The sequence below is a fragment of the Peteryoungia rhizophila genome (genome assembly GCF_004912145.1).
In the GTDB taxonomy this organism is placed as follows: domain Bacteria; phylum Pseudomonadota; class Alphaproteobacteria; order Rhizobiales; family Rhizobiaceae; genus Allorhizobium; species Allorhizobium rhizophilum.
On record NZ_STGT01000003.1, the window covers coordinates 668087 to 891069 of the forward strand.

A 222983-nucleotide genomic window follows, 5' to 3' on the forward strand; every position below is an offset into this window, starting at 1 on the left:
TCACAACACCCGGTCTCTGGCTGGTGGCTGAACGGAGGGCTGGCAGGCCGATAAGGCTTGCAGCAGGAACCATAAGGGTTTCCGGCCTCCCGTGTCTCCGCTCTCGACCGTCTCGAACACAACGCTTTTCTTGCCGCGGCTCATGCCGCACAGGAGCAGTCTGTGAGGCTTAGCGCCGGATCCGGGTGACGACAACCGCAAGAAAGGCAAAGCTGTCATGGCTCTTTACGAACATGTATTCCTTGCCCGGCAGGATATGTCCGCCCAGCAGGTTGATGCCCTCGTCGAACAGTACAAGGGTGTCATCGAAGCGAATGGTGGCAAGGTCGGGCGCGTAGAAAACTGGGGCCTCAAGTCCCTGACCTACCGCATCAAGAAGAACCGCAAGGCGCATTACGCCCTGATGGACATCGAAGCTCCGGGTGCAGCGATCCACGAAATGGAACGCCAGATGCGCATCAACGAAGACGTTCTTCGTTACATGACCATCGCCGTCGAAGCCCACGAAGAAGGCCCGTCTGCGATGATGCAGAAGCGCGACCGTGACGACCGTCCGCGTCGTGACGGCGACGATCGTGGCCCGCGCCGCGATTTCGGTGACCGCGGCGATCGTGGTCCGCGTCCGGACCGTGGCCCGCGCGAAGGTGGCTTCGAGCGCCGTCCGCGCGAAGACCGCGCGTAATCTGAGCAAAAGGAGAAAACACAATGGCTGATGCATCCTCTTCTCAGGCACGTCGTCCGTTCCATCGTCGTCGCAAGACCTGCCCCTTCTCGGGCGCGAATGCTCCGAAGATCGACTACAAGGACGTCCGTCTCCTGCAGCGCTACATTTCCGAGCGCGGCAAGATCGTTCCTTCGCGTATCACTGCAGTTTCCCAGAAGAAGCAGCGCGAACTGGCCCAGGCCATCAAGCGCGCCCGTTTCCTCGGCCTGCTGCCTTACGTCGTAGCGTAATCTGATCCGAAGCCTGCCGATCTTGGATCGGCGGGCTTCATCCCTTCCGCGTTGGGCGCGGATCGGAACCGACTGCCAGGTGGCGCGCTCCTGCGACATCAGGTGAAATCCCATGTTGGGGATGCTTCTGCGAGATCGCGTTAGCCCCTCCCCTAACTGCTAGAACCAGCAGGACAGCGACGTTGAACAAACTGGATGCGAAATCGCTGACGACCGGCTTTGTTGCCGGCATCACCGCCGCCCTGCTCGTGCTGGGTGCCGCGGCGCAGCCGACGCTCGCCTCCATTCTTTATGCGGCGTCTGCCCTCCCCGTTCTCATCGTCGGTCTCGGCTGGGGCAATGCCGCCGCGATCACCGCGATCGTGACAGCCGCTCTGCTCGGCACCGTGAGCGTGTCGCCGATGTTCGCCTTCGGCATGGCAATATTCACGCTGGCGCCGGCCGGCTGGCTTGCCCATCTGTCGAGCCTGGCGCGCCCGGCGTCAGAAATTGGTGGTCCTGACCATCTCATGGCCTGGTACCCGCTCTCCGACATCCTTCTGCAGCTCTGCAGCTTCGTGACGATTGCCGTCGTCGTGCTCGGCGTGATCATCGGCTTTGGACCGGAATTCACCGGCCAGCTGGTGGATGCCATGGCCCAGGCGATGAATGCGCAGGATCCGGCCATGGCTCCGGATGCACTGGCACTGGAGCAGCTGAAGAGCAGCATGGTCGTGCTCCTGCCGATCATCCAGGGCGGCACATGGGTGCTGCTGCTCACCATGATGTATTACATCGCCATGCGGATCGTCACAGCGTCCGGCCGCAACAAGCGTCCGCGCGAAGACTTCCCGTCGGCACTCCGGATGAACCGCAACACGGTCTTCATCTTCCTCGCCGGCATCATCGCCTGTTTCATCGGCGGCGTGCCCGCGATGATCGGCGCGACCGTCTGCGGCACCTTCGGCGCCGGCTTCCTGATGGCGGGCTTTGCCTCGCTGCATCTGAAGACCCGCGGCAAGGACTGGCGCCTGCCGGCCCTCGTGCTCGCCTATCTCTCTTCGATCATGCTGCTTCCGCTCATGATCCCATTCATCATCGGCCTTTCGGATACCCGAAGGACCGTTGCCCTGACGCCGGCCGGCAAGGCCGACACTTCAAACTCCGACACTGACAACTGAAAGGAACAGGATCATGCAAGTCATTCTCCTCGAACGCATCGCCAAGCTCGGCCAGATGGGCGAAACCGTCAAGGTTCGCGACGGCTTCGCCCGTAACTTCCTGCTGCCGCAGGGCAAGGCGCTGCGCGCCAACGAAGCCAACAAGAAGCGTTTCGATTCCGAGCGCGCCACGCTCGAAGCTCGCAACCTGGAGCGCAAGTCTGAAGCCCAGACCGTTGCCGACGCTCTCGGCGGCAAGTCCTTCATCGTCGTCCGCTCGGCTGGCGAAACCGGCCAGCTCTACGGTTCGGTCGCTGCCCGCGACGTCGTCGAGATCCTGGCTGCCGAAGGCTTCAACATCGGCCGCAACCAGGTCGAGCTGAACACCCCGATCAAGGCCATCGGCCTGCATCAGGTCACGCTGCACCTGCATGCTGAAGTCGAACTGACCGTCGAGCTCAACGTTGCCCGTTCCGCTGACGAAGCAGAGCGCCAGTCCAAGGGCGAAAGCCTGACCTCGGCCGACGCCATCTACGGCATCGACGAAGATGCCCTGCGTCCGGAAGACTTCTTCGATCCGGACGCCGACCAGGACGGCGACGACGACTGATTTTTCAGCCTTTTCTGAAACGAAACGCCCGGATTTTTTCCGGGCGTTTTTCGTTGGTGCTCTGCTAAAATGGAGCATCCCGAGACCGATTCGTCGAATGTCACAGTCAATCGAAAAGATCGGATTCCTGGGCTTTTTCTGAACTCGACACGATGTGCCTGTGAATCAATGTGGGTTGTGGTGGAAGCCATTCCGCCGCCCCGCTTTGTCGTTATGGTGCAGCCACCGCCGACACACTGAACGGATGCGAACGAATGAACGATGCTGCGCGCAAATTGAGCCCGGTCCAGCCGGCCGAACCCCTCTACCGGGAGGCGCCGAACAACATCGAAGCCGAACAGGCCTTGCTGGGCGCAATCCTCGTCAACAACGATGCGTATTACCGGGTGTCGGACTTCCTAAAGCCCGAACATCTCTATGAGCCGCTGCACCGGAAGATCTTCGAGGTCGCCTCGGAAATCATCCGGATGGGCAAGACGGCGAACCCGGTCACCATCAAGACCTTTCTGCCGGCCGACCAGAAGGTCGGCGACCTGACCGTCGCGCAATACCTCGCGCGGCTGGCTTCCGAAGCGGTGACGATCATCAATGCTGAGGACTATGGTCGCGCTATCTACGATCTGGCGTTGCGCCGCTCGCTGATCCAGATCGGCGAAGATGTCGTCAACATCGCCTATGACGCACCGCTCGACATGCCGCCGCAGGCGCAGATCGAAGACACCGAGCGCCGCCTCTTCGCGCTTGCCGAAAACGGTCGCTATGACGGCGGCTTCCAGTCCTTCTCGGATGCGGTCGCCCAGGCCGTCGACATGGCGGGTGCGGCCTTTGAGCGTGACGGCAACCTCTCCGGTGTCTCGACCGGTATCCAGTCGCTGGATGCGAAGATGGGCGGCTTGCAGCGCTCCGACTTGATCGTGCTTGCAGGACGTCCGGGCATGGGCAAGACCTCGCTTGCAACCAACATCGCCTGGAACATTGCGGCTGCCTATGAGCCCGAAGTCCTGCCTGACGGCTCCTTCAAGGCGAAGAACGGCGGTGTCGTCGGCTTCTACTCGCTCGAAATGTCGGCCGAACAGCTCGCCACCCGTATCATGTCCGAGCAGACGGAAGTTTCCTCGTCGAAGATCCGCCGTGGCGACATCACCGAGCACGAATTCGAGAAGCTGGTGGGCTTCAGCCAGACCATGCAGAAAGTGCCACTGTTCATCGACCAGACCGGTGGTATCTCGATCGCCCAGCTTTCGGCCCGCGCACGCCGCCTGAAGCGCCAGCGCGGCCTCGACTTCCTCGTGGTCGACTATATTCAGCTGATGACCGGCGCCGGCAAGGCGGGTGAAAACCGCGTGCAGGAAATCACCCAGATCACCACCGGCCTCAAGGCGCTGGGCAAGGAACTGAACGTACCGATCGTGGCGCTCTCGCAGCTGTCTCGTGGCGTCGAAAGCCGTGAAGACAAGCGCCCGCAGCTCTCCGACCTTCGCGAATCGGGCTCGATCGAGCAGGATGCCGACGTCGTACTTTTCGTGTTCCGTGAGGAATACTACGTGAAGAACATGGAACCGCGCGATATGGCCGATCCGAAATATCCGGAATGGGAAGCGCATATGGACAAGGTCAAGGGCACCGCTGACGTCATCATCGCCAAGCAGCGCCACGGACCGACGGGTACAGTCAAGCTCGCCTTCCAGGCAGAATTCACCCGCTTTGCGGACCTGGCCGAACCAAGCTTCATTCAATACGAAGAGCCGTGAAATCGAAGGGCGCCCGATAGGCGCCCTTTTCCATTGCCGCTAGAGGCCAAGCGCCCGCAGCACGGCGACCGTCAGCACACCACCCGCAGCGGCGGGCAGAAGCGGCAAGCGCGTGGCGGAAAGCGCCACAACGGCGCAGCCGATGGTCTCGGCCCAGCCGCTGGCGAAGGCGGTTGGCGCGACTACGGCCATGAGGACCGAGGGCGGAATGGCCTGAAGGATTTCCTCTGTACTCGGCGAGAGTTTCAGCAGCCGACCGACGAGCAGGCCCGCCATGCGGGTCGTGATCGTGGCCGCTGCCATGGCGAAGATTGCAAGTACAGTCATCAGGTCGATGGTCATGCGCGGACCTCCCTTGCCCGGCGAGAGGCAATGGCGGCCATGGCAACTCCGCCGAGTGCGCCGCCCAGGATGTACCAGACACCCGGCACGAAATGATGGACCAGCAGGGCCGCAGCACCGCTCCCCAAGAGGATCAGGCCTGTCCGACTGCCGCGCCAGAAGCCGGCAATCAGAATGACGAAGACGGCGGGGAAGACGAAATCCATGGCAATCACCGCCGGATCTCCGACCATGGCGCCGAGGAACGCACCCGTGAGCCCCGACAGCACCCAGACCATGTAGAAGGGCAAGGCTGCGGCGAAGAACCAGGCTGGTGTAAGCCTGTGCTCGCGGGCACGGAATTCGGCGACGGCCCAGATCTCGTCGGCCAGGAAGAGCATCGACATGACCTTCTGCCGGCTGGAAAACTCCGCCATGCGTCGAGAAATGGATGCGCCCATTAGGACATGACGGATGTTGACGAGAAGTGCTGCCGCGCCCACGGCCGCAATGCTCGCCGGGTGGGTCCAGATGTCCATCGCAACAAATTGCGAGCCACCGGCGAAAACCAGTGCACTCATCAGCATGGCCTCGAGAGGAGATAGTCCTTTGGTTGCCGCAACGGCGCCGAAGACGAGCCCGATGGGCACGACGGCGATGGTCAGCGGCAGGATGGCGCTGAAGCCCCGGCGCATCTCCAGGCGTATGGCGGATGTCATGACGTCTCCCATGCAGATCAAAGACCGCCGGGATAGGCCGCTTGCATGCTCCGGGTCTTGAACGAAAGTGATCAGCCGGCTCGAAAGACGGCGGGCGTCAGGCCTGTGCGGGCCTTGAACTGGCGGGTCATATGCGCCTGGTCGGCAAAGCCGCAGGCTGCTGCCGTATCCGAGGGCGCGGCGCCCATGCGCAGGAGATGCCTTGCATGGCGGATGCGCAAGTCCGTCTGGAAGGCATGCGGGGTGATGAAATACTGCTTGCGGAAGGCGCGGATCATGTGGGCGCGGCTCAGGTTCGCCACTTTCGCCAGCATTTCGAGGCCGAGTTCCTCGGCGAAATGGGCTGCGATATGGTCGCGGACCCGGCGCATGGCGAGCGGCTCGTCGTGGTCAGGCGCGCGGATGATGTCGCTGCCATGGCGTGCGAACATGGTGGCGAGCACACAATACATGCTCTCTTCGCCCTCCAGCGCTGCCACTTCGCCGTGCTCGATCCTGCTATGCGCCAGGTTGAAGGCCCTTGCGAGGCTCGGCTCGGTCAGCAACTGTCGGCCGAAGCTCGGCGTTCCGGTGAAGGCGCGGCCGGTCACGTCTTCGATGATATCCGTGAGCAAGGCGACTTCAGGATAGATCATCCGGTAGCGATAGCCTTCCGGTGCGCCGGGCTGGCCATCATGGACTTCGCCCGGATTGATCAGATAGAGCGCACCGGGACCAGTGTGTTCACGCGTGCCGCGGATGCTCGCGACCTGGCAGCCGACCTCGATGGCACCGATCGAGAAGGTGTCGTGCGAATGCGGCGAGAATTCATGAGTGATGAAGGAGGCAGTGAGGCATTCCATGTCGCGGAAGCGCGCATCACGCCAGAAGCGGGTCCGCTCCTTCTGCGAAACCGGATTGGCTTCGGCCGCCTCCTGCTGTGAAACGCTGTGCATAGCAGCATAATATCCGGCCGCCGCATTTTCGTCTTGAAGAAAAGTGCTAGGGTCGCTGCACAGATCAACCGACCCGAAGCCTTCATGACAGACCGTTTCACCATCCTCGACGCGCCGGAGGAGTTTCTTTCGGCACCGCTGCGCCTGACCGTGGATCTCTGCGCCATCGCCGAGAACTGGCGGAAAATGGCCCGGCGATCCGGGAGCGCCCGAACTGCCGCCGTCGTCAAGGCGGATGCCTACGGCCTCGGCATCGAAGATGTCGGCCAGGTGCTCTACCACGCCGGTGCTCGCGACTTTTTCGTCGCCGTGCCGGCAGAGGGAGAGACGCTCAGGCCCTATGCACCCGAAGCCCGCATCTTCGTGCTCTCGGGCATCTGGCCGGGTCAGGAAGACATCTTTTTCGAAAACGATCTCGTGCCGGTCATCGCTTCGGAGGAGCAACTTGCCTTCTGGATGGCAGTGCTGACCGAGCGCGGCCCCTACCCTTGCGCCCTGCATGTCGACACCGGCTTCAACCGTCTCGGCCTGCCGCTCGCCGACGCACTCGCCCTGACCGACGATGTCTCCCGCCCGGCAAGCCTCGATCCGGTGCTCGTCATGAGCCACCTGGCCTGTGGCGACGATCCGTCCTCGGCGATGAACCGGCAGCAACTCGAAAGATTCCGGAGAGTTAGCGCCGCTTTCGAAGGTGTCGATTGCAGTCTCTCAGCCTCGGCCGGCATTTTCCTGGGCTCGGACTACCACTTCGACCTCACCCGTCCGGGCATTGCTCTTTATGGCGGCGAGGCCGTCAACGGTGCGAAAAACCCTATGCGGACGGTGGTCAAGGCAGAAGCACGCATCCTGCAGATTCGCGAGGCGAAAGCGGGCGAGAGCGTCTCTTACGGCGCCACCCATGTGCTTTCCCGCGACAGCAGGCTTGCGGTTGCGAGCGTCGGCTATGCCGATGGCTATCTGCGCAATCTCTCCGGCTCCGGTATTCCCTTGCGCGACACGGGCCTTCCCGGCGCGCATGGCGTTATTGGCGGCAAGCGTGTCCCTGTCGTCGGGCGAGTCACCATGGACCTCACCACCTTCGACGTCACCGATCTGCCCGAGAATGCCGTGCGCAGCGGCGATTATGTCGAACTCTTCGGACCCTCCATGCCGCTCGACGACGTCGCCCGCGCTGCCGGCACGATCGGCTACGAGATGCTGACCGGGCTGGGCCTGCGGTATGAACGGATCTATCTGGAGGGTGAGGACTGAGGTCTGGCGCGGGTGGATTTGTTCTGCTATTGTTCCAGAGATGGAGTAACCGATGACCGAAGAACATTCATCCCATTCGACAGTGCAGGTGGATCTGGAGCCAGACGAATCCGCGTTTGTCGAACGGCAGGTGAGCAACGGCGCTTATGCATCGGCTGGGGATATGCTGCGTGCCGGCCTTCGTCTCCTGGCCGAGAGCGAGCGTCAGCAGGAGCGGGTCGCGGAACTGCGGCTTATGATCGATCATGCGGATGAAGCCATTGAGGCCGGTGACTTCAAAGAATTTTCCGAGCCAGGCGAGCTCACTGCATTCATCATCGCGGAAGCGAAGGCACGACGGTGAGCAGCAGTTCCGGTCGACGCTATCGACTGTCACCCCAGGCCATCGAGGATCTGATCCAGATCTACAATTACCTCTATGAGCGAAGCCCTGTTACGGCCGAGCGCTTCACGAGCGATATCGAGCAGAAGATCATCGACCTGGCTGACTCCAGAAATCCGGGCGTCTCCCGTGAATGGCTGAAACCAGGATTGCGCGCATTTCCCTATAGGCGTCGATGCATCTATTTCCGTGTCGTCGAAGACACTCTTGTGGTTCTCCGCATCACGCATGGACGACAAGACATCACGTCCGATACCTTCCCCGAAAGTGAAGACTGAATGGCCAAAGCCAAAACCCAATTCGTCTGCCAGAACTGCGGCACGGTCCATTCCCGCTGGGCGGGCAAATGCGATGGCTGCGGCGAGTGGAACACCATCGTCGAGGAAGATCCGATGGGCGGGATCGGCTCCGGTCCCGGCAAGGCGCCGAAGAAGGGCCGTGCCGTCGCGCTCACAGCGCTTTCCGGTGAGATCGAGGAGGCACCGCGCATTCCGACCGGCATGGGCGAACTCGACCGGGCGACTGGTGGTGGTTTTGTCCGAGGCTCTGCGGTCCTGATCGGCGGGGATCCCGGCATCGGCAAGTCGACGCTCCTGATGCAGGCGGCGGCGGCGCTATCGCGACGTGGCCATCGCGTCATCTATGTGTCGGGCGAAGAGGCCGTGGCGCAGGTTCGGCTCAGGGCTCAGCGCCTCGGTGCCGCCGATACCGATGTTCTGCTCGCCGCCGAAACCAATGTCGAGGACATTCTCGCCACCATTTCCGAAGGAAAGCGGCCGGACTTGGTCATCATCGATTCGATCCAGACGCTGTGGAGCGATACCGCCGACAGTGCACCGGGCACCGTCACCCAGGTTCGCACCGGCGTGCAGGCGATGATCCGCTATGCCAAGCAGACCGGGGCCACCATGGTGCTGGTCGGACATGTCACCAAGGAAGGCCAGATCGCAGGTCCCCGTGTCGTCGAACACATGGTCGATGCCGTCCTCTATTTCGAGGGTGATCGCGGCCATCACTACCGTATCCTGCGCACCGTCAAGAACCGCTTCGGGCCAACCGACGAGATCGGCGTATTCGAAATGTCGGACAAGGGCCTGCGCGAAGTCGCCAATCCATCCGAGCTTTTCCTCGGTGAACGCAACGAGAAAGCACCGGGCGCCGCCGTCTTTGCCGGGATGGAAGGCACGCGACCCGTGCTGGTCGAAGTCCAGGCGCTGGTGGCCGCGACCTCGCTCGGCACCCCTCGCCGCGCGGTCGTCGGTTGGGATTCATCGCGCCTCGCCATGATTTTGGCGGTATTGGAGGCGCATTGCGGGGTCAGGCTCGGTCAGCATGACGTCTATCTGAACGTAGCCGGCGGCTACCGGATCCGAGAACCGGCGGCCGACATGGCGATTGCTTCGGCTCTGGTTTCATCACTGGCCGGTCTTGCCCTTCCGGCCGATTGCGTCTATTTCGGCGAAGTCAGCCTGTCGGGGGCGGTGAGGCCGGTGGCCCACACGGCCCAGAGGCTGAAAGAGGCGGAAAAGCTTGGTTTCTCCGCCGCGGTCTTGCCGGCTGCCTCGCCGGACCTGCCGAAGGGTTCGAAGGGCAAATGGAGGGAAGTGGACAGCCTTCCCGATCTCGTGGCGCGGATCGCCGGTTCCCGGCTGAAAGCGCCCGCAGATCAGGAGGACGGTTGATCCGGTCCGACGCGTGAGACAACGCGTTCCGGCGGGTTCGCGGTGACATCAATGCCGGTTCGCCGGCGGCCCTGGAGTTGGTATTTATGCCCATCACTATTTTCGACGGTATCGTCATCGGCGTCGTCCTGTTTTCAGCGGTGCTGGCGATGGTGCGCGGCTTTTCGCGTGAAGTGCTGTCCATCGCGAGCTGGGCAGGCTCGGTGGCGGCCGCCTATTACCTTTATCCCCTGCTCGTGCCCTATGTGATGAACTACACCAGCGACGAGCGCATCGCGCTTGCGGGTTCCGCCGGCATCATCTTCCTGATTGCGCTGATCGTCATTTCCTTCATCACCTCGCGCATCGCCGATTTCATCATCGACAGCCGCATCGGCGCGCTCGACCGCACGCTCGGCTTCCTCTTCGGTGCGGCGCGCGGCCTGTTGCTTCTCGTCGTTGCGGTGGCCTTCTGGAACTGGCTGATCGATGCCGGTCAGCGCCCCGACTGGGTCAACAATTCCAAGTCCAAGCCGTTCCTGGACTCGCTGGTCGAAAAACTCGAGGCCGTTCTGCCTGAGGATATCGAGCCGCAGATCCGCGAACGCATCCTCGGCCGCGAAGAACCAGCCGCGGATGCCACTGGCGACAATGCCCCGGCCGAGCAGGCCCCTGCGGAACAGACCCCGTCCGACGATACCCCGGCACAGCCGGCGACACCCTGAGACAAAACCGATTGGCGCGCGGCCTTGGTGCCGCGCGAACCAGCTCCCATATCAACGCCGCCGGATCGGGACAGACCGGCGGCTTAGCCGTTAGAAGCCCAGCATCCTTGCATCTGTCCCCGGAGCAAAGGCCCTCGCCATGAAGCAGTTCAGTCCTTCTTATGTCGTGTATGGCAGCCATGACGACAAGTATCACGAGGAATGTGGGGTCTTTGGGATCCTCGGGCACCCAGATGCGGCGACCCTGACGGCCCTCGGCCTGCATGCGCTGCAGCATCGCGGTCAGGAAGCGGCGGGTATCGTCTCCTTCGACGGACGGCAGTTCTACACCGAAAAGCATATGGGCCTGGTCGGTGATCACTATACCAACCCGGTCACGCTGGCGAAGCTGCCCGGCCCGCAGGCGATCGGCCACACCCGCTACTCGACAACAGGGGAAGTCGCGCTGCGCAATGTGCAGCCGCTGTTTGCCGAACTTGAGGAAGGTGGCATCGCCATTGCCCATAACGGCAACTTCACAAACGGTCTGACACTGCGCCGCCAGATCATCGCCACCGGCGCGATCTGCCAGTCGACGTCGGATACCGAAGTCGTGCTGCATCTCATCGCCCGCTCGCGACACGCTTCGACCACTGACCGCTTCATCGATGCGATCCGCCAGATGGAAGGCGGCTATGCGATGATCGCGCTCACCCGCACCAAGCTCATTGCTGCCCGCGACCCGATCGGCATTCGCCCGCTGGTCCTGGGCGACCTCGACGGCAAGCCGATCTTCTGTTCGGAAACCTGCGCGCTCGACATCATCGGCGCCAAGTTCGTCCGCGATGTGAAGAACGGCGAAGTGGTGATCTGCGAAACGCAGCCTGATGGATCCGTCACGATCGAGTCCCGCATGCCGGCGCGTCCGCAGCCGGAGCGCGTCTGCCTGTTCGAATATGTCTACTTCGCCCGCCCCGACTCGGTCGTCGCCGGCCGCAATGTCTACACCACCCGCAAGAATGCCGGCATGAACCTCGCGCTCGAAGCGCCGGTTGAAGCCGATGTCGTGGTGCCGGTTCCGGATGGCGGCACGCCGGCTGCACTCGGCTACGCCCAGCAGAGCGGCATCCCGTTCGAATACGGCATCATCCGAAACCATTATGTCGGACGTACCTTCATCGAGCCGACCCAGCAGATCCGCGCCTTTGGCGTCAAGCTCAAGCATTCCGCCAACCGGGCGATGATCGAGGGCAAGCGCGTCGTGCTGGTCGATGATTCCATCGTGCGCGGCACGACCTCGCTGAAGATCGTGCAGATGATCCGCGATGCCGGAGCCAAGGAAGTGCATATCCGCGTCGCCAGCCCGATGATCTTCCATCCGGATTTCTACGGCATCGACACACCCGATCGCGACAAGCTGCTCGCCAACCAGTATGCGGGCGATGAGGCGATGGCGAAGTATATCGGTGCAGATTCGCTCGCCTTCCTCTCGATTGACGGCCTCTACAAGGCGGTCGGCGGCAAGCCGCGTGATCCGGCAAACCCACAATTCACCGACCACTACTTCACCGGCGACTATCCCACCCGCCTCGTCGACAAGGAAAGCGAAAAGCCGGGCCGCAAGGAAAGCATGCTCGCCGCCAACGGCTGAGCTTAAGAGCACAGGACAGACCATGACCATCGACCTCAAGGGCCGGATCGCGCTCGTCACCGGCGCCTCGCGCGGCATCGGCTATTTCACCGCGATCGAACTGGCCAAGGCCGGCGCCCATGTCATCGCCTGCGCGCGGACCGTCGGTGGCCTGGAAGATCTGGACGACGCCATCAAAGCGGTCGGAGGAACGGCGACGCTGGTGCCCTTCGACCTCTCGGACATGGCGGCGATCGACCAGCTCGGCGGCCATATCTTCGAGCGCTGGGGCAAGCTCGATATCGCGGTCTTGAATGCCGGCGTGCTCGGCGTCATCTCGCCGATCGGCCATGTCGAGGCAAAGGTCTTCGATAAGGTCATGACGATCAACGTCACCGCCACATGGCGTCTGATGCGCTCGCTGGAACCGCTGCTCGTCAAATCAGACCAGGGCCGCGCTCTGATCCTGTCTTCGGGTGCAGCCCACAAGTGCAAGCCTTTCTGGGGGCCCTACTCCGCCTCGAAGGCCGCAGTCGAAGCGCTTGCCCGCACATGGGCTGCCGAAACCCAGCGCCTGCCGCTGCGCATCCTCTCCGTCGATCCGGGCGCCACCCGCACCGCCATGCGCGCCCAGGCCATGCCGGGCGAAGATCCGGACACGCTGCCGCATCCGTCCGAAGTCGCCGCCAAGCTTCTGCCGCTGGTTGGCCCAGAGCAGACGGAAACCGGCAAGCTGTTTGTCGTCCGCGAAGGCAAGATCCTCGACTACCGGATGCCGGAATAAGAAATCCGGCGTTCTCATCCGTGGCCCACGGGTCGCATACTCTTGAGACCAGCGCATGAGCCCCAGAGACTTTGCCGCCTATGCCTATCTGTCTCTGGCCTGGGGGCTCTCCTTCCTGCTCCTCCTGCATGTGGTCGATGCCTTCGGCTGGATCGGGGCCGTCACCTTTCGCTGCTTCATAGCGGGCGCCCTGCTCTATGCGATTGCTCGGATAATGCGGCGCAGGCTCGATTTCGGCGCAGGCTGGCTACCCTTCACGATCGTCGGCGCCACCACCGTGGCCGGGCAGCTGATCGGGCTTTCCTATGCGACGCCGCTGATCGGAACGGCCATGGCTGCGATCTTCGTCGCCTCGATCCCGCTCTTCTCCATGGTGATTGCGCAACTCTGGGGCCTGGAGCGGATCACGCAGGCGCGCGTGTTCGGCCTCGTACTAGGCACCATCGGCATCATCATGCTGGTTGGCTTCCCCGCCGCACCCGTCACCGGCGCATTCCTGCTCGGCTGCTTTGCCATGATCGGCTCGACTTTTTCGGCCGCCTTCGGCAGCAATTATGCCAGCCGGCATCTTTCCGGCACCGGCCCCTGGGAAGTGACCATCGGCTCCTTCATCGCCGGTGGCATTCTGACGCTGCCGCTCCTCTGGTTCGTGCCTGTGCCCGGGACACCGGTCGCCCTGGATTATCTCTATATTGTGGCGCTGGCAGCCCTGATGAGTGCGCTCACCTATGTTCTCTATTTCAGCCTGGTCAAAAGCATCGGAGCGACGGCGGCGATCAGCGTCGAGTTCGCGGTGACTGTGGTCGCGGTGCTCGTGGGTGCACTGGTGCTGGATGAGGCCCTGACGATGCTGCAGCTTTTCGGCGGCGGCGTTATCATCCTCGGCTGTGCGCTGGTGCTCGGCCTCGTCCGCCTGCCCAAACCGGCCAGCTGATCAGGCGATGCGGCGGCCCATGCGAGCAAGCCCCCGACGCGCGATCGGATCGGCGACGACGAGCGCCTGCCCCGCTTCCGAAAGCAGTGCGGTCGGCTCATAGAGGCGCACGCAGTTGCGCCCGTCCGCCTTGGCGCGATAAAGGGCATCGTCGGCGCTGGCGAGCAGCGTATCGAGCCCAGCGCCTTGTTCCGGCGCTTCGCAGATGCCGATACTCACCGTCACACGCAACGTCTCCACGCCGGGCATTACCATGTCGGCAATCGCAAGGCGCAGGTTTTCGGCAACGGCGATCGCCTGTTGCGCGCTCATGCGCGGCATGAGGCAGGCGAATTCTTCGCCGCCGATACGGGCGAAAAGCCAACCCTTCGGCATGCGCTGGTCGATCGCGCGTGAGAAGGCGAGCAGCACCTGGTCGCCCGCCGCATGGCCATAGGTATCGTTCACAGTCTTGAAGTGATCAATGTCGAACAGAAGCAGGCTGGCGCCGCCTTCGGTCTGACGAAGGATCTCGTTGGCTTCGGTCACGAAGGTACGGCGGTTTGCGAGATTGGTCAGCGGATCGCGCTCGGAGGCCAGGCGATAGCGCCATTCGTCGCGCTCCTTCGCCACGATCAGTAGCGAGACCAGCGACAGAACGATCAGCATGGAATTCGCGAGCGCGATATAGGCAAACCAGTGGGCCGTGGCGCCATCAGCGGCGTAGGGCGGAGCGACGAAGATGCTGAGTGGCACCGCGGCCAGCCACAGGAACCCACGCAGCATGTTGGCCACCGCTGCGACAGTCCGGGAGGGCAGCGGTTCATGCTTGGCCCGCGCCAGGGTTTCCCGCGCTGTCAGGAAACAATAGCCGGCCACGAACAGGCCGAGTGTGGCGGTCCGAGCTTCGACCGAATGCTGCAGCGGCGGCGTGAACCAAAGCAGCATCCAGAACAGCGCACCGGCAGATGCTTTCGGGATCGATACGCGCCCACCTTCGAAAGCGACGACCGCCTGCCAGAACAGCCCCACGGCGAGGATGCCGAGGCAGAGCCCCACGCCGGACGACAAGGTCAGAGGCAAGGTTTCCCGGCTCGCATGAAGGAGCATGGCGACACAGCCGGCAACACCGGCGGCCACGAGGAGAGGAAGCACGCGGCTGCCACGATACCGCAACCACATATAGATGGTGACCACGGTGGAGATCAGGGTGATCAAAGCGTGGACGACCATGAGGGTGGGCAAGTGCAGCGTCTGGTCCATGCCGAAGATCATCTCCGAGGGGCGGGGCAAGTCTCCCTAAAATTGGGGTAGTTACCTTGAAAAAACCTTAACTCCCCAAGCGACTAGCCAAATGAACCTGTATCGTCCCGATATGGGCAGGCCCTGGCGCAGGACCCTTGACCAAATCCACGACCCGCGCCATAAAGCGCGTCATGAAAACGAGCCTCTGCATCATCTGCGGGATCATTATTCGCTAGCGCTTCGCTGGCCTGGCCGTTTTCGTCTCCTGCATAGACCCAGATGACAAACGACCCGGTCCAGCCGGGTACCATTCGTTCTGGGAGTTTCTCATGGCCGGCGGCCTCAAGCTTTACAACACGCTCACACGCGACAAGGTCGATTTCGAACCGATCGACGATCAAAATGTGCGCCTGTATGTCTGCGGCCCTACCGTCTACGACTTCGCCCATATCGGCAATGCGCGCCCCGTCATCGTCTTCGACGTGCTCTACCGGCTGCTGCACTACATCTATGGTGCCGACAAGGTCACCTATGTGCGCAACATCACCGACGTCGACGACAAGATCAACGCCCGGGCGCTACGCGATTTCGGCAGCCAGATCGCCGATGGCTCGATGAGCCTCAACGAGGCCATCCGGGCGGTGACCGGCAAGACGGAGTGCCAGTTCCACGAGGACGTGGCCTCGCTCGGCTGCCTCAAGCCGACCGTCGAGCCGCGCGCCACCGACAACATTGCCCAGATGATCACGATCATCCAGCGGCTGCTCGATATGGGCCATGCCTATGTTGCGGAGGGCTCCGAAGGCCACGAAGTGCTGTTCTCCACCGCTTCGATGGCGGATTACGGCATGTTGTCGAAGCGCAAGCTGGAAGACCAGCAGGCGGGCGCGCGCGTCGCGGTCGAGAACCACAAGATGAACCCGGCGGATTTCGTGCTGTGGAAGCAGTCGGCCGATACCGAACCCGGCTGGCCGGCGAGCTTCACCTTCGAGAAGACGGTCTATCCGATCTATGGCCGTCCCGGCTGGCATATCGAATGCTCCGCCATGGCCGACCGCTATCTCTGGGAAGAGATCAAGGACCGGCTGTCGCCAAAGGCCAAGGCGAAGCCGCACCAGTTCGACATCCATGGCGGCGGGCTCGACCTGATCTTCCCGCACCACGAGAACGAGATCGCCCAGTCCTGCTGCGCCTTCGACAACGACCTGATGGCCACCGTCTGGATGCATAACGGCTTCCTGCAGGTCGAGGGCCGCAAGATGTCGAAGTCGGAGGGCAATTTCGTCACGATCAACGAGTTGTTGGCGACGGAGAAGTTCGGCGGGCGCAAATGGCCGGGCGAAGTGCTCAGGCTTGCGATGCTGATGACCCATTACCGCGAGCCGATCGACTTTTCGGTCAAGCGGCTGGAGGAGGCTCTTGCCGTCCTTACACGCTGGGAACGCATCGCCAAGGAAGCTAGCGCCGTCGCTGGCGAGATCGATGACGAGTTTTTGGCACTGATCTCCGACGATCTCAGAACTGCGGACGCAATCAAACGCATTCACGAGCTGATGAATCTCAGCCAGTTTTCGGACCCCGCTTTGCCGAAAGAAGCTGCCGCGGGCAGTCTGGGTTTTGGTGCCGGCTTCTCTGGTTTCTCTTCGGAAGAAGACAGAAAAACTTCCATTGCGGCCGGCTTGGCTTGCGCTCAGATGCTAGGAATTACGGTAGTGCGAGAGGCTTCAAGCGACCTCTCCGCCGCCGTTCAGGCGCTGGTCGACATGCGGCTCGAAATGCTGAAGGCGAAGAACTTCGCCGAAGCCGACCGCATCCGCGACGAGCTTGCCGCCAAGGGCATCCAGCTGAAGGACGGCAAGGACAAGGAAACCGGCGAGCGGGTGACGACCTGGGAGGTCAAGCGTTAGTCGCATGACCCAGTCGAACCCCAACACCAAGATGCCGAAATGGCTGCTCTATGGCCTGATCGCCAAGGGTGCCTTGATTGCCGCGGTGATTATCGGCGTCACCGTCTACATGACGATACAGTGAGGAAGACCGGATGAGCGAGATCCATAGCGGCGGCTGCCAATGCGGCGCGATCCGGTTCCAGGCGTCGAAGCTCGGCCGGCCGTCAATCTGTCATTGCCGCATGTGCCAGAAGCAGTTCGGATCCTTTTTCGGCGCCTTCGTCACCGCCGATCAGGCGCATCTGACCTGGACGCGCGGCCAGCCGATGCTCTATCGCTCGTCGGCCAAGGTGAAGCGCGGCTTCTGCGCCAAGTGCGGCACACCGCTCACCTATCAGCATCCCAATGGCGTCGAACTGGCGATCGGCGCCTTCGATCACCCGGAGCTGTTTGAGCCGCAGATCCAGGTGAACCATCACCAGCGCCTGCCATGGATCGACCAATTGTTCGAGAAGCCCGCCTACTCCAGTCCGGAAATGGAGGTCTTCTTCGCCTCGATCGAGAGCTTTCAGCATCCCGACCACGACACGGCGACATGGCCGCCGGAGGATGAACAATGACCCGTCAGGTGCATTCCGGCGGCTGCCAGTGCGGCGCGATCCGTTACAAGATCGCGGGCGAACTCGGCTATCCGCATCTCTGTCATTGCCGCATGTGCCAGAAGGCGAGCGGCAATGTCTTCATGGCGCTTGCCGGCTCGCGGCAGGAGGATTTCCTGCTGATGCGCGGCGAACCCAGCTGGTTCCAGTCATCAGACCCGTGCGGACGCGGGTTTTGCAGCCAGTGCGGCACGCCGCTGTTCTTCCGCTCCAAGGGCTCGCCCTATATCAGCGTGACGATCGGCAGTCTCGACAAGCCCGAGCTTGCCGAGCCCGTCTCGCAGGATGGTGTCGAAAGCCGCGTCTCCTGGTTCGCCAAACTCTTCGACCTGCCGGAAAATCCGACCGACCGCTCGGACCTGCCGGCCGGGACTGCCGGGATCGCCGCCACTTCGCGGCAGCATCCCGATCACGACACGGTGGCCTGGCCACCGAAGAAGGACATTTGACATGACGAGTGAATTGCGTGGCTTCTACCCCGAAATCGAACCCTATGAGACCGGCATGCTCGATGTCGGCGATGGACATCAGGTCTATTGGGAGCGCTTCGGCACCCGGGGCGCCAAGCCGGCGGTCTTCCTGCATGGCGGTCCGGGTGGGGCCATCAGCCCGACGCAGCGACGTCTCTTCGATCCCGCTCTCTATGACGTGATCCTCTTCGACCAACGCGGCTGCGGCAAGTCCACGCCTCATGCCTCGATCGAGGCCAACACCACCTGGCATCTCGTCGCCGATATCGAGCGCCTGCGCGAGTTGATGGGCGTCGACAAATGGCTCGTCTTCGGCGGCTCCTGGGGCTCTACGTTGGCGCTCGCCTACGCCGAGACCCATCCGGAGCGCATCTCCGAACTCGTTTTACGCGGCATCTACACACTGACCAGGGCAGAACTCGACTGGTACTACCAGTTCGGTGTCTCCGAGATGTTCCCGGACAAGTGGGAACGGTTCGTCGCCCCTATCCCGGAAAACGAGCGCCACGAAATGATGGCCGCCTATCGTCGGCGACTGACGGGCACCGATCGCGAAGAGCAGCTGCGCTGCGCTGTCGCCTGGAGCACCTGGGAAGGCGAGACCATCACGCTCCTGCCCAACCCTGATTATTCCAATCATTTCTATGATGCAGAATTTGCGCTCGCCTTCGCCCGCATCGAAAATCACTTCTTCGTCCATGCCGGCTGGCTGGAGGAAGGGCAGCTGCTGCGCGACGCTCACAAGCTGAAGGACATTCCCGGCGTGATCATCCACGGCCGCTACGACATGCCCTGCCCGGCCAAGTATGCGTGGCAGCTGCACAAGGCCTGGCCGAAGGCGGATTTCCACCTGATCGAGGGGGCAGGTCATGCCTATCTCGAGCCTGGCATTCTCGACCAGCTGATCCGGGCGACGGATCGGTTTGCGGGGAAGAACTGAACTAGATTTTGCCCTCACCCTAACTTCTCCCGCAAGCGCGGAGAAGGTGGCGGCAGCTCAGGCGCAACTCGTTGCGCCGGGTATGAGGGGCAGCACATTGACTGATTGCCGGAGGGGCACTCGCATGACACGCGAAACGATCACTTTGTTCGACACGACACTGCGCGACGGCCAGCAGACGCCGGGGATCGACTTCTCGGTCGAGGACAAGATCGCAATCGCTGCCATGCTGGACGAATTCGGCATCGACTTCATCGAAGGCGGCTATCCCGGTGCGAACCCGACTGACACGACGTTCTTCTCCAAGAAGCGCACGCGACGTGCGGGCTTTGTCGCCTTCGGCATGACCAAGCGCGCGGGCATTTCCGCCTCCAATGATCCGGGTCTGAGCCAGCTGATCCAGTCGAAGGCGGATGCCGTCTGTCTGGTGGCGAAAAGCTGGGACTACCATGTCAGGGTCGCGCTCGGCTGCACCAACGAGGAAAACCTCGAGAGCATCCGCGACAGCGTGAAAGCCGTGGTCGAAGCGGGCAAGCTTTCCATGGTTGACTGCGAACATTTTTTCGACGGCTACAAGGCCAATCCGGACTATGCCATCGCCTGCGCGAAAGAGGCTTACGACGCCGGCGCGCGCTGGGTCGTGCTGTGCGACACCAATGGCGGCACACAGCCGCCGGAGATCCGTGAGATCGTCCAGGCCGTTATCGCATCCGGCATCCCCGGCTCCTCGCTCGGCATCCATGCCCATAACGACACTGGCCAGGCGGTCGCCAATTCGCTGGCCGCCGTCGAAGCAGGCGTACGGCAGATCCAGGGCACGCTGAACGGCATCGGCGAGCGCTGCGGCAATGCCGATCTCGTCACGATCATCCCGACGCTCTGTCTGAAGGAGACCTATTCCTCGCGCTTCGAGACCGCGATCGATCGCGAGAAACTTGTCGGCCTGACACGCCTGTCGCGCGCCTTCGACGAGCTCCTGAACCGCTCCCCCAACCACCAGTCGCCCTACGTCGGCGGCTCTGCCTTTGCCACCAAGGCCGGCATCCATGCCTCAGCGCTTCTAAAGGACCCGAAGACTTACGAGCATGTCGAGCCGGAAAGTGTCGGCAATTTCCGCAAGGTCATGGTCTCCGACCAGGGGGGCAAGGCGAACTTCCTGAACGAATTGAAGCGCCGCGGCATCACGGTTGCCAAGGACGATCCGAAGCTCGACACACTGATCTCGGTGGTCAAGGAGCGCGAAGCCTCGGGCTATGCCTATGAAGGGGCGGATGCGAGCTTCGAGCTGTTGGCACTGAAGACGCTCGGCACCGTGCCGGATTTCTTCGCGGTTGAAAGCTTCCGCGTCATGGTCGAACGCCGCTTCGACAGCCACGGCCAGCTAAAGACGGTCTCCGAGGCGGTGGTCAAAGTGCTTGTCGATGGCGAGATGGTCATGTCGGTCGCGGAAGGTGATGGCCCGGTCAATGCACTCGACATCGCGCTGCGTAAGGATCTGGGCAAGTACCAGAGCGAGATCATCGACCTGGAACTTGCGGACTACAAGGTGCGTATCCTGAACGGCGGCACCGAGGCCATCACGCGCGTCTTGATCGAATCCACCGATGCGTCCGGTGCCCGCTGGTGGACCGTCGGCGTGTCGGAAAACATCATAGATGCCTCCTTCCAGGCTCTGATGGATTCGATCGTCTACAAGCTGATGAAAAACCGCGAACTGGCGGGCCAGATCGCGGCTGAGTGACGTCTTCCCGGTCAGGCTGCGAGCCGGTCGCGGCTTTGACCTTTGTGCTCGTAGCGCCGCGCTGCGAAAAACAGGACCAGGGCTGCGATCGGGAAGGCCGCGGCCACAAGTGGCAGGGCGGACAGGCCCGGGCCATGGTCAATGGCCAGACCGCCGCCCCAGGCGCCGATGGCGTTGCCGAGATTGAAGGCGGCGATGTTGAAGCTTGAGGCGAGCGCCTGCCCTGCCCCTTGCGCCTTCTCGAGGACCCGCATCTGAAGTGGTGCGACCGTTGCAAACCCCGCAGCCCCGACCAGACCGACCATCGCGACCATCAAGCCCTTTTCCGGCAGGACAAAAGCCATGACAAGCAGCGAGAGGCTCAATGCGACGAGCGTCAGCAAGATGGATCGGTCGAGATTGCGGTCTGCCAGCCTGCCGCCGACGAGATTGCCGATGATCAGGCCGCCGCCGAAGACAAGCAGGATCGGCGACACGGCAGCGTCGGAGAATCCGGTCACCTGGGTCAGCACAGGCGCGATATAGGTGAAGACCGTGAAGACGCCGGCATAGCCGAGTACCGTGATCGCGAGGCCGGCCAGAACCTGCGGGCGTCCCATCGTGGCAAGATCCGACCGCCAGTCCTGCGGCTCTGGCTCGCTGTCGTCGCGGGGCAGGAAGATCGTAAGCACGGCAAGCGCGATCACGCCGACCACGGCAACAGCCCAGAAGGTCGTGCGCCATCCATATTCCTGGCCGAGCCAGGTCCCGAAGGGAACGCCCGCGATATTGGCAACCGTCAGGCCGGTGAACATGATGGCGATTGCGGATGCGCGACGCTCGGGCGCCACGAGACCCGTCGCGACGACGGAGCCGACGCCGAAGAAGGTGCCATGCGACAAAGCGGCCAGCAGTCGGGCTGCCATCAGGGTCTCGTAGTTGGGCGCGATTGCACAGGCGATGTTGCCGATGGTGAAGATCACCATCAGCGCGATCAACACGGTCTTGCGCGGCCAGCGGCTGGACAGGGCTGTCAGGATCGGCGCGCCAAAGACGACGCCAAGCGCATAGCCGGAAATGAGCAGTCCGGCCGCAGCGATGGAAACGCCGAGATCAGCGCTGACATCGATGAGCAGGCCCATGATAACGAATTCTGTGACGCCGATTCCGAAGGCACCGACTGTCAGGGCATAGAGAGCGAGAGGCATGGAGATGCGTTCCTGTTGACTTGGATGCACCTCAGATAGACAGCCCACGCCTGATGAAATAGTCTGCCATTAAGCACAACATTCATGAAATGAATTCACAATGGCGAGGCAGGACATCAACCGTTCCGGCGAAATGGAAGTGTTCGTGCAGGTGGTGGAACTGGGTGGTTTCTCGGTTGCTGCGCGCTTTCTCCGCATGACACCATCTGCCGTGAGCAAACTGGTCGCGCGGCTGGAGACGCGGCTCGGCACGCGGCTGGTCAACCGGACCACGCGCAAGCTACTGCTGACGCCCGAGGGTCGAACCTTCTACGAGCGATCGGTTGGGATACTCGCTGACATAGAGGAGGCCGAGCGCAGCGCCGCCAATCTCGACGATCCGCGCGGCCTCATCCGCATCAATACCAGCGCCGCCTATGGCACCCATGTGCTTGCGCCACTGTTGGCGGATTTCCTGGAAACCTATCCCGGCATTTCTGTCGAAGTCGTCCAGACGGACCTCGTGGTAGACCTGCTCGCAGAGCGGGCTGATATCGCCATCCGGGCAGGCGCCATGCGCGATTCCAGTCTGGTGGCTCGCAAGCTCGGCGAGACACCGCTGGTCATCGTCGGGTCGCCTGCCTATCTGGCACGCCATGGCGTTCCGAAAACGGCATCCGATCTGGAGCAGCACAGCCGGCTCGGCTTCGGCTATGTCCGGGCTCTCAGAGAATGGTCCGCGCCGGAAGGCGAGACGATCGTTCAAGTGCCTGTGATCGGCAGGGTAAGTGCCAGCGATGGCGAAGCGCTTAGGCATTTCGCCATCGGCGGTGCCGGCCTCGTGCAACTCGCCCAGTTCACCGTGGCCGAGGACCTGAAGGCCGGTCGATTGGTCACGGTGCTCGATGATCCGCGCACCCGCCTCAGCGAACCCTTCCATGCAGTCTATGTGGGTCAAGGCGGCCACCTGCCGGCACGCATCCGCGTGATGCTCGACTTCCTTGCCAAGCACGGGCGCGTTTCCTGAGACACGGATTCGTGGCGGAGCAGATCGGTTGCACGCCATTGATCGCGCGAGATGAACGATCCATCACTGAAATGCATTTGCGCCTGCCATCCTGCGGGCGTATGGCCGTTTCCTTAGCATAACAAAAGTCAGGAAACACCATGGCCGACGTCTCTGCCCCCGCCGAGAACAAGGACAGTCTGAACGGCTTTCTCTTCGCGCTTTCCGCCTATCTGCTCTGGGGCTTCCTGCCGCTCTACATGAAGGCTCTGGCGCATATCTCGCCGGCCGAAGTGATCGCGCATCGTATCCTTTGGTCGATCCCGGTCGCGGGTCTGCTGCTGATCGTGCTCAAGCGGACGGATGACTTGAAGAAGGCGATCCGCAATCCGCGCATGCTGGGCATGGCGGCCGTGACCGCGACGCTGATCAGCGTCAACTGGGGCATCTATGTCTGGGCAATCGGCACTGGCCACGCGCTGGACACGGCGCTGGGCTATTTCATCAATCCGCTTTTCTCGATCCTGATGGGCGCAGTACTCCTGAAGGAAAAGCTAAAGCGGACGCAGATCGCGGCCTTGGCGCTCGTTGTCATCGCCGTGATCATCCTGACGGTGGAAGCAGGGCGCCTGCCGGTGGTAGCGTTGGCGCTCACCTTCTCCTGGGGCTTCTACGCCTTCTTCCGCAAGACATTGCCGATCGGGCCGAACCAGGGCTTCCTGCTCGAAGTGCTGCTGCTCTCGCCGATCGCGCTCGGCTATCTCGTCTATCTGAACCTTGAGGGCGGCGGGCATTTCCTGATGGGCAACACAACCGATACGATCCTGCTCGCTGCGGCGGGCCTGGTAACAGCGGTGCCGCTGATCCTCTATGCCAACGGCGCCAAGCTGTTGCGCCTGTCGACCATCGGCATCATGCAGTATATCGCCCCGTCGATGATCTTCATCACCGCCGTTTTCGTCTTCAACGAGCCCTTCAGCGCCGCCAAGGCAGTCGCTTTCCCACTGATCTGGGCGGCGCTGGTGATCTATACGCTGCCGATGCTCCGGCAGCGCTGATCGACGTCAGTTTTCAAAGCCTGACTTCAAAGCTTGGAAATGGTTTCCGGATCGCCTTCTGGCGCTCCGGTCTCGGCCCAGCGAGCCTCGATCGCCGGCACGATATCTTCGATCCTGTCGATGACCAGAGGTCGCACGAGATGGGCGGTGTGGATGAAGCCGGACGCCGACATGTGGTCGATCAGCTCCAGCATCGGCTTCCAGAAGTCGCTGACATTGGCAAAGACCATCGGCTTGGCGTGACGGCCCAGCTGACCCCAGGTCATGATCTCGACGATCTCCTCCAAAGTGCCGATTCCACCCGGCAGGGTCACGAAAGCGTCAGAGCGCTCGAACATGGCGTGCTTGCGCTCGTGCATGTCCTTGGTGATGATCAACTCGTTGAGTTGCCCGAGCGAATGGCGCGTCGCTTCCATGTCGACCAGGAATTCGGGTATGATGCCGGTCACATGGCCGCCGGCAGACAAGACGCCGGCTGCGACCGCACCCATGATGCCCTTGGTGCCACCGCCATAGACCAGCCGAAGGTTGTTTTCGGCCAGCGCGCGGCCAAACAGGCGGCCAGCTTCCATGAAGGCGGGATCGCGTCCGGGCTGGGAGCCGCAATAGACGCAGACGGATCGAATCGGGGATTTTTCTTCGCTCATAGGCGGCAAAAAACAGCCTGCGCCGCGCAAGGTCAACAAAATTGGCTGAAAAGCGGAGGCCGACCGGCCGGAATAGGGTCGTGACGCTTGTCGAAACAAGCGGTTAAGGCTAGCAATTCCGAGGGATATGGCGGCTGTTCCGCCGGGAGACTTGAGACATGAAGAACCGTGCCCTCTGGGTGGTGCTGCTCGTATTGGCCATTGTCAGCCTGCTGATGGTGTTCGTCATCATGCCGCGCATCAATGCGCCGACCTCCGACGCGCCGACCGTCAACGCTGCAGCAGACGCAACGACATCCGCAGCCGACCAGGCTGCCGCCACCGCAGAAACCGCCGTGGCCGACGTCGCGAGCGCCGCAAGCCAGAAGATGGACCGGCTCAAGGCCGAAGCCGTGAAGGCGATCGATGGCTTCTCCGCCCTCTTCGCCGATGGCCGCACGCCCGGCATCGAAGCCTATACGGCGGCACGCACGCTCGCTCAGGCTGCCGTGCAGGCCTTGGCATCGATCGACATCCCCGAAGGGCTGGATGCAACGCTGACCGACGGCATCAAGGCGGTCCAGGCCGATGCGGCTCGTGCGCTCGCCCTCCTGCAGGAATTGCCCACCGATCCGGCCAGAGCCGCCAGCATGGTCGCTTCGATCAAGGCGGCATTGCTCGGGAATCCGGTCACCCCTGCCCCAGTCGCCGAAGAAATCGATCCCGCTGCTCCGCGCTTCGATGTCCTGCGCGTCGAGCCGGATGGTTCGACCGTCATTGCCGGCAATGCCGTGGCCGGGGCCAAGGTCGAAATCCTCAATGGCGAGCAGGTCATCTCCTCGCAGACGGTCGATGCGACCGGAGATTTCGCGGCCGTTCTCGACGAGCCTCTGGCACCCGGGGACCACTCGCTGCAGATCCGCGCTACCGGCCCGGACGGCAAGGTCGTGACCTCGGAAGAGATCGCGACGATCTCTGTGCCGGAAGGCGGCAAGGGCGAATTGCTCGCGATGGTTTCAAAGCCAGGCGAAGCGAGCCGCATGATCACTCTTCCTGGTTCGGAAAACGCCGGCACCCAATCGGCGGCCGCCAAAACCACGGATCGCGTCGCGCGGCCGACGGCACCGGCCGACGGCATCACCCTGCCCGAGCTCCCGGCGGCGGCAAGTGAACTCGCAGGCTCCGCGCCCGTCATGCCCGGCAGCAGCGAAACGGCAGCCGCACCTGCGAGCCAACCGACGATCGACACCGCGCCTGCCCTGCCCGGCGCAACCGAGGTTCAGGTCACTGCCGTCGAAATCGAGGGAGACCGCATCTTCGTCGCCGGCAAGGCGCCGGCCGGCGCCACGGTTCGCGGCTTTGCGGACAAGACCCTGATCGGGGAAGCGGCGAGTGACGCAAGTGGCAATTTCGTCATCGAAGGGCAAATGAAGCTCGAGGTCGGCAATCACATCGTCGAAGTGGAACTACTGGACACGACCGGCAAGGTCGTCGTGCGCGCCTCGGTTCCGTTCGAACGTCCCGCCGGCGAGCAGGTTTCCGTGGTCGCGCAGACGCCAAACCCGGCAGAAGCGGCCGAGGCGAGCCCGGAGCAGATCGAGTTCGAACGTCTGCGGATCTCGCTCACCAAGGCGATGACCATTCTGGAAAACCTCTTCGCCAACGGCCAGAAGCCGGCGCTCGAACAGGCGGCTGCCGCCCGTTCGGCAACGGAAATCGGATTGCAGTCGATCGCCGGCTTCCGTGCGGACGCAAACACGGCTCCGGAATTTTCGGCCTCGGTCAATGCTCAGGCGGTCAAGGCGAAGGAAGCGCTGGAGCTACTTCAGAGCCTGCCAACGGGCAATATCGATGCCCTTGGCACCGCCTTGCCGAAGCTCGTCGCGCTCATACGCGATCTTCTGGCCGAACCCACTCCGATTGGCACGACGGAATCGGTTGCCACCAGCCCGGACGCCTCCGCCTCAGCCACCACGGCTTCTGCCGAGCCGAAGACGATCCAGCAGGCGCCGCTTGCGCAGAGCGACAACAGCGTGATCATCCGACGAGGCGATACGCTCTGGCAGATCTCGCGTCGCGTCTATGGTCAGGGCGTGCGCTACACCACGATCTATCTCGCCAACGAAAACACGATCAACAATCCTGACCGCATCGAACCCGGTCAGATCTTCAGCGTCCCGCGGGAAGCCCTGCCGAATGCCGAGGAGATCCATCGCAAGCGGCTGCGCGGCGAGCCGGTGAACTGAGCTTTCACAGTTCTGTTGTTGTATTCGCGGTAGCGGAAACCTAAGTGAGTATCGGCGGCGATCCCCCAAGGGATCGCCGCTTTTTGATCTGCAGGCAATCGAGAGGGTCGGGGATGGCTGAGGCAAAGAAGAAAACGGTATCGGCCGACGACGGCAATCCCATGCAGACCCTCGTCAACCTCTGGCCCTATATGTGGCCTGCCGATCGCCTCGATCTGAAGATGCGGGTGGTCTGGGCGACGGTCTTCCTGCTGATCTCCAAATTCGTCCTGATCCTCGTGCCCTATTTCTTCAAATGGGCGACGGATGCGCTGGATGGCCGCATCGACATGGCGGGCTTGCTCCCGACCTTCCTTCTGGGCGCCGTAGCACTCGTCATCTTCTACAATCTCACCCGGATCCTGCAGGTCGGCCTCAACCAGCTGCGCGACGCGCTGTTTGCCAGCGTCGGCCAGCATGCGGTGCGCCAACTCGCCTACAAGACCTTCGTGCACATGCACCAGTTGTCGCTCCGCTTCCACCTCGAGCGCAAGACCGGCGGGCTGTCGCGCATCATCGAGCGCGGCACCAAGGGTATCGAGACGATCGTACGTTTCACGATCCTCAACTCGATCCCGACGCTGATCGAATTCATCCTGACAGCCGCGATCTTCTGGTGGACCTACGGCTTCTCCTATCTCGGCGTTACCGCCTTCACCGTCTGGGCCTATATCTGGTTCACCATCCGGGCATCCGACTGGCGTATCGGCATTCGTCGCGCGATGAACGACAGCGACACGGACGCCAATACCAAGGCGATCGATTCGCTCCTGAACTTCGAAACCGTGAAGTATTTCGGCAATGAGGAGATGGAGGCCAAGCGCTTCGATGCCTCCATGGCGAAATACGAGAAGTCCGCGACCCAGGTCTGGACCTCGCTCGGCTGGCTGAACTTCGGCCAAGGCCTGATCTTCGGCGTGGGCACCGCAATCATCATGGTGATGTCGGCGCTGGCCGTGCAGCGCGGCGAGCAGACGATCGGCGATTTCGTCTTCGTCAACGCCATGCTGATGCAGCTCTCCATCCCGCTCAACTTCATCGGCTTCGTCTATCGCGAAATCCGCCAGGGCCTGACCGATATCGAGCAGATGTTCGACCTTCTCCAGGTTGAGGCTGAGGTGGTCGACAAGCCGGATGCGACGCCGCTGGTGATCGCTCAGGGCGCCATTTCTTTCAAGGACGTGCATTTTCACTACGATCCGGACCGGCCGATCCTCAAGGGCGTGTCCTTCGAGGTGCCGGCTGGCAAGACGGTTGCCGTCGTCGGGCCTTCAGGTGCTGGCAAGTCGACGATCTCCCGCCTGCTCTATCGCTTCTACGACGTGCAAAAGGGCGCGATCACGATCGACGGCCAGGACGTACGTGACGTGACGCAGAAGTCGCTTCGGGCCGCCATCGGCATGGTCCCGCAGGACACGGTGCTGTTCAACGATACGATCGCTTACAACATCCGCTACGGGCGCCCCGGTGCTTCGGATGCTGACATCATGCAGGCCGGCGAGATCGCGCAAATCTCGCATTTCATCCAGGAATTGCCGGAGGGCTTCGAGACCAAGGTCGGCGAACGTGGTTTGAAACTCTCCGGTGGTGAGAAGCAACGTGTCGCCATAGCGCGTACGGTTCTGAAAGCTCCGCCGATCCTGATCCTCGACGAGGCGACTTCGGCGCTTGATACGACGACCGAACACGAGATCCAGTCGGCTCTCGACATCGTGTCGAAGAACCGCACGACACTCGTCATCGCCCACCGCCTTTCGACCGTGGTCGGGGCCGACGAGATCATCGTCTTGAAGGGCGGAGAAATTGCCGAGCGCGGTAGCCATGCCGAACTGCTGGAGCAGAACGGCCTCTATGCCTCGATGTGGAACCGCCAGCGGGAAGCCACCCAGGCCGAAGAGATGCTGCGACAGGTGCGCGAGAGCGATGAACTCGGCGTGGTCGTGCGGCGCCCGCCGGCGAGCTGATCTGGTGGAGGCGGGCTTCAGTTCGCCTCGCACAGCCTGTTTCGCCCATCGCGTTTGGCGCGATAAAGCGCGAGGTCCGCGCGGCGAAGCGCGTGGTCGATGGTTTCTTCACGGGGATCGAAGTCGGCAAGACCGATGCTGATCGTGCCGGCCGCTCCGACACCCGTCACGACCTGGCAATAACGGGCGATGTCGCTGCGCATGCATTCGAGGATCTCCGCGGCGCGCCCAGCGTTTTCTCCCGAGAAGAAGGCAAAGAACTCCTCCCCGCCCGCCCGGGCGACCAATACGCCTTCGGATTCATGGTTGCGCAGCGTATCGACGATCGAGCAGAGGGTGAGGTCCCCTTCCCCGTGCCCCAGTTCGTCATTGATCGACTTGAACAGGTCGACATCGATGACCGCAACGGCAAAGCGAGTATCGGCCTCAGACGCCCGCTCCGTGGCCGCTGCCACGAACTGGAAGAACTTGCGCCGGTTGTAGGCATTGGTGAGCGGGTCACGCTCTGCCGCGGCAGTCAGGCGCGCCTCCAGCTGCTTGCGTTCGGTGATGTCGAGCACGACGCCTGCAAGGCCGCGCAAACCTCCGTCCCAAGAGGCCACGCAGGCCTTGTGCAGCATGATGTGCCGCATGCCGGTATCAGGCATGCAGACATCGGTTTCGACCCGGATCACGCCACCCTTGCGCATCACGTCGAGATCCGATTGCCGATGGGCCTCCGCGACGTCCTCAGGCAGGAAATCGGCGAGCGTCTGCCCGATCACGCGGTCGCGCTCAGCGCCGACGAACTGGCTGAAGGCTGTGTTGCAACCAAGATAGCGGCCGCCGACATCCTTGAGGTAGATCGGTGTGGGCAAGTGATCGAGGCCATCCTGCCAGGTGTCGAGCCGGTCCTGCAGCGCAGCGCGCCCCCGCTCATGAGCCTCGACCAGGGTCAGATGGCGCTTGGCACGCAGAAGGCAGCGCAGCAGATGGTGGGCACCGTCCTCCAGAAGCAGATCGTCAGCGCCAGCCTCGAAGAGTTCGGCTTGAAACTCGACGCCAGCAGCTCCTGTGACAGCGACGACATAGGTTACATCATTGCAGGCGTTCCTCAGTCGATGCAGGACGTCCACGGCATTTCTGTTCGCGGCATCGACAAAGCAGATCGATGACGCGCACAAGTCATCCAGATTCCGGACAGAGGCCGGAGCAAGCGAGGCGATCGCGGGAGGTGGCGGCAGATTTCCAGCCGAATACCAGGCGATTGTGACAAGAGAAGCCGTGTCCGTATCCGATATTGGTGTCCTGGCGAGCTGCAATGTCCGTCCTCTTCCCGATCGGCCCGCAACGGCACCAGACCCGGCTTTCGGTTAAATCTAATCCCCCTTTTTTAGGGTGCAGTTATTTAGAAAATCTCGACGGGATACAAACAAGGCAATCTTTTTTGGGCCAGGCAAGGACTGTCACAAGTGCTTTAAGCCGGCTTGATTTGACCGTTGGCATTGCCCATGTCCGGCTTTCAGAGTAGTCACGGGCGAAACATTCATAGACCGAGGACCCCATGGACCTGTTCGAAACCATCCGCAAAACGATCGTGCCCGTGCACAAGGAAGGCTATCCCTTCATTGCCGCCTTCTTCGTCGCTTCGCTGGTTCTCGGCTGGATCTGGGACCCGCTTTTCTGGGTCGGACTCGTTCTCACGCTGTGGTGCGCCTATTTCTTCCGCGATCCCGAGCGCGTCACACCGCAGGACGACGATCTGGTGATCAGCCCTGCCGATGGCCGCGTATCCTCGGTGCAGATGTCGATCCCACCGGAAGAACTCAATCTCGGCCATGAGCCGATGCTGCGCATCACCGTCTTCATGAACGTCTTCAACTGCCATGTGAACCGCGCGCCGGTTCGCGGCCGCGTGACGACGATCGCCTATAAAGAAGGTCAGTTCCTCAACGCGGAACTGGACAAGGCCAGTATCGACAACGAACGCAACGGCCTCGTCATCGAGAGCAAGAACGGCCAGATCGGCGTCGTGCAGATCGCCGGCCTCGTCGCCCGCCGGATCATCTGCTGGACCAATCCGAACGAACCGCTGGATGCCGGCGAGCGCTTCGGCCTCATCCGCTTCGGCTCGCGTCTCGACGTGTTCCTGCCGGCCGGTTTCGAACCGCGCGTCTCGCTCGGCCAGACCGCGATTGCCGGTGAGACTGTCATCGCCGAGTTCGGCTCGACCAAGGGTCCGACGGTCAGCCGCCGCAGCTAAGGAAGAGTGTCGATGGAAGCCCCGAACCCGACGACCGAGACACGACCCGCAGCCGGAACCGATGCCGGTGCGCGCGGGCCGCGGCTTCGTGAAATCCCGCTTCGGCTGATCATTCCGAACCTGATCACGGTGCTCGCCATCTGCGCCGGCCTGACCGGCGTTCGCCTCGCCTTCGAGAACCGCTATGAACTCGCTGTCGCCATGGTTCTGGCCGCAGCCTTTCTCGACGGCATCGACGGCCGCATTGCTCGCATGATGAAGGCGACCTCGAAGTTCGGCGCCCAGATGGATTCGCTTGCCGACATCATCAATTTCGGCGTAGCACCTGCCCTCGTGCTCTATGTCTTCGTGCTCGACCAGGCCCGCTCGCTGGGCTGGATCGCCGCACTGATCTACGCCATCGCTGCCGGCCTTCGCCTCGCGCGTTTCAACGTCATGGACGAGCGCGAGACCAAGGCGCCCTGGCAGTCGGAGTTTTTCGTCGGTGTGCCGGCGCCAGCAGGCGCTGCACTCGTCCTCCTGCCAGTCTATCTCGGCTTTCTCGGCGTGGCCCCGGTCGGTGCATTCGCCTATGCCAGCACGGCCTATACGATCGTCATCGCATATCTGCTCGTCAGCCGCTTGCCGGTCTGGTCGGGCAAGTCTGAGACGAGCCACATCCGCCGGGATCTGGTGCTGCCGATGATTCTCGGTGTCGTACTCTATGTGGCACTGCTGATGAGCTTCACTTGGGAAGTGCTTGTCGTGACCGTGCTTCTCTATCTCTGCTCGCTGCCATTTGGCGCGAGAAACTGGCATCGCCGATATGGCACGCTGACGATCGGCGAAGAATCAGCAGAAAAAGGACTTTCGGAGATCGACCGCGGCGTTTGAGTCGAAATCACTCTGTTTTCAAGCATTTTGAGCCCCGCCAAGTCGAAACGCTTGTGCGGGGCTCTCCATTTCTACTCTTTTTCTTCAAAATTGATTTGAGTCACCGTTCAGGCCACGCTTTTGTCATGATCTCCGCAGAGAGAGCCGCGAACAAAAAAATACCGGTCAGGAAACACTCCAAGGAACATGACGATGACGACGCAGACTGAAGCCGAGCAGAAGAAGCCGGCGCCTGAGAATCTCGCTTTGAATTACCGCCCGCTCGGCCTCAAGGCCGTTCTGGCAGCAGCCATGATGCTGAAGCGCAAGCCGACTCCGAAGCTCGCCTGAGCGAGCCTTCGCTCTAGAACAAGCTCATCTGCCCGTCGCCGGACTTGTCCGAGGCGGGCTTTTGCTTTTTGGGAGCAGGCGCTACAGGAAGCTGGAGCTCCGGGCCGACATTGGCGACCTTGTTGACGAGGTCCGAAACCGGGATCGCCTCGAAGTAGTCCTCGTCAGCCGGACGCATCAGGTCGACGATATCGCGGGGCTCGCCGTGTCGGCAGTCGAGCCAGCGGCTGAAGTCTTGCGGCTGGATGACGACGGGCATGCGGTCGTGGATTTCCGAGATCGATCTGTTCGCACCGACAGTCAGGATACAGCCCGTGTCGAGCTCGGAACCGTCCTTCGACATATAGGTCTCCATCAGTCCGCCGAAGCAGACGATGCCGCCGTTTTTCGGACGGATCCAATACGCCTGCAGAGGTTCGCCGCTTTCCTTCGACGGCCGGTGCCACTCGTAGAAGCCGGACGTCGGGACCAGAATGCGCCGATGGCGCATGGCGGCGCGGAAGGACGCCTTCTCGATCGCGGTTTCAGACCGTGCATTGATCAGGAGCGTGAACTCCTTGGGATCCTTGACCCAGGATGGGATCAGGCCCCAGCGCACCAGGACCGCCATGCGATCGGGCCGATTCGAACCAGGCTCCGCCGGGGGCGAAGCGACCGCCACGAGGATAGGCTGCGTCGGCGCGATGTTGTAGCGCGGCGGAAATCCCTCGAGCTCCATCAGGCCGAGGATCTCGCGTACTTCTTCCGGGCTGGCTGTCAGGGCAAAACGTCCACACATTCGGTTTAGATGGCAGCCCAACCAACCCGGGTCAAGGCATGTCGCCGTGCTTGCAGGGGACCGCAAAGCCCGCGATAATCAGAACACGCTGCTTCGCGCGACGCAGTTTCGTCTTCGACCGGAGTTCTTGTTTGATGAGCATGCCTCGCCTCGCCTCTTCCGCCATCGTCGAACGGGCCGGGCGCTATCTACTCGTCAGGCGCGGCAATCCGCCCGCCGCCGATCTCTATGCCTTTCCGGGAGGCCGTGCCGAGCCGGGCGAGACGCCCGAAGAGACCGCACTGCGCGAACTCCTTGAGGAAACCGGGCTAGTGGGTCGCAATCCGCGCCTGTTCGAGACCGTGGAACTCCAGCCCGAGGCCGGGGTCGTCGGCAGCCATTTCATGCTCTCGGTGTTCCAGGTCGATGCGGACGATACCGAGCGCGCCGAGGCGCAGAGCGATGCGCTCGAGGCCGACTGGTTTCTTCCGGAGGAAATCCTCGACCTTCCCATTCCAGAGAGTGTCCGCGACTGCATCCTGCGGCTGGCGCCGGACCTAGGGGCCGGGAGCGAGGCATGACAAAGACGACATCACACCTGCGGGCCGCAATGCTTCTCCTGTTCGCCTTGTTCGCCGCGCACTCGTTCGCGCAGGAAGGCAGCGTGATCACGGTTCCGCCGCCTGTTGAAGCCGAGAAGTCGACGCCATATGACGACAGGCTTGCAAGGCTGTCCGAGATCATTGGTGCGGTGCATTATCTGCGCAATCTGTGCACGGCCGATGGCGAACCGGAATGGCGGCAGTCGCTGCAATCTCTTCTCGACGCCGAGACAAAGGCGGAGCCGACACGGCGCGCGCGACTGACAGCGGCCTATAACCGCGGTTACCGCTCCTTCGCATCCGTCTACACCTCTTGCACGCCGGCCGCAGTTCGTGCAGAGCAGAACTACCGTAACGAAGGGGCAACACTTGCCACAGAAATTACCGCACGCTTCGGAAATTAACGAATAATTCACCTCTTTTGGTCTGCCCCCGTGTCGTTTTGGCAAAAGGCTGATAGGGTCGTTAAGGACTGAGTAAGTGCTTCGAGGAATGCCCATGGAACCGCGCCGCAACGAAATCGACGACATGATCGTGCACGAAAAGATGCAGGCTGCGCTGGAATACCAGAACGAAGCCTGGGCGGATGGCATGGCAGATGGAATCGAGCCCGAGATCATTGCGGACGCAGCCTTTGCGCTCGCAATGCGCGAGACCATCCGGATCCACGGTGAACATGGCGCGGAAGCCATTCTCGACGCGCTCAAGGCCCGGCTGCTTGCCGGCGAGTTCTCGCCCGAGCGCCAGCTTCAGTAAAACAGCAATCGAGGGACAGAATGATGATCTCGTCGCGGGTCAGGCTCTTCCGCTTGACGAGCGCGCTGACGCTCATGCTCGCCTCCGGACTGGCGACCCTGCCGGCCCATGCGCTTTCAGATATCAAGGACATCACACCGCCATCCGCGGACACATCCACTGACGCTGCCGAGCCGCTGCCCGGCGCCGAGCAGGATGTGATCGAGGATTCCATTCCCGTCATCCCGGATCCGGATCCGTTGATCAAGCGTGCGGAGCCGGAAGAGGTCGAGAGCGACGAACCGGAAACACCGCCGGCGGAGGTCATCTACGACATCGAGAAGGCGCCGGAACCCGTGCGCCGTATGCGCGAGCTTATCATCGAGGCCGCCAAGACCGGCGACATCTCGAAGCTCAAGCCCCTGATGAACCCGGGGCCGGACCAGACGAGCGTTCCGCTGCAGGATCCAGAGCAGGATCCGATCGATGCCCTGAAGGCGGTTTCGGGCGACAGCGACGGCATCGAAATCCTCGCCATCCTGCTCGACATCCTCTCGACCGGCTTCGTTCAACTCGACCAGGGAACGGCGGAAGAGGCCTATGTGTGGCCCTATTTCGCCGGCAAGTCGCTCGGACTTCTGACCCCGCAGGAGAAGGTCGAACTGCTGCGCATCGTCACGGCCGGCGACGTCGCCGAGATGCAGGAATATGGCAATTACAACTTCTTCCGCGTCGGGATCACCCCCGATGGCCGATGGAAGTTCCTCACCGTCGGCGACTGATCAGCCTTGGAAACTGTGGGCTGTGATGCGGACTGCTTGTCGTCTAGACTGGTAGCGCCTAACTCCATGCGTAGCGCAACAGCCCGGTGACCATCATGCCTTCAGCCTTCCTGCCCGATCGTGCCTTCGTGAGAATTGCCGGTCCGGATGCGGAGCATTTTCTGCAGAACCTCATCACCACCGACCTCGGCGCACTCGCGGATAACGAGCTGCGGCCGGGCGCATTGCTGACGCCGCAGGGCAAGATTTTCTTCGACTTCCTGATTTCGCGCGATGAAGACGGATTCCTGATCGACATCAGGGCCGATCAGCTGGAGGCCTTCATCAAGCGGATGACGATGTACAAGCTGCGCGCGCCGGTGACGATCGAACCGCAAGCGGAGGCGGGTGCAACTGTCACCTGGGATGGCACCGGCGACGGCGTCGTCGACCACCGATTCGCCCTGGCCGGCGCTCAGGTCCGGCGCCAACCGGGGCACATCGACGGCGCCGATGACCGGGAGGGATACGACGCACTTCGCATTTCTCATGGCGTGCCCGAATCGGGGCCCGACTACGCCCTACAGGACGCCTTTCCGCATGACGTCCTGTTCGACAAGTCCAGCGGCCTCTCCTTCCGCAAGGGCTGCTATGTCGGCCAGGAGGTCGTCTCGCGCATGCATCACCGCTCGACCGCGCGACGCCGCGTGGTGATCGTCTCGGCCGACACGGCCCTGCCCGAGAGCGGTACCGAGATTACCATCGGCGGCAAGCAGATCGGCGCGCTCGGCACGGTGGCCGGTGAGCGTGGGCTGGCGATTGTGCGGATCGACAAGGCCGGTGAGGCCATGAACGCTGGTGAAGCGATCCTCGCCGGTGAGGTGCCCGTTGCCCTTGCCCTTCCGGCCTGGAGCGGGCTCAGCTTCCCGACCGCTGCGGAGGAGGCGTGACATGGGCGCTGCGGCTCCCGTTTCCGCCCGCGCCTGGCAGCGCATGCTCTCCGGTCGCCGGCTCGACCTGCTCGATCCCTCGCCGCTCGACGTGGAGATCACCGACATCGCGCACGGCCTTGCCCGTGTGGCGCGCTGGAACGGACAGACTTCGGGCGACCACGCCTTCTCAGTCGCCCAGCACAGCCTGATCGTCGAGGATATCTTCCGGCGCTGCAATCCTAAGGCCACATCGGATGAACTGATGGTCGCGCTGCTGCACGACGCACCGGAATATGTGATCGGCGACATGATCTCGCCCTTCAAGGCCGTTGTCGGCGGCGGCTACAAGTTGGTGGAGAAGCGGCTGGAGGCGGCGATCCATCTGCGCTTCGGCCTACCGGCGCATCCGAAGGCGGCCTTGAAAGACCTGATCAAGAAGGCCGACATGATCGCCGCCTATTTCGAGGCAACGGTGCTCGCTGGCTTTGCCGAGGCAGAAGCGCGCAAATTCTTCGGGCAGCCCAAGGGCTTCACCCGCGACAAGATTCTGATCGAGCCGCTGCCCGCCTATCAGGCGCAGGCGAAGTTTCTCGAACGCTTCGAGGAAGTCGAGGCTGACAGGCAATCGACGACCTGGGCACGCGCATGAGCCTGATCGTCGTTTCGCCGCTCGCCCGCATCGCCGAAATGGCCGTCCGCCACAAGGCGCGCGAGATGATCAGCCTGCTCGCAGCGAACCAGGATTTTCACCGGCCGGCAGTGATCGCGGCCGAGCGCCACCTGAAGCTCGCCATGAACGACATCACCTTCGCCGGCACGGGTGACCTGATCGCGCCGCAGGAGGCCCATGTGGCCAAGATCATCGAGTTCGCACGAGCCTGGGACCAGACCTCTCCGCTCGTCGTGCATTGCTGGATGGGCGTTTCACGCTCGCCGGCGGCCGCGATGATCGCCAGCCTCGCCGTGGCACCCGATGACGACGACGACGCTCTGGCCAAGCGGCTGCGCGAGGCCTCGCCATTTGCCACGCCGAACATCCGGCTCGTCGAGATCGGCGACGAGATGCTCGGGCGCGACGGGCGGTTCACAAAAGCGGTCAAGGCTCTTGGGCGTGGCGCCGATGCCGACGGCAACACGCCCTTCACCTTGCCCCTGCCTGCCCGCGAGCCCGCAGCGCCATGACGGCACCGGCGGAGATCGAGATCGGCCTCAACGCTGCGATCGTCGCGATCAGTGCCCGTACGCCGCGCCTGCTCGTCGTCGGCGAGGATGGCGACGCGCTCGATGCCTTGCCCTTCGGCCCCTTCGATCCGAACCGGCACCGGACCATGGAAATGTCGCTGCGCCATACCGTCGAGGCGCAGACCGCGCTGGAGCTCGGCTATATCGAACAGCTCTACACCTTCGGCGACCGTGGCCGCCACAAGATGCCCGGCGATCAGGGTCCGCATGTCGTCTCGGTCGGTTATCTGGCTTTGACACGACTCGACAGCGACCGCGATGCGAAGCTGGAGCTTTCTGGTGCCCGTTGGCGGGATTGGTATGGCTATCTGCCTTGGGAAGACTGGCGGCAGGGGCGCCCGGCGCTGCTCGACGGGGCCATCCTGCCGGCGCTCCATATCTGGGCCGATCAAGCACCTTCGCCGGCCTCCGCCTCGCGCCGCTCGCGTCTGAAACTCGCCTTCGGCCTCGACGACTTCCCCTTCGACGAAGAGCGCGTGCTCGAGCGGTACGAACTGCTCTACGAGGCCGGGCTCGTCGAGGAGGCAGTCCAGGACGGTCGGACCGAGCGATTCCGGACGATGATTGCGCTCGGCCGACCGATGCGGCACGACCATCGGCGGATCGCAGCAACCGCACTCGCGCGGCTACGCAGCAAGATCAAGTATCGCCCCGTGATCTTCGAGCTCATGTCGCCGGAATTCACGCTGACCGACCTGCAAGGGACTGTGGAGGCGATTGCCGGTCGGCATGTGCACAAGCAAAATTTTCGGCGCCTCGTCGATGGTGCGGAACTCGTCGAGCCGACCGGCTCGACCGAGGCCGCGACGGGTGGGCGCCCCGCCGCTCTCTTCCGGTTTCGCCGCAAGGTGCTCGAAGAACGTCCTGCCCCCGGCCTAAAGGTTGGTGGGCGTACCAGCGGTTGACCTCTTCCCGACCTGCTCCATCTAGCCCTTGAGACCAACAGTCAGGGAGCATGACGGCATGGAATTCGAGACGAATGAGGCGATCCTCGCGACACAGGCGGCTTTGGCACAGGCGAGCCAGCTCGCCGTCCAATATTCCTTCTCGATTGTCGGGGCTCTCTTTCTTCTCTTCATCGGCTGGTGGCTGGCAGCCCTGCTCAGCCGCTGGACCCATACTGGCTTGAGCAGGATTCGCGGCATCGACGAGACGCTCGCGCGCTTCTTTGCCACCGTCGTACGCTATGGCGCCCTCATTCTCGTCTTCGTGACTGTGCTCGGCCAGTTCGGCGTGCAGACCGCCTCCATCATCGCGGCGCTGGGTGCTGCGGGCCTCGCGATCGGGCTCGCACTGCAGGGAACCCTGCAGAACATCGCCGCTGGCATCATGCTTCTGGTGCTGCGGCCGTTCCGGGTCGGCGAATACATCGATACCGGGAATATCTCGGGCACGATCGTCGAAATCGGCCTCTTTGCCACCGAACTCAAGACACCTGACGGCCTTTACCGACTGGCACCCAACTCGACGCTCTGGAATGTGCCGATCACCAATTTCAGCCGGCTGCCGACACGTCGTTTCGAGCTGAAGGTCGGTATCGGCTATGAGGACGACATCGATCTGGCCGAGAAGATCATGCGCGATCATGCCGAGGCCGATTCGCGCGTTCTCAAGGATCCTGCCATTTCCACTCATGTCGATCAGCTGGGCGACAGCGCGGTGGTGATCACGCTCTGGTACTGGACGGCGGCCTCGAACTTCTGGCCGACGTCACGCGAGATGATCAAGAAGGTGAAGAAGTCCTTCGACGAGAACGGGATTTCCATCCCGTTCCCGCAGGTGACCTATCACGGCACGCCGCAAATGGTCGCCCTGCCCGAACGCTTCGTCGACGCTCGGGCGAAGGAAGCCTGAGCCACGGCCGCCGCCACAGCCGTCGCTCAAGATTGAGGGTAGAGGAGAGGCAACAGGGTCAGCTCTTCGGCTGCGTCTGTCCCGTCTTTTCCAGATGTCTGTCGATGATGCGCTGCATTTCGGCGAGAACCGCGAGGACGCAGACCGTGTCGTCTTCGGTCATCGCAGGCCCGGCTTCCGCGGAAGTGGAAAGCCCTGCCTCGCGTTCCGCAAGGTCAACCGCAGCACTGGACCGCGATTTTGAAGCATTCACGATTGAAGTTCTTTCATCGCTCACGCTATCTGGCGACAAAGTCATCGTCGGCATGCAAACCCCCACGCTTTACGTATCAACGCCCAGATTTCGCACCCTGATACCCGCCCGAAACCTTGATCACCGGGGTATGAGATTCGAAATTCACGGTCAAAAACCAGGAATCAGGGGTAATAAGTAGCGAAGCATCTGCTGATATAGGGCCAACTTATTGACTTATATCAGTTTTCAGGAACGTTGATGGTGCCTGGGTCTGCTGCAGTGCAAAGCTAGGTGCAGATTTTGTCCGACTTATCCGATCACGACATCGAGACCGATGTCCAAAGTCGGGGCCGCCATGGTGATTTTCGATGTCGAGATGTAGTCGACACCGGTCTCTCCAATCGCCCGGATGGTCTGGATGTTGACGTTGCCAGACGCCTCCAGCACGACGCGGCGGACATCCGATGCATAGCCCTCCACGGTCAACTCATGATGCTGCCGATTGATCGCGACGGCTTCGCGCAGTTGGTCTGGACCCATGTTGTCGAGCAGGATGACGTCTGGCCGTGCCGTCAGCGCCTCGCGCATCTGGTCGAGGCCATCGACCTCCAGCTCGATCTTCACGAGATGACCGGCATAGGCGCGGGCCGCATGGACCGCGGACGCCACGCCGCCGGAAACCGCGATGTGATTGTCCTTGATCAGGATCGCATCATCCAGCCCGAAGCGGTGGTTGGAGCCACCACCCAGCCGTACGGCATATTTCTCGACCGCCCTCAGACCCGGCAGGGTCTTGCGGGTGCAGGTGACGCGCGCATTCGTATGGGCGATCTCAGCGGCGAAACGCGCCGTGTAAGATGTGACGCCGGAGAGATGCATGAGGAAATTCAAGGCCACGCGCTCGGCCGACAGCACCGAACGGGCATTGCCGGAGACGCGGGCGATCGCCTGCCCGGGGGAGACGGCGTCACCATCCCTTACAAGCGCTTCGAAGCGGACAGAAGGATCGACCAGACGAAAGGCGGCCTCGGCGAGCGGCAATCCGGCGACCACGCCTTGCTCGCGGCTGTTGAGCTCTGCCGTCGCCGTCTTCTCCGAGCCGATCGTCGCATAGGTGGTGATGTCGCCGGCGCGGCCGAGATCTTCCAGCAGGGCGTTGCGGACGAGATCCTCGATCATCAGCGGCGAGAGTTGCGGGCGCAGGCTCTTGGTCATCGGCATGTTCTCCTCAGCCGGCCAGTTCGGCGGCGATGCGGTTCGCTTCCTTGAGCGTCAGGTACGTGCGGTGGCGAAGTGCTTCCTGCGGCACCGGGAAATCGGCACGCATATGGGCCCCGCGACTTTCGGTGCGAAGATAGGCGCCGACGGCGATCAGCTTGGCGGTTGCCGTGATGTTGGAGAAGCGCACGCGCGGACGCTTGCGCTCCAGCCCGACCAGTTCGCGGATCAGAACCTTGAGGCCCGCCTCGTCGCGGATGACGCCGGCATGGGCGCTCATCAGACCGCGGAGCGTCGCCATTTCGGGACTGTCCTCCACTGTGACGAGGTCGTCGTTTTCGCCGGCCGTCTCCCCCCATTCGTAGAGGGCGGATTCCGGCAGCATGCCCTTGATCGAATCGGCGATACGCCCGGCAAAGACGACAGCTTCCAAAAGCGAGTTGGAGGCGAGCCGGTTGGCGCCGTGCACACCACTGGACGTCACTTCGCCTGCGGCCCAGAGCCCGTCGAGCGAAGTGCGGCCATCGGCATCCACGAGCACGCCGCCCATGTGGTAGTGCACCGCCGGCACGACCGGGATGGCTTGCGTGACAGGGTCGATGCCCGCCGCGATGCAGGAGGCATACACGGTCGGGAAGCGTGTGGCGAAATCCTTGCCGATCGCCTTGGTGCAATCGAGAAAGGCGCCGCGACCGGCCGCCACTTCGGCAAAGACACCGCGCGCGACGATGTCACGGGGGGCGAGTTCAGCATCGGCATGCAGGTCGGTCATGAAACGATGGCCGGCCCTGTTGACGAGAACCGCGCCGTCGCCTCGCAGGGCTTCGGTCGCCAGCGGCGCCGGATCCTGACCGATGTCGATGGCAGTCGGGTGAAACTGAACGAATTCCGGATCGGCGATCACGGCGCCTGCCTTGGCGGCCATGCCGACGCCGGTCCCGCGCGCTTCGGCGGGATTGGTGGTCACCTGGTAGAGATGACCGACGCCACCGGAGCAGAGAACGACGGCGCGGGCCGGAAAGGCCACGCGCTTCTTCGACTGGCCGGCATCGGGTCGGGCAATGACGCCGGACACGAAGCGGCCTTCGGCGATCAGTTCCTCGACGACATAGCCTTCCATCACCCGGATCGACGGCGTGCGGCGCACGGCCGAAATCAGCGCCTCCATGATCGCGCCACCTGCGCGGTCGCCCGCGACGCGGACGATGCGCCGCTCGGAATGGGCAGCCTCCCTCGAGAGAAGAAGATGGCCTTCGAGATCTCGATCGAATGGCACGCCATAGGCAAGCAGATCATGAACGCGATCCGGCCCTTCCGAGATCATCAGCCGCGCCATCTTCTCCTCGACCAGCCCGGCACCGGCAACAACCGTGTCGGCCAAATGTTTGTCGAAGCTGTCGCCGGGGCTCATGGCAGCGGCGATGCCGCCTTGCGCCCAGGCCGAGGACGCGCCCTGCCCGATCGGGGCAGCGGCGAGGATCGTCACGGGACGCGGCGCGAGCTTCAACGCGCAGAAGAGGCCGGCGAGACCGCCTCCGACAACAACGATGTCGTCGATGCCCTGCCAGGATTGCGGCCGCATGGATTCGATGTTGGTCGCCATTCAGCCCTCCCCGGCCGGCCGGTATTTCAATTCTTCAGATTGATCATCCGCTCGACCGCAAGCCGCGCGCGGTCTGCGATCGCCGGATCGACCGTCACTTCCTCCGTCATGAAGAGCAGGCTGTCGAGGATCTTCGGCAGGGTGATGCGCTTCATGTGCGGACAGAGGTTGCACGGCTTGACGAAATCGACCTCCGGCAGCTCGACCTGGATATTGGAGGCCATGGAGCATTCGGTGACGAGCAGCACGCGGGCCGGCCGATTCGTCTTGACGTAGTCGATCATGCCCTTCGTCGAGCCGGCAAAGTCGGAGACCGCAAGCACGCTCGGATGGCATTCGGGATGCGCAACGATCTCGATGCGCGGGTCGGCCTTCTTGTATTCCAAGAGTTCGTCGGCCGTGAAGCGCTCGTGCACCTCGCAATGGCCTTTCCAGGTCAGGATCTTCTTGTGCGTCTGATTGGCGACGTTCATCGCCAGATATTCGTCGGGGATGCAGAGCACGGTGTCGCTGTCGAAGCTGTTGACCACATCGACGGCATTGGCCGAAGTGCAGCAGATATCCGTCTCTGCCTTCACATCGGCGGAGGTATTCACATAGGTGACGACGGGCACGCCGGGATAGCGCTCGCGCAGCAGGCGGACATCGGCGCCGGTGATCGATTCCGACAGCGAGCAACCTGCGCGGCCGTCGGGGATCAGGACCGTCTTTTGCGGGTTGAGCAGCTTCGAAGTCTCGGCCATGAAATGAACGCCGCATTGGACGATGATCTCGGCATCGACGCTGACGGCATCGCGAGCAAGCTGCAGCGAATCACCCTTGATGTCGGCGACGCAGTGGAAAATCTCCGGCGTCTGGTAGTTGTGGGCGAGAATGACGGCGCCGCGTTCCTTTTTCAGCCGGTTGATGGCGTGGATGTAGGGTGCAAAGATCGGCCATTCGATCGCCGGGATGAAATCGCGGACGCGCTCGTAGAGGTGCTCGGTCTCCTTCGCCACGGCGGGCGAATAGGTCAGATCCGGGCGTTCCCAGACGCCGAAACGCTCGGCTGCGGTGCGGATCGCGGGGCGGGTTTGCGGCAGGTGCTGCGCTTCCATGGCCATCTCCTCCATTGATTATGCTCAATTCGAGCATAATAAGCGCCAAAGAAAACCGGCGGCTGCCGGTAGAGTCGATGTAGAAATTTTCAGGGCTGATTGCAAGGAAGGTTTTCAGAGATCTCACCGCTCGCGCCACCCGCACTGGTCGCGCCGTGATGCAGAACGCTTTCCCTGGCCGAGAAAAGCGTTAGTTTGTGCGCTCCTTCCGCAAGGTGCTGTGAGGCCATATGTTCGAACTGCTGCCGCTGATCCTGATCAGCGTTCTCTTCATCATCCACCGAGGTGCGACCAAACGGATCGATCGGCTTGAGAGGGAACTCGGCGAAGTCAGGGAGAAACTCTTCCGGCTCGGCGGATCGGTTGGCGAACCGGCGAGCCTCGCCGTCGAGAATTCGCAGGCCGGCTCGGAGCAGGTGGCACTCCCGCTCGATGCAGCCGCGCCGACCGTCAGCGAAGAGCCGCTCATCGATGGCGCTCCGCGACAGAGCGAACCGGCCTCCGTTGCGGAGAAGAGCGACGATCTGCTCCCGGTGGCTGCGCGTCAGGACAGCAAGGCGCCCGCCGAAAGCCTCGAAAACCTGCTCGGCGCGCGCTGGGCGGTCTGGGCCGGCGGTCTTGCGCTCGCGCTCGGCGGTGTCTTCCTCGTGCGCTATTCGATCGAAAGCGGACTACTCGGCCCTGGTGTGCGTCTTACGCTTGCCGCGCTCTTCGGCCTTGCCCTGATCGCGGTCGGCGACCTCATCCGCCGCAAGGCGCTGCCGAAGGCGGAGGCGCTTTATGCCAATGCCATGGTGCCCGGCATCCTGACCGCAGCCGGCGCGGTCTCGCTGTTCGGCGCCATCTATGCGGCCCACGGCATCTACGAGTTCATAGGGCCGACACTCGCCTTCCTGCTTCTGGCGCTCACAGCCTTCGGCGTACTCGGCCTCTCGCTTCTGCACGGGCAGGCGCTAGCTGGGCTCGGGCTTGCAGGCTCGATGATCACGCCGCTGCTGATCTCGACCAATGCCCCGAGCCTTTGGACCCTGTTCATCTTCCTGACCGTCGCACAGGTTGCGACGGCGCTCGCGTCACGCATCAAGGGCTGGCTGATCGTGCCATCGATCGCGCAGTCCCTGCTGGGCATCTGGGCCCTCATCGCGCTCATCGATTCGGCCGACATCACGCCCATCGCTCTATCGCTGATCGCCATGATCGCCGCCTGGATGCTGATCTGGCCCGGGACGAGGACTGACCACGGCGAGGAACAAGGGGCGCCACTGTCCCTGGAAGCACTCGGCCGGCGCATGGCGTCCGGACCGCTCGGCCTCGACATCACCCTTTCGCTCGCCGTTCTCCTGCCAGCACTCGTGATGCTTGATCGGGGACCGACGGACCAATTTCCGCTCTTCGCTTTCGCCGCTCTGATCGCGTCGCTCGCGGCGGCTGGCAGCGCCCGGAGTGGCGCCTTCTGGCCGACCGCTCTCGCGAGCGTCGGGGCTCTGCTGGGCGCGGTGGCAAAGACGGGCCTGCTCGCCCAAGCCCAGGTTGCACTGCTGGGCTTCGGTTGGGACGAGGACGCCATATTCAGTCTCGGTGGTCCGGTGATGTTCATCTTCCTCGGCCTTGCCGCAGTCATCGTGCTGCTCGGGCTCGCCCAGATCCGGCGTCGCTTCGAAGCCGATCCGCTGTTCTCGACCATCTGGGCTGCGATTGCGGCCGTGCTTCCGGTGATACTCGCAACGATCACCTTCGTCTTCTACGGCGTCTACGCCCGCGACTGGACGCATGGCCTCTTCGCCATCGGTCTCGGCGCCGTGCTGCTCGCGGCTTGCGAGTACCTTCACCGCCAGGGCGCGCTGCCCGCCTTTCGCCGTGGCCTTGACCTGCTTCTCCTCGGCAGTTTCGTGGCCTTTGCGCTTGCGCTGCATGCCCTGACCGACGGGATCGTCACCACGATCCTGCTCGCCCTGCTCGGCTTCGCCTATCTGATGGCGACACGCTGGCGCTCCTGGAGCGGCCTGCCCTGGATCATGGTGGCAGCACTGGCCGGCGTCTTGTTCCGCATCGCCTGGGATCCGACGCTGGTGGGCTCCGATGCCCTGTCGCGCACGCCCATCCTTAACCAGCTGCTTCCCGGCTATGGCATTCCGGCGCTGCTAGCCCTGCTCTCGGCCTATGAATTGCGCAACTGGCCGGGCCAGCGGGTTCGCAATGCATTGCAAGGCCTCGCGAGCCTCTTCGGCCTTCTCGCCATCGCCATCCTGGTGCGTCACGCGATGAATGGTGGCGTGCTCGATTCTTCTGCGCCGACGCTTGGAGAGCAATCGATCTACACGCTGCTGGTCGTCGGCCTCTCGGGCATCCTGATGACGCTCGACCTCAAATCGCCAAGCCCCGTCTTCCGCTACGGTTCGATGGTGGCGGGCGGGATTGCCATCCTGCAGACGGTGAGCCTGCATCTCGGTGCGCTCAATCCCTATTTCACCGGCGAGAGCACCGGCAGCTGGCCGCTGATCAACCTGCTCCTAATCGGCTATCTGTTACCCGGCCTCGCCTATGCCGGCCTTGCCTTTTATGCGCGTGACAAGCGGCCCCTGCCCTATGTCGTGCTGCTCGCACTTTCCGGTGCGGTGCTCGGTTTCGCTTGGGTCACGCTTTCGGTCCGACGCTTCTGGCAGGGCGAGTTCATTCCCTACTGGAAAGGCTTCGAGCAGGCCGAAACCTACAGCTATTCGGTGGCCTGGCTTGCGATCGGCGTCGGTCTGCTCGCCCTCGGCTCGCGATTCGATGCCAGAAGCCTGCGGATCGCCTCGGCCGTCATCGTGATGCTCACGGTCGCCAAGGTCTTCCTGATCGACATGGCGAACCTCGAAGGCGTTCTGCGTGCGCTCTCCTTCATCGGCCTCGGCTTCGTGCTGATCGGCATCGGGCTGTTTTATCAGAAGATCCTGAGCGGCAAGGCGGTATCGGCCAAACTATCAGAGCCGGAGGAGGAACCGACCGGGATCTGAGCGCAACCGGTTGAACAGAGGGCTGCCGCAAGGCTAGATGCCGGCCAACCGAAACGGGGACTGAAAAGTGACCGCCCTTCTCACTGCCGCCGATTTCGCGCGCCATGAGGCGCTCGCCCTCGAACTTCTGCCCCACGCAACCGAAGGCGATGATGGGTCGCACGATCTCGCCCATATTCACAGGGTCTTCCGCAATGCGATGAAGATCCACGCCGGAGAAGGTGGCGACTCGGAGATCCTTGCGGCGGCCGTGCTGCTGCATGACTGCGTCGCGGTCGAAAAGAGCTCGCCGCTTCGATCCCAGGCGTCGCGGCTCGCGGCGGAGAAGGCGAGCGGCATACTCGCCGGTCTCGGCTGGCCGGACGAGAAGATTGCCGCCGTTGCCCATGCCATCCTGACCCACAGCTTTTCTGCCAATATCCCGCCAGAAACGCTGGAAGCGAAGATGCTGCAGGATGCCGACCGGCTGGATGCGATCGGCATGGTCGGCGTGGCGCGCTGTTTCTACATCGCCGGCCGCATGGGCTCGGGGCTCTATCACCCCGGCGATCCCGATGCCGAAAACCGTCCACTCGACGACCGGTCCTATGCGATCGACCATTTTCCGGCCAAGCTCTTGAAGCTTTCCGACGGTTTTCAGACCGAGACGGGCGCCAAGCTCGCCAAAGAACGGCACGAGCGGCTCTCTCTTTTCCTCTCCCTTTTCCGCGACGAAATTTGAAGGTGCGGCATGCAGATCACTGATCTCTTCATCTATCCGTTCAAGAGCGCCCGCGGCATTGCCCTGCCCCAGGCGCGGATCGAGACCATGGGCCTTTCCGGCGATCGGCGGATGATGCTGGTCGACCCTTCCGGCCACTTCATCACCCAACGGGAATTGCCGGAGCTTGCCCGCCTCACAGCCCTGCCCGGAGCTGCCTATGTGACGCTGCGCCTGGATGACATCAGCGAAATGATGGTCGCGCCGCCGCAGCCGGACAACCGCATGGATGTGGCGATCTGGCGCTCGATCGTCAGCGCCGCCGTCGCGCATGAGAGCGTCAATGCGAAGCTTTCAGAGTGGTTCGGGCGGGCAGTCAAACTGGTCTTCCTCGATGGTGAGAGCCACCGTACGGCGAGCGCTGAATGGGCGGGCGAGAATTCGCCGATGGGTTTTGCCGACGGCTACCAGATCCTCGTGACGACGACAGGTTCGCTGCGTGCCCTGAACGAGGACATGGCCCGGCATGGCGAAGGCGAAGTCGGCATGGACCGGTTCCGCCCCAATATCGTCGTCGACTGCGACGAACCCTGGGCGGAGGATGCCTGGACCGGCCTCGAGATCGGCGGCATCCGCTTCGATTTCGTCAAGCCCTGCCCGCGCTGCATCATGACCACGCAGGACCAGCACACGGGATCTCGCGAAGGTGCCAATCCGATGCCCGCCATGGGACGTCTCAGGATGTCCGCAGACCGGCGCGTGCCGGGGGTGCTGTTCGGCTGGAATGCGGTACCGCGTGGCGAGGGACTGGTGCGGGTCGGTGATGCGGTGACGGTGCTCGGCAGCCGCGAGGGCTGGGCGATCAAGCAGCGGTGAGATTGATTGGACTTACGGCTTAGAACGGTGTTCGCGGCTTTTGCCCCTCACCCTACCCTCTCCCCGCAAGCGGGGAGAGGGGCTTATCAGGGCAACCGGAAGGGACTGCGCCTGAGGCGCAATGCCAACCCACCTGACATCCATCAAATCGCTTGATGGCCAGTTCATCAAAAGGCGTTTCTGCTCATCAATCGACTGCACTAATGTGTGATCGACACAGGAGAATCCCCCATGACGACCACCAGCCGTCCCGCCATGCCCTGGCTCATCATTCTCGCGGGATCGCTGATCGCGGTGATGACCTTCGGGCCGCGATCGGCCATGGGCTTTTTCCAGCTGCCGATGCTGGCTGATCGAGGCTGGGATCGCTCGACCTTCGGCCTTGCCATGGCCTTCCAGAACCTCTTCTGGGGGGTGAGCCAGCCCTTCTTCGGGGCGCTTGCCGACAAATACGGGACCGGACGCGTGCTTGTCATGTCGGGCGTCCTCTATGCCGCGGGCCTGGTGATGATGGCCTTTGCGAATGCGCCGATCTGGCTGCATATTGGTGGCGGCGTGCTGATCGGAACCGCCATCGGCGCAGGATCCTTCAGCGTCATCCTTTCGGCCTTCGCCCGCAATGTCACGCCGGAGCAGCGGTCGATGGCATTCGGTATCGGCACTGCTGCGGGCTCTGCCGGCATGTTCCTGTTTGCGCCGCTCAGCCAGGGTTTCATCTCGGCATTCGGTTGGTCGGACAGTCTCGTCATCATCGCGGTCATGATGCTGGTCGTGCCGCTGCTCGCCTTCCCGCTGCGTGGCAACGCCCAGTCGGGCACGCAATCGGGAAACCAGTACAAGCAGACGATCGGTGAGGCGCTGAAGGAGGCCTTCGCGCACAAGAGCTATCTTCTGCTCACCACCGGCTTCTTCGTCTGTGGCTTCCAGGTCGCCTTCATCACTGCCCACTTCCCGGCCTATCTCGGTGATATCGGAATCGAGGCCAGCTATGCTGTCATCGCCATGGCGCTGATCGGCTTCTTCAACATCATCGGGTCGCTGGCTGCCGGCTGGATCGGGCAACGCTATTCGAAGCCTTATTTCCTCGCCTATATCTATATCGGCCGCTCGATCACGGTGACGCTCTTCCTGCTGTTGCCGCAGACGCCAGCATCGGTTGTGATCTTCGCCGCCGTGATGGGCCTGCTCTGGCTTTCCACCGTGCCTCCGACCAACGGGCTCGTCGCCATCATGTTCGGCACGCGCCATCTCGGCTTGCTCGGCGGACTCGTCTTCCTCTCCCACCAGCTCGGCTCCTTCCTCGGCGTGTGGATGGGCGGCTATCTCTACGATCAGTTCGGAACCTACGATCAGGTCTGGTGGCTGGGTGTGGCGCTCGGGATCTTCGCGGCAGTGGTGCATTGGCCGATCAGCGAAAAAGCGGTCGAACGACCAGCCATCGCCGCGGCGTAATTTTGCCAAAAGTGAGATCATATTTCGGCAATTCTTCTATGCCGGATCAAAATTCCTATGTTTTCAGCTGACAGAGACTGTCACAGAAAATTATTTTATTTTTCGTCTGTCGCCCGTTGACGGATTCCGAGCCAGCACCTACCTTGTGCGAGCTGGTTCGGACACTGACGACGAACCATGATCGGCCTCAACTTTAGAGGCCGCAGCCAAAGAAGGAGGTCAGCGAAATGCAAGTTGTATTTCTTGATGCCATCCGATCCTGGCAGACGACCCCGTTCCTCGTGGTGGCGAAACGCCATACCGCCTGCTCCTGTCGAATGTGACGCAGCACCAAGCCTGACATCCACAAACGACTATTGAAACAGCGCCGTGCCACATGTGCACGAGCGGGGACATTCGTTATGAAGAAGCAAGTCATCGAATATGCCGGGGTTCCGGTTGGGATCACCATACCCGACGGAGATCGGGTCAAGTTCATCGCCGTCAAGTATCCAGTCATCGACCTGGATGGCGGCGTCTATCGCAGCGTCGGCGAATTGCAGTTGGCCATTCACCAGCACATGGCGAAATCCGCGCCCGAGGATCAGGCCGTGTTCTTCGGCGCCGCCAATTCGCCGGTCGCTTCCAGCGACCGCAAGGTCTTCAACGCCGCCTGACAAAATCCATCCCGTGCCGCGCCGGGCTCCAGCCCCCGCGGCACGTAGACATGCCGATCGAGAAAATAGGATGTGAGCCGGAAGGCAGCAGCCAGGCTCTCGGGATCGGCCGCCCGGTTTGTCCCGGGGGCGAGGAAATCCGGTAACGACAGCATCTTGTCCGCCCAGGGGGCGCCCGCCTCGCGGCTCACGGCCCTGCCCGATTTCGGCGAGACATAGGCCAGATCATTGCGAAGCCCGGTCGCCGCGCATTGCTCCAGGTCCAGCCCGAATCCGAGATCGTTCAGCAGCGCCAGTTCGAAGCGGATGAAGAGTTCGCCGGCCGTCGCCGGATCCTCCAGATGGTCAAGGATCACATCGAGTGCCTCGAAGAGATGCGGGTGCGGATCGCGTTCGGGCAAGAGGCGCAGCAGCGACCCGAGGGCCTGGACGCCATAGACGGCTGTCGCACTTTCCATCAGCCGCCCTGCCCGCAGCACAAGCGGCTCGATCCTGTATTCGCCCAAATGTTCATCGAGACGGGCGCGCCAGGTGACTTCGAGACGGTTGCCGGGCTGTAGCACCGGCTGCATGGTCCGGGATCGGCCGGAGCGCACCATGCCCAGATGCCGTCCACGGCTGCGCGTCATCATCTCGGCGATGACGCTTGTTTCGCCATGCCGCCGCACCCCGAGAAGGATCGCCTCGTCTGTCCATTGCATGATCGGGTTCTATCGCAGAGCACTTGGGAGAGCGAGGGTTTTCAGCGACACAATCAGATTTCGCCGAGGTAGCGCTGGACCCAGCCGCGCCACTGCGCAATCGCCTCGGCCTTGCCGGGATAACGTTTCTCTTCATGCAATTGCACGAGAGACTTCATCGCCTGCAGCAGAACCACAGCCATGGCCTGTGCCTCGTCTTCGGTCATAGCCGGACGCCAGACCGTGAGAATTTCGGCGATCCGGCGTCGCAAACCCTCTCGCAGGAGGCCGGGGCGCACGCCGGGCTGCTCCCAGCGCGCATCGAGGAGGCTCAGCGCCAGGCTACGTTCCGTTGCATGGGTGACGAGAACATCGAGCAGGCGGTCACCGAGTTGCATTCCGTCCAATTCAGGAGCTTCCGCCTTGATACGATCCAGCGCCGCCTCGACATGCTCGGCATAACGGGCGATCAATGCGTCAGCCAGCACGTCCTTGTTCGGGAAGAACTGGTAAAGCGAGCCGATCGGCGCACTCGCGCGGGCGGCGATCTCGGTCATGGTCGCGGCCTTGTAGCCCTGCTCGGCGAATACGGCAGCACCCGCGTCGAGAAGCTTGGCCACCCGGGCGATGCCGCGCTTGCGCTTCGGCTCCTTGGCGGTCGGAGCAGGAGCCGGTTGGGGCGCCGCCGAACTTGACTTTTGCGAGGTCATTCTCATAAAACTCGATTGTGAGGTGCGCCTCATTTATTTGATGAAATCACGCTTTCGTCCAGAACTTTCCCGGAAACGGATCTCAGACGAAGGACGGAGACGCACATGGCTTCGGACCAGGATCCCGAGACGCTGACGCAAGCCGACCCGGAAGGCGTTGCCGATGCTGTCGTCTCACCGGCATCAACGGCCAGCCAGCCGCCTCAGCCCGGCTTACTGACACCACTCCCCGCGATCCTCCGTTGGGCGGTTCTCCTTGGCCTCTCCTTCGCAATCTCCGGCGGCCTTTTCCTCGCGCATATCCCGGGCGCCCTCCTGCTCGGCCCCATGGTCGCAGCGATCCTCGTCGCGACAAACGGCGCGCGGCTCTCTGTTCACCGCTACCCCTACATCTTCGCCCATTCGCTGATCGGCTGCATCATCGCACGCTCCATCGATCTCGGCACGCTTTCGACCGTCGCCGAGGACTGGCCGATCTTCCTTTCGGTGGTGCTGTCCATCATCGCGGCGAGCAGCCTGCTCGGCTATTTCATGGCGAGAGCCGAGATCCTGCCCGGCACCACCGCCATCTGGGGAACGTCGGCGGGGGCGGCCTCCGCCATGGTATTGATGGCCGAGGCGCATGGCGGCGATCCACGGCTCGTCGCCTTCATGCAGTATCTGCGGGTCGCCTTCGTCGCGACCGGCGCCTCGCTGATGGCGGCCTTCGTGTTCAACATTGAGGGTGGTGCGGCGCAAGCAATCGTCTGGTTTCCGGAGACGGACTGGCTCGATCTCGGGCTCACACTCGCTGCAGCGCTTGCCGCCGCATCTGTCGGCGCATGGCTCAGGATGCCGGCCGGGACCATGCTCCTGCCGCTCGTCGTCACGACAGTGCTGCATGTGATGGGTTACATTACGCTGCAACTGCCCGAATGGCTGCTGGCGCTCGGTTATGGCGTCATCGGCTGGAGGATAGGGTTGTCATTCACGCGTCGGATTTTGCGGCATGCGGCGAGCGCCCTGCCCCAGATCGTCGGCTCGATCCTGGTCCTGATGGCGTTCAGCGGCGGGCTCGCCTTCCTGCTCTGGTCATTGCATGGCATAGACCCGCTGACCGCCTATCTCGCGACCAGCCCCGGCGGGCTCGATTCGATCGCGATCATCGCGGCGACCACGCCAGTCGATATGTCCTTCATCATGGCGCTGCAGACCATGCGGCTGATCCTGATCATCCTGATCGGACCGACAATATCGGATTTCGTCGCCAGACGTGTGGCGAAGGGCTGAGCGCCCTTCGCGCAATCACATTCAGTCGCGGGGGAATTCGAGGCCCATTTCGCGGAAGCGCTCGGGGTCGTTGCCCCAGTTCTCGCGCACCTTGACGAAGAGGAAGAGATGCACCGGCTGTTCGAGGATCTCGGACATCTCCTTGCGGGAGGCCGTCGAGATCGCCTTGATCGCATCGCCGTTCTTGCCGAGCACGATCTTCTTCTGGCTGTCGCGCTCGACATAGATGACCTGCTCGATGCGAACAGAGCCATCCTTGCGCTCTTCCCAGCTTTCGGTCTCGACATGCGAGGAATAGGGAAGCTCCTGATGCAGGCGCAGGAACAGCTTTTCGCGGGTGATTTCGGCTGCGAGCTGGCGCATCGGCAAGTCGGAGATCTGATCCTCCGGATAATACCAGGGGCCCTCCGGGAAAGTCTCTGCCAGATAGTCCATGATGTCGTCGCAGCCCGAGCCTGTCGTGGCCGAGATCATAAAGGTGCGGTCGAACTTGACCGCTTCGTTGGCCTTCTCGGCCAGCGTGAAGAGGTCCTCGTGGCGCACCCGGTCGATCTTGTTCAGGACCAGGATCTTCGGCTGCGGCACATCCTTCAGCGCCTCGAGGATCGCGTCTGCGTCACCGCGCAGTCCCCGTTCGCTGTCGATCAAAAGCAGGATGATGTCGGCATCCTTGGCGCCGCCCCAGGCCGAGGTCACCATGGCGCGGTCGAGCTTGCGGCGCGGCTTGAAGATGCCGGGCGTGTCCATGAACACGATCTGGGCGTTCTTGTGGATCGCGATGCCGCGCATGACCGCACGGGTCGTCTGCACCTTGTGGCTGACGATCGACACCTTGGCACCAACGAAGCGGTTGACCAGGGTCGACTTGCCGGCATTGGTCGGGCCGATCAGAGCAACGAAGCCGGATCGGGTCGGGGTGGCGACGACGGCTTCGCCGCCGTCATGGCTTTCAGTTTCGGTCATGGTGTCCAATCAGTTGGCGTCGGAGGCCTTGGGCCAGACGCCTTCGCGTTCGAGAATCTTGGTCGCGGCCACCTGCTCGGCGGCACGCTTGGAACGATCGATGCCGAGTTCCGGCTTCAGGCCAGGGATTTCGACGATCACCGTGAAGCGGGGATCATGATCCGGACCGGAGCGTTCGGCAACCTTGTATATGGGCGGCTTGCCAAACCGGGCATGCGTCCATTCCTGCAATTCAGTCTTGGCGTCGCGGCGGGCGCCATCGGCATGGGCCGCGCGGCCCTTCCAGTATTTCAGGATGAAGCCGCGAGCGGCCTCCAATCCTGCTTCCAGATAGATCGCCGCGATCAGGCTTTCGACCACGTCGGCGCGCACGTTCAGCATGTTCTTGGCGGTGATCTTCTTCACGTCAGAACCGGTGCGGATGAAGCGGTGCAGCTCCATTTCGTCGGCGACGGAGGCACAGGCCTCGGCGCTGACCAGCTGGTTGAAGCGGACCGAGAGTTCACCCTCGGTCGCGTCACGGAAGGTGGTGAACAGCATTTCCGCGACGCAGAGGCCGAGCACCCGGTCGCCTAAGAACTCAAGCCGTTCGTAATCGCCCTTCTTGACCCGCGAGACCTGGGCGCTGGAATGGGTCAGCGCCCGTATCAGGCGGTCGCGGTCGGCGAATGTGTGGCCGATCGCAGCTTCGAGCTGCGTCCAATCCTGTTCGCCGTCCGCCTTCTTGTTCGTCATTCGACCACCTTGAACAGGCGATCCCAACGCATGTTGGCCGGCCACTTCCAGACTTCGCGGAACGAGGTGTCGTTGCCGAGCGAGAAGAAGATCAGCGAGGCCTTGCCGATCAGGTTCTCGGCCGGCACGAAGCCGACGTCGAAGCGGCTGTCGAGCGAGTTGTCGCGGTTGTCGCCCATCGCGAAATAATGGCCTTCCGGCACGATGAATTCGCGCGTGTCGTCACCGCGCGTACCCTGGGCCTGGTCGAGCGTGTCATAGCTCACGCCGTTTTCCAGCGTTTCGCGGAAGACCGGCACATCCGTGCCCGGATCCATGCGGTAGTCGGAGGTGAAGACACCGTCCTGGATCTTCGGCACCGGCTGGCCGTTGACCTGCAGCACGCCGCCGATCACCTGGATACGGTCGCCTGGCAGGCCGACGATTCGCTTGATGTAATCGATGCTCGGATTCGGCGGGAAACGGAATACGGCGATGTCGCCGCGCTCCGGCTCGCTCGCGAAGATGCGTCCCTCGAAGAGGTTCGGTGAGAACGGCAGCGAATACTTCGAATAGCCGTAGGAGAACTTGTTGACGAAGATGTAATCGCCGACGAGCAGCGTCGGCATCATCGAGCCTGATGGAATCGTGAAGGGCTGAAAGAACACAGTCCGGATCACCATGGCCAGGAGCAGGGCCTGGATGATGACCTTGACGTTTTCCCAAAGGGCACTTTGCTTCTTTTCTTCGCTCACGCGGATCTCTTCCTTCTTGCGAAAATCCTGCTCTCTCTAGTCGGTTCGGGCGAGCGCGGCAACCGCGTAGCACCCTCGACCAGCGCGACCAGTCAACTCAGCGGCTTTCCGGCAGGGCCTCAACGATGACGAATGCCTGGGCATAGGGGAATTCGTCGGTGATGGTGAGATGGATCTGGGCGACATGCCCAGGTGGCAGAAGGCGTTGCAGGCATTTTGCCGCCCCACCGGTCAGCTCGAGTCCGGGCTTGCCATTGGGCAGGTTGACCACACCCATCTCCTTCCAGAAGACGCCTTCGGCGATGCCGGTGCCGAGCGCTTTGGCCATGGCTTCTTTGGCGGCGAACCGCTTGGCATAGGAGGCGGCGCAGTCCTTGCGGCCGTTCGAGCGGGTCTGCTCCTCTTGCGTGAAGCAGCGCTCGGTGAATTTTTCGCCGAATTTCTCGATCGATTTCTCAATCCGTCTGATGTCGATGAGGTCGCTGCCGATGCCGATGATCATGTCAGATGCTCGATCCCTGGAGAGCTTCGGCCAGCCGGGCACGCGCCCGTTCGGCGAGACGTTCCCGACGCCGCGTCTGGAACTTCGCCACGGTGAAATAGATCACGCAATAGACGATGACGCCACTCACGGCGGCGAGCGGGATTGCGCCTATGAGCATTGGTTTCAAGATCGGCTGCCACATGGATTCGATCGCGCCGATCGAGAATCTCTTTTCCAGATCGACACTTTGAGTGGTCGGACTGCCCTTGCCGATCAACCGGTGCCCCACCTCCCAGGTTGCTGCCCAGATGAACGGAAAGGTCACGGGATTCCCGAAGGCCGTGCCTAGGGCAGCGGCGACCATATTCCCCGCGATCAGGTAGGCAACGGCAAATGCGAGCAGGAAGTGCAGCCCGATGAACGGTGTCCATGAGGACAGGACACCGGCGGCAACTCCTGCCGCAATGGCATGCGGCGTCGCCGACAGGCGCAGGATGCGTTTGCTCAGATACTGAAATGATCGGAGGAAGCCACGACGCGGCCACAAAAGCTCACGCAACTTTGTCAGGTAGGAAATCGGTTGGCGTCGTCGAAACAGCATGCGGGATATGTAGTTGATCCGGGATGGTTTCGGCAAGAAAAAGCGGCTCACATGCTCGCCAAAAAGCAAAGACGCCGGCATTCAACCGGCGTCACAGCATGGACCAGATCTGGTCGGTCGGCACATCAGCCGCGGCGGAACATGCCACGGTCGATTTCCCGCTGGCGGTATTCCAGGTCGACGAGATCGCGGGCGCCGTTCAGATAGCTCATTTCACGCTCTGCAACGGTCGGGACGCGAAGGGCGCGGGCGAATTTGCGGATCGGAGTAAACATCGTTTTATCCTCGGTTCTTTCTCTTCATCTGTTGATCCGAAGATAATGGTGCGGCGCACAATCCACCAGAGACAAGAACTGAAGCCAGCCATGCATCATACGCATAGCGAAGGGGTTGAGGTTTACGATTTAGGCAGGATCGTGATCAAAAGAGAGGCAGAACGCCCGGCTTTCGAGCGGCGGGGCGAGTTATTCCCGCCCTCGCCGAAATGCCGGTCAGTCATAGACCCTCTTCACCGTCGAGATGCAGTCGAGTTCCTTCAGCTCGCTCAGCAACTGGCTCAATTGGCGCAGATCCCAGACCTCGAGATCGATCCCCATTTCGGTGAAGTCGGTCGCGATGCGGATCATGTTGAGGACGCGGATGTTGATATCAAGGCGGGCGATGCACTGCGCGACGGTCGCCAGCGTGCCCGGCTCGTTCAGCGCATTGATCAGGATGCGCGCGACGAATCGCGACTTGTTGGCCTCGTCGAGATCCCAGCGCACGTCGATCCAGCGCTCCGGCTCGTTTTCGAAGCGCTGCAGGGCGGAAGCCTGGATCGGATAGATGGTGATGCCCTTGCCGTCTTCCATGATGCCGACGATCCGGTCACCAGGAACGGCACCGGCCGGGGCGAAATGCACCTCCGCATTGCCCGAGAGACCACGAATCGGCAGCGGCTCCGGACCATCGCCGGCCGTCGGCACATCGCCCTTCGGATGGGCGGGACCGGGGATCTTGAAAACCATGCCATTGGCACTGTTCATCGCGAACCAGCCGTCGTCCGAGGAGGGCTTCACCGTGACGCGTTCGTCCTGATAATCGGGGAAGACGGCTCGGAGAACATCGAGAGAGGACGTCTCGCCGCGACCGACGGAGGCGATCGCGTCTTCCACGTCGCGCTGGCCGAGGCGATGCAGCGCCGGCCGCAGCGTGTCCTTGGAGAAGATTTTGCCGGCGCGCTCGAAGGTGCGCTCCAGGATGCGCTGGCCGAGGCCGGCATATTGCTTGCGGATCGCCATGCGGGTGGCGCGGCGGATGGCGGCGCGGGCCTTGCCGGTGACGACGATCTCTTCCCAGGCGGCGGGCGGGACCTGCACGCCCGAGCGGATGATCTCGACTTCGTCGCCATTCGACAGACGGGTGACGAGCGGCATGATCGAGCCATTGATCTTGGCGCCGACGCAGGTGTCGCCGACATTGGTGTGCACGGCATAGGCGAAGTCGATGGGGGTGGCGCCGCGCGGCAGCGCGATCAGCTTACCCTTGGGCGTGAAGCAGAAGACCTGGTCCTGGAAGAGTTCGAGCTTCGTGTGTTCCAGGAATTCTTCCGGGTTGTCGCCTTCCGCCAGCGCCTCGATGGTGTGGCGGAGCCAGGAATAGGCATTGCTTTCGCGCTGCAGCGGCTCGTTCGCCTCGCCGTTCTCGCCATCCTTGTAGAGGGTGTGGGCAGCAATGCCGAATTCGGCGATCTCGTGCATGCGCCGCGTGCGGATCTGCAGCTCGATACGCTGGCGCGACGGGCCGACGATCGTGGTGTGGATCGAGCGGTAGTCATTCTGCTTCGGCGTCGAGATATAGTCCTTGAAGCGGCCGGGCACGACGCGCCAGCGCGAATGCACGATACCGAGCGCGCGGTAGCAGCCGGGAATGTCGTCGACGAGAATGCGAAAGCCGTAGACGTCGGAGAGTTGCTCGAAAGAGAGCGACTTAGACTGCATCTTGCGGAAGACGGAGTAAGGCTTCTTCTGCCGGCCCTTGACCGATGGGTTGAGCAGGCCGTTTGCCACCAGGAGATCGCGCAGCTCGTCCTCGATCTTGGTGATCAGGCCTTCGTTGCGGGTCGAGAGCTCCGAGAGACGGTTGGTCACGGTCTCGTAGGCTTCGGGGTTCATGTAGCGGAAGGACAGGTCCTCCAGCTCGTCGCGCATGTCCTGCATACCCATGCGGCCGGCGAGCGGCGCATAGATTTCCATCGTCTCCTCGGAGATGCGGGCGCGCTTGTCGTCGCGCATGTGTTCGAGCGTGCGCATGTTATGCAGGCGGTCGGCGAGCTTGACCAGCAGAACGCGGACATCGTCGGAAATGGCGAGCAGGAGCTTGCGCAGGTTTTCCGCCTGCTTCGCCTTCTTGGTGACGAGGTCGAGCTTCTTGATCTTGGTCAGGCCCTCGACCAGGCGGCCGATGTCTTCACCGAACAATTCGTCGATCTCGCCACGGGTGGCCGAGGTATCCTCGATCGTGTCGTGGAGGAGTGCCACCGCGATCGTCGATTCGTCGAGATGCATGTCGGTGAGGATGGCGGCAACTTCGAGCGGGTGGGAGATATAGGGGTCCCCGCTGGCGCGTGTCTGCTTGCCGTGCTTCTGCATGGCATAGACATAGGCCTTGTTGAGCAGAGCTTCGTTGGCGTCGGGCTTGTATTTCTGCACCCGCTCCACGAGCTCGTATTGCCGCATCATTCCACTCGTCTCCACAAACGAAAAAGCGCGCCAGTCGCATCGACTGGCGCACAATCATCCTACAGTCAGAAACAGACTAAAGTCCGATCTGTTGACGATTAGTAATCGTCGCTCTTTTCCGGCGGCACGAGGCCTTCGATACCGGCCAGAAGATCTTCTTCCGACATCTGGTCGAAGGTCAGCGTTTCGGGCAGCTCGTCCTCTTCGTCGCCCTTGCCGGCCGTGCCGGAATTGGCGAGCATCGAGCTCGGCTCCTGCTCGGGCTCGTCGACTTCGACGTGCTTCTGCAGCGAATGGATCAGATCTTCCTTCAGGTCGTCGGGCGAGAGCGTCTCGTCAGCGATTTCGCGCAGCGCCACGACCGGGTTCTTGTCCTTGTCGCGATCGATGGTGATCGGCGCGCCCTGGGAAATCTGGCGGGCGCGGTGGCTCGCGAGCAGAACGAGTTCGAAGCGGTTCTCGACTTTGTCGATGCAATCTTCAACGGTGACACGGGCCATTGCCTGTCCTTTGCGATCTTGAATGCGTGGGATTGACGGGTGCGATACAGGCAATGGACGGCAAATTCAAGTTTTTCGTGCCGACACCCCATGAAGCCCAAAAATGGAGGCCGGAAAAGAGACGCTCTACACCACATTTCAACCGCAGGCTGCTTGGATTGCACCAAACGATGCCCTAGATAGATTTTTATATGATCATTTCATAATGTAAAGTTGTGATCATATCTTGAGAGGCAAGGTATTGTTTTGATTGCCGATTGCCAATGTTGATTATATTTGACGTAAGGATATCGAAATGTTCGACCCGCGCGAGAAAATTGCCCTTTTCATCGATGGCGCCAATCTCTACGCCGCTTCCAAGAGCCTCGGCTTCGACATCGATTATCGCAAGCTCCTGAAAGCCTTCCAGAAGCGCGGCTACCTGCTGCGCGCCTATTATTACACCGCCCTCATCGAGGACCAGGAATATTCCTCGATCCGCCCGCTGATCGACTGGCTGGACTATAACGGCTACAAGGTCGTCACCAAGCCGGCGAAGGAATTCACCGACTCCATGGGCCGCCGCAAGGTCAAGGGCAACATGGACATCGAGCTTGCCATCGACGCGATGGAACAGGCCGAGACGGTCGATCATCTCGTGCTTTTCTCCGGCGACGGCGATTTCACCACGCTGGTCGAGGCGCTGCAGCGCAAGGGCCGCAAGGTCTCGGTCGTCTCGACGATGGCCACCCAGCCGCCGATGATCGCCGACGACCTGCGCCGCCAGTCGGACCACTTCATCGACCTGATGACGCTGAAGGCCGAAATCGGCCGCGATCCGTCCGAACGCGGCACGCCGCGCGCGGCAGAACCGGCGACGGCCAGCGAAGACGAGCACTGAGGGCCGGCCTTCGGGCACGCCGCCTTCCCGTTTCAGGCCGCCGATTTAGGTCGATTGATCGGCGAGACATAAATCGGTGCCCGATTTTCGGCGGCAGGCTTCGGCGGGACGGGTTACGGTGCCGCCATGCTGTTTGAGAAACCCGACCACGACACACTTTACGACGCCCTCATCCGCCGGGATCCGGCCCATGACGGCCTGCATTTCGTCTGCGTGACCTCCACACGGGTCTTCTGCAGACTGACCTGCAGCGCCCGCAAGCCGAAATCGAAAAACTGCATCTTCGAGGACACGATCGCTGCCTGCCTCGGTGCCGGGTTCCGTCCCTGCAAACGCTGCCGGCCAATGCTCCATCACGGGGGTGCCGATCCCGTCGTCACCGGCCTCATCGAAGCGCTGGAAGCCGATCCGGGCCGACGCTGGAGCGAGCAGGACGTGATCGCGCGCGGACACGATCCCTCCACGGTGCGCCGGGCCTTCAATCGCCGTTTCGGCATGAGCTTTCTGGAAATGGCGCGCCTTCGCCGCCTCGGCAGCGGTGCCGACAGCCTGTCCGGCGGCGAGAGCGTGATCGGGGCGCAACTCGATGCAGGTTACGGTTCCGGAAGCGGTTTTCGCGCGGCGATCACCCGGCTCTTCGGCACGGCGCCAGTTGCCCTGCGCGGGCAGGCACTGCTGAAGGCGGATTTCCTCGAGACACCGATCGGCACGATGGTCGCAATCGCCGACGACCATGCGCTGCATCTGCTCGAATTCATCGACCGCCCTGCGCTCTCCTCCGAGATCACGCGACTTCAGGCCCGCCAGAAGCAGGGGTGATGCTGGGCAAGACACCTGTCATCGAAGAGACCAGGGACGAGATCGCCCGCTACTTCGATGGCCGCGACACCGGCTTCACGGTCAGGCTCGCGGGCCATGGCAGCGCCTTCGAGCGCGACGTCTGGCAGGCCCTGCGCTCAATCCCCGCCGGCGACACCCGTAGTTATTCCAGGATTGCTGCCGATCTGGGGCGGGAGAGCGCCGTCAGGGCCGTGGCCCGCGCCAATGGCGCCAACCAGATCGCCATCATCATTCCCTGTCACCGGGTGATCGGCGCCGATGGCAGCCTGACCGGCTATGGCGGCGGGCTCTGGCGCAAGCGCTGGCTGCTGGAGCATGAGCGACGGATAGCCTTGTCCTTGCCATCGGCGGGCGCAATCCCCGCCGAAGCATCCGCGCCGCTCCGGCGGAGCATCCCGCCGCTCCCGTTGCCTGAAGCCGAGCGTCCCGGACAAGCGATAAACTGATCGTCCTCCTCAAGCCGCACTCCATCCGAGCATGCGACCGCAGCGGCGGCGCGTGGCCGGTCTCCCATCGCCATCAAGGGATCGATACCATGCAGACCAAGGACCAGGGGCTCGACGCATCCGGCATCGAAGCCTGCAAGCGCGGCAGTCTGTCAGCTCTGATGTCCGCGGTCTCACGGCTCATTCGGCGCCGCAAGCCAAGACCGGTCAACCGCCTGGATCACCTCGATGCGCACGGGCTGAAGGACATCGGGATCGAGGCGCAAGATGCTGCCCACATCGCCGTGGCACGTGAACATGCGACCCGTCTGCTGATGATGCATGGCAGGCCGTAAGCCAGGGGGTGACGGCTGAAGCAGCCCAGGAGACACCCAGCCCGTCTCACTGACCGCCCCGAGGAATCGCCTGGTTGTGGAACGGCGGGAAACGTCAAAAAATCCGGCAGGTCTCGAGCACGCTTTGGCGCTTGAGCCGAGCCCCGAAGAGGAAGGGGCTTCAGGCGCCCTTCCCATGCCCGGACGCCATGATCAGCCCGTCTTCAGGATGCGCTGCTTCTGGCGGTTCCAGTCGCGTTCTTTCTCGGTCTCGCGCTTGTCGTGCAGCTTCTTGCCCTTGGCGAGCGCCAGCTCCAGCTTCGCCCGGCCCTTCTCGTTGAAATAGATCTTGAGCGGCACCAGCGTCATGCCCTCGCGGTTGATCGAGACGCGCAGACGGTTGATCTCGCGCTTCGACAGCAACAGTTTTCGACGCCGACGCGGCTCGTGGTTGAAACGGTTCGCCTGCAGATATTCCGGCAGATGCGAATTGATCAGCCAGATCTCCTCGCCCTCATCCGAGGCATAGGATTCGGCAATATTGGCCTTGCCCTCGCGCAACGACTTGACCTCCGTGCCGGTCAGCATGATGCCGGCCTCGAAGGTGTCGATGATCTCATAGTTGAAGCGCGCCTTGCGGTTTTCCGCGACGATCTTGTTGACGGTGCGCTGCGAGCCTTTGGGGGCCATGGTCTAATCTTCCGTTTCGCCCGGGATTTTGTCGTAGATCGCCTGCGCCCGGGCGGGGCGTGGCTGTTGTCATGGATATGTAATGGAGGATGGGGGGGAAATAAAGGTGGATGAGGATTAGCGCGCGGGACAGCGCGTGCGATGGGGATCGACATCTGGCATCGGATGGATCTGCACACCCGCATTCGACCGGCATCGCAGCATTGTCCGATGGCCAAAAACCGCTTTTGGGGGGACGTCACGACCGTCATCATTTCCGTCGACTTTCCCGAAGGACAGTGCAAGAAGTGGCGGCATCCTACTCACATTGATCTGAGGACTGACCATGACTCTCAATCGCGCTCGTCTCGGCCTGTTTGCAATTGCTTTCGCAGTTGCCGGTAACGGGATGGTGTCTACTGCCGCCCACGCCAACGAATTCTCGTTCACGGCCACCAACTCGACCAGCACAGCTATTACCGAAATATTGGTGTCGGAAAACAAGAGTGACTGGGGTTATTTCGACATCGGAAGCGGCATCAAGCCGGGTTCGACTGTCGATCTCGTCTGGGATCAGAGCACAAATGGCGAAAGCTGCGCGCAATGGGTCAAGGCTACGTTTGCCGACGGCAGCGAGTCGGAACCTGCGCAATTCGATTTCTGCGAAAGTGGACTTGAGCTCGACTTCTGATCGGTTCTCAGTCAACGCATGTTGCAAGCGGCAGGTTACCTTTGGTGACCTGCCGTTTTCTTTTGCGGCGCGACGGTGCGCGGTGGGCCTCTGGGGGTGATGGTCAGATTTTCCGTTTCGCCTGGATTTTGTCGTGGGGCGCCTGCGACTGGCCCGGGGCGTGGCGGCTGTCATGCGTCTGGAATGGAGGATGGGGGGGGAATAAAGTTGGGGCGTGGGTTGGTGGTGGCCCCGGAGGAGGTGGATACGGAGCTTCCGCAGCGGGCGGGATCAGCTACCGATCGGCTGCCTCAACCATAACCTCCGTCTACTTCCATCGCTTCAGACTGTTCCTCTACTGCTCGCCGGAGGGCGTCTAGGAGTCTAACGGCCCACAGGCGGTCGTATTCATTTCCGCTATCAGCAATGCTGGACGCCCAACTTTCCATAGCGACTCTATCCCAGCGTTCACTGAGCCAAGTACCAATTACGTAATAGTCTCCATCGGTTGAGCTTATCCCCGATAACACGCTCTTCGCGACACCAGAGAAACTAACTCCCAGCTTGATCGCGCTGTTGATCGCCTCTGTAGGCTCATATTCCCCAGACAATAACGTCCAGATCATGACTATACTTTTTGGCGAAGCAGACTTGAACAGGTTTCCGCTGAACGCAGCGGCTTTGATTTCGGAAAGAGATGCATCTACAAGAGTTTCGTACGCCTGCTGGTTTTCCTGTAGCGAGTTGTACATGCGAAGAAAGGCCGCAGAGGCAAGGGAGATGTCGTCTGCCATTCGAAAACAGGAGACAAGCCCATTGCAACGCTCCGCAACACCTAACCGATTGAAACCCGCAACGAAGATCGAAACAAGCCTATCCTCATTTGTGCGGGCGAATGGCGACGTTCCAGATCGATCCTCAAGACCGATCAACCTCGATGAAATGGAGTTTAACGCCACAATCCATCCGGTTGTTATTTTGCGTTCCGCGTAGTATTCCTTTAAATCTTCTAGAAATGCCGCGCGCGCCAGTGCTCCATACTTTTGCCTCTCAGTTTCAATTAGGAGTGAAGCCAGTTCGTCCTCAGGCGAATCCGATTGCAGTAGTTCCCGGACGCGGTCTTTGCTAAGATACACTTGGGTTTCAGAAGCCTCGAAGTATCCGTCCGCGAAGTCTCTGATGTGAAGTCTCTTCCGTATTCGGGCGTCCTGCCCAGAGGGACCGATCTCTTTGAATTCTTGGGCTGCAGCAGGGAATAATACCGAGAGCGCCGCCCTCCTCACCACTGTCGCCTCAACCCTATCAGCCTTAAGAGACTGACTGATGGCGTCCGGAGTCGCGGACCTACCCGCGCAAAGCAACTGAAGGTTGCTTCGTATCCAAGTATAGAGCGGCGGATCTTTTGACTGAACAATTTCCAGAATGAACAAGTCTACTGGATCGGTCTGATTACGAAGCCATTCGTATGAGCGGTTTATCCACTGCCCGCATCGCAGTGCATCGCGTGGAGTTTTGATGTATCGCCAGCCTACTCGATCCATCGCTTCCCGGAGGCCATCGATCACTGTGTGAGTGGAGTCCTCAAGCAAGGGCTCTATAGACGCTGACAACATCGCTGCAAGTGAATCGCCTGAGAGCAGTGGCAAACGTCGACGATATTGGATGATTTTTTCTAAGTAACTGTCTCCGTCTACCTGCAACGTTGTGTGAATGTGGTTGGCGAGAATCTGCGGTTCATAGCTCATAAGGTAAATGACATGGGGAAGATTACCGAGGCTCTTAACCAGTCCGACCATCTCCGTAGCTTCTTTGGGATTGAGTCGATCCAAGTCATCTATGACAACGACGATCCTTCGCCCCTTTAATTTCCGAAGAGAAGCCTCTAGCGCGTTCTTTCCCTCTTCCAGACTTTGAGGTCTTTTTCTGAGGATAGAAGATAAGAAAGCTCGGACCACACCATCTGAGCCTGGCAACACTGCTTGGGCAGCAGCTCCGGCGAGAGGTGCAAGCTTTTCAATAATTTGCGAGTAGTCAGCAAATGCCTGCTCAACGTCAGTACCAAATTTAGATCCTATCGCCTTCACCAGTTCCGTAATGAAGACAGTGGAGAGCGCGGCTGTATCCGGAATTAGCCATGGTCTAAAGTGAACGACGAGGCACTTCGGATCGTTGTGTGATCGCAGCCTGAGACGAAAATAGCGGTAGAGTTGGCGTTCCAAATCTTTGTTGCCAGCGGCTTCTGCGGTGATCTGCCGACGAAAGTGATCCGGGTGCACATAGTTTAAATGATCTGGCAGGTGACTAAACTCGGCGATACGCTCGAAGCGCATCGCCAAATCATCCAAAACGGTTTGGGTATAAACTTTATCCGCGTCACCGTGGAATATCGCACAACGTGAGTACTCCTCGAGCTCCAGATGAAGCAAGCGATGAAGGATCATGTTCATCACACTGCTTTTGCCCGCGCCCCATTCCCCTTCTAGTCCGAAGACATAACCTTCGCTGGGCTCAGTCATGGTCCATATCTGCCTAGCGAGCGAATCCGCAAAGCGCACACGCCCAAGACGATCAGCTGAAGGATGCCTTACGACCATACTTTAGAGCTCCTCACGAATACAGTTCTCCCTCCCTTTTCGACGCGCATCGGGCAGTTCGCCTATCGTCGCGCGTGCAATCTTCTTCAGGTTCTTAAATCTCCATCAAGCATCACGATCACTGCACGCTCAGCACTAATTCCAGTTTTTACCATGATTTGAAAGACAGCCGGTGGTGGAGGCAACACCTCAACAACAATTTCGAGGGGTATAAACGTGTGTAGGAGCAATTCTGGCCGCAGCCTGCGTCAGCCTCCATGGTGCAGAGCCCGCCTGGCTATATGCCTGCGGCGCCCTTGCCGTTCCCATCAGAAAACATGTTATCTTGAGGTTGACGTTCCAGTACGGAATGGGACAGTCGGCTGTGCCACGCGCCTCCTTAAGGCCAAAAGTGCGCTTTGGTCGGGAGATGCGACGACGACATGCCCCCAAACAAAAAGGCCGGCGTCTCCGCCGGCCTCCCCTCATCCCCTCAATTCACCAGTCCCGCATGCTTCAGCGCCGCGTCGATCGCGGCTTCCGTCGAAGCCTCCAGCGTTGCCATCAGCGGCAGACGGACGGTGCGGTTCATGCCGCGGGTGCGGCTCAGCGCATATTTCGCGCCGCAGAGGCCGGGCTCCAGGAAGATCGCCTTGTGCAGCGGCATCAGGCGGTCCTGATATTCCAGCGCCTTGGCGTAATCGCCAGCCAGGGTGGCTGCCTGGAATTCGGCCGAGAGGCGCGGGGCGACATTGGCGGTGACGGAGATGCAGCCGGTGCCGCCATGGGCGTTGAAGCCCAGCGCCGTTGCATCCTCACCCGAGAGCTGGACGAAATCCGGACCACAGGTGATGCGCTGTTCGGAGACGCGCTCGATCTTGCCGGTCGCATCCTTGACGCCGACGATGTTCTTGTGGGCTTTCGCGAGCGCCCCCATCGTCTCCGGCGACATGTCGATCACCGAGCGGCCGGGGATGTTGTAGATGATGATCGGCAGCGAGACGGCCTCGGCGATCGCCTTGTAATGGGCGATCAGGCCCTTCTGGGTCGGCTTGTTGTAATAGGGGGTGACGACGAGCAGCGCGTCTGCGCCGACGGCTTCGGCATGCTGGGCAAGCTCGATCGCTTCCAGCGTGTTGTTGGAGCCGGCGCCGGCAATCACGGGCACGCGCTTGGCGGCCACTTCGACGCAGAGTTCGACCACGCGCTTGTGTTCGTCATGCGAGAGCGTCGGCGATTCCCCCGTCGTGCCGACGGGCACGAGGCCGGAGGAGCCTTCGGAAATCTGCCATTCCACATGGGCGGCAAAGGCTTGCTCGTCGACGGCGCCCTGATCTGTGAACGGCGTGACGAGTGCGGGAATGGATCCCTGATACATGCAATGAACTCCCCGGGGCCGAGATCCACGCTTCGGCCGCATTCTGAACCTAAATCGGGGGCACATTACTTCGCACCTTCGGGTGCGACAAGCGCATGCAAGGGAGATTTGTGACGGTTTTCCGAGGCTTCCCTCCAGAGATTGTGATCGGTCCTGTCAAGGCTTTGTTAACCACGTTCTCCGCCTACTGGCGGCGTTGTGTTATGGTTGCGGTGTGTGGATGAAGACGACCTTTCTCAGAGCTTCTGTTTTCGGCCTCGGCCTTGCCGTGCTGTCGCTCCCGGCGCATGGCCAAGAACCCGCCACCGTTCCCGTGCCTGCCATGAAGCCGCTCGGCTTTGCGCCGACCAGGGCCACGCCCCCTTCTTTTGAAACGACAGGCGCCATTCCGCGCGGTGACCGGCTGGCGGCCGTCAATCCGCAGCTGAAGGCCGGGCTCGATGCGCTGTCCGATCGCGACGGCGCGGAAGCCATCGCCATCCGTAATCGCATGCCAGACAGCCTCGACCGGCACATGCTCACGTGGTCGATCGCCATGTCGGGTCTGCGCGACGTGCCCGCGACCGAGATCGCCGGCGCCCAGCGGCAGCTTAACGGCTGGCCGGGGCTCAAATCCTTCCGGGCGAATTCGGAAAAAGCGCTGTTCCGCGAAAACCCGGCGCCATCCGCCGTGCTCGCCGCCTTTGGTGACACGGCGCCCGAGACCACCGAAGGCACGATGCTGCTCGCGCGCGCGCATCTCGCCTCGGGTGACAAGGCGAAGGCGACAAGCCTGATCCGCACACTCTGGCACGGCGATGCGCTGGATGTGGCGACGGAAGACCGCGTGATGTCGGAGTTTTCCGGCTTGCTCTCGACCGCCGACCACCGCTCGCGCATGGACTATCTGATGTATCGCGAGCGGGCATCTCAGGCGAAGCGGTTTTCGACGCTCGGCGAAGCGCAATCGCTCTACAAGGCCTGGGCGGGGCTCATCTCGCGCGCGAAGAATATCGATACGCTGATCGCGGGCGTGGATAAATCCTGGTCGAAGGACCCGGCCCTGCTCTTCATTCGCATCGAGAACCTGCGCCGCCAGCAGAAATTCGAGGAGGGGGCGAAGCTTCTCGACCAGATGCCGCGGGAGCGGGACAGAATCGTCAACGGACGGGCCTGGTGGGACGAACAGCGCATCATCGCGCGCGGGCTGGCCGATCTCGGACAGTATCGCGAGGCCTATCGGATCGTCTCGGCCCATGTGGCGACCGAGGCGACCGATATCGCCGATGCCGAATTCCATGCCGGCTGGTATGCGCTGCGCGCGCTCAACGATCCCAAGACCGCGAGCCGGCATTTCGCCCGCATACTAGAGGTCTCGAATCGCCCGCTTTCGGCAAGCCGCGCCTGGTATTGGCTCGGCCGCGCTTCGGAAGCGGCTGATGACGGCAAGGCAGCTGAGCATTTCGCCCGCGCAGCCGAGCATTCCAGCACCTTCTACGGCCAACTGGCCGCCGCCCGCATCGACAAGACCGGCATCGAGATCCCCTATCCGCACCCGAGCAGCGCGGATCGTCAGCGTTTCGAAGGGCGCGAGGCGATCCAGGCGATCGCCCGCTACGAGGCGGCCGGTCATGGCTGGCGGGCCCAGAGCCTCTACCGGGCGCTGGCCGATCAGCTGGACAGTCCCGGCGAACTCGCGCTCTTGAGCGCCCGGGCGGAAAAGTCCGAGGGCGGACATCAGTTGTCGCTACAGATCGGCAAGACGGCTTATGCGCGCGGCATCGATGTGCCGGCGCTCGCCTTCCCCGTCGGCGTCATTCCGTCGTCCGCCAATATCGCCGGCTCCGGCAAGGCGCTCGCCTATGCGATCGCCCGGCAGGAAAGCGCCTTCAACCCGGCCGCCATTTCGCCGGCGGATGCGCGCGGGCTCTTGCAGCTCCTGCCCTCGACGGCCAGGGGGGTCGCGGCACGCCACGGCATCGCCTATCAGCCGGACAAGCTGACGCGGGATCCCGGCTTCAACGCCACGCTCGGGGCGCATTACCTCGGCGAGCAGATCGACGCCTTCGGCGGCTCCTATATCCTGACCTTCATCGCCTATAATGCCGGCCCGCGCAAAGTGCCGGAGTGGATCGAGCGCTACGGCGACCCGCGCGGCAAGTCGATCGACGAAGTGGTCGACTGGATCGAGCGCATCCCCTTCCCCGAGACGCGCAATTACGTCATGCGGGTGATGGAGAATTATCAGGTCTACAAGAGCCGGCTCGGCCAGAAGACCGATATCGTGCACGACCTGCGCTTCGGGCGATAGCTCGCCCGCCCTCCCCCGATTGATGGATGACCCCGGGCGCAGCCTCGGCTAGGCTCGCATGACATCACCACGCGAGGGAGTGCCGCATGGCCGAGAGCATCGACCGTTTCATCACCGTTCCGGATGGTTTGAAGCTGCATGTGCGCATTCATGGTGAGGGAAAGCCCGGCATCCCGGTCGTCTGCCTGCCGGGACTGACCCGCAATCTGCTCGATTTCGAGGACATCGCCCGCATCCTTGCGGCTCCGCCCTATAACCGGCGGGTCGTCGCGATCTCGTCGCGCGGGCGTGGGCTCTCCGATCGCGACCCACAGCCCGAGCGCTACACGATCCCGGTGGAAGCCGGAGATGTCATCAGCGTGCTCGATCAGCTGGGCATCGAAAGCGCTGACTTCATCGGCACCTCGCGCGGCGGGCTCATCCTGCATGTACTGGCGATGACACATCTCGATCGTATCGAGCGGATGGTGCTGAATGATATCGGCCCGGTGCTGGAGGTTGAGGGGCTGAGACAGATCCAGGGCTATCTCGGGAGCCGGAAGGCGCCGACAAATTTGGCCGAGGCTGCCGGGATCCTGCAGGCCACGCATGGGGCCGAGTTCCCGGCGCTTGGACATCAAGACTGGGCAGGCATGGCGCAAGCGCTCTATCGGGAGATCGACGGCAGGCTGATGGCTGATTTCGATCCTGATATTGCCGAGCAGTTCCGGACAGCGGATCTCAGCAAGGGCTTGCCGGATCTATGTGCACAATTTGCGCTGTTTGCGGAAAAGCCGGTTATGGTGGTGCGCGGCGAACACTCCCGCCTGCTGTCACGCGAGACGGTGGCGGAGATGGCGCGGCGGCACAGCGGCTGCAAAAGCGTCGAAGCTGAAGGCCAGGGTCATGCGCCGTTGCTGCATCTCGGCAGTCTCGCGGATGAGATCGGGGCTTTCCTGAAGCGCTGAAAGCGGCTTCACAAGCACGCCATTGGCAATACGAAACGGCACAAGCAGTCTTTGACACCCGCCACCCACTCAAAACGGAAAAGCCCGGCACGAGGCCGGGCTTCCCTTATTCGATCTGGAGATCGAATTAGAACGAACGAGTCAGGCGCAGGAAGCCGGTCCAGTCGTCGCCGTTGTCTTCTACGTCGTAGTACTGAACGCTGGCCGAAGCGGTGAGGCCCGAAGCAACAGCGTACTCAGCGAGCAGGTCAGCAGACCAAGCGTCGACGTTCGAGTCGATCAGGAAGTCGCCGTAGTAGTTGGCGCTTGCCGTCAGACGGAGCTTTTCAGTCGCCTGGAAGCCGTAAGACGCGCCAACAGTCCACTCAGCGGTGTTGTTTTCCCAAACGAGACCACCTGCAACTGCAGTAGCGTCCGGATCAGTGTATGCGCTGATGCCAGTGGTGTAGGCAGCAGCAACCGTGAGCGTGCCCGGGCCGAGGTCAGCAGCGATCGTACCGGCGACAGCGCCTTCTTCAGCGTTGAAGTCGTACACGCCATACAGGGTAGCAGTTACTGCACCGAAGGTGGCGGAAGCCATCGCTCCTGCGCCGAGACCGTCGTCTTCAGCAGCAACGTGGTCAAGAGCAAGACCAACCGTGAACGCGTCAGCAGCGTAAACGTAGCGGATCGAGTTGAACTTAGCGCCCGAGAAGAAGAAATCGCTTTCGCCCGGAAGACCAAAGTCGTCAACGAATGCCAGGAAGTTGCCAACCCGGAAGCCGCCAACGTCGATGTAAGCCTGTTCAACACCGACACTGCCAGCAGCGCTGTTGTTAACAGAGCCTTCCAGACGGATGTAAGAGCCGATCACGCCAACTTCGCTGTCGCTACGGGTCTCAAAGGCCAAACGCGCGCGAACGCCAGTGCTCCAATCCGGATCGCTGCTCGAGTCGAGCGTTACACCGTCGTCGAAAAGGACCTGTGTACGAACTTCGCCGCCGATCTTGAGGCAGGTTTCGGTGCCGGGGATGTAGAAGTAGCCGGTGCCGAAAGCGTCGCAAACGCGAACGTATTCCATGGGCTCGGGCTCAGCAGCGACGATTGCGTCAGCGGCCTGAGCGCCGGAAACTGCAACGAGAGCTGCAGCGGAGCCGAGAAGAAGGCTCTTGATGTTCATTATTGACCTCCAGTCAATTATAGAGGTCACGCCATGGCGCTAGATAGAAATATCGTTTATATTCAATGACTTATATGATATTCTCGCCTGCCGCGGCCGCTTGGAACCCGGGAAGTTGCCGGTCATGACCGCGAATTTTTGGCAGGGCATGGCACTCACCAGGCGCAAAGACGAGCTGGTGATACGAGGCGCGAACACGCTCCGAAGCGGCAATTTATGTCCTGTCAGGGAAAATCATTGATGGCGGAGAGGATGGGATTCGAACCCACGATACGCTTTTGGCGTATACTCCCTTAGCAGGGGAGCGCCTTCGACCACTCGGCCACCTCTCCGGTGCCGCCTGATTATTTGCTTGAATCAGTGATTGCAAGGCCTTTTCTCGGCGCTGCACATTTTAAGCACGCTCCATCTTCCTTCCTCCATAGAACACCTTCTCGCTTGGCTGAATGCGAATCGCACGACTCGAGGGACATGATTCTGTCACTTGCTGGGCCTTCTCCGGCCGAATTTCAGTGTTATCGCTCGAAATTGGTTTCTGGGATGACGCATCCGCAGCGCGAGCTAACATGGTTCGAACTGCAACTTTTCGCGAAATCCTGTGCCAAAACGGGAAGCGAAGAGGGAGTCGTCAGGTGTCGCCAGGGAGAGAAACGGCGGTTTAAGCGTCGGTTTTGTTTGCCTTTTCTTAACAAAACCTAAACGAAAGAAGGGGTTCGGTCACCACTTTGTGGCCTTTCAGCAACAGCCCCGGTGGAAGGGTGGCCGCTTTTTCGCCATTCCGCTCATTGGTGATTGCATGACCGGTCGGGTTTTGTATTTTCAACAACGGAAGCGAGGCGGTGGATCGTCCGTCTTCTGAAACCGACGGGGATGGGGCAGGGAATGCTGTCCTACAGCCAAATAACCCAGACCCATACGAAACTTGACTGGAGGTCAATAATGAACATCAAGAGCCTTCTTCTCGGCTCCGCTGCAGCTCTCGCTGTAGTTTCTGGCGCCCAGGCCGCTGACGCAATCGTCGCTGCTGAGCCCGAGCCCATGGAATACGTTCGCGTTTGCGACGCTTTCGGCACCGGTTACTTCTACATCCCCGGCACGGAAACCTGCCTCAAGATCGGTGGCGAAATCCGTGCGACCCTCGGCTTCGACGAATCTGACGACGAAGATTTCGACACTGCAGTTCGCGCTCGCCTCGCTTTCGAAGCTAAGAACGACTCTGAAATCGGCACGATCGGTTCGTACATCCGTATCCAGGCTGACAGCCAGGGTGCAGACAGCGACAATCAGACGGTTGAGCTTGAGCAGGCCTACATCACTGTTGGTGGCTTCAAGGTCGGTCGCGCCCTGACTTGGGCTGATGACTGGGGTCTGGCTGGTGAGTCGGATGCCTTCTTCGGCAATGCTCGCTTCAACACCATTTCGTACACCTACACTTCCGACGCCTTCACCGTCGGTCTTGGCGTTGACGATCTTTCCGACATCGACATTCTCGATAACACTGATGCTGTTATTGGCTCGTACGACAATGAAGTCGGCATCGAAGGCGTAGTGTCCACTTCGTTCGGCGTCGCTACCGTGACTGTAAACGGTGTTTACGATTTCGGCTCTGAAGAAGGTGCGATTGCTGGCGTTATGACGGCTGACCTCGGCCCGGGCACGCTCGGGATTGCTGGTGCGTGGGCTTCTGGCTACTCCTACGGCTACGATTTCGAATCCGAGTGGACCATCGGTGCCGCCTACACCTTTAAGGCTACTGAAAAGCTCTCGATCACCCCGCAGGTCGTATACTTCGGCAACGTTGCTGCTGCTGGCGCAACCGGTACAGACTTCACCTCGGTTGACGCTTGGGCTGCTGACCTGCTCGTCGAATACGCTCTTGCTGCTGGCCTGACCGCTTCTGCCGACGTTCGTTACGTCGACCTGGACGGTGGCGACAGCAACTGGGATGGCTTCGTTCGCCTGACCCGTTCGTTCTAATCCACACTGGATTAACGAAAAATTTTGGGGTCCGGCTTCGCAAGAGCCGGACCCCTTTCGGCTATTCAAGCGGCTGTACGTCGCACCAGAAATTCAGTGACTTAGCCCGGCGACAGGTTCGCCGAGACAGGAAGACGGAAAACCTTATCGACACCATTTGACAGGCTCGAAGCGAGCCGCTCCGGAAAGTTTGTGCTGTTTTGCACTATACTTTTTATAAGATATAACGATATGAACGCTCGTGGGGACGAGCGGTGAGCTCGTTCGCGTGCTCGCCAAAAGGGAAATTTGGGGGATACATGCAGGTGGAAATGCCGGCCGGGAAGGGTTTTGACGTCTTTGTAGGCGTCCCCGATTATTCGGTTCATTATCAATACAGACAGGGTACGATCCTGCACGAGGTGCGCGAGACGAATTTGCGCGAACTGTTCGGCAAATATGGCGACCTGTTGTGGATGAATGGCAGCCACAAATATAACGTAACGAATTTTATCGGAGAGCTTCACGATCTCCTAGATTTTCCGAGTTTTTCTGCCTTTTCGGACGAGATGCTCGACCAGTTGATTGGCAAGATGCGCAAACGCGGTAACAGCAATGCCACCATCAATCGAAAGATGGCGGCCTTAAGCAAACTGCTGCGAAAGGCGTACAAGATGGGAGACGTTCACAGTCTGCCCGAATTCAAACGACAAAAGGAAAAGGCGGGACGAATCCGTTTTCTCGATCGGGACGAAGAGAATGCCCTCTTCTCCGAGATCCGGGCGCACTCCGAACTCTATTACCGCTTCTGCCTCTTCCTCGTGGATTCCGGTGCGCGCCTGAGCGAAGGTCTCAATCTCCGCTGGGGCGACATTCACAAGAACCGCGTCACATTCTGGGTGACGAAATCGGGGCGCTCGCGTTCTGTGCCGCTCACTCAACGGGCGGTCGACGCCATCGCGGCCTGCGATCGCCGCCATGCCGGCCCCTTTGCCGATATCGACCAGCAGCGGTTTCGCGTCGCCTGGCACAATGCCAAGGACGCGATCGGCTTTGCAGACGACAAGGATGTGGTGCCGCATGTGCTGCGCCATACCTGCGCATCGCGCCTCGTCCAGGGTGGCATCGACATCCGCCGCGTCCAGATGTGGCTCGGACACCAAACCCTGACCATGACGATGCGTTATGCACATCTGGCGTCGCATGACCTCGACATGTGCGTCCCGGTTCTGGAGAGAATGGGCACCAACTGAGCCGGCGCCCTCGCCAAACGAAAACGAACAAGGCTGGCATTTCGCCGGCCTTGTTCGTTTTGTGTGCTCATTTTTGCCCGGATCTTTCGGGCCTGCTCAGGCAATCAGGCTCTTCAGGTCGAGCGCGGGATCTGCAATCTCACTCCGATCGACCGAACGGCCCGTATCCAGGAGCTTCTTTCCCGTCACATAGGCTTTCGCGTCATTAATCGCGTCCACGGCGATGAAGTCGCCGCCACGGAAATACCAGATCGACAGACTACCCTCGCGCGCACCGGGGCGCGTCAAGGTCTCATCGTAACCGAGATTGAAACCTGCGATCTGCAGCTTGACGTCGTATTGGTCCGACCAGAACCATGGCTTGGGACGATAAGGCTCCGAGCCACCGGCGAGCACGGCTGCAACCGCCTCAGCCTGATCGACGGCATTCTGGACGGATTCGAGCCGCACCTGCTGCCCCTTCCAGTCCTGAACGGCGCAATCACCCATGGCGAAGACAGCAGGATCATTCGTGCGACCGAACGCATCCACAACGATGCCGTTCTGCACTTCCAGCCCGGCGTCTGCCGCCAGGCGATCATTCGGGGTCACGCCGATGCCGACGATGACCATGTCGGCATCGATCACGCGACCGTCCGAAAGCTCGGCCGCCTTGATCCGCCCTTCGTCGCCGATCAGCCGCGTCAGGCCCGTTTTCTCGAAGATCGAAACGCCCTCGGCCTCGTGGATCGCGCGGATCGCGTCGGCCGTTGCGCGGGCGGCCACGCGGGCGAGGATGCGGTCGGCCATCTCGATCAGCGTCACATCCAGGCCAAGCTTGCGCGCCACGGCGGCAGCTTCGAGACCGATGTAACCGCCACCGACGATCAGCAGCCGGTGGCCGGGCTTCATCTCCTCGGCCAGTCGATCGGCATCGGCCTTGTCGCGCACGGTGTAGACACCTTCCAGGTCTCCACCGATGGCAGGCGGCAGGCGGCGTGGTGTGGCGCCGGTGGCGAGTGCCAGCGTTTCGTAAGGGATATCGCTGCCATCAAAGAGCCGGACAGTGCGCGTCTCACGGTCGATCGCCTCGACCGGCGTGGACAGTCTAATCTCGACATCGTTTTCAGCATACCAGGCTTCGGGCCGAAACAGCAGGCGGTCGAAGCTCATCTCGCCGAGCAGATATTTCTTCGACAGCGGCGGGCGCTGATAGGGCAGAACCGGCTCGTTTCCGAGCATGGTGATCGGGCGGGGATCCTTCAGCATCCGCAGCTTCGCGGCCAGTGCAAATGCCGCCTGCCCTGCCCCGACTATGACCAATCGTCCCGCCACGTGATGCACTCCCGAATATCTTGCTCATTGCAATCGCCGCCAATGGATCGACAGCAATGCTTTGCAGCAAGGCCTAGCCTTGTGGCAATTTTCGGTCAAGTTTTGATGCCTTGCGCGACCGGCATCGGAATCGACATCGCTTTCCGAAATGGGACATGTCGCGCATGTGCGAAGCTGCTGTCAAAATAGAGGAAATTCGATATCGGCCGAATGCGAGCCATTGCATCCATCATCTGGTAACGACCATGCGCTAGGCTGTTCTCGTAACTTGACGCGGTAGGAGGGTGACATGCCCTTGCAGAGGATACCTGACGCAAAATCCGATATTCCTCGGGATCAGATCTTCGAGAAATTCAGGATCGATCGCCCCGGCAAGATCGTGTTTGTCGGACATCACCTCAGCATGGCGAAGTCACAGCGTTGCCTCATCCGCACGATGTCACTCTATGGGGCAGAACTCGACGTGTCGCCTCACGTGATCGTCCCACCCAATTTCTTCCTCGAAATCCTCGGCATTCACGACGATATCGGCTGCACGCTGATCCGGCGCGAAGCCGAGAAGCTGACCGTCGGCTTCAACATGCTGCTCGATCCGGAGTTCCTCCACCACGTCGTCCGGCTGGCCTTCGAAACCAGCCACTAACCCTCCAGACTTTGCTCACTCAGTCCAAAGGCATGCGTGCCCGGACGGCGCGTACAGCATTTGCGGCGTCCCTTTGCTTGCCGCGAACGCCTTGGCATCGAATATTCGATTTCGATAAAACTTGATCGAACTTGTTGATGCTAATGCAAATATTCACCTCCAAAGTGCAGGGCAGACGAGTTGGGAGAGCCGGTCATGGCGATGGAAAATGCGACGCATCTGGCTGGAGTTCGATCGGAAATGTACGAGCGCAAATGGGAGCGCTTTTATATCCGCCGGCCAGCCAAGGTCATGTCGGTGCGGGCAGGCCTCACCGGGATCACGATCCGCAGTTGCGAAGTGGTCGATATTTCCCAAGGGGGTGCTGCGATCGAACTGACGACCGCCATCGGCCTTTCCTCTCATTATTATCTGCAGATCGTCGGACTCGCCGATCGGATCGGATGCGCCGAGGCCTATCGCAACGGCAACCGCGTCGGAGTCAAGTTCATCGCCCCGATTTCTGAGCACATGCTGCACCGGATCGTCCGCACAGACTTCATGCTCGGCGAAACTGTCAACGCGCCGGTCAAGCCCTTCCAGAACGGCAATGGGGCGCGGCTCGGCCGCTGAGTGCGGGTCTATCTGCGCAGGTCCGATCCAGGCGGATCCGGCCTTGCGCCTGTGGCGCGGTATCATAATGTGAGCAGATCGAACTCGATCCGCTGGAATCCGCTTGCCCATGACCGCCTTTTCCCGCTTCACGCCCCTTTCCGCCTCTCTTCCCGCCACCGTTCCCTTCGTCGGTCCCGAAGCCATAGAAAGACAACGTGGCCTTGCGGTGCGCGCCCGTATCGGGGCCAATGAAAGCGGCTTCGGCCCGGCCCCGTCTGTGCTGACGGCGATCGCGGAGAAATCAGGCGAAATCTGGAAATACAACGATCCGGAAAACCATGCGCTGAAGGTGGCGCTTGCCACCCATCTCGGTTTGAAACCCGAGAACTTCGTGATCGGCGAAGGCATCGACGACCTGCTGGGACTTATCGTGCGGCTGGTCATCGAGCCCGGAATGCCGGTGGTGACGTCGCTTGGGGCCTATCCGACCTTCAATTTCCATGTGAACGGGTTCGGCGGGCAGCTGGTCACGGCCCCTTACCGCGACGACCGGGAAGACCTCGATGCGCTACTGTCGCTGGTGAAGCAGGAAGATGCGCCGCTCGTCTATTTCGCCAATCCCGACAACCCGATGGGCAGCTGGTGGGATGCGGAGAGCATTGTCGCCTTTGCTCGCGCCCTGCCCTCGACCACGTTGCTCATTCTCGACGAAGCCTATAGCGAAACGGCGCCGGAAGGCTCCACCCCGGCTGCCAACGCATTGATCGATCTGCCGAATGTCATCCGCACCCGGACTTTCTCCAAGGCCTATGGACTGGCCGGTGCCCGTGTCGGCTATGGCATCGGTACGCCCGGCACAGTCTCGGCGTTCGACAAGATCCGCAACCATTTCGGCATGCCCCGCCTGTCGACGGAAGCAGCGCTCGCAGCCCTCGCCGACCAGACCTATCTCTCGGATGTCGTCGGGCGGATCAAGGCGGCACGTGACCGGATCTCGGCGATCGCTACCTCCAATGGCCTGACGCCCCTGCCCTCGGCGACCAATTTCGTCGCAATCGACACCGGCCGCGACGGGGTCTTCGCCCGGGCCATCGTCGATGGACTGATGGAACACGGCGTCTTCATCCGCATGCCGGGTGTCGCGCCGCTCAACCGCTGCATCCGGGTTTCGGCAGGCCTGCCTGAAGATCTCGACCTGTTCGAAGAGGCCCTGCCAAAGGTTCTCGCGAGCCTGCTCTGACGCCCGCGCAATGAAAAAGACCGCGCCGGCCTTGTTCCTGCCGGTCGCGGTCTTGAAAAGTGTTGGCCCTGGCCCCGTCCAAAGGTCCCCGCCACGTTCCCCACTCGGGTTATTCTTTTAGATTGTCCTGCCGCGGTCGCGGCGGGAATTCTTCAGTGCATGGTCATCCATTCGCGGGCGGCACGAAGCGCCTCGGCGAGCTGAACCTTGCTCATCGTCTGGGCGAGATCGGCGCGAAGCTCGGCGGCGCGGTCGCAGCCCTTGATCGCGGCGATGTTCAGCCACTTGTGTGCCGACACCAGGTCAACAGGGCAACCGCGGCCGGTCGCATACATCAGGCCCATGTCGCGGAAGACGTCGGCCCGGGTTTCGCCACCCATCGTGGCATTTTCGGAATTGTGCATTTCAAAGCGTGCCATTGGTTTTGTCCCTGTTTGCCTAGTTTCTCAGTGGTCCCTGTTTTCCCTTGCGGGCCCTTCCGGAACGGCGCCGGCTCTTTGTCCGGTCATTCTCGCTTCGGTCGGGTTTGGCGGGGTTTTTCCCTGCTCGTTTGATGGGCTCACTATGCCAAACGGTCTTCAAAACTCGCTTAAAATGCATCCTTAATTTGCTGAAAACAAAGTACAAAAGCTTCGTAAACTTCGGATTCCGTTAAGTATCACACCCCCTGCAACCCAAGGAATTCCGGATAAAATTTACGAAAGTTTCACGCTGACAAATCAACCGATTCTTCACCACGTTTTCCGAAGCCAATCGAGCAAAGCACAGCATTTGCGGTCTTCAACGGCTTTCCACCGCTCGGTTTTCACCCCGGATTGCATTTTACCTTTACGTGTGCGTAAGATAATTCTTAACCGTTGACCGGCTCGGAGAGGACCGTATCGGCTGCGGGAGAGGATCATCATCTCGGGAGGAGAGATCAGACCATGCGTTCCATCATCATTGCGGCTGCATTTGCGCTTTCGGCCTTCTCGGCCCAGGCCGCCGAGCCCATCGAAGGCAACTGGAAGACCGCGTCCGGTGCCACGGCACAGATCGCGCCCTGCGGCGGCGCCTTCTGTGTGACGCTGAAGAGCGGTCAGCACAATGGCAAGCAGATCGGCAAGATGGCCGGCAGCGGCGACAGCTACAAGGGCGAGATCACCGATCCGGAAACCGACAAGACCTATTCGGGTGCCGGCTCCGTCTCCGGCAATTCGCTGAAGATGAAGGGCTGCGTCATGGCCGTGCTCTGCAAGACCCAGACCTGGACGCGTCTCTGAACCATCTATGCTTTCTGAAATGGAAGGGGCGCCGGCTGCAACCGGCGCCCCTTCTTTGTTTAAATGTCAGATTGGCTGGCCGACGTCGATCCGATTGCCATCGGGATCCTCGAAGACGAAGGCGCGCAGGCCGTAGTCTTTGTCCTGAAGGCGTTTGACCACCTTCAAACCGCGTTGCTGCACGAGGTCATGAAGCCGGTCGATGTTCTCGACCATCATGTGTGCGACGTTGAAGTCTGTCGCCTTGTGGTTCTTCTGAAGGGTGAGATGCAGTTCGGCGTCGTCGCGTTCGAGGATTATGAAGCCGACGGGGCTACCGTTTTCGAAGACCTTTCGAAATCCGAGCAGGCCGACATAGAAGTCTGCGGCGCGCTCGATATCCTTGACAGGCAACGTCGCGGCAATGCGCCCGAACCGGAGGGCGCCTTCGTTCTTTTCAGTCATGGGTAAAACCCTGTTGCCGGACGGCGGGTCGGATGGTGACGGTGCACCAAGGGCGAGGCCATTCGGTAAGGAGAGCCAGACGGGACGGTGCCCATCGGTATCCATTATGATCAGAAGCCGCAGTGAGGAAAGGGGTCTTTGGCGGATGACGCTGGATTTCGGTTAACCCTTCTGAATGCCAGATGAACCCGAACCTCAGGCCTCATTCAGCACGGCGTTGCTAAAACGCTCCCATCGGATCGGAAAGGACCACGGACATGGGAACGCTGGCAAGACGCTTCACAATCATCTCGCTGACCATGGCGATTTTCGCCGTCATGTTCGCCCAGCTCGTGGTCAACAACCAGCCTGGTGTTCGGCACCTGTCCTCGGGCATGGTCGCAAGCTGCGCTCCGACCGGGCTCAACAGCTGCCGGCCGACATTCTGATCGATACCGGTACGCAGCCCGCCTCCCGTTTGCGGGCCACAAGAAATCTTGACGCATGAGCCATGACGTCGTTTGCTTGTCAGACTTCGTCTCCTATAATGCGCCATGAACACACGAATCTTGTCCCCAGCACCCCAGAATTCCATCAGCCCGGAGCCGTTCGCGCCGCAGGTCTTTACCGATGCAAAGGCCGCCGTCGATGCGCTGACGGCGCTTTACGAGCGCAACACCAATTTTCTGATCGAGGCCTTTTCGGCGCTCGCCAAGGGTGGCCCGATCGAAGGCCGCTACCGGGCCTATTATCCGCAGGTCAGCATCGAGACCACGAGCTTCGGCCATATCGACAGCCGTCTCTCCTATGGCCATGTGACATCGCCCGGCATCTACACCACGACGATCACCCGGCCGCAGCTCTTCCGCCACTATCTGAAAGAACAGCTGGCGCTTCTGATGCGCAATCATCAGGTGCCGATCACCGTGTCGGAATCGGCGACGCCGATCCCGCTGCATTTCGCCTTTGCTGAAGGCGCCCATGTCGAAGCCTCTGCCGGCGGCCTCGTCGACATGCAGCTGCGCGACATCTTCGATACGCCCGACCTCACTGTGACCGACGACGAGATCGCCAATGGCGAATACGAGCCGCTGCCCGGCGAGCCGCATCCGCTGGCGCCGTTCACCGCCCAGCGCATCGACTACTCACTGGCGCGGCTGTCGCATTACACGGCGACCAGCGCCACCCACTTCCAGAACTTCGTGCTGTTCACCAACTATCAGTTCTATGTGGATGAATTCTGTGCCTATGCGCGCAAGCTGATGGCCGATGGCGGCGGCGACTACACGGCCTTCGTCGAGCCCGGTAATATCATCACACCGGCAGGCCATACGGAGCCGACGGAAGGCGTGGCGCTCGGACGCCTGCCGCAGATGCCCGCCTACCACCTGAAAAAGAAGGGCCATGGCGGGATTACCGTCGTCAATATTGGCGTCGGCCCCTCCAACGCCAAGACGATCACCGACCATATTGCCGTGCTGCGCCCGCATGCATGGCTGATGCTCGGCCACTGCGCCGGCCTGCGCAACAGCCAGCGTCTCGGCGACTATGTGCTCGCACACGCCTATATGCGCGAGGACCACGTGCTCGACGACGACCTGCCCGTCTGGGTGCCGATCCCGGCGCTGTCGGAAGTGCAGCTCGCGCTCGAAGACGCGGTCGAGGAAATCACCGGCTACGAGGGCTTCGAGCTCAAGCGCATCATGCGCACGGGCACGGTCGCCACCATCGACAACCGCAACTGGGAACTGCGCGACCAGCGCGGGCCAGTGAAACGCCTCTCCCAGGCGCGCGCCATCGCACTCGACATGGAATCGGCGACGATCGCCGCCAACGGCTTCCGCTTCCGGGTGCCTTACGGGACGCTGCTCTGCGTCTCCGACAAACCGCTGCATGGCGAGCTGAAGCTGCCGGGCATGGCGACGGCCTTCTACAAGACGCAGGTCAGCCAGCATTTGCAGATCGGTATCCGGGCGCTCGAAAAGCTCGGCGCCATGCCGACTGAGGCACTGCATTCGCGCAAGCTCAGAAGCTTCTTCGAGACAGCATTCCAATAATCGAAGAAATCCGGGCGGCCACAGGCCGCCCGTTTTCATTCAGGCCTGCCAGGCCGTCACTTTCGAACCGCCGAACAAGGCCTCCGATGGCATCTTGAAGATGAAGTAGGGATTGAGCAGCGGTAGCGCACTGACTTCGTCCAGGCGGCGCAGTTGATCCGCGTCGAGGGTGATGTCGAGCGAGGCGATGTTCTGCGTCAACTGCTCAACGCGGCTTGCACCGACGAGCACGGAAGAGACCCCCTTGCGTCCGGTGACCCAGGCGAGCGCCACCTCCGCCGGGGACCGGCCGACTTCTCCTGCCACGTCCTTCACCACATCGACTATATCGAAGTTGCGCTCGGTGAACAGCATGCCGCCATAGGGATTGTCGCCATTCAGGCGGCCGTCGCTTTCGCTCTCAGAGCTCTTCGCACCACTGTCGGGCAGCTCTGTCGGTCGGTTCGCGTGCTCCAGCATGCCACGATCATATTTGCCGGTGAGCAGACCAAAGGCCAGTGGGCTCCACGGGACAAGCCCCATTCCGAACTCTCCTGCAGCCGGCAAGATCTCCAGCTCGACGCCGCGCTCGATCAGCGAGTGCCCGTATTGCAAACCGATCGGGGTGGGCAGGCCATGAGCCGCGGCGAGCGTCGCCACCTTCGCCACATACCAGGCAGGCGTGTTCGAGAAGCCGTAATGGAGGATCTTGCCGGAGCGCACGGCCTGGGTCAGCGTCTCCAGCACCTCCTCCGCTGGCGTGACCTTGTCCCAGACATGCATCCAATACATGTCGATGTAATCGGTCTTCAGCCGCGTCAACGAGCCTTCAATGCCGAGGCGAATATTCTTGGCGCCGTTGCCGGCCCAGAGCGGCGTGCCCTGCCCCCGGGCAAAACCGGATTTGGTCGCGATCACCAAACGGTCGCGCAGACCGCTGTCGGCAACGAAGCGACCCAGCATGTCCTCGCTCTGCCCTGCGGAATAGATGTCCGCGGTGTCGAGAAAATTGCCGCCTGCTGCAACATAGGTGTCGAACAGGTCTCGCGAGACCTTTTCCCCGGCACCCCAGCGCTCGGCGCCGAAGGTCATGGTTCCCAGCGCCAGTGGGCTGACGATCAGGCCCGAATGGCCCAGCGTGCGATAATCTGTAAGGTTCATGGGGAAGCTCCTTGGTTGGCGTTCACAAGGAGATAGAGCATCCGAGCCTCGAGGATTAGCGCTTGTGTCCCGCATGCCTTTGTGAGCACTTTGCATGAATGGAGCGCAACGAACTCAATGATCTACTCGCCTTCGCCACGGTCGCCCGCGAGCGGAGCTTCACACGCGCCGCCGCAAAGCTCGGCATTTCCGCCTCGGCCCTCAGCCACGCCATGCGCAATCTGGAAGCACGGCTCGATGTCCGGCTTCTTGCCCGCACGACCCGCAGCGTGGCGCCGACCGAAGCGGGGGAGCGGCTCCTGGACACTGTCTTTCCAGCACTGGCGAGCATTGAAGATGGCCTGGCCTCTCTGGCGCATTGGCGCGACAGCATCTCCGGCACGGTGCGGTTGACCGCCTCGACCTATGCCGCGCAAACCGTGCTGCTCCAGAAGCTTCCAGCCTTCCTGCTCGCCCATCCCGAGGTCAAGGTCGAGGTCAATGTCGAGGATCGCCTGAGCGATATCGTCTCGGAAGGTTTCGATGCCGGCATCCGCTTTCACATGTCGGTCGACAAGGACATGATCGCCATCCCCGTCGGACCGACGCTCCGAGCCGTCATCATCGGCACGCCTGCCTATTTCAAGCGGTACCCGCCACCGAAGAAACCGGCCGACCTGAAAGATCATGTCTGTGTCGGCTTCCGCTTGAGGTCCGGCGCCATCATGCCCTGGGATCTCGAAGAGGACGGCCGCGAGTTCAACATCCGCCCGAATTGCCAGTTCATCGCCAACGACGGCGCTCTGATGGCCGCCGCCGTTCGCTCTGGTGCCGCACTCGGCTACATGATGGAGGAGGAAGTCGCAGACGAGATCGCGGACGGTCGGCTGATACAGGTGCTGGACGCGTGGTGCGTGCCCTTCCCCGGGTTACACCTCTACCACCCCAGCCGCCGCCAATCGCCGCCGGCTCTGAGGGCGCTGATTACGGCGCTGCGGGAATGATCGAGTGGAACTGCCCTTCGCAATGCGGCCGCGCGACACTGTCGGTGGCCTTGCGGCCAGTGTCGTGACTAGGGTCTCTTCTGTGGCACAAGGAGAACTGCAATCCCTGTGCCGACAAAGGCAGAGATGAGGATCAGCAAATGCGCATTCACGGCGGCCTTGCCGATGATCGCCAAAGAGGCGGGTGACGCCTCCGCCCCGAAGGACAAGGCACCGGCGACGATACCAGCGGGATAGGTGCCGACCCCACCCGGCGCATGGACCGGAAGGACGGAGGAGAGTTCACCACCGAGCGCGCCGCCGAAGCTTGCCGCAAACGGCGCGACATCCATAAGACGAAGCACCCAGGCCAGAACCACGACCTTGACGCACCAATTGATCAGGGTTGCGGCCCAGGCCCGAAAGAAGGCCGCCGGGCCAGCGGGCAGGCCGCGCTCGACCTCGCGCACCAAGACCCGCAGGCGTTCCGGTAGACGGCCGGCCAATCGCAGGATCGAGCCCTTGAGCGCAAAGAGAGGCACCGGCGCAAGCACGAAAGCGAGCCAGAGAGCAGCGGCCCAAGATGCTGCACCCTGCCCGAGAACAAGGCCCATGCCGGATGCGGCGAGAAGCGCGTGCAAATCGAGGAGACGCATGAACAGCAAGGCGGCCGTGGCGCGACTGAGCGGCATGCCGAATTCCGAACGCATCAGCAGTGGAAAGCTCGCTTCACCGGACCGCAGCGGCAACATGATATTGAGGAGATTGTGGACGAGGGTCAGCTTGAGCAGTCGGCGGAACTGGCCTTTGGTCTCGCTTGGGAAATAGTCGGCGACGCGCCAGCAGCGCACCCCATAGGTTATGACGAGCAGCGTCAGGGCGACAATCAACTGCAACACGCCGATCGCCGCGACTTGCCGGGCTAGCGTGCACAGGCCGAAGGCAAGCTGCAGAAAGACGACGTAGCCAACGAGTGTCGCTGCGGTCACGAGCCACATGAGGCTACGCTTGAACCACAGGTCCCGTCTGGCATCCTGATTCGATTTCATATAGTCGTGCACCCACAAATGGTTCCGGCCGCCCTTAGCACGAAAGGGTATCCCCGGACCACCGGGACTACATGGAGTTTATGCGTGAGTGCGATGATCGAAACGGGCTTGGAGAGCACTGCAGTCGCGGATGCGCCGGAACTGTCACTTGTGGTGCCGATATTCAACGAAGAGGAGAGCGTGGGCCCTCTGATCGATCGGATTATGGAGGCGATGTCGGCTTTCCCCACAAGCTGGGAACTGGTGCTTGTCGATGACGGCAGCTCAGACCGGACGCTTCTCACCGCGCGCGGCTATATCGCCAATCCCGGTCTAGACCTCAAGATCGTCGAACTGCAGCGCAATTTCGGCCAAACGGCCGCCATGCAGGCCGGCATCGATACGGCACGCGGACGCCTGATTGCAACCCTCGACGGCGACCTGCAGAACGACCCGAAGGACATTCCCGCGATGGTCAAGGCGCTGGAAGAACGCGAGCTCGACCTGCTTGTCGGCTGGCGCAAGAACCGCAAGGACGGCCTCGTCTTGCGCAAGATCCCGTCCTGGTGCGCCAACTACCTGATCGGCCGCATCACCGGCGTGAAACTGCACGACTACGGCTGCAGCCTGAAGATCTACCGCACCTCCGTCATCAAGCAGGTCAAGCTGATGGGTGAGATGCACCGTTTCATCCCCGCCTGGGTCGCGAGCGTCGTGCCCAGCTCGCGTATCGGGGAGATGGAAGTGACCCATCACGCCCGCCAGCACGGCACGTCGAAATACGGCATTTCCCGCACCTTCCGGGTGATCCTCGACCTTCTGTCGGTCATGTTCTTCATGCGCTACAAGGCGCGGCCCGGACACTTCTTCGGCTCGCTCGGCCTCGGCACCGGCTTCCTCAGCGCCCTCATCCTCTTGTGGTTGTTCGTGGAAAAGGTGGTGTTCGGCGAGGACATTGGCGGCAGGCCCCTGCTCATCCTCGGCTTCATGCTCTTTCTATCCTCCGTGCAATTGATCACGACAGGAATTCTGGCCGAAATGATCGCCAGGACCTATTACCGTGACGATGCGCAGCCGAATTACATCGTGCGGGCGGTGTTCCAGAAGGTTTCTCCCACCCAATGATGGTTCGCCTAAAGCAAAACCCGGCTTCGGTCTTCGGCATCCTGGGCGTCTACTTCCTCGCTCAGATCTGCGTACGACTGCTGCTTCCACATTCATTGGAGCTCGATGAATCCGCTCAGATCTTCTATGCCCAATGGCCGTCGCTCGGATACGACACACAACCTCCCTTTTATAATTGGGTGCAAACTGCTGTTCTTACCGTTGTAGGGACGAGTGTTTTTTCCCTTGCCCTCGTTAAGAACACGTTCCTCTTCCTGACCTACCTGTTTTTCGGGCTCGCGGCCATGCGCATGGTCCGCTCCAAGGAATTGGCGGTGGTGGCGGTCTTTGGTATTCTGACCATTCCGCAATTGGTGTTCGAATCTCAACGCGACCTTACCCACAGCGTCGCAGCTGTGTTTGCGTCCGCCCTGTTCATCTTCGCACTGGTCAGCACGCTCGATAGGCCTTCGTGGAAGAGCTACGCCGTTCTGGGACTCTCGGTCGGAATCGGCTTTTTATCAAAATACAATTTCGCATTGCTGCCAGCCGCGGCATTTCTGGCGGTGCTGTTCGACACGGAATTTCGAAGACGACTGATCGATCTGCGTATTCTAATCGCTGCGCTCGTCGCCAGCCTCGTGATCTTGCCACACGCCCTCTGGCTTCTAAACCATCTGGATCTGGCGACACAGGGCACGCTGAACAAGCTCGAGGGTGCCGGGACCTCAAGCAAACTACTGCAGATCGCCACGGGGACGGCATCATTGTTCGGAGCGTTGCTGGGATTCGCCGGCCTGACGTTTTCGATCTTCCTCATCCTCTATGGTCGGAAACTGCAAGAAACCCTCGGCCTGGATAACCGCTGGAGCCTGCTGCTCGGTCGAATCATGCTCGCGGCGATCGGTTTGCTACTGCTGCTGATCCTGATCACGGACAGCACAAACATCAAAGACCGCTGGCTATCGCCAATCTTTCCGGTGCTCGCGCTCTATTTCGCGACGAAACTCGATCAACTGGACTCGCGAGAGACTTCGCTGCTGGCCCGCATATGGCCGCTGGCCAAATTCATATTGGTTGCGATGCCGCTCGTGATGCTGCTTCGAGTGCCTGCGCATGGATGGCTCGGTGACTACACTAAGCTCAACCTAAACTACGACGCCGCCCTTCAAGAGGCATCGCGACATGCGCCGGTCGAACCGACGGTCATTCTTGCGTCTGATGTCCATCTTGCCGGCAATCTTCGACTTCTCAAGCCGAATACTCAAGTCGTCGTCAACGGATATCGAGCGCTGACCGGTCCCATTGAACGCCGTGAATCGACCCTCGTTCTCGTGATGTGGCGCGCCCAGAAAGAAAGCGACATGCCAGACTCAGCGCGGTCATGGCTGGCCGCCGCCGGGGAGCCTCGCTCCTACACAGGCCAAACGGTCGCCGTTCCCTACAATTATGGCCGGGACGGCGACACATTCATGTTCGGCTACGCCTTCGTTTGGATCGACCCGAAGGCTCCCTAGATCAAGCCTCCACCACCTTCGCCTCACAGCGCACGGGAAAACTCACGGAATTGGCGATAAAGCATTTTTCGTGGGCGTCTTCATGCAGTTCGAGCGCAATCTCAGGAAAAGTGCCGCGTTTGATGCTCACGCGCGGCTTGAGCAGGACGTCGACGAAGCGGCCCGTCCCATTTGCGTCCATCTCCATGACACCTTCTGCATGGTCTTCATAGGCCACGACGATCACGCCAGAGACGGCGCAGAAATGCAGGTACCAGAGCTTGTGACAGGCCGAGAGTGAGGCGAGGAAGAGATCCTCCGGGTTCCATCGGGCTGGATCTCCGCGGAAGGCAGGATCGGCAGAGGCGAGGATGTCGGGCTTTCCGTCAGCCGATATCAGGTGGTCGCGGCCATAGTCGCGGTAGCCGGATGTGCCTGTCCCGGCGTTACCCTGCCAGGTGACTGTGACCCTATATTCGTGCCGCTTTTCGCTCATCAGCATGCTCCCCTCGAATCTCATCGGCATATTAGGCCTTCGTCGCTTGCGGAGCCATGGCCAAGTCAGGCCATCAAAAAATGTCACCGCCCTCTTGCATCGATCACCATAAGATATATCTTAGATGCAATTGAAATCGAACTGGAGCGTTACATGAGACATTGTCATTCCAGCCGCGGCGAACGCGGCAATCCATACATTGCCTTTCGCGAGGTCATGCATGCCATGCGCCATGGCGGGCCGTTCGGCGGACCCATGGGCGGTGGGCCACGGGGGCGCGGTGGCGAGCGGCGGCGCATGTTCGAGGGCGGCGAGCTCAGGCTCGTGCTGTTGAAGCTGATCGAAGACCAGCCACGACACGGTTACGACCTGATCCGCGAAATCGAGAGCCTGTCCGGCGGCGCCTATGCCCCTTCGCCAGGCGTCGTCTATCCGACGATGACACTGCTTCTCGATATGGGCCTTGCCGAGGAAGTCGAGAGCGACGGACCACGCAAGCTGATGACCATTACCGAAGCCGGTCGTCAGCACCTGACTGAGCGCGCCGACGAAGTCGCCGTCGCGATGGGTCGGCTGACCGCACTTGCCAAGGTGAGCGAACGCACGGACAACGCTCCCGTCCGTCGCGCGATGGGCAATCTGAAACAGGCGCTGCACGATTGTCTGTCCCGCGAAGGCACGACCCGCGAGACCCAACTGGAAGTCGCCCGCATTCTCGACGAGGCGGTCGGCAAGATCGAAAGGCTCTGATCATGGCAAAGACTATCGCGGTCGTTCCGACCGATAGCGGCTGGAAGTATCTGCAGCAGCTCTGCAAGCACTGGGCGCACAAGCTGGAGGTCGAACTCGGCGAACAGAAGGGCGTGGTGAAGTTCGCCGAGGCGACAGCCGTCGTGACCTCGGATGATCAGGCACTCACCGTCGAGATCGAAGCGAGTTCGCCCGAGGTGCTCGAAAGGATGAAAGGTGTGGTGTCGAGCCATCTCGACCGCTTCGCCTTCCGCGAGGCGCCACTGCCCTTCGACTGGAAGCCGGCCTGACGCGACTTGCGTGATACATGGCAAAACCGGCCTTGCAAAAACGGTGCAAGGCCGGTCTAAACTTGTCCGACAACAGGAGGACAACGCCATGACCCAACTCACCATCCCCGATCTCGCCGGCAAGGCCGTTCTCATCACGGGAGCGTCGAGCGGCATCGGCGAGGCGCTGGCCCGGGCCTTTGCCGCCCAAGGCGCGCTGGTCGGTTTGCACTACAATTCCAATGCGGAAGCCGCCCATGCGATCGCTGGCGATATCGAGGCGGCTGGCGGCAGCGTCGTTCTCGTCAAGGCGGATGCGGCTTCTTCCAAGGCCATGGCCGAGGCGGTCGCCCATGTGGCGAAAACCTTCGGGCGGCTCGATGGCGTAATCAACAATGCCGGCAGCATGATCGCCCGTGTGCTCTATGAGGACATGACGGACGCGCAATATGACAAGGTGATGGATGTGAACGCCCGCTCGGTGCTCTCCACCACGCAAGCGGCCATCGCGCATCTGAAAATCCGCGGCGGTTTCGTCATCAACACGACCTCTGTTGCCGCCCGTACCGGCGGCACGGCCGGTTCCGGCGTCTACGGCTCATCAAAGGCCTTCGTCGCCGCTGTCACCAAGGGCATGGCGCTGGAATTCGGCAAATACAACATCCGTGTCAACGCGGTGGCACCAGGTGTCATCACCACGCCCTTTCAGGACAAGTATGCCCTGCCCGGCCAGCTCGACCAGGTCGCCGGCAGCGTGCCACTAAAGCGCACCGGCACGCCTGAAGACTGCGTTGGCGCCTACCTCTTCCTAGCCTCGCCGATGCTATCTGGCTATATCACCGGCCAGACGATCGACGTGAATGGCGGGCAGTTCATGCCGTGAACATCGGCGACCGCAGTGCGGTCGCCTAAGAACCTCACCCCTCGCCGCGATTGTCCTTCAGCCAATCCAGCCCTGATCGTAGCGTATCGACCGCCTGGTCGATCTCGGAACGCGAGATGATCAGCGGCGGCGAGAAGAGCATGCGGTCGCCGGTGGCACGGAGCACGACGCCGGCGTTCACACACTTGTTGCGCACTCCGGTGCCGGTATCGTCAGGCTTCTTGAAGCGGCGGCGGGTGGCCTTGTCGGCGGCGATCTGGACGGCACCCATGAGGCCGACGCTGACGGCTTCTCCGACGAGCTCATGGTCGGTGAGCGAGGCGAGCGCCTGAGCAAGATAGGGGCCGGTGTCGTCGCGCACGCGCTCAACCAGGCCTTCCTCCTCGATGATGCGGATGTTTTCGAGCGCAGCCGCTGCGGCCACCGGGTGACCGGAATAGGTGTAGCCGTGGTAGAAATCGCCGAGCTCGTTGACCATGACTTCGGCCACGCGGTCGGAGACCAGTACACCGCCGATCGGCAGGTAACCGGAGGACAGGCCCTTGGCGATCGGGGCGAGGTCCGGCTCGAAATCATAATGCTGATGGCCGAACCAAGAGCCCAGACGGCCAAAGCCCGAGATGACTTCGTCGGCAACGAGCAGGATCTGGTATTTGGCGCAGATCCGCTTGATCTCCGGCCAGTAGGTCAAGGGCGGCACGATGACGCCGCCGGCCCCCTGGATCGGCTCGGCGACGAAGGCGGCGACATTCTCTTCGCCGAGCTCGATGATCTTCTCTTCCAGCTCGCGGGCGACCTTCAGGCCGAAATCCTCGGGTGTCAGATCCCCGCCCTCGGCATACCAGTAGGGCTGGTTGATGTGGTGGATACCCTCGATCGGCAGGTTGCCCTGCTCGTGCATCCACTTCATGCCGCCGAGCGAAGCGCCAGCGACCGTCGAGCCGTGATAGGCGTTCTTGCGGGCAATCACCTGCGTCTTGGTTTCATGGCCGAGCGCCTTCCAGTAGACGCGCGCCATGCGGAACCAGGTATCGGAGGCTTCCGAGCCGGAATTGGAGAAGAAAACGCGGTTAATTTTCGGACCGGTCTTTTCGGCGATCTTCTGGGCCAGCAGCGTGGTCGGCGGCGTCGTGGTGCCGAAGAAGGTGTTGTAATAAGGCAGTTCCAGCATCTGGGCGTGGACCACATCGGCGATCGACTTGCGGCCATAGCCGACATTGACGCACCAGAGGCCGGCAAAGGCGTCGAGATACTGCTTGCCCGTCGAATCCCAGATATGCACGCCTTCCGCCCGGGTGATGATCTTGGTACCGGCTGCATTGAGCTTCTTCATGTCCGAGAAGGGATGAAGGTGATGGGCAGCGTCGATGGCACCGAGGTTGGAGACGGCGGTTACTGGCTTGTTCATGGGTCGGATCCTCGATCGGGGCGGAAGCTCTTGCTTTCACGGCCAAACATGGTCCGTGCGGCTGCCTTGCCTCGCATTGAAAGGCGGAACATTATCGGCTACGAACATGACCGTCCAAAACGCGTTTGGCAAGGCACCGATTGCCGCGTTCCTCCGGCCAAATCCGCCCCCTAGCCAACCGAGAGTTTTTCCATGACAGCACCGACCGAGGCCGCCGATCAGACCGCAGCCGACCCTTCCGCGCGCATCGAAGTGCTGCTCGTCGGCATGAATGGCGACCTGCGCGGCAAGATGATCCCGCTGAAAGCCGAGGACAAGGTCTGGAAGAACACGGTGCGCCTGCCGGCCTCGACGCAATCGCTCGACATCTGGGGCGACGACAATGACGACATCACCAAGATCTCGCTGACGCTGGGCGATCCAGACGGCATTTGTACACCGGACAAGAACTCACTGACCACGCTGCCCTGGGGGCCCGCCGGTTCCAAGCAGGTGCTGGCCACCATGCACACGCTCTCCGGCGAGCCACACTTCGTCTGCCCACGCGCCATCCTCGCCAATGTGATGAAGCGCTTCGAGGAAAAGGGCCTGACGCCTGTTGTTGCCACCGAACTCGAATTCTATGTCATGGAGCCGGATTTCCGCGACACGGGCGTGCCGATGCCGCCGAAGGCGCTTGTCATGAATGGCGAGGTCGAGGGCTACCAGCTCTATGACATGCGCGCGACCGCCGCGATGGAGGACTTCCTAGATACGGTTCGCGAGTATTGCGACCATATGGGTCTGCCGGCCGACGCGACGACTGCCGAATTCGGCCCCGGCCAGTTCGAGGTCAACCTGTTGCACAAGCCGGACGCGATGGCGGCCGCCGACGATTGCATCTATCTGAAGCGCGTCGTTGATTTCGCCGCCCGCCGCCACGGCTTCAAGGCCACCTGCATGGCCAAGCCTTACGGCGACCATGCCGGCTCCGGCCTGCATGTGCATGCCTCGATCATCGACAGGGACGGCCGCAACATCCTCGACGCCAAGGGCGGCGATCCGGTGAAGCTGAAGTCGATCACCGCCGGCATGCTGAAAAGCATGCAGGACGCGCAGTTGATCTTCGCGCCCTTTGCCAATTCCTATCGCCGCTTCCAGCCCGGCTCGTTTGCGCCCGACAAGATCGACTGGGGGTTCGGCAATCGCGGCACCGCGATCCGCATTCCGGACAAGGACGGCCCTGCCGCCCGCATCGAACACCGCGTTGCGGGAGCCGACGCCAATCCGCATCTGCTGCTCGCCGCCATCCTCGGCGGCATCCTGCTTGGCCTTGAGGAAGACCTCGATCCCGGCCAGGTCACGACGCCGGACAGCGCGCCTGAAAACCCCGACATGCTGACCTATGACTTCCTGACCGCCGTCGAGCGTTTCCGCTCATCGGCCTTTATCGCCGACATCTTCGGCGCCGAGTACCAGCGCATCTATGGCGACACCAAGCGCAAGGAGGCGATGGCCTTTCTGCGCACCGTCTCGAGCTTCGATTATCAGACCTATCTGCCGCGGATCTGATCCCCGTTCCGATCTGAGAAAGTGACCGATGAAACGACAGGGGCGGCTCCCAAGCCGCCCCTGTCGCATTTCACACAGGAAATGACGCGATAATTTTATTTCGCCATATGACGGCCACACGAAATCTTCGATCCAAGTCACAGGGCAGCGTTGGAAATTTCACCTAAAAATTGGGGAGGCTACAAAAAATGCGGGTTGCCACCTTAACCTGAATAATCTTCTGTCCATTTCCGTTAACGTGAACTGGGAGTTCAAAAACAATGTCCACACAGACGCGCCGCTTGCTCGGCACTTCACTCCTCCTGACCTCGCTGATGTTCGGCGCGAGCCAGGCACTGGCCGAAGTCGTTCTTCATCGCGGCAATTCCGGCGAGCCCCAGACGCTCGACCAGGCCAATACCTCGATCGACATCGAGGCCTTCATCCTGAAGGATCTCTACGAAGGCCTGACCATCTATGACGCCAAGGGCGAGATCGTTCCGGGCGCTGCCGAGAGCTGGACCGTCTCCGACGACGGCACGGTCTACACCTTCAAGATCCGCGAAAACGCCAACTGGTCGGACGGCTCGCCGGTAACGGCTGAAGACTTCGTCTTCTCGATCCAGCGCGTCCAGAACCCGGAAACCGCTGCCAAATACGCCAACATCCTTTACCCGATCAAGAATGCCGAAAAGGCGAACAAGGGTGAAGCGAAGCTGGAAGAGATTGGCGCGAAGGCTGTCGACGCAAAGACGCTGGAAATCACGCTGGAGCGCGCAACGCCGTTCTTCCTCGAACTGCTCGCCCACCAGACCGCCCTTCCGGTTTCCAGGGCCAGCCTCGAAAAGAACGGCAAGGACTTCGTCAAGCCGGGCGTGATGGTGTCGAACGGCGCCTACAAGCTCGAAAGCCACGTGCCGAACGACAACCTCGTCGTGCTCAAGAACGAACATCACTGGGATGCCGCCAACACCCAGATCGACAAGGTCGTCTTCTACCCGATCGACGACCAGGCCGCCTCGGTCCGTCGCTTCGAAGCCAAAGAAATGGACCTCGTCTACAACTTCTCGGCCGACCAGATCGATCGCCTGAAGGAAAGCTATGGCGAGCAGGTCCGCGTTTCGCCCTCTGCCTCGACCTATTACTACGTCTTCGATACGCGCCAGGAGCCCTATAGCGACGTTCGCGTCCGCCAAGCCCTTTCCATGGCCGTCGATCGCGACTTCCTGGCCGAGGAGATCTATTCCGGCGCACAGCTGCCGGCCTATTCGTTCGTTCCGGATGGTCTGGGTGGCTACGAGGCAGCCAAGGCCGATTTCGCCGAAATGTCGCAGCTCGACCGCGAAGACAAGGCGATCGAACTGATGAAGGAAGCCGGTTACGGTGAAGGCGGCAAGCCGCTCGCCATCGAGATCCGCTACAACACCAACCCGAACCATGAGCGCGTTGCGACCGCGATCGCCGACATGTGGAAGAACACGTTCGGCGCCAATGTTACCATGACCAATCTCGACGTCGCCTCGCACTATGCCTACCTGCAAGAAGGCGGCGCCTTCAACGTCGCCCGCGCCGGCTGGGTCGCCGACTATGCGGATGCCGAGAACTTCCTCGCGCTCAACGTCTCGACCAATGTCACGTTCAATTACGGCAAGTACAACAACCCGGAATTCGACGCGTTGATGGCCAAGTCCTACACCGAAGGCGACGCCGAAGCCCGCAAGAAGATCCTGCATGACGCCGAAGTCATGCTCATGCGTGACCAGCCGATCGCTCCCCTGATGGGCACGGCCAATCTGTGGCTTGTCTCCGACCGCGTCAGCGGCTGGCAGGACAACGCCGCCAACGAGCATCTCAGCCGCTTCCTGAGCGTCGCTGAATAATCTCGTCACGTGACCGGACGACGCACGGGCAAACCGCGCGTCGTCCTTTCAGGAGCAGGACATGACATCCTTCGTTCTCCGGCGGCTCATGAGCGCCGTTCCGACGATCTTCATCGTCGTCACCATTTCATTTTTCCTGATGCGGTTTGCGCCCGGCGGCCCCTTCAATCTCGAACGCCCGCTACCGCCGCAGACGATGGCCAATATCATGGCCACCTACAAACTCGACCAGCCGCTGATCAGCCAGTATCTGAGCTATATCGGCAATGCCGTCACCGGCGATCTGGGCCCGAGCTTCATCTACAAGGACAACACCGTCTCGGAGCTGATGGGCAAGGCCCTGCCCTATTCAATCCAGCTCGGCGGCATCGCGATCCTCGTGGCCCTGATCGGCGGCGTCCTGCTCGGCACGGTCGCAGCACTCAGGCAAAACAGCACGATCGACTTCGCCGTCATGTCCTTTGCGACGGTCGGCGTGACCATTCCCAATTTCGTCGTGGGTCCGGTGCTGACGCTGCTCTTTGCCGTGATCCTCAACTGGCTGCCGGCCGGCAGCTGGGGTGATGGATCGCTGCGCTATCTCATCCTGCCGGTCACGGCGCTGGCGCTGCCGCAGCTCGCGGTCTTTGCCCGCCTCACCCGCGGCGCGATGATCGAAGCCCTGCATACCGACCACATCCGCACGGCACGCGCCTATGGCCTGCCCTCACGCGTCGTGGTCGTCACGCATGCGATGCGCGGCGCGATGCTGCCGATCGTCTCCTATCTCGCGCCCTGTGCCGCAGCCCTTCTGACCGGTTCCGCCGTGGTCGAAACGATCTTCACCATCCCCGGTGTCGGTCGCTACTTCGTGCTCGGCGCGCTCAACCGAGACTATCCCCTCGTCATGGGCACCGTCATCCTCGTCGCCGTGTTCGTGATCGTCTTCAACCTGTTGGTCGACATCGCCTATGGCCTGCTCGATCCGAGGGTTCGCAATGACTGATACCACACTTTCCCCTCAGCCCGAGATAGCCGGGCGCAGCCTGGCCCAGCTCGCGATGATGCGCTTCAGGCGCAACAAGGCCGCCATTACCGGCTGCGTGCTCCTGGTCTTCATCACGCTATTTTCCTTCGCCGGCCCCTTCTTCGTGGCCCACAGCTATGACCAGGTCTTCTCCTCTTATGTCAGCGTGCCGCCAAGCCTCTCGCCGCGGCCCAACCCTGAGACCCTTCAGGAGGTCGCCGAAAGTGTTGCCCAGCGTGCAAGAGTGACCCTCGACAGCTTCACCGTTGAGAGTGGCCGCTTCACTGCCGTGGTCAGCTCGGATTCGGAAATCGATCCGCGCACCATCCGCTATTTCGACCGCAACAACGAGTTCAAGAATTCGGAAGTCGTGGAACAGGCGGCGGACGGTCGCAGCGTCACCGTGTCCGGAACCGTGGATCAGGTCACCTTCCCCTTCGGCACGGATTCGAACGGCCGCGATCTGCTCGTCCGCGTCATGCTCGGCGGGCAGATCTCGCTGGCCGTCGGTCTCGCAGCCAGCCTGGTCTCGCTCGGCATCGGCGTCGTCTATGGTGCGACCTCGGGTTATCTGGGTGGCCGCGTCGACAATGTGATGATGCGTATCGTAGAGATCCTCTATTCGCTGCCCTTCGTCTTCCTTGTCGTAGTCCTCGTGGTCTTCTTCGGGCGCTCGGTGATCCTGATCTTCCTGGTGATCGGGGCGGTGGAATGGCTGGAAATGGCCCGCATCGTGCGCGGCCAGACGCTGTCGCTCAAGCGCCGCGAGTTCGTTGGCGCTGCCGAAGCCTTGGGGCTCACCGACTGGCAGATCATCCGCCGCCACATCATCCCGAACACGATCGGCCCGGTCATCGTCTTCGTCACCGTCATCGTGCCGAAGGTCATCCTGCTCGAGAGCTTCCTGTCCTTCCTCGGCCTCGGTGTTCAGGCACCGCTCGCCAGCTGGGGCACGCTGATCTCGGAAGGGGCGGCCAGCATGCAGAACGCACCCTGGCTGCTGATCTTCCCGGCGATCTTCTTCGTGACGACACTGTTTTCGCTGAATTTCGTGGGCGACGGCCTGCGGGATGCACTGGATCCGAAGGACCGATGAGCATGGATGACAAGACAAACAACGAAACCGTGCTCGACGTTTCTGACCTCAAGGTGACATTCGCGACACCCGACGGCACCGTCGAAGCGGTCAAGGGCATCAGCTTTTCGGTGAAGAAGGGCGAAACGCTCGCCATCGTCGGCGAAAGCGGATCCGGCAAAAGCCAGACCATGATGGGCATCATGGGCCTGCTCGCCAAGAACGGCGACGTCACCGGCACGGCCGTCTATGGCGGCCGCAACATCGTCGGCCTGCCGGTCGGCGAGCTCAACAAGGTCCGCGGCGCCAAGATCACCATGATCTTCCAGGAGCCGATGACTTCGCTCGATCCGCTCTACCGGATCGGCAAGCAGATCTCGGAGCCGCTGATCCATCACCGCGGCATGAGCAAGACGGAAGCGCGCGCTCGCGTGCTCGAACTCTTGAAGCTCGTTGGCATTCCCGATCCCGAGCGGCGCATCGACAGCTATCCGCACGAAATGTCCGGCGGTCAGCGCCAGCGCGTGATGATCGCGATGGCCTTGGCCAACGAGCCCGACGTCCTGATCGCGGACGAACCGACGACCGCGCTCGATGTCACCATCCAGGCGCAGATCCTCGACCTTCTCGCCGACCTGCAGAAGCGCTTCGGCATGGCGATCGTGCTGATCACCCACGATCTCGGCGTGGTCAAACATGTGGCCGACCGTGTCGCGGTCATGCGCAAGGGCGAGATCGTCGAAACGGGGAGCCGCGACGCGATCTTTGGCAATGCCCAGCACGACTACACGAAGATGCTGCTCGCCGCCGAACCGACCGGCACCAAGCCGCCGCCGGCAGACGATGCCCCAGTCGTTCTGGAAGGCCGCAATGTCACCGTCGATTTCGACATCGGCAGCGGCGGCTTCCTGCGTCCGAACCACACCTTCCGCGCGGTCGATCAAGTCAGCGTCCGGCTGCGCCAGGGCCAGACCATCGGCATCGTCGGTGAGTCCGGTTCAGGCAAGTCGACGCTTGGACGGGCGCTTCTGAAGTTGCTGGCAGCCGATGGCGCCTTCCGCTTCGAGACGGCTGATATCACGAAGCTCGACCGGGCCGGCATGCGCCCCTTCCGCAAGCAGCTGCAACTGGTGTTCCAGGATCCTTACGGCTCACTTTCGCCGCGCCAGACGGTCGGCGAGATCATCACCGAGGGGCTTTACGTGCACGAGCCGCAGCTCAGCCGCGCCGAGCGGGACGCACGCGCCATAGCCGCACTGAAGGAAGTCGGCCTCGATCCGGCGGCACGCAATCGCTATCCGCACGAATTCTCGGGCGGCCAGCGGCAGCGCATCGCGATTGCCCGCTCGATGATCCTCAAGCCGAAGGTCGTCATTCTGGACGAGCCGACCTCGGCGCTCGACCGTTCGGTCCAACGGCAGGTGATCGAACTCTTGCGCGACCTGCAGGACAAACACGGCCTGTCTTACGTCTTCATCAGCCACGACCTCTCGGTCATCAAGGCGATGTCGGACCATGTGATTGTCATGAAAAATGGCAAGATCGTCGAACAGGGTGCGACCGACGAGATCTTCGAACGTCCGCGGGAAGACTATACCCGCGACCTGATCGCGGCGGCCTTCAGCCACTGAGACGACGGCGCCCGGGCTTATCCGGGCGCCCTTCCTCAAGCTTCAGGCAGCGGCGGAGGAACGAGCACTTTCAACTCGCCGGCATGGATCTTGATCTCGACATCGGCCGGCATGCGCAGCAGCTCGCCGTCGAGCACACAGGCCGCCCCCTTGCGGTGCTGTGGGAAGTGGAGGCTCACCTTTTCGGCGGTCGAGGCCGTCACGGCTTCGTTGTCCTTGAACTTGCCTCTGATGATATCGAAGGCCAGCTTGCCTACGCCGGTCGGCTCCAGCGGATCGGCGAGATAGACACCGAGCTTGCCCGTATCCAGCCGGTCGGCAAAGAACAGCGAATTCTCGCCCAACGGATTGTTGGAGACCGAGATCGCCGAGACCGGTCGCTCGTTGCTCTTGCCGTCGCCGTCGATGTCGAAAACGACTTCGAAGCGAGGCGGATCGAGCATCACGCCGAAAGCAGCGCTGGTGCTCGCCCGCATCTTGCCGAGACGGGAGGCGAAATTCATCTGGTTGCGCATGCGCACCATGCGGGCATGCAGGCCGGCGGAAAACTGGTGTACGAAGGGGCGGCCATTGGCGGTCGCGATATCGACGTCCGCGACCGTCGCTTCAGCCAGCACATCGAGCACCTTCCAGATGTCGAGCGGCAGTTTCAGCGAGCGGGCGAAGAGGTTCATCGTGCCTGCCGGAATGACGCCCAGCGGCAGCTTGGCCTTCCAGGCGATCGCCGCGGCCGTCGAGATCGTCCCGTCTCCGCCCCCAGCCAGAATCGCCTCAACACCCGGCTCCGCGGCTGCCCTTTCCAGCGCAGCAACGATCTCGTCCCCGGCCACGACCGAGCAGTCGAGCTCATGGCCCTTTGCCGCGAATGCGCGGTTGGCACTTTCGCAATAGGCTTGCATATCGGTGGTTTTGAAGGTCCCGCCGTCGCGATTGAGTACCGCCCTGATTTTCATCTTGCCCTTTCGCGGCCCAAAACGAGCCGAAGCCCAGAACGCCCCGCCCTGTAAAAAGTTTCCTTGCGGCAGAGATCGATAGCATTCGAGCGATTTTCAAGACCAAGGGCAAAAGCCTTTGCCGCAGTGCACACTGATATGATAAATAACAATTCCCATTTCAGCTGGCCTTCGGGCCTTTCTTCCATCGCCGCCTTCCCAAGAGGCATTTGCGCCACGTCTCCCGCGTCGGCGCGCAAGGTGTTTGCATGACCGACTGTTCGACACTGACTCGCCCACTCGAATCGGATGGGCGCGAAACGCATACGCTGACCGCGACCACCATTCTCCTGATCGAAATCGCACTCGCCGCCGGGGGCTTCGGAATCGGCACAGGCGAATTCGTCATCATGGGCCTCCTGCCAGAGGTCGCGCAGACCTATGGCGTGACGGTCCCCCAGGCCGGCCATGTGATCAGTGCCTATGCACTGGGCGTCGTCATCGGCGCCCCCATCATCGCAGCGCTGGCCGCCAAACTCCCGCGCAAGACGCTGCTTCTCACGCTGATGGGCCTCTTCGCCGTCGGCAATTTCGCCAGCGCGCTCGCAACCGATTTTTCGACCTTCACCCTGCTGCGCTTCGTCACCGGTCTTCCACACGGAGCCTATTTCGGCGTGGCGGCCCTGGTCGCCGCCTCCATGGCGCCGCCGCATCGCCGAGTGCGGGCGGTCGGGCGCGTCATGCTGGGCTTAACCATCGCCACCCTGATCGGCACGCCGATCGCCACTTTCCTCGGCCAGCTGATGAGCTGGCGCGCCGCCTTCTTCCTGGTCGCTGCGATCGCGGCCATCACCGTTGCGTTGATCGCGCTCTATCTGCCGAAGGACGAAGTGGCCGAGGGCGCCAGCATCCGCCGCGAGCTTTCCGCCTTCGGACGCCTGCAGGTCTGGCTGTCCTTCGGAGTCGCTGCCGTCGGCTTCGGTGGGATGTTTGCGATCTTCAGCTATATCGCGAAGACCGTGACGGATACCGCCGGCCTCCCCGCCAGCATGATCGCCGTGGTGCTCGCTCTTTTCGGCATCGGCATGAATGTGGGCAATATCGTCGGCAGCCGGATGGCGGACTATTCGCTGAAGGGCACGATCGGCGGCATGCTCGCCTTCAACATTGTGCTGATGACGGTCTTCTCGCTGACCGCACACAATCCGATCATGCTCTGCATCTGCGTGTTTCTCACCGGCTGCGGCTTTGCCGCCTGCCCGGCCGTACAGACGCGACTGATGGATGTCGCGGCCGATGCACAGACGCTGGCAGCCGCCACCAATCATTCCGCCTTCAACATCGCGAACGCGCTCGGCGCCTGGCTTGGTGGTCTGGTGATCGCGGCCGGCTATGGCTACGGCGCCACCGGTTATGTCGGCGCGGTGCTCTCGGCCTTCGGCCTGATCATCTTCCTGATTTCCGTTGCGCTTGAAAAGACGCCGTCACGCGGCTGAGGCCGTCTCCGCGACCGCATCGGGCTCGATCATGCGGCGCTCGCCATCCAGGCATTCGACATGGCGGGTGCCCCACTGCTCCAGCACCATGATGACCGGGCGCAGGCTCTGTCCGAGCGGTGTCAGCGCATAGTCGACGCGCGGTGGCACGACCGGATAGACGGTGCGCGTCACAAGCCCCTGTTCTTCCAGCTCGCGCAACTGCTTGGTCAGCATGCGCTGGGTCACGGCCTGCAGCCTGCGGCGCAATTCGCTGAAGCGCAGCGTGCCACCGGTCAGGAGATGATAGAGGATCACGCCCTTCCATTTGCCGTCGAGAAAGCTCAGTGTCGTTTCGACCGGGCAGCCTGGAAACGTGTTGGTCATCTTGGCGCGTGGTCGCGACATGGACAGTATCCTTTCTGATACCGAGGTTCATTTCTGTGCCTACGAACACAAAATGTGCATTCTTGCGCAGAACAAATCTATGTCCTTAATGGGCAGCGTGCAAACGCAAGACAGGAGTTTCCCCATGCGAGCCATCGGTTTTTACACGCCCCAGCCCATCACCTCCGACGAGTCCCTTATCGATCTCGACCTGCCGATGCCCGAGGCTTCCGGCCGCGACCTCCTGGTCGAGATCAAGGCCGTCTCGGTCAATCCCGTCGACACGAAGGTCCGCCGTAATCACACGCCTGCCGCCGGCGAGGCCCGCATTCTCGGTTATGACGCAGCCGGCGTGGTGAAGGCGGTCGGCCCGGACGTGACGCTCTTCAAGCCGGGTGACGAAGTCTACTATGCTGGCGCGATCGTCAGGCCCGGCACCAATGCCGAATATCATCTCGTCGATGAACGTATCGTCGGCATCAAGCCGAAGTCGCTGAGTTTTGCCGAAGCGGCCGCTCTCCCGCTGACTGCCATCACCGCCTATGAGGCGCTGTTCGACCGACTCAAGGTCAACGACCCCGTGCTGGGCGCCGAACGGGCGATCCTGATCACCGGTGGTGCGGGTGGCGTCGGTTCGATCGCCATCCAGCTGGCAAAACAGCTGACTGACCTCACAGTGATTGCCACGGCCTCACGCCCGGAAACCGCTGAGTGGGCCAAGTCTCTCGGCGCCGATCACGTCATCGACCACAGCAAGCCGCTCGATCAGGAATATGCAAAGCTTGGCATCGGCGCGCCCGCCTTCATCTTCTCGGTCACGCATTCCAGCCAGCATCGACTGGCCATGGCCGAGATCATCGCGCCGATGGGCCGCATCTGCCTGATCGACGACTTTCCGGAAGGCTTCGACATCCTCGCCTTCAAAATGAAGGTCGTATCGCTGCATTGGGAGTTCATGTTCTCACGCCCGATGTTTCAGACACCCGACATGATCGAGCAGCACAAGCTGCTGACACATGTCGCGGAACTGATCGATGCGGGCAAGATCCGCACCACGCTCGACACTGTCCTTGGACCGATCACCGCCGAGAATCTGCGCAAGGCGCATGAGATCATCGAAAGCAACAGGGCGCGCGGCAAGATCGTGCTGGAAGGATTTACGGTCTGACAGACTGACCGGGGCCGTCGCGGTCTGCGGCGGCCATCCGCACTGGTCGTCAGGCGGCAGAACGCATGATCGCGGCGCTACCGACCGGATGCTCGCTCGGCTTTAGTGTCGCACCTTCGACGGAGACGAGGTTTTCCTGCCCCCAGCGGCCGATCGCCTGGAGGACCGGTTCGAGGCTTCGTCCGAGCGGGGTCAGTGAATAATCCACCCTAGGCGGCACGACCGGATAAACGGTGCGCGCGACGAGCCCGGCCAATTCCATGTCCCTCAGCTGCTTCGACAGCATGCGGTGGGTGATTGTCGGAAGGCGCTTGCAGATTTCGTTGAAGCGGAGAACCTCGTCGCGAAGGAGATTGTGAAGGATGACACCCTTCCACTTACCATCGAGAAGCTGGAGGGTTGCTTCGATCTGGCAACCGCCGAGGTCCGACATTCCGGCATTCGTATCGCGAGCCATGCAAAATCCCTTCTCAATTCTTTGACGTCACCAGAGGCTGGCGCGCCTTGTTCCCACTTAGACCCAGCCGGCCGGAGCGAAAAGTCTCCTGCCGGTCGGAATTGGTCGACACAGCGTCAACAAGAGTTTCGACGCAAATGCGCGTCACAAAGTTTCACTGCGGGGAGATTGAGGCAAAGTCGCGGGGCGGCAAGGGCGATTTCGCACTCGTGAGTTGGCGTGAGAAGACGTCGTCACGGGTCGATCAAAAAGACGTGGCGCCGGTCGCAGGGCCGGCGCCACTTCAGTTCAGACGGATCGGCTGGGGCAATCAGGCCTGCATGACGATGACCTTGGAGCCGACCTTCACGCGATCGTAAAGATCGATCACGTCATGGTTCATCATGCGCACGCAGCCGGAGGACATGGCCTGGCCGATCGACCAGGGCTGGTTCGTACCATGCAGGCGGAACAGCGTATCGTTGCCGCCGCGATAGAGATACATGGCGCGCGCGCCGAGCGGATTGTTCGGGCCGCCAGGCAGACCGCCCGCATATTTCAGGTTCTTTTCCGGGTCGCGCCGGATCATGTTCGGCGTCGGCGTCCAGGTCGGCCATTCGGCCTTGCGCCCGACATAGGCATTGCCGGCGAGCGCCAATCCCGCACGGCCAACGCCGATGCCGTAACGCATGGCCCGTCCATCGCCGAGAACATAGTAGAGCCGGCGTTCGGGCGTGTTGACCACGATCGTTCCGGCCGGATGCGACGTGTCATAAGCCACTTCCTGACGGCGCAGCTCTGGCTTGATCTTCTCGATCGGCACCTTCTTCAGCGGAAAAGGCTCATCTGGCACGTCGCCATACATGGCTTGCTGGTTGGGCATGGACTGGCAGCCGGCCAGGAAAAGCGGCAGACCGAGCAGGAGACCGCGGCGGGAAATGGTCATGATTCAAAGGTCCTCGGGAAGCGATTCGTTACCGAGGAGCCTAGAAATTTATGGTTAATGCCGGGTTAAATCTTAGGGTGAGCGTTAAGATCGATGGCGAAGATGGGGCAGCCGGGAATAGCGATCGGCGTTTGCGAACCGATGAGAAAGGGAGGCCTCTCGACCGCCCTTCCATCATCACATGTTCGGATAGACCGGCCCCTCGCCGCCTTGTGGCGGCACCCAATTGATGTTCTGGTTCGGGTCCTTGATGTCGCAGGTCTTGCAGTGGACGCAGTTCTGCGCGTTGATGACGAAGGTCTCTTCGCCGTCCTTTTCCACCCATTCATAGACGCCCGCGGGACAGTAGCGCGTCGACGGACCGGCAAAAACCTCGAGCTCGGAGCGCTTCTGCAGGTCCATGTCCTTGACCTTCAGATGCACCGGCTGGTCCTCTTCGTGGTTGGTATTGGACAGAAATACCGAGGAGAGACGGTCGAAGGTCAGAACGCCGTCCGGCTTCGGATAGGCGATCGGCTTGTGGTTCGCCGCCGGCTCGAGCGATGCTGCATCGGTCTTGCCGTGCTTCATCGTGCCGAAGAAAGAGAAGCCGAGAACCTGGTTCATCCACATATCGATGCCGCCGAGGCCGACGCCAAGCGCCGTACCGAGCTTCGACCAGAGTGGCTTGACGTTGCGGACCCGCTTCAGGTCCTTGCCGATATCGGTCGAGCGCCATTCGTTCTCGATCTCGATCGGCTCGTCGTTTGCGCGACCGGCTGCAATCGCATCGGCGATCTTCTCAGCCGCCAGCATGCCCGACAGCACAGCGTTGTGAGAGCCCTTGATGCGGGGAACGTTGACGAGACCGGCGGAACAGCCGATCAGCGCGCCACCAGGGAAGGAGAGCTTCGGCACCGACTGGTAGCCGCCCTCAGTGATGGCGCGGGCGCCGTAAGACAGGCGTTTTCCGCCCTCAAAGGTCTTGGCGATCGCCGGGTGCGTCTTGAAGCGCTGGAACTCCTCGAAGGGCGCCAGATAGGGGTTTTTGTAGTTCAGGTGCACGACAAAGCCGACGGCGACCATGTTGTCTTCGAGGTGGTAAAGGAAGGAGCCGCCACCGGTCTTCATGCCGAGCGGCCAGCCGAAGGAGTGTTGGACCAAACCCGGCTTGTGGTGCTCGGGCTTGACCTGCCAGAGTTCCTTCAGCCCGATGCCGAACTTCTGCACATCACTCTCGCGCGACAGGTCGAACTTGGCGATCAACTGCTTGGCGAGCGAGCCACGCACGCCTTCCGAGATCAGCACATATTTGCCGAGCAGTTCCATGCCGCGGGTATAGGCCGGACCCGGCTCGCCATTCTTCTCGATGCCCATGTCGCCGGTGGCAACGCCGATGACGGCGCCCTCATCGTTGTAGAGCACTTCGGAGGCGGCAAAGCCCGGATAAATTTCGACACCGAGCGCTTCCGCATGGGCGCCCAGCCAACGACAGACATTGCCCAGCGAGACGATGTAGTTGCCGTGATTGTTCATCAGCGGCGGCATCAGCATGTTGGGCAGGCGGACCGAGCCGGCGGGGCCGAGAAAGAGGAACTGGTCGTCGGTGACTTCAGTCTTGAACGGGTGATCGGCCTCTTCGCGCCAGCCGGGGATCAGCTTGTCGACACCGACAGGATCGACCACGGCACCGGACAGGATATGCGCGCCGACTTCGGCACCCTTTTCGAGCACGACAACGGAAAGATCGGGATTGACCTGCTTCAGCCGGATCGCTGCCGAAAGACCGGCCGGGCCTGCGCCCACGATCACGACGTCGAATTCCATGCTCTCGCGTTCAGGCAGTTCCATCTCGGTGCTCATCGGTCATTCCTCGCCAGGCGGTGTCTTCCGCCTTTCTCCTTGACAAAACCCAACCGGATTGTCGAGCCGAAGCGCGACGCGCCACGGCGCAAATTCCGGCAGGGCGGTGTGAAGCGTCAGAATATCTTACGTGTACGTAAGGGTCAATGCGACGGTTGCGCTGCCATGGCCACAGTCGCCACCGGTGGGCCTCGCGCCTCCTCCCCAACGAAAAGTGCGACGCCCTGTTCCGCCTGCGTCAAATCCTGTCGCAGGCCAAAATCTGCCTTTGAACCCTTTCCCGCTTTGTCGCAGTCTCTGCCAAAACGCCAGCAGGGGACAAGACGACATGGCACTCACATATGGTTTCATCGGGCTTGGTCATCTCGGCCGCCATCTCGCCGGCAGTCTGGTCAGGTCCGGCTTTACCGTCGTGGTCAACGATCTCGATCCTGAAAATGCGAAGGAGCTTGTCGCCGCCGGCGCCCGGTTCGCCGCCGATCCTCAAGCTGTGGCCGAAGCCGTCGATGCCGTCATCACCTGCCTGCCCTCGCCCAAGGTCACCGAACGGGTGCTGACCGGTGAGCGCGGCATTCTGAAAGGCTTGAAGCCCGGCGGCACCTGGATCGAGATGAGCACGCTCGACGAGCAGGAAGTCCTGCGGCTCGGCAAGATCGCTGCCGATGCCGGCGTGCGCATGATGGAATCCCCCGTCACCGGCGGCGTGCATCTCGCCGCATCCGGCGAGATCACCGTGATCATCGGCGGGGACAGTGATCTCTACGACCTGCATCTCCCGGCCTTCCAGGCCATAGGCAAGCAGATTTTTCGCGCCGGACCTCTCGGGAAAGCCGCGGTCATCAAGGTCATCACCAACATGCTCGCTTTCATCCACCTGATCGCCACCGGCGAGGCGCTGATGCTGGCGAAAAAGGGCGGCATCGACCTCACCGACGCCTTCAACATCATCAAGGCCTCCTCTGGCAACAGCTTCGTGCACGAGACCGAGGGCCAGGTGATCCTCAACGGCAGCTACAACATCAACTTCACCATGGATCTCGCCGTGAAGGACCTCGGCTTCGCGCTTGGTTTCGGCCGCGAGTTTGGCGTACCGCTCGACCTTGCCTCCCACGCCCTGCAGACCTTCATTCGGGCCCGTTCTGCCTATGGCGGTGACGCCTGGTCGTCGCAGGTGGTGAAACTTCTCGAAGACGCAACCGGTACGGACCTGCGGGCACCTGGCTTTCCCGCGGAGCTTTGAGGGGAGCCGAGAGGGCGGGAAAGACCGCAGGGTGGCTTGCGGCAACCGAACTTTCCGGCGAAGAAGCCGCAAACAGATCAGGTTTGCCCCATGTCTTCGCACCCGACCTTCTCGCCCCATGACTTCGCCCGCGCGCTTGACGGCCTGCATCCGGACCTCCGGATTCTCGGCCCCGACGCACTTGCCGGCCGGCATCCCGGCGAAGACCCGGCGAACCTGAATGCCGGCGTGATGGTGCAGCCTGCCTCGACGGAAGCGGCATCTGCACTGATTTCCTGGTGCCGGGCGAACCATGTCGCCATCGTCCCACAAGGAGGCTTGAGCGGTCTCGTCGGCGGTGGCGCAAGTCGGGCCGGAGAAGTTCTTTTGTCCAGCGCCAGGCTCAATCGCATCATTGCCATCCATGCCGACGAAGAGACCGTCGAGGTAGAAGCCGGTGTCACGCTGGAGGCCCTGCAGGCCGCGCTCGCGCCCCATGACCTCACCACCGGCATCGATCTCGGTTCGCGCGGGTCGGCGACCATTGGCGGCATGGTCTCGACCAATGCCGGCGGCATTCTCGCCTTCCGCAACGGAGTGATGCGCCACCAGATCCTCGGGCTGGAAGCCGTGCTGCCTTCGGGCGAGGTGTTTTCGGACATGACGCGGGTGGTAAAAGTTTCTGCCGGGCCTGATCTCAAGCAACTCCTCATCGGCGGCGAAGGCGCCTTCGGCTTTGTCACGAAGGTGGTAATGAAGGTCGAGCCAATCCGGCCGCATCGCGCCGTAGCACTTCTCGGCGTCGAAAATGCAGCCCGTGCACTCCAGGTCGCCGCTCGCCTGCGCCGGCATCCGGCCCTCCTGCTCGAAGCTGCAGAAATGATGTGGCCGCGCTATGTGCGCGATCATGCGGCCCTGAAGGGCTTCGACATCTCCTGGCTGGAAGCGGATGCCGCCGTGCTATTGGTGGAAGTCTCGGGTGAGACCATCGAAGCGGCCACGACATTGCTGGAAGATGAGCTTGCCGCACTCTGGGATGAAGCGGATCTCAAGGGCGGGATCGTTGCCCAGTCCTCCGACCAGACCCGCCGCTTCTGGGACCTGCGCGAGGATTCTGGCTTCTATTTCGCTGAATTCCCCAATGCGCCGTCCTTCGACGTGTCGATGCCGCCGTCAGCGCTGGACGCCTATGTCGCTGGCCTCAGCGCAGGCCTCGCCACCATCGGCAACGGCCTCGACGCCTATGTCTACGGCCATATCGCCGACGGCAACCTGCATATCGCGATCGCCGCTGCGGGGCCCTCACCCTCAGACCTGAAGGCGCTCATCGAAGAAGCCGTCTATCATGGCATCACCGCCTCCGGCGGCAGCTTCTCCGCCGAACATGGCGTCGGCCTCGACAAGCGCTCGGCTTATCTCGCCCATGTCGATCCGGCCAAACAGGCACTCGCCCGACAACTGAAATCACTCATCGACCCGGACATGCTCTTCAACCCGGGCAAAGTGCCGTTCTGATCTAGTTAGACTACCTCGATTGGTTCGACTTTCGAAAACCCCTTCTGCTTCGAGAAATTCATGCTGTGGCGGAAATTTCGAAGCGCATCCGAAGGATCGATTGCGGCGAGGTTTAACAGTTCGAATCCTGACCGCGTAAAGTGAACCGACAAGATAGGGGACCAGCCTTTGTGGCCGGTCGTGAGGTCGAGCAGGTTGCTGAAGCAAGTCACATAGACCTCATCTAGTGGCAAAAGCTGCAAAAGCTCACCACCGGTTTTCAGCGCAACGCTGGCAACATAGTCCTGGTACAAGCTGTTTAACTGTCCGACGGGCAAAGGCGTTTCCTTGACCTTCCCACCTGCGGATTGCGTGCGTCGGAAACGCGGGACTATCTCATCGCTGTGGACCTTTGGCTGAGCATGGACGAAGCTTTCGCCAATGGAGAAGCCGATCTCTTCGCCTATGAGATCGTTCTCCGATAGGGCCTGCATCTCTGCAATGACCTCTCTGATCGCCGCGGCCTCTCCTCTAAGTAACCTGCGCGCCAAGCCCGTGTCATCGTCCCACTCACACATGGCGGCTGTATAATCAGACTGCCGCTGCTGAAATTCACGGAGATCAAGACTAGCGCCAGCAGCGACGGCAGCTTCCATTTTGGCTCGACGGGCGGAAGTTCCTCCGCCCAAGAAATCAAATAAACTCGGGCGAAAATTTGCGAGTCGCAGCTTCGCCTTCTCTTCGTGAACTGCCGTTTTTTCTGGTGCGTCCGGTTGTGGCTCCGCGCCGATCCTTCTCCAATCAAGTCCTTTGGAAAGAGTAGCATGCACACTTACCAACCCGTCTATGTGTCTCTGCCAGTCCTCAACGGCAGCAGCAGACTCGGCGAGCAAACGCTCTTTTCTGGCCGCTTTTTCGCGCCTCTCGGCATCTCTGGCAGCGGCGCGCGACGCCGCCGCCATAGAACGAACAACACCCTTCCAGCCCAAGTCTACCTCCACCCCAACAGTTGACGAGCACCAGCATCTAAACACAACCTTGAATCAATTTTCCACCCGCTGTTCTAACTGGTCCTGGGCTGGTAGCCTGAATCTTGAACTTCATTGCATTACTAGACGAAGGATACCCCCCATGGATCTCGGTATTTCCGGCAAACGCGCCCTCGTTCTCGCCGCCTCGCGCGGTCTCGGCCTCGGCATCGCCAAGGCGCTCGCGGCCGAGGGTTGCCATGTGCTGATCTGCGGGCGCACGGAAGAAAAGCTGAAGGCCAATGTCGAGGCCATCAAGGCTGCCGGCGGCAAGGCGGATTATGTGGTGGCTGATATCGCCGATGCGCATTTCGTCGACCAGATGCTGCACGCGGTCCATCATACGCTCGGCGGCATCGATATTCTCGTCAACAATACCGGTGGTCCGACGCCCGGCACGGTAGAAGACATGGATGCTGAAAAGCTCTACAATTTCTTCCAGTCCATGGTCGTGCGCGTCATCACGCTGACCAACGCATTGGTGCCGCTGATGAAGACGCAGGGCTTTGGCCGCATCCTCACCATCGCCTCCTCTGGCGTCTTCGAGCCGATCCCCAATCTCGCCCTCTCCAACACGCTGCGTGGCGCGCTTGTCGGCTGGAACAAGACGCTGTCCTCGGAGCTCGCCTCCTATGGCGTGACCGCCAACATGCTGCTTCCGGGTCGTATTCACACCGATCGCATCGACGAACTCGATGGTGCCAACGCCAAACGGACGGGTCGCAGCCTCGACGAGGTGCGCGCCGCCTCGGTCAAGTCGATCCCGGCGCAACGGCTGGGCAAGGTGGAGGAGTTCGCCGCGGCAGGGGCCTTCCTCTGCTCCGCCCAAGCGAGCTACATCACCGGCAGCATGCTGCGTGTCGATGGCGGAGCAGCCCATTCGATCTGAGCCGCCAGCAGCCATCCACGGCTCAAATTCGCATTATCTAAAATGAGAGCGACCGGTTGAACGGGTTGGAAATCTCTTGGGTTTACTCCAAAGCGAGAAACCTGGGAGATGAGAGTTCCCGTGATGACCGATGCCGGACATGAAGACCGGATGCTGCTGGCGCTCGAGCCTGCAGCTCTCGTGACCGATCTCGAGCCAGTGGTCGAAGAGCGCGTGCGCGTCCCGCGCTCTCGAAACGCCAGCTATGGCCGGATCATCGACCACTTCCTGACCAAGCTCGAAACATTCGACGAAGAGCACGACCCGCTCGATGGGCCGCTCTTGGCTGCGCGTCTGTATCAGGACGTCTGAGCCGATCGACCGCCATATCTTTCCCTCAAGGCAAAGTCGCTCACTCCGCCGTCACCGACGGCGCAGCAGGACAAGTCCGGCCACCCCTGCCAAGGCAAGAACCGCCCCGTAGAGGATCCACGGGCTCTGATCGACCATGAAGCTCGACGCCGGATAGGGGAAATTGCCGGAACCTTGCCCGATCCAGATGAAGCCCATCAGGATGGCGAGGGCGGCAAGGCAATGCAGAACGAGGCGCAAAGGCGACATGGGACGATCTCCGGAGTGAGCCGAGCATAGTCCGGCTGCCTGCGAACTGCCAGTGCGGCCAATTCTCCGACAGGCGGCCAATCCCCGCACGAACCCTGGAGCGTGAACCGGCCAGACCACTCACGTCACAAAAAGGTCGCTTGCCCTCGCCCGCCCCCTGTGGCATCAGGCGCCCTCTTTCGTTTCTCGGCATCGCCGATCAAGCCGGTGCGCCGGCTCTCACAGACATTCACGCACAAGACACAAGGGGGCGATGGCCATGGCTCAGGCGCTGGGGCTCGATTTCGGCACGACCAACACCGTGATCGCCGTCGCGGAAAGCGGAGACGAGACGCGCTCGGTTTCCTTCACATCGCCGGCCGGCACCACGGACAGCATGCGCACCGCGCTTTCCTTCCTCAAGGATCGCCAACTCGGCGCCGGGGCCTTGAAGGTGGAGGCGGGCCAGGCGGCCATCCGCACCTTCATCGACAATCCGGGCGAATGTCGTTTCCTGCAGTCGATCAAGACCTTCGCCGCCTCCGCCCTCTTCCAGGGCACATTGGTACATGCACGACGCTTCCAATTCGAAGATCTCATGGAGGTCTTCCTGAAACGGCTCCAGGCCTATGGCGGCGCGGACTGGCCCGAAGGCGCCAAAAGGCTCGTTGCCGGCCGCCCCGTGCATTTCGCCGGCGCCAGCCCAGATCCGGCCCTTGCCGTCACCCGCTACAACGAGGCGCTGACCCGGCTCGGCTTTCCCGAGATCCACTATGTCTACGAACCGGTCGCGGCGGCCTTCTATTTTGCCCGCACGCTCAAACAGGATGCCACCGTGCTCGTCGCCGACTTCGGCGGCGGCACGACCGACTTTTCCTTGATCCGCTTCTCGACTGAAGCCGGCAAGCTCAAGGCAACCCCGATCGGCCAGTCCGGTGTCGGCATCGCCGGAGACCAGTTCGATGCCCGCATCATTGATCAACTGGTCGCGCCGGAAATCGGAAAAGGCAGCCAGTTCAAGAGCTTCGGCAAGCTGCTGGACGTTCCCAGCAACTACTATCTCGCCTTCTCGCGCTGGAACCAGCTCTCGGTTTTCAAGACGCTGAAGGAATTCGCCGACCTCAAATCGCTTGTGCGTCAGGCCGAAGAGCCCGAGAAGCTGGAGCTCTTCATCGATCTCATCGATCATGACGAAGGTTATCCGCTCTACCAGGCGGTTTCGGCCACCAAGATGGCCCTATCGTCTGCCGAAGAAGCTGATTTCCGCTTTGCCCCGCTCGGCAAGGCGGGAGAGAAGCGCGTGACACGCCGCGATTTCGAAAGCTGGATCGCCGACGACCTCACCCGCATGGAAGAGGCGCTCGACGACGTGCTGACGACCAGCAACACGCCGGCCGATAGCATCGACAAGATCTTCCTCACCGGCGGCACATCCTTCGTGCCCGCCGTGCGCAACATCTTCCACCGCCGCTTCGACGCAAGCCGCATCGAAACCGGCGGCGAACTCGTCTCCATTGCGCATGGGCTTTCGCTGATCGGCGAGCGCGACGACATCGAGCAATGGGTAGCGTGAAACAACCACCCTCCCCTTGATGGGGAGGGTCGGACCGCAGGTCCGGGGTGGAGTGACAACCGAGGATCCGACGCTCGATGCCTACCCTATCCCCTCATACTGAGGCGCCTGCACCAGCAGGCCTCGAAGGAGAGAGTCGCGCTCCCGCCTCAGGATAAGGGCTGATCGCCCCTCCCCCTCGCTTTCCATTTGCCTTCCGCCGCCCGAAAGAACTAGAACGGGACGATGATCCAGGCCGCAGACATGACGCCCGCTGAGCTCGCTGCGCTTCTCGCATTCCATGCGGAAGCCGGCGTGGAGTGGCTCGTGGAAGAAGAGCCGGTGGATCGGATCGCAGCGTTCCAGGCGGAGAAGTCGGCGCGACAGGCGACACGGCCGGCGGCCGAGGCAGCGGCACAAAATGCCCCCTCCCGCACGGCACCTGTCCGGGGAGCACCGCCCTCCGAGCGGCAGCCAGCGCGAGCGCAACCGTCCCAAGGCTCGTCGCTGCCGGCCATCCCTGACGAAAATGCCGTGGCCGAGGCGCGCTTTGCGGCCGAAAGCGCCCGGTCGCTCGCCGAGCTGAAAACCGCCATCGAAAGCTTCGCCAGTTGCAATTTGAAGACCTCTGCCCGCTCGACGATCACGGCGATGGGGACAGGCTCATCCGGCATCATGGTGATCGGTCCGATGCCGAACGCCGATGACGACCGCGAGGGCCACGCCTTTTCCGGTCGGGCGGGACTTCTGCTCGACCGCATGCTGTCGGCCATCGGCCAAACGCGCGAGAGCGTCCTGATTTCAACCGTCATCCCCTGGCGTCCGCCGGGCGATCGCATGCCATCCACGCCGGAAACCGCCATCTGCCGGCCCTTCATCGAGCGGCAGATCGCGCTCGTCGAACCCCGCCTCGTTCTCGTGCTGGGCAATTTCGCGGCGCGCTTCTTCTTCGGCGAAACGGGCACGATCCACGCGCTTCGGGGCAAATGGCGCGAGATCGGCGCCGGCGGCCATGCGGTGCAGGCCATGGCCACCCTGCATCCGCAGGAACTGCTGGCAGCGCCCGCGAGCAAGGCGCTGGCCTGGATGGACCTGCTTGCCTTCTCAGAGCGTCTGGATCCGCCGCAAAACGGCTAAAAAATCATCAACGTAAACAAATTATGAAGGCAGCCATGCAAATGGCGCAATGCAGGATCGCGGCGGTGTTCGTTGCCGAATCTATGCTGCACTGCGATATATGAGTCTGAAAGTGGGAGGGACACTTTTAAAGGAAGACCGCCGTGAGCCTTCGCACCCGCCCCATTCACTGCAAGTTCGAGACCCTGCGTCTCGCCGGCGACCACGGCCGCACGACAAGCCCCTACAATCGGGGAACCAGCGCCGTCTGCGCTGAACAGCTCAGCGCCCGTCATTCCGGCCAGGCCGGACGCATTGCCCGCCCCGCCTCCGTCTTCGCCGATTTCCGCGCCTAACGGGGCGCCGGAAGGCCACGCAGATTCAACGATCTGCGTGGAACGCATATCAGGGCTTCCGCATTGTGCATTGCGGCATCGGTTCAATCATGAACAGATATACCCACTGAAATCGATATGCATGTAAAGCAGAGGAGACGACCATGAGCATCTCGTTCCACCCCGTTCGTAGCCTGCGTCAGGCCATGCACCAGATCGGCCACGCGGTCAGCGCTTCGGAAGAGCTGTCGACCGCCGCCCGCAAGCGGCAGATGGCGCACAGCCGTGGTGAACAGCGTGCCTTGCAGCCGCTGGGCTTCTGATAGCATCAAGATCTGTCGGATGTTGTGCCGAGGCCCGCTTCACGCGGGCCTTTTCGCATTGCGGCACCGGCTTCCTCAAGTTCAAAGACCGCTGACCGCGCCGAGGCGCGGATCATGCTTTCCCAGGCGAACAGGCCCGCAGATCCGTTCATAGGCGAAATCGACGATCGAGAACTTGATCGCCTGCCAGCCGCAATACTCATCGAGAAAGTCACGCCTCAGAATGCAGTGATTGCGGTCGCCATCGGGCCAGTAGAGGCAGCCCGTCTCCACCGCCCGGCGAAAAAGCCGCTGCAAATGGGTGCGTGAAATCATGAAGTTCTCGGCCATCAGGCGCGCGTCGATACGGCCGATATTATAGCCTTCGCCGTCGGGAGCCAGATCCATGGCACGGCGCACGAGTTCGTCCATCACCAGCCCACCGGCCTCGGTCCAGAGGAAGAGCGCCACGCGCGACGGCGGTTCCAGCCAGCTCGGATTGAGGCAGGCGCGGCGGGCGATCTGCGGCTGGATCAGCCGGAAGAGTTCGGGCTGCGCCATCAGCGTGGCCGCCCGGTCGCCACCGTCCAGCTGGTCGAGAAGCTCCAGGTTTGTCACCAGCCATTGATGCATGGCCCGCGTCGGTATCTCGGTCGCCTCGTAGCGCTTGGGCCGGCGGTTCGGATCGCCGACGATCCGGACGAACTTGTAGCTCAGCAGCTGATCGAGGAAGTTCAGGACGGTGTTACGGCTCGCCGCATTGTTGGAGGTAATGATCTCGCGCAAATTGGTGGTCGTCAGGCCACTGCCCGGCTGCAAAGGGTCATATTCCAGCTGCAGGGCAAAGGCCGCCTGGCTGAGCAACCAGCGCTGATGGGAGGCCAGCATGCGCGAGAGCCGCGGGCTCTGGTCGAACTGGCCGCGAAGCTGGGTGGAATAGGCGCGCAAGGCCGGAACGAATTGGGGGTGGCCGAGGATCTCGGCAGCGGAGAGCGTCATCCTGCGCTCCTTGCTGTGCCAATCGATGCCCGATGGGAGCGATAACACACAACGGACGACCACTCTCGCGAGTGCCCAGCTTTCCGTCGTGTCGTATCCTTCTTCCCCATATGCTTCCCTTGGTCGGTGGCAGGCCGCTGGCTCAGCCGTCTTTTCCCGGAATATCAACAGCGTAAACGAAATCCTTACGGACTTTCAATCAATTATTGCCAATTGCCATGCGAGAACACGCATCGTCGCCCGCAAATGCGGCGCATCGCGTCGTATCCGACATTTCACGCGGGCAGCATTGCTGGCACTATTTCCGTTCAGAGAGCCCGGGGGAGGCCCAATGCTGTCCAGTCTCGCATCCATCGCCACCCTGATGCTGTCGACCCTCATGATGATGGCCGGCTTCGGTCTGATGAGCTACATGCTGCCGATCCGCTCGCTCAGCGAAGGCTGGTCGACCTTCATCATCTCCGTCATCGCCACCGGCTACACGTTCGGCTTCACGGTTTCCTGCGTCGTCACGCCGATCTTCGTGCGCCGCGTCGGGCATGTCCGGGTTTTCGGGGCGCTGATCACGCTGATGACCGTGTCGATCCTGCTCTGCGCGCTCGTCGTCGAGTGGTGGGCCTGGATGATCTTCCGTGGCCTTTCTGGCTTCGCCATCGCCGGCGCCTATCTGCTGATCGAGAGCTGGCTCAACGAACGCGTGACCAACGACAATCGCGGCGCCCTCTTCTCCGTCTACATGGTCACCTGCCTCGTCGGCTCCATCGGCGGGCAATACATCGTGCCGCTCGGTGACGTGAATGCACCCGACCTGTTCATCGTCTGCGCCCTGATCTTCTCACTCGCGCTCTTCCCCGTGGCGCTGTCGACCGCCCAGTCGCCCAGTCCGATTGCAGAGGCACGCTTCGACCTGAAGCGCCTTTACCGTCGCTCGCCGATCGCCTTCTTCGGCTCTCTGCTGTCGGGCGCCCTCTCTGGCACCTGGGGCAGTCTCGGCGGCGTCTATTCGCAGACGATCGGCATGAACACCGCCCAGGGTGCCACACTGCTTGCGGCCTTCCTGGCAGGCGGGGCGATTTCGCAGGTGCCGATCGGGCGCGTGTCCGACCGCATGGATCGCCGCCTCGTGATGATCGCCTGCGGCCTCTTCGGCGTCGGCGCCTGCGGCATGATGCTGGCCTTCGGCGCCGAGGATCCGACGGCCCTCTATATCGCCGGCTTCTTCGTCGGCACGGTGCTCTACCCGGTCTATTCGCTCAATGTCGCGCATGCGAACGACCTCGCCGAACCGCATGAATATGTGACGCTGTCGAGCGGCATCATGATCCTCTACGGCATGGGCACGGTCACAGGCCCGCTGATGGCCGGCACGCTGATGCAAGGGCTTGGTCCCAGCGCCCTGATCGCCTTCCTGGCTTGCGCCTTCGCGCTCTATGCCGGTTATGCCGCCTGGCGCATCACACGCCGTCCGGACACCGTGACACCCGAAGAAAAAGCCGACTTCCAGGCGACGATCGTGCCGATGCAGGGTGCCGACAACGCATCACCGATCGCCGAGACGGATCGCTGACATTCAGCCCTGCGGGGTGGATGCCTTGCGGGCCGCGCGGCGCTCAAGGCCGAGCTGGTGTTCGCGGTAAATGATGAAGATGCCCGCCGCCACGACGATGGCCGCCCCGATCAGGGTCGTCATCGTCGGCACCTCGGAAAACAGGATATAGGCGGCGATCGAGCCGAGGATGATCGAACAGTATTCGAAAGGCGCGATCGTCGAGACGTCGGCGTAGCGATAGCTTTCGGTCAGGAAGATCTGGCCGAGACCACCAAAGAAGCCGGCCAGTGCGACAAGCCCGACCACGACGGCCGTCCAGCGATACAGCCGAACGGTCTCTTTCAGGAACACGGCGGCGAAGACGACCGCCAGCAGTGGCATGGCATAGCCCATCGCAATCGCATCCGGCAGCGGCAGATGCACCAACCCGTAGAAACCGGTCCCCATGGCGCAGACCCCGAGCAGGCCGCGCTTGATATGCCCCAGAGGATTGTCCGTCTGCATGGCCTGGCGCAATTCACCGCGCCAGGCGAGATAGACGAGGATCGGCAGGATGGCGAAGGCCGAGCGGTGGAAGGTGATCTGTCCCGACGGAATCCCGTCGCCGGCAAGCTTGATACAGGTCTGCATGGCGACGAAGACCGTGACCGAACAGACTTTCAGAACAATGCCGCGGAGGGGATCTGGATCGGCAAAAGCCATGGTCGCAAGTTCTTGGGGTCAGTTGCGCTTCTTGCGCAATCGGGGCGGGACCGGCAACGGCTTCATCCGTGACTCGGCATTGGGGACAGCATGCACGGTCACCGAGTGATCGCAACCCCGTAAATGTCCCCAGGTGTTCCCAGAAATGGACGGAAAACACGGGCTTTTTCGCCATGAGCCGTTAACGGCTCGTTCAATCGGAGAAATTATCTTTCCTGTGAATAAGTCATATTAATGGGCACTTCGGTGTCACTTTTCAGACGGTATTTTTCAACCGGGGTGTCGCGCCATGCCGCAGACCGATCAGCTCACCAAATCGATTTCAGAGATCCGCGCCACACCCCGGACCATGCGGCTCGTCACCGAAAGCATCGGGACGGATCTCGAACGTTTCAGTTCCGATAATTCCCATGTCGTCCGGCAGATCCGGCTGCTCGCCATCAATGCGCTGATCGAGGCTGCCCGTGCAGGCGAAGCCGGCAAGGGTTTTGCCGTCGTCGCCAACGAAGTCCAGCGCCTCGCTCAGGGCGCCAGTGAGATCGCCGAGCGCTTCCAGCAGAATGTTCTCGGCCGCATCCGGCAAGGCCGGGAGATGGCAGACGATCTCGTCGACGAGATGGAAGGGGTCCGGCTTGTCGATCTCGCCCAGACGCTCGTCCAGTTCATCGTCCGCAATCTTTTCGAACGCACGGCCGATGTGCGCTGGTGGGCGACCGACAGCGCACTCTGGGAGGCTATCGAAGCCCCCTCGCCCGAGCGTGCACAGCATGCGGCCGCCCGCCTCGGCGTGATCAACCGCTTCTACACGGTCTATCTCGATCTCGTCATGACCGATGCGAACGGCCGGGTCATCGCCTCGGCCAATCCCCGCTTCCATCGCAACCTGCGCGACCAGGATCTCTCCGGCGAGAACTGGTTCCAGACGGCCCGTGCTTGCCGCAGCGGCGACGACTATGTCGTCGATACCGTCAAGCGCAGTGCCCTGCACGAAGGTCGCGACGTGCTCGTCTACGCCACCGGCATCCGGTCTGGTGGTCGCAGTGACGGCGCGCTCGTCGGCACGCTCGGTGTCTATTTCGACTGGAAGGCGCAAGGGCAGGCGATCGTCGAGAAGGAGGCCAATCTGCCGCCACAGCTGGCCGAGCGCACCGAAGTCCTGCTCCTCGACGGCAGCAACATGGTGATCGCCTCCTCCCGCCCTGAGCGGATCTACACGCATTTCGCACTTCATAATCCGCAGCAACTCGCCAAGGGCAGCTATTACGACCAGAGCGGTGCGATCGTCGCCTTTGCCAAGACGCTCGGCTACGAAGACTATGACGGCCTCGGCTGGTCCGGCGTGATCATCCAGACCATGGACAGCGACGACGCGCTTCGCCAGCAGCTGCGGCTGAAGTGACGAAAGGTCACAGCTTGCCCTCTGTCTAACGCAAGATCAGTTTGACTATTCTTGGATTTCGGCCCGCATTCTCCCGGCTTCGACGAAGAAAATTGACTATCGCGCCAAGAGCATCGTCGAAATTATCTCGCGTTTTAACAATCGTTCAGAAATTGCTGCAATCATCTCCGGCAACTTGAGCCCATTCGGTTGCGCGCTTTCCCTGCTCGCATTCTGATGGCCAACCCCGCAGCGACCAGGACATACAATGCGCACAGATACGGGCCGGATCGTTCATCTGGCAGACTACCGCCCCACCGACTTCGTTCTGGAACGGGTTGATCTGACCTTCGAACTGGACCCGACGGAAACCAAGGTGGAAGCCCGGTTGATCTTCCATCGGCGCGAAGGCGTCGATGCGAATGCGCCGCTGATTCTGGATGGTGACGATCTCACCATGACCAGCCTGCTCTTTGATCAGATCGAGATGGATCCGGCCCGCTACACCGCGGCGCCCGAGAGCCTCGTCATCCGCGACCTGCCGGAAAGCGTGCCCTTCGAGATCACCGTCGTGACGATGATCAATCCGGAGGCCAATACCCAGTTGATGGGCCTTTATCGCTCGAACGGCATCTACTGCACCCAATGCGAGGCCGAAGGCTTCCGCCGCATCACCTATTTCCCCGACCGTCCTGATGTGCTCGCCGTCTATACGATCAACATCATCGCCGACAAGGCTGCCAATCCGCTGCTGCTGTCGAACGGCAACTTCCTCGGCGGCGCCGGCTTCGGCCCGGACAAGCATTTCGCCGCCTGGTTCGATCCGCATCCGAAGCCGTCCTATCTCTTCGCGCTGGTCGCTGGCGATCTCGGCGTGGTGGAAGACACGTTCGTCACGATGTCGGAGCGCGAAGTCACGCTGAAGATCTATGTCGAACACGGCAAGGAGCCGCGTGCGGCCTATGCGATGGATGCGCTGAAGCGTTCGATGAAGTGGGACGAGGAGGTCTTCGGCCGCGAATACGATCTCGACATCTTCATGATCGTCGCCGTCTCCGACTTCAACATGGGGGCCATGGAGAACAAGGGCCTCAACATCTTCAACGACAAATATGTGCTCGCCGACCCCGAGACCGCGACAGATCAGGACTACGCGAACATCGAGGCGATCATCGCACACGAGTACTTCCACAACTGGACGGGCAACCGCATCACCTGCCGCGACTGGTTCCAGCTCTGCCTGAAGGAAGGCCTCACCGTCTATCGCGACCACGAATTCTCCGCCGACATGCGCTCGCGTTCGGTGAAGCGCATCGCGGAAGTCCGCCATCTGCGCTCGGAACAGTTCCCGGAGGATGCGGGCCCGCTCGCCCATCCGGTGCGCCCAACCAAATACCGCGAAATCAACAACTTCTACACGACGACCGTCTACGAGAAGGGCTCCGAAGTTACCCGGATGATCGCGACCATTCTCGGCCGTGACGATTTCAAGAAGGGCATGGATCTCTATTTCGAGCGCCATGACGGCGATGCCGCAACCGTCGAAGACTTCGTCAAATGCTTCGAGGATGCGAGCGGCAAGGATCTGAAGCAGTTCTCGCTCTGGTATCATCAGGCCGGCACGCCGCAGATCACCGTCTCCTCCACCTATGACGCCGGTGCCAAGACCCTGTCTCTGTCGCTCGAACAGATGGTGCCCGCCACGCCCGGCCAGAGCGCCAAGGAGCCGATGCACATCCCGCTCCGCTTCTCGCTGATTTCGGAAAACGGGGCGGAAGCCACCGCGAGCGCCATTTCCGGCGGCAACGTTTCCGGTGACGTGCTGCATCTGACAGACCGTGCCCAGACCTTCACCTTCACTGGCATCGGCAGTCGCCCGGTCGTTTCGCTCAACCGCGGGTTTTCGGCGCCCGTCACACTGCACTTCTCGCAGAGCGCAGACGACCTCGGTCACATCGCCCGCTACGACAGCGACCTCTTCGCCCGCTGGCAGGCAATCACCGATCTTGCCCTGCCTGTGCTGACGGATGCCGCCAAGAGCGCCCGCGAGGGGACAGCAATTACCACCAGCCCGGCCTTCATCGACGTGCTGTTGGCCGTCGCTGCCGACGAGGCACTGGAACCCGCCTTCCGCGCCCAAGCGCTGTCTCTTCCGAGCGAAGCCGACATCGCCCGCGAACTCGGCGGCAACAACGATCCGGATGCGATCCATGCCGGCCGCCAGGCCGTACTGTCCGCCATCGCGACCGCAGGCATCGAAGTGTTCCGCGCGCTCCATGACGCACATTCGGCCTCCGGCCCCTTCACGCCGGATGCCAACGGCGCCGGCAAGCGTGGGCTGAAGAACATCGCGCTGTCCTTCCTGACCCTGGCCGAGAACACGCCGGCCCTGGCAGCTGAAGCCTTCGCCCGGGCCGACAACATGACGGACCTGTCGCAGGCGCTCACCATCCTCGCCCACCGTTTCCCGGATTCCACCGAAGCGAAAGAGGCATTGGCTGCCTTCGAAACCCGCTTTGCCTCGAACGCGCTGGTGCTCGACAAGTGGTTCTCTATCCAGGCCACGATCCCGGGCGCGGCCAGCCTCGACCGGGTCAAGGCCCTGATGGGAAGCCCGCATTTCGCGCCGACCAATCCGAACCGCGTGCGTTCGCTCGTCGGCACCTTCGCCTTCGGCAATACGACAGGTTTCAATCGTGCAGACGGTGCGGCCTACGGCTTCTTCGCCGAGCAGATCCTCGCGATAGACCCGCGCAACCCGCAACTCGCCGCACGTCTCCTGACCGCGCTCAGGTCCTGGCGGCTGCTCGAGCCCGGTCGTGCCGACAAGGCGCGCACAGCTCTGACGACGATCGAAGCGTCGACTTCGCTTTCGACGGATGTGCGCGACATCGTCGACCGCATCCTGAAGGGCTGAACGGGGACACCATTCCAATGAAAAAGGCGCCGGCAAAACCGGCGCCTTTTTCGTCCACAGGTGTTTTTCCGGCTCCAGATCACGCGCTAATTTTCCATGAAATTCAGCCTCTTGTCAGGCCGCCAATAAAAAAGCGGAGTCGGAGCAAAGGGTTAATATTTTCTTTACCCGACCGCTCTGGACAAGGCGAATCAGCCATGATTCCTTGGCGTTAGATTCGGGCAGCGGCGCCAACGAATCACACGAGGGACAGAGGCAGGGACGATGTTGGACGCGCGGCGGGTCACCGCAGCCGATGAGCGGCTGCGCATCAAATTTTCGGACATGGGGGCATTTTTCGGACGGATCGGGGAAGTGCTGTTCGGTGCGTCGTCGTCCAATCCGGGGCAAAGCACCGCCCGTTCGCGACGGATCGAGACGATCCTGCGCCGGGCCATTCCGATCCTCATCCTCGCCTTTCTCGCCGTGGTGGCGCTCGCCCGAACCATCGGGATCATGAACGAGTACCAGCGCATGGAAGTGTCCGTGCGCCAGTCGACGGCGCTGATCGCGGCAACGGCCAATGCCGTCTTCGATGAAAGGGTCGCCCTCTTCGAAATGCGCGACCGCGCTGAGGCCGAGAAGCGCCTCACGAACTTCCTCGACCGCGGACATTTCGCCAATGGCGCCTTCGTGCTGCTGGTCGATCCGGCCGGCCGGGTGTTCGCGGCGTCGCCCGAGGCCAAGGCCCAGGTCGGCCTCTCCCTTTCGAGCCTCCTGCCCGAAGTCATGACCTTCCGTCAGTCCGGCAGCCGTGCCGGCGCCATCGACACCGAACTCAACGGCGTGCCGCATCATGCGATCTTCACGCCGATCGGCACGGACGGTGCGATGATCGTGACCGCCCACACGCTGCAGGCCGTCGGCGATTTCTGGCGCCGTGAGCTGTCGCTCAACACGACGCTCTTCACCTGCATCACCGTCATCCTCTTCGTCATCCTCTATGCCTATTTCTACCAGGTGAAGCGGGCACGCGAGGCGGACGACACCTTCCTCGAATCCAATCTGCGCGTCGAAACCGCGCTCGCCCGCGGCCGCTGTGGCCTCTGGGACTTCGACCTCGAGAGCCGCAAGCTAGTCTGGTCGCGCTCGATGTACGAGATGCTGGGCCTTGCCCCCTCCTCCCAGCCACTCGCCTTTGCCGATGCCGCCCGCCTGATGCATCCCGATGACGGCAATCTCTATGCCCTTGCCCGCTCCGTCGGCCGTGGCAGCTCGCGTCACATCGATCAGATCTTCCGCATGCGCCACGCCCAGGGCCACTATGTCTGGATGCGCGCCCGCGCCCAGATCATCTCGACGAACACCGGTGAACTGCATGTCATCGGCATCGCCATGGACGTCACCGAGCAGCATCGTCTCGCCCAACGTTATGCCGAAGCCGACCAGCGCCTCGCCGACGCCATCGAATGCACATCTGAAGCCTTCGTGCTCTGGGACAAGAACGACAAGCTGGTGGCCTGGAACGGCCATTTCCAGAAGGTCTACGGTCTGCCGGATGCCGTGCTGGTGCCGGGCAAGGAACGCGCCCTGGTGCTGGCTGCTGCCGGGAAGCCGATCATCCAGCGCCGCATTGCCGATGCCGACGACGGCACCAATTCGCGCACCTCGGAAGTCCAGCTCGCCGACGAGCGCTGGCTGCAGATCAACGAACGCCGCACCCGTGACGGTGGCCTCGTCTCCGTCGGCACGGACATCACGCTGCTCAAGCGCCACCAGGAGCGCCTGCGCGAGCAGGAGCGCCGGCTGATGGCCACGATCGGCGATCTCTCCGCCTCGCAGAAGATCCTCGAGCGCCAGAAAACCGAACTGTCCGACGCGAACGAAAAGTATATCGCCGAGAAGCAGAATGCCGAGGCTGCCAACAAGGCGAAATCGGAATTCCTCGCCAATATGAGCCACGAGCTGCGCACCCCGCTCAACGCCATCCTCGGCTTCTCGGAAATCCTGCTCGCTCGCATGTTCGGCCCGGTCGGCTCGCCGAAATACGAGGAATATGCCAAGGACATTCACGAAAGCGGCAAGCACCTCCTCAACGTCATCAACGACATCCTCGACATGTCGAAGATCGAGGCGGGCCAGATGAAGATCCGCTGCGAGACGATCGATCTCTGCCCCCTGATCGAAGAGAGCATGCGCCTCACTGCGATCCCGGCAGAAGAGAAGAACATCATTGTCGAGCAGAGCGTCGAAGCCGGCCTCTCCCTCATCGCCGATCGCCGCGCGATCAAGCAGATCCTGCTCAACATCCTCTCCAATGCCGTGAAGTTCACCAACGACGGCGGCAAGATCGCTCTTCGGGCCCGCAAGGTTCAGGGTGCCGTGATCGTCTCCATCGCCGACACCGGGATCGGCATCCCGAAAAGCGCGCTCAGCAAGATCGGCAATCCCTTCGAGCAGGTGCAGAGCCAATATGCCAAGTCGAAGGGTGGCTCAGGCCTCGGCCTTGCCATCTCCCGCTCTCTGGTCGGCCTGCATGGCGGCAACTTGAAGATCCGCTCCCGCGAAGGCCAGGGCACAGTCGTGGCGCTACGCATCCCTGATGTCACCTTCACCCAAGGACACAAGCGGCGCGCCTGACAGCGCCGCCCCCGTTCACCCACTGGTAACCCTTCCCGCCGAATAGAAGCCCGGACTTACCCATCCGTAAGGGTCACCGGGCCATGACAGGCTCGGGACAGTCCGGCGAGAAGCCGCAGGGACAAACAGGGACCGCAATGGCCAGTGAAGGCAAGCCGCGCAATCGGCTCTATGTCAATTTCATCATCAACCTGATCGGCGCTCTGTTGCCGATCCCGGTGATGATCCTGACCGTCCCCGTCTATATCGATTACGTCGGCGATGCCCGTTACGGCGTCATCTCCCTAATCTGGGTGATGATCGGCTATCTCGGCTTTCTTGAGCTTGGCCTTGCCCCCGCCACCATCAATGCACTGGCCCGCCTCGACCATTCCGACCAGCGCGAACGCGCCCGCGTCATCGTCACGTCCTTCACCATCAATGCGTCGATGACCTTCTTCGGCGCCTTCCTGCTCTATCTGCTCGGCTCTTATATCGTCGGCGGCGTTGTGCAGGTCCCGCTCGAGATCGAGGATGAAGTGAAGGCGGCCATGCCCTGGATCGCGCTTCTCTTGCCGCTCGTCATCCTGAACGGTGCCGGCATCGATGCGATCGAAGCACGGGAGAATTTCGCGCTCGCCAATGTCCTGCAGGTCTCGGGCGCGATCTTCGCGCAGATCCTGCCGCTCGCCTTCGCCGTCTTCGTCTCGCCGGACCTCGGCACCGTCATCCCCGGCGCGGTCCTTGCCCGTGTGCTGCTGATGCTCGCCATCTTCGTCGCGATCAACCGGATCGAGGGCCCCATCCGGATCACCGATTTCGATATGGAACGGGCGCGCAAGCTCCTGTCCTATGGTGGCTGGGTGACGATTTCCTCGGTGCTCACTCCGATCCTCGGTTCGCTCGACCAGCTGATGGTCGGCCGCTTCTTCGGCGTCGCCGCCGTCACCTATTACGCCGTGCCGCTCAACCTGATCTCGCGCAGCCAGATCATCCCGGGCGCCATCTCGCGGGCGATCTTCCCGCGCCTTGCAAGCTCTGAGGCCGAGGAAGCCAAGACGCTCAGCGCCCGCGTCCTGGTTGTCACCGCCCTCCTCTATGGCGGCATCTGCGCATCGATCATCCTGCTGATGGACCCGCTGCTGACGCTCTGGCTGGGCGAAGCCTTTGCCGAGCGGGCGCGCCTGCCTGCCACGATCCTCGTCACCTCGATCTGGCTCAATTCGCTGATCTTCGCACCCTACTGGCTGATCCACAGCCAGCGCCGGCCGGATCTCATCGCCAAGCTGCATCTTGGCCTGCTCGTCCCCTTCGCCGGCGTGCTCGTCCTGCTGACCATGCAATTCGGCATCGTCGGTGCAGCGATTGCTGCGGCGCTGCGTTCGCTCTTCGATTTCAGCGGCCATCTGGCCCTGAGCGGCATCCTGCGCCGCGTCGTCCTGCCGCTCGCCTTGCCCTTCGCCCTGCTCGCGGCTGCGACCCTTGCCCATCTGACGATCAACGACTGGCTCACCGCCTTCATTCTCGCCTGCGCCGTCTGGCCGGTGGTGGCGCTCCTCGTTTTCCTGCTCGACCGCGCCACCTTCAACCTGCTCCTCGGCTTCGGCCTGAAGCCGTTGAAGCTGATCAGCGGCCGAGGCGACGCATAGAGCAGCGTCAGCCGGCCACCACCCGCGAAAACACCTTGCGCACGGCCTTTGACAGCCGCTTGATCTCGGCTTCCGTCGCCTTCAGGTCAGGGCAGTCAGCCGCGCGTGCCACGCGGTCGGTAAGACCCGCCGGGACGTTTGCGGGATCGAAGGGTCCATCGATGCAGAGCCGGATGACCTGCGACAGATCGGTATAGAGCTTCAAGGCAGCCAGACACGTGTCGAGATCGTTGGGGTCGATGAGCTTACCCAAGGCCTTTAACGCATCCGCCGTCGACAGCTCGTTGGTGCGGACGCGGAGCCCCTTGGCCGGGGCCACGAGCGCCAGATATTGCGCGATGAACTCAATGTCGATCAGGCCACCGGGAATGAGCTTGACGTCCCAGATATCCTTCGGCGGCTTCTCCTGTTCGATCAGCGCCCGCATCTCGACGACGTCCTTGGTGGTCTTCGCCGTATCCCTCGGCGCCGCGAGCACCTCCTCGACGATGCCTTCGGCCTCCTCCATCAGGCTCTGGTCGCCGCAGAGCATGCGCGCCCTGGACAGCGCCATGTGCTCCCAGGTCCAGGCCTCTTCGCGCTGATAGCGGGCGAAAGAGCGCAGCCGCGTCGCGACCGGCCCCTTGTTGCCGGATGGCCGAAGCCGCATGTCGACCTCGTAGAGCACGCCTTCGGCCGTCGGCGCCGAGAGCGCCGCGATGAGCCGCTGGGTCAGCCTCGTGAAATATCGCACCGGATCGAGCGGCTTGGCGCCAGCCGATTCCGCCGCCTCATCGTCATGTTCGTAGAGCAGGATCAGGTCGACATCCGAGCCCGCAGTCAGTTCGAAGGAGCCGAGTTTGCCCATACCGGCGAGTGCCACCCGACCACCGGGTATCTTGCCATGAGCTGCCTCCATCTCCGCAACAACCGCCTTCAAGGCCTCGTCGATGACGAGGCCGGCAAGATCGGTGAAGGCATGTCCGGCCTGGGCGCCGCCGATCGAGCCGGTCAGCAAGCGGATCCCGATCAGGAAGCGCTGCTCGGCGGCGAAGATGCGCAGCCGGTCGAGGATTTCCTCATAGTGGCGGGCGCTGGAGAGAAAACTCTTCAGGCGCTTGCCGAGATAGTCGCGAGTGGGAAGTTCAACCAGAAGGCCCGGATCCAGCATACCGTCAAAGACATGCGGGCGCTGGGCGATGATCTCGGCGAGCCGCGGAGCAGCCGCCATGATGTTGACCATCCGGTGGAGAAGGGCGGGATTGTTGCCGAGCAGGGAAAAGAGCTGGATGCCGGCGGGCAGGCCCGACAGGAAGCTGTCGAAGCGCAGCAGCGCCTCGTCCGCCCGCCGGCTCTCGCCGAAGGCCTTCAAAAGATCCGGCGTCATCTCGGTCAACCGCTCGCGCGCTTCCACCGATTGCGTGGCGCGGTAGCGACCATAATGCCAGGTGCGGATGACACGGGAAATGTCCTCCGGCCGCTCGAAGCCGAGGCCCTTCAGGGTCTTCAGTGTATCCGGATCATCCTGCTGGCCGGTAAAGACGAGATTGCCGGTCGAACTCGACAGGCCCTCTTCCTTTTCAAACAGTCGGGCATAGCGTTTTTCGACCGTCTTCAGCGCCGTTTCCAGTGCCCGGGAGAAGGCCGTCGTGTCGATGAAACCCAGCATGAAGGCGATGCGCTTCAGCTCTGCCTCCGTCTCCGGCAGCACATGGGTCTGCTCGTCATGCACCATCTGGATGCGGTGTTCGACATCGCGCAGGAACCAGTAGCAGTCGGTCAGCTCCTCCGCCGTCTGCCCGTCGATCCAGCGCGCAGACGCGAGCGCCTTCAACGCCTCCTCGGTCGGGCGGCAGCGCAGGTCCGGCATGCGGCCACCGGCGATCAGCTGCTGCGTCTGGGCGAAAAACTCGATCTCGCGAATGCCGCCGCGGCCGAGCTTGACGTTGTGCCCCTTCACTGCGATCGCGCCATGGCCCTTGTGCACATGGATCTGGCGCTTGATCGAATGGATGTCGGCAATCGCCGCATAGTCGAGATATTTGCGGAAGACGAAGGGCACGAGTTCCCGCAGGAACCCCTCGCCGGCCTTCAGGTCGCCGGCCACCGGCCGCGCCTTGATGAAGGCCGCGCGTTCCCAGTTCTGGCCCCTGCCCTCGTAATAGATCAGCGCCGCCTCGACCGGGACTGCGAGCGGCGTCGAGCCCGGATCGGGGCGCAGCCGCAAGTCGGTGCGGAAGACATAACCGTCGGCCGTGCGCTCCTGCAGGATACGCACAAGACGGCGCATCATCCGGCCATAGGTCTCCATGGCATCATCGGGGTCCTTCAGGATGCCGGCTTCCGGATCGTAGAAGATGACCAGGTCGATGTCGGAGGAATAGTTGAGCTCGCGCGCACCAAGCTTGCCCATGCCGAGCACGAGAAGCCCGCTGCCTTCGGCCGGATTGTCGCGATCCTTCAGCGTCAGCTTGCCGCCGTCATGACCAGCCAGCAGCAGGTGATCGATCGCCGCCGCTACCGCCGCATCGGCCACGGCACTCAGCCAGGCGGTCGTGTCGCGCGCGGTGAAGACGCGGGCGAGATCGGCGACAGCGGTGAGAAAGGCCACCTTGCGTTTGGCACGCCTCAGCCGTGCCATAACCTCCGCCTCGGAAGGTGCGGCACCGGATGCGTCGGGCTTCCAGGCGGTGCGGGCTTCGTCAATCGCGTCGAGGAGCTGTGGCTCCAGGGGAACCGTCACGGATTCGAGCAGCAGCGACGGCTTCAGGTTCGCGACATCGCGCAGATAGGGGGAAAGGGTGAAGGCCGAGAGCACGAATTGGCGCAGCGGTCCTTCTGTCGAGAGATGCTCGGCAAGTCCCGGCTCCTGCTTCGTCAGGTCTTTCAGCAGGCTGGCTGCCGCTTTCAGTTCCGTCTGGTTGAGCGGACGGATCACGCCCTCCACCACATCGGACAATCTGCTCGTCCTGCCGTCTCCCATCAGCGTCTCCTATCCCGGCCGAGATTTCTTGGCGAATCTCCAGCCCGGGCTAGGTTACGGCCTCATTCCGGGAAAGACCATGGTCGCCGTCAGGCCCGGATGGTCAGGGTGGCCACGCGTGTCGGACAGGACCAGCCGCCCGCCATGCAGGGCCATGATCGCCTCGACCAGCGAAAGCCCCAGCCCCGTGCCGGGCTTCGAACGGCTCTTGTCCAGCCGCACGAAGCGCTTGACCACCTCGCCGCGTTTGTCTTCTGGAATGCCCGGCCCCTGGTCCGAGACCGAAATTTCCACACCCTCGGCCCCACGCGACACGCGCACCCTTATTTCCGAAGCGGCCTCTCCCTGACTGCCGTATTTGATCGCATTGTCGATCAGATTGGCGATCGCCTGGCCCACGAGTTCGCGGTTGCCGCGTACCGACAAGCCCGGTGCTATCTGGCAGACCATGATCTGGCCCGCCTCTTCCGCTACCGGCTCGTAGAGTTCGGCGCTATCCGCAGCGATGGCGGATATGTCGATGTCGGTGAGTTCCGCCGCGATCGACCCTGCCTCGACGCGGGAGATCATCAAAAGCGCGTTGAAGGTGCGGATCAGCTGGTCGGATTCGGAAATGATCGTTTCCAGCGCCACTTTCCTCGCCTGCGCATCATCCTCGTTCAGCGCATCGGCCGCCTTGTTGCGCAGGCGCGTCAGCGGTGTTTTCAGGTCGTGGGCGATATTGTCGGAAACCTGTTTCAGGCCCTCGTTCAACTGCTCGATACGCCCCAGCATGCCGTTCAACGACGACGACAGGCGGTCGAACTCGTCACCCGAGCCAGAGACCGGAAGCCGCTGCGAGAGGTCACCCGCCATGATCTTCTGGCTCGCCGCCGAAACACGGTCGATGCGTTTCAGCGCATTGCGGCCGATGGCAAACCAGATGACCACCGCGCCCACGCCCATGATCAGCAGTGCCACCATCAGCGCCTGGCGCACGAGCAGCCGAAGCTTGCCCGGCTCGCCGAGATCGCGGCCGACGAGGACCCTGATACCATTGTCCAGCAGGAAAACATGGCCGGTCGCTAGATGGCGCTTCACGCCGCCGCTGTCAGTATAGCGTTGGTAGCGGAACGGAAACTTGGTCCAGCCCTCCTCGTCGAACACACCGGGCTGCAGGGAGGCGACGTTGCCCGCGAGGATCTCGCCGTTCGGGCTGGCGATCACGTAGAGGTTCGCCCCCGGCTGGCGGGCGCGGCGCTCCATGGTCCGCAAGAGCTGGTTGATCCCACCGCGTTCGAAGGCCCCCTGGATCTCCGTCACTTCCTGGCGCAGCGCGTCACGTGTTTGGTTGTTCAGTATACGCTCGGCAAGCCCCGTCACGTAGAAGACGAGAAAGGCAGCGCAAAGCGCGAAAAGAACGATGTAGAGGGCGGAAAGCCGGACGGCCGTCGACTTGGCCAGCACCCCGAGTCGGGACTTCAGCTGCATGTCAGCCTTCGTCCTTGATCATGTAACCCGCGCCGCGCACGGTCTTCAGAAGCGGCCGGTCAAAATCCTTCTCGATTTTCGAGCGCAGGCGCGAGACATGCACGTCGATGACATTGGTCTGCGGGTCGAAGTGATAGTCCCAAACGTGTTCGAGCAGCATGGTGCGGGTCACCACCTGGCCGGCATTTTTCATCAGATATTCGAGCAGACGGAATTCGCGCGGCTGCAGCAGTATCTCCTTCCCCGCCCGTTTCACCTCATGGGAGAGGCGATCGAGCTCGAGATCGCCGACGCGGTAGGCCATGTCCTGCTCCGGCTTGCCCTTGCGGCGACCTAGCACCTCGACGCGGGCGAGCAATTCGGAAAAGGCATAAGGTTTCGGCAGGTAGTCGTCACCACCGGCGCGCAGGCCCGTGACCCGATCGTCGACCTGGCCGAGGGCCGAAAGGATGAGGACGGGCGTATCAATGCCGCGCTTGCGCAACTCGCTGATGACCGACAGGCCGTCCCGGCGCGGCAACATGCGGTCGACGACCATCACGTCATAGGTGTTTTCCGTGCCCATGAAGAGGCCACTTTCGCCGTCACTGGCGTGATCGGCGACAATGCCGGCCTCGCGAAAGGCCTTGGTCATGTAGGCTGCGGCTTCCAGATCGTCTTCGATGACAAGTATTTTCATGCGCGCGACATTAGCCTCGGCATCCGCCACCGTATAGCCGGTTTCGCCGGACTTCGGCTGTCCTTGTTCCGCGATCCCCATGCTTCGTCCTTTCCTGACACGAGACGGTCACCGACCGCCGGAAACGACAAAGGGCGCCGCCGGTCCTCGACCGCCGGCGCCCCATGTCACATCACAATCAGCCCTGGTTGATCGGGAGAGCCACGAAGCGGCTGCCGCTTTCCGATTCGACCTGGAAGAGCGCCCGGGTACGGCCGTCCTTTTTGGCCTGGTCGAGGACCTTCTGCACGTCGGCAGCAGACGAGACTTCCTGGTTGTTGACCGAGGTGATCGTCTCGCCGGCCTTCAGGCCCTTGTCGGCGGCATCGCTGTCGGGATCGACATCGACGATCGCAAGGCCGTTTCCGCCATCGGCTGGACGAACCGAAAGACCGAGGTTCGACAGTTCCTGCTCGGCTTCCGGAGCCGGAGCCGCGTTGTTCTCGGTCTCTGCGCTCGCGGCCTGGTCTGCCGGCAGTTCGCCGAGCTTGACCTTGACTTCGGTCGCCTTGCCATCACGCCACAGCGACACGTCCACGGTGGTGTCAGGTGCATAAGCTGCGATGCGGCGAGCGAGTTCACGCGGATCCTTGACCGGATCGCCGTTGACCGCCGTCACCACGTCCCCCTGCTTGATGCCCGCCGCTTCACCGGGCGAACCGGCCTGCGGGGCGACGACGAGGGCGCCACTGTCTTCGGCGAGGCCGAGGCTATCGGCGATGTCCTGAGTGACCGGCTGGATCTGCACGCCGAGCCAGCCGCGCGAAACCGTGCCTGTTTCCTTGAGCTTGGCGATGACATCAGTCGCGACCGAGGCCGGGATGGCGAAGGCGATGCCGACATTGCCGCCCGAGGGCGAGAAGATGGCGGTGTTGATGCCGACCACTTCGCCGTTCAGGTTGAAGCCGGGACCACCCGAATTGCCGCGGTTCACGGCCGCATCGATCTGCAGGTAGTCGTCATAGGGGCCGGAGCCGATGTTGCGGCCGCGGGCCGAGATGATGCCGGCGGTCACGGTGCCGCCGAGGCCGAAGGGATTGCCGACTGCGACAACCCAGTCACCGACGCGGACCTTCTCGTCGTCTGCGAACTTCACATAGGTGAACTTCGTGTCGGGCTCGTCGATCTTGAGCAGCGCGAGGTCGGTGCGACTGTCCTTGCCGACCAGCTTGGCATCGTATTCCTTGCCGTCGTTCATCACGATGGTGAAGGCAGCACCGTCATCGATGACGTGGTTGTTGGTGACGATATAGCCGTCTTCGGAGATGAAGAAGCCGGAGCCTTGCGAGGTCGGACGCAGGCGACCCGGGCCACGCTCGGCGCGCGGGCCACGGTCACCGCGCGGGGCTTCCATGCCAGGACCACCGAATTCGCGGAAGAAGCGCTTCAACGGGTGATCATCCGGCAGGTCCTCGAAGCTGCGGCCGCCGAAGTTGAAGGAGAAATTGCTTTCGTCGGACGACGTGTTCTGGACATTCGACTGGACGCGGACGGAGACGACGGCCGGCAGGACGGCCTGGACGACGTCGCCGAAGCTCGGAACCTGCGGCGCGTTCACTTCCACCGGTGCGGCAAGCGCCGGCACAGCGGCGAAGGGGGCAGCCGTCACCAGCATCATGGCGGCGAGGCCCGCTGAGGTGGAGGTCTTCAGGATCGATTTCAGCGAACGACCTTTGTTCTCGGACATGTGATCTACCTTCATCTGTTCTTCTGACTGGAGCCGCCGGACAACCCGGCGGTGGGAAGCGGTGGATGAGGAGAGATATAGGAGCTGTCAGGTTACGGCGAACTGTACGGCAGATGAATTGTTGGTAATGTTTGGAGGCTGATTGGGATGCATTTGACCCAACCTGCACCGAAGCTACACTCCGTATTACAAACGGAGCAAAAAGCGATGCCGAAACAGAAGCTGTCCGATCCAATCACGCTTAGATTACCGCTCGACCTTCTGGCCGAGATCCAAGCGGTTGCGGATGCTTGCGAACGCAGCCGTAGCTGGGTCATGGTAAGGGCGCTGAAGGCCTACATGGCCCAGGAAGGTCGCGAGATCGAGGAAATGGCAGAGGCGCAGAAAGCGACGGCCAGTGGCGAGGGAATAGACGCCGACGACGTGCTTACCGAGCTAGACGCCGTCATCAAGGGCGCTCCGGCGTGAAAGTCACCTTCTCGCCCACGGCCTGACCTCGTCACTCCCGATCCAGCAACTTCCCCAGTCGTGCTTCCTCCTCCGGCGAAAGCTTTGCCACCGGCTGCACGGCCCGCCTGCGCGTATAAACGACAGCCACGATAAGCCCGATGATAGCAAGTGCTGCCGGTGCGCCCCAAAGCCCGATTGTGCGGACACTGAGCCTCGGCTTAAGCAGCACGAATTCCCCGTAGCGCGACACGACATAATCCAGCACCTGCTCGTCGCTATCGCCCCCCACCAGCCGCTCGCGCACCACCACGCGCAGGTCGCGGGCCAGTTCTGCATTGGAATCGTCGATCGACTGGTTCTGGCAGACCATGCAGCGCAGTTCCGCCGACAGTGCCCGCGCCCGCTGTTCGAGAGCGGGATCGGCGAGCACTTCGTCCGGATTGACCGCGAAGGCGTGGATCGGGGTGAGAAGAAGGGCGAGAAAGAGGAAAAGGCGCCGAAGTGTCAGACGTCGTAGCCCCTCACCCTGACCCTCTCCCCGCCAGCGGGGAGAGGGAATGGCTGATATCGGCGGGTTCGCCCTTCTCCCCGCCTGCGGGGAGAAGGTGGCGGCAGCCGGATGAGGGGCAATCTTCTGAAACCAGGCCATCACTCCGCAGCCTCCAGCGCCGGCTTCGCCGCCACCTTGGCCCGCTTCGGCGCGCCAACACGCAGTCTGCGGTCGGAGAGCGATACGATACCGCCCGCCATCATCACGATCGTGCCGTACCAGATGCAGAGGATCCAGGGTTTCCACCAGACGCGGACGACGATGCCGCCATCTGCCATCGGGTCACCCAGCGACACATAGAGCTGGCTGAAGCCGAAGGTGACGATGCCGGCTTCCGTCGTCGGCATCTGGCGGGCGGTGTAAAGTCGCTTCGAAGACCAGACATCGGCCACTTCGACACCACCCTCGCGGATGGTGAAATGCCCCTGGTCCTCGGTGTAATTCGGTCCCGTGGCGGCGCGAATGCCGTCGAAGGTCACGACGTAACCGCCGGCCTCCGCCGTCATGCCCGGCTTCATCTCGACCACGGTTTCCGTTTCGAAGGTGGTGACCGCGACGACGCCAAGCACGGTCAAGCCCATACCGAAATGCGCAAGCGCCGTGCCGAAAGCCGAACGCGGCAGGCCCTTGAGGCGGCTCCAGGCTGTCGACAGCGGATGCTTGCCGAAACCGGCGCGGTACCAGAGATCGGAGAGAGCGCCGCCCATGACGAAGAAGGCGAGCGCCAGGCCGGCCACCGCCATGATAGGCCCGCCGTTCTGGGCGTACCAGAGCCCGAGACCGAGAACGAGCGAGAGTGCGGCCGCCACGTAAAGCCGCTGAAGGGCAGCCAGGAGATCGCCGCGCTTCCAGGCGAGGAAGGGCCCGAAGGGCACCGCCAGCAGGAGCGGGATCATCAGAAGCCCGAAGGTAATGTTGAAGAAGGGCGGACCAACCGAGATCTTCTCGCCCGTCAGCGTCTCCAAAAGCAGCGGATAAAGCGTGCCGATCAGCACCGAAGCGGTGGAGACCGTCAGGATCAGGTTGTTGAGGACGAGTGCGCCCTCACGCGAGATCGGCTGGAACAGGCCGCCGGCCTTCAGCATCGGCGCGCGCAGCAAAAAGAGGGTGAAGGCCCCGCCGATGAAGATCACGAGAATCCCGAGAATGAACACGCCGCGCGTCGGATCGGTCGCGAAGGCGTGCACCGAGGTGAGCACGCCCGAGCGCACCAGGAAGGTGCCGAGCAGCGACAGCGAAAAAGCGATGATGGCGAGCAGCACCGTCCAGATCTTCAAGGCATCGCGCTTTTCCATCACGAGCGCCGAATGCAGAAGCGCCGTGCCCGCCAGCCAGGGCATGAAGGAGGCGTTTTCGACCGGGTCCCAGAACCACCAGCCACCCCAGCCGAGTTCGTAATAGGCCCAGTAGGAGCCCATCGAGATGCCGGCCGTCAGGAATACCCAGGCCGCCAGCGTCCAGGGCCGCACCCAACGTGCCCAGGCGGCATCGATGCGTCCGTCCATCAGAGCGGCAATCGCAAAGGAGAAACAGACGGAGAAGCCGACATAGCCAAGATAGAGCAGCGGCGGATGGATCGCGAGGCCGATATCCTGCAGGACCGGATTGAGGTCCTGCCCCTCGGCCGGGATCGGCGACAGGCGGATGAAGGGGTTCGAGGTCAGGAGAATGAAGAGCGTGAAGGCCGTCGTGATCCAGGCCTGGACCGCCAGCACATTCGCCTTGAGCCGATCCGGCAGGTTGGTGCCGAAAAAGGCGACCATGGCGCTGAAGAAGGCGAGTATCAGCACCCAGAGCAGCATCGAGCCTTCATGGTTCCCCCAGACGCCGGAGACCTTGTAGATCATCGGCTTCAGCGAGTGAGAGTTCTGGAAGACGTTCTGCACCGAGAAGTCGGAGACGACATAGCCGAAGGTGAGGACCGCGAAGGAAAAGGCGACGAGCAGGAAGAGCGCATAGGTGCCGGTCGTCGCCACCGCCATCATCGCCGCATCCCCGCGCCGCGCGCCGATCACCGGCAGAATGGAGACGACGAGACAGGTGGCGAGCGCCAGCACGAGAGCATAATGGCCAAGCTCGATGATCATTGGATCTCTTCCTTGCCGCTGAGTTCCACCCCTTGCGCCTTCAGACGATCGGCCACGTCCTTCGGCATATAGGTCTCGTCGTGTTTGGCGAGCACGGTGTCTGCCACGAAGACCTTGCCCACGCCCTCGAAGCGCCCTTCCGCCACCACCCCCTGCCCCTCGCGGAACAGGTCGGGCAGGATGCCGGTATAGGTGACGGGAAGCTCGCTCAGCGTGTCCGTGACCGTGAAGGTGATCGTCGAGCCCTCGCCGCGCACGACGGAGCCCGTCTCGACCAGTCCGCCGAGGCGGATGCGGGTGCCCGGCTGCAGGTCGGCCTTGGCGAGATCACCCGGCACATAGAAGTAAGCGATCGATTGCCCGAAGGCGAACATGATCAAAAGCACAGCCGTCAGAATGAAACCCATGCCGCCGGCAATCACCGCGAGGCGTTTCTGTTTGCGGGTCATTGGCTCACCTCTTCGACATCAAGGCCAAGCTCTTTTGCCATGGCAATCAGCTGCTGCCCCTCGGCGCCCGCAGCCGGGAAGGCCTTGAGACCATCCTTCAGCGCGGCTTCCGCCCGGTTCGTATCCTTCAGCATGGCATAGGAGCGGACGAGCCGCATCCAGCCTTCGAAATTGTTGGGATCTTCCTTCAGCCGCGCATCGAGGCTCGCCACCATGCCGCGGATCATTTCGCCGCGATCGGCCTCTGACATCTGTTGAGCATTGGCAATGTCGTCTGCAGAGGGGTTGCCGGGTGCTGCCGGATTGGCGGCGGTCGGGGCCTGTTGGGGCGCAGCCACTTGGGGCGACGCATTGGCAAGCGGCACGCCAGCGCTGTTGGCCGCAATGTGCTGGTTGACCAGCGCCATCCAGGGCGCCGTCGGCGGAGAGGCTGCGGCAATCGCCTGGAAGGCGGCGAGCGCCTCCGCCCGGCGACCGGATTGTTCGAGCGCCAGCGCCAGATAGAAATCGGCACGCGGATTGTTCGGCTCGATCTTCAGCGCCGCCTGGAAGGCCATCTGTGCATCGTCGGTGACGATCCCGTCATTGCGCAGCACCAGCGTTTCGCCGAGACCGTTCATACGCTCGGCATCAGGGCCCAGAATGCGGATCGCATTGCGAAAGGCGAGTTCGGCATCCGGCAGGCGGCCGATACGGAAATAGACGGGCGCCAGCACGTTCCAGCCATTGCCATCCTCAGGATTGCCCGCCAGATGCCGCTCTACCTTGGCCACGAGAAGGTCGACGTCATCACCCGGGTTCTCGATCCGGGCCGCAAGCGGCGCATCGAGCGTTCCGGGGCTCCCGATTTCGAGATACCCGGCAAGCCCGATAACGGGAAGACAGAGAAGGATGAAGGCCTGGGAGAAGGTGTAGCGACGGCGCCCGACAGGCCGGGCCGCAGAGGCTTCCGATGGTTCGGCCCCCTCCCCACCAGTCTTCGCACGGCCAGCGATCGCCAGAAGGCGGCGGCCGATTTCGGCGCGGGCATAATCGGCATCATCAGCCGAAATCAGGCCTGACGCCTTGTCCCGGTCCAGTTCGCGCAACTGGTCGCGATACACGGCCGCCTCGCCCTCGTCATAGAGGGACGCACGGGCCGAAGCTCGCATCAGCGGAGAGAGCAGGACGACGGCAACGAGGACCGTCAGCAGGGCGGAGATGATCCAGAACAACATGAAACTCAATTACGGCAAGGACGGGTGTAATCCAACAGTCAAACACCCCCTGACGGAAAGTTGAGGCGTTTGGCCGCAAGAATTCTCTATGCCGCCATAACCGGCCCAGCCTTGACCCAAGTCAAGTGGGGAGGATTGGCTTTGCCATCTGAAGATCAAATTTCGGCTTTAAGGTCACGTTTGGGTCGGCCCGTTCAGCTCAGCGGGGTCCAGGTGCCGTTCGGATTGCGGCAGGCCGCACCGCGGGCCTGCAATTCGCGACCGTTGCTCACAACCTTGTGGGTGAACTGCCGGCAGTTCTGCTTCCCGACCTGATAGGGCGCTGCCGCAACCACTTCGCCGCGAACGTTACCGCCCGCCCATGTCACAGGCTGACCACCTGGAGCTGCCTCCAGCGCCCGGTATTCGGCTTCGAGTGCGCGCTGCGTCTCGCTGCGCGACAGTTCGACGCCCGCTCGGGCCACGATCCCGCCTTGCAGGGCCGTAATGTAGACAGCAGAACTGGCCCTGGCAGAGGCGGTCCGGCCATTGCCCGAGGTGGTGCAGCCCATAAGGGCAAGCGTCAGCAGGCCGGTGGCTGCCAGTATCCCGAAGCGCTTCACACCCATCAGACCGTTCCAAGTCCCGTCGAATTGTTGATGCCGAACGGCGCCGACCACGCTTTCGTGCACGACACCGTCAGCCGGCCAAATGCCGTCCTATACACCTATGTAATTTCACAGGAAAATCAATCACGCAGTGTCCTTGGTCACAGCAGGTAGGATCAACTGTGCGCGAAGTCCACCAATCCCGGCCCGCGACAGGCCGAATGTGCCCTGATATTCACCGGAAATCTCCTTGACGATGGACAGACCCAGACCCGTTCCAGGCTTGCTTTCGTCCAGCCTTCGGCCGCGTTTCAGCGCCTCGCCGATCTGCTCGGGTGCCAGGCCGGGCCCGTCGTCCTCGACGACCACCTCGATCCACCCGCGCCGTCCGTCCGTCAGGTCGTCCTCGCGCGTCGTCATGACGACCCGGGTCACCACCTTGGTGCGGGCGAAGCGGGCGGCGTTTTCGAGCAGATTGCCGACGACTTCCTCGACGTCCTGCTGCTCCATGGCAAAGGTGAGATCCGGCTCGACAATCAGGTCGAAGGCGATGTCCGCGTTCAGTTTGCGCATGACGCGAGCGAGCCGCTCCAGAACCGGCTGGGCCTCGGTGCGGGCAAGAACGCTGTCGCGCTGGGCGGCAATCCGGGCGCGGTTGAGGTAGGAGGCGACCTGCGCCTGCATGGCCTCGGCCTGGGAGGCGATCACCTCCTCCTGGCTCTTGTCCAGCGTGCGCGCTTCGTTGAGCATCACGGCGATCGGCGTCTTCAGCGAATGGGCGAGATTGCCCACCTGCATGCGCGCCCGCTCGACGATGCGCCTGTTGCTGTCGATCAGCGCGTTGATCTCGTTGGCGAGTGGCAGGATCTCGCTCGGAAAGTCGCCCTCGATCCGCTCGGCCTCGCCGCGGCGTATGCGCTCCAGCGCCCTGCGGGCGCGGTCGAGCGGCTTCAGGCCGTAGAGAATGGCAAGACCGTTGACGATCAGGCCGCCGATGCCGACCAGAGCCAGCGCCCCGTAGAGCCGGCTGGTGAAGAAGGTGATTTCGTCCTCGATGACCTGCAGATTGCCAGAAACGCGAAACCGGGCCGCCCGGCCCTGGTCATCCAGCACGACCTCGGTTTCAGCGACGCGGATCTGGTTGCCGACCTCGTCGGCCATCTCGTAGAAGCGCTCGTAATTCTGGTCAAAGGGCGTCACCTCGACATCCGGCACGGCGAGGTTGGCAACCCCCAGAGATGCGGAGGCAAGCGGTGCGGTCGCATAATTGCCGAGCGGCTCGACCAGCCAGTACCAGCCGGTCGCGGGCTGGGAAAACCGGAGGTCCCCGAGCGCCGGCGAGCCGGCCAGGCTATCGCCGTCCCCGATCGAGACGGAATTGACGACATTGTAGAGCTGGGCACGCAGGAGATTGTTGAAGCCGCGTTCGACGCCCTGACGGTAGAGGGCGGAAATCGCCACCGCGATGGTGACCAGACCGAGTGCCGACCAGAGGGTGGCAAGCAAAAGGACGCGCGCGGTGAGCGAGCGGATCCTCATTTCGCCGGGGCTTGCATTCGGTAGCCGAGGCCGCGCACCGTCTCGATCATGTCGACGCCGAGCTTCTTGCGCAGACGGCCGACAAAGACCTCGATCGTGTTGGAATCCCGGTCGAAATCCTGATCGTATAGATGCTCGACCAATTCGGTGCGCGAGACGACTTCTCCCATGTGATGCATGAGATAGGACAAGAGCCGGTATTCATGCGAGGTGAGCTTCAGCGTCAGGCCATCGACGGTCGCCTTGGAACTCTTGGTGTCGAGGCGGACCGGACCGCAGACGATCTCCGAGGAGGCATGACCGGCCGCGCGGCGGATCAGCGCCCGGATGCGTGCGAGCACTTCCTCGACATGGAAGGGTTTCGTCACATAATCGTCAGCGCCAGCATCGATCCCGGCCACCTTGTCCGACCAGCGGTCACGGGCCGTCAGGATCAGCACGGGCATAACCCGGCTCGCAGCACGCCATTTTTCCAGCACCGTGATGCCGTCCATCTCGGGAAGGCCGATGTCGAGGATGACGGCGTCATAGGGTTCGGTGTCGCCGAGGAAATGCCCCTCTTCACCATCGAAAGCCTTGTCGACGACATACCCCGCTTCCTGCAGGGCCTCGACGAGCTGGCGGTTCAGGTTGGCATCGTCTTCAACGACGAGAATGCGCATGCGGTTCACCCCTTAGATCGGCGGAAAGCTAGGCCATCGACACTGTCGGTGTCCCGGTCACTGCGCCACGCGCATGGTGACCTTGCGCGGCCGCTCGTTGCCACTGCCCGGAACGAGCACGACGATCACGCATTCACCGCCCGATTCGTGCACGGAAAGCAACTGCCCGCCGACTTCGGCCACGACCCTTGCTGCCGCCGCCCGGCAATCCGCCGCCACGGCATCGCTTCCGATCGCCGGAGCTGCCACGGTCAAGGCCAATGCCAGGCCCGCGTATTTCATGAAAGATGCCATTGCTGCTTCTTCTTGGGTGACGTCCACTTCGGCGAATTATGTACCGCAAGGCGTCTGAATGGCAAATGAATGCCTGGTAATCTTATGGGGAAGGAGCTTAGGCCCCGCCGCTGTCAATCGCCACGCGCCAGCCTCGATGAGCGATCTGTCATGGCGTCCAGGCGCCGTATTACCGTGTCGTCGCTCGCAGCCTCGAGTAGCTCTGTCCAGCTGTCCGGCGGATTTCCATCCTCCAGCATCGCCCGGAACACGGCATAGGCATCGCTGCGTGAACCATAGCTGCGCAGCGTATCCGCGTCGTTGACCCAGGCGAAGACAAGGACCTTGCCCGTCGAATTGTAGCGGAAGAACAGACGAAACCGCCCATTGCCGAACTTTGCCCGAAACCAGTGCTTGCGCTCGGGACCCAACGTACCGCCCTGGCGAAACGCGGACGAGGTCGGATCGGCCGGAATGACTTCAGCCATCAACTTTTGCAGCGCGACCAGAAGCTTGAAATTTGCACTGCTGCGAAACGTATCTGGCTTCCTTTTGGCTTCGTGTTCGACGGCTGCGGTCAGGCGCTCCAGTTGATCGAGAAACAGCGGGTGCGCCCGGATGATCCAGCCATTGACCGTTTCCATCTCAAAGCGCGACCTCGCCATCGATAGGGGCGTCGAGGTCGATTTCTGCGCCTTCAGTCAGCCCCGCGATCCGGTCGCGCAGGCCGGGCGGCATCTCCATGAAAGCATCCCCCGGCCGTGCCGCCATGTCCTTGGCCAGAAAATCAAGAAAGCCGTCCAACACCGGATCATCGTCGTCGACGTCGTCGCGCTCGACCAAAACGCGATTCTTTTCGTCCAGGCTGAAAGCAATCCGTCCACCATAGCCAACGCCAAGCGCATCGCGGATGGGCTTCGGAATGGTGGTTTGTCCCTTGTCGGTGATCGTGCTCACCTTGCGCAAGATCTTGTTCATGCCGCCTGCCTCTTTAATCCTGAAGGAAGGTAATGGAAATTCCTTACTTCGTAAAGGGCTGGCTTGGATACTCTTGCCTACTTACTCACCCACCCACGCCCTTTGTCGCCGTCAGTCGTCCATAAAGCGCCAGCAGCCCGCCCACCGTGCCGGCGAGCGTCGTCAAAGCGTCGGCGATCTCCGCCTGCTCAGCCCCACCCATTTCCAGCCCTGCCCGACCGAGCAGCGGAGCGGCGATCGCGATCAGCGCGCCCCAGACGGTCTTCGACTGATACCAGGGTTTCATGTCCAGCATGTCTCTCTCCTTTTCGTTGATCATCCGTCTATGGCCACCACCGCCTCCAGCGGCAGCCCTGAAGCCAGCCGTCCGAGCTGGCGCACACGAATTCCAAGCTCGACCTGCGCCGCGCCGAAATCGGCCAGCTCGTCCGAGCTTGCATAGGTGAAACCAGGCTCGCCGACCTCCACCACGCGCAGCACGGCACTGCCGTCCAGGATCTCCAGCCGATAGCGCTCCTCCGCCTCGTCGAGCGGCACATCACCCTCGGCCCAGGCATCGGCCTCGATCCGGCTGCGCCTGATCCACAAAATCCGCAAATCTCCCGAGACCTGCCGCACCACCCGCGCATGCACCGGCGAAAGCGGCGTTTCCGCCCGCATGCCGCCATCGACGACAAACGGCCCGGACAGTTCGGTCACCAGCCCCATAGGCTCGAAAATCCAGTTCTGCGCCGCCCCGCGCTCGGCATTGGCGAGCCCCAGCGCCCGCACCGCTCCGTCGAGCAGCACGACTTCGGCCCCGCTCGCTGCCCCTGCCGCCGTCGCATCCTCCGTCCCGCCCAACCCGCGCAACAGCCCGGTCAGGCGGAAGCGCCTCGCCGCCACTTCCTCGGCCTCTGCAAAACCCAGCACTTCCCAACCACCATTCTGCGCCCGCACGGCAATTCGGTTCGCCCCCGAAAGCAGTGCCGTCCGGCTCGCCGAGGCGAAGGCACCGCCCCTGAGATCGACAACCACAGCATTCGCCGGATCGAACCGTCCGATCGGCCCCTGCGAGAGCGCCTCCACCAGCCGTCCCATCGTCGCCGGCCGGTCCAGTGTCAGCCGCAGCCGATAGCCTTCTGCTTCTGGCGAACTTGATACCGCGAGCCGGCGCCAGGGCCGGCCGAAAGCCGCGACACTGGCATCGCCAGCATGGCTTGTGCCTTCCAGCCTCGGTAGATCCACAAAGCTCACGACCGGCGCAAAACCCTGAGCCCCGCCACCATCCGGCACCCGTCCCGGCTCGACCAAGACCACCGGTGCCGAGACCTTGCCGGCAAAGGCCCGCAAGCTCAGCCGCCGTTCGAAGCCGTTCTCGATCCCTTGCACCAGAAAACGCCCTTCCGGCCCCTCCGGAAACCGCAGTACGTCCCCCGGTTCGACCGCGATCTCGTCAGGCCCCAGCGCCAGTTGCAGGGTTCGCCGCGCCAGCCGGTTGTCGCGCAGCCAGCCTTCGGCAGCTGCAAGCGCCGTCTCCTCGGGCATGGCCGCCGGTAGGTCGCGGGCAAGCTGCCGTTCGGTCGCAGCCTCCACCTTGCGCGAGCGCACGCTCGCTTCGACATAATCGGCTGCCGGATCGTAGAAGGTCACCAAAGCTTCCGAGGCAAAATCGCTGTCATGGCCGCGTGTCTCACTCCACAGCGGCTGGTCGGCAAGATCCGCCAGCACCGTGATTTCCCGCGCGGCCAAGCTCGCCGTCGACCGCGTTCGAAACTTCAACCGCCCGCCATCCTCGATGACGTCGATCTGGAAAAGCTCGATCAGCGGCTCGATCAGATCGCGCGCCGAGGTCAGATCGCCCTTCACGTAACCGCCGAGATCCCCCGCCACCTCTGACACGTCGAAGTCTTCGAAGCCGTGATCCGTCAGGATCGCCGCAATCGTGTCGGCCAGCGTCGCCGTGCCCAGCCGTCCATTGAGCCAGTGCCCCGAGCGCCAGTTCAGCCCGTCGGTCCAGAGCCCCGCATTCTGCGGAAAGGCCGGATAGGGCCGCGCATCCCATGTCCAGACGTAGATCCCAGCCGGATTGACCATGCCCGCAGGCGCGTCCCCGCCCTGCCAGTGGTCGAGATGCGCCTCCAGAAACCGCCGCTGCTGGCTGTCGCTGCGCGCACCGGCCGAAAAATGCGGCCTGCCACTCTCCACGGACTTGGCATCGACAAAGACATTCGGCTGGTTCGCCCCCTTGTCGACCGCCCCGCAGCCGAGTTCCGTGAACCAGAAGGGTTTCATTTCCGGGATCCAGGCCGTCGGGCTTGCTTGCTCGAGCCCGCCGATCCGGTCGTGATGCCGGTTTTGCCACCAGCTTTCCAAGTCCTTGAAGCGATAGACCCAGGGCTTGCCGTAGGCGCCATCCGTGATCGGCGTCCTCACCCGCTGCTCCCGGTCGGCATCGCTGGCATAGAACCAGTCATAGCCCTCGCCCGCTGTCAGCATGCGGGCGAAAGCCGCCTTGTCGTCGGCACCGGCAAAGCCATCCGGGCTCGTCTCCTCCAGATCGACGTCGCGCCAGTCGGCGAGCGGCATATAGTTGTCGATGCCCACGGCCGACACATGCGGGCTCGCCCAGAGCGGATCGAGGTGGAAGAAGACGTCGCCCGATCCATCCGACGGCTGGTGGCCGAAATATTCGCTCCAGTCCGCCCCATAGGAAATCGCCGTCGAGCCACCCAGGATGGCACGCACTTCGCCTGCCAGCGATACCAGCGCCTCGGCGAAGGGAAAGGCATTCGCCCCGTCGCGCAGTGTCGTCAGTCCCTTGAGTTCCGAGCCGAGCAGGAAACCATCCACTCCGCCCGCCGCCGCCGCAAGCGTCGCATAATGCAGCACGAACCGCCGGTAACCCTCGCTGCGGGTGACAAAACTTGAGACCTGCGCCCGCGCCGTCGCCGTCTTGTCGACATCAAGAGGATAGGCCGTGATCCGCCCGCGCCAGGGATAGGCCGCCTGTTCCGCCCCGCCATATGGGTCGGGCAGCCCGTTAGCCGCGGGAATGTCCATCAGCACGAAGGGATAGAGTGTCACCTTCAGCCCACGCGCCTTCAGGTCCCGGATCGCCTCGATCACATCAGCATCATCCGGCGAGCCACCATAGGCCGGCCCATCCGCATGGCGCGACACCACGTAAGCCTCTTCTCGCGAAATTCCCCCAACGTTCCAGGGCCGGCTCTCATCGTGGCGAAATCCCACTTCGACGCCGGGCAACACCCGGCAGCTGCCTGCCCTCAGATCCGTGCCGAACCAGGCCACGACCAGCGCCACGCTGTCTAGATTGGGGCAAAGCGCCTGCAGTTCGTCGAGCGAGGCCTGCCAGTCGGTCGATGCCACCAGCGTATTGCGGTTCAGCCAGCGCTTTTCGCCCTCACGCGGCGCGTCCGAAACGCGCGTGGTCGCATAACCATGCTCGGTCGCGCCGGGAATGATCGTTACTGCCCGGATCTTCTCCTCGAGCGCGCCCACCGGCCGGATAACCTCGAACTGGATGAGCGGAATGCGATTGCCGAAATCATCGAGCGGCAGGCGTTCGAACACCACATAGGCCAGCCCGCGATAGGCCGGCGTCCGCCCCCCGCCCTGCTTTGCCGCAATCAGTGGATCGACCGGCTGGCTCTCTGTCCCTCGATAGACCCGCATCTCGATCTCGGTCGTGTCGAGCTCGCGCCCGTCTGCCCAGACGCGGCGCACACCCGTAATCGGCCCCTCGCAGAGCCCGAGCGCCAGATTGGCATAGTATCGATAGGTCGTCGTGCGCGTGCCGCCGGAGGATTTAGCCCCTGTCCGCTCGGTCACCGTCTCCTCCTCAAAGCGCGTCGCCCAGATCAGCGTGCCGCCGAGCCTCGCCGTGCCGTAGAGCCGGGGGATAACAGTCCCTTCGCTGGCACCCGCAAGCCGCGCGGACGACAGCCGCGCGCCGTTCACCTCGCGCGTCGAGGAAAACAGGCTCCGGTCGATCATGCTCCCGGCCAGTGCCCCCGCTGCCCGTCCGAGGATTGCACCAACGGGGCCGAAGACCGACCCAAGTGCTGCCCCCGCCGCCTGCAGAACTATGGTCGCCATCGTCAAATCCTTTCCGGAAAGCGAAAGATGCCCGCAATCCTGCGCCGCCATCCCGGCACGAGCGCCGACAGCGTCACGGATGACTGTTCATAGGCATGGATGAAGGCATCGGGCGGCGGGTCGCGTCGCTCATCGTGACCGCAATCGGCGGGGTCACGGCATCCCCTGTCGTCACCCTCACGCGGCAACCGCGCCAAAATTCCCAAATGTTTCGCCGCCAGATGCGGTCGAAATCGAAACAGCACCAGATCGCCAGGCAAGCTCTCCTTGAGGGCCGAAACGCCGACAAAATGCCGCTCCGCCGCCGCAAGCAGCCGCTCCTCCCCCGCCCGCTCCGCCCAGTCGGGCGCATATGCCGGCACAGCTTCCGGCTCCGCCCCATAAACCTCTCGCCAGATGCCACGCACGAGCCCCAGGCAATCGCACCCCACCCCCTTCACCGCCCCCTGATGCCGATAGGGCGTGCCGATCCAGGTCCCGGCGATCGCCAGAACGCGCGCGTTGACGGACATGGGAAGCTCCGGGGTGGGGTAAAACGATTGCGAGCTAAGGGACGCGCGCTTGCCGGGCGCGGGCCATCGTAAATGTCGCGCCGTCAGCGGCAAGGAATGTCGACCAAACCGCCTAAGCCCCGCACCTTACCCCTTCCCCACAAGGGGGCAGAGGGAGGCGCGGTGTTTGTCGTCTCGGCCTTCTCCCCGCTTGCGGGGAGAAGGTGCCGGCAGGCGGATGAGGGGCATGGAAGGCTCGTGTGTGTGTGTGTGTGACCGCTACGCCGTCAAGCCCATGCCAACAGCACCTACCTTGGCTAGGAGGAAGTGATCGCGCTCCGCCGATTGCCGTCAGGCCCGGCTGACCAGCCGATAGCTCGCCTGCTGGATCGGCCCTCTGAGGCCCTCCTTCATGTTGCGATAAATGCCATACTTGAAATAGATCGACTTCGCCGCAGCCGGCACGAGCGCGATCCCGGTCTCCTTGACCACGGTCCGCCCGTTGACCGAAGCCGCGATCGCGCCGCGGGTCGCGTGCCAGGTGAAGGTATATTTGAACGTGTTCCACACGCCCTTGTTCAGCGTCGCCGGATATTCGGTGAAGCTGCCCGCATCACGATTGTTCAGGCAGATGGTGAAGACCCCTTCCTCGTAGCGGTTGAAGACGCTGTCATAGGAGCCGTTGTGCCATTGCCCCAGCGTCTGCTTCGGGCTGTATTCCGGATAGTCCGTCGGGATCCTCATGTGAAAGGCATAGGTTCGTGTCGATCCGATCGTGTCTTCCGTCGTCACCCGCGCTTCGCAGCGCTCGCGAAAATTGAGCGCATCGCTCTCGTCGGGTCCGTTCCAGTAGTCGCCGGCCTTGACAATGAAAGTCTCGATACCGCTGACCCTGATATAGCGGGTCTCGTCGACGGCCTGCACGTAATAAGAATAACCGTTTCCGTCAGGGCAAATGATTTTCATCGAAATATCCTTTCATGCTTGGGAGATCTGAAAAAATGCTGCGTCCTGAAGCTGACGCGCAGCCGCGGGCCAAATCATGACGAAAAGCAGATGCTTTCGAGGCTCCGGCCCGTCCGGGATACGCGAAAATCCGGGAGGCGGAATTGTTACCCGACTGCTCAAACGAGTCCGTTCGCAACCCGATATGCCAAGGTCCGACACATGATCGATCGGCTTCTCGCTGGCGGTGCCGCAAGCCGCTGAACGCGGAAATCAGGCGCGGTCGTCAGGCTCAGTCATACAGCACTCCGCCGTCATGGGTGCTGTCGCCGCTCACATAGGAATAGGCGAAATCGCTCCCCGGCATGTGCGGAAAGCCACGAAAATTCAATTGATTGGCAAACTTCGCTCGACAGGTGGAAAAACTCTTGTCGCAGCCGACCGTCAACGTCACGGCGTCTCCCGGATTGGGCCGCGCCTCCAGCGGCAGCCACAACCTGAGCGTCACAAGATCGTCCGCGGCCGCCCCGCTCTCCTCAATCGCCAGCCGCTTGCCGGACAACAATCCTTCGTCGAAGCGCAGATGCCCCAGCCGAAAATGCCCATCCGTCAAAGCCGGCAGCCCCGACACCGTCAGCCGGTCGGCCGACAGCACCTCGGCGATGGTTCCTGTCACCCGCCGGTTCGCAGCCCCCATATCCACCCGGCAGCGGCCATCGCCCAGATCGGCATCGCAGCGTCGGTTGTAGATCCGCCCCTCCGGCTGCTGCAGCCGATGGGCAAAACTCCGAAGTTCCGCCGAAAAGCCCGGCCCTGCCCGGCTCACCTCGCCCATCTCCTGCACGGACATCAGCGCATGCTGCTCTTGGGCCGCCTGCCAGTTGACGAGAAAGAGCTCGACCCGCGCGCCGTCATAACGCCCGGCCGCCAGATCCGCTTCCGTGATCGCGTCACTCGAAAAGCCGCCGCGCACTTCGGCGCCCGGCGCGGCCAGCCCGCTCGCAGCACTCGCTTCGGTCGCCGCAAAGCCGGTACCCGGCTCGAACTGCGTGCCGTCGAAGGTCAGCTTCTGATCGTGCTCGGTGAAGCCGAGCCTGAAACCATCGCGACAGGTCACCCGCCAGGCGCGGCAGAGCGTTGTCTCGCCCGTCGCCACATGCGCGGCCAGCGCTTCCGGAAGCCGTTTCATGGCGTCACCTCGATCAGTGGAATGGAGGGAATGCGGCCTGCGCGAAAGGCTTCGAGATCGATCTCGATCCTATCCGTGTCGAAACGCACCGGCACGTCATATTCGAAACCCGCCCGGATCTCCGTGCCCTCGGCTGGCACATGGCCGGGCGCGAAAGTGACGATCCCGGTCGTCGCATCGCAGGTGAAACCTTCCGTCTGCTCCACCCCATCCACGGCAATCCGCACCGACCCCGTCACCGGTTTTGCCACCGGCCGCCGCTCGATCGCCGACCCGTCGCCATAGGCTTTCACCAGCTGAAACGTCGCCGCCTCGCCATCGCCCGTGGCAATCAACTGGTCGAGCGGCGTCACCGGCTCTCCCGGCCTCGCCGAGGAAAAGTCCACGGGATCGCGAAAGCGAAACCCATGCAATTGCCCGCCCCGCGCCTCGAAGAATTCCAGCACCGCATAGAGATCAGCAACCGACCGCACCGCAGTCCCGACATCATACCGGCGCCTCGAAAACCGCCAGCGCCGATTGCGCGCCTCGCGCCCGTTGGACAGCGAAACGATATCCGTCTGCCGCCCCGGCCCGCCACTCGATGTCAGCGACAGCCGCAGCGGAAAACGCTGTTCGTGAAAGGCCATGGCAGGCTCCGTTCTCTGGATTTGTAAAGCTGGGGACGCAATCGATGCCTGCTCAAGCAGGCACTCAGCCTGACGGCGTTGGCGCCCTGTCTTGCCGCAGAACCGGCGGTCCGGACCGCTTGCCCTTGGAAAAGACGCACCGATCATCTACATTGCGTTAGGCAAAAATCTACATGGAGCCGGCATGGCCATCAACGTCAACAATTCGGAAGCCGACGCGCTGACGCGGCAGTTTGCGCAGATGACCGGCGTCGGCATCACCGATGCGATTGTCATTGCCATGAAAGAAGCGATCGAGCGGCGCAGTCGCGCTGAAACGCCGCGCCAAACGGCCGCCCGCCTGAGAGCCAAGCACCAGGTGGTGCTCAGCGAGCACGCGCAGACCCCTCTTCCCCGTCAGGCATTCGACGCCATGTGGGACGACGCCTGATGTTCATCGACGCATGCGCAATCATCGCACTTCTCTCGGACGAGCCGGAGGCAACGCGCGTGTCCGACGCCTTGGCTTCAGCCAAGCTGCCGTTCACATCACCGGTTGCTGTTCTCGAGACTGTTCTGGGCCTCGCACGCGCGGACAAACTCGATCTGCCGATACCGGCAGTCGAAGGCCTGGTGAACGAGTTTCTCGAGGCGCGTGGGATCGAAATCCGCGATCTTCCGCCCGCAGCAGAGACAACCCGGCTCTCATTGATTGCGGCGCATCGCTATCGCACAGGGCGCCATGGCCTCAACCTGGGCGATTGCCTGCATTACGCCTCAGCCAAGTTCCATGGCGTGCCGATCCTCGCCACGGCCGAGGAGTTTCGTTTCACGGATCTGGAGGTCGTCGCATGAGCTCAGGGCAAAAGCGACATCAGATGTCTGCGAACAAGGTCGTGTCCTGTCCCGCAGCCTGAAACCGCCTCACAGCCCCCGCCGTCCGCGCCCGACCGAGCGCGCCAGCATCGCCGTGATCTGCCCCTCGCTCCGCTGAAAACTCGCCGCATCACTCGCCGTCACCTGGAAATGGATCACCGTGCCGGCGCCTGCACCATCCGCGCCCACGCCGAGCGCCCCGTCAGGGCCCCGCTTCAGCGGCAGGATTGCCTCAGCGCCCGCCTCGCCCATCAGCCCGGCACCACCCGCCATCGGAAAATAGGTTGGCACCGACACCACGCCACCGTCTGCGAAGGGCATCACCCGCCCCGGCACACCACCCGCCGCATAGGCTGTCACGCCTCCGCCGAGCGCCGATCCCAGCCCCGAGGTGAGACCGCCGATCAGGTTCCCGGCTGCATCGCCGAGCAGGGTTTCCAGCGGCTTTAAGCCCGCCGAGAGCGCGATATCGGTCAGCCTCAAGCCGACGCCGCGTAACACTTCCTCCAGTCCCTTGCCGCCCGTCGTCGCGCCCTTCAGCGCAGACGTCAGCGCCCGTCCGAAACTCGCCGACCGGCTTTCGAGATCGTCCAGCACGGCCAGCGCTTGCGTGCCGTCGAGATCGACGGAAAGTGCCAATGCATCGTCATCGGTCATGTGATTTGCCTTTCCTGAAAAATGCGGGTCGATCTGGCGACCTAGCGCGCCGTTTGCCCCTCACCCTGTGGCGCCCTCGTCTCGCGAGTGCCTCGAAGGGCGAGCCCCCCATCAAGACGCAAACGGACCTCTCGGAACCCTGCTGTGGAAGGGCTCCTCGCGATGAAGTTCCGGGCGGGATATTTCGCTTTCGCGTGCGTGGTTTTGCCCGTCAATCCGGGAACCGCGCCATCAAGGCCTCGACCTCACGCCGCGACAGCCCCGCCGCTTCTCCAAACACCCCCGCCATCGCCGAGAGCTCCGGCAGGCTCAGCCGCCAGAATACATCCGGGGACAGCCGCAGACGGGAGAGACCGAGTGTCATCGCCGCTCCCCATGGAAACGGCCGCACCTTCGTCCCGCCTGCGGCCCTCAAGGGGAAGCGATACCCTCCCCGCGCGTCTCATTCCCCTCAGCCGCACCGAACGTCACCGCCAGCAGCTCGCCGACCACACGGGCGGCCCCCGCCACCCCGCCATCCACCGCCATCTCGGCCACATCGACATCCGACAGCCGGTTGCCCCCGCCGCGCAGACCGCAGGCGAGAATGCGCGTCAGATCCGCGCTCTTCAGCCGTCCGCTCGAAAACCGCGTGGCGAGGTCGGCCAGGCTCTCCGCCCCGAAGGCCGTTTCCAGTTCGGCGAGCGCCCCCAGCGTCAGGCAGAGAATGCGCCGCTCGCCGTCGATCACGGCCTCCACCTCGCCCCGATGGCGGTTGGCACGATTGACCGTCACCGGTTCGCGCATGTCCCGTTCATAGCCCCGCATCACCGCCTCACACCGCCGCGAAGGAAACGGCACCGGCCGATTCCAGCGCGATCTCGAAGGTCACCTCGCCGTCGTGATTGCCGGCATAGTCGAGCGCCGTTACCTGAAACGGCGCCGTCACCGTGCCGAAATCCGGGATCACCACCTGGTAGTTCAGGATCGACCCGGCAAAGAAGGCGGCCCTGACAAGCGCGTCCGAAGCCGCATCCTTGAACAGGCCGGAGCCAGTCAGCCCGGCCCGCCTGCCCCCCGCTCCCTCCAACAGTTCCCGCCAGCGCCCGGCGCTCTCGCTATCGGTCACATCGACGGTCTGCGCATTGAAGGCCAGCCGCCGGGCTCTCAGGCCCGCCACCGTCACGAACCCCGCCCCATCTTCGACCTTCAGCAACAGGTCCTTGCCCTTCTGCGCGCCCATGGCGTCTCTCCTTGTTGATGTGATTGTTGAACGGTTGGGAGGCGAGACACATGAGGGGTCCCATCTCCCCCCTTGCGGGGGAGAACGGAAAATCGAAGGGTTAGGCGAGCGCAAGCCGCCTAAACTTCTGATTTTCCAAGAGAGGGGCATCGTTGCATGGGCGAGAACCCCGCCGAGCCCCCCTCTTGCGATTTCTGATGTTTGGCCCTGACCGGGCCAATTCATCGAAATCGCTTTCTCCCCCGCAAGGGGGGAGATGGCCCAAGACCCACCCAACACAGCCCGCCCCAAGATTTCGCCCTATCGCCCTGACCACAACCGGCCTAGAACAAACACCCCGCCGCCAGCAATCTCCCCCGAGTCCGCCATGAACATGCCCCGCACCATCCTCGTCGCCGCCCTTGCGGTCTCGCAGATCCTCGGCTGGGGCACGACCTATGAAATGCCGGCAGTGTTCGGCCGGGCCATGGCGGCCGATCTCGGCATCGCCAATGAGACCGCCTTTGCCGGGCTCACCGTGATGATGCTGACCATGGCCTTTCTCGGCCCCTGGACCGGCCGGATGATTGCCCGCCACGGCGCCTCCCGCGTGCTCGCCATGGGCTCCGTCCTGATGGCATCAGGCCTCGCCATGCTGGCCCTCTCCACCGGCCTTCTCACTTACGCAATAGCCTGGCTCATCCTCGGCATCGGCGGCTCGTTCGCGCTGACGGTCCCGGCCTTTGCCGCCGTGGTCGAGCGCGAGGGCCGCGACGCACGCCGCGCCATCGGTATCCTGATGATCTTCACCGGCCTCTCCTCAGCCGTGTGCTGGCCGCTGCTCACGCTCGCCGGAGAAGCCTTCGGCTGGCGCGGCGCGCTGTTTGCCGCCGCCGGCGCGCAACTCGCCATTGCGCTGCCCGTGCATCTCGGCATCGACCGCATCGCGATCGCCCGCTCGGCGGAAGACCGTGCCGCCGACGCGATCGAGCCGCTGGACTTCAGCCGTCGCATGGCAACACTCGCCTTCCTGCTGATCGCGCTGTCGACCTCGCTCGCCAGCCTGATGACCTTCGGGCTGTCGCCGCAGCTCCTTCATATCCTCGAATTGTCAGGCGCCACGCCGGCGCTCGCGCTGCAGCTCGGCTCGTTGCGCGCCGTCTTCGGCATCGCCGCCCGCGCCTTCGATCTCGTGCTCGGCAAACACACCTCGCCGATCACCACGGGGCTCGCCGGCATGGCCATGCTCACGGGCTCGACCCTGCTCCTGATTTTCTCCTCCGGCACGCCGTCGAGCCTGCTCGTCTTCACCGCGCTCTACGGCTTCGGCTCGGGCGTCACCACGCTTGCCCGTGCCACGCTGCCGCTCTCCTTCTTCTCCGCCAGCCACTTCGCCCGCCAGTCGGCGCGCCTGTCGCTGCCGCAAAACCTCGCCAATGCCGCCGCCCCCGTCCTGATGACAGCCGTGATCGACCGCGCCGGCATCGACGCAGGCCTTCTGCTCGCCACCGGCTTCGCCGCAACGGGTTTCGCCGCGATCCTGGTGCTTGCGGTGATTGCAAGGCGGGGAAGCAAAGGCGCCGGACGGACCACGATCGGCCCCTCGTCCTGAGGTGCCGGGCAAGGCCCGGCCTCGAAGGATCAGGCCACCCAGGAAGGGTGAAGGGATCCTTCGAGGCCCGCGCGTCGCGCGGGCACCTCAGGATGAGGTTGCACCTAGAGCCGGCCCCACCTCACTCCACCACCGCCCGAAAACTCGCCTCGGCCACAAACAGCCCCGCCTTGACCTCCCGGCGGCTCGTCGTCCGGCGATGCCGAAAATTCACCAGCCGAAACCCGTCCAGCATCTCGGGCAACCCGTCTGCCACCCGCCTGAACTCCATCACCAGCCCTTCGGCTTCACGCCGCGAGACGGCACTCCAGGCCTCGAACGTCAACAGTATCTCCGCGCCGTCCGCCTCGCCGGTCGAATAATCCCGCGCCTCGACAGATCCGACCGCCAATGCCGGAAGCCGTTGCGGCCGAACCGTCCGGTCGCTGATCCCCTGCGGCCCGAGCGCCGCGACCAGTGTCGCATCTGCCTTCGCCGCCTGTTGAAGCGCTGCCAGCAAGGCATTGACTGCGTTCGTCATCTGGACTTTCCTTCATCCTCGGTCAACCCGAAAGCCGGTGCTTGGGCATTGCGCTCGGCACGGCTTCCATCAGCCCCGGCCACCCGCTCCGCGCCACCCTTTGGCACCACGCCGTCGGCCCTCCTCAGGTCGTCCCGATCCTCTCCAGCCCGCCGCGCCAACCGGTCCGCCAGCGCCCGCTGCAGCATTTCGCCCAGCCGCGCGCCTGTCGCCTCAAGGGCTGTCTTGTGTCTCGATCCGCCACTCATCCCGCCACCTCGCGACAGAGCGCCAGCCGGAACCGCCCGCTTTCGTCGGGATCCCGCACCGCTTCGATCTCGAAGTACCGCGTCCCTTTTCGAAATCGCTGTCCGGCGGTCAGATCCCCACGTGCCCTCACCGTCACATGATGCGTCACGGTCGAAACGAGCCCCGGCCCCGTCTCCTCGGAGCCGAAACTGCGCGGTTCGATCAGCGCCCACACCCCGGCCACCTCGACGAAGCCGGTCACCGCGCCGCCCTGTCCGTCCTCGACCATATCAGGCCGCTCCAGAACCAGCCGCGCCGTCAGCCTTCCGGCGTCGATATCGAGCAAAACCATGGTCAGAGCCCCCGCCGGCAGAAAGGCGCGATCAACCTGTCGTATCCCGGCGGCACCACGGCCGGCTGGGCATCCGGTGCCACCACACCACGGACTGCATACATCGCCGCCACATGCAGCAGCATCGCTCGCTTCAGCGTCTCCGGCACATCCACGCCGCTCTCGCCGAAGCCGGCCGAAAACTCCACCTCGATGCCGTTCAAAGCCCGCGCCGGCGGCGGCGTCTCACGCAACCAAAGCCTTGCCGGCCGCGCCTGTCCGTCGAGCAGATGCCCGTCGAGATCGACCGCCTGCGGCTCGCCGTCGCCGTCATAAACGGTCACCGCCGTCACCGCTCTGACCGGCCCGCGCGCAATCGCCAGGATCCCGTCCTCCGGCCAATCATCACGGCACAGCCGAAAGTCCCGCGCCGCCAGCACCAGCTCCGTCTCCCGCTCCAAATGCTCGCGCGCAACGGTGGCGAGGGCCAAGAGAAGGTCATCCTCCTCGTCCGTATCCAGCCGCAAATGCGCCCGCACCTCGGCAAGCGTCAGCGGCTCCACCAGGGGCGGAGTGAGTTCGATGATTGTCATTGGGTGTCCTTCAGTTTGAGAATATGCTGAGATCTAAGGTGGCAGCCCCTCATCCGCCCTTCGGGCACCTTCTCCCCGTGAACGGGGAGAAGGAGACGCCGCCGCCAGCCGCATTCGCCCTTCTCCCCGCCTGCGGGGAGAAGGTGGCGGCAGCCGGATGAGGGTCATCAGTCAACTTCGGACGTATAGGGGGCCTGGCCCCTCACGCCGAAAACTTCACCAGCTTGATCGCTTCGAAGTCCTGCACCCCGCCACCGACGCGCTTCGTCGTGTAGAACAGCACATAAGGCTTGGCCGAATAGGGATCGCGCAGCACCCGCACACCCACCCGATCGACCACCAGATAACCCGCGCGAAAATCACCAAAGGCGATCGCGGTTGCATTGGCCGCGATCTCCGGCATGTCCTCGGATTCGGCGACCGAGAAGCCCATCAGCGAGGCGGGATCCCCGGCCCGCGCCGGCGGCGCCCAGAGATAGTTGCCGTCGGCGTCCTTCAGCTTGCGCACCGCGCCCTGGCTGCGGCGGCTCATGACGAAGGTGCCGTTCTGGCGGTGGCCCGCCTTCAGCGCATAGACCGCATTGATCAGAACGTCGGAGGCGCCGCTTGCCGCGAAAGCCCCCGCCGCCCCGGTCGGGATGGTGCCGATCTTGCCCCATTCCCAGGCCCCGTCGTCGACCTGTTCATAGGCGAGGAACCCCTTCGGCTTCAGAACCCCGTCGCCCGAAACGAAGGCCTCGCCCTCCTGCTCGGCAAAGGCGATGTCGACTTCGGCCGCGATCCAGGCCTCGATGTCGACGGCGGCATCGTCGAGCAGCGCTTGCGTCGCCGCCGGCATGGCATAGAGCTCCATGGTCGGGAAGGCGAGTTCGGAGAGTTCCGGTGTGCCGGTCTGCGTCCGGGCCGCCGTCTCGGCCACCCAGCCAGAGGCGAAACCCGCGGCGGCAAAGGGCTTCTTCAACACCGAGCCAGACACCTGTCGCACCGTTGCCAGAGACCGGATCGGCGAAATCACCCGCAGCCTGCGGCCGATCTCCTCGTCCACCTGCGGCGGCACCAGATAGCCACCATCGCCGGAAACGCCGGCCGAAAGCGCCTTCTGGTCGAGGTCGCGCAGCGCCTGATCGTCGCCGCGGCGCACATAGGCCTCGAAGGCCGCCTTGTGGTCAGACAATGCGGTCTCGTCCCGTCCGGACCGTTCCAACGCCGGGCGGCGCTTCTTCAGCACCAGCTCGTCGATCAGCCGGCTCTGGTCGTCGATCGCCTTGTTGATCCGCTCCACCTTGTCGCGGGTCACGACATCGCTTGTCAGCTTTTCCTCGATCTCGCCGAGCCGCTCGTCGTTCGCCTCCTTGAAGGCCTCGAAGGCGGTCATGAATTCGGCGAATGCCGATGTCACCGTATCGGGTGCCGCCTTGACTTCCGGCGCGAGCTTCGCCGCCCTGCCGGTCGCGGGCCGCCGCCCCTTCCCGTCGGGCACCACCTCGCCCACCTCGCCCGTCCTGCGCTCACCTGCCGTCATCGCGTCTTCCATCTCGCTCATCCTTTCGTGAAGTGATTGTTCGCCATCGACCGGGCCGCACGGCGCATCAGCCGGACGAGCTCGGTTTCCCTGTCGCGGTAAAACCGCTGATGCTTGACATTCGAGACCCTGGCCGTCGGCAGCATGGGAAAGGTCACCACCGAGATCTCCCAGAGATCCGCCTCCAGAATGCGTCGGACGCCGGTCTTGCGATCGGCCTTCACCTTCACCGCGCGAAAGCCGATGGAGAGCCCGTCCAGAGCCCCCGCCTTCATCAGCGCATGCACCTCGCGGGCTCGCGCCACATCGGTCGCAAGCTTGCCCTCGACATAAAGCCCCCGCTCGTCCTCGCGGATGACCAGCCAGCGGCCGATCACCTCGGCCGGATCGTGCTGGAAGAGCATGCGCACCCCGCCTGCCCCGCGCTTGGTGAGCGAAGCAGCGAAAGCGCCAGGCTCGATCGCATCGCGGCCGAGATCCACCTCGCCGAACAGGCTCGCATAGCCCGAAAACCGCCCGTCTCCGCCGACACCCTTCAGCGTCAATCCGGCATAGCGAAACCGCGGCGCGCCTGCCGTTTCCAAAGCCTGCATGGCTCGTCTCCTCGTGAGGTTGATTGTGTGTCGGCGCCTCCACCTCCCCCTTGAGGGGGAGGTCGCCGCAAAGCGGCGGGTGGGTGTGACCACGCTCGACCGCTGCGAATTCTCGTGAGGCAGTCGCCCCTCCCCGGAGCTTCGCTCCGACCCTCCCCCTCATGGGGAGGGTGGAGACCCACCCACCTTGTCCCCCGCCCGGCCCGTCAGTCGCACCAGCACCCCCAATCCCCACCAGGCGGTGAAGGACGCCAGCGTCGCGCCCGCCAGCATGATCTCCGCCGGTGACAGCCGCGCCTCGATTCCGAGCTGGCCGGCGCCCCAGACACCCGTCGGCCCGCCGAAAATCAGCCCGCAGGCAAGCCCGGTCAGGAAGCGGACCGCCGCCTCGCGACGATGTTTGGGAAGCAGATAGACGAGCGAGATCGCCGAGCCCGCGACAGCACCGATCAGACGCGCGGAGGTCACTCCGCCGTTGTGTCCGAAATCAGTCATTTGTTCATCTTTCGCGATTAGCTTTTGGATGAGCGCCGGCCGGAACGATCCCGCCGAACCAGGCTGCGGCCGGCGCTTCTTTTCCTTTTCCGAGTCAATCCAGGGCTTCACGCGTCAGGTGAAGTGGGAGCGAATTGCCTAGTCCCTGGAATCGCTTGGCGGCAAAAGTTCACGGATCGATTCCGGAGGTTGAAAGTACGGATGAAGCCGCTGCACCTCTTGCCCTGCCTGCAGTCAAAACCGCATCGTCCGAAAGGTCAGCGACACCCGCCGCTGCCGCATCACCCGCATCCCTTCGATCACGTCCGACCGGCGCGCCGGGATCCCATGCGTCCAGTCGCGTCGCGCCGGTCCGGCGAGCACTAGCAGCGAACGCGGCGGCAAATTCGCCGCCCGCCTCACTCCGCTTTCAAGACAACCAAACCGCATCTCACAGGCCGAGAGCAGACTGAGCGAAGCGACCACTTCGCCAAAACAGGGCTCGCAATCGACATGCGCGCTGATCTCCTGACCGGGGAGATATTCGTTGGCAATCACCTGGTCCGACACGGCGGCGAAACGCCCTTCCGCAACCAACCGCTCCGCCAGTGCCTGAAGCGCCTCCGGCAGCGGCCCGATCCGGCTGTCCAGCGTGGCGCTCCTCGCCCGGTAGTCATAGCGATAACCGAAATGCTGCACCCGCCGCTTCATCTCGCCACTCCAGTCACCGGCGTCGAGGAACGCGATCAGCGCCGTCTCGTGCACCGGCGTGATCCAGTCTGGGATGAGACTGGCGCCGGTGGGGACGTGAGTGTCGGGCAATCCTGCTCCTGTAACCGTCATTCGCGTGTTACTCGTAAAAGCTACCTGCCCGCATCATTACACGCACTCATCGCATTTCAAGGTTGCCATCATGCCATTGCAGAAACGCCGCATCATCATCGTCGGCGCCGGCATCTTCGGAACGGCGCTGGCCTATCAAATGGCCTCACCTCAATCGGAAGTCGTCCTGATCGAGAGCGGACCAGGACCGGCCTGTGGTGTCACCGGTCGCCTTCGGCTGGATCAACACCGTCCACGGAACACCCGGCAGCGAGAGTTACGCCCTGTGGCAGAATGCTGTAGGGGACTATCCCGCACTGATCCACGACCTACCTGAAATCCTCAGTTTTTCGCGACGTGGATCCCTTCTCTGGCATGCCTCCCCCGAAGAGACAGACCATCTCTTCACCACACGGCTGAACGCGGGCGAGACTGTGGAGCTGGTGGATCACAAGGCGATCAGCCGGCTGGAACCCCATCTGTGCAATGTCCCCGAACTGGCCGTCTTTTCGGTCGACGATATCGCCATCGATCCGATCCGGTTGGCCGGAACGCTTCTCAACGCGGCCCGTGCCCGCGGTGCTATCGTCCGGTTCGACGAGACGGTTTGGTCCATCGAAACGAAGAACGGTCGCATCGAGGGTGTTCGAACTTCTGCGGGCCTGATCAAAGCCGATTATGTCATCCTTGCCGCTGGCCCGGGCACAAGCGAGCTGGCGAAGCAGCTCGGCATAGACATTGGCATGGCCATGGCCCCGGCTCTGCTGCTCCGATATGCCTGCAGCACCCCGTTCATCCGCCATATCCTCGATGGCCCACGCGTCGAAGTGCGCCAGAACAATGACAACGCCGTCATCATCGCCGAGTCCCGGCGTGAGGACAATCAGGGCGACAGCCCCGAGAGCATCGGAGACCGTTTCCTGTCTGTCCTTGCCGACGAATTCGACCTGCCCTCCCCTCTGTCGCTGATCAGCGCAGAGATCGGCAATCGCCCCACCTTTCCGGACGGCATGCCACGCTGCGGCTTTCTCCCTGGCGTCGAGGGCCTCTATATCACCGGCGGCCATCCCGGCCTCATCCTTGCACCTTATCTGGCACGACTGGCGGCACGGGAAATCCTGCATGGAGAGATGCCGGCCCACCGTTTCCCCTCATCCTGAGGTACCGTCGACATTCCCCCTCAATACCCCACAGCCTCCCGCTTCTCCTCATCCGTCAAGAACCCAGCCGCCCCCACCCTCGCCCAGAGCGCGTCGCGTTCCGCCGAAAGCCCCGCCACCGTATCGAGATCCGGTACCAGCTTCAGCTCCTCGCCCGTCAGATCGCCGAGAAAGCCCGAGAACGAAGCCCCCGTCCGCGTCACCAGGGGCAGCACGGTCAGGCGATAAAAGGCGCGGTTGGCCTCCTGATAATTCGCATAGGTGTTGTCGCCGGGAATGCCGAGCAGCATGGGCGGCACGCCGAAGGCGAGCGCGATGTCGCGGGCAGCACCGTTCTTCGCCTCGACGAAATCCATGTCCTTCGGCGACAGCCCCATCGACTTCCAGTCGAGGCCGCCCTCCAAGAGCAACGGTCGGCCCGCCCGCATCGGGCCTGAATAACCCTCGTCGAGTTCGACCTTCAGCCGCTGATACTGGTCGGTGGAGAGATTGCCGCCCTCCTTCGGCTGATAGACCAGGGCGCCAGAGGGCCGTGCCGAATTGTCGAGCAGCGCCTTGTTCCAGCGCCCGGCCGCATTGTGCAGGTCGAGCGCAACTTGCGCTGCGGCGAGCGGCGCAAAACCCTCGTGGTCGTCGAGCGGATGGAACAGCTTCAGATGCAGCAAGCCATCCAGCGCAATGCGCCGCGCCCGGGTGCCGGCGCGGTATTCATAGGCCGACGGCCAGCCGTCCGCCCCGGTCACCACGCTCACCCGGTCCGGCCGCAAGAGATGCAGTTCGGCAGTCCGGGCCGTCGCCTGCAGCCCCGCCCCGATCGCCTCGACATAGGCATTGCCCGATAGCATCAGCTGGCCATAGAGCGCTTCGAGAAAATCCGCCCCCGTCATCGCCCCGTTCGGCCGTGTGAGAAGGACAAGCGCCGGATGCTCCGGCCGCTCCGTCTCGCGCCGATAGGCGAGAAAACCAATGCTGGCGGCTGCTTCCGAGACCATGCGCACGCAGCGATGCGCGACCGGGTTCTTCATGAAGCCTTCCCGCGCCAGCGCCGCATAATTGCGCCCCGTCCACCGCGCCTCGCCCTCGCCGGCAATCAGGGCGAGCGCCGTGCCCGGGCGTGGATGCAGCGCCTTTTCGTCGCGCGCAGGGGATCGATCCGGGGCTTGAGCCCAGGGCATGCGGAAGGGGAGTTTCATGGGGGTGTCCTCTGGAATGGATGTCGATGCACGGGCAGCGCGGCCATGCTCGTCAAAACACCAATCTTGCGCTATATTCGCTTTATGAGTTCAAACAAGAAAATCAGCCTAGATGACCAGAGGCGGAACCGGGATAGCCGCAAAGCCGCGGTCCCGTCTTCTGAAGGCGTCGCCCTGAAGACCGCAAAGCCGGTTGCAGCCAGGCCGGATCTCGACGATTTCGTCGCCGATCTGCTCGTTACCGACAAGATCATCCTGGACCATTTGGCCAAGTAAGCGCATGAGCGGGCCTCGCTGGATCGCAATCGAGGATGTGATTGCGATCAACAGACGGCTGCTTCTCGGCACGCCGGAAAACCACTTCCTGCGGGATCGTTCCGCCCTTGAGGGCGCAGTTCACCGTCCGCGTTTCCAAGCTGAGTACCGGGAGATATCTTCCCTCTCCTGGCTTGGTAGCTGCCTGATCCAGGCCATTGGCAAAGCGCATGCCTTCGAACAGGGCAACAAGCGGACTGCCTGGCTCGCAGGACGCTACTTCATCGCCATCAACGGGTACAGGCTGTCGGTCGCGCCTGAACTGCAGGAAAGCCTGAAATACGCAATCGAGGATCTGATCGTCGGCGACCACGAGCCCTCACTCCTCGCCGACCAGCTGGAGCCATTGCTCGAAGCGTCCTGACCCTCCGCGCGCTCACACCCTCGCCCGCACCGCCTCTTCCACCTCATAATCCGCCGCAAAGCGCTCCTCGCGCAGCGGCTTCACGCGGCGGATGCTCTCCTCATACAGCGGATGCGCCTTGTACGCGGCAAGGGCTGCCTCGTCCTGGAACTCGCCATAGACCACGAGATCGATGCCCTGGTCGAAGCGGTCCGTCTTGGCATTTGTGCCGATCTCCAGCCGGGTCGCACTCGGGATCTCCGTCAGGATCGAGAGCCCCGCCCTGACCGCCTCGAGATTCTCGGGGCGAACCGTGAAGAAGACGATATGGCGGATCATGGGGCACCTATAAGACCTGTTGCAGCGCAAAAGCCGATAGCATCGCTCTGCCCGCCGCTCAATGCGCTCCATGAGTTCACACCATGAGACCCGCCCGGATCGCCGCATCGAAGATCCGCGCCGTTACCGCGATTTTCCTCGCCCGGTCCGTGCCGTTGACGATCTTTCGCGCACCGGTCCAGTCAGCCTTGGTACCGGCAAAGCAATCCGACAGCCTCGCGCCTGAAAACAGCCCCTCGGTCATGCCGACCACAAGGATGGTTGCGGCGACGTCCAGCCGCAGGGCCAGGTCCGGCGCCTGGACGAGATCGAGCGCGGTCACCCGGCTCATCTTCTCGTAGTTCTCGCGGTGGGTAATCTGCACCAGCCCGCGGCCATAATAGCTACGCCCGGCTTCATCGCGCCGCCAATAGGGCGTCCGCACGGTGGGCAGCTTGCCCGCCCGCCAGGCCCGCTCCAGCCGCGATACCGCCTCCTCGTCCGTTCCGGCAAAGGTCTCGCGCACGGCTTGCATGGTCCCGCCGGTCTCGTGATGCGCGGTCGCCAACATGTAGGCCAGCCAGCGCGGATCGGCCCAGCCGCGGGCAGAAAAGCGCGTCAGCACTGCCTCCACCCCGTCCACCTGTCCTTGGGACAGCCGCCCGCCGAACACGGCGTTGCGCAGCCCCGCGAAGACGATTCGCCGGTCGATCCGCATGGTCAAATCCTCGATGTCGGGAGGGGATCGGCCGCCATGGCGCGCTTGGGCGCGGCGGCCGTGAAAAAAACTTCGGAATTAAAACGATTGAAGAAATTTCAATCGTTTAGAGCTCTGTCCGTTCACATTTACAAAGGTTTAACACTGTGGAACTTTCGCCCCACAGCAACGTTTGGAGCCCAGACTTCCAAACCCGAGGAGGGAAGAAATGCAGACGACCACTTCGACCAAGACCGCCGCCCCGGCAACCATCCCGGCCCATGTCCTGCAGCGCCTCGAAAACGAATGGCGCCAGGTCCGCCAGCCGGCCGCCCCCACGGCTTCTGCCAAGTAAACCGATCCACCGCATTGCCTTATGAAGCCGGTGCCTGAAAGGGTGCCGGTTTTTTCGTTTGAGGGTGCCAATGTAACCGATCCCCTCACCAACAAAATCTGAGGTTTAGCCCTGATCAGGCTAAGCCCTCGATTTTGTAACCTCTCCCAGAAAGGGCAGAGGGGGCGATGCCGTAACCGCGCGCCCCTCTCCCCCCATGTGGGGGAGAACGCGAAATCGAAGGCTTAGGCGAGCGCAAGCCGCCTAAACTTCAGATTTCGCAAGTGAGGGGATCGGTTCAGTGGGCACCTCACGACAACTCAACTCCTTGCCACCACAACCCATAAGCGCATACTGGTCAAATCCAACAGGCCAGCCCATGCGCTACGAACCCAAACCGATTGCCCGAACCCGGGCGCGCCAGATGCGCGCCGACCCCACCTCGCCCGAGGCCAGCCTCTGGCGAACACTCCGTGACCGCCAACTCGCCGGGGCAAAGTTCCGCCGCCAGGTGCCATTACGTGGTTACATCCTCGATTTCGTCTGCTTCGAGGCGAAGCTGATCATCGAAGTCGACGGCAGCCAGCACAGCGACAGCGCCCACGACCTGCACCGCGACGCCCTCTTCCGCGCCGAAGGCTTCCGCATCCTGCGCTTCTGGAACGACGAGGTGCTCGAACGTCTCGACGATGTCTGCCGGCATATCCTCTCGGAGCTGCGCAATGGCGGGGAGTGAAGTGTGCCCACTGAACCGGTCCCCTCACCAACAAAATCTGAGGTTTAGCCCTGATCGGGCTAAGCCCTCGATTTTGTAACCTCTCCCACAAGGGGGAGAGGGGAAGACTACGCAAGCCGCCTAAATTTCAGATTTCGCAAGTGAGGGGGTCGGTTCAGTGGGCACAATCACACCCCCCTGATCCGCGGCTCGCCCCCACCCTCCAGCATCAGCGAAGTCAGCGCCCAGACCAGCGCATCGAGCCGATCCGGCGAGCGCCCATTCGACAAGCCGTCTCCCCCGAAATCACACATCTGGTCCTCGAGCTCCGGAAACCGCCCGGCATGCAAGACCCGCCCCTGTTCATACAAAGCCGCCACCGGCTCGGCGCGCAAAAACTTGCCGCGCGTCGCCCGGACGGTCGTCACCGGCAGTCGCGCCTCGATACCCTCGAGCACGGCGCGCACCATGTCGCCACCCTGGTTGATCTCCGCAACCACCCGGTCGGCCTCGAAGCGCCGATAAGCACTCACCACCGCCCGCGCCCAGCCCGCAGGGCCAGCCCCCTCCACCGAACAATCCGAGAGCACCACCGCCTGGCCATTCTCCTTCAGCCCGGCCACCACGATACCGCAGCAGGCCTGGACACCACCCGCCGGCGGATCGACCGCCACCACGATGCGGCGCAGCGGCTCGGCCAGCTTCACTACGATCTCGTCGAGCCGCGCCCGCTTCCACAAGCCATCCGCCCGGTCCTCGATCAGCTCGCCGTCCAGCTCCTGCCGCCCCAGCCGCGTGCCGCCATAACGCGCTTGAAGAGCGCCCAAAAACCCCGGCGCCAGATGCCTCGCATTGGCCGATGTCGCCATCTTCGTCAGCCGCGTCGCCTCGTCCGCCATCAGCCGCTTCAACAACGGCACCGGCCGCGGCGTCGTCGTCACCACCTGGCGCGGACGGTCCCCGAGCCTCAGCGTAAACTGCAGCATGTCGAAGGTCTCGTCGGCATGTTTCCATTTGGCGAGCTCGTCGCACCAGGCGAGATGAAACTGCGGCCCGCGCAGGCTCTCGGGGTCTTCCGAGGAAAAGATCTGTGCGATCGCCCCGTTCGGCCAGACCAGCCTGCGTCTCGAAATCTCCACCACCGGCCGCATGCGCCGCGCAATCCGGGCCAGCCCCGAGGCCCCGTCGATCATCACCTCGCGGGCATCGCCCAGCGTTTCCGCCACCAGAGCAATGCGCAGATCCGTGCGCTTTCCAGCCGCCAGCACCTCGGCTTGCACCCATTCGGCGCCGGCCCGCGTCTTGCCCGATCCGCGCCCGCCCAAAATCAACCAGTTGCGCCAGTCTCCGTCGGGCGGCAATTGCTCGGGCCGCGCCAGAAGTCGCCAGTCCCGAACGAGAAAGGCGAGATCTGATGGCGTCAGGCTGGATAAATCGGCAGCCGCCAGACGGGAGAGGTCGGCGAAACCGGTCGGGAGGCCTCGGCCTCCATCGCTCGCCGCCAGCGCCTGCGGCGCCATGCGGTCGGCCAGCTGCGCAAAGCCCGCCCTCGCCCTGTCAAAGCCATTCGCGAGTGTTTCAACTCGATCGGCCAGACCGCCGGCCAGACCGGATGCCGCCTCTATTCCCTTCGCCTGCCGATCCCGCTCCAGCCTTCCCGGGGACTTCGGCGTCATCGGCAACCTCCCCGCGCCTTTGATCGGCACGCACATACCGGCCCTCCACCCCGGAAGCGCCCCTGCCAAAGCAGGGGAGCCGAAGGGTAAACCCGGTTGATAAAAGCTCGGCCGGAGAGGTCTCGCCTCAATCGGGCGGCAGCATCTGCGGGTTCCACACCACTTCCCAGACATGACCGTCCAGGTCCCGGAAGTAGCCCGCATAGCCGCCCCAGAAGGTTTCCTGCGCAGGTTTGACGATGGTGGCGCCCGCCCGTTCAGCGGTTTGCATGATCACATCCACCTCCCCGCGCTGATGCACATTGTGGCCGATGGTGAAGGCGGATGGACGCGCTGGCCCCTTTTTCAACCCGGTATCATGGGCGATGTCGTCCTCAGCCCAGACGGCGAGTTTCAACCCGCCGTCAAGGTCGAAGAAGGCGACCGCGCCGTGTTCGAACTCACGGCCCATGATACCCGCACTCGGCAGGCCGAGCCCCTCGCTGTAAAAGCGAAACGCCCGCTCGAGATCGTCCACGCCCAGCGTGATGACGGAAATTCTTGGTTGCATCGGAAAACCCCTACTATGAGCGCCGACACGATGTCGGCACTTTCATAGTCTTGGGCCGTTGCTGCGCAACGGAAGGACCCGAAAATTCCGGGGGCCGGGCCAACCTTCCCGCACCTAACCTGTTTCAGACATGCAAAGGCTAGACCGTCGCCTTTCCGTCGTCAACCAAGCGCGCAGCCATCACAGCCGGCGATCGCACGGAATCGTCATGCGCCTTCCGCGTATGCCAGCGGCGGCCCCCGCCCCTCGGCCAGTCCCGCAACCTCCGCCATCCGGACCGCGACCGCCGCGTCCAGCCGCTCGGCCACAGCCTGCTCGACCCGCGCCGCAATCAGCGCCTCGACCTCACCGCGCAAAACCTCCGGGTCGCGCGCCTCCAACAGCCGTTCCTCGGCATCGAGCCGGTCGCGCTCCAGCTGGCGCAAGAGCGCATCGCTCTTTTCCAGTGTACGCACGATCAGCGCAATCGCATCGGTCGCAGCCTTGATGTCGGCCCGCGCCTGCTTCGCCAGCCCCTCGTCGGCCCCGTCGAGCAGGCTCTCGGCACCGGCCCGCAACCGTCGAAACAGGTCGAACTGGGCGCGCATCTCGGTGGTGAATTCAAAGAGCAGTAGCTCCAGCTCCCCCGCCCCGGCCGCCTTCACCTCGATGACGTCAGGCAGTGCGTCGATCGCCTGCGGATCCCCATCCAGCATGGCACCCTCCGAAACGAAAAAAGGCCCGCATGGCGGACCTTCGAAAACCTTGTCGGACCCGCTTCAGGCCCCGCGGCCACAGCTTTCCGATCATGCAACAAACCTATCCGACGACCGTCACGGTGTCAAGGATTATTTTCCTATTTCACGTCATACCTACCTCCCCCCATGCGGGGGAGGACGGAAAATCGAAGGCTTAGGCGCGCGCAAGCCGCCTAAACTTCAGATTTTCCTGGAGAGGGGCACAGTGCAGTTGGCGACATCCTTACAGAGCCCCTCTCTTGCGAAATCTGAGGTTTGGCCCCGATCGGGCCAATTCCTCGATTTCGCTTTCTCCCCCGCACGGGGGGAGATGGGCCTCACCCCGCCTTCGACCTGTTCCGCCCCGCACTCTTCGCCTCATACAACGCCAAGTCCGCCCGGGTCACCAGGTTGCGCGGATCGCGCAGGCCGCTCTCCCCTGTGCCGGCATAACCGACGGAGACTGTGACATGGACCAGCCCATCGGCGCGGGCCGGATGGGGGATGGCAAGGTCGCGGACTGTGCGCACCAGCGCTTCGGCGAGGAAGGCCCCGCCGGTCTCGGTTTTCACGGCAAAGAGCAGGGTGAATTCCTCCCCGCCGTAGCGCGCGGCAAACCCGTCGTGGCGGGCGGCAAACGCTTGGAGGGCGGCGGCGATCCGGCGCAGGCAGTCGTCGCCGGCGACATGGCCGAAGCGGTCGTTGAAGGCCTTGAAATGATCGACATCGACCATCAGCAGCAGCACGTCGCGGCGCTCTGTGAGCCAGGTGTCGAGCGTCTCGTCGAGATGCCGTCGATTGGCGATGCCGGTCAGCATGTCGGTCAGCGTCAGGTCGCGCAACGCGTCGCCGCGGCGCTCGGCCCGGTCGGCCCGGTTCTCGGCGTCATATTGCGCCAGATAGCTCAGACAGCGCTGTCTCTCGACATGCCAGTTGCCATAAAGCGTGAAAAAGAGCCCGGTCACCACCTGAACGGTCAGCGGAAAGACGAGGTTCTGGTCGAGCCCCGGCTTGGCGTGGAGGACCCAGAGCGCCGTCACGCAGGTGACGGTGGTGAAGACCAGCGCGAGCCGGAACCGCAGCACCAGCAGCATGTTGCCGAAGAGCAGCACGAGCGGCAGTTCGCCCAGCGTATAGCTGGCATAGGTCGATTGCGAGATGTAGACGAGATAGAGCGGCAAAAGGCTCGCGACGAACATGCCGCCCAGGAGCAGCAATTCGCGCACGGCCGGTGGCACGCGCGGCACGAGGAAGAAAATCGCCAGCGATCCCGGCACCAGCACGAAAAGGCGCATCATCACCGTGAACGGCTGGATATCCGCCATCAGGTGGAGGCTGGTCAGGTTGTAGATGTTGTAGACAATCAGGCCGACGATGATGGCATGGCGCAGGTGTTTGATGCGCTCGGCGCCGAAGTCGCGCTCATGGGCGCGCTCCACCTCGGGCGGCATACGCAACAGCCAGTCCAGCCGCCCCTTCGAGCCGGCCTCACCGGCGCCCGTCCCGCTGGCGCTCATCCGATCGGCGCCCCTGTCTGGATCACTCACGCATGTCAGTCCCCGGCCGGCGCCGACCCCACATCGGCACCTGGAACAATCATCCGTAAGGCTTGCGAATATTTCCCTAATTTAGCTTGGAAAAATACCGCTATTCCTCAGAATTCGGGGGATGTCTGCGATCATCACAGATGGCCATCGCCCCCCGATCTCGCTCAGGCTTCCGGCCCGCCGAACTGCTCCCAGGCCGTCATGGCATCGCCCGCATACATCAGCGAGGGACCGCCGCCCATATAGACCGCCAGACCCAGGGTCTCCTCGAATTCGGCCTTGGTGCAGCCGAGTTTGATCAGCGCTTCCGTGTGGAAACCGATGCAGCCGTCGCAGCGGGTCGAGATCGCAATGCCGAGCGCGACCAGTTCCTTCACCTTCTTCGACAGCGCGCCATCCTTCGTCGCCGCACCCGCCATGGCCGAGAAACCCTGCATCACATCGGGAATGTCCCTGCGCAGGGTCTTGATCCCGCTCGAGATTTGCTTGGTGATGGCGATGTAGTCCTTGCTCATGGCGGCTTCTCCAAAAATATATACGATAATACATATATATTTAGCTTCGCGGGCAATGCAAGAGAGGCAGTGGGCAGTGGGCAGTGGGCAGTGGGCAGTGGAGAATTACCTCGGTACTGCCCAGGCTACAGGCTAGCGGCTACTGCCCCTTGCCAACTCCCTCAGATCTCCCGCACCGGCGTATAGCCTGCCTCGCGGATCGCCTGTTCGGCCAACACCGCATCGCCCTCGACAAAGGCCTTGCGGGCGGCGAGATCGATGGTCACCGCGCTTCCCGGCAGAACCTCCGCCAGCGCCTTCACCACGGTCTTTTCGCAATGGCCGCAGGTCATGTCCTCGATCTTGAAGATGGTCTTTCCGATCATCATGGTTTTCCCTTTTCGCGCGTCGCGCATTCGTGTTCTTTTGATTGTCACCCTTCCCACGGGGGCAAGGTCAATCCCCGCAACAGTCCTTGTCTGCCGTGTTCGCAGTGGTCTTTTGCCGCAGTGGCCGCCCTTCGAGATCGGCGAGGATCGGGCAATTCGGCCGGTCATTGCCCTGGCAGCGATCGGCGAGATGACTGAGCGTATCCCGCATCGCCTGCATCTCGGCGATCTTCGTCTCCAGCTCCTCGACATGATGAAGCGCGAGCGCCTTCACTTCGGCACTCGCCCGCTCCTTGTCGTCCCAGAGCTTCAACAGCCGCTCGGTCTCCTCCAGCGAAAAGCCGAGCTTGCGCGAGCGGCGCACGAAGCGCAGCCGGTTGACGCTGTCGGCATCGTAAACCCGGTAATTGGAAGCCGTCCGCCCGGCCGGCGAGATCAGCCCGATTTCCTCGTAATAGCGGATCATCTTGGCCGAAACGCCGGAGGCTGCGGAGGCTTCTCCGATATTCATGGTCATGGTCTTGTTCTCCAGGTTTCACCTTACCTCCCCCCTTGCGGGGGAGGATGGAAAATCGAAGCTTTAGGCCAGCGCAAGCGGCCTAAACTTCAGATTTTCCCGGAGAGGGGAAAGGTTCCGCTTGCACCGTCCTCACCGTGCCCCCCTCTTGCAAAATCTGAGGTTTAGCCCTGACCGGGCTAAGCCCTCGATTTTGCTTTCTCCCCCGCAAGGGGGGAGACGGTTTCCGTCACCCTCGCCTTCTTCAACCGCAGCGCATTGGTCAGCACAAACACGCTCGACAGCCCCATCGCCGCCGCCCCCAGCATCGGCGAGAAGGTCACGCCGAAGAGCGGATAGAGCAGCCCCGCCGCGACCGGGATCAGCGCCACATTGTAGCCGAAGGCCCAGAACAGGTTCTGGCGAATATTGGCCATCACCCGGTCCGAAAGCTCGATCGCATGCAGCGCGCCCATCAGATCGCCATTGACCAGCACGACATCGGCGCTTTCGATCGCCACATCCGTGCCCGTGCCGATCGCAATGCCGGCATCAGCCGTGGCGAGTGCCGGCGCATCATTGATGCCGTCGCCGACAAAGGCGACGCGCTCACCTTTCGCCTGCAGCTCCTTGATCGCACTCACCTTTCCCTCGGGCAGCACTTCCGCCACCACCGCGTCGATGCCGGCCTTCCTGGCCACCGCGTGTGCCGTTCTGGCATTGTCACCCGTCACCATCATCAGCTTCAGCCCGCGGGCTTTCAGCGCCGCGATCGCCCGCGCGCTCGTCGGCTTGATCGGATCGGCCACCGCAATGGCCGCTGCCAGCTTTCCGTCGATTGCCACATAAAGCGGGCTTGCGCCTTCATCGGCAAGGCGGGTCACTGTGGCCTGGAGATCGTCGGCGCTTGCCCCTCCCCCCTGTGGCGAGAGGTTGGCGATGGGTTCTTGCATCACGCCGAGCTTGACCATGAACCGATCAGCCCCCGCCGCAATCCGGCGACCCTCGACCATGCCCGTGACGCCAAAGCCCGCCACGGCCTCGACATTGTCCACGGCCGAGAGCGCGATTGCCCGCGCCTCCACGGCCCTCACGATGGCATCCGCCAGCGGGTGTTCCGAGCGCGCCTCGAGGCTCGCGGTGAGCCTCAGCACATCAACCTCGTTGAAGCCCTCGGCCGTGACGATCTCGCTCACTTCAGGCTTTCCGGCGGTGATCGTGCCCGTCTTGTCCATGACAACCCAGTCGATGCCAGCAAGGCTCTGCAGTGCCTCGCCCTTGCGGAAGAGCACGCCGAGTTCGGCCGCCCTGCCCGTGCCGACCATGATCGAGGTCGGCGTGGCGAGCCCCATGGCGCAGGGGCAGGCGATGATGAGAACCGCCACGGCGGCCACCAGGCCGTGGGTGTAGGACGGGTCCGGCCCAACGATCAGCCAGATCAGAAAGGTGACGACGGCAATGCCGATCACCGCAGGCACGAACCAGGCCGTGACTTCATCGACCATTTTCTGGATCGGCAGCTTGGCCCCTTGTGCCTCCTGGACCATGCGGATGATGCGCGAGAGCATCATGTCGGCGCCGACGCCCGTCGCCTCGAAGCGGAAGGAGCCGGAGCCATTGACCGTGCCGCCGATGACGGTGGCGCCGGTCCCCTTTTCGACCGGGATCGGCTCGCCAGAGATCATCGCCTCGTCGACGGCGCTCGCCCCGTCGATCACACGCCCGTCGACCGGAATGCGCTCGCCCGGCCGCACCACGACGACATCACCGATTTTCACCTCGGGCAGGGCCACGTCGTGTGTCTTCCCGTCCCGCTCGACCCGCGCGGTTTTTGCCTGCAAGCCGGCCAGCTTGCGGATCGCAGCACCGGTGCGGCCCTTGGCACGGGCTTCCAGCAGCCGGCCGAGCAAGATCAGCGTGACGATGACGGTCGCGGCCTCGTAATAGACATGCCGCGCATCCACCGGCAGCAGGCCGGGCGCAAAAGTGGTCACCAGCGAATAGAGATAGGCCGCCCCCGTGCCGATCGCGACCAACGCGTTCATGTCGGGTGCGAACCTGACGAGTGCGGGAATGCCCTTTAGATAGAAGCGCCGACCGGGGCCGGCAAGCACTGCCGTCGCCAGCGCAAACTGCAGCAGATACAGCGTGTTGCCGGGGAATACATCCATCAGCACATGATGCAGCGGCGGATAGAGATGCCCACCCATTTCCATGACGAAAAGCGGCAATGTCAGCACAAGCGCGATGAGAAAATCGCGTTTCAGCCCTGATATCTCGCGCTCGCGCCGCGCCTCGCGGCTATCACCCGCCGAGGCCAATCCGGACGGCCTGGCGTCCGGCGGCAGTCCCTGCCCGGCAGCAGCGTTCTTTTCCGCCCCTTCGCCGCCGGGCTCGTCGCCACCTGACAGCCTGACGGCATAGCCAGCCTTGGCCACGGCAGCGCTCAGCGCCGGCAGCGCCTGAACACCCCCAAGCACCTTCACCACGGCCTCGCCGGTCGCCAGATTGACGCTCGCCGTCTCGACTGATGGCACTGACTTCAAAGCCTTCTCGACCCGCGAAACGCATGACGCACAGGTCATCTCCTCGATCTCGAGCACCACCGTCTGCGCCTTCGCCTCATAACCGGCCTTTTCGATCGCCGCGAGCAGCGCTTCGGCCGAAAATCCCTCACCCGGCGTCACCGATAACGTCTCGGTGGCAAAATTCACCGCACTTTCGGCGACCCCCGGCACGGATGCCACAGCCTTCTCCACCCGCCGCACACAGGATGCGCAAGTCATGCCCTCAACGGGCAGAAGGATCGGTTGGTTCGTATTCTTGGCCCCATCGGGCCTGGACTGCATGTTCATAGCGGTCACCTCCGCCATGATAGATGGACCTTCCCATCATGGGAGGGTCAAGGGCATGAGCGATGTTTTTATCGAAACAGGGAATTTCCGCTCAAAGCCCGAGGTCCACGACCGCATGAGGGATGCCAGAGGCATCTTCCCTCCTCCCCCGCCCTCGTCCCGCCTGGCAACAGCGCCGGCATCGCCGCGACCTTCTCGCAGGACGGTGTTCTGCTCGCCTATATTCGCGAGGACGGAACGCTGATGACATCGAACGGCAGCGAGCAATTGCTGGCGGCACCTTCGACAGCGAAACGTCGCCCACAATCGGCGAATTCGCCACCCGCTGGAGCACAAATTTCGACGCCGCTGCCGTCTATGCCGAAGCGCTCGCAGACGCGCAAACTCGTCTCGACGAAGCGCAGGACTGGGCCGATCGCTGGCAGGCCAGTCTGTACGAGATCCAGGGAATCCTGATGCAGGCGCAATCCGTGTAATACGAACCAGCTGGAGTGGCGGCGCCCCGGCTACTGTCGAGCCCGCCCGGATCTGATCATCGGCTTGTCGCAACATACAAAATATTGTATAGATTGAGCATGAAACCCGTCGTGTTCATCGGCAGTGCTTTGCAAGAGCTGCGGACCTTTCCGGCGACGGCGAAGCGCGAGGCAGGCTATCAGCTTGATCGGGTGCAGAATGGCTTCGACCCCAGCGACTGGAAGGTCATGGCCGGCCTGGGCTCGGGCGTCCAAGAGATCCGGATCAGAGATGCGAACGGGGCGTTTAGAATAGTCTATGTCACCCGCTTTGCCGAAGCAGTCTACGTGCTGCACTGCTTCCAGAAAAAGAGCCAGAAGACCGGAAAACTCAATCTCGAACTTGCCGCAAAGCGGTATGGCGAACTGATGAGGGAACGCAAGACATGAACCAGGAAACCTATTCCAGCATCTGGGACGCCATCGAAGACACACCGGCGGAAGCCGAAAACATGAAGCTTCGAGCCAAGCTCATGACAGCGCTCGAGCAGCATATTGTTTCCAAAGCCTGGACCCAGGCAGAAGCCGCGCGCCAGCTGGGCGTCACGCAACCGAGAATCTCTGACCTGAAACGCGGGAAGATCGACCTCTTCGCCCTCGACGGGCTGGTGACCATGGCAGTCGCAGCGGGGCTGACGGTGGAGATGAACGTGACGGAGGCGGCGTGAGGCGATGGCGCGACAAAGGACACGACGATCGCGCTGGATGAAATCAGTCGGCGCCGGAGCCGCCTTTCGGATTTCTCTCTACATCCTTCTTCCGTCTATTACCTTGCTTGATGCAATCACGAACCCAGCCGATCCGAAAAAATTCGTTCTGATCTTGCTCATAGGCCTAGGCATCCCCGTGGCTGTCTTTGGCGTGTGGCTGGAGGTCAAGTCTATTCTCAGGCGTGCCAGAGCGGTTCACGAGCGCACTGTCGACTGATTGGACTCTGCTGTTGCGTTGCCTTAGACGAACAATCGAGAGCACAAACTGCTCTGGTCGTCCCCCTACCTCTGCTCCTCGCCAACGCGCATCGGCCAATCCACCACGTAATCCTCGAGATCCTCGACATCCAGCCCCTCTTCAGAGATCGTGCGGCCGCGGGCTGAAATGCCGGCCTGGTGCACGGTCTCCGGGCTACCCGAGACCAGCGGGTGCCACCAGTAGAGATCGAGCCCCTCGTCGACCAGGCGGTAGCCGCAGGTGGGGGGCAGCCACTGGATTTCGCGCAGGCCCTGAAGCGTCAGCTGGATGCAGTCGGGCACGGTCGCCTGGCGGTTCTCGTAGTCGGAGCAGCGACAGCTGTCGCCGTCGAGCAGCTTGCAGGCAACCGAGGTGAAGACCACCTCGCCGGTTTCCCAGTCCTCCAGCTTGTTGAGACAACAGAGGCCACAGCCGTCGCAGAGGCTTTCCCATTCGGCATTGCTCATCTCGGCGAGCGTCTTGGTCTTCCAGAAGGGTTTTTCGGTCATCGTCTCGTTCAACTGACTGTCGTTTCACAGCGCCATATCGGGCATCCGGCGGCGGTGTGTGCTGCGGTCCGACCAAAGCCGGTGGCAGGCTTGCAACGCCCCTGGCCAAAAGCTCGGTTCAGCCGGTGCCGGGTTCACCATGGCCCGCGAAACCGCTTGTCCTTTCGCGGCAAATCGCCCATCACTCAAATAAGACGACCTGCCCGCAATCCGCATGGGTCCTGATCCTTATCGGCGGGCGCGTCAAGCAGCGGACAACAAGTTTTCGGGAAAAGCCACGGTGGCCGACAGCGACAAGCCTGACGATATGGAGCCCATGGAGCGCCTCGGCGGTGGCGATCTGGACGCCCGGCCGGACCGTGGCGACACTGCGGACACGCCTGCGCCGAAGCTCAAGCGTCATGTCTTCCTCAAAATAGACAGCTGGCTCGATTCCACGCTGTGGAATGCCGGCTATGACCTGACTGAAGCCTGGGAGGAGATCACCATCTTCTTCCGCCGTTTCCGGGTGCGGGGGCTGACGAAACTCGGCTTCGAAGTCGCGGGCGAAGCCATGACGCTCGGCACGGCCGGCATGGTCCTGCTGCTGGCGCTCGCCCAGCCCGCCTTCGAGGAAACCAAGACGGACTGGCACAATCACGACAATTTCGCCGTCACCTTCCTCGATCGCTACGGCAATACAATCGGCCATCGCGGCATCATCCACGAGAATTCCGTGCCCGTCGACGAACTGCCGGACCACCTGGTGAAGGCGGTGCTCGCGACGGAAGACCGGCGATTCTTCGACCATTTCGGTATCGATTTCGTCGGCCTTGCCCGCGCCATGAACGAGAATGCCAAGGCTGGCGAAGTGGTCCAGGGCGGCTCGACGCTGACGCAGCAGCTCGCCAAAAATCTCTTCCTCACCAATGAGCGCTCCATCGAGCGCAAGATCAAGGAAGCCTATCTCGCGCTCTGGCTGGAGGCGAACCTCTCCAAGCAGGAGATCCTGTCGCTCTATCTCGACCGCGCCTATATGGGCGGCGGCACGTTCGGCGCGGCGGCGGCCTCACAATTCTACTTCGGCAAGAACATCACCGAGGTGACGCTGGCGGAAGCCGCGATGCTGGCCGGCCTGTTCAAGGCGCCGGCGAAATATGCGCCCCACGTCAACCTGCCGGCGGCGCGTGCCCGCGCCAACGACGTCTTGAGCAACATGGTGCAGAGCGGGCTGATGACCGAGGGCCAGGTGGTCGCCGCGCGGCGCAACCCGGCCTCCGTCATCGACCGCAACAAGAAGGAAGCTCCGGACTTCTTCCTCGACTGGGCCTTTGAAGAGGTGCAGCGTATCGCGGCGACGTTCAAGGACCATACGCTGGTCGTGCGCACCACGATCGATCTCGGCCTGCAGCAGGCGGCCGAAGAGGCGGTCGCCTCGTCGCTGCGCGAATATGGCGAGAGCTACAATGTGCGCCAGGGTGCGGTCGTGATGATCGAGAATGGCGGGGCCGTGCGCGCCATGGTCGGCGGGCGCGACTATGGCGAAAACCAGTTCAACCGCGCGACGCGGGCGCTGCGCCAGCCGGGCTCCTCCTTCAAGATGTATACCTATGCACTGGCCATGGAGAACGGCTACACACCGGAGACGGTCGTGGTCGACGGGCCGATTTCCTGGGGCAACTGGAGCCCGCAGAACTACGGCCGCAGCTATGCCGGCCGGGTGACCATGGAAACGGCGCTGGCGAAATCGATCAACACGATCCCCGTGCGCCTCGCCAAGGAAAAATTCGGCATCGATGCCATCATCCAGACTACCAAGGCCTTAGGGGTCGAGACGCCGATCAAGAAGGACGTGACGATCCCGCTGGGCACTGCGGAAGTGACTGTCATGGATCAGGCGACGGCCTATGCCGTGCTGCCGGCCGGCGGCAAGGCATCGCGGCGCCACGGCATTGCGCAGATCAGCAATTATGCCGGCGAGGTTCTCTACGATTTCGAGCGCGACGCTCCGGAGGCAGCGCAGATCCTGAGCGAACAGGCGGCGGCCTATATGAACCAGATGATGACCAAGATCCCCTATATCGGCACGGCACGGCGGGCGGCGGTCGACGGGGTTCTGACCGGCGGCAAGACCGGCACGACGCAGGCATACCGCGACGCCTGGTTTGTCGGCTATACCGGCAACTACACGGGCGCCGTCTGGTTCGGCAATGACGACTACACGTCGACCAACAACATGACGGGCGGCTCCCTGCCGGCCATGACCTTCAAGAAGCTGATGGACTATGCCCATCAGGGCATCGACCTGAAGGTCATTCCCGGCGTCGACCAGCCCATGCCGGAAAAGGAAGCCAAGCCTGTTGTCGCCGATGCCGCCAATCCGGATGCCCTACCGCCCATGGTGCGCCCACGCTCGCTGTCGGCCCAGTCGACGCGGCTGATCCGCGACCTCGCGCTGCGGCTGAAGGCGGCGGATGGGCTCTCGCTTCCTGCCGCCGGCACGGCACAGGCCGCAGCCGAGCCTGATATTACCGGTGCAACCACACGTTAAGACAATCACAGGTTTACCGGCCGCTGAGGACGCGGGGCGCGTGCACGACGTGCAGTCGCTGATTCGGCCCTCCCCCGGCGCATGGGCGGCCGGATCAGGCCCTGCTATCCTGAATTGAAACGGATTTCCGCCGCCTGACGGGCCAAATCTCTCGGCGTTTACGCCTGGTTAACCATACCGCCCTTGATCATCCATGATTTCTCGTATTGGTACATTGCCTTCACCCCAAATTAAGGGGGTCGAAGCTAGGATCACGGCGTTTTCGAAGGTGACTTATTTCAATCGGTGATTGGACATCCATGATGAGATGGCTCGGACTTCCCGCCAGGCCCCGCATGACCGCGGAAGAATACATGGCCTTTCTCGAAGATCGTGCCCCCTTGCGCAGCCGGATGCTGCGGGCGGCCGTGATCTGCGTCTTGTGCTTCTACCTCGCCTGTTTCCTGTTCGATCTGTGGTTGCTGGGTGATGTCACGTTCCTGTCGGCGACGCTGCGCTTCGGCGTGATGCTGCCGATCGCGATCGCCCTGTTCTTTTACATCAATGGCCGGCATCCGATCGAACGCAAGGAAAACGCCGCCATCCTGGTTGCCCTGCTCGCCAACATCTCCTGGTGCGTCATTCTGGTGTCGAGTTCGAGCCCCGGCGTGCTCACCTATTATTATTCGGCCGCCACCTTCCAGATGGCGATCACCATCGCAGCCGCCTCGCCCTTCCGCCCGGCACTGCGCGCCAGCCTCTTTACCTTCTGCCTCAATTACTCGGCCATCTGGTTCCTGGAGGGCTCGTCGCCCGGCTATGTGATCCAGCACCTGGCCGTCTACATGCCGACCGTGATCATGACGCTCTTCGTCTCCTACCAGCTCGAAGTGGAGGCGATGAGCAGCCATCTGCAGATGCAGGAAAACGAGGCGCTGAAACGGGAATTGTCGCGCCAGAACAAGGACCTCGCCCGGCTCTCCGTCACCGACCCGCTGACCCGGCTCGCCAACCGGCGCGGAACCGAGATGGAACTGGCGCGACTGAGGACCGAGATCCCGCAGGAGGCCAAACGCGTCGTGCTGCTCGTGGCCGACGTCGATCACTTCAAGGCCTATAACGACGCCTATGGCCACGGGGCCGGCGACGAATGCCTGAAGCGCGTGGCGCGCGCCATGCGCCGGTCGCTGCCGGTCGAGGCGCATCTCGCCCGCCATGGCGGCGAGGAATTCCTCGCCATCTTCGCGGGCGCAGATCCCGACATGGCCCCGGCACTCGCCGAAAGCCTGCGCCGCGCCGTGCGCCAGCTCGGCATCGCGCATGGCTTTACCGGCGACCGCAACAAACATGTGACGATCAGCGTCGGCGCCGCCTGTGGCGCGATCGAGACCGACGGCGACTTCGACCGGCTACTGGATATCGCCGACCGCGCCCTCTACGCCGCCAAGGGCGACGGCCGCAACGCCTGGCGGGTGAGTATGGCAGAGGACTCGGAGCGGGTGGTGGCTTGAAGGTGTGGGTGGGCTGGTATGTTGCCGGGATCGAGGTCGCAGCGAAGATGACTTCAGCTTTGTTGGGTGACTCTCGGACGTCGGCGGTTCATGCGGTCAGATCGTTGCGGTTTGCGTGATGGCGGACTTCGGCCGAAGCGGCCATCATGTCTATGCTGCAAATTCCTCCGAATTGGTAACCGCAATTGGGTCAGGCTAAATTTTCATGCAACATTTCCTCATTCGCCTCCTCTCGGCAGATGACGCACCAGAATTTCGTGAAACACGCCTCGCGGGCTTGCAGGATCACCCCGAGGCATTCGGCGCGGACCTCGAAGACGAATCCAGCCGATCCGTCGAATGGTTTGCAGACCGCTTGAGAAAAAGTGCCGTGTTTGGAGGGTTCAACGAAGCCAGAGAGTTATGCGGCTTGATCGCGGTTGCACGCAGCGAAAGTCCAAAGACGCGGCATAGCGCTTCCATCTGGGGCATGTACGTGAAGGCTGCGTACCGAGGTACCGGGTTATCAGCAAGTCTGCTGAATGTAGCAGTCACATATGCGTTTGAACACTGTTCAACCGTTCGCCTCGCCGTGGTGGAAAGCAATCACGCTGCCCGTCGGCTATATTCCAAGGCCGGGTTTCGGGAGTGGGCAAGAGACCTGGCAGCGCTAAAGGTTGGCGACGTTTTCCATGACGAAATCATGATGCGGCTCGACAAGCCTCCCGCTGCGGAGACTACATCATGACCGCAAATGGCGCAAAGCCGAAGGTGGCTGTCACCTTGCCCATTGACGGCAATTGGGTTCTTTGGGGATAAACGCTCTCCGAAAGCGGCCAGATTAGTCCGCTCGTGTCACAGGAGCCGCTGTTGCAGAGTCTTAAAAATGGACGGTGGCTCAATGAGCCCACAAAGGCAGAAGCTTCGGAGATCGAACTTTCCGTAACGACCGACGCAAACACGGATTTTTGGCGACAGACGCATTATGGCTTTGTCCGCGACAGCGGCCACTTCTACGCATTCGAGGTCGACGGCGACTTCACCGCTCAGGTTCGAGTCCAGGCGCATTTCCAACATCTCTATGATCAGGCTGGCCTCATGGTCAGGCTCGACGAGAGACGGTGGGTCAAGACCGGGATCGAGTTCTCGGATGGATATGGCTTGCTCGGCAGTGTGCTTACGGATGACACCTCCGATTGGGCCACGGGGCGATATGAAGGCGATCCATCGGATTTCTGGATCAGAGTGACCGTCCAGAGGGGCGTTCTGCGGATACAGGCATCCGGCGATGGACAGACCTGGCCGCTGGTCCGCCTCTGCCCGTTCCCCAAGATGGATCGATATCTCGTCGGCCCCATGTGCTGCACTCCCGTGCGTTCGGGATTGGAGGTAAAGTTCCGCGAGTGGCAAGTTGGGCCGGCCTTGGGCAAAGACCTTCACGACTTGTCATAGCGCTAACGCACTATCTTACGAAAGCGCTCACTCTCACAGCTTGGCCACCGCCGGCAGGATCGGCGTCTACCGCGCGCTGGACCGGATATCTGCGCGCAGCCGCCCCTCTGCCCTGCCGGGCTTATCCCCGACGGGGAGAGGAAAACTCACCCCGCGATCTCCCCGTCCGCATTCCCGATCGGATACAGAAACAGTTTCGTCTTGCGGCCGTCCTGCAGTTCCCAGATCTCGTCGGGATCGACATCCGGCACGGCAAAGCTGTTGGACACGAACAGGCTGCCGGGCTTCATTTCGGTCGAGAGCTTTTGCCAGAGTGCGGCCATCGGGGCCGGCGAGAGGAAGGCGTAGACCACGTCTTCCTGCGAGACATCCGTCTTCCAGAGGTCGCCACGGCGGATATCGCCCCGGCCGCTTAGGGTTGAGAGCAGCTTCGCCGCCAGATAGACGGCGGGCGCATTTTCCACGCCGCCTGCGCGCCTTCCCTCGCCATCGAGCGCCCGGACGACGCCGCCCAGCCCACAGCCGAGATCGAGCATGCGGCTCGCGCCGCGATCGCGCATGAGGTCCTTCAACACGGAGGTCGTCTCGGTGTTGGTGAGATAGAGGGGAATGCGGCCGCGGGTCGTGTTGGAAAAGACGAGTGCCAGCAGAAGAAAGGCGATGCCGAAGGGCCAGGCGGGCAGATTGCCGATGAGAAGCGCCGTGCCCATGGCGAGCGGAAAGAGGAAGGCGATCAACAGCCACCAGCGGGCGAGCCCCAGGATCCGCGTGATGCTGGCGGCGATCAGGCCCTGCAGGACAAGTGCAGCCACGATCAGCGGCAGGCGCTCGACCGCGGTCGAAAGCGGTGCAGTGACGGCCGCCACCACAGGCAGCGCGACAACCTGGGCCAGAATCGCACCGAGGATCGGGGTCTTGCGGAAGAGGACGAGCATCGGATCTCCGGCAGAATTGCAATTGCGCGACACTGGCAGGGGGTGGCACGATTCTCAAGGGTGGTCTTACCCTTCCCCTTGAGAGGGAAGGTCGGAGCGCAGCTCTGGGGGTGGGGTAACCCTTGAGGCAGCCTGCACCCGTTTCACCCCCGCCCGCCGCCTTGCGGCGACCTCTCTCCTCAAGGGGGAGGTCACGTGGCCTTGCGCAGACCTGCCACGGCTGGCATCGTCTGACGCTGAAGCTTGTCGGGCTAGGATGCCCGGCGGGGTGGTCGATGTGAGGAAGATGCATGGATTTCATGAGGTTGTTGAAGTCGCTGGAGGAACTGCTCTACGAGCTGGTGTCCTGGCTGGTCTTCTATCCCCTCACCTTCTGGCGGGCGCTGACCCGGCCGCTCAGCATGATGCGCTACGCCGATCTCGAGCTCGACGACCAGCTCGACGAGCAATATGACGACACGGTGAGCCCGCCGCTCTTCCTGCTGATCACGCTGCTCCTGTCTCAGGCGCTGTCGGGCGCCTTTCCCGTCGATCCCAGCTTTGCGCAGGAAACCAAGCTCTCGAGCTCGACCGCCAACCTGCTGATTGCGCGCGGTGTCGTCTTCGGCATCTTTCCGATGGCCATGGCAGTGACGCTTCTCGTGGCCAGAAACATTCGCGTGACGCGCCGCACACTTCGACCGCCCTTCTTCAGCCAGTGCTACGTGGCGGCGCCATTCGTCTTCCTCATCGGGTTGACCGTGGATTTCCTGATCATGCCGCGCGAGCAGGGCCTCGTCTTCGGCCTGCTGGCCCTTGCCGCGGCCATCCTGTGGTATGGACAGGCGCAGATCCGCTGGTTTCGCCAGGACCTGACGATCGGCACGGGCAAGGCCATAGGCCTTTTCGTCATTGCCTTCCTCATGGCCGTGATCTGCTCGCTGGCCGTGGCAATTGCAGCGACCTATCTTCTGCCGCGCTGGAACGCCTGAGATCTTTCCGGATCAGTGGCTGACGGCATCGTCCGCGGCGCGGGGCGCATGCCCGCCGAGTGCCCGGTCGATCTCGGCCTCCAGCATCGTCCTTTCGCCGACTTCGACTTCGCCGAAACCTTGAATGGCCGCATGAGACCAGAGAATCCGCCCCGAGAGAAGCGGCGCATCGACCGTCGAGATGACATGGCCGTTCATCGCGACATCGAACGAGACGAAGTTCCGCCCGCGGATCTCGGTCTGCGCAAAATTGGCGATTTCCATGCGCGTCTCGGGCAAGACGTTTCCTCTGAATTTTGCAGGATTACCCTAGGGATCAAGGGTTTTTGGTATATTCCTCATATACAAGAAACCTCGTGATTCGTTGGGCTTTTTTGGGATTTGTCCCCGCAATTTGTGAGGGCAGACAGGGTCTTCACGCAGCGAAGCCCTGTTTGCCCTGCAGACTCCGACGCATTCAGCGGTTGTCGCGCTTCGCCTGGCTGTTCTTGACGAATTGTGAGACGCGGCCGACCTCCATCGGGTTGACCAGATCCGGGCCGCGTTCGTTTGGCACCGACCGCATGCCCTTCTTGGTGCGGCGCGAGCTTGGGCGATTGGGCCGGCTGGCTGCGCGACGCATTTCCAGCGCCTGTTCGGCATTGCGCCTCAGTTCGTCGCGCGAGGCGAAACGCTTGCGTCTCGCAATCTCGCCATTGACCCGCTGCAATGCGGCCGAGAGGGCGGCGAACTTCTCGCGGCTGCCGGCATTGTCTGCCGCAGGCTTTGCCCCCGAAGGCACCGCCTTGCCCCGCATTTCGCGGCGTTGGCGGTTGGCGACATCCCGCGCCTTGTCGCGCCGTTCGCGCAGGTTCTTGCGCAGACGGGCGAGATCCTCGTCGGCGCGATCGGCCAATCCCGGATGCCGCGAGGCCTCCACAAGCTCCTTCTCGGTCTCGTCGAGAAGTCGCAGTTCCGTCCGGCGTGCCTGGGCCATATCCAGCCTCCCATGTTCATTTTTTCATCATGATAACACAGGGGTAACGACAGGATGCCGGCGGTGTTCCGCCCGGATCAGATCCGGGCGGCTGACATTCGAGTGAGCGAGATTTGATCCGCTACGGCCTCAGACGGCGACGTATTTGCGCCAGTCATGCTCTTCGCGGAAGCCCAGAACCTCCCGGATCTTGGCGTTGGAGAGCGGGGCAGCAAAACCGTCGAGATCGCCGGTGATCGGCGTGTTCGGCGCCCATTGGCTTAGGAATTCCCGGGTGGGTACCGTCGCGGTGATCGTGTCGTTGACCGCGTTGAAAACCTGGAAGCCGAGGCCATCCTTTGCCACACAGAGGTCGACGATCTGGCCGAGGTCGCGGGCGTCGATGTAAGACCAGGCATTGCGCTTGCGGCATGGCGGATCAGCGAGATAGCCGGGAAAGGCCGCGTAGTCCTCGGGCGCGATGACATTGCCGATGCGCAGCGCATAGACGTCGATGCCGTAGCGCATGGCGAAGGCACGCGCGGTCTTTTCATTGACCACCTTGGAGAGGCCGTAACTATCCATCGGGTCGGTGTCGTAATCTTCGGTCAGCGGAAATTCGTGATAGTCCTTGTCACCCTCGGCAAAGCAGACGCCATAGGTGGTTTCGGACGAGGCGATGATGACCTTCCTGATGCCGAGCTTGGCAGCGGCCTCGATGACATTATAGGTCGACACGGTGTTTTCGGCGAAGGTCTTGTTGTCGGGATGCATCAGGATGCGGGGAACGGCGGCGAAATGCACGACGGCATCGACCGGCTTCGGGCCGCCCGCCTCTTCGTAACCGTCATAGCCGAAATGGCAGGAGAGCGCATTGAACACTTCGCCGGGATCCGTGACGTCGGTCAAAAGCGTATGCACGCCTGGCACATCGAGCACGGCGCGATCGACATTCAGGACCTTGTGGCCCTTGTCCAGGAGATAGGGCACGACATGGCGCCCCGCCTTGCCGCTGCCGCCGGTGAACACGATCCGCTTGCCCATGATGATCCTCCTTAAGATTAGGTTGTCTGACGACCAGATAGCGCGACGCAGGAAAAAGGGTAAGGGGGAACGCTGCGTGTTCCAGGTTCAGGGAACCTCAACCGCAGCCCTCGTGTTTAAGCCGTCGCACCCAAACCAGGAGAGGCGCCTTGAAACTCGAGGATTTTGCAGACAGAGAGCCCAGGTTTGTTCTGGAGGAGTTCTTTTCCGGCACACTGCGCGGCTGGGGCGTGACCATCGGTCGGCTCGGAGGCTTTCAGAACCGCTTCACCATCGACGCCCGCGGCCGCTTCGATCCGAGCGCGAATGTGCTGACGCTGACGGAAGACTATTTCTTCGACGACGGTCATTCCGACACGCTGTCCTGGACGATCCTGAAGCGCAGCGAGAACCGCTACGAGGGCCGCGAGACCCTGATCGACGGCGTGGCCGAGGGCGAACAGGCCGGATGCGCCTTCCGCTGGCAATATGCCCGTGACGTGCCCGATTCGAACGGCTCGAAGACACGCTTCGGCTTCGACGACTGGTTCATCCTGCATGACGAGCACCATATGAGCGTGCATGCGTCACTCACCAAGCTCGGGGTTGAAGTGGCGACGCTGGAGGCGTTTTACGAGCGGGTGGGCTGAGCGGATCCGAGCGAATTGGCGGGGACTGAAGTGCCCGCCTCATCCGCCCTCCTCTTGTCTTGCGAATAGGCTCTGCTAGTCTCCGGATCTGGCCGATGCAGCCTGCCGCCCCGCGGCGTTCTCAAGAGAACGCGATGGTGAACGCATCACGAGACGACTTCCTCATCCTTTTCCCGTTCGGAAGATGGCGACGGATCAGCAGACGCGGGCACTGATTGGACCGTTTGCTACTTTGGAAGGGAAGACTATGCGCGACTTTCGCGATGCCAAACTGATGGCCAGGACGCTGAAGGCGGAGCTTGCCAAAGCCGATCTCGAGATCAGCCACTCTCAAGCTCTGGAGCTCGTCGCCCGACAGCTCGGTTTCGACCAGTGGAACATCCTCGCCGCCCGGATCGAGGCGGATCCGAAACCGCTGCCAGCCATCCGCTACCAGCCACCCATCCCGATCTTCCGGATTTTCGATGTCGACAAGGCGATGGAATTCTACCGTGATTTCCTTGGCTTCACGGTCGATTTCGAGCATCGCTTCGGCGAGAATTTTCCGCTTTATTGCCAGGTATCGCGGGGTGATTGCGTCCTGCATCTGTCGGAACATGCCGGCGACGCATCGCCCGGCGCCAAGGCCTTCACCTGGATGCATGACATCAAGGCGTTCCATGCGGAACTGACGGCGAAGGATTACCGCTATCTGAAACCCGGGCTGCAAGAAGCGCCCTGGGGGCTGGAGATGACGGTCACCGATCCATTCAGCAACCGGATCGCCTTTTGCGAGAAGGTCTGAGGCCCCTTGGGACCGACCTCAACCTTGACGGCTTCGCGCGCCCTCCCCATCTCCGCTCCGACACATCAGGAGGATGACGATGGGTTTGTTCGACGGAATTCTGGGCCATGGATCGAGCGTCGATCCGGCTGATCTGGCCAAACGCCTCGACGGCGTCCTGATCGACGGCGAGCAGGTCGGGCTGGCCTTCAAGGTGATCCGCGATGTCTTCGTCTTCACCGACAAGCGGCTGATCCTAATCGACGTGCAGGGCATCACCGGCTCGAAGGTGGACTATATGTCGGTGCCTTACCGGGCGATCACCCGCTTCTCCGTCGAAACTGCGGGCACTTTCGATCTCGACAGCGAGCTGAAGATTTGGGTTTCGGGCGCAGAGACGCCGGTGACCAAGACACTGAAGAAGGGCACGGATGTGCGCGGGATCCAGCGGGCGCTGGCGACGGGGGTGCTGCGGTAGGACATTCGGAGCGAAGGTTCCGTCAGGCCGCACTCATTGGGGTAAAGGCCCCTCACCCCTGCCCTCTCCCCGCAGGCGGGGAGAGGGGGAGCAAGCGGCCTCGGTCTCGGCCTTCTCCCCGCTCGCGGGGAGAAGGTGCCGGCAGGCGGATGAGGGGTTAATGCCCTACCTTTGCTTTCCATTCACTCCACGCCCCCAAACTTCCCTCTCCCCCGAATCAGTGATACCCCTCGGGCTCTATCGCATGGCGCCTCGCGCGCGCATTCCGAGGTCTCAACCCGCCCGTGTTTCGTGTTCCGCTCATCGTCGCCATCGCCCTGATCATCGCCTTCGGTGGCGGGATCCTGTCGGCGCTTTCGATGCTCAATGCCTCCGTCGGGTTCGGGGCGATCGAGGTGGCGGGGTGGCGGGCGTTTCCGGCGGCGCAGACGGCGGCGGCCGATCCTTATGCCAAGGCGCACCGGGCCAAGGGCGGGCGGCTGCTCTACGGATCGGCCGAGGGGCTGCAGTTCACGGCGTTTCGCGATGCCGAGGGGCTGACGCTGACCGGGACATGCTCCTACCGGATGAGCGGGCGCACACCGACGACACGGCTATGGACACTCTATGCCGCAGATGCCGACGGCATGCGCCTGAACGCCGGCGCCGACCTGCCGGCAGCGACGAATTCGCAGACGGTGCTGAGGCGTCGAGACGGTTCGTTCGACATCGTGATCTCGCGCACCGCAAAATCCGGCAATTGGCTCGCCATTCCCGATACGGGCGCGTTCCAGCTGGTGCTGACGCTGCTCGACACGCCGGCCGCCGCCTCCACGGGTCTGTCCGGGCTCTCCATGCCGGTCATAGAGCAGATCGGGTGCGGGCAATGAGCAAGCTACTCTACGCCGTCATCACAGGGGTTTTCGGCGCGGTCCTCCTGCATATCATCATCATTCTCGGCGTGCCGCATTTCACCGGCCGGGACGCCTATACCCGCGTCACCTCGGAAGGCGTGCCCTTCGTCTTCCATGCGCTTTCGGACAAGCCCGATGCGGTGGGGCTGTCGAGCATCGACCCCTATCTGCGCATCGCCGTCTGCCATTTCGACATCGAGCGGCAGCCGCTTTCGCTCGTGGCGCTGGGTGGCGGCGTCGATTTCTGGTCGGTCGCGATCTATGACCGGGATGCCAACGAGGTGTTCTCGATGAACGACCGCACATCGGTTGCGGGCGATCTCGACGTGCTGGTGGCAACACCGGTGCAGGTGGCGCAGTTGCGCAAGACGCCGATCGCCGCGCTCGCCGAGACGATCCTGGTCGAACATCCGGGAACCGAGGGCTATGTCGTGCTGAGGGTGCTAGCGCCACAGGCGAGTTATGAGCCGGAAGCGAAAGCCTTTCTAGCAGAAGCCGAATGCATGCCCTTCACAGGCCGCTGAGGCAGGTCGATCTCAGTGGAGCGGCGTATCGGCCAGCACGCTGCCGAGCCGGATGACCATCTTGCGATCGAAATGTTGCGGTCTTGCAAACATCCAGTCCAGCGCCTGGGTCGACGTCCAGGGGCGCTTGTAGGGTCGGACCGAGGTCAGCGCCTCGAAGACGTCGCAGACGGTGGACAGCCGCACCGGCATGCTGAGATCCTTCTTCTTCAGACCCAGCGGATAGCCCGAGCCATCCAGCGCCTCGTGATGCAGCCGGCAGATGTCGAGCACGACGGGCGGCAGTTCCGGATAGGTCTTGAGCAGGCGATAACCGGCCTCGGGATGATTGCGGATGACCAAGCGCTCCTGATCGGTGAGCTTGCCGGGCTTGGTCAGGATCTCGTTCGGGATGAGCAGCTTGCCGATATCGTGCAGCATGCCGGCGACGCCCAGGATACCGGTCGTTTGCTCGTCCATGTCGAGAGAACGGGCAAGCAAGGTCATCATCCCGCTGACGGCGAGCGAATGCACGTAGGTCGTCTCGTCCTTGCTCTTCAACCGGGTCACTTCCAGCGCAATGACCGTGTTGTCGGACCAGATGCCGGCATTGTCCTCGGCTGCCTGGGAGAGGCTGGTCATGTCGAGGGAGCCGCCGGCGGCGAGATCGCCGAGGCTTGCCCGCAGCGCCTGTGCCGATTGGGAGACTTCATGCCGGACCGCCGCGATGCGTACCGGATCGCGCAGGCGATCGGACTTGCCCGCCTGAGGCTTTCGCCCATCCGGATCGAGGCCGAGCCGCACATTGATCGACACTTCGACCGCGGATGTGGCGAGGATGGCGGCGAGTTCGGCATCGGTCTTGAGCAGGAAGCGACGGCGCGCAAATTCCCGGCTGGGACAGGCGACGCTTTCAACGAACATGCCTTTGCGGATGCGGTCCTTGGCAATCTTCACCAGCATGGAATATTACCGAGGCTCCGCACGGAAGAGGCTTGAAGACAAAGCCTGAGACATCGCAGCGACATACTGCAATTCTGAAGTTTATTGTATATGATAGAACTATTTTAGACTTCATGAACGCCAGCGCCATGCCGATAGATGGCACAGAACGCAATCGGGCCGGCGCAGCACGGTCGGTGTGCTGCAGAGGTGAACGGCCGTGGTGCTCAGCGGCGAGATCCGGTCTGCCGCACCGGAAATCTCACGCACAGATCTGCACAGACCCGCACCGGTTTGGCGGCACCATCACCAGTCAGCAGGGGCGACGACCGGGGCCGAAGACGGGGCCCTGTGGAGCCGGCAAAGCGGGCAAAGTCGGCAGTTCCACGCGCGGCCAGATGGCGTTCGGGTCCAGCCGCTCGTAGCGTATGCCAGTGAAGAAGAGGATCTCAGCCTTCTGGCCAGTCGTGTGGGTCGAACGGCGCTGAAGGTTCAGCCGGTCCGAAATCCTGATGATATCCGCCATGCTCGTCTCCTTTCGAGAAGAAAGATCGAGAGGGTCGAGAGGTCATCTCGCCCTGCCCTCCTTCTAAGAGGGCCGGCACATCCGGTTCATGTTGCGGAAAGTCTCACACGCACCGGGATCATCTGCGCCTTTCTCAGACGCGTGCCCCTGTCGCGGTTCACCCCACGGCCGGGGTACGCATATGCCTAATATCGAAAACATGCTGCGAATCATCAACCTTGACCATCCGCCTGCACACAAGAAGCCATAGGTTAGTTAACAGCTTGCTAACAAATTCGTTCTATTCTCACACACATCTGTATTGCGTTGGAGTGGTGTGTCGTGAGCGAACAGTTCAGGGAGCTTGAAAGGCCGGCCGGCGCGCGGAACAAGGATGTCGTTCTGATGGCCACGGTCACGAGTTTCCAGGCGCTCTCCTTCCCCGGCAAGTCGGAACTCCGACAATTTGCCGAGCTGTTCCAGCCGCTGTTTGCCGGATCCTCTGTCGAGGCCCGCCGTGAGGCCGTGGCGGCGCTGTCGCAGAGCCCGAGCCTGCCGCTCTCGATCGCCGCCTTCATCGCCAGCCAGCCGATCGCCATCGCCGCCCCCTTCCTCGCCGCATCGCCGGCGCTGTCCGACGACATGCTGATCATGATCGCCCGCACGCAAGGCGCCGACCATGCGCGCGCCATCGTCAAGCGCGAGCGGCTGTCGCCGACCGTGATCGATGCTCTTGTATCCCTTCGCCATGCGCTGCCGCCGCGCCCCGAGAAGACGCAGGAACCGGCAGCCAAGGCCGAACCAAGAGAGGCCCCCAAGCCATCAAGCTTCGACAGGGTCATGGCGGAACTGACGATGGCCGATCTGCCCGGCGCTGCGATGGTTGCCGAAATGGAAGCGGTTCCGAGCCGAGAGCCGGCCGCCACGCCCGCCGAGACCCATGCATCGGAGGCGGTGCCGGCAGAGCCTTCACGCGAGGAGACACTGCGCCAGACGATCAAGCGCATGGCCTATCAGCAGCGCCCCGCAGCCGGCGACCGGCTCGGCCGACGCCAGGCGACGCCGCTGCAGACGGCGCTCTTGGTCCGCTTCGCGCGTTCGCATGACGGCGGTCTCTTCGCCACCACGCTTGCCGATCTTCTCTCCTCCAGCCGCTGGCTTGCCGAGCGCATCCTGCTCGACATTTCCGGCCGACAGCTCGCCACCACGCTTGCAGGCGTTGCCATGGACGATCGGGAGGCGATCTTCGTGCTCGAGCATATCTATCCGCATCTCGCCCGCCGGGAAAACGGCGCCAGCCGCGCGGAACACCTGTTCTTCGACCTCGACCCGGACCAGGCGGAAGCCCGGATCGACAGCTGGATCCGCGCCGACCGCTATACGTTCGCCGGCGAAGAATTACCGGCCGAGCCGAGTGGCAAGGTGGTGGCGCAACCGGTGACAGGGTTGACCGCAGCCAACCAGGCTTCTGCCAAGCGCCAGCCGGTGGGCGACGAACACGGGCGGCAGGTGCTGCGGGCGCGCAAGCGGTAAGACCTATCTGAAGAGGAACAGAAGCAGGCACCGGGAGATGGCCGCCCAGGCGGTGGCCTCCGGACGCTGTCGCGGTCAGTCTCCCCACCCCGGCGCATTGCGCCGACCCTCCCCTTCAAAGGGAGGGTGCAGCGCCGCTCAGCCTGCTACGTCTGCAAGAGTAAGATAGGTCCCGAGATCCTCGACCTCGATCTCGACCAGCCAGAGATCACTGTCGAATTTCTGCTCACGGGCGATCAGTGTCTCGACGGCCTCGGCTTCGGCGCGCAGGAGGCGCGGTTCGAAGATGCGGTCGTCGCGTGTCTCGTCATCGATCATGGCCTGGGGTGCCGGACCATAGAGCGTCTCCAACCCATCGCGGAACCGCTGGCGCACGAAGATGGCGCCGGAAGCATCGGACCCCTTGTGCACGATCGCGGCATAGCCGCCGTCGGAAAAGACCCGGCGGGTAAGTGCGGAGACGAAGATGTCGGATCGGATGCGCATGGTGGGGTTCTAGGGGATTGCAGGGGTGGCGTCGAGGGTGGGGCTACGGCGCTCAGAGTTCGTCCGAGGCCCTGACTGCCCGGGAAAGGCGCGCGGTGGCGGACTCTGCCTGTTCCAATATCGTCTCGAAGTCATCTGGCGGATCGCCGCCATCCAGCATGCTCTTGAAAACGGCATAGGCATCCGAGCGGCTGCCATGTGCGCGAAGGGTTTCCTCGTCATTCACCCAGACGTAGACAATGATTTTCCGGCTGCTGTCGAAGCGGAAGAACAGGCGATACTGCTGAAAGAACTTGGCACGGAACCAGTGCTTCCGGTGCATTCCCAACGTCTCGCCCTGCCGAAACTGCGGAGATGCAGGATCGGCGGGAATGTCATTTCTCAGCAGTTTGAATATCGCGGCGAGACGTTTCGTGGCATTTTTCCTGCGCCATGTCTCCGGATCGCGGTGCCGACGCGCTTCAACTTCGTCAATCAGCGCCTCCAGTTTATCGAGGAAGAGCGGGTGCGCATAGACAGCCCAACCATTGGCGACAAAGGGAGCGCCAATGTTATTCGTCATCTGCCGACAGAGGCACGTCGAGATCGACGTCCACATCCCCCACCAACGCCTGAAGCCGCTCTACCAAGTCCCCGTCCAGCGCCCGCAGGCGTTGTGGATTGGACATCATGTCGCGCTCAAGCAAGTCAAGAAACGCGCCAATGGCCGGATCAGGCTCGTCCGACACCGCCTCGATGTACACGCGGCCAGTCGCATCTGTACGATAGCGGATCTGGTCACCCTTACCGAGCCGAAGTCGCTTGCGTACTCCGCTCGGGACGGTGGTCTGGTAGCGATCGGTCAACTTGGATATCTCGTCTGGTCTTGCAGCCATGTCCGGAACCACTCTATCGGTTTCCATAGCAAGGTAATGCAATTGCATTGCCTCAGCAAGCGCCCCAGTCGCGTCTTCAATATCTCGTAATTACACCTTCACCGCCAGCCTCAGCCCGCCCCAGTGCCGACCTGCAACGAAAATCGGGGCGGAGATGTCCTTCATCAGGACGAAGTTGCCGCCGCCCATGTCTCGGCGGTAGGTCTGGACGAGGAAGGGGGCCGTGGAGCGTCCTGCGGCGAGGCCGACGCGGTCGTTGAAGATGCGGCGGTTGCGGCAGTTTGCGGTGTTCCACACCGTGTCGCCCGGGCGCTGCGGGGCAGAGAATTTCTTGTTGTGGGTGGGCAGATAGCCGTTTTCATCAACCGGGGCGCAAAAGCCGATACGCTCGGACGAGCTGGCGATCGGCTCCAGGATGGCCGGCAGGACCTGGTCGGTGAAATCGGTGAAGCCGGTCGTCATCTGCACCGGATCGGTGCCCGGGATCGGGCGGTAGTTGCGGTCGAAGAGGTCGGACTGGCGGATACGGCCGCTGTCCACGGCCTGCTGGAAGACCTGCGATATGCGGGCGGCGACATCGACGGCAGTGTCGATCCAGTCGCTGTCGGCAGTGCGGATGCCCGCACTTGCGGTCAGCTGGATCAGCGTTTCCGAGAGTGCCACGACCTTGTCGACGCGACCTGCGGTCTGCTGCAGATGGCGATCGGACTGGCGGACTTCCGCCGACATATCGCTCAAGGTGGCGACAAATTCCGAGCACTGGCGGTCGACCTGGTCGGTCGTCTGGGCCATGGCCGAGGAGCCGTCAAGAATGCGGGTGATAACCTGCTCCATGGCGGAGAAGGAGGCGTTCATCGCCTGGGAGGTCTCGCGCACGTCGCGGGCGCTGGCGGTTGCGCCACGTCCGGCATCCGTCAGGCGGACAATCTTCACGCGGATCTGGTTCAACGTTTCCTGAATGGCGCCCGTCGCCTGGGATGTCTGGAGCGCCAGCGCGCGCACTTCAGCGGCAACGACGGCGAACCCCTTGCCGGCCTCGCCTGCCCTTGCGGCTTCGATCGCGGCATTCAAGGCGAGCAGGTTGGTTTGGCGGGCGATCGTGCCGATCTCCTCGGCGACCTTGTCGACTTCGGCGAGCGACTGGGAAAAGCTGCCGATTTCGGTGCCGATTTCTTCCGAGGTCTCGACCATGTGGTCGATCTTGTCGACGGCGCCGGTGAGCCGCGTGGCACTGTCGGTCAGCATGCGGCGCGCCTCGCCGGCCGTCTGGTCGGTCTCGCGCAAAGTGACGGCGACGTCCCTGTTGGTTTCAGCGATGGAGAGGGCCGTCCGCGTGATACCGTCGAAAGTGACGGCATGGCGTTTGGAAATGCCGGCCACATCCTGGATCGCTCCAGCGATATCGACGAGGTCGATACCGAGCGTGGAGGCCTCTTCGGCCAGGCGCTGGACAATGCCCCGCAGGGTGGCGGCGTCGGCCTCCGGTCGCGGTGCAGTCACCGGCTCTCCGGAATGCGGGTCGTCGTCTCGATGCGCGATCATCGCAGCTGTCATGGTCCATCCTCCTCCAATCGAGGAAGAGTAGCGCTGGTATGATTAATGATAGATTACTTTAGAGCTTATGAAAATTAGCCTAGACGAAAGGCTCAGAGGGCGCCGATGGCCTTGAGTTTCTTGAGCACCGCAGCACTCGGCTCGCCGGTTTCCGGCAATTGGTAATGGCGCTCGAAGCGGCGGATGGCGGCGCGGGTGTCGTCGCCGGGGATGCCGTCGATGGTGATGTTCCTGTAGGCCATGTTGGACAGGCCGCGCTGGATCTCCATGACCAGGCCGGGGTCGAAATTTGCCTGCTGAACTGGCGGTGGAGCGGCCGATTCGACCGCCTTGGGTGGCAGGGCCTGGACCGGGACGACGGGACGGCGCGGGGCGGTGACGACCTGGGCCTCGGAATTGCGGATCGCCGCGGCAACAGGATCCTCGCCACCGGTGTCCACATCCAACACGGGACGTTGGGCGGGTACTGCGGCGGTGACGCCGCGATCGAGCGCGAGCGCTGCGAGCAGTTCCGGCGTGACGAGGCCGTTCGCCTCCATGCCGACCGTCTTCTGGAAGACGGCGATGGCGGTTTCTGTGCGCGGGCCGATGACCCCATCCGCCTCGCCGTCATAGAGACCACGGCGAAGGAGTTCCCCCTGAACCTGGCGGATCAGACCGGCTGCGTCTTCGGCATTGGCGGGCAGGCCGGCGGGCCGCACTGCGGCAGCCTCCGGAGTGGCGTTTCGCACGGCGGCCGTCTCGACCGGGGCATCCTCGGAAGCCGGCTTCTCACGTTCGATGCGGAAGGTGGTGACGGTCTCAGGGTCCTGCTCGCTCAAGAGCGGTGCGCGCGGCACGCCGGCGAGTGCGGTGAAATCCTGGGCATCGCGGGTGCGCAGGAAGGGCGATGGATGCTGGCCGGGCTGATACCAGAGAGCATTGGCTGCGATGGTGCCGAAGATCAGCGAGAAGCAGAAGACGCCGCCGACGGCGCGCGGATAGCGGCCCGCCAGGCGCACCAGCGCGCCCGCGCCCTTCGAAAGAACGAGGACAGCCGTATTGCCCGCCTTCTTCTTCTCAGGCGATTTTCGCTTCCGCTTCGTCATGCCCCGGCGCTTTCCCACCCGTCTTGTTTTCGTTTCCCGCAGCAGCCAGGCGCGGCGGGAATTCGACCATGTTGGTTTCGTCCACAGCCCTGGCGCCCGAGCCGTCGACCGGCAGGGTCACCATGACCACGGTGCCTTCACCCGGCCGGCTTTCGATCCGGAATGTGCCGCCATGCAGGGCCGTCAATCCCTTTACCAGCGAAAGCCCCAGGCCGGAACCCTCGTAGTTGCGATTGAGATCGTTCTGCACTTGTGTAAACGGGCGGCCGATCAGCGCCATCTTTTCCGGCGCGATGCCGATGCCCGTATCGCTGACGCTGACGGTCACCTCGTTGCCGCTTCTGATGGCATCGATGGTCACGGCGCCACCGGCATCGGTGAACTTGATGGCGTTGCCGAGCAGATTGATGACGATCTGGCGCAGCGCCCGACCATCGGCGTTGATGCCGCCCAGGCCCTTCGGCAAACGGCTGGTCAGCTTCAGGCCCTTGGTCTGGGCCTGCAGCGACAGCATGCGCTCGCATTCGGTGAGCGAGGCGGCAAGATCGACATCCTCGAGCATCAGTTCGTAGCGGCCGGCCTCGATCTTCGACATGTCGAGCATGGTGTTGACGACAGACAGGAGATGGGCGCCCGACTGGCGGATCAGCTGCACATATTCGCGCTGGCGGTCGTTTTCGAGCTTGCCGAAATATTCGCCGATGAGGATGTCGGAAAAGCCGAGGATGGCATTGAGCGGGGTGCGCATCTCGTGGCTGACGGCAGCCAGAAAACGGCTCTTGATCTCGTGGGCGGCACTCGCCTCTTCTTCCTTGCGGGCAACCTCATCGCGCATCGACATCTCACCTTCGATATCGAGCATCTGGGCGCGGACGCCTGCAAGCGATCCATCGTCGGCGCGCACGGCGGTCATGTCGAGGCGGACATTAAGGAACTGGGCCTGATCGAGGCCGATCACCGGGCGGTCGAGGCGCAGATCGGCGACGACGACATCGGCGCCGAGGCGCAATTCGTCCAGCGCCTGGACGAAGGCCAACCGATCCGAGACATGCACCTGCTCGACGAAGGGTCGCGACAGCGGTTCACGCAGGAAGGAGAGGAACATCTGACGGTCGCGACCACCGGCACTCGTGATGATCCCGGCCGGATCGAGCGTCAGGAAGAGGCCCGGGCAGAATTCGTATGGATCGGCGGCGAATTGCTCGATGGCCGGGAGCCGCGCTTGCGCACTGCGGGTGCCGAGGCGGCGGCCGGAGATCAGGGCGACGGCTGCGATGAGGTGGAGTGCTGTCGCAAGGGCAAAGCCGATCGGCAGGCCGGTGGCAGCGCCAAGGAATAGGGTGAACCCGAGGGGGACGGCGACGAAGGCCGGCGCCATGGCGAGCGTCAGATTGCGCAGAGCGACAGTCTCCGACCGTTCGGCGGGGCGGCCGGCAGCATGACGCGACAGGAGGCGGGCAAAGAGCCCGTCCATCGTCACCGTCAGTGCATCCGACATTTTACGCATTACAACCACGCCAGAAATCCGCGACCGGTTCATCTGATTTATCGACCGGAAGATAGGCCCCACGCGCTTAAGGAATAGATAAGGCAGAGCCCCAGAACGGGCCTTCCCGGGTCGATCTGACCCGAAACAGGACAGGCGGATGAGGCTTTCCGAAACATGGTTAACGGGGCGTAAGCGCTGAAATCATTCAACTTTTCGAATGGCCGTTAAGACTTGTGGTCGCCCGCCCCCGCGAGAAGCAGTGGATTGTCGGGTGGCCGCCACATTTATGCTTAACGCCGACCGCTAAACTTTTAGACAAGCGTCCCGAAACGGAGAGATCACTCAAATTTTAGTCGAATTCGCATCAAAACCGACCGGGTTTCGAAAAGCGATTTTCGCGAATCAAACCTAGGGTCGCTCTCATGAGTTCGGGGACTAACCCGGACCGTTCCGGCAAAGACCGGGCAACAGGGATTTGGTGAAGACCATGTGGTTTCTGATCAAAGGAAGTATCTACTGCACAGCGACGCTGGTCGCACTGTCCTTCCTCGCGGCGCCGCCGGCCGAGGAGAGAGACGGCGCTGGCTTCGACATGGGTGCGGCCGTGACCGCAGCCAGCGGCGCCTATGACTATGTGACCTCGCTCTGCGTCGAGAAGCCGGAAGTCTGCGACAAGGGTGCCGCGACGATCCAGGCGCTCGGCCAGCGGGCCCGCGAAGGCGCGCTCGTCGCCTATCAGTTGCTCGACAAGCAGTTTACCGACGGCGGAGCGACGGCCGTGGCGAACGAAGGTGCTGCGCCGAAGCGTGGCGCAGTCGAGATCGTCAAGCCGGAAGTCGAGACCCCGCAGCTCGCAATCATCGAAGCCGAGGCGCCCGTCATCACCGGCACGGTGACGCCCACGGCGCGGCCGAAACACCTGCCGCAACCCTACCAGCCGCCGAAGCCCTAAAGGGTAGAGCGGGAACACCACCGCCCTTCCGGGCGATTACCCAAAGAATTCCGGGGCGGATGTCCGCCCCCTCCCCGCTTGCAACCGGCCCGCCATGGACCGGATGCCTGTCTGCCTGTCCCTCACTGAATTCGGCATTTTGCCGGGCCGCGTGGCGAAAGCTACGCGGCTTTTCTTTTTTCTGCCCAAGCGAAAGGGGGAGGCGTTGCTTAGAACACCCGTCTTCGGCCACACGACTTCAACAGATCTCGCCTTCTACATTTCCCATCGACATGTTTCCTTGCCGCAGGCGGTTCAAATGCGATGATGTCTGGCCTATATCGGTGCGACTTAACATCGGGTGGGCAGCATGACGAGCTTGAATGCAATGATCGACGACTTCGGTTTCCTCGACGACTGGGAGGACCGGATGCGGTACGTGATTGAGCTCGGCAAGGCGCTGCCCGACCTGCCGGATGCGGAAAAGACGGCCGAAAACAAGGTGCAGGGCTGTGCCAGTCAGGTCTGGCTCTCGGTCTCGGCCGGTGATGGCGCCGATCCCGACATGATGTTTCGCGGCGACAGCGACGCCTTCATCGTGCGTGGCCTCGTCGCCATCGTGCTTGCCGCCTATTCCGGCAAAAAAGCTTCCGACGTGGTGGCTTTCGACGCACTCGACCTCTTCAAACAGCTCGGCCTGCTCGAACACCTGACCGCCCAGCGCGCCAACGGCCTGCGCTCGATGATCCAGCGGATCCGGGAAGAGGCGGCACGGCGGCTGGTGTGATCGAGACGACTTGACTGATATCACATATGATATCACCATCAGGGTATGATCGTTGTCGATGTGAACATCCTCCTGTCAGGTCTGCGCTCGTCCTTGGGGGCTTCGCATGTTGTGCTGCGCGCGATGGTATCGGGCGACATCGCGTTCGCGATCTCTCCTGCTGTCGCGCTCGAATATGAAGACGTGCTGAAAAGACCGGGCATTCTGGGTGCACATTCTTCGATCACCAGCGGCGACATCGACATCGTTCTCGACGGCTTGTTCAAGCAAGCGAAGCTGGTCTCTCCAAGCTTTCGCTACCGCCCAATCCTGAATGACCCGAAAGACGAACTCTACATCGAATGCGCGCTGAGTGCCGGGGCTACCCGCATCGTCAGCCACGACAAACATTTTCGACATCCAGCCATGTCCGGTTTCGGCATCGTGGCATGCCTTGCCGCGGATATCGCGACGGAACTCAGAAGGAGACATCAGACATGAGCAGCTATCCGCTCCGCCTGCCGGACCATGTCCTCGAGGAGGCGCGCCGTGCAGCAGCGGAGGACAATGTGTCACTCAACCAGCTGCTTTCCAGCCTGATCGCCGATGGCATCGGCCATCGGCGGGCAATCCTCGCCTTGCATCGGAGAGCGGAGAGGGGCGATCCGGCTGCAGCCCTGTCCGTGCTGGACAAGGTGCCGGCCGATACGCCCGATCCGGGTGATACGATCCCCTAATCTGGTCCGTGCCCCCTCACCCGATCTTCGGTCGAAAGTCCTCCTCGCCCCAGTGGCGCGGGCGGGGTTTCGGTGGCGGTGGGGTGTAGTGACGGGCGAGGGAGAGAAGGGCTGTGCGCAGCATGAGCTTGGCGGAGCGGGCTGGCCATTGGCGTTCGCGCTCGACGGTTTCCAGACCCTTGCCGAAGCAGCAGACATCGAGGGCGACGCCGGAGAGTTCCGGGCCCATGGCCTCCACGGCGCGGGCAATGCGCGTCCGGGCGGCGAGCCTGTTGTCGGCAAGCTCTACCGCCGGCGGCGGGGCGCCTTTCGAGCGGGCCGACAGGCGGGGCTGCCAGCTTGCCGTGATCCGCGGCTGAAGGCCGGCGAAATCGAAGTCGGCGGCGAGGCGTTCCCCGGCGGCGACGGCGTCCTGCGACAGAAAATTGCGGCCGTCCTTTTCCTTCAGGCGCAGCAGCGGGAAAAGCGGCGATTCCTGCAGGTTGCGGCGCACGACCTGGCGTCCCTCTGTTGTCACCAGCGTTTCGACCACGATCTCGCGGTGCTGGCTGGCATGGAGTTCATCAGGCAGGTCGCAGAGATCACGGCGGAGCCAGGCCGCCGTCTCAGGGGTGGCGACCAAGCCTTCCGGGGTGGGTGCGAGAAGACCATCGGCGATCAGGCGGGCGACACGTTCCGGGGCGGGCATCACCGTGGTCGCGGGCTGGCAATCCTTGTCTGCCGAGGAATGTCCAGCGGTGTCGGATGGGAGCTTGATCGGGCCGCCCAACGCACGGCGGAGGATCTGGCGGATCTGCTTGCGCTCTGCGCGGGAGAGGCTGCCGGGAGGCGCGTAGGGCGCGGTTGCGCGCGACGTGCTGGGGATAGGCGTGCGAAGCAAAGGGCTGCCCAGGGAAGCGCCGCTCGCCAGGTCATGCGCCCGTTCCGTCTGGCGGATGCCCTGCGGCGGGTCGATGTTCTTCTCTCGCGTCATGATCTCTCCTCCCCTCAAATGCGCCGGCCGCCGAGCAGGTGCACGGCGCTCGCCATGCGCTCGACGATCGCGACGAAAGTGTCGTAGGCGCGGTCGTCGCGGCGGTCCTCGACCATGCGGCAGGCATGGCCGACAGTGGAGCGATCGCGGCCGAAGGCTTCCGCCACCTCGCTCATGGGCATGGAATAGGCGACGTGGCAGACATACATCGCGACCTGGCGCACATGGCTCGTTGCTCTGCGTCCAGGGTCCTGGTCGCTCTCAAGACCCGTGGAGCGCAGCAGCTCTTCCGTCAGCTGGCGGACGATCATGCAGAGCAAACGTCGTTCGGGCGTAAGAGGACGCTGGCCCGGGCCATCATCGCTGCCCTCGGAGGCGTGTGGCGCCCCGGGATCCCATTCCATGGGCATGGCAACAGGCAGAAAGGCTGGGGAAACTGGCTGTTGGGGGAGAGATGGAGGATCAACGGTCATGGCTCACCTCAAAATAGGATTTTCTTCCTATTCAAGCTAGCAGACCATTCCGGCTTTGGTACCCTATGATTTTAGGGGTGCGCAAATTTGCTGATCTTCGACGACAACTTCGCTGCCTTTCAATTCGAAGGCCTGGATTACTTTCCTATTTTCCATCACGAAAAAGGCCGGTCGCATGACCGGCCTCGTATTCCGCATGGGCATTCGCTGTCGGCTTACTTGGCGCGCTTGCGGCGCTGGCCGAGACCCATCTCCTTTGCGAGGCGCGAGCGCGCTTCGGCATAGGCAGGAGCGACCATCGGATAGTCGGCCGGCAGGCCCCACTTCTCGCGATATTCTTCCGGGGTCATGTTGTAATGGGTCATCAAGTGGCGCTTCAGCGACTTGAACTTCTGACCGTCCTCGAGGCAGATCAGATAATCGTCTTCGATCGACTTGCGGATCGGAACCGGGGGCTTCGGCTTCTCGACGACAGCGGGCACCGGGGTCGGCGAGGCTGTGCTGTTCAAAGCCTGGTGGACATCTGCGATCAGGGTTGTCAGGTCGCTGACCTGGACCATGTGGTTGCTGACATAGGCCGAGACGATGTCGGCTGTCAGTTCCACCAGCAGCTGTTGGCTGGGACCCTGTTGGACTTCACTCATTCATATCTCCTGTTCAATTCCCGCGCGGATCGCCGTCCCCGCAGTCAAAAGTGCAAAGCCTCCCGAACCGCGACAAGCGAATACGGAAGATGAAAGTTCCCCACAAAGATCACCAGATTTTCCGAGACGGTCCCCAAACCGTCCGGCCTTCTACAACGCCGACGTCGACGAAGATCAGGTCTGCGCGCGGGCTGCAACACGAAACTCAACTTCGACTACAGACTGCAAACGCAATATCAGCGCTCTCAAAAGTGAATTATCACTCTTGCTGCAAATGTCCACCTGATATTTCTACTAGATTTGACGGGTATAAAACTTTTTTATTGGACGTTAGTTGAGTTTGCACTGCAACCGAAAGCAGCGATTTCATTAGAAACATGAACTCAACCGTCAATAACACTCGCTCAATTACGTCATCATATCGTCACGTACCGATACTGACGAGAGTTTGTAGCCAACCTTGTGGGCCGCGCGGGCCAGAAGATGGGCGGAAATCGGAGCCGTCAGGACGAAAAACACAATGCCTGCCAGCGCTCGTCCGAAGGTCGCACCATCGCCGGCATGCAGGCCGACAGCCAGCAGGAGCAGGCCAGACCCGACCGTCCCGGCCTTGGAGGCCGCATGCATGCGGGTATAGAGATCCGGCAGACGATTGACGCCGATCGCAGCGATCAACGAAAACAGCGCACCTGCGATCGTGATCACGGCGATGGCGAGAGCTGCGAGGAGCGAGATCATTTGGCCTCCTTGCCGACCGGTGCGGTCGGTTTGCTTGCCTTGCGGGGCTTGGTCGTCCCGGTCGTCTTGGACGCAGCGGACTTGGCGACGCGCTTTTTCACGGGCTCGGTCTGCGTCTCCGGCTGCGCAGGACTGGTCATAGAGCTCTGCCTGGGACCGGCCTCGTTCGCTTCCCCCTCCCCGACACGGCCGCGGGCCAGCACGAAGCGGGCGAAGGCGACGGTCGCCAGGAAGCCGACGAGGCCGAGGGCAATGGCAATGTCGATGTAGAGCGTATAGCCGGTTCTGAGCGCAATGACGGCGATGAAGCCGATGACGATGCCGACCAGCATGTCGAGCGCGATGATGCGATCCGGCAGGGTCGGGCCGACCACGGCACGATAGACGGTGAGAAGCAGCGCCACCACGAGGATGGCGATGGCCGCGACCGAGGCGTATTCGACGATGATATCAGGGGTCATCAGGCAAAGGCCTCCATGATCTTCTTCTCGAAGCCCTCGGCAATGTCACGGCGAGCCGCTTCGATGTCCGAGCAGTCGAGCGCATGCACATAGAGGGTCTGGCGATCCTCGGAGACATCGACGGACAGCGTGCCCGGCGTCAACGTGATGAGATTGGCCAGCAGCGAGATTTCCCAGTCGCTCTTCACCGTCAGCGGATAGGCGAAGATGCCGGGTTTCAGATCCATCTTCGGCCGCAGCACGAGGGTCGCCACGCGCCAGGCGGATTTTGCCAGTTCGACCAGGAAAAGCAGGACAAGTGACAGGATGCGGCGCGAGCGGCTCGTATAATCGGAGCCGACGAAGCGCTCGCGCAGGAGATAGAGCGTGAGGATCGAGAGGATGAAACCGAACAGGACGTTCAGGAGCGTGAAACTGCCGGAGACGGCGGCCCAGATCACCGCCATCAGGATGCTGATCGCATAAAGGCTCATCGGACACCTCCTTCAGGGAAGACCGAGCGGATATAGGTCGTCGGGTCGAGCAGGCCGGAGGCCGCATCCTGGCTGACGACGATCAGGCTATCGGGGAAGAGGCCGAACCAGACGATGAAGCCGGTGAGGATGAGGATCGGCGCCATGCGCCAGCGCAGCGCGCCGGCCTGGATGGCGGGTGCGGCCGTCATCGCCGCCTCTCCCACCACGGCCACCGGGCGCCAGAAGGAGAAGAGGAAAACGCGACCGAAGGCGATCGTCGTCAGGAAGCCGGAGACGAGCACGGAGGCTGCGAGCCACCAGGCGCCGATGTCGATCGATGCCTTGACCAGCAGGGCCTTCGGCCAGAAGCCGGAGAAGGGCGGCAAGCCGCTCGCGGCGAAGAAGAGCGCGAGCGTGACGGCGCCGAAGAGCGGCGCGACGGCCCAGAGGCCGGCGACGCGATCGAGGCGGAAATGTCCGCCGATGCGAGCGATCTCGCCGGCGACGAGATAGAGTGCCGTCATCAGCAGGATCGAATGCAGCGCGTAGAAGATCGCGGCGCCCACCGCGAGATTGCTGCCGATCGCAATGCCCGCCATCATGTTGCCGATGCCGGCGATGACGACGAAGCCGAGGAAGCGGCGGATGTCGTTCTGGGCGAGTGCGCCCATGGCGCCGAGGATCATGGTCAGGGCCGCGACCACGGCGATGACGAGGCTGAGTGCCTCACGCTCGACGGGGAAGAGCATGACCACGACGCGGATCATCGCATAGATGCCGACCTTGGTCAGCAGGCCGGCAAAGAGCGCCGACACGACGACGCGCGGCGTATGATAAGACGCCGGCAGCCAGAAATTGACCGGGAAGGCAGCGGCCTTCATCGAGAAGGCGAGAATGAAGAGCGCCGTCAGCGTCATCAGCGGCGCGGTCTCGGCGTAGTCCGGCACCTTGGTGGCAATGTCGGCCATGTTGAGCGTGCCGAAGATGCCATAGAGATAGGCGACGCTGATGAGGAAGAGCGTCGTCGCCATCAGGTTCAGAACCGCATATTTCAGCGCACCGTCGAGCTGTTCCCGCTCCGAGCCGAGGATCAACAGGCCGAAGGACGAGATCAGCAGGACCTCAAACCAGACATAGAGGTTGAAGATATCGCCGGTCAGGAAGGCGCCGCAGACGCCGGCCATCAGCAGCATCAGGAGCGGATAGAAACCGTAGCGGCGGCCGCTATTGCTGATATCGACATGGGCGTAGAGCGCGCCGCAAAAGGCGACGATGGCGGCTGCCAGTGCGAGCAGTGCACCCGTCAGATCGACGGTGATCGCGATGCCGAAAGGCGGCAGCCAGCGGCCCATCATCATGGTCAGCGGACCATCGGCCATGACCTGCATAAGAAGCAGCACGTTGTTCAGGACGAGCAGCGCTAGACCGGCAAGCGCGACCGGCGGATGCCAGTGGGTGCGGTGGCGGATCATCATCAGGATGGCGCCGAAGGCGATGCAGAGCGCCATGGGCGTGACGGCAAGCCAGTGGGCAGCCGTCATCGGCTCCATCACATAGGCGGCGGCGTAATCGGCAGGTGTCGTTGTGGGGGCGGCCATGAGGTCCTCGTGTCTCCTGCTCAGTAGCCGCTCGGCGGCAACGGATCTTCCAGCGGCTCGGCGACACGCATTTCACCCGTGTCGTCGGTGCCGAGGTCCTGATAGGCGCGGTAGGTCAGCACCAGCAGGAAGCAGAAGAAGGAGAAGGAAATGACGATCGCCGTCAGGATGAGGGCCTGCGGCAGCGGATTGGCGGTGCCCGGCGGCAGCACGTCGACCCCACCGGGGATGATCGGCGGGATGGCGGGCGTCAGGCGGCCGGCTGTGAAGAGCAGCATGTTGACGGCATTGCCGAGCAGCACGATGCCGAGAAGGATGCGGATGATCTTCTTCGACAACATGAGATAGACGGCGGCGGCGAAGAAGATGCCGACGACGAGCGAGAAGATGACTTCCATCAGCCGTCATCCCTTTCTTCGAGTGCAAGCGCGATCGAGGCGAAGGTGCCGACGACCACGAGATAGACGCCGATGTCGAATGAAATCACCGTCGCGAGCGGCACTTCGATGCCGCCCAGGGTCGGATAGATCCAGACTCCGGTCATGAAGGGATAACCGAGGGGGGCCGAGATCACGCCCGACAGGGTCGAGACGAGGAGGCCGCAACCCGCGACCGACATCGGATGGAAGACCATGGCGCGGCGCACGGCCTGGACGCCGAAGGCGATGCCATACATGGCGAAGGCGGCAGCCCCGATCAGGCCGCCGATAAAGCCGCCACCGGGCTCGTTATGGCCGCGCAGCAGGACGAAGATCGAGAAGACCAGCATCAGCACCGTGAGGAAGGGCGCGAAGGTGCGGAAGATCAGGGTGTTCATCGGCGTTTTGCACCTTTTGCCTTGGACAATGCATGGGGCGGGGCCGGAGCGGGCGCGACCTCGGACGGAGCCAGTGGCGGAATGGCCGGTTGACCGACGCGGATGCGGATGAGCGCCAGGATGGAGAGGCCGGTGATCATGACGACGCCGATCTCACCCAGCGTATCGACACCGCGGAAATCGACGATGATGACGTTCACCACATTGGCGCCGTGGGCGATGATCTTGGAATGCTCGGCGAAGAAGGCCGAGAGCGCGCCATCGAAGGGACCTGCCGTCGAGGCCGCGAGCATCAGGCCGAAGCCGAGGCCACAGGCGATGGCGAGCGAACCGTCGAGCAGGCGCGCCGACATCGGCCTGTGATCGGATGTCGCCAGCCGTAGCCGGGTCATGACCAGCGCGAGGATGACGACAGAGAGGGTCTCGACCATGAACTGGGTGAAGGAGAGGTCCGGCGCGCCATAAAGGAGGAAAATGACGGCGACGGCGAAGCCCTGGATGCCGAGGCAGACGATCGCAGTCAGGCGGTCCTGGGCCGATAGCACGGCTATGACGCCGATCACGGCGATGGCGAGGATCGCCATTTCGTGGAAGTCGAATTCCGACGGCAGGCTGAGCCCCGTCGGAAGCTCGCCATAGACGACGGGCGTCACCAGGAGCACGATCGCGACGAAGATGAAGGAGAGCGTGATGTAGGTCTCGAGGCGGCCGTTCTGGACAAAGCGGGTGACCCCGGTGGAAAGGCGCACGAGGCCGCTGATGAAATGGTCGAAGCCGCGATCCGGGCTTACTGCAAGGCCGGTGACGAGGCGGTCGACTGCGGCGCGCAGGCGGTCGAGGCCGAGATAGAGGACGACGCCGAGGATGACGGTCAGCACCGAGAGCGCCAGAGCGGCACCGAGGGATGGGATGAGGCCGATGGTAACGGTCTGGGCCTCGCCATCGACGGCGCTTGCCATGGGCGAAGTGATGAAGCGGTGCGCGATGCCGGAGAAGAGCGCGCCTGCGAGTGATAGGACGGCCAGCGTCAGCGGCCCGAGCCAGAGCAGCACGGGGCCCTCATGCGCATGCTTCGGCGTGGCGCCTTCGCGGCCGATGAAGGGTTTGAGCCCGACGGCAAAGGCGATGACGAACATCAACGCATTGCCGATGACGGCAACGGCCGTGAAGAGAATGGCACGCGGGCTCGTGCCGGCCAGCGCATGATAGATTTCTTCCTTGGCGAGGAAGCCGAAGAGCGGCGGAAGGCCGGCCATGGAGACGCCGGCGAGGAGTGCTGCGGCGAAGGTGATCGGCATGAGCTTGCCAAGGCCGCCGAGCTTCGTGATGTCGCGTGTGCCGGCCTCATGGTCGATGGCGCCGGCGACCATGAAAAGCGCGCCCTTGAAGAGCGAATGGGCGACGAGATAGAGCACCGCCGCCTCGACCGCGTAAGGGGTGTCGAAGCCGGTCAGCATGACGAGCAGGCCGAGCGAGGCGACCGTCGTATAGGCGAGCATCAGCTTGAGATCCGTCTGGCGCACAGCGAGGACCGCACCGACCAGAAGCGTGATGCCGCCGAAGAAGGGCAGCAGGATTTCCCAGGCGGGCGTGGCACCCATGACCGGATTGAGGCGCATGAGGAGATAGACGCCGGCCTTCACCATGGTGGCGGAATGCAGATAGGCCGAAACCGGGGTCGGCGCTTCCATGGCGTTGGGCAGCCAGAAGTGGAACGGGAACTGGGCCGACTTGGTGAAGGCGCCGCCGAGCACCAGGAGAAGGGCCGCGAGATAAAACGGGCTTTCGCGCAGGATGTCGCCGGTGGAGAGCAGCAGCGAGAGCTGGCTGACCCCGGTGATGTTCCAGATGAAGATCATGCCGGCGAGCAGGATGAGGCCACCGCCGCCGGTGACGACCAGCGCCTGCAGAGCGGCCCGACGCGACGCTTCGCGCGTGTGATCAAAGCCGATCAGGAGGAAGGAGGTGATCGAGGTCAACTCCCAGAAGACGAAGAGCATCAGGAAGCTGTCTGAGACCACGAGGCCGAGCATGGCACCCATGAAAAGCAGGATGAAGCCGATGAAACGGCCCTGCTGCGGATGGCCCTTCATGTAGCCGCCGGCATAAAGCACGATCAGAGCACCGATGCCGGTGATCAGCAGAGCGAAGGTAAGCGACAGCCCGTCGACGAACCACGAGAAGGAGAGATTGATGCTGGGAACCCAGGCGAAACCGCCGGTCACCCGCTCGCCGGCAGCGATCTCGGGCAGGAAGCTCGCGAAGTGGGCAAAGGCAAGAGCCGGGGCCAGCGCGAGGAGCCAGGCGGCATTTGCCCCTGTTCGAGCCGTGAGCCAGGGCGCCAGGACAGCGGCGGCGAAGGGCAACAGCATGGCGACCCATGTCAGGTCGCTCGTCATCTCAGGCATTCCATCTCCCCGTGGGCAAGGATCGGGTATCGTTCATCGTCGATACAAGGTGCGACCGTGTTAGGACAAGCCAACCTTCGTCTCAAGCAAAAACGGAAGCTTACAGGTTCACGGACGCGTCAACACACGTTTCAGTGAAAAACAGCACATGGATTTCAGTTTCTCGTGAAAGCACAGCCCGGTTCTCGCGACCAAAGGCATGGAAGGACAATTGCCGGCCTGTATCCGGCACCCTATCTATAGTGCAACCGAAGCCGGGCGATGCTTGCCACATGCCTGGCGCTGATGAGGAGATTATCATGACCGCTTCCACGACCGCACCGAAGATCGTCAAGTCCGACGCCGAATGGCGCGACCAGCTGACACCGGAGCAATACCGCATCCTGCGCGAGCACGGCACGGAGCGCGCCTTTACCGGACCATACTGGGACAATTTCCAGAAGGGCCTCTATCGCTGTGCGGCCTGCGACGAACCGCTCTTCGTCTCCGATACCAAGTTCGACGCGGGCTGCGGCTGGCCGAGCTATTTCGAGCCGGTGAAGCCTGACGCCGTGACCGAACATCGCGACAACGCGTTTGGCATGGTGCGCACCGAAATCCGCTGCGCCAATTGCGGCGGGCATCTCGGTCACGTGTTTCCCGACGGCCCGAAGCCGACCGGCCTGCGCTACTGCATCAATGGGCATTCGATGGTGTTCACGCCGATCGAGTGATCGGGGCCCCTCCCCTTGAGGGGGAGGGTCGGAGCGCAGTTCCGGGGTTGGGGTGAGCCCTGTGCACGCCGGGATCACCCCCACCCGCCGCTTTGCGGCGACCTCCCCCCTCAAGGGGGAGGTGAAGGGTCTCGTCAGTTGCAGCGCAGCAATATCTCCAGCCCACTTTTGGTTGTGGACACCATACCCGTTTGCCCAAATCTGCAATCTTTGGCTTTGACGACAGACCACCGATGCGACACCCGGGATCTATTCACAACTGGGGGTCAGCATGAAAAAGTCTATCGCAATCACTGTGGCAATCGCTGCAGCTCTCTCGTCCTGCGCCAGCAAACCATCCGAGATCGAGGCAGCCTATGTCTCGCCGGCCCTCTACGAGAGCCTTTCCTGTGATCGGTTGCGCGAAGAGGCAACGGCCGTTTCTGCCCGCGCGATCGCTGCCAGCGGCGCACAGCAGAAGAAGGCCGACAATGATGCGGTCGCCGTCGGCGTCGGACTTGTGATCTTCTGGCCAGCGCTGTTCTTCGCCAAGGGCGACGGGGCTTCGGCGGCGGAAGTTGCGCGACTAAAGGGTGAAATGAAGGCAATCGAGACGGCGTCGATCAAGAACAATTGCGGCATCCGTTTCGAGGATCCGAGCGCACAGCCGACGAAGAAAAAGGGCTGATCGGCAACCAACCTTGCCCGCGAGGGGAGGGTCGGAGCGACGCTGCGGGTTGGGGGAACCCTGTGCACACCGACGCCTGATAAACCCCACCCGCCGCTTTGCGGCCACCTGCCCCATCAAGGGGGAGGCGGCGCGCCCTCACCCGCGTGCAAGGCTGCCAGCGCCCTGGGCGAGACGCGGTTCCAGATGCCGAAGAGCAGCAGGATGGACAGGATGGCGCCGAGCGCGAAGGGCATGGCGAGCGCCTGGGTGCGCGGGATGAAAGCTTCGGCGATGCTGACGCTCGCACCCGCCGTCAGCATGCCGAGCGGCATCGTGCCAAGTCCGAAGAAGCGGTAGACGCTGTTGACCCGGCCGAGCAGATGCGGTGGGATCATGCGCTGGCGGAGCGATACCGTGATGATGTTCCAGACCATGCCGGTCACGGCCGATAGTGTGAGAGCGGCCCAGACCAGCACAGGCTCTGGCCAGAACAGCACGATCAGTGCCCATAGAAGGCAGCCTGCGATGGTGGCACGCAGGCAGGCCGATGCGCCAAAGCGGCCGATGATGCTCTCGCCCAGCAAGCCGCCGAGCACACCGCCCGCCGCAAGGCCGGTCAACAGCAATCCATACTCTGCGGAGTTCAGGTCCATGACCTCTTGTGCATAGAGGACCAGTCCCATCAGCAGCATGACATCGATGGCATTCAGCGCACCGAGCCCGATCGCGAGATCGCGCAGGAGCGGACGGGCAAAGAGGTAGCGGGCGCCCTCGCGGATTTCGGCGACCCAGGGACGCGGCTCCGGTCTGATGGTGCGAAACGTGCCCGGGATCGACAGGACGAGCAGGCCGGCAAAGGCAAAGGCGAGGCCGTAGAGCCCGAAGGCGAGCGGCAAAGCGAGCCCGATCATCAGTCCGGCCAGCGGTGGGCCTATCATCATGTTCATCACGGTCTCTACGCTGCCCATGCGGCCATTGGCGGTTTCCAGCCGCGCATGGGGCACGATCGCGGGCAAGAGGGTCACGGCGGAATTGTCGCGCAGCACCTCGGCAAAGCCGACGATCAGGGCCGAGAGAAGCAGCAAACCATAGAGCAGGTCGGCCGGGAAATCCTGCACCGGCACTTCGGGCAAGAGGCCAGGGATCAGCATGGCTGCGGCGAGCGCAATCAGCGTGACAAAACGCAGGAGATCCATCGATATCACCAACCGACGGCGATCGAGGCGGTCGGTGATGACGCCCGACGGGAGGGCGAAGAGAAACCAAGGCAGCTTTTGCGCCACGCCGACCAGCGCGATCGCCAGCGGATCGCGGGTGATCAGCGAGGCGAGCCAGGGCCAAGCGACGACGCCGATGCCATCGGCGAGATTGGCGAGCCCGCTCGACAGAAGCAGGCGATGAAAATTGCGGCCGAGCGGCGGCTTCGGCGTCATAGGGTGGTTCACGGGGGAGACTCTCCGGTGGGAGGGGAAGCAGAACACCCGCGCGAGGCCGATGACAAGCCCTGCGATTTCAGGGGCTCTTGCTGCAAACAAGCCGCTGCCCGGCCCCCTTCAGCCCACCGTCAAAGCGCCTGCCGGTGGGCGAGCGCCATCAGCGGTGCGACCACGGCGAATTGCAGCAAGGTGAAGGCGGTTTCGAGCGCCATGAAATCGAGCACCGAGGTCATCCTGTATTTCGCCGCGACAGGCAGGACGACGAAGGAAAAGGCGAGGAGGCCGAAGACGATGAAGGCGGCACCGGCGCTGCGCCAGGTATCGGCCGGCGCTGTGGAAAAGAGGCGCGGATAGGCGAAGGAGAAGATCAGCCCCTGGATCACCATCGAAGCGAGGCCGAGCGGGATGATGACATCGGCGCGGTACATGTCGAGGCGGTGATAGACAGGGGCGAAGGTCTTCAGGTGCCAGACATAACCGAGCGGAAAGGTCGGCAGAAGATAGGCGGCGAAGCCGAGCCAGAATGCCTTGCCCATCGCGAAACCTCCCCAAGGTCCCAGAGTGTCATTTCCCCGGCTCATGGAACCATGATAACTTGCGATTAGCAAGTGATTTGACCGGAACCGCCATGTGCCGCCCTGCCCGCTCCCTCTGCCCGATTTCGCTCGCGCTCGACCTCTTCGGCGACGCCTGGTCGCTGCTGGTGGTGCGTGACCTGATGTTCAAGGGAATATCAGGCTATAACGGCTTTCTCGCCGCCGGCGAAGGGATTGCAACCAATGTGCTCTCGGACAGGCTGGCGAAGCTCGAAGACGCCGGCATCATCGAAAAGCGACGCGACCCCGAGGATGGGCGGCGTTTCGTCTATCGCCTGACGGCGAAAGGCGCCGACCTGGCGCCGGTGCTGGTGTCGATGGTGCTGTGGTCGGCGAAACACACTGAGACCGATGCGCCACGAGACACGGTGTCGGCCATGGCGGCCGACCCTTCAGGCTTTGCGCAAGCGGTGATCCGTCGCGTGACGGCAGATGAAGGCTCGGCGCAAAGCCGCTGATTTCATACTCTTTCCGCCAGCGCCTTCAGGCATTCCTCAAACCCGGTCAAATCGGTGTAGAGCGCTGCGGGATCGGCCGCGTGGACCACGACCGGGCCGCCGCGGCGGGCGACGCCACCATGCAGCATGAGGTTTTCGATCATGTCGAAATCCTCCAGTGAATGGCCGTCGGGCCCGCGCATGCGGCCTTCGACGTCACGGTCGAGCTTGCCATCGTACCAGGCGAGTGTGCGCTGATAATGGGTTTCAGCGACATTGGTGTAGCAGGCGACGAGCTTGTCCGCGCCGCACATATAGCCGAGTTCGAAGACCGTGCCGGGATCGGCGGCGATGCCGCGAAACGGGGTGAGGTTTGCAATCACGCCATCCGCACGGTTCATGAAATCCTCGTCGACTTCCGAGATGTTCAGACCGAACTGGTGCTTCGTCGGCGCCGGCGGAATGGTGAGATCGCCGGGGCAGAGGGGTTCGAAGCCGTAAGTGCGGGTAAGGTCTGCCTTGGCGTCGAGGATGGCGCGGGCATCGGGCAGGAAGACTTCGGGGCCGGCGAGATAGAATTTCAGGGGGGATGGCATTCGGGGAGGATCCAGGTTGTTGGGAGGCGGTGATGAGGAGCAGGAGGATGACGGTCTGGCAAGGCGCGGCTCGCCTTCTCCACCGAGAAACCTAGCAGACCTGTGGCCAGCCCCGGTCCCTTCGGCTAAACCTCTGCTCATGCCGACTCACTCCCTCACTGATCCGCTCTTTTCCCCCGAGGCCCAAGAGGGACCGCTTGCCGTCTTGAAGCGCGTCTATGGCTATCCTGCCTTTCGCGGGCGGCAGGCGGAGGTGGTGTCTCATGTCGTGTCCGGCGGCGATGCCGTCGTTTTGTTTCCGACGGGGGCTGGAAAATCGCTGTGTTTCCAGGTGCCGGCGCTGTGCCGGCCGGGCGTCGGTGTGGTCGTTTCGCCGCTGATCGCCTTGATGCGGGATCAGGTGCAGGCCTTGAAGGGGCTCGGGGTGCGGGCGGCGGCGCTCAATTCGACGTTGTCGAAGGAGGAGTATGTTGAGATCCGCCGGGCGCTCGACCGGGGCGAGCTCGACTTTCTCTATGTGACGCCGGAGCGCACGGTGACTTCCGGATTCCGCGAGATGATGCAAGGCGTGGAGATTGCGCTCTTTGCCATCGACGAAGCGCATTGCGTCTCGCAATGGGGGCATGATTTCCGGCCGGAATATCGCGAACTCGGCAAGCTGACCGATCTTTATCCCGGCGTGCCGCGCATGGCGCTGACGGCGACGGCCGATCCGCATACGCGCGAAGACATCATCGAGCGGCTGGGGCTGCATGAGGCGGAGGTGTTCACCACCTCCTTCGACCGGCCGAACATCGCCTATGAGATCGTCGAGCGCGACCAGCCGCGCCAGCAGTTGCTCCGGTTTCTCTCGCGCCACAAGGGATCGAGCGGCATCGTCTATTGCCTGTCGCGCGCCAAGGTCGAGGAGATCGCCACCTGGCTGGACGATCAGGGCATCCGCGCCCTGCCCTATCATGCCGGCATGGACCGGGCGATCCGTGATGCCAATCAGGATGCCTTTCTCAAGGAAGAAGAGCTCTGCCTCGTCGCGACCGTCGCCTTCGGCATGGGCATCGACAAGCCGAATGTGCGTTATGTCGCGCATCTCGACCTGCCGGGTTCCGTCGAGGCCTATTACCAGGAAACCGGTCGCGCCGGGCGTGACGGCCTGCCGTCCGAGGTGTGGATGGCCTATGGCATGGCCGATGTCATCCAGCGCGGGCGGATGATCGACGAGGGTGGCGCGGCGGACGAGATCAAGCGGGTGGAGCGTGGCAAGCTCAATGCCCTGCTCGCGATCTGCGAGACGCCCGGCTGCCGCAGACAGGCGATCCTCAAGCATTTCGGCGAGAGCCACGCGGGCGGATGCGGGAATTGCGACACCTGCCTGAAGCCCGTCGAGACCTGGGACGGGCTGGACGCTGCGATCAAGGCGCTGGCGGCGATCTACCGCACCGGCGAACGCTTCGGCACGGGGCATCTGATCGACGTGCTGATGGGCAATGAGAACGACAAGACACAGCGCTTCGGCCATTGCGACATGCCGGTCTTCGGGGCGGGCAAGGATATTCCCGCCAAGACCTGGCAATCGGTGTTTCGCCAGCTGCTGGCAGCCGGTTACGTGCGGGTCGATCATACGGCGTTTGGCGCCCTGAAGCTCGAAGATGCGGCGCGATCCGTGTTCAAGCGCGAGGTCGAGGTGCGGTTCCGCAAGGACCGGCCGACGACGGGCAAGGCCGCGCGGGGGGCTTCTTCCTCCCGCACCGCCCAGGCCAAGGCGGGGCTCGACCAAGCGGATCAGGAATTGTTCGAGGCGTTGCGCGCCAAACGCATGGAGATCGCCAAGGATCAGGGCGTGCCGCCCTATGTGGTCTTCCCCGATACGACGCTGATTGCGCTCGCCACTGAACGGCCGATGGACGAGGACGAGATGCTCGGCATTTCCGGCATCGGCCAGTCGAAGCTGGAGCGTTATGGCGATGCGTTTCTCGAGGTGATCACGGCCTATTCAAGGTGATGGCCGGCGCACGTCTAGCTTGAGGCGACAGCGTGGACTGTTCTCTCCCGCGTGGAGAGGGAAGCCGAGCGCAGGTGAGGCAGGGGACGGGGCGGACCGGCAAAGAGTTTGCCGCATGGCGTTGCGCTTCGCTCCCCCTCATCCGGCGCTTCGCGCCACCTTCTCCCCGCTGGGGAGAAGAAAAAGCCGCCGCCGCCAGTCGCTCGGGCTCTCTCCGGTGACACGTAAAAACTCCCGGTTGAAGTTGGACTTGGTGATGAAGCCGGCCTCGAAGAGGATGCGGGTGATCGGCATGTCCGTGTCGGTCAGCAGCCTGCAGGCCTCCGCGATGCGGTGGTTGTTGACGTAGTGCGAGACGCTGATGCCGTGGACGCGGTTGACGGCTTCGGACACGGCGCGGGCGGGCATGCCGAGGCGGCGGGCGAGACGGGCGAGGTTGAGGTCGCTATCCGCCCAGAGGCATTTTTCCGTCATCAGGCGATCGAGATCGGCGGCAAGGCGGCGATGGTCTTCCGTGGCGGACTTCGTTGAAGCCGGAATGTCGATCGGAGCGTCGGGTGTTTCGAAGCCATGCTTGTCATCAAGCGCCTCTCCCTCGCCTGCCTCTTCCTGACCGGCGGTCACGGCACCGATGCCGAGCAGCAGCAGGATCAGCGTGGTGGCGGCCGAGACGACCATGGGTGAATAACGACCGCCGGACCAGAGCATGTCGAGGCTGATCGCGACATCGGTCAGCGCCGAGGCGATGAGCGCGAGGCCTGTGAGCTGGAGCGCGCGGTAGGAGCGCCAGGCACCGTCGAGGCGGGCCGCAATCAGGCCGTCGGGGCCGAGCCGGGCGAGCCAGAGCAGGCCTGCGCCATAACCCAGGAAATTGGCGATGATGATGAGATCGACCGGCGCGCGCCAGAAGACGAGCAGGAGGAAGGTGACGAGGGCCGGCAGGGCATGTGGCCAATCGGCGACGGCTATGCCCGGCCTTTCACCAGCGAGATCGCGAAAGGCCAGGAAAGACAGTGCGGGCACGAGGCTCGCCATGACCGGCAGAATGGGCAGGACCGACGTCAGACCATAACCCCAGCGCAGGCCGACCAGCAGGCTCTGGATCATGTGAATTGCGACGAGCGCCAGGAAGAGGCCATGCGTGCCCCAGCTGTCGCGCCCCTCGCGCACGAGGCGCACGAGGAAGACGGCAAGAAACAGGGCGACGAGGAAGGAGAGCGGGACGAAAAGCATGGGGTTTTTTCGATGTCGGGAGATCGGACAGTGATACCGCGACCATGACCGAAAGCGCGATCGCGGTCGACCCGGATCGTGATCGAGGTCGCCGGTGATGCGCGAGAGGCGGCAGATGGAGACATCGAAACCGGCCTACCGAGCTGCGGCAGGCCAAGCTCAAGAGGTGTCTCCCATGCGCAAAAGAACGATCTTTCTCTCCATTCTCGGCAGTCTCGTCGGGCTCGCCGTCATCGATGGCAGCGTGCAGATGATCCGGGCGAGCGACACGATTTCTGGCCCTGTTGACCTTGCCGGCGTCACACAGCTTTCGGTGACGGGCGCGGCCAGCGACATCACGATCTCGACCCGGGGCGACGGAGCGCATCAAGCCGTACTTTCCGGCACGCGGCGCGGCTGGGGCGCGATCTGGCGCTCGGGCTGGTTTGCCGGAGATTGTGCAGGACAGGCCCGCATGACGCGCGAGGGCGATACGCTGCACGTCGATATGGGCGAACGGGGCGGCTTCTTCGGCTTGCACGACTGGGATGAGTGCACGGTGACCTTCAAGGCCGAGCTTTCGCCGGAAGCGCGGGTCTCGATCCGGCAGGATGCCGCGCGCATGCAGCTTTCCGGCGATTTTGCCGCAATAGATGTCGACAGCGATGCCGGCGACTTTTCCTTCACCGGCCATGCGGCCTCCGTCGCGGTTTCGGGAGCGGCGCTGCGCGCGCAGCTCGCCTTCGAGCGGGTGCTGAACACGGAAGAAATCCGGATCTCCGGCAAGATGCTGGACGCATCGCTGCGGTTTCTCGTTCCGACGCCGATCTCCTACGGCGTCGAGGCGGTGGCGTCCTATGTCGATAGTGCGCTGCCGAACACCCCGGGCGCAAAGCCTGACATTCGGATCCGCGGGGAGATGGCGCGGGTGCGGATCGAGTGAGTTCTGGCTGCAGGCCGGCCCCACATTCCGTGAAGCCCTGCACCATCGGGGCCTCGAAATGGTGAGCGCCGATCGGTCGCGGCATGGCTTCAACCCTCCCCTCGAGGGGGAAGGGTCGGAGCGAAGCTCGGGGGTGGGGTAAAACTCGAGGGAGCCCTCGGGCACCCCCACCCGCCGCTTCGCGGCGACCTCCCCTCTCAAGGGGGAGGTCGATGCTGCCCTTGCCGTCATGACCGCGACAGAATGTCATGGAACAACGGATGGCGGGTGCCGTTGACTGGTTGATGATCGGCGCCGCGGGCTCCTGCATCGCACGCAGGGTCGGCCGGCCGACGGCGCCCTTTCCAGAAAGCCTCGTCCAAGCGACGCGGCTTGCAAGCCAGGAGACATTCCATGCCGCAATCGACAACGAGCAATCGTCGCTTCGTGCTGGCGGAGCGCCCCAAGGGCGAACCCGATGACCGCACGCTCCGGCTGGAGGCAGCGGAGGTGCCCAAACCCGGCGACGGCCAGATGGTGCTGCGCACGGTTTTCCTTTCGCTCGACCCCTATATGCGCGGCCGGATGAGCGACGCGCCGTCCTATGCGGCACCGGTCGAGATTGGCCAGACGATGGTTGGCGGCACGGTGTCGCGCGTGGTCGAGTCCCGGCTCGACGGCTTCAGCAAAGGCGACTGGGTGGTCGGCTTTACCGGCTGGCAGGACTATGCGCTGTCGGACGGCAAGGGCGTGACGTCGCTCGGCGCAAACCCTTCGCACCCGTCCTGGGCGCTCGGCGTCACCGGCATGCCGGGCTTTACCGCCTGGTCGGGCCTCAACGAGATCGGCCAGCCGAAGGCCGGAGAGACGCTGGTCGTCGGTGGCGCGTCGGGTCCCGTCGGTGCGACCGTCGGCCAGATCGGCAAGATCCTCGGCCTTACCGTCGTCGGCATTGCCGGCGGCGCGGAGAAATGTGCCCATGTGGTCGACACGCTCGGCTTCGACGCCTGCATCGACTACAAGGCGGACGGCTTTGCCGCTAAACTTAAACGCGCGACGCCCGAGGGTATCGACATCTATTTCGAGAATGTCGGTGGCGCCGTGTTCGACGCGGTGGCACCGCTCCTCAACACTGGCGCGCGCATTCCGCTCTGTGGACTGATTGCGCAATACAATGCGACCGGCCTGCCGGATGGCCCCGACCGGCTCGGCTGGCTGATGGGCATGTTCCTCAAGAAGCGCATCACCCTGCGCGGCTTCATCGTCTTCGACGATTTCGGCCATCTCTATCCGGAATTCGCCAAGGAGATGAATGGCTGGGTGGAGGCCGGCAAGATCAAATACCGCGAGGAGATGATCGACGGGCTGGAAGAGGCACCGCGCGCCTTCATCGGCCTCTTGCGCGGCGAAGGTTTCGGCAAGCGGGTGATCCGCGTCGGGCCGGATGCTTGATCCTTCGAGGCCCTCGCTTTGCGAGGACATCTCAGGATGAGGGCGTTTGTCGCCTGAAACACAAGGATTCTCCTCACCCTGAGGTGTCCGGCGCAGCCGGACCTCGCAGGGCGAGGCCTTGAAGCGAGCATTGAAACTCACCAAGACAACACAAAGGACGAACACCATGAACATCCTGATGGTTCTCACATCGCATGACCAACTCGGCGATACCGGCAAGAAGACCGGCTTCTGGCTGGAGGAATTCGCCGCCCCCTATTACGTTCTGAAGGACGCAGGCGCCGAGATCACGCTCGCCTCGCCGAAGGGCGGCCAGCCGCCGCTCGATCCGAAGAGCGACGAGCCGGATGCGCAGACCGAGGCGACCGACCGCTTCAAGGCGGACCAGACCGCACAGCAGCTTCTCGCCTCGACCACGGCGCTCTCGCATATCGATCCCGCCGATTTCGATGCCGTCTTCTACCCCGGTGGCCATGGGCCGCTCTGGGATCTGGCGGAAGACAAGGACAGTATCGCGCTGATCGAAGCCTTTGCCGCCAAGGACAAGCCGGTCGCTGCCGTCTGCCATGCACCGGGCGTTCTGCGTCGCGTCAAGGGCCGGGACGGCAAGCCGCTGGTTTCGGGCCGCAAGGTGGCTGGCTTCACCAATTCGGAGGAAGAGGCGGTGGGCCTGACGGACGTCGTGCCGTTCCTGGTCGAAGACATGCTGAAGGAGAATGGCGGTCTGTATGAAAAGGGTGCCGACTGGGGCGTCTACGTGGTCACAGACGGCAAGCTGGTGACGGGGCAGAACCCAGCCTCGTCGGAAGAGGCGGCGAAGGCTCTGCTCAAGCTGCTGTAAGGCAAAGCTTCCACCCTCGCCTCGAGGGGGAGGGTCGGGGCGGCCTGCGAGGTCACCCCCACCCACCACTTTGCGGCGACCTCCCCCCTCAAGGGGGAGGTGAAGGCCTCAAGGTGGAGGTGGGAGCCTCAGTCCCCCAGCTTCAGCTCCATCATCGTCAGATCCAGCCAGCGGCCGAACTTCTTGCCAACCTCGTGGTGCGTGCCGACGAGGCGGAAGCCGAGGCGGGTGTGGAGCGCGATGGAGCCCTGGTTGCCGGCCTCGATGGCGGCGACCATGACGTGGATGCCCCCAAGTGTCGCCCGTTCGATCAGGGCCGCCATCAGGGCCTTGCCGAGGCCGCGACCGTAAAAATCCTTCTCGACATAGACGGAGTGCTCGACCGACTGGCGGAAGCCGTCGAAGGCGCGCCAGTCGCCATAGGAGGCGTAGCCGGCGATGCGACCGTCGATTTCAGCGACCAGGATCGGGAAACCGCGGGCCTGGCGGGCCTCGAACCAGGCCTGACGGTTGTCGAGATCGACGAGGATCTCATTCCAGATCGCGGTCGTTTCGGCGACGGCGTGGTTGTAGATGGCGAGGATGGCGGAAAGGTCGGCTTCGGTCGCGTCGCGCAGAATGAGATTGGTCATGATCGGGCTTTTGCATTTTCCAGCGGAAAAACCGCCGAGCGGAACAGGAGTGTGACGGGCGATACTTCGCCGCGTCGAGACATCGGGCAACAAGGGGCCTAATGCAAGACCATCACAGACGGAAAACGCGCGCATGAGCTCTCTTCTTCCCGGCCTCCTCACCCGCTACACCCTCGTCTTCATCGGGGCGCAAATCTTCATCTATCTGCTGGTGCTGGTGCTCGACAGCTATGGCTGGGGCGACAGCCTGTCATCGGCCGGCAATGTGGCCGTGTTGATGGCCGCCGGCTCCTCTGCCGGCAGCTTCGTGGCCGAGCGGCTGAAGGCACGCCCGAGCTGGGGTCTGAGCCTCAAGCTGTGCGCCCTGCTTGCGGTCGTCGCCACGGTTCTTGGTGGGTTGGTGCTGACCGGCATCGTCTTGTTCAACGGCCTCACCATGGCGGAGTTGCAGCTGCTGGCCGGCGAAATGGGCATGACGCCTGTCACGGCGGCTCTGGTGCTCGCCGGAGTGTCCCTGGCACTTTCCTTTCCGGTGACGTTGGCGGGTTTCCGCATCGGAGCCGGTCAGGTGGCGAAGCAAATAGAGAAACAGGCGAAGCTGACGGAGATCTGAGGGGCAGTCCCTTCAAGTCGTCATGCTCGGGCTTGTCCCGGGCATCTGCTGCGGTTGCCCAGCGCGCCACGTCAGCAAAAAGGTCGAGCCTGTCGTAGATGTCGGCAGATCCTCGGGACAAGCCCGAGGATGACGATCCCATGAAATCCTGGTGCCTCAGCCCAGGCTGATGGCCGTGAAGACCGCCGAATAATGCACGATGGCGGCTGTCACGACGAAGGCGTGCCAGATCGCGTTCTGGAAGCGCAGTCGTTCCCAGACATGGAAGACGACGCCGGCGGAATAGATGCAGCCGCCCACGATGATCAACGTGAGCGTCACGCCCGGAATGATTTCCGAGATCGGGCCCATGGCGAGCGCGCCGCTCCAGCCCATGCCGAGATAGAGCAGGATGGCGAGACGGTCGTAGCGGCCGGGGAAGCGGAATTTCAGCCAGATGCCGGTAAACGCCGTGGTCCAGATGCCGATCAGCAGCGCCAGGATCATGGGGCGATCGGCGCCCTGGACGAGGAAGGGCGTGTAGGTGGAGGCGATCAGGATGAAGATCGCGGAATGGTCGAAGCGGCGCAGGATCCACTTCACGCGGGAATGCGGCCACATGTTGTAGGTGAAGGAAACGCCGAGCGAGATGATCAGGCCGAGGCCGTAGATCCAGCTCGCTGCGATATTCGCATAGTCGGAATAGACAGTGGCGTAGAAGATCAGCGCGGTTGCGCCGACCAGCGCGAAGACGACGCCGATGCCATGGATGATCCCGTCGGCGACCAGCTCGTGCAGGTCGTAGGCGCGGCCAAACTTGAAGTGCTCGGTACTCATGACGTCTCTTCGTTTCTCGTCGTCTGTTGCGATTTTAGCCCGCGAAGCATGGTAACAAATGATGGCCGAAAAGCTCCCGGCGGACAAGCATGGCGCTCTTCACGATCACACCACGACTGTAACCTTGCTTGCTTGCCTTCTCGTGACACGCCGCCTACCAATCAATGGTTACCGCCGAAATTGGTTGCCGAGAAATATCATGCGTTTCACCATCCTCGCTACATTTGCCGCCCTGCTCACCTATTGCTGGTTCCTCCTGAAAGTGGGGCAGGCGCGGAAGAAGTTTGGCATCGATGCGCCGAAGACGACCGGCAATGCCGACTTCGAGCGGGTCTTTCGCGTGCAGCAGAACACGGTGGAGCAGATGGTGCTGTTCCTGCCGTCGCTCTGGATCTTCGGCTTCTACGTCTCCGACATCCTGGCCGGTCTGCTCGGCCTCGGATGGACGGCGGCGCGAGCGCTTTATGCGGCAGAGTATTACGCCGATGCCAAAACGCGGGGCCCGGGGGCGGCGCTGACGTTTTTGATCGGGATCGTGCTGCTCGTGGGCGGGACGATCGGGGCGCTGCTTGGTGGCGTGTGAGCGGGCAGCTGGCGCACGCGTGGATCCCGGATATGAGCGCGTGCGCTGGTCATGATGGCGATCATGGCGTTGAAACGGGCATGGGACATGCCGGGCTCGAGGTTTGGCTGCGGCGCGAACAGCGCGGGCGGCGGATTGGTTCTTGCAAGGCCTCAAGTCGACAGCGTGGCGGCCTTGTCGTATAATCAGTACTACACACGAGAACGCCAGGTGACCCGGATGAACCGCCCTCTCACCCTCGATGATACGCTGAAGGCCCGGCTTGCCGATCTGGCGAACCGCACGGAGCGGACGGAGGATCAACTGCTGCAGGAGGCCGTGCGGTACTATCTGGACCGGGCAGATGGGCGCGCCGGATTTCTGGCTGAGGCCGAACAGTCCTGGTTGGACTATCAGGCCGATGGCCAGCACCTGACGGGGGCAGAGGCGCGCGCCTGGCTGCAAAGCTGGGGAACGCCGCATGAGAAGGCACCGCCGGAGTGCCACGACTGATCGTTACAAAGCGCGCGGCTGCGGGCATCGGACGATGCCGCAGTTTTCTTGGCCAGCATTCGTCAGAGGCGGCAGCGCGGGCTGGTCAAAGCATCGTGCTGACGCTCTTCAAACTCGAGACATCTCCTCTGATTGGGCGCCCAGTCGAGGGACATAATCCTTTGCGCGAACTGGTCATCCCATTTGGTAAGAGTGGCTATGTGGCTCTCTATCGCTACGACGCCGAAGCGGAAACAGTTTACGTCCTGGCATTCCGGCACCAACGTGAAGCCGGCTACTAGATTCGCACCAAGCGGCGCTGCGGCTCCACTAAAAAAACGAGGGGACTTACGCCCCCTCGCCTCAATTGTTTCGTTTCAGCGATGGCTCACGTCGTCTGCATGGCACCAGGACCCGCCACGGCGCCGGGCGGGCACTTGCCCAGGATGATCATGCCGAGCACTTCGTCCTTGGTCACATCCTCGGTGCGGGCATGGCCCACCACGCGGCCGTTCTTCATGACGAAGACGCGGTCTGCGAGGTCGAAGACGTCGTGGATGTCGTGGCTGATCAGGAAGATGCCGATGCCGTCCTTCTTCAGCTGCATGATGAGGTCACCGACCTGGGCGGTTTCCTGCGGACCCAAGGCGGCCGTCGGTTCGTCCATGATCAGGATCTGGGCGTCGAAGAGGATCGCACGCGCGATCGCCACCGACTGGCGCTGACCACCGGAGAGTGCCTTTACCGGCTCCTTGAAGCGCTGGAAGTTGGGGTTCAGGCGCCCCATGACTTCGCGCGCCTTGGCTTCCATCGCAACGTCATCGAGCGTGCCCCAGGCGGTGCGCAGCTCGCGGCCGAGATAGAGGTTGGCGGCGGCATCGACGTTATCGGCGACGGCGAGCGTCTGGTAGATCGTCTCGATGCCATACTTCTTGGCGTCGCGCGGATTATTGATATCGGCGAAATCGCCGCGGACCAGGATATCGCCGTTGTCGCGCTTGTAGGCGCCCGACAGGATCTTGATCAGGGTCGACTTGCCGGCACCATTATGGCCGAGCAGGGCCACGACTTCGCCGGGGAAGAGGTCGATGGAGGCGTCATCGACGGCGTGAATGCCGCCGAAGGAGATGGAAACATTGCGCATTTCCACGAGGGGGGTACGATTGTCCGACATGAGTTCTACTCCCCTTACTTCGCACGCGAGCGGTAGACGGTGTCGAGCCAGACCGCGACGACGAGCACGATACCGATGACGATGCTCTGGAGCGGTGTGTCGAGACCGAGCAGAACCATGCCCGAGTTGAGTGATTGCATGACGATGGCGCCGAGCATGGCACCGGCGATGGTGCCGACGCCGCCGGCGAGCGAGGTTCCACCAATGACGGCAGCCGCGATGGTGTAGAGTTCGTCGAGCGTGCCTTGCGCATTGGTCGCCGCATTGAGGCGGGCGGTCGAGATGGCGGCGGCGACGGCGCAGAGTGCGCCCATCAGCGCGAACATCTTGACGATGACCCACTTGACCTTGATGCCGGCGAGTTCAGCGGCTTCCGGGTTGCCGCCGATCGCGAAGACATAACGGCCGAAACGGGTGCGGTTGGTGATGAAGGCCATGACCATGGCGATACCGATGGCGATCAGGACGGGAACGGCGATGCCGAGACCGATCTGCAGACCGCCTTCCGGCCAGGCAATGCCGTTGGCTTCCGCATATCGCTTCGCCAGATTGACCGGCATGTAATAGCTGTTGGCGACCCAGACGGCCCCGAGCACGGCCACGCAGCCGGAGATGACGAGGAAATATTCGGCCCAGACCGGGCGCAGCGGGAAGCCGAAGCGACGGCGCTGCCGGCGGGTATTGAGGATGGTGAGCACGATCATCAGGCAGGCGACGAGGCCGACGATCCAGCTGGCCGTGACCCCGATCGAACCATCCGCACCGCCGCCCATCAGACGGTAGGTGGTATCCATCGGGGCAACCGTTGCACCTGAGGTGACCATCCACGCGGCGCCTCGCCAGACGAGCAGGCCGCCGAGCGTGACGATGAAGGCGGGCACGCCGAGGAAGGCGATGATCGCGCCATGCAGGGCGCCGATCGCCGTGCCGACGAGGATGCCGGCCGAGAGCGCGATGATCCACATCATCGGATGTTCGAAACCGATGATCGGCGGCAGGATGCGGGCCTGAAGCACCGCCATGATCATGCCGACAAAACCGAGGATCGAGCCGACCGAGAGGTCGATGTTTCGGGTGACGATGACCAGCACCATGCCCGTTGCCATGACCGAGACGGAAGCCGCCTGAACCGAGAGGTTCCAGAGGTTACGCGAGGTGAGGAACAGGCC

General features: G+C 62.6%; 231 protein-coding genes, 1 tRNA gene and 3 pseudogenes (1 of these 235 cut by a window edge). 119 read left to right on the forward strand and 116 right to left on the reverse strand.

The genetic code is table 11. The features are described from left to right. Window positions 1-217: 217 nt before the first annotated feature. The 5 genes from rpsF (at window position 218) to E9677_RS14425 (ending at window position 4454) form a co-directional block, all read left to right on the forward strand. Complete coding sequence (gene rpsF, locus E9677_RS14405) at window positions 218-682, forward strand: 30S ribosomal protein S6 (protein WP_136558754.1); 465 nt, start codon at window positions 218-220, stop codon at window positions 680-682. Window positions 683-705: 23 nt separating this feature from the next. Continuing rightward, entirely contained in the window at window positions 706-954 is a 249-nt protein-coding gene (gene rpsR, locus E9677_RS14410; RefSeq protein WP_003502063.1) for a 30S ribosomal protein S18, read from the forward strand. A 182-nt stretch (window positions 955-1136) separates the two neighbouring features. Then, on the forward strand, window positions 1137-2114 hold the full coding sequence (locus E9677_RS14415) for a DUF2232 domain-containing protein (protein ID WP_136558755.1): 978 nt from the start codon (window positions 1137-1139) through the stop codon (window positions 2112-2114). 13 nt (window positions 2115-2127) lie between these two features. Next, a complete protein-coding gene (gene rplI / locus E9677_RS14420; protein WP_136558756.1) occupies window positions 2128-2703 on the forward strand; it encodes a 50S ribosomal protein L9 in 576 nt (191 codons plus the stop codon). A gap of 254 nt (window positions 2704-2957) precedes the next feature. Then, entirely contained in the window at window positions 2958-4454 is a 1497-nt protein-coding gene (locus E9677_RS14425; protein ID WP_136558757.1) for a replicative DNA helicase, read from the forward strand. A 39-nt stretch (window positions 4455-4493) separates the two neighbouring features. On the opposite strand, the gene E9677_RS14430 is transcribed toward E9677_RS14425, so the two are convergent. The 3 genes from E9677_RS14430 to E9677_RS14440 form a co-directional block, all read right to left on the reverse strand. Further along, window positions 4494-4796, reverse strand: coding sequence for an AzlD domain-containing protein (locus E9677_RS14430; protein WP_136558758.1), 303 nt, complete (start codon window positions 4794-4796; stop codon window positions 4494-4496). Then, window positions 4793-5494 (reverse strand): AzlC family ABC transporter permease, encoded by a 702-nt coding sequence (locus tag E9677_RS14435; protein WP_136558759.1) that lies wholly within the window; start codon window positions 5492-5494, stop codon window positions 4793-4795. Before E9677_RS14435 ends, E9677_RS14430 begins: the two co-directional genes overlap by 4 nt. A 71-nt stretch (window positions 5495-5565) precedes the next feature. Then, window positions 5566-6429, reverse strand: a complete 864-nt coding sequence (locus E9677_RS14440) for an AraC family transcriptional regulator (RefSeq protein ID WP_136558760.1) — start codon at window positions 6427-6429, stop codon at window positions 5566-5568. 84 nt (window positions 6430-6513) lie between these two features. Between E9677_RS14440 and alr the strand changes: the two genes are divergently transcribed. The 8 genes from alr to E9677_RS14480 all read left to right on the forward strand — a co-directional run bounded on the left by alr (window position 6514) and on the right by E9677_RS14480 (window position 13775). Further along, window positions 6514-7680, forward strand: coding sequence for an alanine racemase (alr, locus tag E9677_RS14445; protein WP_136558761.1), 1167 nt, complete (start codon window positions 6514-6516; stop codon window positions 7678-7680). 52 nt (window positions 7681-7732) lie between these two features. Further along, window positions 7733-8023, forward strand: a complete 291-nt coding sequence (locus E9677_RS14450) for a ribbon-helix-helix domain-containing protein (protein ID WP_136558762.1) — start codon at window positions 7733-7735, stop codon at window positions 8021-8023. Next, a complete protein-coding gene (locus tag E9677_RS14455; RefSeq protein ID WP_235882955.1) occupies window positions 8020-8340 on the forward strand; it encodes a type II toxin-antitoxin system RelE/ParE family toxin in 321 nt (106 codons plus the stop codon). The genes E9677_RS14450 and E9677_RS14455 overlap by 4 nt, the downstream gene beginning before the upstream one ends. Then, a complete protein-coding gene (gene radA, locus E9677_RS14460; RefSeq protein ID WP_136558763.1) occupies window positions 8341-9744 on the forward strand; it encodes a DNA repair protein RadA in 1404 nt (467 codons plus the stop codon). It begins immediately after the preceding gene. An 86-nt stretch (window positions 9745-9830) separates the two neighbouring features. Beyond that, window positions 9831-10448: a CvpA family protein gene (locus tag E9677_RS14465; protein ID WP_136558764.1), complete on the forward strand. Its 618-nt coding sequence runs from the start codon at window positions 9831-9833 to the stop codon at window positions 10446-10448. A 139-nt stretch (window positions 10449-10587) separates the two neighbouring features. Continuing rightward, window positions 10588-12078, forward strand: coding sequence for an amidophosphoribosyltransferase (gene purF / locus E9677_RS14470; protein ID WP_136558765.1), 1491 nt, complete (start codon window positions 10588-10590; stop codon window positions 12076-12078). Window positions 12079-12100: 22 nt separating this feature from the next. Then, a complete protein-coding gene (locus tag E9677_RS14475) occupies window positions 12101-12841 on the forward strand; it encodes an SDR family NAD(P)-dependent oxidoreductase (RefSeq protein WP_136558766.1) in 741 nt (246 codons plus the stop codon). A gap of 55 nt (window positions 12842-12896) precedes the next feature. Further along, window positions 12897-13775 carry a DMT family transporter gene (locus E9677_RS14480; RefSeq protein WP_136558767.1) on the forward strand — a complete coding sequence of 293 codons (879 nt, stop codon included), beginning with the start codon at window positions 12897-12899 and terminating at the stop codon, window positions 13773-13775. Here E9677_RS14480 and E9677_RS14485 read toward each other — a convergent pair whose 3' ends face one another. Continuing rightward, the gene (locus E9677_RS14485; RefSeq protein WP_205910140.1) at window positions 13776-15017 is read right to left on the reverse strand and encodes a GGDEF domain-containing protein; all 1242 of its coding nucleotides are present in this window, start codon (window positions 15015-15017) and stop codon (window positions 13776-13778) included. Window positions 15018-15328: 311 nt separating this feature from the next. Here E9677_RS14485 and cysS point away from each other — a divergent pair, with 311 nt between their 5' ends. The 5 genes from cysS to cimA all read left to right on the forward strand — a co-directional run bounded on the left by cysS (window position 15329) and on the right by cimA (window position 20698). Further along, window positions 15329-16906: a cysteine--tRNA ligase gene (gene cysS / locus E9677_RS14490; protein ID WP_136558769.1), complete on the forward strand. Its 1578-nt coding sequence runs from the start codon at window positions 15329-15331 to the stop codon at window positions 16904-16906. A 134-nt stretch (window positions 16907-17040) separates the two neighbouring features. Continuing rightward, a complete protein-coding gene (locus tag E9677_RS14495) occupies window positions 17041-17508 on the forward strand; it encodes a GFA family protein (protein WP_136558770.1) in 468 nt (155 codons plus the stop codon). Continuing rightward, entirely contained in the window at window positions 17505-17996 is a 492-nt protein-coding gene (locus tag E9677_RS14500; RefSeq protein WP_136558771.1) for a GFA family protein, read from the forward strand. Before E9677_RS14495 ends, E9677_RS14500 begins: the two co-directional genes overlap by 4 nt. 1 nt (window position 17997) lies before the next feature. Beyond that, window positions 17998-18957, forward strand: a complete 960-nt coding sequence (gene pip / locus E9677_RS14505; protein WP_136558772.1) for a prolyl aminopeptidase — start codon at window positions 17998-18000, stop codon at window positions 18955-18957. A gap of 124 nt (window positions 18958-19081) precedes the next feature. Continuing rightward, window positions 19082-20698: a citramalate synthase gene (gene cimA / locus E9677_RS14510; protein WP_136558773.1), complete on the forward strand. Its 1617-nt coding sequence runs from the start codon at window positions 19082-19084 to the stop codon at window positions 20696-20698. A gap of 11 nt (window positions 20699-20709) precedes the next feature. Here the strand turns inward: cimA and E9677_RS14515 are convergent, their stop codons facing one another. Next, a complete protein-coding gene (locus tag E9677_RS14515) occupies window positions 20710-21885 on the reverse strand; it encodes an MFS transporter (RefSeq protein WP_136558774.1) in 1176 nt (391 codons plus the stop codon). 100 nt (window positions 21886-21985) lie between these two features. Here E9677_RS14515 and E9677_RS14520 point away from each other — a divergent pair, with 100 nt between their 5' ends. Then, window positions 21986-22891, forward strand: coding sequence for a LysR family transcriptional regulator (locus tag E9677_RS14520; RefSeq protein WP_136558775.1), 906 nt, complete (start codon window positions 21986-21988; stop codon window positions 22889-22891). A gap of 140 nt (window positions 22892-23031) precedes the next feature. Continuing rightward, window positions 23032-23928, forward strand: coding sequence for an EamA family transporter RarD (rarD, locus tag E9677_RS14525; protein ID WP_136558776.1), 897 nt, complete (start codon window positions 23032-23034; stop codon window positions 23926-23928). Between the two features lie 26 nt (window positions 23929-23954). Here the strand turns inward: rarD and E9677_RS14530 are convergent, their stop codons facing one another. Next, window positions 23955-24575 (reverse strand): LOG family protein, encoded by a 621-nt coding sequence (locus tag E9677_RS14530; RefSeq protein WP_136558777.1) that lies wholly within the window; start codon window positions 24573-24575, stop codon window positions 23955-23957. Window positions 24576-24733: 158 nt separating this feature from the next. Between E9677_RS14530 and E9677_RS14535 the strand changes: the two genes are divergently transcribed. Next, window positions 24734-26800 (forward strand): Ig-like domain-containing protein, encoded by a 2067-nt coding sequence (locus E9677_RS14535; RefSeq protein ID WP_136558778.1) that lies wholly within the window; start codon window positions 24734-24736, stop codon window positions 26798-26800. Window positions 26801-26913: 113 nt separating this feature from the next. After that, entirely contained in the window at window positions 26914-28803 is a 1890-nt protein-coding gene (locus E9677_RS14540) for an ABCB family ABC transporter ATP-binding protein/permease (RefSeq protein ID WP_136558779.1), read from the forward strand. 17 nt (window positions 28804-28820) lie between these two features. Here the strand turns inward: E9677_RS14540 and E9677_RS14545 are convergent, their stop codons facing one another. Next, on the reverse strand, window positions 28821-29660 hold the full coding sequence (locus E9677_RS14545; protein WP_205910141.1) for a GGDEF domain-containing protein: 840 nt from the start codon (window positions 29658-29660) through the stop codon (window positions 28821-28823). Here E9677_RS14545 and E9677_RS25405 point away from each other — a divergent pair, their 5' ends adjacent. The 4 genes from E9677_RS25405 to E9677_RS25205 all read left to right on the forward strand — a co-directional run bounded on the left by E9677_RS25405 (window position 29661) and on the right by E9677_RS25205 (window position 32248). Continuing rightward, window positions 29661-29957 carry a hypothetical protein gene (locus tag E9677_RS25405; RefSeq protein ID WP_205910142.1) on the forward strand — a complete coding sequence of 99 codons (297 nt, stop codon included), beginning with the start codon at window positions 29661-29663 and terminating at the stop codon, window positions 29955-29957. A gap of 389 nt (window positions 29958-30346) precedes the next feature. Further along, window positions 30347-31045, forward strand: a complete 699-nt coding sequence (locus E9677_RS14550; RefSeq protein WP_136558781.1) for a phosphatidylserine decarboxylase — start codon at window positions 30347-30349, stop codon at window positions 31043-31045. Between the two features lie 12 nt (window positions 31046-31057). Continuing rightward, complete coding sequence (locus E9677_RS14555; protein WP_136558782.1) at window positions 31058-31918, forward strand: CDP-alcohol phosphatidyltransferase family protein; 861 nt, start codon at window positions 31058-31060, stop codon at window positions 31916-31918. Window positions 31919-32110: 192 nt separating this feature from the next. Further along, window positions 32111-32248, forward strand: a complete 138-nt coding sequence (locus E9677_RS25205; RefSeq protein ID WP_168801211.1) for a hypothetical protein — start codon at window positions 32111-32113, stop codon at window positions 32246-32248. A gap of 13 nt (window positions 32249-32261) precedes the next feature. On the opposite strand, the gene E9677_RS14560 is transcribed toward E9677_RS25205, so the two are convergent. Next, window positions 32262-33026, reverse strand: a complete 765-nt coding sequence (locus tag E9677_RS14560; RefSeq protein WP_136558783.1) for an SOS response-associated peptidase — start codon at window positions 33024-33026, stop codon at window positions 32262-32264. Between the two features lie 131 nt (window positions 33027-33157). On the opposite strand from E9677_RS14560, the gene E9677_RS14565 reads away from it, so the two are divergent. From E9677_RS14565 to E9677_RS14605, 9 genes are all read left to right on the forward strand, one after another. Further along, entirely contained in the window at window positions 33158-33586 is a 429-nt protein-coding gene (locus E9677_RS14565) for an NUDIX hydrolase (RefSeq protein WP_136558784.1), read from the forward strand. Then, window positions 33583-34011 (forward strand): TIGR02301 family protein, encoded by a 429-nt coding sequence (locus E9677_RS14570; protein ID WP_136558785.1) that lies wholly within the window; start codon window positions 33583-33585, stop codon window positions 34009-34011. Before E9677_RS14565 ends, E9677_RS14570 begins: the two co-directional genes overlap by 4 nt. A gap of 94 nt (window positions 34012-34105) precedes the next feature. Then, entirely contained in the window at window positions 34106-34363 is a 258-nt protein-coding gene (locus tag E9677_RS14575) for a hypothetical protein (RefSeq protein WP_168801212.1), read from the forward strand. Window positions 34364-34383: 20 nt separating this feature from the next. Beyond that, window positions 34384-35124 carry a hypothetical protein gene (locus E9677_RS14580; RefSeq protein WP_136558787.1) on the forward strand — a complete coding sequence of 247 codons (741 nt, stop codon included), beginning with the start codon at window positions 34384-34386 and terminating at the stop codon, window positions 35122-35124. A 95-nt stretch (window positions 35125-35219) separates the two neighbouring features. Next, on the forward strand, window positions 35220-36053 hold the full coding sequence (gene ygfZ / locus E9677_RS14585; RefSeq protein WP_136558788.1) for a CAF17-like 4Fe-4S cluster assembly/insertion protein YgfZ: 834 nt from the start codon (window positions 35220-35222) through the stop codon (window positions 36051-36053). Between the two features lies 1 nt (window position 36054). After that, window positions 36055-36684: a YfbR-like 5'-deoxynucleotidase gene (locus tag E9677_RS14590; protein WP_136558789.1), complete on the forward strand. Its 630-nt coding sequence runs from the start codon at window positions 36055-36057 to the stop codon at window positions 36682-36684. Next, on the forward strand, window positions 36681-37217 hold the full coding sequence (locus tag E9677_RS14595) for a tyrosine phosphatase family protein (RefSeq protein ID WP_136558790.1): 537 nt from the start codon (window positions 36681-36683) through the stop codon (window positions 37215-37217). The genes E9677_RS14590 and E9677_RS14595 overlap by 4 nt, the downstream gene beginning before the upstream one ends. Next, the gene (locus tag E9677_RS14600) at window positions 37214-38182 is read left to right on the forward strand and encodes an NUDIX hydrolase (RefSeq protein WP_136558791.1); all 969 of its coding nucleotides are present in this window, start codon (window positions 37214-37216) and stop codon (window positions 38180-38182) included. Before E9677_RS14595 ends, E9677_RS14600 begins: the two co-directional genes overlap by 4 nt. Before the next feature lie 58 nt (window positions 38183-38240). After that, window positions 38241-39131 (forward strand): mechanosensitive ion channel family protein, encoded by an 891-nt coding sequence (locus tag E9677_RS14605; protein WP_136558792.1) that lies wholly within the window; start codon window positions 38241-38243, stop codon window positions 39129-39131. A gap of 544 nt (window positions 39132-39675) precedes the next feature. On the opposite strand, the gene nadC is transcribed toward E9677_RS14605, so the two are convergent. Genes nadC through nadA form a run of 3 tightly spaced genes read right to left on the reverse strand, consistent with a single transcriptional unit; the run spans window position 39676 to window position 43284 of the window. Then, window positions 39676-40581, reverse strand: coding sequence for a carboxylating nicotinate-nucleotide diphosphorylase (gene nadC, locus E9677_RS14610; protein ID WP_136558793.1), 906 nt, complete (start codon window positions 40579-40581; stop codon window positions 39676-39678). Between the two features lie 13 nt (window positions 40582-40594). Then, on the reverse strand, window positions 40595-42187 hold the full coding sequence (locus E9677_RS14615; RefSeq protein WP_168801213.1) for an L-aspartate oxidase: 1593 nt from the start codon (window positions 42185-42187) through the stop codon (window positions 40595-40597). A 26-nt stretch (window positions 42188-42213) separates the two neighbouring features. Next, window positions 42214-43284, reverse strand: coding sequence for a quinolinate synthase NadA (gene nadA / locus E9677_RS14620; protein ID WP_235882957.1), 1071 nt, complete (start codon window positions 43282-43284; stop codon window positions 42214-42216). A gap of 230 nt (window positions 43285-43514) precedes the next feature. Here nadA and E9677_RS14625 point away from each other — a divergent pair, with 230 nt between their 5' ends. The 5 genes and pseudogenes from E9677_RS14625 to E9677_RS14645 all read left to right on the forward strand — a co-directional run. Further along, on the forward strand, window positions 43515-46280 hold the full coding sequence (locus E9677_RS14625) for a DUF2339 domain-containing protein (protein ID WP_136558795.1): 2766 nt from the start codon (window positions 43515-43517) through the stop codon (window positions 46278-46280). A gap of 67 nt (window positions 46281-46347) precedes the next feature. Next, complete coding sequence (locus E9677_RS14630; RefSeq protein WP_136558796.1) at window positions 46348-47001, forward strand: HD domain-containing protein; 654 nt, start codon at window positions 46348-46350, stop codon at window positions 46999-47001. Between the two features lie 9 nt (window positions 47002-47010). Beyond that, window positions 47011-47856 carry an MOSC domain-containing protein gene (locus E9677_RS14635; protein ID WP_136558797.1) on the forward strand — a complete coding sequence of 282 codons (846 nt, stop codon included), beginning with the start codon at window positions 47011-47013 and terminating at the stop codon, window positions 47854-47856. 231 nt (window positions 47857-48087) lie between these two features. Beyond that, complete coding sequence (locus E9677_RS14640) at window positions 48088-49308, forward strand: MFS transporter (RefSeq protein WP_136558798.1); 1221 nt, start codon at window positions 48088-48090, stop codon at window positions 49306-49308. 401 nt (window positions 49309-49709) lie between these two features. After that, window positions 49710-49889, forward strand: a pseudogene (locus tag E9677_RS14645) (hypothetical protein); the annotation flags it as partial. Between the two features lie 2 nt (window positions 49890-49891). On the opposite strand, the gene recO reads toward E9677_RS14645, so the two are convergent. Together recO and E9677_RS14655 are read right to left on the reverse strand one after the other, a co-directional pair. Beyond that, on the reverse strand, window positions 49892-50665 hold the full coding sequence (gene recO / locus E9677_RS14650) for a DNA repair protein RecO (RefSeq protein WP_136558800.1): 774 nt from the start codon (window positions 50663-50665) through the stop codon (window positions 49892-49894). 53 nt (window positions 50666-50718) lie between these two features. Next, window positions 50719-51354, reverse strand: a complete 636-nt coding sequence (locus E9677_RS14655; protein WP_235882958.1) for a TetR/AcrR family transcriptional regulator — start codon at window positions 51352-51354, stop codon at window positions 50719-50721. Window positions 51355-51459: 105 nt separating this feature from the next. Here E9677_RS14655 and E9677_RS14660 point away from each other — a divergent pair, with 105 nt between their 5' ends. Then, a complete protein-coding gene (locus E9677_RS14660; RefSeq protein WP_235882959.1) occupies window positions 51460-52623 on the forward strand; it encodes an AbrB family transcriptional regulator in 1164 nt (387 codons plus the stop codon). A 21-nt stretch (window positions 52624-52644) separates the two neighbouring features. On the opposite strand, the gene era is transcribed toward E9677_RS14660, so the two are convergent. The 8 genes from era to rpoZ form a co-directional block, all read right to left on the reverse strand. After that, window positions 52645-53586 (reverse strand): GTPase Era, encoded by a 942-nt coding sequence (gene era / locus E9677_RS14665; protein WP_136558802.1) that lies wholly within the window; start codon window positions 53584-53586, stop codon window positions 52645-52647. 9 nt (window positions 53587-53595) lie between these two features. Further along, a complete protein-coding gene (gene rnc, locus E9677_RS14670) occupies window positions 53596-54321 on the reverse strand; it encodes a ribonuclease III (protein ID WP_136558803.1) in 726 nt (241 codons plus the stop codon). Continuing rightward, window positions 54318-55055: a signal peptidase I gene (gene lepB, locus E9677_RS14675; RefSeq protein ID WP_136558804.1), complete on the reverse strand. Its 738-nt coding sequence runs from the start codon at window positions 55053-55055 to the stop codon at window positions 54318-54320. The genes rnc and lepB overlap by 4 nt, the downstream gene beginning before the upstream one ends. A 97-nt stretch (window positions 55056-55152) precedes the next feature. Continuing rightward, complete coding sequence (gene acpS / locus E9677_RS14680) at window positions 55153-55557, reverse strand: holo-ACP synthase (protein WP_136558805.1); 405 nt, start codon at window positions 55555-55557, stop codon at window positions 55153-55155. A gap of 1 nt (window position 55558) precedes the next feature. Next, window positions 55559-56140, reverse strand: a complete 582-nt coding sequence (locus E9677_RS14685; RefSeq protein WP_136559070.1) for a DUF2062 domain-containing protein — start codon at window positions 56138-56140, stop codon at window positions 55559-55561. 125 nt (window positions 56141-56265) lie between these two features. After that, a complete protein-coding gene (locus E9677_RS14690; RefSeq protein WP_069041758.1) occupies window positions 56266-56415 on the reverse strand; it encodes a DUF3563 family protein in 150 nt (49 codons plus the stop codon). A 216-nt stretch (window positions 56416-56631) separates the two neighbouring features. Continuing rightward, entirely contained in the window at window positions 56632-58860 is a 2229-nt protein-coding gene (locus E9677_RS14695; protein ID WP_136558806.1) for a RelA/SpoT family protein, read from the reverse strand. Between the two features lie 98 nt (window positions 58861-58958). Further along, a complete protein-coding gene (rpoZ, locus tag E9677_RS14700; RefSeq protein WP_136558807.1) occupies window positions 58959-59360 on the reverse strand; it encodes a DNA-directed RNA polymerase subunit omega in 402 nt (133 codons plus the stop codon). Between the two features lie 295 nt (window positions 59361-59655). On the opposite strand from rpoZ, the gene E9677_RS14705 reads away from it, so the two are divergent. From E9677_RS14705 to E9677_RS14715, 3 genes and pseudogenes are all read left to right on the forward strand, one after another. Beyond that, window positions 59656-60240, forward strand: a complete 585-nt coding sequence (locus E9677_RS14705; RefSeq protein WP_136558808.1) for a LabA-like NYN domain-containing protein — start codon at window positions 59656-59658, stop codon at window positions 60238-60240. A 126-nt stretch (window positions 60241-60366) separates the two neighbouring features. Beyond that, window positions 60367-61526, forward strand: a pseudogene (locus E9677_RS25410) (bifunctional transcriptional activator/DNA repair enzyme AdaA). 89 nt (window positions 61527-61615) lie between these two features. Continuing rightward, window positions 61616-61861 (forward strand): DUF1127 domain-containing protein, encoded by a 246-nt coding sequence (locus E9677_RS14715; RefSeq protein WP_136558809.1) that lies wholly within the window; start codon window positions 61616-61618, stop codon window positions 61859-61861. Window positions 61862-62053: 192 nt separating this feature from the next. Here the strand turns inward: E9677_RS14715 and smpB are convergent, their stop codons facing one another. Continuing rightward, window positions 62054-62530, reverse strand: coding sequence for an SsrA-binding protein SmpB (gene smpB / locus E9677_RS14720; protein WP_136558810.1), 477 nt, complete (start codon window positions 62528-62530; stop codon window positions 62054-62056). Window positions 62531-62855: 325 nt separating this feature from the next. Between smpB and E9677_RS14725 the strand changes: the two genes are divergently transcribed. After that, window positions 62856-63200: a hypothetical protein gene (locus E9677_RS14725; RefSeq protein ID WP_136558811.1), complete on the forward strand. Its 345-nt coding sequence runs from the start codon at window positions 62856-62858 to the stop codon at window positions 63198-63200. A 290-nt stretch (window positions 63201-63490) separates the two neighbouring features. On the opposite strand, the gene E9677_RS14730 is transcribed toward E9677_RS14725, so the two are convergent. Both E9677_RS14730 and dapA read right to left on the reverse strand, forming a co-directional pair. After that, on the reverse strand, window positions 63491-65773 hold the full coding sequence (locus tag E9677_RS14730; protein ID WP_136558812.1) for a KAP family P-loop NTPase fold protein: 2283 nt from the start codon (window positions 65771-65773) through the stop codon (window positions 63491-63493). A gap of 472 nt (window positions 65774-66245) precedes the next feature. Then, on the reverse strand, window positions 66246-67130 hold the full coding sequence (gene dapA, locus E9677_RS14735; RefSeq protein ID WP_136558813.1) for a 4-hydroxy-tetrahydrodipicolinate synthase: 885 nt from the start codon (window positions 67128-67130) through the stop codon (window positions 66246-66248). Window positions 67131-67350: 220 nt separating this feature from the next. On the opposite strand from dapA, the gene E9677_RS14740 reads away from it, so the two are divergent. Both E9677_RS14740 and E9677_RS14745 read left to right on the forward strand, forming a co-directional pair. Further along, complete coding sequence (locus E9677_RS14740; protein WP_136558814.1) at window positions 67351-69420, forward strand: lytic transglycosylase domain-containing protein; 2070 nt, start codon at window positions 67351-67353, stop codon at window positions 69418-69420. Window positions 69421-69506: 86 nt separating this feature from the next. Then, on the forward strand, window positions 69507-70367 hold the full coding sequence (locus E9677_RS14745) for an alpha/beta fold hydrolase (protein WP_136558815.1): 861 nt from the start codon (window positions 69507-69509) through the stop codon (window positions 70365-70367). A gap of 127 nt (window positions 70368-70494) precedes the next feature. Here E9677_RS14745 and E9677_RS14750 read toward each other — a convergent pair whose 3' ends face one another. Then, window positions 70495-71526, reverse strand: coding sequence for a porin (locus E9677_RS14750; protein ID WP_136558816.1), 1032 nt, complete (start codon window positions 71524-71526; stop codon window positions 70495-70497). Between the two features lie 241 nt (window positions 71527-71767). Continuing rightward, window positions 71768-71858, reverse strand: a tRNA-Ser gene (locus E9677_RS14755). A gap of 607 nt (window positions 71859-72465) precedes the next feature. Here E9677_RS14755 and E9677_RS14760 point away from each other — a divergent pair. Together E9677_RS14760 and E9677_RS14765 are read left to right on the forward strand one after the other, a co-directional pair. Next, window positions 72466-73503: a porin gene (locus tag E9677_RS14760; protein ID WP_136558817.1), complete on the forward strand. Its 1038-nt coding sequence runs from the start codon at window positions 72466-72468 to the stop codon at window positions 73501-73503. A gap of 299 nt (window positions 73504-73802) precedes the next feature. Continuing rightward, window positions 73803-74735 (forward strand): tyrosine-type recombinase/integrase, encoded by a 933-nt coding sequence (locus E9677_RS14765; protein WP_136558818.1) that lies wholly within the window; start codon window positions 73803-73805, stop codon window positions 74733-74735. Between the two features lie 96 nt (window positions 74736-74831). On the opposite strand, the gene E9677_RS14770 is transcribed toward E9677_RS14765, so the two are convergent. Further along, entirely contained in the window at window positions 74832-76049 is a 1218-nt protein-coding gene (locus E9677_RS14770) for an NAD(P)/FAD-dependent oxidoreductase (protein WP_136558819.1), read from the reverse strand. 289 nt (window positions 76050-76338) lie between these two features. Between E9677_RS14770 and E9677_RS14775 the strand changes: the two genes are divergently transcribed. The 3 genes from E9677_RS14775 (at window position 76339) to E9677_RS14785 (ending at window position 78526) form a co-directional block, all read left to right on the forward strand. Beyond that, window positions 76339-76692 (forward strand): hypothetical protein, encoded by a 354-nt coding sequence (locus E9677_RS14775; RefSeq protein WP_136558820.1) that lies wholly within the window; start codon window positions 76339-76341, stop codon window positions 76690-76692. Window positions 76693-76887: 195 nt separating this feature from the next. Beyond that, window positions 76888-77304, forward strand: a complete 417-nt coding sequence (locus E9677_RS14780; protein ID WP_136558821.1) for a PilZ domain-containing protein — start codon at window positions 76888-76890, stop codon at window positions 77302-77304. 109 nt (window positions 77305-77413) lie between these two features. After that, the gene (locus E9677_RS14785) at window positions 77414-78526 is read left to right on the forward strand and encodes a pyridoxal phosphate-dependent aminotransferase (RefSeq protein WP_136558822.1); all 1113 of its coding nucleotides are present in this window, start codon (window positions 77414-77416) and stop codon (window positions 78524-78526) included. A 152-nt stretch (window positions 78527-78678) separates the two neighbouring features. Here the strand turns inward: E9677_RS14785 and E9677_RS14790 are convergent, their stop codons facing one another. Next, window positions 78679-78945, reverse strand: a complete 267-nt coding sequence (locus E9677_RS14790; RefSeq protein WP_113461547.1) for an SEL1-like repeat protein — start codon at window positions 78943-78945, stop codon at window positions 78679-78681. Between the two features lie 507 nt (window positions 78946-79452). On the opposite strand from E9677_RS14790, the gene E9677_RS14795 reads away from it, so the two are divergent. Further along, window positions 79453-79788 (forward strand): DUF2147 domain-containing protein, encoded by a 336-nt coding sequence (locus tag E9677_RS14795; protein WP_136558823.1) that lies wholly within the window; start codon window positions 79453-79455, stop codon window positions 79786-79788. A 66-nt stretch (window positions 79789-79854) separates the two neighbouring features. Here E9677_RS14795 and E9677_RS14800 read toward each other — a convergent pair whose 3' ends face one another. Further along, window positions 79855-80232, reverse strand: a complete 378-nt coding sequence (locus E9677_RS14800) for a glyoxalase superfamily protein (RefSeq protein ID WP_136558824.1) — start codon at window positions 80230-80232, stop codon at window positions 79855-79857. 257 nt (window positions 80233-80489) lie between these two features. Here E9677_RS14800 and E9677_RS25210 point away from each other — a divergent pair, with 257 nt between their 5' ends. Together E9677_RS25210 and E9677_RS14805 are read left to right on the forward strand one after the other, a co-directional pair. Then, the gene (locus E9677_RS25210; RefSeq protein ID WP_168801215.1) at window positions 80490-80660 is read left to right on the forward strand and encodes a hypothetical protein; all 171 of its coding nucleotides are present in this window, start codon (window positions 80490-80492) and stop codon (window positions 80658-80660) included. 105 nt (window positions 80661-80765) lie between these two features. After that, window positions 80766-82268, forward strand: a complete 1503-nt coding sequence (locus E9677_RS14805; RefSeq protein ID WP_136558825.1) for an AMP nucleosidase — start codon at window positions 80766-80768, stop codon at window positions 82266-82268. Between the two features lie 39 nt (window positions 82269-82307). Here E9677_RS14805 and E9677_RS14810 read toward each other — a convergent pair whose 3' ends face one another. Continuing rightward, complete coding sequence (locus E9677_RS14810; RefSeq protein ID WP_136558826.1) at window positions 82308-83408, reverse strand: aldo/keto reductase; 1101 nt, start codon at window positions 83406-83408, stop codon at window positions 82308-82310. 98 nt (window positions 83409-83506) lie between these two features. Here E9677_RS14810 and E9677_RS14815 point away from each other — a divergent pair, with 98 nt between their 5' ends. Then, complete coding sequence (locus E9677_RS14815) at window positions 83507-84391, forward strand: LysR family transcriptional regulator (RefSeq protein ID WP_136558827.1); 885 nt, start codon at window positions 83507-83509, stop codon at window positions 84389-84391. Between the two features lie 68 nt (window positions 84392-84459). Here E9677_RS14815 and E9677_RS14820 read toward each other — a convergent pair whose 3' ends face one another. After that, window positions 84460-85419 (reverse strand): lysylphosphatidylglycerol synthase domain-containing protein, encoded by a 960-nt coding sequence (locus tag E9677_RS14820; RefSeq protein WP_136558828.1) that lies wholly within the window; start codon window positions 85417-85419, stop codon window positions 84460-84462. Window positions 85420-85512: 93 nt separating this feature from the next. On the opposite strand from E9677_RS14820, the gene E9677_RS14825 reads away from it, so the two are divergent. Continuing rightward, window positions 85513-86523 carry a glycosyltransferase family 2 protein gene (locus E9677_RS14825; RefSeq protein ID WP_136559071.1) on the forward strand — a complete coding sequence of 337 codons (1011 nt, stop codon included), beginning with the start codon at window positions 85513-85515 and terminating at the stop codon, window positions 86521-86523. Then, window positions 86520-88019 (forward strand): ArnT family glycosyltransferase, encoded by a 1500-nt coding sequence (locus E9677_RS14830; protein WP_136558829.1) that lies wholly within the window; start codon window positions 86520-86522, stop codon window positions 88017-88019. The genes E9677_RS14825 and E9677_RS14830 overlap by 4 nt, the downstream gene beginning before the upstream one ends. A gap of 1 nt (window position 88020) precedes the next feature. Here E9677_RS14830 and E9677_RS14835 read toward each other — a convergent pair whose 3' ends face one another. Beyond that, window positions 88021-88494 carry an OsmC family protein gene (locus E9677_RS14835; protein ID WP_136558830.1) on the reverse strand — a complete coding sequence of 158 codons (474 nt, stop codon included), beginning with the start codon at window positions 88492-88494 and terminating at the stop codon, window positions 88021-88023. A gap of 153 nt (window positions 88495-88647) precedes the next feature. On the opposite strand from E9677_RS14835, the gene E9677_RS14840 reads away from it, so the two are divergent. The 3 genes from E9677_RS14840 (at window position 88648) to E9677_RS14850 (ending at window position 90396) form a co-directional block, all read left to right on the forward strand. Further along, window positions 88648-89244 (forward strand): PadR family transcriptional regulator, encoded by a 597-nt coding sequence (locus tag E9677_RS14840; RefSeq protein WP_136558831.1) that lies wholly within the window; start codon window positions 88648-88650, stop codon window positions 89242-89244. 2 nt (window positions 89245-89246) lie between these two features. After that, window positions 89247-89534, forward strand: a complete 288-nt coding sequence (locus E9677_RS14845) for a DUF2218 domain-containing protein (protein WP_136558832.1) — start codon at window positions 89247-89249, stop codon at window positions 89532-89534. An 88-nt stretch (window positions 89535-89622) separates the two neighbouring features. Beyond that, window positions 89623-90396 (forward strand): SDR family NAD(P)-dependent oxidoreductase, encoded by a 774-nt coding sequence (locus tag E9677_RS14850; RefSeq protein ID WP_136558833.1) that lies wholly within the window; start codon window positions 89623-89625, stop codon window positions 90394-90396. 34 nt (window positions 90397-90430) lie between these two features. Here the strand turns inward: E9677_RS14850 and E9677_RS14855 are convergent, their stop codons facing one another. Beyond that, window positions 90431-91804 carry an aspartate aminotransferase family protein gene (locus tag E9677_RS14855; protein ID WP_136558834.1) on the reverse strand — a complete coding sequence of 458 codons (1374 nt, stop codon included), beginning with the start codon at window positions 91802-91804 and terminating at the stop codon, window positions 90431-90433. Between the two features lie 192 nt (window positions 91805-91996). Here E9677_RS14855 and E9677_RS14860 point away from each other — a divergent pair, with 192 nt between their 5' ends. The 5 genes from E9677_RS14860 to E9677_RS14880 all read left to right on the forward strand — a co-directional run bounded on the left by E9677_RS14860 (window position 91997) and on the right by E9677_RS14880 (window position 98926). Further along, a complete protein-coding gene (locus E9677_RS14860; RefSeq protein ID WP_136558835.1) occupies window positions 91997-93355 on the forward strand; it encodes a glutamine synthetase family protein in 1359 nt (452 codons plus the stop codon). 260 nt (window positions 93356-93615) lie between these two features. Next, window positions 93616-95214, forward strand: a complete 1599-nt coding sequence (locus E9677_RS14865; RefSeq protein WP_136558836.1) for a peptide ABC transporter substrate-binding protein — start codon at window positions 93616-93618, stop codon at window positions 95212-95214. Window positions 95215-95275: 61 nt separating this feature from the next. Further along, window positions 95276-96199 carry an oligopeptide ABC transporter permease OppB gene (gene oppB / locus E9677_RS14870; protein WP_136558837.1) on the forward strand — a complete coding sequence of 308 codons (924 nt, stop codon included), beginning with the start codon at window positions 95276-95278 and terminating at the stop codon, window positions 96197-96199. Then, window positions 96192-97316, forward strand: a complete 1125-nt coding sequence (locus E9677_RS14875; RefSeq protein ID WP_136558838.1) for an ABC transporter permease — start codon at window positions 96192-96194, stop codon at window positions 97314-97316. The genes oppB and E9677_RS14875 overlap by 8 nt, the downstream gene beginning before the upstream one ends. Before the next feature lie 2 nt (window positions 97317-97318). Then, on the forward strand, window positions 97319-98926 hold the full coding sequence (locus tag E9677_RS14880; protein ID WP_136558839.1) for an ABC transporter ATP-binding protein: 1608 nt from the start codon (window positions 97319-97321) through the stop codon (window positions 98924-98926). Window positions 98927-98961: 35 nt separating this feature from the next. On the opposite strand, the gene E9677_RS14885 is transcribed toward E9677_RS14880, so the two are convergent. After that, window positions 98962-99879, reverse strand: coding sequence for a diacylglycerol/lipid kinase family protein (locus E9677_RS14885; protein WP_136558840.1), 918 nt, complete (start codon window positions 99877-99879; stop codon window positions 98962-98964). Between the two features lie 248 nt (window positions 99880-100127). Here E9677_RS14885 and E9677_RS14890 point away from each other — a divergent pair, with 248 nt between their 5' ends. Further along, a complete protein-coding gene (locus E9677_RS14890) occupies window positions 100128-101354 on the forward strand; it encodes an MFS transporter (RefSeq protein ID WP_136558841.1) in 1227 nt (408 codons plus the stop codon). Here E9677_RS14890 and E9677_RS14895 read toward each other — a convergent pair. After that, a complete protein-coding gene (locus E9677_RS14895) occupies window positions 101343-101741 on the reverse strand; it encodes a winged helix-turn-helix transcriptional regulator (RefSeq protein WP_136558842.1) in 399 nt (132 codons plus the stop codon). The genes E9677_RS14890 and E9677_RS14895 overlap by 12 nt on opposite strands. 124 nt (window positions 101742-101865) lie before the next feature. Here E9677_RS14895 and E9677_RS14900 point away from each other — a divergent pair, with 124 nt between their 5' ends. Continuing rightward, the gene (locus E9677_RS14900; RefSeq protein ID WP_136558843.1) at window positions 101866-102888 is read left to right on the forward strand and encodes a zinc-binding alcohol dehydrogenase family protein; all 1023 of its coding nucleotides are present in this window, start codon (window positions 101866-101868) and stop codon (window positions 102886-102888) included. A gap of 49 nt (window positions 102889-102937) precedes the next feature. Here the strand turns inward: E9677_RS14900 and E9677_RS14905 are convergent, their stop codons facing one another. The 3 genes from E9677_RS14905 to E9677_RS14915 all read right to left on the reverse strand — a co-directional run bounded on the left by E9677_RS14905 (window position 102938) and on the right by E9677_RS14915 (window position 106112). After that, window positions 102938-103345, reverse strand: a complete 408-nt coding sequence (locus E9677_RS14905; protein WP_136558844.1) for a winged helix-turn-helix transcriptional regulator — start codon at window positions 103343-103345, stop codon at window positions 102938-102940. Between the two features lie 310 nt (window positions 103346-103655). Beyond that, the gene (locus E9677_RS14910) at window positions 103656-104270 is read right to left on the reverse strand and encodes a L,D-transpeptidase (protein WP_136558845.1); all 615 of its coding nucleotides are present in this window, start codon (window positions 104268-104270) and stop codon (window positions 103656-103658) included. 177 nt (window positions 104271-104447) lie between these two features. Beyond that, a complete protein-coding gene (locus tag E9677_RS14915) occupies window positions 104448-106112 on the reverse strand; it encodes an electron transfer flavoprotein-ubiquinone oxidoreductase (RefSeq protein ID WP_136558846.1) in 1665 nt (554 codons plus the stop codon). Between the two features lie 268 nt (window positions 106113-106380). Here E9677_RS14915 and E9677_RS14920 point away from each other — a divergent pair, with 268 nt between their 5' ends. Together E9677_RS14920 and E9677_RS14925 are read left to right on the forward strand one after the other, a co-directional pair. Continuing rightward, entirely contained in the window at window positions 106381-107352 is a 972-nt protein-coding gene (locus E9677_RS14920; protein ID WP_268960309.1) for an NAD(P)-dependent oxidoreductase, read from the forward strand. A 90-nt stretch (window positions 107353-107442) separates the two neighbouring features. Continuing rightward, the gene (locus tag E9677_RS14925) at window positions 107443-108846 is read left to right on the forward strand and encodes an FAD-binding oxidoreductase (RefSeq protein WP_136558848.1); all 1404 of its coding nucleotides are present in this window, start codon (window positions 107443-107445) and stop codon (window positions 108844-108846) included. A gap of 5 nt (window positions 108847-108851) precedes the next feature. Here E9677_RS14925 and E9677_RS14930 read toward each other — a convergent pair whose 3' ends face one another. Further along, window positions 108852-109814, reverse strand: coding sequence for a hypothetical protein (locus tag E9677_RS14930; RefSeq protein WP_235882960.1), 963 nt, complete (start codon window positions 109812-109814; stop codon window positions 108852-108854). Between the two features lie 142 nt (window positions 109815-109956). Between E9677_RS14930 and E9677_RS14935 the strand changes: the two genes are divergently transcribed. Then, window positions 109957-110742 (forward strand): SDR family oxidoreductase, encoded by a 786-nt coding sequence (locus E9677_RS14935; RefSeq protein WP_136558849.1) that lies wholly within the window; start codon window positions 109957-109959, stop codon window positions 110740-110742. Between the two features lie 123 nt (window positions 110743-110865). Continuing rightward, a complete protein-coding gene (locus tag E9677_RS14940) occupies window positions 110866-111093 on the forward strand; it encodes a hypothetical protein (RefSeq protein WP_136558850.1) in 228 nt (75 codons plus the stop codon). A gap of 51 nt (window positions 111094-111144) precedes the next feature. Here E9677_RS14940 and E9677_RS14945 read toward each other — a convergent pair whose 3' ends face one another. Then, window positions 111145-111333: a hypothetical protein gene (locus E9677_RS14945; protein WP_136559073.1), complete on the reverse strand. Its 189-nt coding sequence runs from the start codon at window positions 111331-111333 to the stop codon at window positions 111145-111147. Between the two features lie 268 nt (window positions 111334-111601). Here E9677_RS14945 and E9677_RS14950 point away from each other — a divergent pair, with 268 nt between their 5' ends. The 4 genes from E9677_RS14950 to E9677_RS25215 all read left to right on the forward strand — a co-directional run bounded on the left by E9677_RS14950 (window position 111602) and on the right by E9677_RS25215 (window position 114647). Continuing rightward, a complete protein-coding gene (locus E9677_RS14950) occupies window positions 111602-112894 on the forward strand; it encodes an Hsp70 family protein (RefSeq protein WP_136558851.1) in 1293 nt (430 codons plus the stop codon). Window positions 112895-113119: 225 nt separating this feature from the next. After that, on the forward strand, window positions 113120-114010 hold the full coding sequence (locus tag E9677_RS14955; protein ID WP_136558852.1) for a uracil-DNA glycosylase: 891 nt from the start codon (window positions 113120-113122) through the stop codon (window positions 114008-114010). 143 nt (window positions 114011-114153) lie between these two features. Then, window positions 114154-114345, forward strand: a complete 192-nt coding sequence (locus E9677_RS14960; protein WP_136558853.1) for a hypothetical protein — start codon at window positions 114154-114156, stop codon at window positions 114343-114345. A 143-nt stretch (window positions 114346-114488) separates the two neighbouring features. Then, window positions 114489-114647 carry a hypothetical protein gene (locus E9677_RS25215; RefSeq protein ID WP_168801216.1) on the forward strand — a complete coding sequence of 53 codons (159 nt, stop codon included), beginning with the start codon at window positions 114489-114491 and terminating at the stop codon, window positions 114645-114647. 81 nt (window positions 114648-114728) lie between these two features. On the opposite strand, the gene E9677_RS14965 is transcribed toward E9677_RS25215, so the two are convergent. Then, window positions 114729-115625, reverse strand: a complete 897-nt coding sequence (locus E9677_RS14965) for a hypothetical protein (RefSeq protein WP_136558854.1) — start codon at window positions 115623-115625, stop codon at window positions 114729-114731. 331 nt (window positions 115626-115956) lie between these two features. Here E9677_RS14965 and E9677_RS14970 point away from each other — a divergent pair, with 331 nt between their 5' ends. Beyond that, entirely contained in the window at window positions 115957-117192 is a 1236-nt protein-coding gene (locus E9677_RS14970) for an MFS transporter (protein ID WP_136558855.1), read from the forward strand. Window positions 117193-117195: 3 nt separating this feature from the next. On the opposite strand, the gene E9677_RS14975 is transcribed toward E9677_RS14970, so the two are convergent. Further along, window positions 117196-117876, reverse strand: coding sequence for a DMT family transporter (locus E9677_RS14975; RefSeq protein WP_136558856.1), 681 nt, complete (start codon window positions 117874-117876; stop codon window positions 117196-117198). A gap of 289 nt (window positions 117877-118165) precedes the next feature. Here E9677_RS14975 and E9677_RS14980 point away from each other — a divergent pair, with 289 nt between their 5' ends. The 4 genes from E9677_RS14980 (at window position 118166) to E9677_RS14995 (ending at window position 126418) form a co-directional block, all read left to right on the forward strand. Next, complete coding sequence (locus E9677_RS14980; protein WP_136558857.1) at window positions 118166-119275, forward strand: methyl-accepting chemotaxis protein; 1110 nt, start codon at window positions 118166-118168, stop codon at window positions 119273-119275. A 247-nt stretch (window positions 119276-119522) separates the two neighbouring features. Further along, window positions 119523-122171: an aminopeptidase N gene (pepN, locus tag E9677_RS14985; RefSeq protein WP_136558858.1), complete on the forward strand. Its 2649-nt coding sequence runs from the start codon at window positions 119523-119525 to the stop codon at window positions 122169-122171. A 264-nt stretch (window positions 122172-122435) separates the two neighbouring features. Next, a complete protein-coding gene (locus tag E9677_RS14990; protein WP_136558859.1) occupies window positions 122436-124790 on the forward strand; it encodes a PAS domain-containing sensor histidine kinase in 2355 nt (784 codons plus the stop codon). An 83-nt stretch (window positions 124791-124873) separates the two neighbouring features. Next, window positions 124874-126418 carry a flippase gene (locus tag E9677_RS14995; protein ID WP_136558860.1) on the forward strand — a complete coding sequence of 515 codons (1545 nt, stop codon included), beginning with the start codon at window positions 124874-124876 and terminating at the stop codon, window positions 126416-126418. A 7-nt stretch (window positions 126419-126425) separates the two neighbouring features. Here the strand turns inward: E9677_RS14995 and E9677_RS15000 are convergent, their stop codons facing one another. From E9677_RS15000 to E9677_RS15015, 4 genes are all read right to left on the reverse strand, one after another. Next, the gene (locus tag E9677_RS15000; RefSeq protein WP_136558861.1) at window positions 126426-129380 is read right to left on the reverse strand and encodes a bifunctional [glutamine synthetase] adenylyltransferase/[glutamine synthetase]-adenylyl-L-tyrosine phosphorylase; all 2955 of its coding nucleotides are present in this window, start codon (window positions 129378-129380) and stop codon (window positions 126426-126428) included. A gap of 54 nt (window positions 129381-129434) precedes the next feature. After that, window positions 129435-130850, reverse strand: a complete 1416-nt coding sequence (locus E9677_RS15005) for a sensor histidine kinase (RefSeq protein WP_136558862.1) — start codon at window positions 130848-130850, stop codon at window positions 129435-129437. A gap of 1 nt (window position 130851) precedes the next feature. Then, window positions 130852-131610 carry a response regulator transcription factor gene (locus E9677_RS15010; protein WP_136558863.1) on the reverse strand — a complete coding sequence of 253 codons (759 nt, stop codon included), beginning with the start codon at window positions 131608-131610 and terminating at the stop codon, window positions 130852-130854. Between the two features lie 97 nt (window positions 131611-131707). Continuing rightward, window positions 131708-133255 carry a Do family serine endopeptidase gene (locus E9677_RS15015; RefSeq protein ID WP_235882961.1) on the reverse strand — a complete coding sequence of 516 codons (1548 nt, stop codon included), beginning with the start codon at window positions 133253-133255 and terminating at the stop codon, window positions 131708-131710. A 207-nt stretch (window positions 133256-133462) separates the two neighbouring features. On the opposite strand from E9677_RS15015, the gene E9677_RS15020 reads away from it, so the two are divergent. Then, window positions 133463-133723: a CopG family ribbon-helix-helix protein gene (locus tag E9677_RS15020; protein ID WP_136558865.1), complete on the forward strand. Its 261-nt coding sequence runs from the start codon at window positions 133463-133465 to the stop codon at window positions 133721-133723. A gap of 31 nt (window positions 133724-133754) precedes the next feature. Here the strand turns inward: E9677_RS15020 and E9677_RS15025 are convergent, their stop codons facing one another. From E9677_RS15025 to E9677_RS15100, 16 genes are all read right to left on the reverse strand, one after another. Then, the gene (locus tag E9677_RS15025; protein WP_136559074.1) at window positions 133755-134213 is read right to left on the reverse strand and encodes a cytochrome c-type biogenesis protein; all 459 of its coding nucleotides are present in this window, start codon (window positions 134211-134213) and stop codon (window positions 133755-133757) included. A 140-nt stretch (window positions 134214-134353) separates the two neighbouring features. Then, window positions 134354-136342 (reverse strand): heme lyase CcmF/NrfE family subunit, encoded by a 1989-nt coding sequence (locus E9677_RS15030; RefSeq protein ID WP_136558866.1) that lies wholly within the window; start codon window positions 136340-136342, stop codon window positions 134354-134356. Then, entirely contained in the window at window positions 136339-136791 is a 453-nt protein-coding gene (gene ccmE / locus E9677_RS15035) for a cytochrome c maturation protein CcmE (protein ID WP_136558867.1), read from the reverse strand. The genes E9677_RS15030 and ccmE overlap by 4 nt, the downstream gene beginning before the upstream one ends. Continuing rightward, a complete protein-coding gene (gene ccmI / locus E9677_RS15040) occupies window positions 136788-138008 on the reverse strand; it encodes a c-type cytochrome biogenesis protein CcmI (protein WP_136558868.1) in 1221 nt (406 codons plus the stop codon). Before ccmI ends, ccmE begins: the two co-directional genes overlap by 4 nt. Before the next feature lie 194 nt (window positions 138009-138202). Further along, window positions 138203-138616 carry a hypothetical protein gene (locus tag E9677_RS15045; protein WP_136558869.1) on the reverse strand — a complete coding sequence of 138 codons (414 nt, stop codon included), beginning with the start codon at window positions 138614-138616 and terminating at the stop codon, window positions 138203-138205. A gap of 123 nt (window positions 138617-138739) precedes the next feature. Beyond that, complete coding sequence (locus E9677_RS15050) at window positions 138740-140134, reverse strand: sensor histidine kinase (protein ID WP_136558870.1); 1395 nt, start codon at window positions 140132-140134, stop codon at window positions 138740-138742. Then, window positions 140131-140796 (reverse strand): response regulator transcription factor, encoded by a 666-nt coding sequence (locus tag E9677_RS15055; RefSeq protein WP_136558871.1) that lies wholly within the window; start codon window positions 140794-140796, stop codon window positions 140131-140133. Before E9677_RS15055 ends, E9677_RS15050 begins: the two co-directional genes overlap by 4 nt. A 57-nt stretch (window positions 140797-140853) precedes the next feature. Next, window positions 140854-141090 carry a hypothetical protein gene (locus E9677_RS15060; RefSeq protein ID WP_136558872.1) on the reverse strand — a complete coding sequence of 79 codons (237 nt, stop codon included), beginning with the start codon at window positions 141088-141090 and terminating at the stop codon, window positions 140854-140856. A gap of 113 nt (window positions 141091-141203) precedes the next feature. After that, the gene (locus tag E9677_RS15065; protein WP_136558873.1) at window positions 141204-141713 is read right to left on the reverse strand and encodes a type II toxin-antitoxin system YhaV family toxin; all 510 of its coding nucleotides are present in this window, start codon (window positions 141711-141713) and stop codon (window positions 141204-141206) included. A 1-nt stretch (window position 141714) separates the two neighbouring features. After that, window positions 141715-142026: a type II toxin-antitoxin system PrlF family antitoxin gene (locus E9677_RS15070; RefSeq protein WP_235882985.1), complete on the reverse strand. Its 312-nt coding sequence runs from the start codon at window positions 142024-142026 to the stop codon at window positions 141715-141717. A 106-nt stretch (window positions 142027-142132) separates the two neighbouring features. Beyond that, window positions 142133-142342 (reverse strand): hypothetical protein, encoded by a 210-nt coding sequence (locus E9677_RS15075; protein WP_136558875.1) that lies wholly within the window; start codon window positions 142340-142342, stop codon window positions 142133-142135. Window positions 142343-142362: 20 nt separating this feature from the next. Beyond that, the gene (locus tag E9677_RS15080) at window positions 142363-146145 is read right to left on the reverse strand and encodes a baseplate multidomain protein megatron (protein WP_136558876.1); all 3783 of its coding nucleotides are present in this window, start codon (window positions 146143-146145) and stop codon (window positions 142363-142365) included. Window positions 146146-146147: 2 nt separating this feature from the next. Further along, a complete protein-coding gene (locus E9677_RS15085; RefSeq protein WP_136558877.1) occupies window positions 146148-146657 on the reverse strand; it encodes an NlpC/P60 family protein in 510 nt (169 codons plus the stop codon). Window positions 146658-146987: 330 nt separating this feature from the next. Continuing rightward, a complete protein-coding gene (locus tag E9677_RS15090; protein WP_136558878.1) occupies window positions 146988-147602 on the reverse strand; it encodes a heparin lyase I family protein in 615 nt (204 codons plus the stop codon). Between the two features lie 271 nt (window positions 147603-147873). After that, on the reverse strand, window positions 147874-148770 hold the full coding sequence (locus E9677_RS15095; RefSeq protein WP_136558879.1) for a DUF2163 domain-containing protein: 897 nt from the start codon (window positions 148768-148770) through the stop codon (window positions 147874-147876). Then, window positions 148767-149399: a DUF2460 domain-containing protein gene (locus E9677_RS15100; RefSeq protein WP_136558880.1), complete on the reverse strand. Its 633-nt coding sequence runs from the start codon at window positions 149397-149399 to the stop codon at window positions 148767-148769. The genes E9677_RS15095 and E9677_RS15100 overlap by 4 nt, the downstream gene beginning before the upstream one ends. Before the next feature lie 184 nt (window positions 149400-149583). Here E9677_RS15100 and E9677_RS15105 point away from each other — a divergent pair, with 184 nt between their 5' ends. Then, a complete protein-coding gene (locus tag E9677_RS15105; RefSeq protein WP_136558881.1) occupies window positions 149584-149829 on the forward strand; it encodes a type II toxin-antitoxin system VapB family antitoxin in 246 nt (81 codons plus the stop codon). Further along, entirely contained in the window at window positions 149829-150233 is a 405-nt protein-coding gene (locus tag E9677_RS15110; protein ID WP_136558882.1) for a type II toxin-antitoxin system VapC family toxin, read from the forward strand. Before E9677_RS15105 ends, E9677_RS15110 begins: the two co-directional genes overlap by 1 nt. 69 nt (window positions 150234-150302) lie before the next feature. On the opposite strand, the gene E9677_RS15115 is transcribed toward E9677_RS15110, so the two are convergent. The 4 genes from E9677_RS15115 to E9677_RS15130 all read right to left on the reverse strand — a co-directional run bounded on the left by E9677_RS15115 (window position 150303) and on the right by E9677_RS15130 (window position 152133). Next, window positions 150303-150911, reverse strand: coding sequence for a phage tail tape measure protein (locus E9677_RS15115; RefSeq protein ID WP_136558883.1), 609 nt, complete (start codon window positions 150909-150911; stop codon window positions 150303-150305). A 211-nt stretch (window positions 150912-151122) separates the two neighbouring features. Next, the gene (locus E9677_RS15120; protein ID WP_136558884.1) at window positions 151123-151302 is read right to left on the reverse strand and encodes a rcc01693 family protein; all 180 of its coding nucleotides are present in this window, start codon (window positions 151300-151302) and stop codon (window positions 151123-151125) included. 20 nt (window positions 151303-151322) lie between these two features. Next, window positions 151323-151697 carry a gene transfer agent family protein gene (locus E9677_RS15125; protein WP_168801217.1) on the reverse strand — a complete coding sequence of 125 codons (375 nt, stop codon included), beginning with the start codon at window positions 151695-151697 and terminating at the stop codon, window positions 151323-151325. Window positions 151698-151725: 28 nt separating this feature from the next. Then, window positions 151726-152133: a phage major tail protein, TP901-1 family gene (locus tag E9677_RS15130; RefSeq protein WP_136558886.1), complete on the reverse strand. Its 408-nt coding sequence runs from the start codon at window positions 152131-152133 to the stop codon at window positions 151726-151728. 367 nt (window positions 152134-152500) lie between these two features. On the opposite strand from E9677_RS15130, the gene E9677_RS15135 reads away from it, so the two are divergent. Next, window positions 152501-153724 carry an MFS transporter gene (locus tag E9677_RS15135; protein WP_136558887.1) on the forward strand — a complete coding sequence of 408 codons (1224 nt, stop codon included), beginning with the start codon at window positions 152501-152503 and terminating at the stop codon, window positions 153722-153724. A 121-nt stretch (window positions 153725-153845) separates the two neighbouring features. Here E9677_RS15135 and E9677_RS15140 read toward each other — a convergent pair whose 3' ends face one another. From E9677_RS15140 to E9677_RS15175, 8 genes are all read right to left on the reverse strand, one after another. Next, the gene (locus E9677_RS15140; RefSeq protein WP_136558888.1) at window positions 153846-154244 is read right to left on the reverse strand and encodes a DUF3168 domain-containing protein; all 399 of its coding nucleotides are present in this window, start codon (window positions 154242-154244) and stop codon (window positions 153846-153848) included. Beyond that, window positions 154241-154492, reverse strand: coding sequence for a hypothetical protein (locus E9677_RS15145; protein ID WP_136558889.1), 252 nt, complete (start codon window positions 154490-154492; stop codon window positions 154241-154243). The genes E9677_RS15140 and E9677_RS15145 overlap by 4 nt, the downstream gene beginning before the upstream one ends. Continuing rightward, window positions 154489-154824 (reverse strand): phage head closure protein, encoded by a 336-nt coding sequence (locus E9677_RS15150; protein WP_136558890.1) that lies wholly within the window; start codon window positions 154822-154824, stop codon window positions 154489-154491. The genes E9677_RS15145 and E9677_RS15150 overlap by 4 nt, the downstream gene beginning before the upstream one ends. A gap of 2 nt (window positions 154825-154826) precedes the next feature. After that, complete coding sequence (locus E9677_RS15155) at window positions 154827-155396, reverse strand: head-tail connector protein (protein WP_136558891.1); 570 nt, start codon at window positions 155394-155396, stop codon at window positions 154827-154829. A 202-nt stretch (window positions 155397-155598) separates the two neighbouring features. After that, window positions 155599-156930, reverse strand: coding sequence for a phage major capsid protein (locus E9677_RS15160; protein WP_136558892.1), 1332 nt, complete (start codon window positions 156928-156930; stop codon window positions 155599-155601). Between the two features lie 5 nt (window positions 156931-156935). After that, window positions 156936-157511 (reverse strand): HK97 family phage prohead protease, encoded by a 576-nt coding sequence (locus tag E9677_RS15165; RefSeq protein ID WP_136558893.1) that lies wholly within the window; start codon window positions 157509-157511, stop codon window positions 156936-156938. Between the two features lie 159 nt (window positions 157512-157670). Further along, window positions 157671-158006, reverse strand: coding sequence for a DUF6107 family protein (locus E9677_RS15170; RefSeq protein WP_136558894.1), 336 nt, complete (start codon window positions 158004-158006; stop codon window positions 157671-157673). A gap of 234 nt (window positions 158007-158240) precedes the next feature. Further along, window positions 158241-158807 (reverse strand): alpha-ketoglutarate-dependent dioxygenase AlkB, encoded by a 567-nt coding sequence (locus E9677_RS15175; RefSeq protein ID WP_235882962.1) that lies wholly within the window; start codon window positions 158805-158807, stop codon window positions 158241-158243. Between the two features lie 91 nt (window positions 158808-158898). On the opposite strand from E9677_RS15175, the pseudogene E9677_RS15185 reads away from it, so the two are divergent. Continuing rightward, window positions 158899-159967 (forward strand): annotated as a pseudogene (locus tag E9677_RS15185) (NAD(P)/FAD-dependent oxidoreductase). 20 nt (window positions 159968-159987) lie between these two features. On the opposite strand, the gene E9677_RS15190 reads toward E9677_RS15185, so the two are convergent. Further along, window positions 159988-161160 (reverse strand): phage portal protein, encoded by a 1173-nt coding sequence (locus tag E9677_RS15190; RefSeq protein WP_136558898.1) that lies wholly within the window; start codon window positions 161158-161160, stop codon window positions 159988-159990. Between the two features lie 45 nt (window positions 161161-161205). Here E9677_RS15190 and E9677_RS15195 point away from each other — a divergent pair, with 45 nt between their 5' ends. Together E9677_RS15195 and E9677_RS15200 are read left to right on the forward strand one after the other, a co-directional pair. After that, window positions 161206-161436: a hypothetical protein gene (locus E9677_RS15195; protein WP_136558899.1), complete on the forward strand. Its 231-nt coding sequence runs from the start codon at window positions 161206-161208 to the stop codon at window positions 161434-161436. A 4-nt stretch (window positions 161437-161440) separates the two neighbouring features. Next, window positions 161441-161839, forward strand: coding sequence for a type II toxin-antitoxin system death-on-curing family toxin (locus E9677_RS15200; protein ID WP_136558900.1), 399 nt, complete (start codon window positions 161441-161443; stop codon window positions 161837-161839). Between the two features lie 12 nt (window positions 161840-161851). Here E9677_RS15200 and E9677_RS15205 read toward each other — a convergent pair whose 3' ends face one another. Both E9677_RS15205 and E9677_RS15210 read right to left on the reverse strand, forming a co-directional pair. Beyond that, entirely contained in the window at window positions 161852-162157 is a 306-nt protein-coding gene (locus E9677_RS15205) for a Dabb family protein (RefSeq protein ID WP_136558901.1), read from the reverse strand. 76 nt (window positions 162158-162233) lie between these two features. Further along, window positions 162234-162854 (reverse strand): glycoside hydrolase family 19 protein, encoded by a 621-nt coding sequence (locus tag E9677_RS15210; RefSeq protein ID WP_136558902.1) that lies wholly within the window; start codon window positions 162852-162854, stop codon window positions 162234-162236. A gap of 208 nt (window positions 162855-163062) precedes the next feature. Between E9677_RS15210 and E9677_RS25745 the strand changes: the two genes are divergently transcribed. Further along, window positions 163063-163188: a hypothetical protein gene (locus E9677_RS25745; protein WP_268960310.1), complete on the forward strand. Its 126-nt coding sequence runs from the start codon at window positions 163063-163065 to the stop codon at window positions 163186-163188. Between the two features lie 358 nt (window positions 163189-163546). Then, window positions 163547-163903, forward strand: a complete 357-nt coding sequence (locus E9677_RS15215) for an endonuclease domain-containing protein (protein ID WP_136558903.1) — start codon at window positions 163547-163549, stop codon at window positions 163901-163903. Between the two features lie 167 nt (window positions 163904-164070). Here the strand turns inward: E9677_RS15215 and E9677_RS15220 are convergent, their stop codons facing one another. The 8 genes from E9677_RS15220 to E9677_RS15255 form a co-directional block, all read right to left on the reverse strand. Then, window positions 164071-165558, reverse strand: coding sequence for a DNA-packaging protein (locus E9677_RS15220; protein ID WP_235882963.1), 1488 nt, complete (start codon window positions 165556-165558; stop codon window positions 164071-164073). A 127-nt stretch (window positions 165559-165685) separates the two neighbouring features. Then, entirely contained in the window at window positions 165686-166108 is a 423-nt protein-coding gene (locus tag E9677_RS15225) for a VOC family protein (RefSeq protein ID WP_136558904.1), read from the reverse strand. A gap of 206 nt (window positions 166109-166314) precedes the next feature. Beyond that, on the reverse strand, window positions 166315-166803 hold the full coding sequence (locus E9677_RS15230) for a hypothetical protein (RefSeq protein ID WP_136558905.1): 489 nt from the start codon (window positions 166801-166803) through the stop codon (window positions 166315-166317). 359 nt (window positions 166804-167162) lie between these two features. Beyond that, window positions 167163-168341 carry a GGDEF domain-containing protein gene (locus E9677_RS15235; protein ID WP_136558906.1) on the reverse strand — a complete coding sequence of 393 codons (1179 nt, stop codon included), beginning with the start codon at window positions 168339-168341 and terminating at the stop codon, window positions 167163-167165. Window positions 168342-168535: 194 nt separating this feature from the next. After that, window positions 168536-168886 (reverse strand): carboxymuconolactone decarboxylase family protein, encoded by a 351-nt coding sequence (locus E9677_RS15240; protein ID WP_136558907.1) that lies wholly within the window; start codon window positions 168884-168886, stop codon window positions 168536-168538. A 161-nt stretch (window positions 168887-169047) separates the two neighbouring features. Then, window positions 169048-169254, reverse strand: a complete 207-nt coding sequence (locus tag E9677_RS15245; protein WP_408014721.1) for a heavy-metal-associated domain-containing protein — start codon at window positions 169252-169254, stop codon at window positions 169048-169050. Between the two features lie 67 nt (window positions 169255-169321). Further along, entirely contained in the window at window positions 169322-169765 is a 444-nt protein-coding gene (cueR, locus tag E9677_RS15250) for a Cu(I)-responsive transcriptional regulator (RefSeq protein WP_136559077.1), read from the reverse strand. 185 nt (window positions 169766-169950) lie between these two features. Continuing rightward, the gene (locus tag E9677_RS15255) at window positions 169951-172605 is read right to left on the reverse strand and encodes a heavy metal translocating P-type ATPase (RefSeq protein WP_235882964.1); all 2655 of its coding nucleotides are present in this window, start codon (window positions 172603-172605) and stop codon (window positions 169951-169953) included. Between the two features lie 122 nt (window positions 172606-172727). Between E9677_RS15255 and E9677_RS15260 the strand changes: the two genes are divergently transcribed. The 3 genes from E9677_RS15260 (at window position 172728) to E9677_RS15270 (ending at window position 173788) form a co-directional block, all read left to right on the forward strand. Then, window positions 172728-173081, forward strand: a complete 354-nt coding sequence (locus tag E9677_RS15260) for a hypothetical protein (RefSeq protein WP_136558908.1) — start codon at window positions 172728-172730, stop codon at window positions 173079-173081. A 99-nt stretch (window positions 173082-173180) separates the two neighbouring features. After that, entirely contained in the window at window positions 173181-173510 is a 330-nt protein-coding gene (locus tag E9677_RS15265; protein WP_136558909.1) for a type II toxin-antitoxin system RelE/ParE family toxin, read from the forward strand. Next, complete coding sequence (locus E9677_RS15270; protein WP_136558910.1) at window positions 173507-173788, forward strand: helix-turn-helix domain-containing protein; 282 nt, start codon at window positions 173507-173509, stop codon at window positions 173786-173788. The genes E9677_RS15265 and E9677_RS15270 overlap by 4 nt, the downstream gene beginning before the upstream one ends. A gap of 324 nt (window positions 173789-174112) precedes the next feature. Here the strand turns inward: E9677_RS15270 and E9677_RS15275 are convergent, their stop codons facing one another. Continuing rightward, the gene (locus E9677_RS15275) at window positions 174113-174577 is read right to left on the reverse strand and encodes a YcgN family cysteine cluster protein (protein ID WP_136558911.1); all 465 of its coding nucleotides are present in this window, start codon (window positions 174575-174577) and stop codon (window positions 174113-174115) included. A gap of 307 nt (window positions 174578-174884) precedes the next feature. Between E9677_RS15275 and E9677_RS15280 the strand changes: the two genes are divergently transcribed. From E9677_RS15280 to E9677_RS15295, 4 genes are all read left to right on the forward strand, one after another. After that, window positions 174885-177107, forward strand: a complete 2223-nt coding sequence (locus E9677_RS15280) for a transglycosylase domain-containing protein (RefSeq protein ID WP_408014733.1) — start codon at window positions 174885-174887, stop codon at window positions 177105-177107. A gap of 353 nt (window positions 177108-177460) precedes the next feature. Further along, on the forward strand, window positions 177461-178597 hold the full coding sequence (locus tag E9677_RS15285; RefSeq protein ID WP_235882965.1) for a GGDEF domain-containing protein: 1137 nt from the start codon (window positions 177461-177463) through the stop codon (window positions 178595-178597). 205 nt (window positions 178598-178802) lie between these two features. Beyond that, complete coding sequence (locus tag E9677_RS15290; protein ID WP_136558913.1) at window positions 178803-179324, forward strand: GNAT family N-acetyltransferase; 522 nt, start codon at window positions 178803-178805, stop codon at window positions 179322-179324. A 122-nt stretch (window positions 179325-179446) separates the two neighbouring features. Next, a complete protein-coding gene (locus tag E9677_RS15295) occupies window positions 179447-180028 on the forward strand; it encodes a DUF1349 domain-containing protein (protein WP_136558914.1) in 582 nt (193 codons plus the stop codon). A 146-nt stretch (window positions 180029-180174) separates the two neighbouring features. Here E9677_RS15295 and E9677_RS15300 read toward each other — a convergent pair whose 3' ends face one another. After that, the gene (locus E9677_RS15300; protein ID WP_136558915.1) at window positions 180175-180963 is read right to left on the reverse strand and encodes a class I SAM-dependent methyltransferase; all 789 of its coding nucleotides are present in this window, start codon (window positions 180961-180963) and stop codon (window positions 180175-180177) included. Between the two features lie 290 nt (window positions 180964-181253). Here E9677_RS15300 and E9677_RS15305 point away from each other — a divergent pair, with 290 nt between their 5' ends. After that, window positions 181254-181934, forward strand: a complete 681-nt coding sequence (locus E9677_RS15305; protein WP_136558916.1) for a permease — start codon at window positions 181254-181256, stop codon at window positions 181932-181934. A 12-nt stretch (window positions 181935-181946) separates the two neighbouring features. Here the strand turns inward: E9677_RS15305 and E9677_RS15310 are convergent, their stop codons facing one another. From E9677_RS15310 to E9677_RS15320, 3 genes are all read right to left on the reverse strand, one after another. Next, entirely contained in the window at window positions 181947-182213 is a 267-nt protein-coding gene (locus E9677_RS15310) for a hypothetical protein (RefSeq protein ID WP_136558917.1), read from the reverse strand. A 178-nt stretch (window positions 182214-182391) separates the two neighbouring features. Next, window positions 182392-182910, reverse strand: coding sequence for a hypothetical protein (locus E9677_RS15315; RefSeq protein WP_136558918.1), 519 nt, complete (start codon window positions 182908-182910; stop codon window positions 182392-182394). A gap of 129 nt (window positions 182911-183039) precedes the next feature. After that, on the reverse strand, window positions 183040-183933 hold the full coding sequence (locus E9677_RS15320; RefSeq protein WP_136558919.1) for an NAD-dependent epimerase/dehydratase family protein: 894 nt from the start codon (window positions 183931-183933) through the stop codon (window positions 183040-183042). Window positions 183934-184082: 149 nt separating this feature from the next. Between E9677_RS15320 and E9677_RS15325 the strand changes: the two genes are divergently transcribed. The 5 genes from E9677_RS15325 to E9677_RS15345 all read left to right on the forward strand — a co-directional run bounded on the left by E9677_RS15325 (window position 184083) and on the right by E9677_RS15345 (window position 187220). Next, window positions 184083-184562, forward strand: a complete 480-nt coding sequence (locus tag E9677_RS15325) for a DUF3833 family protein (protein ID WP_136558920.1) — start codon at window positions 184083-184085, stop codon at window positions 184560-184562. 247 nt (window positions 184563-184809) lie between these two features. Further along, complete coding sequence (locus tag E9677_RS15330) at window positions 184810-185346, forward strand: glyoxalase superfamily protein (protein ID WP_136558921.1); 537 nt, start codon at window positions 184810-184812, stop codon at window positions 185344-185346. Between the two features lie 79 nt (window positions 185347-185425). Beyond that, a complete protein-coding gene (locus E9677_RS15335) occupies window positions 185426-185803 on the forward strand; it encodes a PH domain-containing protein (RefSeq protein ID WP_136558922.1) in 378 nt (125 codons plus the stop codon). 284 nt (window positions 185804-186087) lie between these two features. Next, window positions 186088-186672 carry a DUF1214 domain-containing protein gene (locus tag E9677_RS15340; RefSeq protein ID WP_136558923.1) on the forward strand — a complete coding sequence of 195 codons (585 nt, stop codon included), beginning with the start codon at window positions 186088-186090 and terminating at the stop codon, window positions 186670-186672. Continuing rightward, complete coding sequence (locus E9677_RS15345; protein WP_136558924.1) at window positions 186669-187220, forward strand: DUF1254 domain-containing protein; 552 nt, start codon at window positions 186669-186671, stop codon at window positions 187218-187220. Before E9677_RS15340 ends, E9677_RS15345 begins: the two co-directional genes overlap by 4 nt. 12 nt (window positions 187221-187232) lie before the next feature. Here E9677_RS15345 and E9677_RS15350 read toward each other — a convergent pair whose 3' ends face one another. Next, window positions 187233-188162 (reverse strand): HD-GYP domain-containing protein, encoded by a 930-nt coding sequence (locus E9677_RS15350; protein ID WP_136558925.1) that lies wholly within the window; start codon window positions 188160-188162, stop codon window positions 187233-187235. A gap of 292 nt (window positions 188163-188454) precedes the next feature. Then, the gene (locus E9677_RS15355; RefSeq protein ID WP_136558926.1) at window positions 188455-188667 is read right to left on the reverse strand and encodes a hypothetical protein; all 213 of its coding nucleotides are present in this window, start codon (window positions 188665-188667) and stop codon (window positions 188455-188457) included. A gap of 384 nt (window positions 188668-189051) precedes the next feature. Between E9677_RS15355 and E9677_RS15360 the strand changes: the two genes are divergently transcribed. Further along, entirely contained in the window at window positions 189052-190179 is a 1128-nt protein-coding gene (locus tag E9677_RS15360) for a DUF2336 domain-containing protein (RefSeq protein ID WP_136559080.1), read from the forward strand. A 138-nt stretch (window positions 190180-190317) separates the two neighbouring features. Here E9677_RS15360 and E9677_RS15365 read toward each other — a convergent pair whose 3' ends face one another. The 6 genes from E9677_RS15365 to E9677_RS15390 all read right to left on the reverse strand — a co-directional run bounded on the left by E9677_RS15365 (window position 190318) and on the right by E9677_RS15390 (window position 195689). After that, window positions 190318-190665, reverse strand: coding sequence for a DUF1491 family protein (locus tag E9677_RS15365; RefSeq protein ID WP_136558927.1), 348 nt, complete (start codon window positions 190663-190665; stop codon window positions 190318-190320). A 52-nt stretch (window positions 190666-190717) separates the two neighbouring features. Next, window positions 190718-191263, reverse strand: a complete 546-nt coding sequence (locus E9677_RS15370; protein ID WP_408014722.1) for a type II toxin-antitoxin system YhaV family toxin — start codon at window positions 191261-191263, stop codon at window positions 190718-190720. Beyond that, on the reverse strand, window positions 191217-191510 hold the full coding sequence (locus E9677_RS15375) for a type II toxin-antitoxin system PrlF family antitoxin (RefSeq protein ID WP_235882966.1): 294 nt from the start codon (window positions 191508-191510) through the stop codon (window positions 191217-191219). The genes E9677_RS15370 and E9677_RS15375 overlap by 47 nt, the downstream gene beginning before the upstream one ends. A 120-nt stretch (window positions 191511-191630) precedes the next feature. Further along, window positions 191631-193094 carry a methyl-accepting chemotaxis protein gene (locus tag E9677_RS15380; protein ID WP_408014723.1) on the reverse strand — a complete coding sequence of 488 codons (1464 nt, stop codon included), beginning with the start codon at window positions 193092-193094 and terminating at the stop codon, window positions 191631-191633. 92 nt (window positions 193095-193186) lie between these two features. After that, window positions 193187-194182, reverse strand: a complete 996-nt coding sequence (locus tag E9677_RS15385) for a peptidoglycan-binding domain-containing protein (protein ID WP_136558930.1) — start codon at window positions 194180-194182, stop codon at window positions 193187-193189. Further along, a complete protein-coding gene (locus E9677_RS15390; protein ID WP_235882967.1) occupies window positions 194154-195689 on the reverse strand; it encodes a sensor histidine kinase in 1536 nt (511 codons plus the stop codon). The genes E9677_RS15385 and E9677_RS15390 overlap by 29 nt, the downstream gene beginning before the upstream one ends. Window positions 195690-196158: 469 nt before the next feature. On the opposite strand from E9677_RS15390, the gene E9677_RS15395 reads away from it, so the two are divergent. From E9677_RS15395 to E9677_RS15410, 4 genes are all read left to right on the forward strand, one after another. Next, on the forward strand, window positions 196159-196623 hold the full coding sequence (locus E9677_RS15395; RefSeq protein WP_136558931.1) for a DUF5330 domain-containing protein: 465 nt from the start codon (window positions 196159-196161) through the stop codon (window positions 196621-196623). A gap of 349 nt (window positions 196624-196972) precedes the next feature. Then, entirely contained in the window at window positions 196973-197389 is a 417-nt protein-coding gene (locus E9677_RS15400) for a SufE family protein (protein ID WP_136558932.1), read from the forward strand. Between the two features lie 60 nt (window positions 197390-197449). Then, window positions 197450-197869, forward strand: coding sequence for a PIN domain-containing protein (locus E9677_RS15405; RefSeq protein WP_235882968.1), 420 nt, complete (start codon window positions 197450-197452; stop codon window positions 197867-197869). Then, a complete protein-coding gene (locus E9677_RS15410) occupies window positions 197866-198105 on the forward strand; it encodes a hypothetical protein (protein ID WP_136558934.1) in 240 nt (79 codons plus the stop codon). Before E9677_RS15405 ends, E9677_RS15410 begins: the two co-directional genes overlap by 4 nt. Window positions 198106-198121: 16 nt before the next feature. Here the strand turns inward: E9677_RS15410 and E9677_RS15415 are convergent, their stop codons facing one another. The 10 genes from E9677_RS15415 to E9677_RS15460 all read right to left on the reverse strand — a co-directional run bounded on the left by E9677_RS15415 (window position 198122) and on the right by E9677_RS15460 (window position 206663). After that, a complete protein-coding gene (locus E9677_RS15415) occupies window positions 198122-199078 on the reverse strand; it encodes a DUF6456 domain-containing protein (protein WP_235882969.1) in 957 nt (318 codons plus the stop codon). Between the two features lie 14 nt (window positions 199079-199092). Further along, window positions 199093-199389, reverse strand: a complete 297-nt coding sequence (locus E9677_RS25570; RefSeq protein ID WP_235882970.1) for a helix-turn-helix domain-containing protein — start codon at window positions 199387-199389, stop codon at window positions 199093-199095. Between the two features lie 377 nt (window positions 199390-199766). Beyond that, entirely contained in the window at window positions 199767-200195 is a 429-nt protein-coding gene (locus E9677_RS15425; RefSeq protein ID WP_136558936.1) for a MucR family transcriptional regulator, read from the reverse strand. 408 nt (window positions 200196-200603) lie between these two features. Next, a complete protein-coding gene (gene mnhG, locus E9677_RS15430) occupies window positions 200604-200933 on the reverse strand; it encodes a monovalent cation/H(+) antiporter subunit G (RefSeq protein ID WP_136558937.1) in 330 nt (109 codons plus the stop codon). After that, window positions 200930-201394: a cation:proton antiporter gene (locus E9677_RS15435; RefSeq protein ID WP_136558938.1), complete on the reverse strand. Its 465-nt coding sequence runs from the start codon at window positions 201392-201394 to the stop codon at window positions 200930-200932. The genes mnhG and E9677_RS15435 overlap by 4 nt, the downstream gene beginning before the upstream one ends. Beyond that, window positions 201394-201867, reverse strand: a complete 474-nt coding sequence (locus tag E9677_RS15440) for a Na+/H+ antiporter subunit E (protein ID WP_136558939.1) — start codon at window positions 201865-201867, stop codon at window positions 201394-201396. Before E9677_RS15440 ends, E9677_RS15435 begins: the two co-directional genes overlap by 1 nt. Next, window positions 201864-203447, reverse strand: a complete 1584-nt coding sequence (locus tag E9677_RS15445) for a Na+/H+ antiporter subunit D (RefSeq protein ID WP_136558940.1) — start codon at window positions 203445-203447, stop codon at window positions 201864-201866. The genes E9677_RS15440 and E9677_RS15445 overlap by 4 nt, the downstream gene beginning before the upstream one ends. A 20-nt stretch (window positions 203448-203467) precedes the next feature. Further along, window positions 203468-203845: a Na+/H+ antiporter subunit C gene (locus E9677_RS15450; protein WP_136558941.1), complete on the reverse strand. Its 378-nt coding sequence runs from the start codon at window positions 203843-203845 to the stop codon at window positions 203468-203470. Then, a complete protein-coding gene (locus tag E9677_RS15455) occupies window positions 203845-204264 on the reverse strand; it encodes a Na+/H+ antiporter subunit B (RefSeq protein ID WP_136558942.1) in 420 nt (139 codons plus the stop codon). Before E9677_RS15455 ends, E9677_RS15450 begins: the two co-directional genes overlap by 1 nt. Then, window positions 204261-206663: a putative monovalent cation/H+ antiporter subunit A gene (locus tag E9677_RS15460; protein WP_235882986.1), complete on the reverse strand. Its 2403-nt coding sequence runs from the start codon at window positions 206661-206663 to the stop codon at window positions 204261-204263. The genes E9677_RS15455 and E9677_RS15460 overlap by 4 nt, the downstream gene beginning before the upstream one ends. A gap of 308 nt (window positions 206664-206971) precedes the next feature. Here E9677_RS15460 and msrB point away from each other — a divergent pair, with 308 nt between their 5' ends. Together msrB and E9677_RS15470 are read left to right on the forward strand one after the other, a co-directional pair. Next, window positions 206972-207385 (forward strand): peptide-methionine (R)-S-oxide reductase MsrB, encoded by a 414-nt coding sequence (gene msrB, locus E9677_RS15465; protein WP_136558943.1) that lies wholly within the window; start codon window positions 206972-206974, stop codon window positions 207383-207385. A gap of 271 nt (window positions 207386-207656) precedes the next feature. Beyond that, window positions 207657-208052 carry a hypothetical protein gene (locus E9677_RS15470; RefSeq protein WP_136558944.1) on the forward strand — a complete coding sequence of 132 codons (396 nt, stop codon included), beginning with the start codon at window positions 207657-207659 and terminating at the stop codon, window positions 208050-208052. A 116-nt stretch (window positions 208053-208168) separates the two neighbouring features. Here the strand turns inward: E9677_RS15470 and E9677_RS15475 are convergent, their stop codons facing one another. Beyond that, window positions 208169-209479, reverse strand: a complete 1311-nt coding sequence (locus E9677_RS15475) for an MFS transporter (RefSeq protein ID WP_136558945.1) — start codon at window positions 209477-209479, stop codon at window positions 208169-208171. 119 nt (window positions 209480-209598) lie between these two features. Beyond that, window positions 209599-210006: a hypothetical protein gene (locus E9677_RS15480; RefSeq protein ID WP_136558946.1), complete on the reverse strand. Its 408-nt coding sequence runs from the start codon at window positions 210004-210006 to the stop codon at window positions 209599-209601. A 92-nt stretch (window positions 210007-210098) separates the two neighbouring features. On the opposite strand from E9677_RS15480, the gene E9677_RS15485 reads away from it, so the two are divergent. Next, window positions 210099-210524 carry a winged helix-turn-helix transcriptional regulator gene (locus E9677_RS15485; RefSeq protein WP_136558947.1) on the forward strand — a complete coding sequence of 142 codons (426 nt, stop codon included), beginning with the start codon at window positions 210099-210101 and terminating at the stop codon, window positions 210522-210524. Window positions 210525-210526: 2 nt separating this feature from the next. On the opposite strand, the gene E9677_RS15490 is transcribed toward E9677_RS15485, so the two are convergent. Further along, window positions 210527-211099: a nucleoside 2-deoxyribosyltransferase gene (locus tag E9677_RS15490; RefSeq protein WP_136558948.1), complete on the reverse strand. Its 573-nt coding sequence runs from the start codon at window positions 211097-211099 to the stop codon at window positions 210527-210529. A gap of 139 nt (window positions 211100-211238) precedes the next feature. Here E9677_RS15490 and recQ point away from each other — a divergent pair, with 139 nt between their 5' ends. Then, window positions 211239-213098 (forward strand): DNA helicase RecQ, encoded by a 1860-nt coding sequence (gene recQ, locus E9677_RS15495; protein ID WP_136558949.1) that lies wholly within the window; start codon window positions 211239-211241, stop codon window positions 213096-213098. A gap of 138 nt (window positions 213099-213236) precedes the next feature. Here recQ and E9677_RS15500 read toward each other — a convergent pair whose 3' ends face one another. After that, entirely contained in the window at window positions 213237-214331 is a 1095-nt protein-coding gene (locus tag E9677_RS15500) for a helix-turn-helix domain-containing protein (RefSeq protein ID WP_136558950.1), read from the reverse strand. A 175-nt stretch (window positions 214332-214506) separates the two neighbouring features. On the opposite strand from E9677_RS15500, the gene E9677_RS15505 reads away from it, so the two are divergent. The 3 genes from E9677_RS15505 (at window position 214507) to E9677_RS15515 (ending at window position 217525) form a co-directional block, all read left to right on the forward strand. Continuing rightward, complete coding sequence (locus tag E9677_RS15505) at window positions 214507-215253, forward strand: hypothetical protein (RefSeq protein ID WP_136558951.1); 747 nt, start codon at window positions 214507-214509, stop codon at window positions 215251-215253. A 393-nt stretch (window positions 215254-215646) separates the two neighbouring features. Then, window positions 215647-216684, forward strand: a complete 1038-nt coding sequence (locus tag E9677_RS15510; protein ID WP_136558952.1) for an NADP-dependent oxidoreductase — start codon at window positions 215647-215649, stop codon at window positions 216682-216684. A 166-nt stretch (window positions 216685-216850) separates the two neighbouring features. Further along, a complete protein-coding gene (locus E9677_RS15515; protein ID WP_136558953.1) occupies window positions 216851-217525 on the forward strand; it encodes a type 1 glutamine amidotransferase domain-containing protein in 675 nt (224 codons plus the stop codon). Between the two features lie 128 nt (window positions 217526-217653). Here the strand turns inward: E9677_RS15515 and E9677_RS15520 are convergent, their stop codons facing one another. Further along, the gene (locus tag E9677_RS15520; RefSeq protein WP_136558954.1) at window positions 217654-218157 is read right to left on the reverse strand and encodes a GNAT family N-acetyltransferase; all 504 of its coding nucleotides are present in this window, start codon (window positions 218155-218157) and stop codon (window positions 217654-217656) included. 133 nt (window positions 218158-218290) lie between these two features. On the opposite strand from E9677_RS15520, the gene E9677_RS15525 reads away from it, so the two are divergent. Beyond that, window positions 218291-218770: an ABZJ_00895 family protein gene (locus E9677_RS15525; protein ID WP_136558955.1), complete on the forward strand. Its 480-nt coding sequence runs from the start codon at window positions 218291-218293 to the stop codon at window positions 218768-218770. Between the two features lie 156 nt (window positions 218771-218926). Here E9677_RS15525 and trhA read toward each other — a convergent pair whose 3' ends face one another. Further along, the gene (trhA, locus tag E9677_RS15530; protein WP_136558956.1) at window positions 218927-219586 is read right to left on the reverse strand and encodes a PAQR family membrane homeostasis protein TrhA; all 660 of its coding nucleotides are present in this window, start codon (window positions 219584-219586) and stop codon (window positions 218927-218929) included. Window positions 219587-219785: 199 nt separating this feature from the next. Between trhA and E9677_RS15535 the strand changes: the two genes are divergently transcribed. From E9677_RS15535 to E9677_RS15545, 3 genes are all read left to right on the forward strand, one after another. Continuing rightward, the gene (locus E9677_RS15535; protein ID WP_136558957.1) at window positions 219786-220169 is read left to right on the forward strand and encodes an MAPEG family protein; all 384 of its coding nucleotides are present in this window, start codon (window positions 219786-219788) and stop codon (window positions 220167-220169) included. Between the two features lie 219 nt (window positions 220170-220388). Next, window positions 220389-220661, forward strand: a complete 273-nt coding sequence (locus E9677_RS15540; RefSeq protein WP_136558958.1) for a CopG family ribbon-helix-helix protein — start codon at window positions 220389-220391, stop codon at window positions 220659-220661. Beyond that, window positions 220649-220942, forward strand: coding sequence for a type II toxin-antitoxin system RelE/ParE family toxin (locus E9677_RS15545; protein WP_136558959.1), 294 nt, complete (start codon window positions 220649-220651; stop codon window positions 220940-220942). The genes E9677_RS15540 and E9677_RS15545 overlap by 13 nt, the downstream gene beginning before the upstream one ends. 86 nt (window positions 220943-221028) lie before the next feature. On the opposite strand, the gene E9677_RS15550 is transcribed toward E9677_RS15545, so the two are convergent. Then, on the reverse strand, window positions 221029-221814 hold the full coding sequence (locus tag E9677_RS15550; RefSeq protein WP_136558960.1) for an ATP-binding cassette domain-containing protein: 786 nt from the start codon (window positions 221812-221814) through the stop codon (window positions 221029-221031). Window positions 221815-221828: 14 nt separating this feature from the next. Beyond that, window positions 221829-222983, reverse strand: the 3' portion of a protein-coding gene (locus E9677_RS15555) for a sugar ABC transporter permease (protein WP_136558961.1). 159 nt of this gene lie beyond the right edge of the window; only the last 1155 of its 1314 coding nucleotides appear in the window; its start codon lies beyond the right edge, outside the window; it ends in the stop codon at window positions 221829-221831.

Excerpts from the sequence above, each read along its gene's own strand:
- rpsF (WP_136558754.1), top strand. The coding sequence starts at position 218 with ATGGCTCTTTACGAACATGTATTCCTTGCCCGGCAGGATATGTCCGCC.
- rpsR (WP_003502063.1), top strand. The coding sequence starts at position 706 with ATGGCTGATGCATCCTCTTCTCAGGCACGTCGTCCGTTCCATCGTCGT.
- rplI (WP_136558756.1), top strand. The coding sequence starts at position 2,128 with ATGCAAGTCATTCTCCTCGAACGCATCGCCAAGCTCGGCCAGATGGGC.
- E9677_RS14425 (WP_136558757.1), top strand. The coding sequence starts at position 2,958 with ATGAACGATGCTGCGCGCAAATTGAGCCCGGTCCAGCCGGCCGAACCC.
- E9677_RS14430 (WP_136558758.1), bottom strand. The coding sequence starts at position 4,796 with ATGACCATCGACCTGATGACTGTACTTGCAATCTTCGCCATGGCAGCG.
- E9677_RS14435 (WP_136558759.1), bottom strand. The coding sequence starts at position 5,494 with ATGACATCCGCCATACGCCTGGAGATGCGCCGGGGCTTCAGCGCCATC.
- E9677_RS14440 (WP_136558760.1), bottom strand. The coding sequence starts at position 6,429 with ATGCACAGCGTTTCACAGCAGGAGGCGGCCGAAGCCAATCCGGTTTCG.
- alr (WP_136558761.1), top strand. The coding sequence starts at position 6,514 with ATGACAGACCGTTTCACCATCCTCGACGCGCCGGAGGAGTTTCTTTCG.
- E9677_RS14450 (WP_136558762.1), top strand. The coding sequence starts at position 7,733 with ATGACCGAAGAACATTCATCCCATTCGACAGTGCAGGTGGATCTGGAG.
- radA (WP_136558763.1), top strand. The coding sequence starts at position 8,341 with ATGGCCAAAGCCAAAACCCAATTCGTCTGCCAGAACTGCGGCACGGTC.
- E9677_RS14465 (WP_136558764.1), top strand. The coding sequence starts at position 9,831 with ATGCCCATCACTATTTTCGACGGTATCGTCATCGGCGTCGTCCTGTTT.
- purF (WP_136558765.1), top strand. The coding sequence starts at position 10,588 with ATGAAGCAGTTCAGTCCTTCTTATGTCGTGTATGGCAGCCATGACGAC.
- E9677_RS14475 (WP_136558766.1), top strand. The coding sequence starts at position 12,101 with ATGACCATCGACCTCAAGGGCCGGATCGCGCTCGTCACCGGCGCCTCG.
- E9677_RS14480 (WP_136558767.1), top strand. The coding sequence starts at position 12,897 with ATGAGCCCCAGAGACTTTGCCGCCTATGCCTATCTGTCTCTGGCCTGG.
- E9677_RS14485 (WP_205910140.1), bottom strand. The coding sequence starts at position 15,017 with ATGGACCAGACGCTGCACTTGCCCACCCTCATGGTCGTCCACGCTTTG.
- cysS (WP_136558769.1), top strand. The coding sequence starts at position 15,329 with ATGGCCGGCGGCCTCAAGCTTTACAACACGCTCACACGCGACAAGGTC.
- E9677_RS14495 (WP_136558770.1), top strand. The coding sequence starts at position 17,041 with ATGAGCGAGATCCATAGCGGCGGCTGCCAATGCGGCGCGATCCGGTTC.
- E9677_RS14500 (WP_136558771.1), top strand. The coding sequence starts at position 17,505 with ATGACCCGTCAGGTGCATTCCGGCGGCTGCCAGTGCGGCGCGATCCGT.
- pip (WP_136558772.1), top strand. The coding sequence starts at position 17,998 with ATGACGAGTGAATTGCGTGGCTTCTACCCCGAAATCGAACCCTATGAG.
- cimA (WP_136558773.1), top strand. The coding sequence starts at position 19,082 with ATGACACGCGAAACGATCACTTTGTTCGACACGACACTGCGCGACGGC.
- E9677_RS14515 (WP_136558774.1), bottom strand. The coding sequence starts at position 21,885 with ATGCCTCTCGCTCTCTATGCCCTGACAGTCGGTGCCTTCGGAATCGGC.
- E9677_RS14520 (WP_136558775.1), top strand. The coding sequence starts at position 21,986 with ATGGCGAGGCAGGACATCAACCGTTCCGGCGAAATGGAAGTGTTCGTG.
- rarD (WP_136558776.1), top strand. The coding sequence starts at position 23,032 with ATGGCCGACGTCTCTGCCCCCGCCGAGAACAAGGACAGTCTGAACGGC.
- E9677_RS14530 (WP_136558777.1), bottom strand. The coding sequence starts at position 24,575 with ATGAGCGAAGAAAAATCCCCGATTCGATCCGTCTGCGTCTATTGCGGC.
- E9677_RS14535 (WP_136558778.1), top strand. The coding sequence starts at position 24,734 with ATGAAGAACCGTGCCCTCTGGGTGGTGCTGCTCGTATTGGCCATTGTC.
- E9677_RS14540 (WP_136558779.1), top strand. The coding sequence starts at position 26,914 with ATGGCTGAGGCAAAGAAGAAAACGGTATCGGCCGACGACGGCAATCCC.
- E9677_RS14550 (WP_136558781.1), top strand. The coding sequence starts at position 30,347 with ATGGACCTGTTCGAAACCATCCGCAAAACGATCGTGCCCGTGCACAAG.
- E9677_RS14555 (WP_136558782.1), top strand. The coding sequence starts at position 31,058 with ATGGAAGCCCCGAACCCGACGACCGAGACACGACCCGCAGCCGGAACC.
- E9677_RS25205 (WP_168801211.1), top strand. The coding sequence starts at position 32,111 with ATGACGACGCAGACTGAAGCCGAGCAGAAGAAGCCGGCGCCTGAGAAT.
- E9677_RS14560 (WP_136558783.1), bottom strand. The coding sequence starts at position 33,026 with ATGTGTGGACGTTTTGCCCTGACAGCCAGCCCGGAAGAAGTACGCGAG.
- E9677_RS14570 (WP_136558785.1), top strand. The coding sequence starts at position 33,583 with ATGACAAAGACGACATCACACCTGCGGGCCGCAATGCTTCTCCTGTTC.
- E9677_RS14575 (WP_168801212.1), top strand. The coding sequence starts at position 34,106 with ATGGAACCGCGCCGCAACGAAATCGACGACATGATCGTGCACGAAAAG.
- E9677_RS14580 (WP_136558787.1), top strand. The coding sequence starts at position 34,384 with ATGATGATCTCGTCGCGGGTCAGGCTCTTCCGCTTGACGAGCGCGCTG.
- ygfZ (WP_136558788.1), top strand. The coding sequence starts at position 35,220 with ATGCCTTCAGCCTTCCTGCCCGATCGTGCCTTCGTGAGAATTGCCGGT.
- E9677_RS14590 (WP_136558789.1), top strand. The coding sequence starts at position 36,055 with ATGGGCGCTGCGGCTCCCGTTTCCGCCCGCGCCTGGCAGCGCATGCTC.
- E9677_RS14595 (WP_136558790.1), top strand. The coding sequence starts at position 36,681 with ATGAGCCTGATCGTCGTTTCGCCGCTCGCCCGCATCGCCGAAATGGCC.
- E9677_RS14600 (WP_136558791.1), top strand. The coding sequence starts at position 37,214 with ATGACGGCACCGGCGGAGATCGAGATCGGCCTCAACGCTGCGATCGTC.
- E9677_RS14605 (WP_136558792.1), top strand. The coding sequence starts at position 38,241 with ATGGAATTCGAGACGAATGAGGCGATCCTCGCGACACAGGCGGCTTTG.
- nadC (WP_136558793.1), bottom strand. The coding sequence starts at position 40,581 with ATGACCAAGAGCCTGCGCCCGCAACTCTCGCCGCTGATGATCGAGGAT.
- E9677_RS14615 (WP_168801213.1), bottom strand. The coding sequence starts at position 42,187 with ATGGCGACCAACATCGAATCCATGCGGCCGCAATCCTGGCAGGGCATC.
- nadA (WP_235882957.1), bottom strand. The coding sequence starts at position 43,284 with ATGGAAGCGCAGCACCTGCCGCAAACCCGCCCCGCGATCCGCACCGCA.
- E9677_RS14625 (WP_136558795.1), top strand. The coding sequence starts at position 43,515 with ATGTTCGAACTGCTGCCGCTGATCCTGATCAGCGTTCTCTTCATCATC.
- E9677_RS14635 (WP_136558797.1), top strand. The coding sequence starts at position 47,011 with ATGCAGATCACTGATCTCTTCATCTATCCGTTCAAGAGCGCCCGCGGC.
- E9677_RS14640 (WP_136558798.1), top strand. The coding sequence starts at position 48,088 with ATGACGACCACCAGCCGTCCCGCCATGCCCTGGCTCATCATTCTCGCG.
- recO (WP_136558800.1), bottom strand. The coding sequence starts at position 50,665 with ATGCAATGGACAGACGAGGCGATCCTTCTCGGGGTGCGGCGGCATGGC.
- E9677_RS14655 (WP_235882958.1), bottom strand. The coding sequence starts at position 51,354 with ATGACCTCGCAAAAGTCAAGTTCGGCGGCGCCCCAACCGGCTCCTGCT.
- E9677_RS14660 (WP_235882959.1), top strand. The coding sequence starts at position 51,460 with ATGGCTTCGGACCAGGATCCCGAGACGCTGACGCAAGCCGACCCGGAA.
- era (WP_136558802.1), bottom strand. The coding sequence starts at position 53,586 with ATGACCGAAACTGAAAGCCATGACGGCGGCGAAGCCGTCGTCGCCACC.
- rnc (WP_136558803.1), bottom strand. The coding sequence starts at position 54,321 with ATGACGAACAAGAAGGCGGACGGCGAACAGGATTGGACGCAGCTCGAA.
- acpS (WP_136558805.1), bottom strand. The coding sequence starts at position 55,557 with ATGATCATCGGCATCGGCAGCGACCTCATCGACATCAGACGGATTGAG.
- E9677_RS14685 (WP_136559070.1), bottom strand. The coding sequence starts at position 56,140 with ATGCTGTTTCGACGACGCCAACCGATTTCCTACCTGACAAAGTTGCGT.
- E9677_RS14690 (WP_069041758.1), bottom strand. The coding sequence starts at position 56,415 with ATGTTTACTCCGATCCGCAAATTCGCCCGCGCCCTTCGCGTCCCGACC.
- E9677_RS14695 (WP_136558806.1), bottom strand. The coding sequence starts at position 58,860 with ATGATGCGGCAATACGAGCTCGTGGAGCGGGTGCAGAAATACAAGCCC.
- rpoZ (WP_136558807.1), bottom strand. The coding sequence starts at position 59,360 with ATGGCCCGTGTCACCGTTGAAGATTGCATCGACAAAGTCGAGAACCGC.
- E9677_RS14705 (WP_136558808.1), top strand. The coding sequence starts at position 59,656 with ATGTTCGACCCGCGCGAGAAAATTGCCCTTTTCATCGATGGCGCCAAT.
- E9677_RS14715 (WP_136558809.1), top strand. The coding sequence starts at position 61,616 with ATGCAGACCAAGGACCAGGGGCTCGACGCATCCGGCATCGAAGCCTGC.
- smpB (WP_136558810.1), bottom strand. The coding sequence starts at position 62,530 with ATGGCCCCCAAAGGCTCGCAGCGCACCGTCAACAAGATCGTCGCGGAA.
- E9677_RS14725 (WP_136558811.1), top strand. The coding sequence starts at position 62,856 with ATGACTCTCAATCGCGCTCGTCTCGGCCTGTTTGCAATTGCTTTCGCA.
- E9677_RS14730 (WP_136558812.1), bottom strand. The coding sequence starts at position 65,773 with ATGGTCGTAAGGCATCCTTCAGCTGATCGTCTTGGGCGTGTGCGCTTT.
- dapA (WP_136558813.1), bottom strand. The coding sequence starts at position 67,130 with ATGTATCAGGGATCCATTCCCGCACTCGTCACGCCGTTCACAGATCAG.
- E9677_RS14740 (WP_136558814.1), top strand. The coding sequence starts at position 67,351 with ATGAAGACGACCTTTCTCAGAGCTTCTGTTTTCGGCCTCGGCCTTGCC.
- E9677_RS14745 (WP_136558815.1), top strand. The coding sequence starts at position 69,507 with ATGGCCGAGAGCATCGACCGTTTCATCACCGTTCCGGATGGTTTGAAG.
- E9677_RS14750 (WP_136558816.1), bottom strand. The coding sequence starts at position 71,526 with ATGAACATCAAGAGCCTTCTTCTCGGCTCCGCTGCAGCTCTCGTTGCA.
- E9677_RS14760 (WP_136558817.1), top strand. The coding sequence starts at position 72,466 with ATGAACATCAAGAGCCTTCTTCTCGGCTCCGCTGCAGCTCTCGCTGTA.
- E9677_RS14765 (WP_136558818.1), top strand. The coding sequence starts at position 73,803 with ATGCAGGTGGAAATGCCGGCCGGGAAGGGTTTTGACGTCTTTGTAGGC.
- E9677_RS14775 (WP_136558820.1), top strand. The coding sequence starts at position 76,339 with ATGCCCTTGCAGAGGATACCTGACGCAAAATCCGATATTCCTCGGGAT.
- E9677_RS14780 (WP_136558821.1), top strand. The coding sequence starts at position 76,888 with ATGGCGATGGAAAATGCGACGCATCTGGCTGGAGTTCGATCGGAAATG.
- E9677_RS14785 (WP_136558822.1), top strand. The coding sequence starts at position 77,414 with ATGACCGCCTTTTCCCGCTTCACGCCCCTTTCCGCCTCTCTTCCCGCC.
- E9677_RS14790 (WP_113461547.1), bottom strand. The coding sequence starts at position 78,945 with ATGGCACGCTTTGAAATGCACAATTCCGAAAATGCCACGATGGGTGGC.
- E9677_RS14795 (WP_136558823.1), top strand. The coding sequence starts at position 79,453 with ATGCGTTCCATCATCATTGCGGCTGCATTTGCGCTTTCGGCCTTCTCG.
- E9677_RS14800 (WP_136558824.1), bottom strand. The coding sequence starts at position 80,232 with ATGACTGAAAAGAACGAAGGCGCCCTCCGGTTCGGGCGCATTGCCGCG.
- E9677_RS25210 (WP_168801215.1), top strand. The coding sequence starts at position 80,490 with ATGGGAACGCTGGCAAGACGCTTCACAATCATCTCGCTGACCATGGCG.
- E9677_RS14805 (WP_136558825.1), top strand. The coding sequence starts at position 80,766 with ATGAACACACGAATCTTGTCCCCAGCACCCCAGAATTCCATCAGCCCG.
- E9677_RS14810 (WP_136558826.1), bottom strand. The coding sequence starts at position 83,408 with ATGAACCTTACAGATTATCGCACGCTGGGCCATTCGGGCCTGATCGTC.
- E9677_RS14815 (WP_136558827.1), top strand. The coding sequence starts at position 83,507 with ATGGAGCGCAACGAACTCAATGATCTACTCGCCTTCGCCACGGTCGCC.
- E9677_RS14820 (WP_136558828.1), bottom strand. The coding sequence starts at position 85,419 with ATGAAATCGAATCAGGATGCCAGACGGGACCTGTGGTTCAAGCGTAGC.
- E9677_RS14825 (WP_136559071.1), top strand. The coding sequence starts at position 85,513 with ATGATCGAAACGGGCTTGGAGAGCACTGCAGTCGCGGATGCGCCGGAA.
- E9677_RS14830 (WP_136558829.1), top strand. The coding sequence starts at position 86,520 with ATGATGGTTCGCCTAAAGCAAAACCCGGCTTCGGTCTTCGGCATCCTG.
- E9677_RS14835 (WP_136558830.1), bottom strand. The coding sequence starts at position 88,494 with ATGAGCGAAAAGCGGCACGAATATAGGGTCACAGTCACCTGGCAGGGT.
- E9677_RS14840 (WP_136558831.1), top strand. The coding sequence starts at position 88,648 with ATGAGACATTGTCATTCCAGCCGCGGCGAACGCGGCAATCCATACATT.
- E9677_RS14845 (WP_136558832.1), top strand. The coding sequence starts at position 89,247 with ATGGCAAAGACTATCGCGGTCGTTCCGACCGATAGCGGCTGGAAGTAT.
- E9677_RS14850 (WP_136558833.1), top strand. The coding sequence starts at position 89,623 with ATGACCCAACTCACCATCCCCGATCTCGCCGGCAAGGCCGTTCTCATC.
- E9677_RS14855 (WP_136558834.1), bottom strand. The coding sequence starts at position 91,804 with ATGAACAAGCCAGTAACCGCCGTCTCCAACCTCGGTGCCATCGACGCT.
- E9677_RS14860 (WP_136558835.1), top strand. The coding sequence starts at position 91,997 with ATGACAGCACCGACCGAGGCCGCCGATCAGACCGCAGCCGACCCTTCC.
- E9677_RS14865 (WP_136558836.1), top strand. The coding sequence starts at position 93,616 with ATGTCCACACAGACGCGCCGCTTGCTCGGCACTTCACTCCTCCTGACC.
- oppB (WP_136558837.1), top strand. The coding sequence starts at position 95,276 with ATGACATCCTTCGTTCTCCGGCGGCTCATGAGCGCCGTTCCGACGATC.
- E9677_RS14875 (WP_136558838.1), top strand. The coding sequence starts at position 96,192 with ATGACTGATACCACACTTTCCCCTCAGCCCGAGATAGCCGGGCGCAGC.
- E9677_RS14880 (WP_136558839.1), top strand. The coding sequence starts at position 97,319 with ATGGATGACAAGACAAACAACGAAACCGTGCTCGACGTTTCTGACCTC.
- E9677_RS14885 (WP_136558840.1), bottom strand. The coding sequence starts at position 99,879 with ATGAAAATCAGGGCGGTACTCAATCGCGACGGCGGGACCTTCAAAACC.
- E9677_RS14890 (WP_136558841.1), top strand. The coding sequence starts at position 100,128 with ATGACCGACTGTTCGACACTGACTCGCCCACTCGAATCGGATGGGCGC.
- E9677_RS14895 (WP_136558842.1), bottom strand. The coding sequence starts at position 101,741 with ATGTCGCGACCACGCGCCAAGATGACCAACACGTTTCCAGGCTGCCCG.
- E9677_RS14900 (WP_136558843.1), top strand. The coding sequence starts at position 101,866 with ATGCGAGCCATCGGTTTTTACACGCCCCAGCCCATCACCTCCGACGAG.
- E9677_RS14905 (WP_136558844.1), bottom strand. The coding sequence starts at position 103,345 with ATGGCTCGCGATACGAATGCCGGAATGTCGGACCTCGGCGGTTGCCAG.
- E9677_RS14910 (WP_136558845.1), bottom strand. The coding sequence starts at position 104,270 with ATGACCATTTCCCGCCGCGGTCTCCTGCTCGGTCTGCCGCTTTTCCTG.
- E9677_RS14915 (WP_136558846.1), bottom strand. The coding sequence starts at position 106,112 with ATGAGCACCGAGATGGAACTGCCTGAACGCGAGAGCATGGAATTCGAC.
- E9677_RS14925 (WP_136558848.1), top strand. The coding sequence starts at position 107,443 with ATGTCTTCGCACCCGACCTTCTCGCCCCATGACTTCGCCCGCGCGCTT.
- E9677_RS14935 (WP_136558849.1), top strand. The coding sequence starts at position 109,957 with ATGGATCTCGGTATTTCCGGCAAACGCGCCCTCGTTCTCGCCGCCTCG.
- E9677_RS14940 (WP_136558850.1), top strand. The coding sequence starts at position 110,866 with ATGACCGATGCCGGACATGAAGACCGGATGCTGCTGGCGCTCGAGCCT.
- E9677_RS14950 (WP_136558851.1), top strand. The coding sequence starts at position 111,602 with ATGGCTCAGGCGCTGGGGCTCGATTTCGGCACGACCAACACCGTGATC.
- E9677_RS14955 (WP_136558852.1), top strand. The coding sequence starts at position 113,120 with ATGATCCAGGCCGCAGACATGACGCCCGCTGAGCTCGCTGCGCTTCTC.
- E9677_RS25215 (WP_168801216.1), top strand. The coding sequence starts at position 114,489 with ATGAGCATCTCGTTCCACCCCGTTCGTAGCCTGCGTCAGGCCATGCAC.
- E9677_RS14965 (WP_136558854.1), bottom strand. The coding sequence starts at position 115,625 with ATGACGCTCTCCGCTGCCGAGATCCTCGGCCACCCCCAATTCGTTCCG.
- E9677_RS14970 (WP_136558855.1), top strand. The coding sequence starts at position 115,957 with ATGCTGTCCAGTCTCGCATCCATCGCCACCCTGATGCTGTCGACCCTC.
- E9677_RS14975 (WP_136558856.1), bottom strand. The coding sequence starts at position 117,876 with ATGGCTTTTGCCGATCCAGATCCCCTCCGCGGCATTGTTCTGAAAGTC.
- E9677_RS14980 (WP_136558857.1), top strand. The coding sequence starts at position 118,166 with ATGCCGCAGACCGATCAGCTCACCAAATCGATTTCAGAGATCCGCGCC.
- pepN (WP_136558858.1), top strand. The coding sequence starts at position 119,523 with ATGCGCACAGATACGGGCCGGATCGTTCATCTGGCAGACTACCGCCCC.
- E9677_RS14990 (WP_136558859.1), top strand. The coding sequence starts at position 122,436 with ATGTTGGACGCGCGGCGGGTCACCGCAGCCGATGAGCGGCTGCGCATC.
- E9677_RS14995 (WP_136558860.1), top strand. The coding sequence starts at position 124,874 with ATGACAGGCTCGGGACAGTCCGGCGAGAAGCCGCAGGGACAAACAGGG.
- E9677_RS15000 (WP_136558861.1), bottom strand. The coding sequence starts at position 129,380 with ATGGGAGACGGCAGGACGAGCAGATTGTCCGATGTGGTGGAGGGCGTG.
- E9677_RS15005 (WP_136558862.1), bottom strand. The coding sequence starts at position 130,850 with ATGCAGCTGAAGTCCCGACTCGGGGTGCTGGCCAAGTCGACGGCCGTC.
- E9677_RS15010 (WP_136558863.1), bottom strand. The coding sequence starts at position 131,610 with ATGGGGATCGCGGAACAAGGACAGCCGAAGTCCGGCGAAACCGGCTAT.
- E9677_RS15015 (WP_235882961.1), bottom strand. The coding sequence starts at position 133,255 with ATGTCCGAGAACAAAGGTCGTTCGCTGAAATCGATCCTGAAGACCTCC.
- E9677_RS15020 (WP_136558865.1), top strand. The coding sequence starts at position 133,463 with ATGCCGAAACAGAAGCTGTCCGATCCAATCACGCTTAGATTACCGCTC.
- E9677_RS15030 (WP_136558866.1), bottom strand. The coding sequence starts at position 136,342 with ATGATCATCGAGCTTGGCCATTATGCTCTCGTGCTGGCGCTCGCCACC.
- ccmE (WP_136558867.1), bottom strand. The coding sequence starts at position 136,791 with ATGACCCGCAAACAGAAACGCCTCGCGGTGATTGCCGGCGGCATGGGT.
- ccmI (WP_136558868.1), bottom strand. The coding sequence starts at position 138,008 with ATGTTGTTCTGGATCATCTCCGCCCTGCTGACGGTCCTCGTTGCCGTC.
- E9677_RS15045 (WP_136558869.1), bottom strand. The coding sequence starts at position 138,616 with ATGGGTGTGAAGCGCTTCGGGATACTGGCAGCCACCGGCCTGCTGACG.
- E9677_RS15050 (WP_136558870.1), bottom strand. The coding sequence starts at position 140,134 with ATGAGGATCCGCTCGCTCACCGCGCGCGTCCTTTTGCTTGCCACCCTC.
- E9677_RS15055 (WP_136558871.1), bottom strand. The coding sequence starts at position 140,796 with ATGCGCATTCTCGTCGTTGAAGACGATGCCAACCTGAACCGCCAGCTC.
- E9677_RS15060 (WP_136558872.1), bottom strand. The coding sequence starts at position 141,090 with ATGGCATCTTTCATGAAATACGCGGGCCTGGCATTGGCCTTGACCGTG.
- E9677_RS15065 (WP_136558873.1), bottom strand. The coding sequence starts at position 141,713 with ATGGAAACGGTCAATGGCTGGATCATCCGGGCGCACCCGCTGTTTCTC.
- E9677_RS15075 (WP_136558875.1), bottom strand. The coding sequence starts at position 142,342 with ATGCTGGACATGAAACCCTGGTATCAGTCGAAGACCGTCTGGGGCGCG.
- E9677_RS15080 (WP_136558876.1), bottom strand. The coding sequence starts at position 146,145 with ATGGCGACCATAGTTCTGCAGGCGGCGGGGGCAGCACTTGGGTCGGTC.
- E9677_RS15085 (WP_136558877.1), bottom strand. The coding sequence starts at position 146,657 with ATGTCCGTCAACGCGCGCGTTCTGGCGATCGCCGGGACCTGGATCGGC.
- E9677_RS15090 (WP_136558878.1), bottom strand. The coding sequence starts at position 147,602 with ATGAAAATCATTTGCCCTGACGGAAACGGTTATTCTTATTACGTGCAG.
- E9677_RS15095 (WP_136558879.1), bottom strand. The coding sequence starts at position 148,770 with ATGAAACGGCTTCCGGAAGCGCTGGCCGCGCATGTGGCGACGGGCGAG.
- E9677_RS15100 (WP_136558880.1), bottom strand. The coding sequence starts at position 149,399 with ATGGCCTTTCACGAACAGCGTTTTCCGCTGCGGCTGTCGCTGACATCG.
- E9677_RS15105 (WP_136558881.1), top strand. The coding sequence starts at position 149,584 with ATGGCCATCAACGTCAACAATTCGGAAGCCGACGCGCTGACGCGGCAG.
- E9677_RS15110 (WP_136558882.1), top strand. The coding sequence starts at position 149,829 with ATGTTCATCGACGCATGCGCAATCATCGCACTTCTCTCGGACGAGCCG.
- E9677_RS15115 (WP_136558883.1), bottom strand. The coding sequence starts at position 150,911 with ATGACCGATGACGATGCATTGGCACTTTCCGTCGATCTCGACGGCACG.
- E9677_RS15125 (WP_168801217.1), bottom strand. The coding sequence starts at position 151,697 with ATGCGCGAACCGGTGACGGTCAATCGTGCCAACCGCCATCGGGGCGAG.
- E9677_RS15130 (WP_136558886.1), bottom strand. The coding sequence starts at position 152,133 with ATGGGCGCGCAGAAGGGCAAGGACCTGTTGCTGAAGGTCGAAGATGGG.
- E9677_RS15135 (WP_136558887.1), top strand. The coding sequence starts at position 152,501 with ATGAACATGCCCCGCACCATCCTCGTCGCCGCCCTTGCGGTCTCGCAG.
- E9677_RS15140 (WP_136558888.1), bottom strand. The coding sequence starts at position 154,244 with ATGACGAACGCAGTCAATGCCTTGCTGGCAGCGCTTCAACAGGCGGCG.
- E9677_RS15145 (WP_136558889.1), bottom strand. The coding sequence starts at position 154,492 with ATGAGTGGCGGATCGAGACACAAGACAGCCCTTGAGGCGACAGGCGCG.
- E9677_RS15150 (WP_136558890.1), bottom strand. The coding sequence starts at position 154,824 with ATGGTTTTGCTCGATATCGACGCCGGAAGGCTGACGGCGCGGCTGGTT.
- E9677_RS15155 (WP_136558891.1), bottom strand. The coding sequence starts at position 155,396 with ATGACAATCATCGAACTCACTCCGCCCCTGGTGGAGCCGCTGACGCTT.
- E9677_RS15160 (WP_136558892.1), bottom strand. The coding sequence starts at position 156,930 with ATGGAAGACGCGATGACGGCAGGTGAGCGCAGGACGGGCGAGGTGGGC.
- E9677_RS15165 (WP_136558893.1), bottom strand. The coding sequence starts at position 157,511 with ATGCAGGCTTTGGAAACGGCAGGCGCGCCGCGGTTTCGCTATGCCGGA.
- E9677_RS15170 (WP_136558894.1), bottom strand. The coding sequence starts at position 158,006 with ATGACTGATTTCGGACACAACGGCGGAGTGACCTCCGCGCGTCTGATC.
- E9677_RS15190 (WP_136558898.1), bottom strand. The coding sequence starts at position 161,160 with ATGAAACTCCCCTTCCGCATGCCCTGGGCTCAAGCCCCGGATCGATCC.
- E9677_RS15195 (WP_136558899.1), top strand. The coding sequence starts at position 161,206 with ATGCTCGTCAAAACACCAATCTTGCGCTATATTCGCTTTATGAGTTCA.
- E9677_RS15200 (WP_136558900.1), top strand. The coding sequence starts at position 161,441 with ATGAGCGGGCCTCGCTGGATCGCAATCGAGGATGTGATTGCGATCAAC.
- E9677_RS15205 (WP_136558901.1), bottom strand. The coding sequence starts at position 162,157 with ATGATCCGCCATATCGTCTTCTTCACGGTTCGCCCCGAGAATCTCGAG.
- E9677_RS15210 (WP_136558902.1), bottom strand. The coding sequence starts at position 162,854 with ATGCGGATCGACCGGCGAATCGTCTTCGCGGGGCTGCGCAACGCCGTG.
- E9677_RS25745 (WP_268960310.1), top strand. The coding sequence starts at position 163,063 with ATGCAGACGACCACTTCGACCAAGACCGCCGCCCCGGCAACCATCCCG.
- E9677_RS15215 (WP_136558903.1), top strand. The coding sequence starts at position 163,547 with ATGCGCTACGAACCCAAACCGATTGCCCGAACCCGGGCGCGCCAGATG.
- E9677_RS15220 (WP_235882963.1), bottom strand. The coding sequence starts at position 165,558 with ATGACGCCGAAGTCCCCGGGAAGGCTGGAGCGGGATCGGCAGGCGAAG.
- E9677_RS15225 (WP_136558904.1), bottom strand. The coding sequence starts at position 166,108 with ATGCAACCAAGAATTTCCGTCATCACGCTGGGCGTGGACGATCTCGAG.
- E9677_RS15230 (WP_136558905.1), bottom strand. The coding sequence starts at position 166,803 with ATGCTGGATGGGGATCCGCAGGCGATCGACGCACTGCCTGACGTCATC.
- E9677_RS15235 (WP_136558906.1), bottom strand. The coding sequence starts at position 168,341 with ATGAGCGCCAGCGGGACGGGCGCCGGTGAGGCCGGCTCGAAGGGGCGG.
- E9677_RS15240 (WP_136558907.1), bottom strand. The coding sequence starts at position 168,886 with ATGAGCAAGGACTACATCGCCATCACCAAGCAAATCTCGAGCGGGATC.
- E9677_RS15245 (WP_408014721.1), bottom strand. The coding sequence starts at position 169,254 with ATGATGATCGGAAAGACCATCTTCAAGATCGAGGACATGACCTGCGGC.
- cueR (WP_136559077.1), bottom strand. The coding sequence starts at position 169,765 with ATGAATATCGGAGAAGCCTCCGCAGCCTCCGGCGTTTCGGCCAAGATG.
- E9677_RS15255 (WP_235882964.1), bottom strand. The coding sequence starts at position 172,605 with ATGAACATGCAGTCCAGGCCCGATGGGGCCAAGAATACGAACCAACCG.
- E9677_RS15260 (WP_136558908.1), top strand. The coding sequence starts at position 172,728 with ATGCCAGAGGCATCTTCCCTCCTCCCCCGCCCTCGTCCCGCCTGGCAA.
- E9677_RS15265 (WP_136558909.1), top strand. The coding sequence starts at position 173,181 with ATGAAACCCGTCGTGTTCATCGGCAGTGCTTTGCAAGAGCTGCGGACC.
- E9677_RS15270 (WP_136558910.1), top strand. The coding sequence starts at position 173,507 with ATGAACCAGGAAACCTATTCCAGCATCTGGGACGCCATCGAAGACACA.
- E9677_RS15275 (WP_136558911.1), bottom strand. The coding sequence starts at position 174,577 with ATGACCGAAAAACCCTTCTGGAAGACCAAGACGCTCGCCGAGATGAGC.
- E9677_RS15280 (WP_408014733.1), top strand. The coding sequence starts at position 174,885 with ATGGAGCCCATGGAGCGCCTCGGCGGTGGCGATCTGGACGCCCGGCCG.
- E9677_RS15285 (WP_235882965.1), top strand. The coding sequence starts at position 177,461 with ATGGCCTTTCTCGAAGATCGTGCCCCCTTGCGCAGCCGGATGCTGCGG.
- E9677_RS15290 (WP_136558913.1), top strand. The coding sequence starts at position 178,803 with ATGCAACATTTCCTCATTCGCCTCCTCTCGGCAGATGACGCACCAGAA.
- E9677_RS15300 (WP_136558915.1), bottom strand. The coding sequence starts at position 180,963 with ATGCTCGTCCTCTTCCGCAAGACCCCGATCCTCGGTGCGATTCTGGCC.
- E9677_RS15305 (WP_136558916.1), top strand. The coding sequence starts at position 181,254 with ATGGATTTCATGAGGTTGTTGAAGTCGCTGGAGGAACTGCTCTACGAG.
- E9677_RS15315 (WP_136558918.1), bottom strand. The coding sequence starts at position 182,910 with ATGGCCCAGGCACGCCGGACGGAACTGCGACTTCTCGACGAGACCGAG.
- E9677_RS15320 (WP_136558919.1), bottom strand. The coding sequence starts at position 183,933 with ATGGGCAAGCGGATCGTGTTCACCGGCGGCAGCGGCAAGGCGGGGCGC.
- E9677_RS15330 (WP_136558921.1), top strand. The coding sequence starts at position 184,810 with ATGCGCGACTTTCGCGATGCCAAACTGATGGCCAGGACGCTGAAGGCG.
- E9677_RS15335 (WP_136558922.1), top strand. The coding sequence starts at position 185,426 with ATGGGTTTGTTCGACGGAATTCTGGGCCATGGATCGAGCGTCGATCCG.
- E9677_RS15345 (WP_136558924.1), top strand. The coding sequence starts at position 186,669 with ATGAGCAAGCTACTCTACGCCGTCATCACAGGGGTTTTCGGCGCGGTC.
- E9677_RS15350 (WP_136558925.1), bottom strand. The coding sequence starts at position 188,162 with ATGCTGGTGAAGATTGCCAAGGACCGCATCCGCAAAGGCATGTTCGTT.
- E9677_RS15355 (WP_136558926.1), bottom strand. The coding sequence starts at position 188,667 with ATGGCGGATATCATCAGGATTTCGGACCGGCTGAACCTTCAGCGCCGT.
- E9677_RS15360 (WP_136559080.1), top strand. The coding sequence starts at position 189,052 with ATGGCCACGGTCACGAGTTTCCAGGCGCTCTCCTTCCCCGGCAAGTCG.
- E9677_RS15365 (WP_136558927.1), bottom strand. The coding sequence starts at position 190,665 with ATGCGCATCCGATCCGACATCTTCGTCTCCGCACTTACCCGCCGGGTC.
- E9677_RS15370 (WP_408014722.1), bottom strand. The coding sequence starts at position 191,263 with ATGTGGACGTCGATCTCGACGTGCCTCTGTCGGCAGATGACGAATAAC.
- E9677_RS15380 (WP_408014723.1), bottom strand. The coding sequence starts at position 193,094 with ATGACAGCTGCGATGATCGCGCATCGAGACGACGACCCGCATTCCGGA.
- E9677_RS15385 (WP_136558930.1), bottom strand. The coding sequence starts at position 194,182 with ATGACGAAGCGGAAGCGAAAATCGCCTGAGAAGAAGAAGGCGGGCAAT.
- E9677_RS15390 (WP_235882967.1), bottom strand. The coding sequence starts at position 195,689 with ATGCGTAAAATGTCGGATGCACTGACGGTGACGATGGACGGGCTCTTT.
- E9677_RS15395 (WP_136558931.1), top strand. The coding sequence starts at position 196,159 with ATGTGGTTTCTGATCAAAGGAAGTATCTACTGCACAGCGACGCTGGTC.
- E9677_RS15400 (WP_136558932.1), top strand. The coding sequence starts at position 196,973 with ATGACGAGCTTGAATGCAATGATCGACGACTTCGGTTTCCTCGACGAC.
- E9677_RS15410 (WP_136558934.1), top strand. The coding sequence starts at position 197,866 with ATGAGCAGCTATCCGCTCCGCCTGCCGGACCATGTCCTCGAGGAGGCG.
- E9677_RS15415 (WP_235882969.1), bottom strand. The coding sequence starts at position 199,078 with ATGACGCGAGAGAAGAACATCGACCCGCCGCAGGGCATCCGCCAGACG.
- E9677_RS25570 (WP_235882970.1), bottom strand. The coding sequence starts at position 199,389 with ATGATCGTCCGCCAGCTGACGGAAGAGCTGCTGCGCTCCACGGGTCTT.
- E9677_RS15425 (WP_136558936.1), bottom strand. The coding sequence starts at position 200,195 with ATGAGTGAAGTCCAACAGGGTCCCAGCCAACAGCTGCTGGTGGAACTG.
- mnhG (WP_136558937.1), bottom strand. The coding sequence starts at position 200,933 with ATGATCTCGCTCCTCGCAGCTCTCGCCATCGCCGTGATCACGATCGCA.
- E9677_RS15435 (WP_136558938.1), bottom strand. The coding sequence starts at position 201,394 with ATGACCCCTGATATCATCGTCGAATACGCCTCGGTCGCGGCCATCGCC.
- E9677_RS15440 (WP_136558939.1), bottom strand. The coding sequence starts at position 201,867 with ATGAGCCTTTATGCGATCAGCATCCTGATGGCGGTGATCTGGGCCGCC.
- E9677_RS15445 (WP_136558940.1), bottom strand. The coding sequence starts at position 203,447 with ATGGCCGCCCCCACAACGACACCTGCCGATTACGCCGCCGCCTATGTG.
- E9677_RS15450 (WP_136558941.1), bottom strand. The coding sequence starts at position 203,845 with ATGGAAGTCATCTTCTCGCTCGTCGTCGGCATCTTCTTCGCCGCCGCC.
- E9677_RS15455 (WP_136558942.1), bottom strand. The coding sequence starts at position 204,264 with ATGAACACCCTGATCTTCCGCACCTTCGCGCCCTTCCTCACGGTGCTG.
- E9677_RS15460 (WP_235882986.1), bottom strand. The coding sequence starts at position 206,663 with ATGACGAGCGACCTGACATGGGTCGCCATGCTGTTGCCCTTCGCCGCC.
- msrB (WP_136558943.1), top strand. The coding sequence starts at position 206,972 with ATGACCGCTTCCACGACCGCACCGAAGATCGTCAAGTCCGACGCCGAA.
- E9677_RS15470 (WP_136558944.1), top strand. The coding sequence starts at position 207,657 with ATGAAAAAGTCTATCGCAATCACTGTGGCAATCGCTGCAGCTCTCTCG.
- E9677_RS15480 (WP_136558946.1), bottom strand. The coding sequence starts at position 210,006 with ATGGGCAAGGCATTCTGGCTCGGCTTCGCCGCCTATCTTCTGCCGACC.
- E9677_RS15485 (WP_136558947.1), top strand. The coding sequence starts at position 210,099 with ATGTGCCGCCCTGCCCGCTCCCTCTGCCCGATTTCGCTCGCGCTCGAC.
- E9677_RS15490 (WP_136558948.1), bottom strand. The coding sequence starts at position 211,099 with ATGCCATCCCCCCTGAAATTCTATCTCGCCGGCCCCGAAGTCTTCCTG.
- recQ (WP_136558949.1), top strand. The coding sequence starts at position 211,239 with ATGCCGACTCACTCCCTCACTGATCCGCTCTTTTCCCCCGAGGCCCAA.
- E9677_RS15500 (WP_136558950.1), bottom strand. The coding sequence starts at position 214,331 with ATGCTTTTCGTCCCGCTCTCCTTCCTCGTCGCCCTGTTTCTTGCCGTC.
- E9677_RS15505 (WP_136558951.1), top strand. The coding sequence starts at position 214,507 with ATGCGCAAAAGAACGATCTTTCTCTCCATTCTCGGCAGTCTCGTCGGG.
- E9677_RS15510 (WP_136558952.1), top strand. The coding sequence starts at position 215,647 with ATGCCGCAATCGACAACGAGCAATCGTCGCTTCGTGCTGGCGGAGCGC.
- E9677_RS15515 (WP_136558953.1), top strand. The coding sequence starts at position 216,851 with ATGAACATCCTGATGGTTCTCACATCGCATGACCAACTCGGCGATACC.
- E9677_RS15520 (WP_136558954.1), bottom strand. The coding sequence starts at position 218,157 with ATGACCAATCTCATTCTGCGCGACGCGACCGAAGCCGACCTTTCCGCC.
- E9677_RS15525 (WP_136558955.1), top strand. The coding sequence starts at position 218,291 with ATGAGCTCTCTTCTTCCCGGCCTCCTCACCCGCTACACCCTCGTCTTC.
- trhA (WP_136558956.1), bottom strand. The coding sequence starts at position 219,586 with ATGAGTACCGAGCACTTCAAGTTTGGCCGCGCCTACGACCTGCACGAG.
- E9677_RS15535 (WP_136558957.1), top strand. The coding sequence starts at position 219,786 with ATGCGTTTCACCATCCTCGCTACATTTGCCGCCCTGCTCACCTATTGC.
- E9677_RS15540 (WP_136558958.1), top strand. The coding sequence starts at position 220,389 with ATGAACCGCCCTCTCACCCTCGATGATACGCTGAAGGCCCGGCTTGCC.
- E9677_RS15550 (WP_136558960.1), bottom strand. The coding sequence starts at position 221,814 with ATGTCGGACAATCGTACCCCCCTCGTGGAAATGCGCAATGTTTCCATC.